Source organism: Citrobacter sp. Cpo221 (assembly GCF_030332345.1).
Classification (GTDB): Bacteria; Pseudomonadota; Gammaproteobacteria; order Enterobacterales; family Enterobacteriaceae; genus Citrobacter; species Citrobacter portucalensis.
Map to the genome: position 1 here is coordinate 173,400 of NZ_JAOWIA010000060.1, position 175,413 is coordinate 348,812.

163 protein-coding genes, 2 tRNA genes and 1 pseudogene are annotated in these 175,413 nt (G+C 51.9%); 80 read left to right on the forward strand and 86 right to left on the reverse strand.

From position 1 onward, the window contains the following. Positions 1-396 precede the first annotated feature (396 nt). Together rsmJ and prlC are read right to left on the reverse strand one after the other, a co-directional pair. Positions 397-1,146 (reverse strand): 16S rRNA (guanine(1516)-N(2))-methyltransferase RsmJ, encoded by a 750-nt coding sequence (gene rsmJ / locus OGY72_RS21385; protein ID WP_003827462.1) that lies wholly within the window; start codon positions 1,144-1,146, stop codon positions 397-399. An 8-nt stretch (positions 1,147-1,154) separates the two neighbouring features. Beyond that, positions 1,155-3,197 (reverse strand): oligopeptidase A, encoded by a 2,043-nt coding sequence (gene prlC, locus OGY72_RS21390; protein WP_126317262.1) that lies wholly within the window; start codon positions 3,195-3,197, stop codon positions 1,155-1,157. A gap of 208 nt (positions 3,198-3,405) precedes the next feature. Here prlC and OGY72_RS21395 point away from each other — a divergent pair, with 208 nt between their 5' ends. After that, the gene (locus OGY72_RS21395; protein WP_003023347.1) at positions 3,406-4,248 is read left to right on the forward strand and encodes a 23S rRNA (adenine(2030)-N(6))-methyltransferase RlmJ; all 843 of its coding nucleotides are present in this window, start codon (positions 3,406-3,408) and stop codon (positions 4,246-4,248) included. A 104-nt stretch (positions 4,249-4,352) separates the two neighbouring features. After that, positions 4,353-5,705, forward strand: a complete 1,353-nt coding sequence (gene gorA, locus OGY72_RS21400; protein WP_286549318.1) for a glutathione-disulfide reductase — start codon at positions 4,353-4,355, stop codon at positions 5,703-5,705. A gap of 42 nt (positions 5,706-5,747) precedes the next feature. Here the strand turns inward: gorA and OGY72_RS21405 are convergent, their stop codons facing one another. Then, positions 5,748-7,142 (reverse strand): cytochrome-c peroxidase, encoded by a 1,395-nt coding sequence (locus tag OGY72_RS21405; protein WP_003827455.1) that lies wholly within the window; start codon positions 7,140-7,142, stop codon positions 5,748-5,750. Between the two features lie 427 nt (positions 7,143-7,569). Between OGY72_RS21405 and OGY72_RS21410 the strand changes: the two genes are divergently transcribed. Beyond that, positions 7,570-9,219, forward strand: a complete 1,650-nt coding sequence (locus tag OGY72_RS21410; RefSeq protein WP_003827453.1) for an alpha,alpha-trehalase — start codon at positions 7,570-7,572, stop codon at positions 9,217-9,219. A 27-nt stretch (positions 9,220-9,246) separates the two neighbouring features. Here OGY72_RS21410 and OGY72_RS21415 read toward each other — a convergent pair whose 3' ends face one another. After that, entirely contained in the window at positions 9,247-10,836 is a 1,590-nt protein-coding gene (locus OGY72_RS21415) for an STY4199 family HEPN domain-containing protein (RefSeq protein ID WP_063941877.1), read from the reverse strand. A 167-nt stretch (positions 10,837-11,003) separates the two neighbouring features. On the opposite strand from OGY72_RS21415, the gene OGY72_RS21420 reads away from it, so the two are divergent. Beyond that, the gene (locus OGY72_RS21420) at positions 11,004-11,543 is read left to right on the forward strand and encodes a GNAT family N-acetyltransferase (protein ID WP_063941878.1); all 540 of its coding nucleotides are present in this window, start codon (positions 11,004-11,006) and stop codon (positions 11,541-11,543) included. 86 nt (positions 11,544-11,629) lie between these two features. Next, the gene (locus OGY72_RS21425; protein ID WP_003827448.1) at positions 11,630-11,980 is read left to right on the forward strand and encodes a glycoside hydrolase family protein; all 351 of its coding nucleotides are present in this window, start codon (positions 11,630-11,632) and stop codon (positions 11,978-11,980) included. Positions 11,981-11,995: 15 nt separating this feature from the next. Here the strand turns inward: OGY72_RS21425 and OGY72_RS21430 are convergent, their stop codons facing one another. Together OGY72_RS21430 and OGY72_RS21435 are read right to left on the reverse strand one after the other, a co-directional pair. Further along, positions 11,996-12,601: a helix-turn-helix transcriptional regulator gene (locus tag OGY72_RS21430; RefSeq protein WP_003827446.1), complete on the reverse strand. Its 606-nt coding sequence runs from the start codon at positions 12,599-12,601 to the stop codon at positions 11,996-11,998. 360 nt (positions 12,602-12,961) lie between these two features. Continuing rightward, positions 12,962-13,720, reverse strand: coding sequence for an SDR family NAD(P)-dependent oxidoreductase (locus tag OGY72_RS21435; RefSeq protein ID WP_286549324.1), 759 nt, complete (start codon positions 13,718-13,720; stop codon positions 12,962-12,964). Positions 13,721-13,839: 119 nt separating this feature from the next. Between OGY72_RS21435 and OGY72_RS21440 the strand changes: the two genes are divergently transcribed. The 3 genes from OGY72_RS21440 (at position 13,840) to OGY72_RS21450 (ending at position 17,469) form a co-directional block, all read left to right on the forward strand. Further along, on the forward strand, positions 13,840-14,739 hold the full coding sequence (locus OGY72_RS21440; RefSeq protein ID WP_008786405.1) for a LysR family transcriptional regulator: 900 nt from the start codon (positions 13,840-13,842) through the stop codon (positions 14,737-14,739). Positions 14,740-14,810: 71 nt separating this feature from the next. Next, positions 14,811-15,812 (forward strand): inner membrane protein YhjD, encoded by a 1,002-nt coding sequence (gene yhjD / locus OGY72_RS21445; protein WP_063941879.1) that lies wholly within the window; start codon positions 14,811-14,813, stop codon positions 15,810-15,812. Between the two features lie 334 nt (positions 15,813-16,146). Continuing rightward, entirely contained in the window at positions 16,147-17,469 is a 1,323-nt protein-coding gene (locus OGY72_RS21450) for an MFS transporter (protein ID WP_003023312.1), read from the forward strand. Between the two features lie 83 nt (positions 17,470-17,552). Here the strand turns inward: OGY72_RS21450 and OGY72_RS21455 are convergent, their stop codons facing one another. Beyond that, positions 17,553-19,613, reverse strand: a complete 2,061-nt coding sequence (locus tag OGY72_RS21455; RefSeq protein WP_197385442.1) for an AsmA family protein — start codon at positions 19,611-19,613, stop codon at positions 17,553-17,555. A 78-nt stretch (positions 19,614-19,691) separates the two neighbouring features. Continuing rightward, positions 19,692-20,459, reverse strand: coding sequence for a cyclic-guanylate-specific phosphodiesterase (gene pdeH / locus OGY72_RS21460; protein WP_286549334.1), 768 nt, complete (start codon positions 20,457-20,459; stop codon positions 19,692-19,694). Positions 20,460-20,689: 230 nt separating this feature from the next. Here pdeH and kdgK point away from each other — a divergent pair, with 230 nt between their 5' ends. Then, on the forward strand, positions 20,690-21,619 hold the full coding sequence (gene kdgK / locus OGY72_RS21465) for a 2-dehydro-3-deoxygluconokinase (protein WP_286549336.1): 930 nt from the start codon (positions 20,690-20,692) through the stop codon (positions 21,617-21,619). A 99-nt stretch (positions 21,620-21,718) separates the two neighbouring features. Here the strand turns inward: kdgK and OGY72_RS21470 are convergent, their stop codons facing one another. The 5 genes from OGY72_RS21470 to OGY72_RS21490 all read right to left on the reverse strand — a co-directional run bounded on the left by OGY72_RS21470 (position 21,719) and on the right by OGY72_RS21490 (position 27,510). Beyond that, positions 21,719-23,212 (reverse strand): M16 family metallopeptidase, encoded by a 1,494-nt coding sequence (locus tag OGY72_RS21470; RefSeq protein ID WP_003827432.1) that lies wholly within the window; start codon positions 23,210-23,212, stop codon positions 21,719-21,721. Positions 23,213-23,433: 221 nt separating this feature from the next. Beyond that, complete coding sequence (gene dctA, locus OGY72_RS21475) at positions 23,434-24,720, reverse strand: C4-dicarboxylate transporter DctC (RefSeq protein WP_003827429.1); 1,287 nt, start codon at positions 24,718-24,720, stop codon at positions 23,434-23,436. Positions 24,721-24,877: 157 nt separating this feature from the next. Further along, entirely contained in the window at positions 24,878-26,884 is a 2,007-nt protein-coding gene (gene hmsP, locus OGY72_RS21480) for a biofilm formation regulator HmsP (RefSeq protein WP_020996063.1), read from the reverse strand. Positions 26,885-27,110: 226 nt separating this feature from the next. Next, a complete protein-coding gene (locus OGY72_RS21485) occupies positions 27,111-27,218 on the reverse strand; it encodes a type I toxin-antitoxin system toxin Ldr family protein (protein WP_149384389.1) in 108 nt (35 codons plus the stop codon). 85 nt (positions 27,219-27,303) lie between these two features. Continuing rightward, positions 27,304-27,510, reverse strand: a complete 207-nt coding sequence (locus tag OGY72_RS21490; RefSeq protein ID WP_286549344.1) for a hypothetical protein — start codon at positions 27,508-27,510, stop codon at positions 27,304-27,306. A 118-nt stretch (positions 27,511-27,628) separates the two neighbouring features. Here OGY72_RS21490 and megL point away from each other — a divergent pair, with 118 nt between their 5' ends. Together megL and OGY72_RS21500 are read left to right on the forward strand one after the other, a co-directional pair. Further along, positions 27,629-28,825 carry a methionine gamma-lyase gene (megL, locus tag OGY72_RS21495; protein WP_008786414.1) on the forward strand — a complete coding sequence of 399 codons (1,197 nt, stop codon included), beginning with the start codon at positions 27,629-27,631 and terminating at the stop codon, positions 28,823-28,825. Between the two features lie 117 nt (positions 28,826-28,942). Beyond that, positions 28,943-30,241, forward strand: a complete 1,299-nt coding sequence (locus tag OGY72_RS21500) for an aromatic amino acid transport family protein (protein ID WP_003827423.1) — start codon at positions 28,943-28,945, stop codon at positions 30,239-30,241. Positions 30,242-30,276: 35 nt separating this feature from the next. On the opposite strand, the gene OGY72_RS21505 is transcribed toward OGY72_RS21500, so the two are convergent. From OGY72_RS21505 to OGY72_RS21565, 13 genes are all read right to left on the reverse strand, one after another. Next, positions 30,277-31,479, reverse strand: coding sequence for a sigma-54 interaction domain-containing protein (locus OGY72_RS21505; RefSeq protein WP_003827420.1), 1,203 nt, complete (start codon positions 31,477-31,479; stop codon positions 30,277-30,279). A gap of 176 nt (positions 31,480-31,655) precedes the next feature. After that, positions 31,656-32,660 (reverse strand): dipeptide ABC transporter ATP-binding subunit DppF, encoded by a 1,005-nt coding sequence (gene dppF / locus OGY72_RS21510; RefSeq protein ID WP_071446715.1) that lies wholly within the window; start codon positions 32,658-32,660, stop codon positions 31,656-31,658. Further along, entirely contained in the window at positions 32,657-33,640 is a 984-nt protein-coding gene (gene dppD / locus OGY72_RS21515) for a dipeptide ABC transporter ATP-binding protein (protein WP_003024317.1), read from the reverse strand. The genes dppF and dppD overlap by 4 nt, the downstream gene beginning before the upstream one ends. Positions 33,641-33,650: 10 nt before the next feature. Next, positions 33,651-34,553 (reverse strand): dipeptide ABC transporter permease DppC, encoded by a 903-nt coding sequence (gene dppC, locus OGY72_RS21520; protein WP_003024315.1) that lies wholly within the window; start codon positions 34,551-34,553, stop codon positions 33,651-33,653. 9 nt (positions 34,554-34,562) lie between these two features. Next, the gene (gene dppB, locus OGY72_RS21525; protein WP_003827415.1) at positions 34,563-35,582 is read right to left on the reverse strand and encodes a dipeptide ABC transporter permease DppB; all 1,020 of its coding nucleotides are present in this window, start codon (positions 35,580-35,582) and stop codon (positions 34,563-34,565) included. 166 nt (positions 35,583-35,748) lie between these two features. Beyond that, positions 35,749-37,356, reverse strand: coding sequence for a dipeptide ABC transporter periplasmic-binding protein DppA (gene dppA, locus OGY72_RS21530; protein ID WP_003827414.1), 1,608 nt, complete (start codon positions 37,354-37,356; stop codon positions 35,749-35,751). After that, positions 37,271-37,507 carry a hypothetical protein gene (locus OGY72_RS21535; protein ID WP_162604169.1) on the reverse strand — a complete coding sequence of 79 codons (237 nt, stop codon included), beginning with the start codon at positions 37,505-37,507 and terminating at the stop codon, positions 37,271-37,273. Before OGY72_RS21535 ends, dppA begins: the two co-directional genes overlap by 86 nt. A gap of 227 nt (positions 37,508-37,734) precedes the next feature. Continuing rightward, positions 37,735-38,022 (reverse strand): hypothetical protein, encoded by a 288-nt coding sequence (locus OGY72_RS21540; RefSeq protein ID WP_286549352.1) that lies wholly within the window; start codon positions 38,020-38,022, stop codon positions 37,735-37,737. A gap of 96 nt (positions 38,023-38,118) precedes the next feature. Beyond that, positions 38,119-38,298: a hypothetical protein gene (locus OGY72_RS21545; RefSeq protein ID WP_286549356.1), complete on the reverse strand. Its 180-nt coding sequence runs from the start codon at positions 38,296-38,298 to the stop codon at positions 38,119-38,121. Between the two features lie 40 nt (positions 38,299-38,338). Further along, positions 38,339-38,415, reverse strand: a tRNA-Pro gene (locus OGY72_RS21550). A 91-nt stretch (positions 38,416-38,506) separates the two neighbouring features. Then, positions 38,507-40,201, reverse strand: a complete 1,695-nt coding sequence (eptB, locus tag OGY72_RS21555) for a kdo(2)-lipid A phosphoethanolamine 7''-transferase (protein ID WP_286549358.1) — start codon at positions 40,199-40,201, stop codon at positions 38,507-38,509. Positions 40,202-40,411: 210 nt separating this feature from the next. After that, complete coding sequence (locus OGY72_RS21560; RefSeq protein ID WP_063941883.1) at positions 40,412-41,614, reverse strand: L-lactate MFS transporter; 1,203 nt, start codon at positions 41,612-41,614, stop codon at positions 40,412-40,414. A gap of 251 nt (positions 41,615-41,865) precedes the next feature. Further along, entirely contained in the window at positions 41,866-42,567 is a 702-nt protein-coding gene (locus OGY72_RS21565) for an autotransporter outer membrane beta-barrel domain-containing protein (protein ID WP_003827405.1), read from the reverse strand. A gap of 159 nt (positions 42,568-42,726) precedes the next feature. On the opposite strand from OGY72_RS21565, the gene tag reads away from it, so the two are divergent. Together tag and OGY72_RS21575 are read left to right on the forward strand one after the other, a co-directional pair. Beyond that, complete coding sequence (gene tag / locus OGY72_RS21570; RefSeq protein WP_003827403.1) at positions 42,727-43,296, forward strand: DNA-3-methyladenine glycosylase I; 570 nt, start codon at positions 42,727-42,729, stop codon at positions 43,294-43,296. After that, on the forward strand, positions 43,286-43,726 hold the full coding sequence (locus OGY72_RS21575) for an N-acetyltransferase (protein ID WP_279275387.1): 441 nt from the start codon (positions 43,286-43,288) through the stop codon (positions 43,724-43,726). The genes tag and OGY72_RS21575 overlap by 11 nt, the downstream gene beginning before the upstream one ends. Here the strand turns inward: OGY72_RS21575 and OGY72_RS21580 are convergent. Further along, positions 43,695-46,028: a molybdopterin guanine dinucleotide-containing S/N-oxide reductase gene (locus OGY72_RS21580; protein ID WP_286549372.1), complete on the reverse strand. Its 2,334-nt coding sequence runs from the start codon at positions 46,026-46,028 to the stop codon at positions 43,695-43,697. The genes OGY72_RS21575 and OGY72_RS21580 overlap by 32 nt on opposite strands. 159 nt (positions 46,029-46,187) lie before the next feature. On the opposite strand from OGY72_RS21580, the gene OGY72_RS21585 reads away from it, so the two are divergent. The 6 genes from OGY72_RS21585 (at position 46,188) to ghrB (ending at position 52,104) form a co-directional block, all read left to right on the forward strand. After that, positions 46,188-46,850 carry an OmpA family lipoprotein gene (locus OGY72_RS21585; RefSeq protein ID WP_003827397.1) on the forward strand — a complete coding sequence of 221 codons (663 nt, stop codon included), beginning with the start codon at positions 46,188-46,190 and terminating at the stop codon, positions 46,848-46,850. Between the two features lie 104 nt (positions 46,851-46,954). Further along, positions 46,955-47,971 (forward strand): LacI family DNA-binding transcriptional regulator, encoded by a 1,017-nt coding sequence (locus OGY72_RS21590; protein ID WP_005133828.1) that lies wholly within the window; start codon positions 46,955-46,957, stop codon positions 47,969-47,971. Positions 47,972-48,070: 99 nt separating this feature from the next. Beyond that, positions 48,071-48,820, forward strand: a complete 750-nt coding sequence (locus tag OGY72_RS21595) for a sugar phosphate isomerase/epimerase family protein (RefSeq protein WP_191219648.1) — start codon at positions 48,071-48,073, stop codon at positions 48,818-48,820. Positions 48,821-48,823: 3 nt separating this feature from the next. Beyond that, on the forward strand, positions 48,824-49,762 hold the full coding sequence (locus OGY72_RS21600) for a sugar kinase (RefSeq protein ID WP_286549376.1): 939 nt from the start codon (positions 48,824-48,826) through the stop codon (positions 49,760-49,762). Between the two features lie 64 nt (positions 49,763-49,826). Then, entirely contained in the window at positions 49,827-51,107 is a 1,281-nt protein-coding gene (locus tag OGY72_RS21605; protein WP_286549377.1) for an MFS transporter, read from the forward strand. Between the two features lie 22 nt (positions 51,108-51,129). Further along, on the forward strand, positions 51,130-52,104 hold the full coding sequence (gene ghrB, locus OGY72_RS21610) for a glyoxylate/hydroxypyruvate reductase GhrB (protein ID WP_286549379.1): 975 nt from the start codon (positions 51,130-51,132) through the stop codon (positions 52,102-52,104). A gap of 58 nt (positions 52,105-52,162) precedes the next feature. Here ghrB and OGY72_RS21615 read toward each other — a convergent pair whose 3' ends face one another. Then, entirely contained in the window at positions 52,163-52,873 is a 711-nt protein-coding gene (locus tag OGY72_RS21615; protein ID WP_003827386.1) for a DUF3053 domain-containing protein, read from the reverse strand. A 380-nt stretch (positions 52,874-53,253) separates the two neighbouring features. Here OGY72_RS21615 and OGY72_RS21620 point away from each other — a divergent pair, with 380 nt between their 5' ends. The 3 genes from OGY72_RS21620 (at position 53,254) to cueP (ending at position 54,764) form a co-directional block, all read left to right on the forward strand. Next, on the forward strand, positions 53,254-53,544 hold the full coding sequence (locus OGY72_RS21620) for an HTH-type transcriptional regulator (RefSeq protein ID WP_003827383.1): 291 nt from the start codon (positions 53,254-53,256) through the stop codon (positions 53,542-53,544). A 279-nt stretch (positions 53,545-53,823) separates the two neighbouring features. Further along, positions 53,824-54,036: a transcription antiterminator/RNA stability regulator CspE gene (gene cspE / locus OGY72_RS21625; protein ID WP_000014594.1), complete on the forward strand. Its 213-nt coding sequence runs from the start codon at positions 53,824-53,826 to the stop codon at positions 54,034-54,036. A 188-nt stretch (positions 54,037-54,224) separates the two neighbouring features. Next, positions 54,225-54,764 (forward strand): copper-binding periplasmic metallochaperone CueP, encoded by a 540-nt coding sequence (gene cueP, locus OGY72_RS21630; protein ID WP_286549384.1) that lies wholly within the window; start codon positions 54,225-54,227, stop codon positions 54,762-54,764. A 66-nt stretch (positions 54,765-54,830) separates the two neighbouring features. Here cueP and glyS read toward each other — a convergent pair whose 3' ends face one another. The 3 genes from glyS to OGY72_RS21645 all read right to left on the reverse strand — a co-directional run bounded on the left by glyS (position 54,831) and on the right by OGY72_RS21645 (position 58,225). Then, on the reverse strand, positions 54,831-56,900 hold the full coding sequence (glyS, locus tag OGY72_RS21635) for a glycine--tRNA ligase subunit beta (RefSeq protein WP_286549387.1): 2,070 nt from the start codon (positions 56,898-56,900) through the stop codon (positions 54,831-54,833). 9 nt (positions 56,901-56,909) lie between these two features. Then, positions 56,910-57,821, reverse strand: coding sequence for a glycine--tRNA ligase subunit alpha (gene glyQ / locus OGY72_RS21640; RefSeq protein WP_001168551.1), 912 nt, complete (start codon positions 57,819-57,821; stop codon positions 56,910-56,912). A gap of 95 nt (positions 57,822-57,916) precedes the next feature. Then, a complete protein-coding gene (locus OGY72_RS21645) occupies positions 57,917-58,225 on the reverse strand; it encodes a YsaB family lipoprotein (RefSeq protein WP_020996059.1) in 309 nt (102 codons plus the stop codon). Positions 58,226-58,397: 172 nt separating this feature from the next. On the opposite strand from OGY72_RS21645, the gene OGY72_RS21650 reads away from it, so the two are divergent. Beyond that, positions 58,398-59,393, forward strand: coding sequence for an acyltransferase (locus OGY72_RS21650; RefSeq protein ID WP_149335507.1), 996 nt, complete (start codon positions 58,398-58,400; stop codon positions 59,391-59,393). Here OGY72_RS21650 and yiaB read toward each other — a convergent pair. The 3 genes from yiaB to xylA form a co-directional block, all read right to left on the reverse strand. After that, positions 59,390-59,755: an inner membrane protein YiaB gene (yiaB, locus tag OGY72_RS21655; protein WP_126317247.1), complete on the reverse strand. Its 366-nt coding sequence runs from the start codon at positions 59,753-59,755 to the stop codon at positions 59,390-59,392. The two genes, OGY72_RS21650 and yiaB, sit on opposite strands and share 4 nt — an antisense overlap. 167 nt (positions 59,756-59,922) lie before the next feature. Next, positions 59,923-61,377 carry a xylulokinase gene (gene xylB, locus OGY72_RS21660; RefSeq protein WP_126317246.1) on the reverse strand — a complete coding sequence of 485 codons (1,455 nt, stop codon included), beginning with the start codon at positions 61,375-61,377 and terminating at the stop codon, positions 59,923-59,925. A 71-nt stretch (positions 61,378-61,448) separates the two neighbouring features. Next, entirely contained in the window at positions 61,449-62,771 is a 1,323-nt protein-coding gene (gene xylA / locus OGY72_RS21665) for a xylose isomerase (RefSeq protein WP_003024252.1), read from the reverse strand. Between the two features lie 361 nt (positions 62,772-63,132). Between xylA and xylR the strand changes: the two genes are divergently transcribed. Continuing rightward, positions 63,133-64,311: a D-xylose utilization transcriptional activator XylR gene (gene xylR, locus OGY72_RS21670; RefSeq protein WP_286549395.1), complete on the forward strand. Its 1,179-nt coding sequence runs from the start codon at positions 63,133-63,135 to the stop codon at positions 64,309-64,311. Between the two features lie 44 nt (positions 64,312-64,355). Here the strand turns inward: xylR and OGY72_RS21675 are convergent, their stop codons facing one another. Then, positions 64,356-65,180 carry a protein bax gene (locus tag OGY72_RS21675; protein ID WP_003827364.1) on the reverse strand — a complete coding sequence of 275 codons (825 nt, stop codon included), beginning with the start codon at positions 65,178-65,180 and terminating at the stop codon, positions 64,356-64,358. A gap of 316 nt (positions 65,181-65,496) precedes the next feature. Between OGY72_RS21675 and malS the strand changes: the two genes are divergently transcribed. Both malS and avtA read left to right on the forward strand, forming a co-directional pair. Continuing rightward, positions 65,497-67,527 (forward strand): alpha-amylase, encoded by a 2,031-nt coding sequence (gene malS / locus OGY72_RS21680; protein WP_286549397.1) that lies wholly within the window; start codon positions 65,497-65,499, stop codon positions 67,525-67,527. Between the two features lie 176 nt (positions 67,528-67,703). Further along, on the forward strand, positions 67,704-68,954 hold the full coding sequence (avtA, locus tag OGY72_RS21685) for a valine--pyruvate transaminase (protein WP_003837697.1): 1,251 nt from the start codon (positions 67,704-67,706) through the stop codon (positions 68,952-68,954). A gap of 34 nt (positions 68,955-68,988) precedes the next feature. Here the strand turns inward: avtA and OGY72_RS21690 are convergent, their stop codons facing one another. Together OGY72_RS21690 and yiaJ are read right to left on the reverse strand one after the other, a co-directional pair. After that, the gene (locus OGY72_RS21690; RefSeq protein ID WP_008786443.1) at positions 68,989-69,462 is read right to left on the reverse strand and encodes a 4Fe-4S dicluster domain-containing protein; all 474 of its coding nucleotides are present in this window, start codon (positions 69,460-69,462) and stop codon (positions 68,989-68,991) included. 117 nt (positions 69,463-69,579) lie between these two features. Next, entirely contained in the window at positions 69,580-70,395 is an 816-nt protein-coding gene (gene yiaJ, locus OGY72_RS21695) for an IclR family transcriptional regulator YiaJ (protein ID WP_003024237.1), read from the reverse strand. A gap of 217 nt (positions 70,396-70,612) precedes the next feature. Between yiaJ and yiaK the strand changes: the two genes are divergently transcribed. From yiaK to araD, 8 genes are all read left to right on the forward strand, one after another. Next, on the forward strand, positions 70,613-71,611 hold the full coding sequence (yiaK, locus tag OGY72_RS21700; protein WP_003827358.1) for a 3-dehydro-L-gulonate 2-dehydrogenase: 999 nt from the start codon (positions 70,613-70,615) through the stop codon (positions 71,609-71,611). 11 nt (positions 71,612-71,622) lie between these two features. Beyond that, a complete protein-coding gene (locus OGY72_RS21705; RefSeq protein WP_286549401.1) occupies positions 71,623-72,087 on the forward strand; it encodes a YhcH/YjgK/YiaL family protein in 465 nt (154 codons plus the stop codon). A 13-nt stretch (positions 72,088-72,100) separates the two neighbouring features. Further along, complete coding sequence (locus OGY72_RS21710; RefSeq protein WP_286549402.1) at positions 72,101-73,033, forward strand: DUF4862 family protein; 933 nt, start codon at positions 72,101-72,103, stop codon at positions 73,031-73,033. Positions 73,034-73,064: 31 nt separating this feature from the next. Next, complete coding sequence (locus tag OGY72_RS21715) at positions 73,065-74,384, forward strand: MFS transporter (protein WP_003827355.1); 1,320 nt, start codon at positions 73,065-73,067, stop codon at positions 74,382-74,384. A 98-nt stretch (positions 74,385-74,482) separates the two neighbouring features. Continuing rightward, positions 74,483-75,985, forward strand: coding sequence for an FGGY-family carbohydrate kinase (locus tag OGY72_RS21720; RefSeq protein ID WP_286549405.1), 1,503 nt, complete (start codon positions 74,483-74,485; stop codon positions 75,983-75,985). Beyond that, on the forward strand, positions 75,985-76,647 hold the full coding sequence (gene ulaD, locus OGY72_RS21725; RefSeq protein ID WP_286549533.1) for a 3-keto-L-gulonate-6-phosphate decarboxylase UlaD: 663 nt from the start codon (positions 75,985-75,987) through the stop codon (positions 76,645-76,647). The genes OGY72_RS21720 and ulaD overlap by 1 nt, the downstream gene beginning before the upstream one ends. Then, positions 76,640-77,500, forward strand: a complete 861-nt coding sequence (locus OGY72_RS21730; RefSeq protein ID WP_003827352.1) for an L-ribulose-5-phosphate 3-epimerase — start codon at positions 76,640-76,642, stop codon at positions 77,498-77,500. The genes ulaD and OGY72_RS21730 overlap by 8 nt, the downstream gene beginning before the upstream one ends. Continuing rightward, complete coding sequence (araD, locus tag OGY72_RS21735; RefSeq protein ID WP_126317240.1) at positions 77,494-78,192, forward strand: L-ribulose-5-phosphate 4-epimerase; 699 nt, start codon at positions 77,494-77,496, stop codon at positions 78,190-78,192. The genes OGY72_RS21730 and araD overlap by 7 nt, the downstream gene beginning before the upstream one ends. A gap of 77 nt (positions 78,193-78,269) precedes the next feature. Here the strand turns inward: araD and OGY72_RS21740 are convergent, their stop codons facing one another. Further along, positions 78,270-79,085 carry a helix-turn-helix domain-containing protein gene (locus tag OGY72_RS21740; protein WP_126317239.1) on the reverse strand — a complete coding sequence of 272 codons (816 nt, stop codon included), beginning with the start codon at positions 79,083-79,085 and terminating at the stop codon, positions 78,270-78,272. A gap of 252 nt (positions 79,086-79,337) precedes the next feature. Here OGY72_RS21740 and OGY72_RS21745 point away from each other — a divergent pair, with 252 nt between their 5' ends. Next, positions 79,338-80,738, forward strand: a complete 1,401-nt coding sequence (locus OGY72_RS21745) for an MFS transporter (protein WP_148361329.1) — start codon at positions 79,338-79,340, stop codon at positions 80,736-80,738. A gap of 10 nt (positions 80,739-80,748) precedes the next feature. Then, on the forward strand, positions 80,749-82,704 hold the full coding sequence (locus OGY72_RS21750) for a glycoside hydrolase family 127 protein (protein WP_198579408.1): 1,956 nt from the start codon (positions 80,749-80,751) through the stop codon (positions 82,702-82,704). 99 nt (positions 82,705-82,803) lie between these two features. Here OGY72_RS21750 and OGY72_RS21755 read toward each other — a convergent pair whose 3' ends face one another. Beyond that, entirely contained in the window at positions 82,804-83,544 is a 741-nt protein-coding gene (locus OGY72_RS21755; protein ID WP_286549411.1) for a MipA/OmpV family protein, read from the reverse strand. A gap of 121 nt (positions 83,545-83,665) precedes the next feature. On the opposite strand from OGY72_RS21755, the gene OGY72_RS21760 reads away from it, so the two are divergent. Continuing rightward, on the forward strand, positions 83,666-84,628 hold the full coding sequence (locus OGY72_RS21760) for a LysR family transcriptional regulator (RefSeq protein WP_286549413.1): 963 nt from the start codon (positions 83,666-83,668) through the stop codon (positions 84,626-84,628). A gap of 7 nt (positions 84,629-84,635) precedes the next feature. On the opposite strand, the gene OGY72_RS21765 is transcribed toward OGY72_RS21760, so the two are convergent. The 9 genes from OGY72_RS21765 to OGY72_RS21805 all read right to left on the reverse strand — a co-directional run bounded on the left by OGY72_RS21765 (position 84,636) and on the right by OGY72_RS21805 (position 94,861). Further along, positions 84,636-85,772 (reverse strand): HlyD family secretion protein, encoded by a 1,137-nt coding sequence (locus tag OGY72_RS21765; protein WP_003827345.1) that lies wholly within the window; start codon positions 85,770-85,772, stop codon positions 84,636-84,638. Positions 85,773-85,777: 5 nt separating this feature from the next. Beyond that, on the reverse strand, positions 85,778-86,101 hold the full coding sequence (locus OGY72_RS21770) for a DUF3302 domain-containing protein (RefSeq protein ID WP_003024200.1): 324 nt from the start codon (positions 86,099-86,101) through the stop codon (positions 85,778-85,780). Between the two features lie 250 nt (positions 86,102-86,351). After that, complete coding sequence (aldB, locus tag OGY72_RS21775; protein WP_003827344.1) at positions 86,352-87,890, reverse strand: aldehyde dehydrogenase AldB; 1,539 nt, start codon at positions 87,888-87,890, stop codon at positions 86,352-86,354. A 92-nt stretch (positions 87,891-87,982) separates the two neighbouring features. Next, positions 87,983-89,134 (reverse strand): L-threonine dehydrogenase, encoded by a 1,152-nt coding sequence (gene yiaY / locus OGY72_RS21780; RefSeq protein ID WP_003827343.1) that lies wholly within the window; start codon positions 89,132-89,134, stop codon positions 87,983-87,985. Positions 89,135-89,322: 188 nt separating this feature from the next. Continuing rightward, complete coding sequence (selB, locus tag OGY72_RS21785; protein WP_126317234.1) at positions 89,323-91,167, reverse strand: selenocysteine-specific translation elongation factor; 1,845 nt, start codon at positions 91,165-91,167, stop codon at positions 89,323-89,325. Beyond that, a complete protein-coding gene (gene selA / locus OGY72_RS21790; protein WP_286549419.1) occupies positions 91,164-92,555 on the reverse strand; it encodes an L-seryl-tRNA(Sec) selenium transferase in 1,392 nt (463 codons plus the stop codon). Before selA ends, selB begins: the two co-directional genes overlap by 4 nt. Before the next feature lie 98 nt (positions 92,556-92,653). Beyond that, positions 92,654-93,262 (reverse strand): glutathione S-transferase, encoded by a 609-nt coding sequence (locus OGY72_RS21795; RefSeq protein WP_003827340.1) that lies wholly within the window; start codon positions 93,260-93,262, stop codon positions 92,654-92,656. A gap of 97 nt (positions 93,263-93,359) precedes the next feature. Next, the gene (locus tag OGY72_RS21800; RefSeq protein WP_191228018.1) at positions 93,360-94,496 is read right to left on the reverse strand and encodes an HlyD family secretion protein; all 1,137 of its coding nucleotides are present in this window, start codon (positions 94,494-94,496) and stop codon (positions 93,360-93,362) included. Positions 94,497-94,498: 2 nt separating this feature from the next. Then, positions 94,499-94,861 (reverse strand): DUF3302 domain-containing protein, encoded by a 363-nt coding sequence (locus OGY72_RS21805; RefSeq protein ID WP_003827338.1) that lies wholly within the window; start codon positions 94,859-94,861, stop codon positions 94,499-94,501. A 530-nt stretch (positions 94,862-95,391) separates the two neighbouring features. On the opposite strand from OGY72_RS21805, the gene mtlA reads away from it, so the two are divergent. From mtlA to mtlR, 3 genes are all read left to right on the forward strand, one after another. Next, on the forward strand, positions 95,392-97,305 hold the full coding sequence (gene mtlA, locus OGY72_RS21810) for a PTS mannitol transporter subunit IICBA (protein WP_286549430.1): 1,914 nt from the start codon (positions 95,392-95,394) through the stop codon (positions 97,303-97,305). Positions 97,306-97,433: 128 nt separating this feature from the next. Beyond that, entirely contained in the window at positions 97,434-98,582 is a 1,149-nt protein-coding gene (mtlD, locus tag OGY72_RS21815; RefSeq protein WP_003827336.1) for a mannitol-1-phosphate 5-dehydrogenase, read from the forward strand. Beyond that, a complete protein-coding gene (gene mtlR / locus OGY72_RS21820; RefSeq protein ID WP_003024179.1) occupies positions 98,582-99,169 on the forward strand; it encodes a mannitol operon repressor MtlR in 588 nt (195 codons plus the stop codon). Before mtlD ends, mtlR begins: the two co-directional genes overlap by 1 nt. Positions 99,170-99,181: 12 nt before the next feature. Here mtlR and OGY72_RS21825 read toward each other — a convergent pair whose 3' ends face one another. Further along, positions 99,182-99,388 carry a hypothetical protein gene (locus OGY72_RS21825; protein WP_003827334.1) on the reverse strand — a complete coding sequence of 69 codons (207 nt, stop codon included), beginning with the start codon at positions 99,386-99,388 and terminating at the stop codon, positions 99,182-99,184. Between the two features lie 292 nt (positions 99,389-99,680). Between OGY72_RS21825 and OGY72_RS21830 the strand changes: the two genes are divergently transcribed. The 5 genes from OGY72_RS21830 to trmL all read left to right on the forward strand — a co-directional run bounded on the left by OGY72_RS21830 (position 99,681) and on the right by trmL (position 104,435). Continuing rightward, positions 99,681-100,043, forward strand: a complete 363-nt coding sequence (locus tag OGY72_RS21830; protein ID WP_003827333.1) for a YibL family ribosome-associated protein — start codon at positions 99,681-99,683, stop codon at positions 100,041-100,043. A gap of 262 nt (positions 100,044-100,305) precedes the next feature. Then, positions 100,306-101,961: an L-lactate permease gene (gene lldP, locus OGY72_RS21835; RefSeq protein ID WP_003827332.1), complete on the forward strand. Its 1,656-nt coding sequence runs from the start codon at positions 100,306-100,308 to the stop codon at positions 101,959-101,961. Beyond that, complete coding sequence (gene lldR / locus OGY72_RS21840; protein ID WP_003827331.1) at positions 101,958-102,734, forward strand: transcriptional regulator LldR; 777 nt, start codon at positions 101,958-101,960, stop codon at positions 102,732-102,734. The genes lldP and lldR overlap by 4 nt, the downstream gene beginning before the upstream one ends. Beyond that, entirely contained in the window at positions 102,731-103,921 is a 1,191-nt protein-coding gene (gene lldD / locus OGY72_RS21845) for an FMN-dependent L-lactate dehydrogenase LldD (protein WP_286549439.1), read from the forward strand. Before lldR ends, lldD begins: the two co-directional genes overlap by 4 nt. Before the next feature lie 40 nt (positions 103,922-103,961). Beyond that, a complete protein-coding gene (gene trmL, locus OGY72_RS21850) occupies positions 103,962-104,435 on the forward strand; it encodes a tRNA (uridine(34)/cytosine(34)/5-carboxymethylaminomethyluridine(34)-2'-O)-methyltransferase TrmL (protein ID WP_032945354.1) in 474 nt (157 codons plus the stop codon). Positions 104,436-104,616: 181 nt separating this feature from the next. Here trmL and cysE read toward each other — a convergent pair whose 3' ends face one another. The 5 genes from cysE to OGY72_RS21875 form a co-directional block, all read right to left on the reverse strand. Further along, positions 104,617-105,438 carry a serine O-acetyltransferase gene (gene cysE / locus OGY72_RS21855; RefSeq protein ID WP_003024160.1) on the reverse strand — a complete coding sequence of 274 codons (822 nt, stop codon included), beginning with the start codon at positions 105,436-105,438 and terminating at the stop codon, positions 104,617-104,619. Positions 105,439-105,515: 77 nt separating this feature from the next. Further along, entirely contained in the window at positions 105,516-106,535 is a 1,020-nt protein-coding gene (gene gpsA, locus OGY72_RS21860) for an NAD(P)H-dependent glycerol-3-phosphate dehydrogenase (protein ID WP_008786462.1), read from the reverse strand. Further along, on the reverse strand, positions 106,535-107,002 hold the full coding sequence (secB, locus tag OGY72_RS21865) for a protein-export chaperone SecB (RefSeq protein ID WP_003024155.1): 468 nt from the start codon (positions 107,000-107,002) through the stop codon (positions 106,535-106,537). Before secB ends, gpsA begins: the two co-directional genes overlap by 1 nt. 46 nt (positions 107,003-107,048) lie before the next feature. Then, the gene (grxC, locus tag OGY72_RS21870) at positions 107,049-107,300 is read right to left on the reverse strand and encodes a glutaredoxin 3 (RefSeq protein ID WP_003024152.1); all 252 of its coding nucleotides are present in this window, start codon (positions 107,298-107,300) and stop codon (positions 107,049-107,051) included. A 52-nt stretch (positions 107,301-107,352) separates the two neighbouring features. Then, a complete protein-coding gene (locus OGY72_RS21875) occupies positions 107,353-107,784 on the reverse strand; it encodes a rhodanese-like domain-containing protein (protein ID WP_003024148.1) in 432 nt (143 codons plus the stop codon). 249 nt (positions 107,785-108,033) lie between these two features. Between OGY72_RS21875 and gpmM the strand changes: the two genes are divergently transcribed. Genes gpmM through OGY72_RS21890 form a run of 3 tightly spaced genes read left to right on the forward strand, consistent with a single transcriptional unit; the run spans position 108,034 to position 111,810 of the window. Further along, positions 108,034-109,578 (forward strand): 2,3-bisphosphoglycerate-independent phosphoglycerate mutase, encoded by a 1,545-nt coding sequence (gene gpmM / locus OGY72_RS21880; RefSeq protein ID WP_003827325.1) that lies wholly within the window; start codon positions 108,034-108,036, stop codon positions 109,576-109,578. A 33-nt stretch (positions 109,579-109,611) separates the two neighbouring features. After that, positions 109,612-110,871 carry a murein hydrolase activator EnvC gene (gene envC, locus OGY72_RS21885; RefSeq protein ID WP_231504629.1) on the forward strand — a complete coding sequence of 420 codons (1,260 nt, stop codon included), beginning with the start codon at positions 109,612-109,614 and terminating at the stop codon, positions 110,869-110,871. 3 nt (positions 110,872-110,874) lie between these two features. Then, positions 110,875-111,810: a divergent polysaccharide deacetylase family protein gene (locus tag OGY72_RS21890; protein ID WP_003024138.1), complete on the forward strand. Its 936-nt coding sequence runs from the start codon at positions 110,875-110,877 to the stop codon at positions 111,808-111,810. Here OGY72_RS21890 and OGY72_RS21895 read toward each other — a convergent pair whose 3' ends face one another. Further along, entirely contained in the window at positions 111,811-112,845 is a 1,035-nt protein-coding gene (locus OGY72_RS21895; protein ID WP_003827319.1) for a glycosyltransferase, read from the reverse strand. Between the two features lie 484 nt (positions 112,846-113,329). Here OGY72_RS21895 and OGY72_RS21900 point away from each other — a divergent pair, with 484 nt between their 5' ends. Continuing rightward, positions 113,330-114,016, forward strand: a complete 687-nt coding sequence (locus OGY72_RS21900) for a lipopolysaccharide core heptose(II) kinase RfaY (RefSeq protein ID WP_003827317.1) — start codon at positions 113,330-113,332, stop codon at positions 114,014-114,016. 52 nt (positions 114,017-114,068) lie between these two features. Here the strand turns inward: OGY72_RS21900 and tdh are convergent, their stop codons facing one another. Both tdh and kbl read right to left on the reverse strand, forming a co-directional pair. Next, on the reverse strand, positions 114,069-115,094 hold the full coding sequence (tdh, locus tag OGY72_RS21905; protein WP_003024132.1) for an L-threonine 3-dehydrogenase: 1,026 nt from the start codon (positions 115,092-115,094) through the stop codon (positions 114,069-114,071). Positions 115,095-115,103: 9 nt separating this feature from the next. Continuing rightward, positions 115,104-116,300: a glycine C-acetyltransferase gene (kbl, locus tag OGY72_RS21910; RefSeq protein WP_003827313.1), complete on the reverse strand. Its 1,197-nt coding sequence runs from the start codon at positions 116,298-116,300 to the stop codon at positions 115,104-115,106. Positions 116,301-116,514: 214 nt separating this feature from the next. Here kbl and rfaD point away from each other — a divergent pair, with 214 nt between their 5' ends. Genes rfaD through rfaC form a run of 3 tightly spaced genes read left to right on the forward strand, consistent with a single transcriptional unit; the run spans position 116,515 to position 119,462 of the window. Next, positions 116,515-117,447: an ADP-glyceromanno-heptose 6-epimerase gene (rfaD, locus tag OGY72_RS21915; protein ID WP_003827312.1), complete on the forward strand. Its 933-nt coding sequence runs from the start codon at positions 116,515-116,517 to the stop codon at positions 117,445-117,447. Positions 117,448-117,449: 2 nt separating this feature from the next. Beyond that, positions 117,450-118,496: an ADP-heptose--LPS heptosyltransferase RfaF gene (gene rfaF, locus OGY72_RS21920; protein WP_279275371.1), complete on the forward strand. Its 1,047-nt coding sequence runs from the start codon at positions 117,450-117,452 to the stop codon at positions 118,494-118,496. A 3-nt stretch (positions 118,497-118,499) separates the two neighbouring features. Further along, a complete protein-coding gene (rfaC, locus tag OGY72_RS21925; RefSeq protein WP_063941156.1) occupies positions 118,500-119,462 on the forward strand; it encodes a lipopolysaccharide heptosyltransferase RfaC in 963 nt (320 codons plus the stop codon). 60 nt (positions 119,463-119,522) lie between these two features. On the opposite strand, the gene OGY72_RS21930 is transcribed toward rfaC, so the two are convergent. The 6 genes from OGY72_RS21930 to rfaQ all read right to left on the reverse strand — a co-directional run bounded on the left by OGY72_RS21930 (position 119,523) and on the right by rfaQ (position 126,223). After that, on the reverse strand, positions 119,523-120,629 hold the full coding sequence (locus OGY72_RS21930; RefSeq protein ID WP_057066870.1) for a glycosyltransferase family 9 protein: 1,107 nt from the start codon (positions 120,627-120,629) through the stop codon (positions 119,523-119,525). 71 nt (positions 120,630-120,700) lie between these two features. Next, positions 120,701-121,738 (reverse strand): glycosyltransferase family 9 protein, encoded by a 1,038-nt coding sequence (locus tag OGY72_RS21935; protein ID WP_003827303.1) that lies wholly within the window; start codon positions 121,736-121,738, stop codon positions 120,701-120,703. After that, the gene (locus OGY72_RS21940) at positions 121,735-123,120 is read right to left on the reverse strand and encodes an O-antigen ligase family protein (protein ID WP_267441245.1); all 1,386 of its coding nucleotides are present in this window, start codon (positions 123,118-123,120) and stop codon (positions 121,735-121,737) included. The genes OGY72_RS21935 and OGY72_RS21940 overlap by 4 nt, the downstream gene beginning before the upstream one ends. A 121-nt stretch (positions 123,121-123,241) precedes the next feature. Further along, positions 123,242-124,042 carry a lipopolysaccharide core heptose(I) kinase RfaP gene (gene rfaP, locus OGY72_RS21945; protein ID WP_148361320.1) on the reverse strand — a complete coding sequence of 267 codons (801 nt, stop codon included), beginning with the start codon at positions 124,040-124,042 and terminating at the stop codon, positions 123,242-123,244. Further along, positions 124,035-125,159 (reverse strand): glycosyltransferase family 4 protein, encoded by a 1,125-nt coding sequence (locus tag OGY72_RS21950; protein ID WP_126317225.1) that lies wholly within the window; start codon positions 125,157-125,159, stop codon positions 124,035-124,037. Before OGY72_RS21950 ends, rfaP begins: the two co-directional genes overlap by 8 nt. Then, positions 125,156-126,223 (reverse strand): lipopolysaccharide core heptosyltransferase RfaQ, encoded by a 1,068-nt coding sequence (gene rfaQ / locus OGY72_RS21955; protein ID WP_286549456.1) that lies wholly within the window; start codon positions 126,221-126,223, stop codon positions 125,156-125,158. The genes OGY72_RS21950 and rfaQ overlap by 4 nt, the downstream gene beginning before the upstream one ends. A gap of 408 nt (positions 126,224-126,631) precedes the next feature. Between rfaQ and waaA the strand changes: the two genes are divergently transcribed. Both waaA and coaD read left to right on the forward strand, forming a co-directional pair. After that, positions 126,632-127,909, forward strand: a complete 1,278-nt coding sequence (gene waaA / locus OGY72_RS21960) for a lipid IV(A) 3-deoxy-D-manno-octulosonic acid transferase (protein ID WP_286549457.1) — start codon at positions 126,632-126,634, stop codon at positions 127,907-127,909. Positions 127,910-127,917: 8 nt separating this feature from the next. Beyond that, on the forward strand, positions 127,918-128,397 hold the full coding sequence (coaD, locus tag OGY72_RS21965; RefSeq protein ID WP_003024099.1) for a pantetheine-phosphate adenylyltransferase: 480 nt from the start codon (positions 127,918-127,920) through the stop codon (positions 128,395-128,397). Between the two features lie 38 nt (positions 128,398-128,435). On the opposite strand, the gene mutM is transcribed toward coaD, so the two are convergent. The 4 genes from mutM to radC all read right to left on the reverse strand — a co-directional run bounded on the left by mutM (position 128,436) and on the right by radC (position 130,710). Continuing rightward, entirely contained in the window at positions 128,436-129,245 is an 810-nt protein-coding gene (gene mutM, locus OGY72_RS21970; protein ID WP_286549459.1) for a bifunctional DNA-formamidopyrimidine glycosylase/DNA-(apurinic or apyrimidinic site) lyase, read from the reverse strand. A gap of 98 nt (positions 129,246-129,343) precedes the next feature. Then, positions 129,344-129,511, reverse strand: a complete 168-nt coding sequence (gene rpmG, locus OGY72_RS21975) for a 50S ribosomal protein L33 (RefSeq protein ID WP_003024094.1) — start codon at positions 129,509-129,511, stop codon at positions 129,344-129,346. A 20-nt stretch (positions 129,512-129,531) separates the two neighbouring features. Beyond that, positions 129,532-129,768 carry a 50S ribosomal protein L28 gene (gene rpmB / locus OGY72_RS21980; RefSeq protein ID WP_003024071.1) on the reverse strand — a complete coding sequence of 79 codons (237 nt, stop codon included), beginning with the start codon at positions 129,766-129,768 and terminating at the stop codon, positions 129,532-129,534. A 276-nt stretch (positions 129,769-130,044) separates the two neighbouring features. Next, complete coding sequence (gene radC, locus OGY72_RS21985) at positions 130,045-130,710, reverse strand: RadC family protein (protein WP_126317223.1); 666 nt, start codon at positions 130,708-130,710, stop codon at positions 130,045-130,047. Between the two features lie 171 nt (positions 130,711-130,881). Here radC and coaBC point away from each other — a divergent pair, with 171 nt between their 5' ends. From coaBC to slmA, 3 genes are all read left to right on the forward strand, one after another. Then, positions 130,882-132,102 carry a bifunctional phosphopantothenoylcysteine decarboxylase/phosphopantothenate--cysteine ligase CoaBC gene (gene coaBC / locus OGY72_RS21990; protein ID WP_095533115.1) on the forward strand — a complete coding sequence of 407 codons (1,221 nt, stop codon included), beginning with the start codon at positions 130,882-130,884 and terminating at the stop codon, positions 132,100-132,102. Next, complete coding sequence (gene dut / locus OGY72_RS21995) at positions 132,080-132,538, forward strand: dUTP diphosphatase (protein ID WP_006687626.1); 459 nt, start codon at positions 132,080-132,082, stop codon at positions 132,536-132,538. Before coaBC ends, dut begins: the two co-directional genes overlap by 23 nt. Before the next feature lie 116 nt (positions 132,539-132,654). Continuing rightward, entirely contained in the window at positions 132,655-133,251 is a 597-nt protein-coding gene (slmA, locus tag OGY72_RS22000) for a nucleoid occlusion factor SlmA (protein WP_003827257.1), read from the forward strand. A 66-nt stretch (positions 133,252-133,317) separates the two neighbouring features. Here slmA and pyrE read toward each other — a convergent pair whose 3' ends face one another. Further along, positions 133,318-133,959 carry an orotate phosphoribosyltransferase gene (gene pyrE / locus OGY72_RS22005; protein ID WP_003837602.1) on the reverse strand — a complete coding sequence of 214 codons (642 nt, stop codon included), beginning with the start codon at positions 133,957-133,959 and terminating at the stop codon, positions 133,318-133,320. Between the two features lie 65 nt (positions 133,960-134,024). After that, a complete protein-coding gene (gene rph / locus OGY72_RS22010) occupies positions 134,025-134,741 on the reverse strand; it encodes a ribonuclease PH (RefSeq protein WP_003024054.1) in 717 nt (238 codons plus the stop codon). A 125-nt stretch (positions 134,742-134,866) separates the two neighbouring features. Between rph and OGY72_RS22015 the strand changes: the two genes are divergently transcribed. Beyond that, a complete protein-coding gene (locus OGY72_RS22015) occupies positions 134,867-135,730 on the forward strand; it encodes a YicC/YloC family endoribonuclease (protein ID WP_191222024.1) in 864 nt (287 codons plus the stop codon). Between the two features lie 102 nt (positions 135,731-135,832). Here the strand turns inward: OGY72_RS22015 and OGY72_RS22020 are convergent, their stop codons facing one another. Both OGY72_RS22020 and OGY72_RS22025 read right to left on the reverse strand, forming a co-directional pair. Continuing rightward, positions 135,833-136,273 (reverse strand): hypothetical protein, encoded by a 441-nt coding sequence (locus tag OGY72_RS22020; RefSeq protein WP_286549462.1) that lies wholly within the window; start codon positions 136,271-136,273, stop codon positions 135,833-135,835. Positions 136,274-136,286: 13 nt separating this feature from the next. Further along, positions 136,287-136,958 carry a hypothetical protein gene (locus OGY72_RS22025; protein ID WP_286549464.1) on the reverse strand — a complete coding sequence of 224 codons (672 nt, stop codon included), beginning with the start codon at positions 136,956-136,958 and terminating at the stop codon, positions 136,287-136,289. Between the two features lie 444 nt (positions 136,959-137,402). Here OGY72_RS22025 and OGY72_RS22030 point away from each other — a divergent pair, with 444 nt between their 5' ends. Continuing rightward, complete coding sequence (locus OGY72_RS22030; RefSeq protein ID WP_003024049.1) at positions 137,403-138,020, forward strand: trimeric intracellular cation channel family protein; 618 nt, start codon at positions 137,403-137,405, stop codon at positions 138,018-138,020. On the opposite strand, the gene ligB is transcribed toward OGY72_RS22030, so the two are convergent. Next, entirely contained in the window at positions 138,017-139,696 is a 1,680-nt protein-coding gene (gene ligB / locus OGY72_RS22035) for an NAD-dependent DNA ligase LigB (protein ID WP_286549466.1), read from the reverse strand. The genes OGY72_RS22030 and ligB overlap by 4 nt on opposite strands. 261 nt (positions 139,697-139,957) lie before the next feature. Here ligB and gmk point away from each other — a divergent pair, with 261 nt between their 5' ends. From gmk to recG, 5 genes are read left to right on the forward strand one after another with little or no spacing between them, the layout of a single operon-like run. Then, positions 139,958-140,581, forward strand: a complete 624-nt coding sequence (gene gmk, locus OGY72_RS22040; RefSeq protein WP_003024042.1) for a guanylate kinase — start codon at positions 139,958-139,960, stop codon at positions 140,579-140,581. 54 nt (positions 140,582-140,635) lie between these two features. After that, the gene (gene rpoZ / locus OGY72_RS22045) at positions 140,636-140,911 is read left to right on the forward strand and encodes a DNA-directed RNA polymerase subunit omega (RefSeq protein WP_000135058.1); all 276 of its coding nucleotides are present in this window, start codon (positions 140,636-140,638) and stop codon (positions 140,909-140,911) included. 18 nt (positions 140,912-140,929) lie between these two features. After that, positions 140,930-143,044, forward strand: a complete 2,115-nt coding sequence (gene spoT, locus OGY72_RS22050) for a bifunctional GTP diphosphokinase/guanosine-3',5'-bis pyrophosphate 3'-pyrophosphohydrolase (protein WP_003024038.1) — start codon at positions 140,930-140,932, stop codon at positions 143,042-143,044. A gap of 4 nt (positions 143,045-143,048) precedes the next feature. Next, a complete protein-coding gene (gene trmH, locus OGY72_RS22055) occupies positions 143,049-143,738 on the forward strand; it encodes a tRNA (guanosine(18)-2'-O)-methyltransferase TrmH (protein WP_284969165.1) in 690 nt (229 codons plus the stop codon). A gap of 5 nt (positions 143,739-143,743) precedes the next feature. Beyond that, on the forward strand, positions 143,744-145,825 hold the full coding sequence (gene recG, locus OGY72_RS22060; protein WP_003827244.1) for an ATP-dependent DNA helicase RecG: 2,082 nt from the start codon (positions 143,744-143,746) through the stop codon (positions 145,823-145,825). Between the two features lie 42 nt (positions 145,826-145,867). On the opposite strand, the gene gltS is transcribed toward recG, so the two are convergent. After that, positions 145,868-147,073 carry a sodium/glutamate symporter gene (gene gltS / locus OGY72_RS22065; protein ID WP_003024029.1) on the reverse strand — a complete coding sequence of 402 codons (1,206 nt, stop codon included), beginning with the start codon at positions 147,071-147,073 and terminating at the stop codon, positions 145,868-145,870. 225 nt (positions 147,074-147,298) lie between these two features. On the opposite strand from gltS, the gene xanP reads away from it, so the two are divergent. After that, the gene (xanP, locus tag OGY72_RS22070) at positions 147,299-148,690 is read left to right on the forward strand and encodes a xanthine/proton symporter XanP (protein WP_003024026.1); all 1,392 of its coding nucleotides are present in this window, start codon (positions 147,299-147,301) and stop codon (positions 148,688-148,690) included. A gap of 121 nt (positions 148,691-148,811) precedes the next feature. Beyond that, the gene (locus OGY72_RS22075; RefSeq protein WP_286549471.1) at positions 148,812-150,521 is read left to right on the forward strand and encodes an AsmA family protein; all 1,710 of its coding nucleotides are present in this window, start codon (positions 148,812-148,814) and stop codon (positions 150,519-150,521) included. A 42-nt stretch (positions 150,522-150,563) separates the two neighbouring features. Here OGY72_RS22075 and OGY72_RS22080 read toward each other — a convergent pair whose 3' ends face one another. From OGY72_RS22080 to OGY72_RS22120, 9 genes are all read right to left on the reverse strand, one after another. Continuing rightward, positions 150,564-151,241 (reverse strand): D-lyxose/D-mannose family sugar isomerase, encoded by a 678-nt coding sequence (locus OGY72_RS22080; RefSeq protein ID WP_284969162.1) that lies wholly within the window; start codon positions 151,239-151,241, stop codon positions 150,564-150,566. 49 nt (positions 151,242-151,290) lie between these two features. Then, entirely contained in the window at positions 151,291-152,151 is an 861-nt protein-coding gene (locus OGY72_RS22085; protein ID WP_003024018.1) for a ketose-bisphosphate aldolase, read from the reverse strand. A gap of 80 nt (positions 152,152-152,231) precedes the next feature. Next, on the reverse strand, positions 152,232-153,083 hold the full coding sequence (locus OGY72_RS22090; protein ID WP_286549476.1) for a class II fructose-bisphosphate aldolase: 852 nt from the start codon (positions 153,081-153,083) through the stop codon (positions 152,232-152,234). An 11-nt stretch (positions 153,084-153,094) separates the two neighbouring features. Further along, positions 153,095-154,186, reverse strand: coding sequence for a PTS fructose transporter subunit IIC (locus OGY72_RS22095; RefSeq protein WP_003827232.1), 1,092 nt, complete (start codon positions 154,184-154,186; stop codon positions 153,095-153,097). Positions 154,187-154,212: 26 nt separating this feature from the next. Further along, on the reverse strand, positions 154,213-154,533 hold the full coding sequence (locus OGY72_RS22100) for a PTS fructose transporter subunit IIB (RefSeq protein WP_003827230.1): 321 nt from the start codon (positions 154,531-154,533) through the stop codon (positions 154,213-154,215). 19 nt (positions 154,534-154,552) lie between these two features. Next, positions 154,553-155,023 carry a PTS sugar transporter subunit IIA gene (locus tag OGY72_RS22105; RefSeq protein ID WP_063941167.1) on the reverse strand — a complete coding sequence of 157 codons (471 nt, stop codon included), beginning with the start codon at positions 155,021-155,023 and terminating at the stop codon, positions 154,553-154,555. A 26-nt stretch (positions 155,024-155,049) separates the two neighbouring features. After that, a complete protein-coding gene (locus OGY72_RS22110; RefSeq protein WP_063941168.1) occupies positions 155,050-156,603 on the reverse strand; it encodes a BglG family transcription antiterminator in 1,554 nt (517 codons plus the stop codon). 456 nt (positions 156,604-157,059) lie between these two features. After that, the gene (yicI, locus tag OGY72_RS22115; protein WP_126956518.1) at positions 157,060-159,378 is read right to left on the reverse strand and encodes an alpha-xylosidase; all 2,319 of its coding nucleotides are present in this window, start codon (positions 159,376-159,378) and stop codon (positions 157,060-157,062) included. Between the two features lie 10 nt (positions 159,379-159,388). Next, positions 159,389-160,771, reverse strand: a complete 1,383-nt coding sequence (locus tag OGY72_RS22120) for a glycoside-pentoside-hexuronide family transporter (protein ID WP_279275362.1) — start codon at positions 160,769-160,771, stop codon at positions 159,389-159,391. 290 nt (positions 160,772-161,061) lie between these two features. Between OGY72_RS22120 and OGY72_RS22125 the strand changes: the two genes are divergently transcribed. Further along, a tRNA-Sec gene (locus OGY72_RS22125) sits at positions 161,062-161,156 on the forward strand. A gap of 108 nt (positions 161,157-161,264) precedes the next feature. Continuing rightward, positions 161,265-161,831 carry a DUF6680 family protein gene (locus OGY72_RS22130; RefSeq protein ID WP_003827197.1) on the forward strand — a complete coding sequence of 189 codons (567 nt, stop codon included), beginning with the start codon at positions 161,265-161,267 and terminating at the stop codon, positions 161,829-161,831. An 8-nt stretch (positions 161,832-161,839) separates the two neighbouring features. Here the strand turns inward: OGY72_RS22130 and OGY72_RS22135 are convergent, their stop codons facing one another. Then, entirely contained in the window at positions 161,840-162,034 is a 195-nt protein-coding gene (locus OGY72_RS22135) for a toxin-antitoxin system HicB family antitoxin (protein ID WP_003827195.1), read from the reverse strand. A 135-nt stretch (positions 162,035-162,169) separates the two neighbouring features. Here OGY72_RS22135 and OGY72_RS22140 point away from each other — a divergent pair. The 6 genes and pseudogenes from OGY72_RS22140 to OGY72_RS22165 all read left to right on the forward strand — a co-directional run bounded on the left by OGY72_RS22140 (position 162,170) and on the right by OGY72_RS22165 (position 164,684). Continuing rightward, a pseudogene (locus tag OGY72_RS22140) lies at positions 162,170-162,460 on the forward strand (SymE family type I addiction module toxin). 175 nt (positions 162,461-162,635) lie between these two features. Continuing rightward, on the forward strand, positions 162,636-162,896 hold the full coding sequence (locus tag OGY72_RS22145) for a type II toxin-antitoxin system Phd/YefM family antitoxin (protein ID WP_191213690.1): 261 nt from the start codon (positions 162,636-162,638) through the stop codon (positions 162,894-162,896). Positions 162,897-162,899: 3 nt separating this feature from the next. Beyond that, the gene (locus tag OGY72_RS22150; protein ID WP_286549489.1) at positions 162,900-163,202 is read left to right on the forward strand and encodes a type II toxin-antitoxin system RelE/ParE family toxin; all 303 of its coding nucleotides are present in this window, start codon (positions 162,900-162,902) and stop codon (positions 163,200-163,202) included. Between the two features lie 216 nt (positions 163,203-163,418). After that, positions 163,419-163,904, forward strand: coding sequence for an Hcp family type VI secretion system effector (locus OGY72_RS22155; protein WP_286549492.1), 486 nt, complete (start codon positions 163,419-163,421; stop codon positions 163,902-163,904). Between the two features lie 10 nt (positions 163,905-163,914). Beyond that, positions 163,915-164,358 carry an STM2901 family protein gene (locus OGY72_RS22160; protein WP_286549493.1) on the forward strand — a complete coding sequence of 148 codons (444 nt, stop codon included), beginning with the start codon at positions 163,915-163,917 and terminating at the stop codon, positions 164,356-164,358. Then, on the forward strand, positions 164,352-164,684 hold the full coding sequence (locus OGY72_RS22165; RefSeq protein ID WP_003827189.1) for a DUF1493 family protein: 333 nt from the start codon (positions 164,352-164,354) through the stop codon (positions 164,682-164,684). The genes OGY72_RS22160 and OGY72_RS22165 overlap by 7 nt, the downstream gene beginning before the upstream one ends. A 94-nt stretch (positions 164,685-164,778) precedes the next feature. Here the strand turns inward: OGY72_RS22165 and misL are convergent, their stop codons facing one another. Beyond that, positions 164,779-167,559 carry an intestinal colonization autotransporter adhesin MisL gene (misL, locus tag OGY72_RS22170; RefSeq protein WP_286549499.1) on the reverse strand — a complete coding sequence of 927 codons (2,781 nt, stop codon included), beginning with the start codon at positions 167,557-167,559 and terminating at the stop codon, positions 164,779-164,781. A 75-nt stretch (positions 167,560-167,634) separates the two neighbouring features. Then, positions 167,635-168,252, reverse strand: a complete 618-nt coding sequence (locus tag OGY72_RS22175; RefSeq protein WP_003827187.1) for a helix-turn-helix transcriptional regulator — start codon at positions 168,250-168,252, stop codon at positions 167,635-167,637. Between the two features lie 577 nt (positions 168,253-168,829). Between OGY72_RS22175 and OGY72_RS22180 the strand changes: the two genes are divergently transcribed. From OGY72_RS22180 to OGY72_RS22190, 3 genes are all read left to right on the forward strand, one after another. Then, positions 168,830-169,603 carry a winged helix-turn-helix domain-containing protein gene (locus OGY72_RS22180; RefSeq protein ID WP_279275993.1) on the forward strand — a complete coding sequence of 258 codons (774 nt, stop codon included), beginning with the start codon at positions 168,830-168,832 and terminating at the stop codon, positions 169,601-169,603. Continuing rightward, the gene (locus OGY72_RS22185) at positions 169,600-170,064 is read left to right on the forward strand and encodes a YqeJ family protein (protein ID WP_126317210.1); all 465 of its coding nucleotides are present in this window, start codon (positions 169,600-169,602) and stop codon (positions 170,062-170,064) included. The genes OGY72_RS22180 and OGY72_RS22185 overlap by 4 nt, the downstream gene beginning before the upstream one ends. A gap of 342 nt (positions 170,065-170,406) precedes the next feature. Beyond that, entirely contained in the window at positions 170,407-171,903 is a 1,497-nt protein-coding gene (locus OGY72_RS22190) for a C69 family dipeptidase (RefSeq protein WP_286549504.1), read from the forward strand. A gap of 36 nt (positions 171,904-171,939) precedes the next feature. On the opposite strand, the gene OGY72_RS22195 is transcribed toward OGY72_RS22190, so the two are convergent. Then, complete coding sequence (locus OGY72_RS22195; RefSeq protein ID WP_148361308.1) at positions 171,940-172,842, reverse strand: LysR family transcriptional regulator; 903 nt, start codon at positions 172,840-172,842, stop codon at positions 171,940-171,942. 104 nt (positions 172,843-172,946) lie between these two features. Here OGY72_RS22195 and OGY72_RS22200 point away from each other — a divergent pair, with 104 nt between their 5' ends. From OGY72_RS22200 to OGY72_RS22210, 3 genes are read left to right on the forward strand one after another with little or no spacing between them, the layout of a single operon-like run. Continuing rightward, on the forward strand, positions 172,947-173,954 hold the full coding sequence (locus OGY72_RS22200) for a zinc-binding alcohol dehydrogenase family protein (protein ID WP_286549506.1): 1,008 nt from the start codon (positions 172,947-172,949) through the stop codon (positions 173,952-173,954). Between the two features lies 1 nt (position 173,955). After that, positions 173,956-174,240 (forward strand): putative quinol monooxygenase, encoded by a 285-nt coding sequence (locus OGY72_RS22205; RefSeq protein WP_286549508.1) that lies wholly within the window; start codon positions 173,956-173,958, stop codon positions 174,238-174,240. A 45-nt stretch (positions 174,241-174,285) separates the two neighbouring features. Continuing rightward, the gene (locus tag OGY72_RS22210) at positions 174,286-175,266 is read left to right on the forward strand and encodes an IS5-like element ISKpn26 family transposase (RefSeq protein ID WP_000019450.1); all 981 of its coding nucleotides are present in this window, start codon (positions 174,286-174,288) and stop codon (positions 175,264-175,266) included. Positions 175,267-175,413: the final 147 nt, after the last annotated feature.

The window sequence follows — 175,413 nt, forward strand, 5'->3', positions numbered from 1 at the left end:
TTCAGCGCACCAAGCCGGGATGTGGCCTACAAAGACACGCTGCCGTAGACCTGATAAGCACAACGCATCAGGCAGTTCAGCGCACCAAGCCGGGATGTGGCCTACAAAGACACGCTGTCGTAGGCCTGATAAGCGCAGCGCATCAGGCAATTCAGCGCACCAAGCCGGGATGTGGCCTACAAAGACACGCTGTCGTAGGCCTGATAAGCGCAGCGCATCAGGCAATTCAGCGCACCAAGCCAGGATGTGGCCTACAAAGACACGCTGTCGTAGGCCTGATAAGCGCAGCGCATCAGGCAGCACAGCGCACCAAGCCGGGATGTGGCCTACAAAGACACGCTGTCGTAGGCCTGATAAGCGCAGCGCATCAGGCAGCACAGCGCACAGACCTACAAACTATGCTGTCCCAGCGTAGATATCAAACCGATGCCCTTTCGTCACAACCGCGTTCGGCGTGGCGACATCCGCCAGCGGCGGCGCGTAGTCTGGGCGCTTCACCACCACACGTTTGGTGGCCAACTGACGCGCAGGCTCCAGCAGCCCATCCGCATCTAAATCCGGCCCCACCAATGACTGAAACACCCGCATTTCTTTTTTCACCAGCGCGCTTTTCTGCTTATGTGGAAACATCGGATCGAGGTACACCACCTGCGGTCGCGGCGTGATATCGGTTAACGCCGTCAGACTCGACGCATGGATCAGCTGTAAACGTTCCTGCAGCCACGGACCGATTTCCGGGTCGGCATAGCCGCGCGCCAGGCCATCATCAAGCAGTGCCGCAACCACCGGATTACGTTCCAGCATTCGTACGCGGCAGCCTACCGAGGCCAGTACAAACGCATCGCGCCCCAGCCCAGCTGTCGCATCGACCACATCCGGCAGGTAATCGCCTTTAATGCCAACCGCCTTCGCCACCGCTTCACCGCGTCCACCGCCAAATTTGCGCCGATGGGCCATCGCTCCGCCCACGAAATCGACAAAGATACCACCGAGTTTGGGTTCATCACGTTTGCGCAGTTCCAGATGTTCCGGCGTCATCACCAGCGCCATCAGGTTATCTTCATCGTGTTCCAGTCCCCAGCGGGCGGCAAGAACAGATAAGGCGCCGTCTCCGGCGCCTGTTTCATCTACTAAGCAGATTTTCACGTGAATAATCAGCCTTTGATCCCGTAATGCTCCAGCATTGCATCCAGCTGCGGCTCGCGGCCACGGAAGCGCTTGAACAGTTCCATCGGCTCTTCAGAACCGCCACGGGTAAGGATATTATCGAGGAACGATTGTCCGGTCTGACGGTTGAAAATCCCTTCATCTTCGAAGCGAGAGAAGGCATCTGCCGCCAGTACGTCTGCCCACAGATAGCTGTAGTAACCCGCTGCGTAGCCACCAGCAAAAATATGGCTGAAGGCATGCGGGAAGCGGCCCCACGTTGGGCCCGGCACCACGGCGACCTGTTTTTTAATTTCCGCCAGCGTCTCGAGGATTTTAGCCCCTTGCTGCGGGTTAAACTCCGCGTGCAGACGGAAATCAAACAGACCGAACTCCAGTTGACGCAGAATAAACAGCGCTGCCTGGTAGTTTTTCGCCGCCAGCATTTTATCCAGCAGTTCCTTCGGCAGCGGTTCACCGGTCTCAAAGTGACCAGAGATAAACGCCAACGCTTCCGGCTCCCAACACCAGTTTTCCATAAACTGGCTCGGCAGTTCGACCGCATCCCATGGCACACCGTTGATACCGGAAACGCCCGCGGTTTCGACACGGGTCAGCATATGGTGCAGACCGTGGCCGAACTCGTGGAACAGGGTGATCACTTCATCGTGGGTAAACAGCGCAGGTTTACCGTTCACCGGACGGTTAAAGTTACAGGTCAAGTAAGCGACCGGCTTTTGCAATGTGCCGTCTGTCTTACGCATCTGGCCGACACAGTCGTCCATCCACGCCCCACCGCGTTTGTGTTCACGGGCATACAGATCAAGATAGAAGCTGCCACGCAGCTCGTTGTTTTCGTCGTACAGCTCGAAGAAACGAACTTCCGGATGCCAGACGTCAACATCGGTGCGCTCTTTGGCGGTGATGCCATAAATACGTTTAACCACTTCAAACAGGCCGTTAACGGCTTTGTTTTCCGGGAAGTAAGGACGCAGCTGCTCGTCGCTGATGCTGTAGAGATGCTGTTTTTGTTTCTCGCTGTAGTAAGCGATATCCCATGGCTGTAGCTCATCAACACCAAATTCCGCTTTCGCGAAGGCGCGCAGCTGAGCCAGCTCTTTCTCACCCTGCGGACGGGCACGTTTCGCCAGGTCGGTCAGGAAGTCGAGTACCTGCTGCGGGTTCTCCGCCATTTTGGTAGCCAGAGATTTAAAGGCGTAGCTTTCAAAGCCCAGCAGCTGTGCCAGCTCGTGGCGCAGCGCGAGGATCTCTTCCATTATCGGACTATTGTCCCATTTGCCAGCGTTTGGCCCCTGGTCAGACGCGCGCGTGGAGTAAGCGCGATACATCTCTTCACGCAGCCCCTGGTTATCACAGTAGGTCATCACCGGCAGGTAGCTTGGGATGTCCAGCGTTAACAGATAGCCTTCCTGCTCTTTGGCTTCAGCCTGAGCTTTTGCGGCGGCCAGCGCGCTTTCCGGCATCCCGGCAAGTTCCGCTTCGTCGGTCACCAGCTTAGTCCAGCCCATCGTAGCATCGAGGACGTTATTGCTGTACAGGTTGCCGAGCTCAGACAGGCGGGTAGCGATCTCACCATAGCGCTGCTGTTTTTCCTTCGGCAGACCAATACCAGAAAGCTCAAAATCGCGCAGCGCGTTATCAACCGCTTTTTTCTGTGCGGTGTTCAGAGTGGCGTAATGATCGCCATCACGCAGATCGCGGTACGCTTTATACAGGCCTTCATGTTGTCCAACCCAGGTGCTGTATTCAGACAGCAGCGGCAGCGTTTGTTCGTAGGCTTCACGCAGTTCCGGGCTGTTTTTCACCGAGTTCAGGTGGCTAACCGGAGAGAAAATACGCCCCAGCACATCGTCAACTTCCGCCAACGGCTGGCAGAGGTTTTCCCAGGTGTACGGCGCGCCCTGCGCAACCACGCGCTCAACGTTTTCGCGGCAATCATTCAGCGCCTGAGTGACGGCAGGCACAACGTGCTCAGGCTGAATTTTAGAAAACGGCGGCAGTTCGAAGGGAGTCAGCAATGGATTGGTCATTAGCGCGGTCCTGTTGAAAAGAGTGAATGAAGCGCGTATCCGGCGCTGTGCATATTAATTTGTACAATGGGGTTAAGTGTAGAGGATTTCAATCCTAACCGTGACGGAAAGACGCCCGGTAGCGCTGCGCTTACCGGGCCTACGGGTAATCTGTGCCGATCTGCTGTAAACTGTGGCAAATCGTCATTTCAGCGGAATTTCATTACCCATGCTCAGTTATCGCCACAGTTATCACGCAGGCAACCACGCCGACGTCCTTAAACATACCGTTCAGAGCCTGATCATCGAGTCGCTCAAAGAGAAAGAAAAACCGTTTCTCTATCTGGACACCCATGCTGGCGCTGGTCGTTATCAGCTGAGCAGTGAGCATGCTGAACGTACCGGTGAATACCTGGAAGGGATTGCCCGTATCTGGCAGCAGGACGATTTGCCTGCCGAACTGGAACCCTACATTGGCGTGGTGCAACACTTCAACCGTAGCGGTCAGCTGCGCTATTACCCGGGTTCTCCGTTAATTGCTCGCCAGCTGCTGCGCGAACAGGACAGCCTGCAATTAACTGAACTGCATCCGAGCGACTTCCCTCTGCTGCGCGGCGAATTCCAGAAGGATGAGCGCGCTCGCGTGGCCAAAGCCGATGGTTATCAGCAGCTAAAAGCAAAATTACCGCCAGTTTCCCGCCGTGGGTTGATCCTTATCGATCCCCCATACGAAATCAAAAGCGACTACCAGGCAGTAGTGACCGGTATTAACGAAGGCTACAAACGTTTCGCGACCGGCACCTATGCGTTGTGGTATCCGGTGGTTCTGCGCCAACAAATCAAGCGCATGATCCACGATCTGGAAGACACCGGCATCCGCAAAATTCTGCAAATTGAGCTGGCGGTACGCCCGGACAGCGATCAGCGTGGCATGACGGCATCCGGCATGATTGTGATTAACCCGCCATGGAAGCTGGAGCAGCAGATGAACAACGTCCTGCCGTGGCTACACAGCAAACTGGTTCCGGCAGGAACCGGTCATACCTCGGTAAGCTGGATCGTGCCGGAGTAATCGCAGCCATCGGTGGAACCTTTTAATATCAGGTATACAATCGCGAATATTTTGGCGGATGGCGTAACGCTTCTCCGCCCTACAATGAACATGAAGGAGCGGTCATGACCAAGCACTATGATTACATCGCTATTGGCGGCGGCAGCGGCGGTATTGCCTCCATTAACCGTGCAGCAATGTACGGCCAGAAATGCGCACTGATTGAAGCCAAAGAGCTGGGCGGCACCTGCGTTAACGTTGGCTGCGTACCGAAGAAAGTGATGTGGCATGCCGCACAGGTCCGCGAAGCGATCCACATGTACGGTCCGGATTACGGTTTCGACACCACCATCAATAAGTTCGACTGGGATAAACTGATCGCCACGCGTACCGCTTATATCGATCGTATTCATACCTCGTACGACAACGTGCTGGGCAAAAATAATGTCGATGTGATCAAAGGCTTTGCCCGCTTTGTGGATGCCAAAACCATTGAAGTAAACGGTGAAACCATTACTGCCGATCATATTTTGATTGCCACTGGTGGTCGCCCGAGTCGCCCGGCTGTCCCTGGCGCGGAATACGGTATTGATTCTAATGGTTTCTTTGAGCTGCCAGCGCTGCCAAAACGTGTAGCCGTTGTTGGCGCAGGCTACATCGCCGTTGAACTGGCTGGTGTGATTAATGGCCTGGGCGCAGAAACTCACCTGTTCGTGCGTAAACACGCGCCGCTGCGCAGTTTTGATCCGATGATCGTCGAGACGTTGGTTGAGGTGATGAACGCCGAAGGCCCGACTCTGCATACTCACGCGATTCCAAAAGCGGTTGTTAAAAACGCTGACGGCAGCCTGACCCTGCAACTGGAAGATGGTCGTAGCGAAACGGTAAACTGCCTGATTTGGGCGATTGGTCGTGAGCCAGAAACGGACAACTTCAATCTGGCTGTTACCGGCGTGAAAACCAATGAAAAAGGCTACATCGTCGTTGATAAATTCCAGAACACCAGCGTGCCGGGTATTTATGCCGTCGGCGACAACACCGGTGCCGTTGAACTGACGCCGGTTGCCGTTGCCGCGGGCCGTCGCCTGTCCGAGCGTCTGTTTAACAACAAGCCGGACGAGCATCTGGACTACAACAACATCCCGACCGTGGTCTTCAGCCACCCGCCAATTGGCACCGTGGGCCTGACCGAGCAGCAGGCTCGCGAACAGCACGGCGATGACCAGGTGAAAGTGTATAAATCATCATTTACCGCAATGTATACCGCTGTCACCACACACCGTCAGCCGTGCCGCATGAAGCTGGTTTGCGTCGGTCCGGAAGAGAAGATTGTCGGTATTCACGGTATTGGTTTTGGAATGGATGAAATGCTGCAAGGCTTCGCGGTCGCACTGAAAATGGGCGCAACCAAGAAAGACTTTGATAACACCGTTGCGATTCACCCAACGGCGGCAGAAGAATTCGTTACCATGCGTTAAGCAATAAATAAACCGGATGGTGCTTTGCCATCCGGTTTTCTCTTATTTACCCTGCATATATGGTGTATACACGCCGTTTAAGCTTTCGAGGAACGCCACGATATCGTCGATATCTTCCTGCGGCAGTTCTTTACCCACCTGATAACGCAGCATCAGTTTTACCGCACCATCGAGCGTAGGCACATCACCGCGATGGAAATAAGGCGCGGTCAGCGCAACGTTACGCAAGCCCGGGACTTTTTGACGCAGCTTGTCACGTAATTCATTAGTGACGTTCATGCGGCCAATATCTGCGGCAGTGACCTCACCGAAATTAAAGTCCTTTTTCAAACCCAATGGCTCAAATGAGCGCCCGCCTAAAATAATACCGCCATGACAGGTCGCACACTTATTATCTTTAAACAATTGATAGCCATGTTTCTGCTGAGCAGTTAACGCCGCTTCATCGCCGCGTAGCCATTTATCAAACGGCGAATTTGGCGTAATTAGCGTTTTCTCAAACTCAGCAATCGCATCGGTAATATTATCCCCGCTGAATCCCTGCGGATAAACCGCGATAAACTCTTGCTTCAATTGCGGATCTTTATCCAGTTTCTGGATAATTTCATCCCAGGATTTAGACGCCATTTCGATAGGGTTCAACGGCGGGCCGCCTGCCTGCGCCTGCAGTGTTGGCGCACGACCATCCCAGAATTGTTCAACGTTGAAGACCGAGTTAAACACCGTCGGCGCATTAATCGGGCCAACGGCGCCGCCTACGCCGATCGACGTTTTCCGGCCATCCACGCCGCCTGCATTCAGGGCGTGGCAATGCGCGCAAGAAATCGTGCTGTCACCTGAAATACGCGGGTCGTGGTAAAGCGTAAAGCCAAGCGCCACTTTGCGGGCATCGGTTGGGATGCTTTCCGGTATCGGCTGCACAGGTTCATTACGATGCTGCGTGGCGGTATCGTTACTGGCGTAATACTGCTCACGCTGTTTCGCAATCCAGCCCAGGATCTCGGCTCGCTCCGTATCGCTGACCTTGCCAGCCCAGTGCAATGCGGTATAACGCGTCGGTGGCATGGTGTCGTACTGCATCACCCATTCAATTTTATTCAGGTCGCTTTGCGAAACGGGTTTATCTGCGACCAGCGCCGCACGAACGGCTTCAAGATTGAATGATTTGTATCCCAGTTGAATATCATAATTCATCAACTGCTTAGCGACAGGAAAAGAAGAATAGAAAGGTAATTCAGCTGAAGGCGTGTGACAATAATCGCATCCTTTTTCGCGTAAAAATCCTAATACCTTATTATTTTCTTCCAGCGTAGAGGCCTGAACATCTGCCTGTTTGCTACGTTGATTATCGTGATACCACACATAACCGGATAATCCAAAATAACAAATCACGATGCCAGCTATGGCAATCGCGGTAAGACGGGTAATGATTTTCATTATTTTACCCTCACCGTTGTGAGTTATTGTGACCCAGAAAAATTAGAATAATTAATGCACAGTCTTTGTCAGACCTGACCATCATAGGAAATGAGGGAATTACTATTTTGATAAGTATCAAGCAATTACATGGGGGAGAACTATCAATAGAATAGCCTGCGCCTATTATAGAGATAAGGCGTTACCTGTCTCTGTTCACACCTCGTTGCAATCGAATGCTCTGAAAATGGAATATATTCAGATCATGCAGAAATTTGAATTATCCATTATTTTCATTGGGATAGTCTGATTCTTTAAATTTTGCTCAGCATTAAAACGTGATCAACCGCACGCTTTACTCACCCGACACCGAAGCGAATGTCTACGCTTAACTGACGACCGGGCAATAGCCTTAAACTTTCAACGTCCATCGGAGGTCTTTCTCATTATGCTCAACCAGAAACTACCCCACGCCCCTTCTGAAGAAATGACGATCGACATCGATCTGCTTTATGAAATGGATCCGTGCGAGTTAAAGCTGGATGAAATGATTGAGGCAGAGCCTGAGCCGGAGATGATTGAAGGGCTCCCCGCTTCAGATGCGTTAACCCCTGCCGATCGTTATCTCGAACTGTTCGAACACGTCCAGTCATCCAAACTGTTTGCGGATAGTAAAACCTTCCCAGATTGTGCGCCCAAAATGGACCCGCTCGACATTTTAATTCGCTATCGCAAGGTTAAACGCCATCGGGACTTCGATCTGCGACGCTTCGTCGAGAACCATTTCTGGCTCCCGGAAACGCCCTCCAGCGAATACGTTTCTGACCCGGAAAGTTCGCTGAAAGAGCATATCGATCAACTGTGGCCGGTGCTGACGCGCGAGCCGCAGGATCATATTCCCTGGTCCTCGCTGCTGGCGTTACCGCAGTCATACATTGTGCCAGGCGGGCGTTTTAGCGAAACCTACTACTGGGATTCCTACTTTACCATGCTGGGTCTGGCAGAGAGCGGCCGCGAAGATCTGCTGAAATGTATGGCAGATAACTTTGCCTGGATGATTGAAAACTATGGTCACATCCCGAACGGCAACCGCACTTACTATCTGAGTCGCTCACAGCCGCCGGTATTTGCGCTGATGGTGGAACTGTTTGAAGAGGATGGCGTACGCGGCGCGCGTCGTTACCTTGATCATCTAAAAATGGAGTACGCGTTCTGGATGGATGGCGCCGATTCCCTGGTACTCAACCAGGCCTACCGCCACGTGATCAGAATGTCTGACGGCTCTCTACTTAACCGCTATTGGGACGATCGTGATACGCCACGCGATGAATCATGGCTTGAAGACGTCGAGACCGCCAAGCATTCGGGTCGCCCGCCCAATGAAGTGTATCGGGATTTACGCGCGGGCGCGGCTTCTGGCTGGGATTATTCATCGCGCTGGCTGCGCGACGCAGGCCGCCTTGCCAGCATACGCACCACGCAGTTCATCCCAATTGACCTGAACGCATTCCTCTACAAGCTGGAAAGCACTATTGCCAATATTTCCGCGCTAAAAGGTGACAAAGAAACGGAAGCACTTTTTCGCCAGAAAGCCAGCGATCGTCGTGATGCGGTAAACCGCTATCTCTGGGACGATGAAAACGGCTGCTATCGCGATTACGACTGGCGGCGCGAACAAATGGCCCTGTTCTCTGCCGCCAGTATTGTGCCGCTGTATGTCGGTATGGCAACGCATGAACAAGCCGATCGGCTTGCTAACGCGGTTCGCAGTCGCCTGCTCACGCCCGGTGGCATTTTAGCCACGGAGCATGAAACCGGTGAACAGTGGGATAAACCCAACGGCTGGGCGCCGCTGCAGTGGATGGCGATCCAGGGCTTCAAACTGTACGGTGACGACCATCTCGGGGATGAAATTGCCCGTAACTGGTTGAAAACGGTGAATCTCTTTTATCAGGAACACCACAAACTTATCGAAAAATACCACATAGCTGACGCCGCGCCGCGCGAAGGCGGCGGCGGGGAATATCCGTTGCAGGACGGCTTTGGCTGGACCAATGGCGTGGTGCGCAGACTCATCGGTTTGTATGGCGAACCCTAGCGGCTGACGGTCTGAGTCATCAGGCTGTCAGTTAATTGCATCATACAGCTCGGCGTGAATTTTCTGCCATTTCTTGTTCTCAGGGCTTGGCTGGGCGCGAACACGCAGCTCGGCCTGCTCAAGATCATATTGCTGACGCGCAACGACCGCAGGCACGGAACAAAAACTTTGCAGATAACTTTTATGCAGCGAAGTGAGCGATGCCCCATTCGACATCGCATGGCTGAGCGTAGTCATAAACTGTCGGCATGGTTTGCTTTCATCCATCTGCGAAGGGTAACGCAGCAGCAGTCTCAACACCTCAGTATTGCCCGCCGAAAACGCCTGCTCCGTCCACGCCAGCTTCCAGTCCATCCCGCCCTGCAGAAAAAGTGACGTCACGCGGGTGTCATTGCGATCGATAGCCGCCCGCATGTTAAAGGCATCCCAGGTGATGCCCATTCGGGTCACCGCCTCCCGTGCGCTAGGGGCATCACGCCGTGGCTCCTCTTGTACGATTTCAACGGACTGTCCGGAAGACGCCTGTGGCGCTGGCGAAGTAAATAACCAGAACGCACCCAGCGAAATCGCCAGCACCATCACGCCGACCGCTACCCACAACATACCGGAAATCAGCTGTTCACGTTCTTCCGCCGTGCGCTTGGCCCGCTTTTCCGGCGGATCAATGCTGTCTGCGATTTCATGCTTATCGCCTCCCGCTTGCTCGTCTTTTTGCTTTGCTGTTTCCCAAAACTGGCGGACCATGGCCTCATCAGATTCCAGATACGACGCAGGATTAATGCGCGTACGCCGTTCTTCAAATGCCCGTTGCACAGGATGAGTTATCTGTCGGTACTGGTAGTCCAGCAATATCAGTTGTACCGACGTCAGCGGCTGCTGCGCGATAACGCAGTTACGAGCCAGGCGGCAATCATCCAAAAACATGCGTAGCGTGATGCGCGGCTCAACAAATGACATGAGCACTGAAGTATCGTTAAAAATCTGCGTAAAGTGGCGAACGAATAATTTCTTATCGACGACCATCAGTGCCAGCTCGCTAAACATCATACCGTCCAGCGCATCTCGTCCTTCGCCCAACTTTAGCCAGCGACGCAGACGTTCACCACCAAAGTGCTGTTTCAGAAAGCTGTTGAGAGGATGTTGATCCGGCCATACCCGTGCAATCAGAGATTTGAGGGTTAATTCTATTGCGCGAAGTTGACGCTGCGCCCGCATCTGAGCATCCGGCTCCACAGGTGCAATTTCGGTTTGATACTTCAGGATGGGCTGTTGCTGGCGTAATTGTTCCAGAGAAGCCACAAAGCGCAGCGCTGAAATCAGCTGGTTTTCACTGACGTCCTGGCCATTTTCATATTGGGGTACACTCTGTTGAAGATGACGTAGCCGCAGAGTGAACTGGCTCAATTGCGCATCATTCATCTGCAACCGTCTGGCGACAGCCCCCCAGCCGCCCAGATTCAGTCGTGCCTGATCCAGCTGTTCGAGAAACCACCGCGGGTCTTTGCCTTCTGCGGCATGTACGCCTAGCAGCAGTAATATTTCTACCGACGCCTGCCGGATAATCCCCAGACAATGTTCAAAGGGTGTACATGTCGCTTGTAACGCGCTATTGGTCATCATCTTCCCTAAAAGGACCCAAAACGTGCGGCCTCACAATGGTATGTAATTATCTTTTTTAAACGCAACGTTGTGCCGATGTAGACTAGAACACATTCATATAGCAAATAAATAAGTTTTACAGTGACTTCCGCACAATCATTGAAAATTATTCTGGAGATAAGCCTGTGCCTGTACTGCAAACATCACGTCTGCTCTGCCGCCCACTGACAGAAAATGACTGGACGTTCTTCTTAACGCTACAGCAGAACCCAGATGTGATGCGTTTTGTCGCTGACGCACGTACTGAAGAGGAAGTACGGACAGCCTTCGACTCCCGCCTGCCTGAATGGTTTCCCGGCAGCCCGCACTGGCTATGTCTGCTCTTGTGCGATAAGACATCGGGAGCACCGCTTGGCGTGACCGGATACATTCAGGAGAACAATGAATGTGCCGAGGTTGGCTTTCTGCTCGCCCCAGAGGCGCAGGGTAAAGGTTATGGCGCTGAATCTCTGCATGCCGTGTGTGAATACGCCTTTGCCAGCGGCGGTCTGCGGCGACTGACCGCCTGTGTCACCGCAGGAAACGAAGCCTCACGGTGTCTGTTGGAAAAGGTCGGGTTCATTCATGAAGGCACGCTACGCGCAAGCTACTGGCTACATCAAACCTGGCACGATGACTGGATTTTTGGTCTGTTAAAACAGGAATATCAGCCGCCCAAGGCATAGGTCGTTTTGCGGTAAATACTGGCTGTCAGGCAACTAGCGTAACGGCGTGGTTTTTTTAGAATAGGTCTCTTTGCACAGAGATGATTATGCCGCTGCGTTCGACACATTTCACGCCCGCCTGTATCGCATTTATTAAGCAATGGCAGGGCCTGTCGCTGGAAAAGTATCAGGACAAAAAAGGCATCTGGGTCATTGGTTACGGGCACGAAATCTCCGCCAATGAATCCTTTGATACCCCAATTACGGTGATGCAGGCAGAAACATTGCTGCTCGCAGATATGAGTATCTGCGAGGCATTCATCTATAAGGAAATGACGCAAATAAAAGACAGGTTTCAGCTGGAAGCATTAATTACGTGGATATTCAGCGTGGGAATTACCCAATTTTGCGCTAAAAATATCTGGCCGGTGTCTATTTCACAGCCAGAAATATTCTGACTGTGAAATATGTTCCTAGTAAATGGTGTTGTTTAACATCATTGCCGCCTGCGTACGGTTTTTTACCTCCAGGCGCTGATACAACGACTCAAGATGGGCTTTTACCGTTCCGGTACTGATATTTAACAGTCGACCAATTTGTTTATTAGATTCTCCGGCGGCCAGCATGGTCAAAATCTCCCGCTGGCGCGCGCTGAGCAATCTGATATTTTGCCCACCGCTTTCGGTAGCGGTTATGCAGTCTCTGGGGATAAACATCATACCCATCGCGACGCTATTGAGGGCCAGCGTAAAGGTTTCCGCGTCAGAATCGCGCGGAACAATGGCCAGCACGTTCAGTTTAGTGACCTCTTGCAACCATTTTTTACGGCAGTCCGTTGCGGTCACCAGCACCTTCACCATCGCAAAGCGCTCTGCTATCTGTTGCAGCAAGCTACAGCAGAACTCAGCATCAAGGTCGCCATCCAATATAACTAATGCCTCGGGTTTATCTTCCAGCGTCAGCCAAAGTTCATCTGCCTGACTGACACCCTGAACATCCACTCCTGGAATACGTTGCTGCAAACTTACATTCATTCCATGAATAAATATTGACTGCCTGTCAAACATTACTACCTGCATTATTTATCTCCATCCGAATAGGATATTAGCCTTAACATGCGGAAGGGTATTACCCATAGGGTAAAATAAGAAGTCACCATTTGGCGGGGGCCATTTTACCAATAGACAGAGAAGAAAGAAGCAGAAGTTATGAATAGTTACAGCTCAACCCGAAGGATCATACAAAGGAACAAAAACAGGTTCGAAAACTAGGGAAAGTCTTAATATTCGATGCTCATGGAATATTAATTAATATGATTTTATATTTTTAGCTAAAAATAAGATATCAACGACAATGGATAAATCTGTTACAAAATACAATCTAGCATTAAGTGCTTATTCAACGCATGCCGTGACCTGTTGAATAAGCACCTTATGGGTTTACAGGAACATTCCGCCGGATACCTCGATACGCTGTGCCGTCATCCAGGCCAGTTCATCGCTGAGCAGCGCAGCAATGGCGTCGCCAATATCATCAGGTAAACCAACGCGTCCCAGCGCCGTTTGCGATGCAATGTACGCATTCAATTGCGCATTATCCCGCACATTTCCGCCGCTAAAATCCGTTTCTATTGCGCCTGGCGCAATAATATTCGCCGTTATGCCGCGCTCTCCCAGCTCTTTTGCCTGATAACGGGTTAGCACTTCCATCGCACCTTTCATGGCTGCGTATGCGCTGTAACCCGGTAGCGCAAAGCGGGCAAGCCCGGTAGAGACATTGAGGATGCGACCACCTTTATTTATCAGCGGTAGCAGGCTCTGCGTCAGGAAAAAGGGCCCCTTAAAATGGATGTTCAAAAGTTGGTCAAATTGCGCTTCAGTAAATGCCGGATACGGTGCGTTGATGCCGATTCCGGCATTGTTCAATAAATAATCAAACGCGTTACTTTGCCACTGCGTTTGTAACGTTCCCTGCACCTGTTGAATAAACTGAGGGAATGTAGAAATATCGCCGACATTTAACGGTAATGCCGCCGCTTTACCGCCAGATTGGCGTATTTCACCCACAACCTGCTGCGCTTCTTTTTCATTGCTGTTCCACGTCAGGATAATACCGATTCCTTTACTCGCCAGCTTCAGCGCCGCGTTTTTACCGAGTCCGCGGCCGCCGCCAGTCACCAATGCGATACGTTGCGTCATAAGAAACCTCATTTCAGGTGTTGTGAAGATTGAGACAAAGCTTATTAGGTGATAGAAGAACAATAAATACTGCTAACTGCGCATTACTGTTTCATTTAGAACAACAATAGGGCATGAGAATGGATAAAATTCACGCAATGCAGTTGTTCATCCGCGTCGCAGAACTGGAGAGCTTTTCGCGCGCCGCAGACACCCTCGGACTTCCTAAAGGTAGCGTATCGCGCCAGATCCAGGCTCTGGAAAATCATCTGGGCACGCAGTTGTTGCACCGCACCACCCGCCGCGTTCAGCTCACGCAAGACGGCATGATCTATTACGAACGCGCGAAAGATCTGTTGAGTAATCTGGATGAGCTGGATGGGCTGTTCCATCACGATCCGTCCAGCATCAGCGGCAAGCTGCGCGTTGATATGCCGGTCGGTGTAGCAAGAAACCTGGTGATGCCCCGCTTACCGAGCTTTTTGCATCAGTATCCGGGCCTGGAACTCGAACTCAGCAGCAGCGACCGCCTGGTGGATTTGATCCGCGAAGGTTTCGACTGTGTGGTACGCGTGGGTACGCTGAAAGATTCAGGGCTGATTGCGCGCCCACTGGGGAAACTCACGCAGATTAACTGCGCCAGCCCGCAATACCTCGCCCGCTTTGGTTATCCGGAAAATCTGGAGGATCTTGCCTCGCATGCAGTGGTGCATTACTCGGTCAATTTGGGAACGCGTGCGCAAGGTTTCGAAGTGGCGACAGAAAATGGCACGCAATGGGTTAAAACCGGCGGCATGCTAACGGTAAACAGTACCGAAACCTATCACGCGGCATGCCTTGCCGGTCTGGGCATTATTCAGGTGCCGCGCGTTGGCGTGCGTGATGCCCTGCGCGCCGGTACGCTGGTCGAAGTGTTGCCGCAATATCGCGCCGAGCCAATGCCAGTCTCTTTGCTTTATCCGCATCGGCGCAACCTCTCCCGCCGGGTACATCTGTTTATGGAATGGCTGACTGGTGTGATGAAAGACTATGTGGATTAGTCCATTTTTCAGGATGCGCCCCTGAGCAGGCTATAATGTCATGAGTGAACAAAATAAGGACAACCGATCGGATGACGCAGGAACAAGACGCAAAACACCCTACGCCAGAACATAAACCAGCCTCCGCCGAGCCGGAGAAAAACGCTAAAGCGAACCAGGCGCTGAAAACGGCTCTGACCTTCGCCGATAAAATTCAACGTCAGCCCATCATCGCCCATCTTATTCGTGCCGCAGAGCGGTTTAACGATCGTATGGGAAATCAGTTTGGTGCCGCCATTACCTACTTCTCGTTTCTGTCGATGATCCCAATCCTGATGGTGTCGTTTGCCGCCGCGGGTTTTATTCTCGCTTCGCACCCTACGCTGTTGCAGGATATCTTCAGCAAGATTCTGCTGAACGTCAGCGATCCGACGCTCGCTTCTACGCTGAAAAACACCATCAATACCGCCGTTCAGCAACGTACCACTGTAGGTCTGGTAGGGCTTGGCATCGCGCTCTATTCCGGCATTAACTGGATGGGGAACCTGCGCGAAGCGATTCGTGCCCAGTCGCGGGATGTTTGGGAACGTACGCCGCAGGATCAGGAAAAAATTTGGGTCAAATATCTGCGTGATTTTGTTTCCTTGATTGGCTTACTGGTTGCGCTGATTGTTACTCTGTCCATTACCTCTATCGCCGGTTCCGCCCAGCAGATGATTATCTCTGCGCTGTATCTCGACGGTATCGAATGGCTGAAACCCGCCTGGCGGCTGATCGGCCTGACCATCTCTATTTTCGCCAACTACCTGCTGTTCTTCTGGATTTTCTGGCGGCTACCGCGTCACCGACCGCGTAAGAAAGCGCTCATACGCGGTACCTTTATCGCGGCACTAGGATTTGAAGTCATCAAAATGATCATGACGTATACGCTGCCATCACTGGTGCAGTCGCCGTCAGGCGCGGCATTTGGTTCCGTGCTTGGACTGATGGCGTTCTTCTACTTCTTCGCTCGTCTGACCCTGTTTTGCGCAGCCTGGATTGCCACGGCAGAATACAAAGACGACCCGCGTATGCCGGGGAAAACACACCGCTAATTCATCATTCATGCCGGAAGGCGCTACGCTTATCGGCCTACAGGAGGTTTAGTTGTAGGCCGGGCAAGCGCAGCGCCCCCGGCAGGTGACGACACCTTAACCGCCACCGTTTGCAGAATATAAATCCAACCCGTAACTTTTATTTAACCAAAAACCAGTTTTATCATCCAAGTTTTAAATTGTGTGAAGCATTTCATAGAAGTGAAATCTCAAGCCTAAAAATTATCCCCTTTTTGCTCCATTTTTGACCAATCTCAAAGTTTGTTACAGATTGAAATGTCTCTTTTGCTGTGCGTAATATGACCTTTCGTTCGGCCAAAAATAAGAAAATATTATGCAAGCAACAGCCACAACGCTCGACAACGAACAGGAACACACCCCGGTCAACTCGCGCAATAAAGTCGTCGTCGCCTCGCTCATTGGCACCGCCATTGAGTTCTTCGACTTCTATATCTACGCCACCGCTGCGGTAATCGTGTTCCCGCATATCTTCTTCCCGCAGGGGGATCCGACTGCCGCGACGCTACAGTCTCTGGCGACTTTTGCTATCGCCTTTGTGGCACGACCGATCGGTTCTGCGGTATTCGGGCATTTCGGCGATCGCGTCGGCCGTAAAGTCACGCTGGTTGCTTCACTACTTACCATGGGGATCTCGACGGTCGTCATTGGCCTGCTGCCGGGCTATGAAACTATCGGCATTTTCGCCCCGCTGCTGCTGGCTCTGGCGCGTTTTGGTCAGGGTTTAGGTCTGGGCGGTGAATGGGGCGGCGCAGCGTTGCTGGCGACGGAAAACGCGCCACCGCGCAAACGCGCGCTGTACGGATCATTTCCGCAGCTGGGCGCGCCTATCGGTTTCTTCTTCGCCAACGGTACCTTTCTGCTGCTCTCCTGGCTGCTGACCGACGAACAGTTCATGAGCTGGGGCTGGCGCGTACCGTTCATCTTCTCCGCTGTGCTGGTGATTATCGGTCTGTACGTCCGCGTTTCGTTGCATGAATCCCCGGTCTTCGCCAAAGTAGCCGCGGCGAAAAAACAGGTGAAAATCCCGCTGGGTACTCTACTGACAAAACATGTTCGCGTGACGATCCTCGGCACGTTCATCATGCTGGCGACCTATACGCTGTTCTATATCATGACCGTCTATTCGATGACGTTCAGTACCGCCGCAGCGCCTGTAGGGCTTGGCCTGCCGCGTAATGAAGTGTTGTGGATGCTGATGATGGCGGTCATTGGTTTTGGCGTCATGGTACCGGTGGCGGGCCTGCTGGCCGATGCGTTTGGTCGCCGCAAGAGCATGCTTATCATCACCACGCTGATCATTCTGTTTGCGCTGTTTGCCTTTAAACCGCTGCTCGGCTCTGGCAATCCGGTGCTGGTGTTCGCCTTCCTGTTGCTGGGCTTAAGCCTGATGGGTCTGACATTTGGCCCGATGGGCGCACTGCTGCCGGAGCTGTTCCCGACCGAAGTGCGCTATACGGGGGCGTCGTTCTCGTACAACGTTTCGTCAATTCTCGGCGCATCGGTTGCCCCATACATCGCCGCATGGTTGCAGGCGAATTATGGTCTGGCGGCTGTCGGTACGTATCTGGCATCGATGGCGGCGTTAACGCTGATTGCACTGCTGTTGACCCACGAAACCCGCCATCAGTCGTTGTGATTCTTTTGCCGGATGCGGTGTAACCACCTTATCCGGCCTACGTTGAGCATGAAATCCAGGCCGGATAAACATCCGGCCAGACATCACTTCTTCATCTGTGACAGGATCGTCCGGCACTGATTCGCGTCACCCTCTGACGGCGAAATCAGCGCCAACAAGGCCGCCGCAGGAGTGACTAACGTGGCTAATGCGGCAGCAACCGCACCGCGCGCAATCAGCGGTCCGGCCTTCACGCCAGCCTGCGGATTCTTAAAGGTGCCGCGAACATACAGCGGCGAACGCAGCGTAATAATACGAATCCCTTTGCTCTCCGGATCGATGGTTAAATCCAGTTGCTCCGACGCAAAGCTCGCCGTACCAGTGACATTAATGACTGCGTTTTCCGTGTCGAAAGCAAAAATCTGCGGACGCGCCACGCCGTTAACAATATCCAGATTCGCCGCCGCGCAGTTCACCCGCACTTCGTCATCACCAAATATCTGCCCGACAAGATAGTTCCCCAGATTCAAGCCCACAATTTCCATCAGATTCCGGCTGATCAAGCCGTCATTCATCAGCAGTTTCAGGTTGCCATTGCTGTTACCCAGCAGCGCCGCTACCGAGTTTCCACTTCCGCTAAACCGGGCGTCCCCGTTCATTTCACCGAGCGTTTTCTGCATCAGTTCCACATCGGGCATCAGCGCTTTTAGCTTCAGCCGCCGCGCCTGAATATCCGCCTGCCCCCGCATCGGCTTTTTATCTCCTTCCAGATGGATGCTGGAGACAATGCTGCCTCCCGCAAGACCAAATTTCAGCGGTTGCAGGCGCAGGTCGGCATTTTTCAGGATGATATGAGTGGAGAGATCGCTGATCGGCAGGCTACTGCCATGCTCAATACGCCGTCCTTTGAAACGCACGTCAGCGTCCATCACGTTCCATTTATCGGTTTCAAAACGGTCATACGGCAAGACCTTGTCCACAGGCTGAACGCTCTTCTCACCTTTGCGCTGTTCAGATTGTTTTGCCCGTTCCGCCCCTTTACCTGAATCCACCCCGATCAGCGGCCCCAAATCGGCCAGCCTCAGCTGGCGTGATTCCACATCACCCTTCAGCATGGGTCGCGGCTTACCGGTGGTGTAGGCCAGCGTTCCGTGAATATCGCTGTCGCCAATACGGCCATTGAAATCGCGATAATCAAAAACAGAGGATTTTTCCGGGTCAATTTTCGCCACCAGACGTCCGTCGGTTTCAAACGGCGGCGTATCCGGGAGCAGTACGCCGGTCAAATCGTACAAATCCCCTAGCGAATCTCCCGAGAATTTAAGCCGCAGATCCGCCCCGCCCATGTTCATCGGATCGTTTATCGTGCCGATAAACGCTACGCGCGTATTGCCCGAACGGAAATCAGCCTGAATCGGGAAAGGCGTATCTTCGCCACGCAGCGCAAGCATTCCGCCTATTTTTCCGCTACCGCTTAGCGGTTCGCCGTTATATCGCCCTTGCGCTTTCAGCCCAAACACGTAGTCCTCGACGCGGGCGTTGCTCTCTTTACCTTTTGCGCCGGTCACTTCGCTAAAGGGCAACGGTTTACCCAGCGGATCGACCAGGATCTCAATCTCCGACTTCGTCACCTTATCGTTAATGGCGATACGTCCCTGGTCGAACAGAATGTTATCCAGCCGGAAAGACCATGCGGATGGCGGCGCATCAGGATCGCGGTTTTCTTCCCCAGCTAAGTTAAAGGTCCAGTTATTGTTTTTCTCCGACAGGCGGATCAGCCGCGCATCGGGTTTGACCAGCTTGACCCACGGGAGCCAGACAGTTTTTGTCAGCAGTGCCAGCGGGGCGAGCGTAGCTTCAACGCGCGGGAGATGCACCATGGTGACGTCGGGAATGTCCGGCGGGTTGCCGAGGATGATATCTTCAGCATGAACATGCGGCCACGGAACCCAGCTACGCCAGCCAGTTTCCTGCTTCTGGCGTTCCCAAACCACACCCAGATCACCCCGTATAGCAAAGGGCCGGTTGAGTTCTGTAGAGACTTTCTGGTTGATGGTCGGTTTGAGCCGGTTCCAGTCAAATGTCGCAATCACAATGATGAGTACGACGATCAACAACAAGAAAACCCCTATTACTGAAGTGGTTATTTTACCTGTTCTCGTCATGTCTAACCTCCTTACTTCCTTCCTTGCCTGTCCTAAAGATAGTCCAGCAGGATGAAAAGGAGGTGCGCTACGCCCTCATCAAAGTGACAGAATTACGTCTTCGAGGGTATCCAGGGGCACTGGACGAGAGAGAAAATAGCCTTGGGCCGCGAAAGCCGGTGAGTTTTGCACATCACGCCACTCTTCCAGCGTTTCAACGCCTTCGACAATGACACCGCGGCAATAGCGGTTCATGAGCTGTAATAGTAGTGTGAAGAGATTACGTCCCTCCGGCGTCTTGCGCAGCATGACGAACAGATCCCGCGCCACTTTGATATAGTCATAACTCACTTCACTAAGCGCCGAGAAGTTCGCCATTCCGGTACCAAAGTCATCCAGCCAGAGCGGGCCGAACTCGCACATTGAGGCAAACGACGACCCCTTCGGCAAGCGGATATGCTCCACCAGTTCAAAGCGCAGCCACGGCAGGCATTCGATGATTTTCAGGATTTCGGGATCCTGACGCATCGCAATGAGCGTTGGTCCGTCGACGTTCACAGAAGCCAGCAGGTTGTTGGCTCTGAAAAAGCCCCCTTTCAGCTCAAGCTGCAGAAGTTGCTCTTTCACTACATCAACACGATGCCGTACAGCCACTTCAGCAAAATAGCGGTCTGGTGCAATACGTTGGGAAGGGTTATCAGGATGGCTCACGACGGTCAGCAGTTCAACGGCCATCAGCCGTCCGTTGGTCTGGTAAATTGGCTGGTAGGTGTAAGCACGCTCGCACTGCAGCCAATAGCGTCTTTCCAGCAAGCTTTCAATACTCGCATCGGGCGTAATGAGCTGCTGGGTAACCTGCTTTATCATCTGAGATGTCCTGTAAATAAGAGTGTGACTGACCGGACTCGTCAAAGGTTATCGGCGCTCAGACGAAGAACTTTACGTTCAGCTGTGCGCAAAAATAAAAACTAAGCGGCAAAAACAACGCAGAACACGTGCTGGCTCAAAAAAATAATGGAACGATGTTTTAATATAGTTGACCACTTAACACCCACAGCGCACACTAACGCTAATTTTTTTCAGAGCAGGTTACGACTATGTCCAGAAAGATTGCCGTGATTGGCGAATGCATGATTGAGCTGTCACAGAAAGGCGCTGACGTTCAGCGCGGATTCGGTGGCGACACGTTGAATACATCCGTTTATATCGCCCGTCAGGTCGATGCGGCGGCACTTTCCGTACACTATGTGACTGCACTGGGTACCGACAGTTTTAGCCAACAAATGCTGGAATCCTGGCAGGGCGAAAACGTCGATACCTCATTAACTCAGCGCATGGAAAACCGCCTGCCGGGCCTCTATTACATTGAGACCGATAGCACCGGCGAGCGCACCTTCTATTACTGGCGTAATGAAGCCGCCGCAAAATTCTGGCTGGAGAGCGAACAGTCCACCGCGATTTGCGAAGAGCTGGCGACATTTGACTATCTGTATCTGAGCGGAATCAGCCTGGCGATTTTAAGCCCGGCAAGTCGTGACAAGCTGCTGTCATTGCTGCGTGAATGCCGTGCCAACGGTGGAAAAGTCATTTTTGACAATAACTACCGTCCACGCCTGTGGAGCAGTAAAGAAGAGACCCAGCAGGTGTATCAGCAGATGTTGGAATGCACCAATATCGCATTCCTGACGCTGGACGATGAAGACGCACTGTGGGGTGAAAAACCCGTTGCCGAGGTAATTGCCCGTACTCACGCGGCTGGCGTACAGGAAGTGGTTGTGAAGCGTGGCGCAGACTCTTGCCTGGTTTCCATTGCAGGCGAAGAACTGATCGACGTTCCGGCCGTTAAATTGCCGAAAGAGAAAGTGATCGATACCACTGCGGCCGGAGACTCCTTCAGCGCCGGGTATCTGGCGGTCCGTCTGACCGGTGGCGATGCCGCCGAAGCCGCAAAACGCGGCCACCTGACGGCAAGCACCGTCATTCAGCATCGTGGGGCGATTATCCCCCGCGACGCCATGCCGCAATAATTTATTGTTCCTGTAGGCCGGATAAGGCGTTAAAGCCGCATCCGGCACTGGGTAAGCCGGGAGCGCTTCACTTGCCCGGCTTACAGGTTACGATACCCTTTACTGTACAGGCGGGATATCCGTCACTTCAGGGTGTGATTCATCCGTTTCAACAGACGTTGCCGCTGCGGTAACGGGCGCCATAATGCTATCCCACGTCGCCTGCAGATCCTTCATATTGAATTCAGGTTCGCCCTTCGGCTGCAGCAGAATTAACGCCATATCTTGCGATAGCTGCTGACGCAGGTCCTGATTCAGCATCTCAACGCTCAGGCTGTTGAGGAAGCTCTGGCGTAAACGCTGGTACTGTTCAGGCGCAATATCCACCACCTGATTTTGCAGCGAGCGCAAACGCTGGCTGATCAAAATATCGGTATCGGTACGACCATAGGTGGCAAACAGCTTCTGCAGTTCCAGATTCTTTTGCGCTACCAGCGCATTGAACTCTTCTTCCGGCAGTCCCTTATCACGCACTTTCGCCAGCTCACGCGCAACCGTACCCAGATTGGCGTTCAGCTTATCGTTCGGCGACTCAACGTTAATCGCGCACTGCGCGCGCAGGAACAGCACCCGGCAGTCAAATCCGAGGCCAATGTCTTTGGCATTGTTTTTGGTTAGCTCTTGCTGAATGTGCCAGAACAGCGCCTCACGCGCTAAATCAGCGCGCCAGTAACGTAATAACGCGGCAGATTCACGGATCGGTTGCCACGGCGTATCCCACATAATAGACAGGCGATCCTGGCGTACCGCATCGGTCATAATGCTCACGGCTTCTGCTCGCAGCGGAGAGAGCGTGGGTACCGGTGCAGGCGTTTCGCGTTTTCCTTTTAACTCGCCAAAGGTTTTATTGATTTGCTCAGCTACGCTGCGTGCATCAACGTTACCGACGATGATCAGCGTCATCGCGTCCGGGGTATACCATTTCTGGTAGAAAGACTGAATTTTCGACGCATCTACAGGCGTTTTCAACGGATCGGCGGGATCGTGCCCCAGCAGGGTCGATCCCTTCAGACGGTAACGCCACCACCCTTCTTTGGTATCTGACGGCCAGGTTGCAACCATATCTTCGCTATTCAGCGCATGATTGACCGTTTCAGAGGTAATGCTCAGTTTACCGGAGATATTCGCCAGATAAGAAAGTGACTCTTTCAGTAGATCGTTACGGCTGTTAGGCAGACTGAGGTTATACAGCGTTGAATCATAGGAAACGATAACCGGCGGCATGGGACGTTTGGGATCGAACCCCTGCTGCCACAGTGAACGGGCTTGCGAGGCATCGAGGCCACCGCTTTGCGTCAGCGCGATACGCGGGATCGCATGGCTGAAACCACTCTGTTGCGCACTTTCGGTGAGTGAACCGGTATTAACCAGCAGGCGAACCTCAATACGGTCGCTCGGGCGCTGGGGAGTGGCTAACACTTGCCACTGTAAACCATTTGCCAGTGTGCCCTGTTGCCATGCTGGATCAGGCTGGAGCGCATCTGCCTGCACATAGCCGGCAGTGGCCATCATCAGCAAGCCGCCCGCTAAAAGTCGAATTTTTGTGCCCTGCATGTGAACCCCTGATCAACTATCCTGGAAATAAAAAGACAGCCCTCGAAAGGACTCTCTGAATATGACGTTAAAAACACTTCGTGTTAGACCGCGAGAACATAAAAATGTCACGGAAGAAGTGAAAAAATCCCGAGCCGCCGAATCGACGGTTTCAGGCACAGGGGGTAATTATGCGCAAACGCCCGCAGTCCTGGAAGGGACTACGGGCATAAGTGACGAGATTAAGAGGATAAATCGTGCGTTTTGCCATCCGGCGCACGATTATTCAACGTGTCATCCAGCTTTTTGGTATCCAATTCTTTCACCCATTTAGCCACAACAACAGTTGCAACACCGTTACCAATCAGGTTGGTCAGCGCACGGGCTTCAGACATGAAGCGGTCAATACCAAGAATCAGCGCCAGACCAGCAACCGGCAAGTGACCCACCGCAGAGATAGTCGCGGCCAGAACAATAAAGCCACTCCCGGTCACACCCGCTGCACCTTTTGAGGAGAGCAGAAGCACCACCAGCAGGGTTATCTGATGGAAGATATCCATGTGGCTGTTGGTTGCCTGAGCGATAAACACCGCCGCCATTGTCAGATAGATTGATGTCCCATCAAGGTTAAACGAGTAGCCCGTGGGTATAACCAATCCGACAACCGACTTCCGACAGCCCAGTTTTTCCATCTTATCGAGCATACGCGGCAGCGCGGACTCGGAAGAAGAAGTCCCCAGAACGATCAACAGTTCTTCACGGATATAGCGGATGAATTTAAAGATACTGAAGCCAGTTGCGCGGGCAATTGAACCCAGCACCAGCACCACAAACAGAATACAGGTGATGTAGAAGCAGATGATTAGCTGACCCAGTTGCACCAGCGTTCCGACGCCATATTTACCGATGGTAAAGGCCATAGCACCGAAAGCACCGATCGGCGCCAGGCGCATGATCATATTAATGATGCCGAAAATAACCTGCGAGAAACTTTCAATCACGTTGAAAATCATCTGGCCCTTGCTGCCCAGACGATGCAGCGCAAAACCAAACATTACCGCAAACAGCAATACCTGCAGGATGTTACCGCTGGCAAACGCGCCAATGACACTCGCCGGGATAATATCCATCAGGAAACCTACGATCCCCTGGTCTTTTGCCTGTTCGGCGTACATTGCAACCGCTTTGGCATCCAGTGTCGCCGGATCGACGTTCATCCCGGCACCGGGTTGCACCACGTTGACGATGATGAGGCCGATGATCAGCGCAATGGTACTAACAATTTCAAAATAGAGCAGTGCAACCGCGCCAGTGCGGCCTACGGCTTTCATACTTTCCATGCCTGCAATGCCGGTAACGACAGTACAGAAAATGACAGGTGCGATGACCATCTTGATGAGCTTAACGAAAGCATCACCAAGCGGCTTCATTTGGGCGCCTAATTCAGGGTAGAAATGGCCAAGGAGAATACCTATGGCAATCGCTGTCAGGACCTGAAAGTAAAGGCTTTTGAATATAGAGGTTTTCATAGGGTGTCCTTAAAGTAAAAACCACAGGTCTTGTAAGGTTTTGTTTAACCTGCGGCCTTAAGGTAACACCCACACAACTTGACAGAAATGTACCTGGATCATAATTGATACAGAAATGTTAAAAATTTTGAGCTGGCTCGCACAAGCGAGACCTTTTTTAACTTTTGTAATCAGCGCTTTCCGGCGCCAGATAACGTTCTTCGAAGATATTTGCCGGAACCGGTCGGGCAAACAGGAACCCTTGTGCCACTTCCACCCCGGCTTGTGATAGCCATTCACGCTGCGCTTCGGTTTCGACACCTTCGGCGATCATCTGCAAATTAAGGCTGTGGGCCAACTGAATGATGGCGGAGATCATGCTGCAATCCTCAGGTACCCCATCGACAAACATCTTATCGATTTTGAGGACATCCACCGGTAGCGACTTCATGTGCTGCAGCTGTCGCAGGCCCGCATACCCCATGCCAAAGTCATCCAGTGCGATACGTACTCCCGCATTACGCAATGGGCGCAAAATGGCCACCGCAGCGTGGGGATCATCGATATGTCGGCTTTCAGTCACTTCCAGGATCAACGTACCAGGCTTGATGCGATAGCGGTTTAACAACTCCAGCAGGTCCGAGACCATACTCGGGTGCATCAGCTGTAGCGCGGACAAATTCACCGACAGCGGCAGCATCAGACCCCGTTCCTGCCACGCTGACAGCTGGCGGCACGTCTCTTCCAGCACCCAGTAACCAACCGTCACCATCAGGCCGCAGGACTCAATCCTGTCGATTAACCCTTCGGGCAGCTCCCAGCTTCCGTCCGGCTGCTGCATCCGCAATAATGCTTCTGCGCTCAATACCTTACCGCTGGACATTTCCACCTGCGGCTGCATCCAAAGCGCGAACTGCTGGTTATCCAGCGCGCTGAGAATATCGTTCTCTTCCGTCAAACGCTGCTGCGCCTCTTCCATCTGTAACGGATCAAAGAACTGAATTTGATTTTTACCCTTATGGCGCGAGGTTAACACGGCCGAGAGTGCGCGGCGGTATAGCTGTTCTGCGGTCAAATCACCATAGAACATTGCCACCCCAATGTTGCAGGTAGGACGCAGTTGAATACCCTGAATAGGTAATCGCTCATTAACGATAGTGAGTACTTGCTGACCTAGCGTAATAGCGTGCCAGGGTTCTTTTACACCATGGGCGATGATGGCAAAGTCATAGCCACTCACCTGGGAAAGCACCATCCTGGGGGCTAATACCGACTTGAGTTTTTCGACCAGCGTAAGCAGCAGGATTTCCCGCTGAGTTTCGGTTAACACCCCCGCGGTGTCACGTAGGGTTTCGCAGGTGACAATCATCAGCGCCGTCGTCTGCTGGCGGGTAACAACCTGCTCCAGCAGCCCCATTAAAAACGACTTATTGGGCAGTTCGGAAACCGGGAAACGCATTGCAAAGTCGCTTTGCTCTTCGCTATGTCGCTGAATCAACTGCTGATTAAGATTGTAGCTACGCACCAGCATACCAATCTCATCATCCTGATGTAGACGCGGCAATGCCAGTTGATAGCCAATCAGATCCTGCTGTTGAATGTCGTTCAGCTCACGAGCAATTTTACGTAAGGGGTGCACAATCAAGCGATTAATGCACCAGGAGATGGCGACGGTCAATATTAACGACAAAAGTAAGTAAATGGTCACTAACGTCGAGAGCGTACTCATCACGAATTTGTACATGCGGTACGAATCCGCCTGCAGCACCAGATACGCCAGCGGTTGCGGGTTAGCTGAACGCTCAAGGGAATAGATCGGCAGCGAAATTTGTACCGGAAGCTCAAACAGGCGAGTCACCGTAACAGGAACGGGGCGTTCAGGGATAAAGCTCATCCGCAACGCCTGAAACTGATTGGGCAGCACCACATCGGCGCGACTTACCACGCCCGCTGGCCGAATACTTTTTAAAATGGCTTCCGCTTCGGGAATATCCCCTTTCAGGATAGTGTCCGACAGAGGCTCACGGACGGAGCGAGCGATACTTTCCAGTTGCGTAGCCGTGTTATAGCGGTTTTGCTGGACCAGATGGAACAACAAAACGGTGCAAAAAATAAAAACGAACACCATAACAACGGCCGCAACCATTGCCATCTGCTTAATTGTTAACGAGCGACTGACACGCAAACTGACTCTCCACGGATAGACGAAACTGCCGTCAGAGTATACCCGATCGTAGCGGTATTAAGAGAGGCGGTATCTGAAAACTTCCCAGCGTGCATTATCGCGACAGGATAGGCACCTGGCGACGAGATTTATCTGCATTTAAGCCGAAAAAGGCCGCAAGGTCGCCCCCTGCGGCCTGGTTCGGGCGCATGTTGCCATCACGGCAGGCAGACGCCTACAAAGCGCATTACTTCCTGTTACGCAGCCAGCTCACAATCAGGCTGGCAATGGTGCCAGCGATGACTGGAGCCGCTAAATCGTGCCAGAAGGCCACGCCTAACTGTGCGAGCGTCATATAGCCGCCTGTGTTGCAATGGCAACTGTTCACGGCTATCCTTGAGTTGTTCAGGTTCAAGTCAGCCCCCGTTTTGTTGCCAGGTTTATACCGAACAACGTGCGGGGGTTTTCTCTTTCCAGCAACCGATGCCGCCGGGGATCAACGCCTCACCGGGAATTCCCGGCTTGCCGCTGATTCTACGGCAGCCCACTTGCCATATCACTGCGCAATATTGCGCTCTGCGTAGCGCCTCGCAATTCACCCATTTTCTCACCAGCACGCTGGAAAGATTCTTTCCAGTTGGCAACATTCCTGCCGACCATTAGTTCAGACAAAAACATAACGCATTGATATCTATCAGTTCATTTTCTGGCACAGCGATTGCTATTTGACTGTGAGCTGTTCTGTTCCGAATTAAAGGAGATATCATGTCTGACTGTCGTACTTACGGATTCAACACCCAGATCGTTCACGCGGGGCAACAACCCGACCCTTCAACTGGCGCGCTTAGTACGCCTATTTTCCAGACCTCAACGTTTGTTTTTGACAGCGCCGAACAAGGTGCCGCCCGCTTTGCGCTCGAAGAGTCCGGGTACATTTACACCCGCTTGGGTAACCCCACCACCGATGCGCTGGAGAAAAAGCTGGCTGTACTGGAAAGAGGTGAAGCCGGGTTGGCAACCGCGTCCGGTATTTCTGCTATCACCACAACGCTGTTGACGCTTTGCCAGCAGGGTGACCATATCGTTTCCGCCAGCGCGATTTACGGCTGCACCCACGCGTTTTTGTCGCACAGCATGCCGAAGTTTGGGATTAACGTCAGCTTTGTCGACGCGGCAAAGCCTGAAGAAATCCGCGCCGCCATGCGACCAGAAACCAAAGTTGTGTATATCGAAACGCCCGCCAACCCAACGCTGTCGCTGGTCGACATTGAAACGGTGGCTGGTATCGCCCATCAACAGGGCGCATTGCTGGTGGTGGATAACACCTTTATGTCGCCGTACTGTCAGCAACCTTTGCAACTGGGCGCGGATATTGTGGTTCACAGCGTCACCAAATATATCAACGGTCACGGGGATGTGATTGGGGGAATCATTGTTGGTAAGCAGGAGTTTATCGACCAGGCGCGGTTTGTAGGCCTGAAAGATATCACCGGCGGCTGCATGAGTCCTTTCAATGCGTGGTTAACACTACGCGGCGTTAAAACGCTGGGCATTCGTATGGAACGTCACTGTGAAAATGCGCTGAAAATCGCCCGCTTCCTCGAAGGGCATCCATCCATTACTCGGGTGTATTATCCTGGCCTGACTTCGCATCCGCAGTATGAGCTGGGCCAGCGGCAAATGAGCCTGCCAGGTGGAATTATCAGCTTCGAAATCGCCGGCGGCCTCGAGGCTGGTAGGCGGATGATCAATTCTGTAGAATTGTGCCTCCTCGCGGTCAGTCTCGGTGATACCGAAACCCTCATTCAGCACCCAGCGTCTATGACACATTCGCCCGTTGCACCTGAGGAACGGCTTAAAGCAGGTATTACCGACGGGCTTATCCGTCTTTCTGTGGGTCTTGAAGATCCAGAAGATATTATTAACGACCTTGAACACGCCATCAGAAAGGCAACATTCTGACCAATATGGCCTGAACCGACGCCGTTCGGTTCAGGTTGTTGAGAATCAAGGCACAACAGTCTGGCAATACGCGTGATCCTCTTTCGGGGAGAACGTGTATTTTGGGCAGGGGGTTCTATGCAGGACAACACATTACAATTAAGCAACAATACAGCAACCGCCGTACCATTCTCAAAAAAAATACCGTTTACGAAATACGATTTTGGCTGGGTATTACTGTGCATCGGCATGGCCATTGGTGCCGGAACGGTACTGATGCCGGTACAAATTGGCTTAACAGGCATTTGGGTATTTATCGTTGCCTTTATTATTGCTTATCCGGCAACTTATATTGTGCAGGATATTTATTTAAAAACATTATCAGAAAGCGAAACCTGCAATGACTATACGGATATTATAAGTCATTACCTTGGAAAAAACTGGGGCGTATTTCTTGGCGTCATCTATTTTCTGATGATTATTCACGGCATATTTATTTATTCCTTATCCGTGGTTTTTGACAGCGCCTCATATATCAAAACCTTCGGCTTGACCGAGGCCGATCTTTCGCAGTCGATAATCTATAAAGTGGCCATTTTTGCCGTGCTGGTCGCCATTGCTTCCGGGGGAGAAAAGCTGCTGTTCAAAATCTCCGGCCCGATGGTGGTGGTCAAAGTAGGTATCATCATCGTATTTGGTTTTGCGATGGTTCCGCACTGGAACTTCGCTAATATCAGCGCCTTCCCTGAAGCATCGGTCTTCTTTCGTGATGTACTGCTAACCATCCCGTTCTGCTTCTTCTCAGCGGTGTTTATTCAGGTGTTGAACCCAATGAACATCGCCTACCGCAAACGGGTGACGGATCGGGTGCTGGCTACGCGTATGGCAATCCGTACGCATCGCATCAGTTACATTACTCTGATTGCTGTCATTCTGTTTTTCTCCTTCTCTTTTACCTTTTCTATTAGCCATGAAGAGGCCGTTTCGGCTTTCGAACAAAATATTTCCGCACTGGCACTGGCGGCTCAGGTCATTCCTGGGCAGATTATTCATATCACCTCAACAGTATTAAATATCTTCGCCGTATTAACCGCGTTCTTTGGTATTTATCTGGGATTCCACGAGGCGATCAAAGGTATTATTCTCAACGTTCTGAGCCGCGTCATTGACGTTGAGAAAATTAATCCGTTAGTACTCACGCTGGGTATTTGCACCTTTATTGTTATCACTCTGGTCATTTGGGTGTCATTTCGCGTATCGGTACTGGTATTCTTCCAGCTAGGTAGTCCGCTTTACGGGATTGTGTCGTGTATTATTCCGTTCTTCCTGATCTATAAAGTAACGCAACTGGAAAAACTACGCGGGCTGAAAACCTGGTTGATCCTGCTGTACGGAATTCTGCTGTGCCTGTCGCCCTTATTGAAGCTGATTGAATAACCCACGTATATCGCGCCGTCAGACGCTGGCGGCGCTTAACCCACACTCTCCAGCTGATAGCCGCGAATTTTATTCAGCACCGTGGTGTGCGACACGCCCAGCGCTTTGGCAATATGCCGTGACGACACATTATCTTCCACCATCTGTTCAATGAGCTGGCGTTCAGCACACAGAACCTGCTCTTTAAAAGGACGTTCTGTCGCGCCCCGCTCAACGGCAGGCAAATTCACCATCCCTAATTCTTCCCGCGTAATAACATCGGATTCAGCCATCAGCATCAGGCGAATAATGGTATTTTCCAGTTCGCGCACGTTTCCCGGCCAGGTGTGATGGTGCAGGGCATCAAAACAGGCTTTATCCAGAATGATCCGCCGCTGGAATTCCTTCGCGTATTTCTGCACAAAGTGGCGAATCAGCAGGCTGATATCCTGTGGGCGCTCGCGCAAAGGTGGGATGGTCAGTGAAAGCACGTTGATGCGGTAATAGAGATCGGCGCGCAGCAGACGTTGTTCCACCATCTCTTCCAGATTGGCATTGGTTGCCACAATAATGCGCACATTGACCGGAATAATATGTGCCCCGCCAACGCGCCGAATCCCGCCATCCTGAAGCACGCGCAGGAGTTTAGCCTGTAAGCTCAGCGACATTTCGCCAAACTCATCGAGAAAAAGGGTGCCTTTATCGGCCATTTCAAACAGCCCTTTTTTGCCTTTACAATCCGCGCCGCTGAAAGCCCCTTTCTCATAGCCAAAGAATTCACTCTCCATTAGCGACTCAGGTAGCGCAGAGCAGTTGACCGGAATAAACGGATAAAAACGTCGCTGCCCGGAATTATGGATAGCCCGGGCCAGCAGCTCTTTACCAGTCCCCGTATCGCCACGGATCAGAACGGTATATTTGCTGTCGGCAATTTTTATCGCCTTTTCGATAAGCGCGTGCATGCTCTGGCTGCTGCAAATAATGTCAGAGAAATAGCGCGGGCGTTCCGGCTCCGGCGTTGACAGCTCGCTTATCTCCTCACAGAGATAAGCAACATTAATAATATCGGCGCGCTGGCTTAAACAGGATTGCACACAGGAAATATCCTGTAGCTGGCGGCACCAGGATTTAATCAGGATCCGCCCAGGCGTCACTTTCATGGAGATGATATTGATATCACAGCAGGAAAATTCCTTCAGGACATCCTCAACCATCGACAGACGATCAATTGTTTTAATATCCCAGCGTATCGTGACCACATTTGCTCCTGGTAGTTAGCAACTGCGAAATAGATATTTCTGTGACTAGAGGAAATCTGACTACATTCTAGACGCTGTGGAATAATGTTCTGCCAAAGGACTCACATTGTGGACGTAAAGAGAAAATATAAAAAAACCGGAGCACAAGGCTCCGGTTATCGGGTCATAACCCAGGTTTATTGCTGTGGGTTTTCATCCTGGTCAACGGCAAAACAAGCTACCAGTTGACCGCCGTAATCTTTCAACTGCGGTTGAAGCTGGGTACACGGACCAAAGCGACGACGGCAGCGGGCGTTGAACGCACAGCCCGGCGGCGGATTCAGCGGGCTTGGCAGTTCACCGGTCAGCTTGATACGCTCACGGCGATCGTCCGGGTTCAGGCGCGGTGTTGCGGAGAGCAGCGCTTGCGTGTACGGATGACGCGGATTATTGAAGATTTGGTCCTTCGTCCCTTTCTCCACACAGCGGCCTAAATACATCACCATCACTTCATCGGCAATGTGCTCGACAACCGACAGGTCGTGCGAGATAAAGACGTATGACAGCCCCAGTTCCTGCTGCAAATCCATCATCAGATTCAGCACCTGCGCACGCACCGAAACGTCCAGCGCTGAGACCGGTTCATCGGCAATCACCACGTCCGGGTCAAGCATCAGACCGCGAGCGATGGCAATACGCTGACGCTGACCGCCGGAGAACATATGCGGATAGCGGTCGTAGTGCTCGGTTTTCAGCCCCACTTTCGCCATCATCGCCAATGCTTTTTCACGACGCTCCTCTTTGCTGAGCGTGGAGTTGATCAGCAGCGGCTCTTCCAGAATCTGTCCCACTTTTTTACGCGGGTTCAGGGAACCGTACGGGTTCTGGAATACAATCTGGATTTTCTGCCGACGCAGCTTTTGCGCCTGCGGGTCGTGCTTAAGCAGATCCTGTCCCTGGTAATACAGCTCACCGCCGGTCGGGACTTCAATCATCGTCAGCAGGCGGCCAAGGGTGGATTTCCCACAGCCCGACTCGCCTACCACCGCCAGCGTTTTACCGCGTTCTAAGGTAAAGGAGACGCCGTCCAGCGCTTTCACCAGGCGCTCCGGGGCGAACATGCCCTTTTTCACCGGGTAGTGTTTTTTCAGATCAATAGCCTGTAACAGCGGCTGTGACAAAGCGGCCTTTTGCGTACTCATAGCCCAGGCCTCCCGGCATCATCAAGTGGGTAGTGGCATTTCGACTGACGACCGCCTTCCAGCAGGTTCAGTTCAGGTTCTTCAGCGCGGCATTTGTCGGTCGCATAGGGGCAGCGTGGGTTCAGCAAACAGCCGCTCGGGCGGTCATATTTCCCGGGAACCACGCCCGGCAGCGAGGCCAGACGTGCTTTATCCTGAGCAAACTCAGGCAGCGCACGCAGCAGCGCCTGGGTGTAAGGATGACGCGGCGCGCGGAAGATATCCTGCGCGGCTCCGGTTTCTACCACCTGGCCGGCGTACATCACGATGATTTTGTGTGCCGCTTCAGCCACCAGCGCCAGATCGTGGGTGATTAAGACCAGCGCCATGTTCTCTTTTTGCTGCAATTCCAGCAGTAGCTCGATGATCTGCGCCTGAATAGTCACATCCAACGCCGTTGTCGGTTCGTCGGCAATCAGCAGTTTCGGACGACAGGCAATCGCCATCGCGATCATCACGCGCTGGCTCATCCCCCCGGACAACTGGTGCGGATAGACATCCAGACGCGAGGCCGGATCGGGGATCCCCACCAGCGTCAGCAGGTCAATTGCCCGCTGAATACGCGTTTTTTTGTTGCCGCCCTGGTGCACCTTGATGGCTTCCATAATCTGGTAGCCGACGGTATAGCAGGGATTAAGGCTGGTCATCGGGTCCTGGAAGATCATCGCCACTTCCGCGCCCACTAACTGGCGACGCTCTTTCTCAGAAATGCGCTTCAGGTCGCGACCATTAAACTCCAGATTTTCGGCCATAACGCGGCCAGGGTAGTCAATCAGTCCCATAATCGCCAGCGAACTGACAGACTTACCAGAGCCGGACTCTCCTACAATGCCAACCACTTCACCCTGATTCACACTGTAGCTAATGCGGTCTACGGCGCGGAATTCGGAACCTACGTCGCCGAAATGCACCGATAATTTATCTACATTTAATAACGCCATCTCGAACCTCTTACTGCTTCAGTTTGGGATCGAGCGCGTCACGCAGACCGTCACCCATCAGGTTAAATGCCAGCACCGTCAACAGGATCGCCAGCCCCGGGAAGGTCACGACCCACCAGGCGCTTTGGGCAAACTGTAGAACGTCAGAGAGCATGGTGCCCCATTCCGGCGTAGGCGGCTGTGCGCCCATCCCCAGGAAGCCGAGGGCAGCCATATCGAGAATGGCGTTAGAGAAGCCAAGCGACGCCTGAACAATCAGCGGCGCAAGACAGTTAGGAAGAATGTTGACGAACATCTGGCGCATCGCGCCGGCTCCCGCCACGCGAGATGCAGTGACGTAGTCGCGGTTAACCTCCACCAGCACGGCGGCGCGCGTCAGACGCACATAGTGCGGCAATGCCACAAACGTCAGCGCCAGCGCGGCGTTGCCAATCGAGGGGCCAAATACCGCCACCAGCACCAGCGCCAGCAACAGGCTCGGCAATGCCAGCATGATATCGACCACACGCATGATGACGTTATCGACAATCCCGCCAAAGTAACCGGCGATCAGCCCAAGAACCACGCCCATCAGCAGGGAGAGAACTACCACCAGACAGCCGACCAACAGCGACAGACGCGCACCGTACATCAGGCGGGACAGCACGTCGCGGCCTACATCATCAGTACCAAACAGATGCGCCATGGTACCGCCTTCCTGCCACGCGGGAGGAGCCAGCAGCGTATCGCGGAACTGGTCTGCCGGGTTGTAGGGTGCGAGGACGTTGGCAAAGACCGCAATCAGGATCATCACCACAACGTACACCAGCCCAACAACCGCACCTTTGTTGCGTTTAAAATAGTGCCAGAACTCCTGCAACGGAGTCATCGGCACCGGTGCAGCAATAACTTTATTTTCAGTAACCTGTGACATGATGGCCCCTTACTTCTTATGCCGAATACGCGGGTTCACCACGCCGTACAGCAGGTCTACCAGCAGGTTGACGAGGATAATCATCGTCGCGACCAGCAGCACCCCGCCCTGCACCACCGGATAATCGCGGCGTTGCAGCGCATCGATCAGCCAGCGCCCCAGTCCCGGCCACGAGAAGATGGTCTCGGTCAGGATCGCCCCGGCCAGCAACGTACCAACCTGCAGGCCGATAACGGTCACCACGGGCAGCATCGCGTTACGCAGAGCGTGAATAATGATGACGCGCATACGGGTCAGGCCTTTGGCGCGCGCGGTACGGATGTAATCTTCACCCAGCACTTCCAGCATCGATGAACGGGTCATACGCACAATGACCGCCAGAGGAATGGTACCCAGCACCATCGCAGGCAGGATCATATGCGCCAACGCATCAATAAAGTTGCCCTCTTCACCCCAGATGGCGGTGTCGATAAGCATAAAGCCGGTTAGCGGATTGGAATCATCAAGGAACACCATGTCGCTCACCCGCCCAGAAACTGGCGTCAGGTTCCACTGCACGGAAACCAGCATGATCAGCATCATGCCCCACCAGAAAATCGGCATGGAGTAACCGGTCAGCGCCAGGCCAACGGCGGTATGATCGAAAATAGAGCCGCGCTTAACGGCAGCAAGTACACCCACTGGGATACCCACTGCGACGGCGAAAATCATCGCGCAGACGCCGAGTTCCAGCGTTGCTTTGAAGCGAGGTACGAACTCTTCCCATACCGGTAAGCGGCTTTTCAGTGAGATACCTAAATCACCATGCATAACCCCCCAGATATAGTGGAGGTACTGCTGCCACATCGGCTTATCCAGACCGAGTTCAGCCAACAGTTGAGCATGACGCTCAGGGGAGATCCCACGTTCACCCGCCATGATCATAACCGGATCGCCGGGGATCATATGGACGAAGGCAAAGGTGAGAAGAGTGATACCGATAAACGTGGGGATGACGAGTCCCAAACGTCGGAGAATGAACTGCAACATAACCCGGATTCTCTCTAATGACGCACGGCCTGGAACCGTGAGTCTGTATTGCTCACAAATCTTATCCCACGCAAACTGCATCGCGGGTAAAGCATTACGCCGGAGGGCGCTGCGCTTATCCGGCCTACACATCACCGGGGCGCAGCGCTTCCTTAATTGCTTTTAATTATTCGACAGAGACGTTTTCGAAGTGGTGTTTGCCTAATGGATCAACCACATAGCCTTTCACTTCTTTACGCACTGGTTCGTACACGGTGGAGTGAGCAACAATCAGAGCCGGAGCCTGGTCGTGCATAACAACCTGAGCTTGCTTGTACAGTTCAATACGTTTGTTGTGATCGTCGGTCGCACGCGCCGGCTGGATCAGGTCTTCAAACGGCTTGTAGCACCAGCGAGAGTAGTTGGAACCGTCTTTCGCTGCCGCACAGCTGAACAAGGTGGCGAAGAAGTTGTCCGGATCCCCGTTGTCGCCGGTCCAGCCCATCATCACCGCCTGATGTTCACCCGCTTTGGCGCGTTTCAGATACTCGCCCCACTCGTAGGTCACAATCTTGGCCTGAACGCCAATTTTCGCCCAGTCAGCCTGAACCATTTCTGCCATACGACGTGCGTTCGGGTTATATGGACGCTGTACCGGCATAGCCCACAGCTCAACGGTAAAGCCTTTGTCCTGACCCGCTTCCTTCAGCAGCGCTTTGGCCTTCTCAGGATCGTAGGTGTAGTCTTTAACGTCATCGTTATAGCCCCACATGGTCGGCGGGATCAGGTTTTTCGCGGCAACGCCAGCGCCCTGATAAACCGCTTTGATGATCGCTTCTTTGTTTACCGCGTAGGTCAGCGCCTGACGGACTTTCACGTCATCAAACGGTTTCTTCTCGGTGTTGAAAGAGAGGTAGCCAACGTTCAGACCCGCCTGTTCCATCAGGTTGATGTTTTTATCCTGCTTCATGCGCGCGATGTCTGCCGGGTTCGGGTACGGCATCACCTGGCACTCGTTTTTCTGCAGTTTGGCGTAACGCACGGAAGCGTCAGGCGTAATGGAGAAGACCAGACGGTCGATCTGCGGCTTGGTGCCCCAGTAACCTTCGAATGCTTTATACAGAATACGGGAGTCTTTCTGGTACTGCTGCAGCTGGAACGGACCGGTCCCGATTGGGTTCAGATCCACTTTCTCCGGAGAACCGGCTTTCAGCATGTTGTCAGCATATTCTTTGGAAAGAATAGAAGCGAAGTCCATCGCCAGGTCAGCCAGGAACGGCGCTTCCGGGCGAGTCAGCACGAACTGAACGGTTTTATCGTCCACTTTTTTCACTTCGGAGATCAGATCCGGCAGACCCATCCCTTCGAAGTATTCATAGCTGCCGCCAGAGACTTTATGGTACGGGTTCTGGGCATTTTTTTGACGATCGAAAGAGAACACCACGTCATCGGCGTTAAAATCGCGCGTCGGTTTAAATTCTTTGTTGTCCTGCCACTTCACGCCCTGACGCAGGTGGAAGGTGTAGGTTTTGCCGTCTTCGCTGATTTCCCACTTCTCAGCAAGGCCCGGGATCACTTCAGTCGTACCGGTTTTGAACTCAACCAGGCGGTTATAGATCGGTACGGAGCTGGCATCATAGGTGGTGCCAGAGGTGAAAAGCTGCGGGTTAAAGCCTTCAGGAGATCCTTCTGAACAATAAACCAGAGTTTTAGCCTGTACGCTTGCTGCGACGGTCATAGCCACCAGGCTCAGACCAAGCTTCAGCATCCCTGACTTCTTCAAGGAAATACTCATTCTTCTGCTCCAAATGTGATGTTTGTTGTTTTACCCTTTGCAGTGGGTTTGCACCGCCTGGCCTTTTTTGTTTTTTACCCGGCCGGGTCGGCGTTAAGAGGATGGGGATTCCGTTCACATAAGCGACTGAGTTGCAGTGCGGATTCTCCATGAAATGCCCCTCATACCCTACAATCTGTCAACAGAATGTGAAAACGTCAATACAGGTCACCGTGATTTACGCCAACGGTGAGAATTCACAAACAAAGATTAAAAAAAGTGCGGAAGGACATTTTCAGCAGGGAAATTTGTGCTACGCGTACTATGCCAGAATAAACATCTTCATATTTCGCAACATTTGGTGATTAACATTTATGCAATTTATTCAAACTTTCTAAATTAATGCTGCATATCTGAGCGATTAATACCATGAACGTTAAAGCGCACAGCGTAAAATGCCAGCTTCAGCCATAAGTAGCGCAAAAAAAGTTTCAAGCAAATATAAAAAAAGGCAATGGAATATGTCACAGAATCGTTAACAGTCAGTGGGAAGTGGTGCACAATTTTTGCAGATAAAATGAAGGTCAAACATGGGGTCGGAAAAACAAAAATACGCCCTGCCAGCGCTTCGCCTGTAGGCCGGATAAAGCGCTTGCGCCGCCATCCGGCAATACCAAAACGCTGCAATGTTTTGCCTGATGGCGCTTCACCTGTAGGCCGGATAAGGCGCTTGCGCCGCATCCGGCAATGCCAAAACGCTGCAATGTTTTGCCTGATGGCGCTTCACCTGTAGGCCGGATAAGGCGCTTGCGCCGCATCCGGCAATGCCAAAACGCTGCAATGTTTTGCCTGATGGCGCTTCACCTGTAGGCCGGATAAGGCGCTTGCGCCGCATCCGGCAATGCCAAAACGCTGCAATGTTTTGCCTGATGGCGCTTCGCTTATCAGGCCTACAAAAGCCACCAATGCAAAAAGCCCGCTCAAAGAGCGGGCTTTTTAAATTTGGTCGGTGATAGAGGATTCGAACCTCCGACCCCTTCGTCCCGAACGAAGTGCGCTACCAGGCTGCGCCAATCACCGAATGCGGGGCGCATCTTACTGCTCAGCTGCGCGCCCGTCAATCCCTTAGTATCAAAATGCCATTTGATCGGTGAGAAAGTCAGCAGCTCAGTTACTGGGCTGTAGCCTTATTCGCGTCCGGGATACGGCACCAGTTGTTATTCTCGTTAATACCACCATTTGGCGAGGTATAACCGAGGCAACCCAAAATGGTGTCGTACAGTTCAACATGACGACGCGGCACCTTCATATCAGCTTCTTGCTTAAGGTGTGCAAACGCCTTCGCATGGTCGGGGTCATCCAGATACTTGTCAGACATCCACACCATCATAGGAACGCGGAACTGCTCAGGTGGCGCCATTTTACGCGGCGTACCGTGCAGGTGCTCGCGCTCGTTAATCGACTCACCGTGATCGGCGGCGTAGAACACGATCGCTTTCTTATCGCGTAGTTGATCAAACACTTTGGTAATAAAGTGATCAACATAGGTTACCGAGTTATCGAATGAGTTGATCATCTGGGCCTTCGAGCAGCCACTATCAACATTGACACATTCCGGCTTCCACTGCGCATATTCGCGGGTGTAGCGCTGGGTGTAGTTAAAATGCGAGCCCTTAGTATGCAGAATAATCAGATGCTTGCCACCATCTTCATTATTTTGTAGAGACTGCTGCATCTCGGTAATCAACAGCATATCGTCAACGTTCTTGCCACGGTTGCGCGGCTCTGCGCCAATCTGCTCACGATAGGCGATGTTCTCCGCCATGGTGTTACTGTAGAACCACATCTCGCTTTGCATCGCGTAAAGATCGGTCTTGAACCCTAACTGGCCGAGCACGGAGAAGACGTTTTGTTCTTTCAGAGTACGCTGCGGGTTTTCTTCTGCCCCACCCTCACGCACGAACATACAACGCAGCGAAAGTTTTGTTGCCGTATCACAGGAATATCCACGGAAGGCGGCCAGATTTTTCTCCTGGGCGAGCCTTGGCGTGGTATTACGCTCATAGCCAAAAATCCCCATATGATCCCAGCGGGTCGTTTCGCCGATAATAAAGACCACATAGGTGTCGTCGAGGTTTTTGGGGGCAACATAGGTAAACTTCTTCGCCGGGTTCATCAACGATTTGTTGTCTGAGGATTCATCCACCTGTGCCCAGGCGTACAGACCCAGCGCGGAGAGCCAGTTTGACGGCAGATAGGAATTCGCCACTACCCCGCCATAGCTGGGTAAATCGATTCCCGTTGCTCGCTCAACGCTTCTCTGTTGCATGCTCAGCAGGCGAATCGGCGCCCATACCATCAAGCCAGCCAACAATACCACCGCCACGCTACGCCATCTCATGCCAGGCGTACGGATCTGTTTCATCAGGGTATAGCGGCAGCGATTACTCCAAATCAGAACCAACGGTAAAATGCTGACCGAAACCAGCCACACGACAAAATGCCAGCCAACAACTTCTTTCGATAAATCAATATCCGTGGTCATTACGGAGGCAATAATACCGTAACCAATTACCACATTCAGGAAGGTCATGTAATAGCTGGCACCGGCAGAACACAGCACCACTAAGGTTGTCAGGACACGCCAGGCGCGCCGACCAAATAAAGAGAGAAGCCGTAGTAAAAAGAAGGTCACCAGAACAGTGCCGGCTAATTCAACAACCGCAGAGAGTCCTTTCCAGACGGTAAACTCGTGTGCATATCCGCTAAAGCGCCGGAAAAATACAGCACAGTTCATAAACAAACCGATATAGATTGCCAGCAGGAAACTGAGTTTCTGCTGCGTCATCGACTTAATGTATCTCATGCAAACAAACCCTGGGAATCGGGATAAAAACACCCTGTGCAGTAGTCAAACAGACCAGGCAGGGGAAAATGCGACAACAGCAGAGGTGAAATGTCTACGGGCGCGGGTAAGTAGACCACAGGAGGGTGAAAAAGTGCTTATGGAGAATGCAAATGGCGCATATATTTTTGTAAATATATGCGCCAGGTATTAATCAGACTACTAATAGGTTTAGGCGTGCGCCTCGGTATATACGCTACGCTGTGGCTGGCGGATGGTGGTGGAGAGTGCCAGTGAGATGATTAACAGCGCAAAGATAACGCAGAAGGTCACATAGAAACCGCCGAACAGCGAGGCGATAATGGAACCACAAATGCTGCCGATACCGAAACCTAAGTAAATGACACCATAGTTTTTAGCCAGGTTGTTCAAACCGAAGAACTCGCTCACCAGTGACGGGAACACGGTGATGGTACCGCCAAAGTTAAATGCTACACAGGCAATCGCCGCAAAGAAGGTCACATCATTCAGCGGGGCGAACAGCAGTGCCGCCATACCGACCAGCGAAACGACCTGCCCAATGGTGATAACGCGAATACGAGAGATTTTGTCGGACAGAATCCCCAGAACCAGACGACCGGACAGGTTAGCTATAGAAATGACGGTGACCGCATTTGCCGCCGTTGCCACATCCATATGCGCCAGGCTTTGTGCAATATCTTTCGCCACGCCAATCACATACAGCCCACTCATACACGCCGTCAGGAACATCACTGCCAGCATCCAGTACTGCGGTTTACGCATGGACTGCGCCAGGGTGTAGTCATTCTCAACCACGCCATTTTTCGTTTTCACTTCCTGATTCGGCGCGTCTTTCATCAGCGTGGAGCCAAATACGATCATCACCAGCACAATCGCGCCCCAAATCATGAAGGTTTTTTCCAGACCCACAGTGCTCAACAGTTGGCTGTCGATGAATTTAAAACCGAGGCTGCCAAGACCGTAAGAACCGATGGCAAAGGCGGAAATCAGCCCTTTACGCTCAGGGAACCATTTTACACAGTTGGAAAGTGTTAACAGGTAGCCTGCTCCATCCGCCAGACCGACCAATACACCGGCGCTCAGCCACAGCATAATCAGGCTGTCAGAGTGGGCGGTTAAGAAGAAGCCGACACCCAGTAAAATACCGGAGGCCATGGTGACGCGTTTCACGCCAAAACGTTCCTGCAGTTTCCCGGCGACGGAAGAAGAAATTGCCAGCCCGAGGCTCAGCAGGCCAAAGGAAAAGGCAACCTGACTCACTGGCGCATCAAGCTTAGAAGAGAGCGCACCGTTAAACAGGCTCCAGGTATAAACAGAACCTAAAGCAAATTGAGTAATGATGGTGCCGATCAGTGTCAGCCAGCGGGTACGCTGATAATCAGAAGTTTTCATGGCAGTCTTCCTGCATAAACAAAATGGGAAATTCTCTGCCAACAACCATACCGAAGCGCTTTTATGAGCAGGAGAAAACGGCATGAAATGCCGCCAGGACGGAATGAAATGCCTGGAATGTGGAATGAATGACGAGACAAAAAGTCGGGTTACTGAATTTTATCGCATGAGTTAGTACACGCTATCGCTGGAGTGCGTGTGATTGTTGATCTCAATATGTAATCAAGATGTTTATGTGCTGATTACTTACGTTAAAATTTGGCGCTCACTCCCATGGTGTACATATAGTCGCTGTTGTTGGTGCTGTTTTCAGCCTGCGAAAGCGCTGCGTAAGCCGCCATGTGCGGGTTCAACAGCATATCCGCACCGACGGTAACATCCACCCAGTTACCGTCCTGACCCGCTGCTGACATGCGGCTGAGACCCGACTGCGCCTTCCAGATATTCTCGCCAAACTGCTGGTTATAGCTGATTTGCGCCCACGGTCGCACATCACCGAACTGCGAATTGACTCGCCAGCCCAACGAGCTCACGCTGGCATGCCACAGCGGATCGTTCTGCGTTACCGAAGTCGCGCTGTCGCCAAATTCGTTGTAAGTAGATGTGGTTGAACCGTCATAATGCAGTGCGGCAACCGGACCGGTCGTTACCTGCCTGGACAGCGGGAAGTTCCAGCCCATACTCATGCCGCTGGTCGCATCCATAGGCGTCTCATCCGCAAGATTCACCACGGGACCCGCCACGTTCTGAGTGGAACGAATACGTTCTTCCAGAATGTCGTTATAACGTGGTTGGTGATCGCTGTCCCATGTATAACGTTCAGCCGTATGCCCTGACATAGCATCAACGATATATTCTTGTTGCCAGCCATATGCTGTATTGATGGACAGCGCACAAACTACGACGCTCGCCAGAGTTAACCTTTGGCGACCACTACTGTTTCTTATAATCATCAACGCGACTCCAGAAAAGAGCCGAATTCGGCGATATTATTGTCATTGTGTGAAGGATATCGGGCCCATCAGGCCCTGTATTAAATATTGTCTTTTTAGCTGGCGCGTCAAGGCGGGCCGAATGAAATTTTTACGCCAGTAAAAACAGCGAGGAAGAATATGCAGCGTTGCGGATGGGTCAGCCAGGATCCACTTTACATTGCCTACCACGACAAGGAATGGGGCGTCCCCGAAACTGATGGTAATAAACTGTTCGAAATGATCTGCCTGGAAGGTCAGCAGGCCGGGTTATCGTGGATTACCGTACTCAAGAAACGGGAAAATTATCGCCACGCTTTCCACCATTTTGATCCGGAAAAAGTGGCGGCCATGACCGAAGAGGATGTGGAAAGGCTGGTACTGGATGCCGGCATTATTCGTCATCGCGGAAAAATTCAGGCCATTATCGGCAACGCTCGCGCTTTTCTGACGATGGCGCAAAACGGAGAGTCGTTTAGCGAATTCGTCTGGTCATTTGTTGATAACCAACCGCAAGTGACTCGCGCCGCCAACCTGAGTGATATTCCCACCTCCACGCCTGCGTCAGACGCGCTGTCTAAAGCGTTAAAAAAACGCGGATTTAAGTTTGTCGGCACCACCATTTGTTACTCCTTTATGCAGGCGTGCGGCCTGGTCAACGACCATGTCACCAGCTGCATCTGTTATCCGGGAGAACAACATGATTCGTGAATCCAAGGCTGAAGATCTGCCGTCAATTCTGGCGCTGTGGATGGAAAGCACAATCCATGCCCATCCGTTTATCGAAGAGCGCTACTGGCGCGAAAGTGAATCCGTGGTGCGGGATGTTTATCTGCCAGCCGCGCAAACCTGGGTTTGGGAAGAAGAAGGCGAGCTCAAAGGCTTTGCCAGCGTGATTGATGACCGCTTTCTCGGCGCGCTGTTTGTCGCACCTGCCGCCATCAGAAGCGGGATCGGCAAAGCGCTGGTGCAGCATGTCCAGCAGCGCTTTTCGATACTCAGCCTTGAGGTCTACCAGAAGAATCAATCAGCGGTGAACTTCTACCATGCGCTGGGTTTTCGCATTGAAGACGGCGCATGGCAGGAAGAGACTCACCATCCCACGTGGATTATGGGCTGGCAGGCGGATCAAACGCTGTAAGCGTCAACGTTGGTCCGCTGTATTTTTCGAGCCACGCCAGCGCTGTGTTGCCCGCGCAGCCATTCCCCAGCTTCGAGCTGGGGAGATCTTTGGTCAGCACGTTGACGGCGCCATTTTTACAAATACCGTTCGCTGCGAGATCCAAATCAGGCCACGCGCCTTCATGAATACAGATGACGCCGGGTTTAATACCCGCCGTCACCACCGCGCCCGCCAGAACTTGCCCGCGCTGGTTCCACACCCTGACCGTATCGCCATCCGCAATGCCGCGCGCGTGGGCGTCCTGCGGATGAATCGTTATCGGCTCACGATCCGCTACCGCGTACTGCTCACGTAGCGCACTGTAGTTAAGCTGACTATGCAAACGGTGCGCCGGATGGGCGGAAAGCAGCTGTAGCTGGTCCGGTTCGGCGTTACCGAACCACTCATCCGGCTCCAGCCACATCGGGTGCCCCCCGCAGTCCGCGTAGCCGTAACCTGCAATCCTCGCGGAGTAGATTTCAATTTTTCCGCTGTCCGTTTTCAGCGGATGCGCCTGCGGGTCGCGGCGAAAATCCGCAAAACGGATAAACTGTGCGCTGGCGGCGTTTTCCGGCATTTCGATCAGGGCGTTGCGCTGCCAAAACTCGGCGAAAGGCGGCAATGTCACCTGCTGACTGGCCCCACGTTGCCCGGCAATATTGTAAAAAGTCTCCAGCCACGCCAGTTCGCTTTTACCTTCGGTGAACCGTTCATATCCGCCCTTTTCCCAGCGCTCACTCAGCTCGGCAAAGACATCAAAATCATTTCGCGCTTCGTCCTGCGGCGGTACGACCTGCTTCATCGGCACCAGGTGCTGGTTGCTGTAATCGCCGGTCATGGTCAAATCATTACGCTCAAAGGAGGTGGTTGCTGGCAGCACGATATCGGCATGCTTTGCTGCTGCGGTCCAGAAACACTCCGAGATGACCACCAGCTCCGGTTTTTGCCAGGCGCGAATTAAACGGTTAGTGTCCTGATGATGGGTGAAGTTAGCGCCACCCGCCCACCACAACATGCGAATGTCCGGGAAATGACGGTCCATGCCGTTGTGCTGGTAAAAACCACCGGGGTTCTCCAGCGCTTCAACAATTCGTGCCACCGGAATTTTATCTACTGCGTCGGTGCCGCCTTTAACGCTGCCTTGCATTGAAGCCAGTACCGCAGCCCGGCGCGTTGGGTTGCCGCCGTTGGCAAAATGGTACGACAGCCCAAAACCGCCGCCTGGCGTCCCGATTTGTCCGAGCATGGCGGCCAGGGTGACAATCATCCAGTGTTTCTGCTCGCCATACTGCTGGCGCTGCATGCCCCATCCGGCCATCAGCATGGTGGTATTTTGGTGAAATATCGCCGCAAGTTCGCGTATCTTCGCCGCCGGAATGCCACAAATATCTGCCGCCCATTCTGCCGTTTTTGCAACATCATCAGATTTACCCAGCAGATAGTCGGCAAAACGGTCATATCCGGTGGTACACCGGGCGAGAAAGTCCTCGTCATGCCAGCCGTTTTCCACCAGCGTATGCGCGATGCCCAGCATCAGCGCTACGTCGGTCCCCATATGCGGGGCAATCCATTCCATCTTATCGCCAAAGAAATCGACGCTTTCCGATCGCATCGGATCGATACAGATCAACCGTTTACCGCTGTCGCGCAATGCCTCAAAGTACGCGAGGCCCTGCTCATCGGACGCGTTCCAGGCAATCTTGAGAGTGTTGAGCGGATTGGCGCTCCACAACACCACCACTTCGCTGTTCTCCAGCACCACCGGCCAGCTGGTTTGCTGCTGGTAAACTTCGTTCCCGCCCACCACGTACGGCATGATCGCCTGCGCAGCCCCCGTCGAGTAATCCCCCAGATGCCCGGTATAACCGCCCGCCAGCGCCATATAACGCTGTAACAGGGTCGCCGCTTTGTGTAACACGCCGTTGGAACGCCAGCCGTACGAACCGGCAAAAATTGAGGCCGGGCCGTAGCTGTCACGGATGCGTTTATGCTGCGTATGGATAAGATTCAGCGCGTCGTCCCAACTGACGCGAACAAACTCATCCTGCCCACGTACGCCCTGTGGGTTCTCCGGCGAGGCGAGAAACCCTTTACGCACCATCGGAAAACGTACCCGCGTTTTACTGTGAACCTGGTCGCGCACCACGGTTTGCAAAGAGTTGGGATGAGCGGTGGGCAGCGCGCCACGCGAGGAGAAAACCGTCTCACCATCAGTGTCGACGAGGATTGGTCCCCAGTGGGCGGCGGTTAACACCGAGTAATGTGCGGGTGAATTAGCCAAGATGGCGCTCCTGAATGCGATGTAACGGCTTATTTATTATGCCGTTCAATGTTACTTACAAATTTCAGAGTCTTCCCTGGAATTTTCTTCATGTTCACACGTCATAATCAACCGCCACGGTCGCTGTGGCAAAGAAGAAAAAGTCATTAAGGAATTAAGATGAAGAAACGTGTATTTGTTATTGCTGCCATCGTGAGCGGCGCCCTGGCGGTTTCTGGCTGCACAACAAACCCTTACACCGGCGAACGCGAAGCGGGTAAATCCGGCATTGGCGCAGGTATTGGCTCTCTGGTCGGCGCGGGCATTGGCGCACTCTCTTCTTCGAAGAAAGATCGCGGCAAAGGCGCACTGATTGGCGCAGCGGCTGGCGCGGCCGTTGGCGGTGGTATCGGCTATTACATGGACGTGCAGGAAGCGAAACTGCGCGAAAAAATGCAGGGAACGGGCGTCAGCGTGACACGCAGTGGCGATAACATCATTCTGAACATGCCAAACAACGTCACCTTCGACAGCAGCAGTGCCAACCTGAAGCCTGCGGGTGCTAACACCCTGACCGGCGTGGCGATGGTACTGAAAGAGTACAATAAAACCGCCGTCAACGTACTGGGCTTCACCGACAGCACCGGCAGCCAGGATCTGAATATGCGTCTGTCGCAGCAGCGCGCAGACTCCGTAGCCAGCGCCTTGATCACTCAAGGGGTCGCAGCTAACCGCATCCGCACTCAGGGTATGGGCCCGGCAAATCCAATCGCCAGCAACAGCACGGCGGAAGGTAAAGCGCAAAACCGTCGCGTAGAGATTACCTTAAGCCCGATCCAGTAACGTTTTGTGCCGGATGGAGACAGTCCGCGCCCATCCGGCATGAAGCACTTGCCATCGTTGATTTTCGCGTTAAGGTGTTGTCACCAAATTCAGGGAAATCAGCGATGAGCAAATCAACACGGGCAACCATCAGCGATGTGGCGAAAGCCGCAAAAACCGGCAAGACCAGCATTTCACGTTATCTCAACGGTGAAAAGCACCTGCTTTCCGACGCGCTGCTGGCCCGCATTGAACAAGCCATTGCCGATCTCGACTACCGTCCCAGCCTGATGGCGAGGGGCCTGAAACACGGTCGTACCCGCCTGATTGGCCTGATCATCGCCGATATTACCAATCCCTACTCTGTCAACGTGTTAAGCGGTATTGAAGCCGCCTGTCGCGATAAGGGCTTTACCCCACTCGTTTGTAACACCAACAACGAAGTGGATCAGGAACTGCATTATCTCGACCTGCTGCGCAGTTACCAGGTCGAAGGGATTGTGGTCAACGCCGTTGGGATGCGCGAAGAGGGGCTGAATCGCCTGCAACAGTCTGCACTGCCGATGGTGCTGATTGACCGTAAAATTCCCGATTTCGCCTGTGATATGGTCGGGCTGGATAACACCCAGGCGGCAACGGTTGCCACCGAACATCTGGTCGAACAAGGTTTTGAAGCCATCCTGTTCCTCAGCGAACCACTCGGCATGGTGAATACCCGCCGCGAACGCCTGAGCGCTTTTCGCGCCACGCTCGCGCAATACCCCGGCGTTATCGCGCAAAATGCCGAAGTCCCGCTCACGGACAATACGCAACTGGACGACACCCTGCGCCAGTTTCACCAGCAGCATCGTGGCATGCGCAAAGCCGTTATCTCTGCCAACGGTGCCCTCACGCTACAAGTAGCCCGCGCCCTGAAACGCATTGGCCTCAACTGGGGGAGCGACATTGGCTTACTCGGCTTTGACGAACTGGAATGGGCAGAGCTGGCGGGCGTTGGTATTACCACGTTGAAACAACCCACCTGGCAGATTGGTTACACCGCCGTTGAGCAGGTTGTGCGCCGGATTGATGGCGGCTCCGCTGCCATTCAGGAACAGGTCTTCTCCGGCGAGCTGATCGTGCGAGGCTCTACCGCCCGTTAAATTACCTTCGTGATGGTGATCATAAATTCGACATCATGGGCTTTTCTTTGGAACCGGTTCCATCTGGCGTTATAACAAGAACGCTAGTCTGGAGTTTCCATGAAAAGAAAAATTATGGTGGTCACAGCCGCTTACGGTCACGACCAGGTACGGGCCGCAGGCGGGCAAACGGCAATGCTGCCCATTATCGCTGAAGCCGGTGCTGACGGCGTCGAAATCCGCCGCGAGCTATTAACCGAGGCCGAGCTGAAAACGCTGTCAACGATGGCCTCTGCGATCGAAATCTTCGGCCTGCTGGCCTGTTACTCTGCGCCTGAACCGTTGTTCCTTGAGGACGGTAACCTCAACCCCCGTCTTCCAGAACTACTTGAGGAAGCGCAGGCCTTGCAGGCACTGTGGTTAAAAGTCTCCCTCGGCCATTTTTCCCATACCGAACAGTTCAACGTTCTACGCCAATGGCTGGACAACAGCGGAATGGAGCTGGTTGTCGAGAACGATCAGACCGACTGCGGACGCCTGCAGCCGATGCAGCGCTTTAACGAAGCCTGTCAGGCGCAAAACCTGCCGATATCTTTAACCTTCGATATGGGCAACTGGCTGTGGGTGGGCGACTCCCCGGAACAGGCGGCGCAGAACCTGGCGTCAACCGTTGGGTATATCCATGTCAAAGCCGCAGTTGCACATCGCGACAGCTACCGCGCCGTACCACCTGATACAGCCGATCCGCGCTGGCTGGCGCTGCTAAAAACGCTGCCCAACGATGTCCCGCGCGGCATTGAGTTCCCCCTGGAAGGGCAGGATTTGGCGGCGGTTACCCGCCACTACGTCGAGCTGTTACGCGAGGAGTAACGCATGAAAAATTCACTGGATGTGGCCACTATTGGTGAAGCGATGGCGATGTTTGTCGCCACGCAAACCGGCGAACTGGCGGATGTGGAGCAGTTTATCAAGCGCGTTGCAGGCGCTGAGCTTAACGTAGCGACCGGTCTTGCTCGTCTGGGCCTGAAGGTCGGTTGGGTGAGCCGCGTTGGCAACGACAGCTTTGGCCGTTTTATCGTTAAGTCGCTGGAAAAAGAAGGGATTGATGCGCAGGGAGTCACCCAGGACGGGCGTTACGCTACCGGCTTTCAGCTTAAATCTAAGGTTGAAAATGGAACCGATCCCATTGTGGAATATTTCCGTAAAGGTTCCGCTGCCAGCCACCTCAGCATTGAAGATTATCACGAGGACTATTTCGCCAGCGCGCGCCACCTGCACCTGAGTGGCGTAGCGGCAGCGCTTTCTGCCAGCTCTTATGAACTACTGGCGCATACCGCCCGCACCATGAAGGCCCAGGGGAAGACCATCTCGTTCGACCCGAACTTGCGCCCGGTATTGTGGAAAAGCGAAGCCGAGATGGTGGAAAAACTGAACCGCCTGGCATTTCAGGCAGACTGGGTTTTACCAGGGTTAAAAGAGGGCATGATTTTAACCGGTCAGCAAACGCCTGAAGCCATCGCCGACTTTTATCTGCGCCATGGCGTGAAGGCCGTGATCGTGAAAACCGGGGCTGATGGCGCCTGGTACAAAACCGCCAGCGGCGAACAAGGCTGCGTGGCACCGGTAAAAGTCAACAACGTGGTCGATACAGTCGGCGCAGGCGATGGCTTTGCCGTGGGCGTTATTAGCGCCCTGCTGGAAGGCCGCTCGTTGCATCAGGCGGTGACCCGCGGCAATAAAATTGGCGCACTGGCCATTCAGGTTCAGGGCGACAGCGAAGGATTACCCACACGTGAACAATTAGGGGAATAAACTCCCGGCCAACTCTGTACCCTACATACAGAGGCGGCGTATCAGCATAACCAGAGGGCAGTCTATGAATAGCTCAACTAATGCAGCAAAACGCTGGTGGTACATCATGCCAATCGTGTTTATCACGTATAGCCTGGCGTACCTTGACCGCGCGAACTTCAGCTTCGCCTCCGCCGCCGGTATCAACGAGGACCTCGGCATTACCAAGGGGATCTCTTCCCTGCTGGGCGCACTGTTTTTCCTCGGCTATTTCTTCTTTCAGATCCCGGGCGCAATTTACGCTGAACGCCGCAGCGTACGAAAACTGATTTTTGTCTGTCTGATCCTCTGGGGCGCATGCGCGTCGTTAACCGGCATGGTCAGCAATATTCCAATGCTTGCCGCCATCCGCTTTATTCTTGGCGTCGTTGAAGCCGCCGTGATGCCGGCAATGCTGATTTACATCAGCAACTGGTTTACGAAATCTGAACGCTCGCGCGCAAACACTTTCCTGATCCTCGGTAATCCGGTCACCGTCCTGTGGATGTCCGTGGTTTCCGGTTACCTGATTCAGGCGCTGGGCTGGCGAGAAATGTTCATCATCGAGGGCTTCCCGGCCATCATCTGGGCGTTCTGCTGGTGGGTGCTGGTAAAAGACAAACCGTCTCAGGTCGGTTGGCTGTCAGAATCTGAAAAAGCCGCCCTTCAGGCAGAACTGGAAAAAGAGCAGCAAGGCATCAAAGCCGTACGTAACTATAGCGAGGCTTTCCGCTCACGAAACGTCATCCTGCTGTGTATGCAGTATTTCGCCTGGAGTATTGGCGTCTATGGTTTTGTCCTGTGGCTACCGTCGATTATCCGCAACGGCGGCGCAAACCTGGGGATGGTGGAAGTTGGTTGGCTGTCATCCGTACCGTATCTGGCGGCAACGGCGGCGATGATCCTCGTCTCCTGGGCGTCCGATAAGCTGCAAAACCGTAAGCTGTTTGTCTGGCCACTGTTACTGATCGCGGCGTTCGCGTTTATCGGCTCCTGGGCCGTAGGCGCAGACCACTTCTGGATTTCTTACACGCTGTTGGTTATTGCAGGCGCGGCAATGTACGCCCCCTATGGTCCCTTCTTCGCCATCATCCCGGAAATGCTGCCACGCAACGTCGCCGGTGGGGCAATGGCGTTGATCAACAGCATGGGCGCGCTAGGCTCATTCTTTGGTTCATGGTTTGTCGGCTACCTCAATGGCGCAACCGGCAGCCCGTCCGCCTCGTACATTTTTATGGGGGTAGCGCTTTTTGTCTCAGTGTGGCTAACTTTGATTGTTAAGCCTGCTAATAATTCCCAAATTCCGGTTGGCGCACGCCACGCTTAAATTTTAACTTACGGAGATTCGCATGAAGCCGTCCATTATTCTCTATAAAGCGTTACCTGACGATTTACTGCATCGCCTGGAAGAGCATTTTACTGTGACTCAGGTGCCTAACCTGCGCCCGGAAACGGTCACACAGCACGCCGACGCTTTTGCCAATGCAGAAGGTCTACTGGGCTCCAGTGAAGCCGTCAATACCGCTCTGCTGGAGAAAATGCCCAGGCTGCGTGCGACCTCCACGATTTCCGTAGGCTATGACAACTTCGACGTCGATGCCCTCAACGCACGTAAGGTGCTGCTGATGCACACGCCAACCGTGCTGACGGAAACCGTCGCCGATACGGTAATGGCGCTGGTGTTAAGCACCGCTCGCCGTGTGGTGGAAGTTGCTGAACGGGTGAAGGTCGGTGAATGGACCAAAAGTATCGGACCGGACTGGTTTGGTACCGATGTACACCACAAAACGCTGGGGATTGTCGGTATGGGCCGCATTGGGCTGGCGCTGGCACAACGTGCGCATTTCGGCTTTAGCATGCCGATTCTCTATAATGCGCGCCGTCATCATCAGGAAGCAGAAGAACGCTTTAATGCACGTTACTGCGACCTCGATACGCTGTTGCAGGAGTCTGATTTTGTCTGCCTGATCCTGCCGTTAACCGACGAAACGCATCATCTGTTCAGCACCGAGCAGTTTGCCAAAATGAAGTCTTCCGCCATTTTCATTAACGCCGGACGTGGCCCGGTGGTCGATGAAAAAGCGTTGATTGCCGCCCTGCAAAAAGGCGAAATTCATGCCGCTGGCCTGGATGTATTTGAGCAAGAGCCATTACCGGTAGACTCACCGCTGCTGTCACTGCCCAACGTGGTGGCCGTACCGCACATTGGTTCAGCCACGCACGAAACGCGCTACAACATGGCGGCCTGTGCGGTGGATAACTTAATCGATGCGCTGCAAGGACGCGTTGAGAAGAACTGCGTAAACCCGCAGGTCGCATCATAAACAAAAGGCCGGGTAGCGCTTACGCTCACCCGGCCTTTCATGTATTACCGTATCTTAATTACTGAGCGGCATTCACCGCAGCAGTCCAGGCCTGATTAAATGCCTGATGCTGAGCAGCCAACGGGCCAATCAGCGTATTGTACTGACTTGCCTGCTGTGACGTTGGGAACTGGATACCGTTGGCGACAAAGCTCACCTGCGTATCCTGCTGCGCCACAAAATCACCAACCTGCACCAACTGCTGCGTGAAAATTTGCGCGGCAGGGATCAGCGGCTGTAAGGCCTCTGCTGGTGCAGTAACAACTTTGTTGTACACCTGATCAAAGACCGGCTTCAGATCTTCGCCCTGCTTCAGCGCGCCATGTGCAGCATCTGCCTGTAGTTTCGCATTCTGCAACTGTTGCCCTAATACACCTAGCGCACCATTTGCCTGACGCAGCGGTTCACGCTGAGTCACATAATCCTGAGGAACACGAATCGCATTTACGCTATCAACCACCGGGCGCAGACCGGAGTCCATCGCCTGATTAACCTGCTGCGAATAGCCATACAGAATCGCGTAATCGGACACAAACGGGCCAAACTGTTTTTTCTGATCGGCGGTCAGCGTTGGTAAACGCTCTCCGCTACGCATTGCAGTATTCTGCAGAAAATCGATAAACGCTTTGCGTTGATCGCCTTCTTTATCAAAACACCCACTCAGGCCAACTACCATTAAGAGCGCCAAAACAGGCGCAAACCAGCGAGAGCAGGACTTACCTGTCGCCATTTTAATACTCCTTTCACCCAAAAATGCGCACAACGACACCCGCGTGCCTGACGTTGACAAGGATAGTCCAGGTCAGCCCCGCAAGATACCCTTTCCGCGTAATCTTGTGGGGGAAAATAACCGTTCCCACCACCGTTCGTTTTGCTAAACAATGCTGCATTTACCACTCGGCGTCATATTTTAGTCATCTTTACAATCGGAATCGATCGTTCGGAGATCCCGACCTTTATCAGTTCGTTAGCCAGCAAAAGATTATCACCTGCGATCCGCTGAAACGAATCCATCACACAAACCTTAAATCCGGCTTCATTTTTTCCGACTACTCTTAATGAGCTTCGAAGAAATTCACGATCCCGCTGTGTGATTTGTAGGAGTTCTCAATGGAATACAAAGATCCTATGTTTGAACTGCTAAGCAGTCTGGAGCAGATTGTTTTTAAAGATGTATCGCAGACGGTCACTCTGCCGCAAAAAACCAACCCTTTCACCGAATTTGAACAGCTACGACGAGGGACAGGTTTAAAAACAGATGATTTTGCCCGAGTGATGGGCGTGACGGTCGCGATGGTTCATGAATGGGAGTCTAAACGCGTAAAGCCTTCCACTACCGAATTGAAGTTAATGCGCTTGATTCAGGCAGACCCTAGGTTAAGTAAGCAACTGATGGATTGAACTATTTTTCAATTTTGCTTAAGAACGGTCCTGTTACAGGGCCGTTCTCTTACGAAGGTTATCCACAAAAAAGAAAATAGTAGTTGCATCCACATGCGTAAAATGAGTTAATGCCCTCAACGGTTTGACGTACAGACCATTACAGCAGTTAGTAAGGCAAGTCCCTTCAAGAGTTATCGTTGATACCCTTCGTAGTGAGCATTTCCTTTACTGTTAAAAAATCTGTAAAGCACGCCATATCGCCGAAAGGCACACTTATTTTTTAAAAGGTAATACACTATGTCCGGTAAAATGACTGGTATCGTAAAATGGTTCAACGCTGACAAAGGTTTCGGCTTCATCACTCCTGACGATGGCTCTAAAGACGTGTTCGTACACTTCTCTGCTATCCAGAACGATGGCTACAAATCTCTGGACGAAGGTCAGAAAGTTTCCTTCACCATCGAAAGCGGCGCTAAAGGCCCGGCAGCTGGCAACGTAACCAGCCTGTAAGCTTAAAAAGCTCAAAAATTCTGAATCCCTGCCAAACGGCGGGGATTTTTTTTATCTGTACTTCGCAGCACATCCCACCTAAACGCTTCTTTGCATTACTTTACCCGTCGCCCCTTTGACCTTTCCCTAAGGGCAAGCTTTATAGTGAGCCAGTCTATATTCCACAATTTTCACAAGGAATTGAAGCTATGTCGAAATCCTCACTGCTGCTGATTTTAGGTTTGCTCACCACTGGTACTGCTTTCGCGGCAACGCCGGAAGCTACTTTTCTGGCCGAACACGGACTTAGCGGGAAATCCGTCGAACAAATCGTAGAAACGATCGATCAATCACCGCAGAGTCGCCCGCTGCCGTACTCAGCGTCCATCACCAGCACCGCGTTGAAGCTCTCTTCGGGCGATCAGATTTATACCCTGCCGCTCGGTGACAAGTTCTATCTGTCGTTTGCCCCGTATGAATGGCAAACACATCCTTGCTTCAACCACAGCCTTTCTGGCTGCCAGGGCGAAATGCCGGAGAAGACATTCAATGTCAAAGTGACGGATAACAAGGGTGATGTGGTGGTACAAAAAGCGATGAAGAGCGGCCGTAATGGCTTTGTCGGGGTATGGCTACCGCGCAATATGGAAGGCACCATCGCAGTGAGCTACAACGGTAAAACGGCGAAGTATCCTGTTAAGACGATGGAAGACAGCCAGACCTGTCTGACAAAATTGCAGTTGCGCTAATAACATAAAAAAATGCCGGATAAGGCGAAGCCGCCATCCGGCATTTTCTAAGTCAGCGCAGGGCCATTACTGCAGCAGAGAAATATCCGCCACGCGCAGGAACAGCTCACGCAGTTTTTCGAGCATAGACAGGCGGTTAATACGCAGATCTTTATCTTCCACGTTAACCATCACTTTCTCGAAGAACGCATCGACCGGTTCACGTAGCGCCGATAGCTCAACCAGCGCTTCCTGGTAATGACCGGCAGCGAAGACAGGCTCCAGCTTATCGCGCAGCAAGACAACCTGCATTGCCAGCGCAATTTCTTCCGGCTCTTTCAGCGTCGCCGCATTCACGCGGTCATTCAGCGTCTCTTCAGACTTCGCCAGGATGTTCGATACACGCTTGTTCGCGGCAGCCAGCGCGGACGCGGCTTCCAGCGTACGGAAGTGCGAAACCGCCTTCATACGTGCGTCAAAATCAGCCGGACGAGTCGGACGACGTGCCAGTACGGCCTGAATGGTGTCGACGGTGTAACCTTCGTCCTGATACCAGGCGCGGAAGCGACCGAGCATAAAGTCGATAACGTCATCCACCACGTTGGCGTTGGTCAGCTTGTCACCATACAGACGAACCGCTTCTTCGGTCAGCGTTTGCAGATCCAGATTCAGGTTCTTCTCAACGATAATACGCAGCACACCCAGCGCAGCACGACGCAGCGCAAACGGGTCTTTGTCGCCTTTCGGATGCTGACCAATACCGAAGATACCCGCCAGGGTGTCCATCTTGTCAGCAATCGCCACGGCACAAGCTACCGGGTTCGACGGCAGATCATCACCGGCAAAACGCGGCTGATACTGTTCGTTCAGCGCCACGGCTACATCTTCCGCTTCGCCATCGTGACGCGCGTAGTGCATGCCCATCACACCCTGGGTGTCGGTGAACTCGAAGACCATGTTGGTCATCAGGTCACACTTGGACAGCAGGCCAGCACGCGTTGCGTGGTTAACATCAGCGCCAATCTGACCAGCAATCCAGCCCGCCAGAGCCTGGATACGGTCAGTCTTGTCGCGCAGCGTACCCAGTTGCTGTTGGAACAGCACGGTTTGCAGACGCGGCAGATGGTCTTCCAGACGTTTTTTACGGTCGGTATTGAAGAAGAACTCGGCATCCGCCAGGCGCGGACGAACGACTTTCTCGTTACCGGAGATAATCTGGATCGGATCTTTCGATTCGATGTTGGCAACGAAGATAAAGTTCGGCAGCAGTTTGCCGTCGTTCGCGTAAACCGGGAAGTACTTCTGGTCACCTTTCATGGTGTGTACCAGCGCTTCAGACGGAACTGCGAGGAATTTCTCTTCGAACTTCGCGGTCAGCACTACCGGCCATTCCACCAGCGAGGTGACTTCTTCCAGCAGGCTTTCGCTCAGATCAGCGTTACCGCCAATCTTACGCGCCGCTTCTTCAGCATCGGCTTTGATTTTCGCTTTACGCTCAGCGTAATCCGCAATTACTTTGCCGCGCTCACGCAGGATTTCCGGGTACTGATCGGCAGAATCGATGGTGAATTCCGGCTCGCCCATAAAGCGGTGCCCGCGGATCACGCGATCGGACTGAATGCCCAGAATCGTTGCCGGAATCACTTTGTCGCCCAGCAGCAGGGTCACGGTGTGAACCGGACGCACGAAGTGGACATCAGACGCGCCCCAGCGCATCAGTTTCGGGATAGGCAGCTTCGCCAGTGACGTGGCGATCATGTTTGGCAGCAGCGTTTCTGCGCTTTCGCCTTTTACATGCGCACGGTACAGCAGCCATTCGCCTTTGTCGGTAGTCAGACGCTCAGCCTGATCAACCGTGATGCCGCAGCCACGTGCCCAACCTTCTGCCGCTTTACTCGGTTTGCCTTCAGCGTCAAACGCCTGGGCAATGGCCGGACCGCGTTTTTCAACTTCGCGATCGGGTTGAGATTCCGCCAGATTCGCGACTTTCAGCGCCAGACGACGCGGCGCGGCGAACCACTGAACGTTGCCGTGCGCGATGCCAGCGTTATCCAGCTCCGCGGTAAAGTTTGCAGCAAAGGACTCAGCCAGGCTGCGCAGTGCTTTTGGTGGCAGCTCTTCAGTGCCGATTTCCACCAGAAAAGTTTTCTCAGACATGGCCGCCTCTTATTTGTCTTTGTTGCACATCGGGAAGCCAAGGGCTTCACGGGAAGCGTAGTAAGCTTCTGCCACTGCTTTAGTCAGGGTGCGAATGCGCAGGATATAGCGCTGACGCTCGGTGACGGAGATGGCTTTACGCGCATCCAGCAGGTTGAAGCTATGGGCGGCTTTCAGAATACGTTCATACGCAGGCAGCGGCAGCGGATTTTCCAGCGCCAGCAACTGCTGCGCTTCTTTTTCGTACTGCTCGAAGCAGGTGAACAGGAAGTCCACGTCGGCGTATTCGAAGTTGTAGGTGGATTGCTCCACTTCGTTCTGATGGAACACGTCGCCGTACGTGGTTTTACCCAGCGGGCCGTCGCTCCAGACCAAGTCGTAAACGCTGTCTACGCCCTGAATGTACATGGCCAGACGTTCCAGACCGTAGGTAATTTCCCCGGTTACTGGTTTACATTCCAGACCACCAACCTGCTGGAAGTAGGTGAACTGCGTCACTTCCATGCCGTTCAGCCACACTTCCCAACCCAGACCCCAGGCACCCAGCGTCGGGTTTTCCCAGTTATCTTCCACGAAACGGATATCGTGAATGGTCGGGTCCATACCCAGCTCTTTCAGAGAGCCCAGGTACAGCTCCTGAATGTTGTCCGGAGAAGGCTTAATCACTACCTGGAACTGATAGTAGTGCTGTAAGCGGTTCGGGTTTTCGCCATAGCGGCCATCGGTCGGACGACGAGAAGGCTGCACATAAGCAGTCGCCATCGGCTCCGGCCCCAGCGCACGCAGGCAGGTCATTGGGTGAGATGTTCCCGCGCCGACTTCCATGTCCAATGGTTGAACAATGGTGCAGCCCTGGCGAGCCCAGTAATCCTGTAAGGTCAGGATCAAGCCCTGGAAGGTCCTGGTATCAAACTTTTGCATATTATTTCGTGCTGGATACGTGTGGATTTAAAGGAAGCGATCAGTATACCCGCTGGCTGCAAGATATACAGTACGAAACGGGAAAAAGGGGGAACTTAGCGCATGGAAAGGTGCAAAAACTGCCCGTCTGCATCAAAAGAACAGACAAAACTCTCTTTACGGAAGGTAGAACCACGCATCTCATAGCTGCCCTGGAATTGTTCCAGGCCGGAGATATCAATTTTCTGCGCGCCAGTGTTGTAGCGTTGCGCCGCCTCATTTTTGCACAATGACTCCATATCCAGCGAACGCGTGGCACTGACCTTAACCTTTTGCGCTTTCTGCGCAGGTGCAGACGATTGTGTGTCAGCGCACGCTACCAGCAAAAGGGCAGCGATCGCGGGAAAGAAATACTTCATCATCATTTTATTACCGCCTGGTTTGCTGGTCAGTCTTATTATTAGTGTCTGGAAACAGATCCTATTTTGAGAATCTCATCAGACCATCTCAAGCTTTAGCGTAAGAACTCGGATTATTCCAGTGAGCTACGTTCGCAAAATATCGGTCAGACTTTTTTTAATGGACACAGAGGAACTGATGCAGCCCAAAATTTTCTGGATTGATAACCTGCGCGGGATAGCCTGTTTAATGGTCGTGATGATCCACACCACAACCTGGTACATCACCAATGCGCAAAGCGTCAGCCCGTTGAATTGGGATCTGGCTAACGTGCTCAATTCAGCCTCTCGCGTCAGCGTTCCGCTGTTCTTTATGATTTCGGGCTATCTGTTCTTTGGTGAGCGTAGCGCCAAACCGCGCCATTTCCTGCGCATCGCGCTTTGCATTCTGTTTTACAGCAGCGTGGCACTGGCCTATATCCTGCTGTTTACCTCGATCAACGCTGAGCTGTCGCTGAAGAACCTGCTGCAAAAGCCGGTGTTCTATCATCTGTGGTTTTTCTTCGCGATCGCCGTCATCTACCTGGTTTCTCCGCTGATACAGGTGAAAAATATCAGCGGCAAGATGCTACTGGCGCTCATGGTTGTGATTGGGGTGATTGCCAATCCCAATACCGTCTCGCAAAAAATCGGCGGCTTTGAGTGGCTCCCAGTCAACCTGTACATCAGTGGCGATACTTTCTATTACATCCTGTACGGCATGCTGGGCCGGGCGATTGGCATGATGGATACGCAAAAGCGTGCGCTCAGCTGGCTCTGTGCGGCGGTATTTATTACCGCAGTATTTATTATTTCTCGTGGCACATTGCATGAACTGCGCTGGCGAGGCAATTTTGCCGACACCTGGTACCTCTACTGCGGCCCAGCGGTATTTATTTGCGCCGCCTCGCTCCTGACGCTGGTCAAAAATACGCTCAGCACACGTACTCTGCCGCTACTGGGCCTTATTTCTCGCCATTCATTGGGCATATATGGTTTTCATGCGCTGATCATTCACGCACTACGTACCAACGGAATTGAACTCAAAAACTGGCCACCGCTGGATATGCTGTGGATTTTCAGCGCCACGCTGGCGGGAAGCCTGCTGCTGTCCGTATTGTTGCAACGTATCGATACGCGCAGGCTGGTGAGTTAGGTGTCTCCAGGCAGCGCCTGATTACGCGAACGCTGCAGTAAAAATTGCCCCATTAAACAGACGAAGAATGCTGCCGGGTATAACCCTATTTCAAAGGGCGCCAACGGGGCATTCCACACCCCCACCAGCAACAACCCTATCGTGATGAGCACCACCATCTGACACACGGAAGCGAAGCGTTCATCAATTTGATTGAGATTTACTGCACGTTGATAGGCATACGTAACGAACATCCCCGTCATCAATGCCCCCAAAAAATACCCCTTGCCGCTCAGTAACGGGCATGCGCGCCATAAACCGATACTGTAAGTCAGTATGCCTGAGAGGAATAATATCCATGGCAACAGCCTGGTTGTCTTCATTGGGATCTCCTTATCCATCATGGATACAATATGAATAACCCGCTAAAGACAACACAGAAAAAAGCGACTACACAGGACTTTCAGAATACATCCATACGTGTAATTTATTATTTTTGTGGATATATGCATGCGGCAAATTCCCCTCTGCTAGCCAGAGGGGAAAGTGGTCAGGACATCAGCGGTTGTAATTGCTGATAGATACGACGGAAGGTTTCTCGACGCTGTTGATAACGAGCATGACGCTCCGCGTCAGGATAATGCGCCTGCTCCAGCGTAAGCTGAGGCAGTAACTCTGATAACGACGTTTGGGGATTCATGGCAACTTGCGCCAGGCGCGCCGCGCCGAGTGCAGGGCCAACGTCACCGCCGGTACGGTAATCCAGCTGCAATCCGCTGATGTCAGATAGCATCTGACGCCAGTATTCGCTACGTGCCCCGCCGCCGATCAGCGTAATGCTGGCGGGCTGAATGCCACAGGCATGTACCACGTCCATACCGTCAGCCAGCGCAAAACCCACACCTTCCAGCACCGCCTGTGCCAGTTCTGCCGGACCATGCTGATGCGTCAGACCGAAAAATACGCCCTTGGCCTGCGGATTGTTATGCGGCGTACGCTCGCCGGACAAATAAGGTAAAAACCAGACCGGCTCCGCGTGTTCATCCGCCTGTTGCGCAGCGTCAATCAACGCAGGAACGCTCGCCAGTCCGGTTAATTTTGCCGCCCAGTCCAGACACGATGCCGCACTTAACATTACAGACATCAGATGCCATCGCTCAGGCAAAGCATGGCAAAAACTGTGAACCGCACTTTCCGGTTTGCTTAGGAAACCATCACTCACCGCAAAATAGACGCCGGATGTCCCCAGCGAAAGCATCGCCTGACCGGCATTCATCATGCCTACGCCAACCGCGCCCGCCGCGTTATCACCGCCTCCGGCAACCACCGCAACCTCCTCCATTCCCCAGGCTTTGGCGACGTCTGGCAATAAGGTTCCGGTAATCTCGCTGCCTTCATAGAGCGCAGGCATATGTGCGCGAGTCAGTTTACAGGCAGCCAGCATGACATCGCTCCAGTCACGCTTCGCGACATCCAGCCACATTGTCCCTGCCGCATCAGACATATCGCTGGCAAAATCACCGGTCATGCGCAAACGCAGGTAATCTTTCGGCAGCAGGACTTTATCAATCTGGTTGAAAATCTCCGGCTCGTGGCGTTGCACCCACAGCAGTTTTGGCGCGGTAAAGCCAGGCATCATCAGGTTGCCAGTGATCGCTCGAGACTGCGGAACCTGATTCTCCAGCATCACGCACTCTTCAGCACAGCGACCGTCGTTCCATAAGATAGCCGGACGCAATACCTTCTGTTGTTCATCCAGTAGCGTCGCACCGTGCATCTGCCCGGCAATCCCCAACGCTTTCACCTTGCGGAGTGAATGCTGCTGACCCAGTGCTTTTACCGCGCGATCCGTTGCCAGCCACCACTGCTCAGGGTCTTGTTCTGACCATAACGGATGCGGGCGCGAGACGGTGAGTTTCTCCGTTTGTGAAGCCACCACATCGCCCTGCTCATTGAGCAGAATGGCCTTTACGCCTGATGTGCCAAGATCTATCCCGATATACATAAGGCATCGTTCCTTAAAGAAAGGCCCGGTAGCGCTAGCTGACCGGGCTTACGGACGTTCTCAGAGACCCGTTATTTGTCGAACAAATAATGGTTTACCAGATTTTCCAGCAATTCCTGATGACCGCTCTGGTGCACTGGCGCCAGGTTGTGTTGTTCAGCGTACTGCGCAATTTCTGTCAGCGTCATCTGGCCTTTCAGAATTTGCTGGCCCAGCTCACCATTCCAACCGGCATAACGTTTAGCCACACGCTGATCCAGGCCACCGTCTTCAATCATACGGGCCGCAATTTTCAGCGACAGTGCCATGGTATCCATCGCGCCAATATGACCATAGAACAGATCGTATTTATCGGTGCTCTGACGACGTACTTTGGCATCAAAATTCAGGCCGCCGGTAGTGAAGCCACCCGCTTTCAGGATTTCGTACATCACCAAGGCATTCTCTTCTACGCTGTTCGGGAACTGGTCGGTATCCCAGCCCAGCTGTGCATCGCCGCGGTTGGCATCGACAGAGCCAAACAGACCCAGCGCGATAGCGGTGGCGATTTCGTGATGGAACGAATGGCCTGCAAGCGTAGCGTGGTTGGCTTCAATATTCAGTTTGATCTCTTTTTCCAGACCGAACTGCTTGAGGAATCCGTACACGGTCGCCGCATCGTAGTCGTACTGGTGCTTGGTCGGTTCCTGCGGTTTCGGCTCGATAAGCAAAGTGCCCTGGAAACCGGTTTTGTGTTTGTGTTCCACGACTAATTGCATGAAACGACCAATCTGCTCACGTTCCTGACGCAGATCGGTATTCAGCAGCGTTTCATAACCTTCACGACCGCCCCACAGAACGTAGTTTTCACCGCCTAACTTGTGCGTGGCATCCATGGCCGTAACCACCTGCGTGGCAGCCCAGCTGAACACTTCTGGATCCGGGTTCGTGGCCGCACCCGCGCCGTAGCGTGGGTTGGTGAAGCAGTTTGCTGTACCCCACAGCAGCTTCACGCCGCTCTGTTCCTGTTTTGCCGCCAGCACATCAACCATCTGCGCAAAGTTGTTTTTGTACTCTTTCAAAGACGCACCTTCCGGCGAAACATCCACGTCATGGAAGCAGTAGTAAGGCACGTTCAGCTTGTGGAAAAACTCAAATGCCACATCCGCTTTGCGTTTCGCCAGCGCCAGAGCTTCACCAGGCTGCTGCCACGGACGATCGAAAGCGCCCATACCGAACATATCCGCCCCGTTCCAGCAGAAGGTATGCCAGTAGCAGGCAGCAAAACGCAGATGATCTTCCATGCGCTTGCCCAATACGATTTCGTCAGGGTTGTAATGGCGAAATGCGAGCGGGTTGGTGGATTGAGTGCCTTCAAAACGAACACGATCGAGTTGGTCAAAATAAGCCGGCATAATAAGCTCCATAATCAGGTAATACGGTAAGTAAACTGCGATGTAGCTATACTGGAATTTCCTGATTTATTGCTCAATTACGTTATTTCACACCGCTATTAAGAGAATACCCAAACGTGCGCTGGCTCCCAAAAAAACGCGCTGAAAAACGAAATAAAAAAGCGATCGCGATCGAAGGTTAGCCAATAAACAAAAAACCGTAATGCGCAGATAAAAAATGGCAATTGTCATCCCACTGGCAGTATGTGAATTTTGCGTAGCACCAGGCAAATAAGAAATTTGTCACGCTTCATCAAGCAGTCGTACCTGCGATTTTGCTAGTATCGACAGGCCCACGTTAACCTTTCCAGGACAGGTTCTTATGTTTGATAAACGTCACCGCATCACTCTGTTATTTAATGCCAATAAAGCCTATGACCGCCAGGTGGTAGAAGGAGTGGGTGAATATTTACAGGCATCGCAATCCGAGTGGGATATATTCATTGAGGAAGATTTCCGCGCCCGTATCGATAATATTAAAGACTGGTTAGGTGACGGCGTTATTGCTGATTATGACGATGATGACATTGCACAATTACTTGCCGATGTGGAGGTTCCCATTATCGGCGTTGGAGGCTCCTACCATCTGGAGCAAGATTATCCCCCAGTTCATTACATCGCCACCGATAACCACGCGTTGGTAGAGAGTGCTTTCCTGCATCTGAAAGAGAAAGGGGTTAACCGCTTTGCGTTTTATGGTCTGCCTTCTTCAAGCGGTAAACGCTGGGCCGAGGAACGTGAATATGCGTTTTGCCAGTTGGTTGCCAAAGAGAAGTACCGCGGCGTTGTCTATCAGGGGCTGGAAACCGCACCGGAAAACTGGCAGCACGCGCAAAATCGTCTGGCGGACTGGCTACAAACACTACCGCCGCAAACCGGTATTATCGCCGTTACCGACGCGCGGGCACGGCACGTCCTGCAAGTCTGCGAGCACCTGCATATTCCAGTACCGGAAAAGCTGTGTGTGATTGGGATCGACAACGAAGAACTGACCCGCTATCTGTCGCGGGTGGCGCTGTCATCCGTGGCCCAGGGAGCCAGGCAGATGGGGTATCAGGCCGCTAAACTCTTACATCGTTTACTGGCAAATGAAGAGCTGCCGCTGCAACGTACACTGGTTCCTCCGGTGCGCGTCATTGAACGCCGCTCAACCGACTACCGTTCATTAACCGATCCGGCGGTGATTCAGGCGATGCACTTTATCCGCAACCATGCCTGTAAAGGTATTAAGGTTGAACAAGTGCTGGATTCAGTGGGGATTTCTCGTTCGAATCTGGAGAAGCGTTTTAAAGAAGAGGTCGGAGAGACTATCCACGCCGTGATTCATGCCGAAAAGCTGGAAAAAGCGCGCAGCCTGTTGATTTCTACCACGCTTTCAATCAACGAAATTTCACAGATGTGCGGCTATCCGTCTCTGCAATACTTTTATTCGGTCTTTAAGAAAGAGTATGACACGACGCCCAAAGAGTATCGCGATGTGAACAGCGAAGTGTTGCTGTGAGGAATATTGCCGGATGCGGCGAAGCCGCCATCCGGCACACAGAGTTACATATGCGCGGCGATTAAACGCTGGTTATCCTGATACATTGCGAACAGATAGTTGTTGTAGCTCTGTCCTTTAGTGGAATAACCCTTCAGCTTATGAATCATCGCGGTAGCGGTGACTTCCTGATCGGCTTTACGCAGTTGCGCACGTGACTTACGGAAAGAAGAGTAAGCCGGATGCGTGTTCAGGTTAATGACGTAGGCATTCACCGACTCTTTCACCGATTCAAACTGTGAGTAGCCTTTCACTTTACCCGGTGCATTGTTACAACGACCTTTGCCACATTTCATGCCAAACAGGTTGTTGTTGCTACGCGCCAGCTTCGACGTACCCCAGCCACTTTCAGCCGCAGCCATGGTTGCCACCATACTGGTCGGGATAATGTCTACGCGCTCAAGCAGCGTATTCCACGGAATTTTACGCGTGTTGCCAGACCAGTTCACCTTGTAGCGCTTCGCGATGTCTTTCATACGCGTACGCTCAGTCGGTGACCAGCGGTTCTGGTACTGTTTTGAAATCAGCCAGTTACGGTCCGCCGTAATGGCAGCATTTTGACTGGTAATATAAGGCATAACCGTCCGGAGAAACGCTTTTTTCCTTGGTGTTCCGGAAGGGTATTTTCGCAAATCAGGAAGTGAACTACTCTTTGCACTATTGCGAGAATACTCTTGTTTACTGCTTACCTGTGTATTACTTGTCTTGATTACCTGGGGCTTGTGACTCGTTGTCGCCGTGTGTGTCTTTGCCAGCACCTCACCCGAAAATGCAACGGTGAGTAACATAAGAATCATTGCCCCATATCGTCGAATGGGAGTCAATATCATTAGGTCTCCTGGTCGGATTTATACATTCCAACACCTTATATTTTTCACAAAAATGAGAGATGAATCTCAAATCATATCAAAAATAGCCGTCAAGAGCACCCAAAGGAATAGTCCAATTCTGAAACCATGTCACGCATTAACGGTTCAGGGTGCTATTAATTCGAAGAAAATGTGGAGGTTATCGCAAAATAAGTTCATTTTTTGCGCGCGATCGCTCACCCTCACTTCTCCTCCTGGCGGAATCGACTCAAAGGAGGAGTTTCCGGCCTGATTTCACTGGCAAACTGGCGAAAATTGCAGCACCAAGGACAGCATTATGAAACTTGCCGCCGTTGCGCTGGCGCTCATGCCCGGCATTGCCATCGCCTCATCATGGACTTCTCAGGGACTCCCCACCTTCGAAGCGGAAGGTACGGGTAAATTCGTCAGCCATGCAGCGTTGACGAAGGGTACGCGTCCTTTAATCCTAAATTTTGACCAACAGTGCTGGCAGCCTGCTGATGCAATAAAACTCAACCAGATGCTGTCGCTAAAACCGTGTGAAGGCGCCCCGCCGCAGTGGCGCTTATTCAAAGACGGCGATTACACGCTGGAAGTGGATACCCGCTCCGGAACGCCAACGTTGATGCTCTCGGTAAAAAGCGCCGCTGACCCTGTCACGACCCAGATTCGCCAGTGCCCGAAATGGGATGGTTCGCCGTTAACACTGGATGTGAGCCAGACCTTTCCGGAAGGTGCCGTGGTACGTGATTTCTACAGCCAGCAAACGGCAACGGTAAAAAATGGGTCGATTACCCTACAGCCTGCTGCAGCCAGTAACGGACTGTTGCTGCTGGAACGGGCGGAAACTGACGCCCCAGCCGCTTTCGACTGGCATAACGCTACGGTGTACTTCGTCCTGACGGATCGCTTTGTAAATGGTGACCCAAGCAACGACCACAGCTACGGGCGTCGCAACGACGGCATGCAGGAAATTGGCACTTTCCACGGGGGCGATTTGCGCGGTCTGGCCAGCAAACTCGACTATCTACAACAGTTAGGCATCAACGCCCTGTGGATCAGCGCGCCGTTTGAGCAAATCCACGGCTGGGTCGGCGGTGGCACCAAAGGTGATTTCCCCCATTATGCTTACCACGGCTATTACACTCAGGACTGGAGCACGCTCGACGCGAATATGGGTAATGAAGCTGACCTGCGTGCGCTGGTTGACGGCGCGCACCAGCGCGGCATTCGCATCCTGTTTGATGTCGTCATGAATCATACCGGCTACGCCACGCTGGCGGATATGCAGGAGTATCAGTTTGGGGCCCTGTACTTGTCGGGCGATGAACTGAAAAACACGCTCGGTGAACGCTGGACGGACTGGAAGCCAGCCGCCGGGCAAAGCTGGCACAGCTTTAATGATTACATCAACTTCAGCGATAAAGCAGGCTGGGAAAAATGGTGGGGGAAAAACTGGATCCGCACCGATATTGGCGATTACGACAATCCGGGTTTTGACGACCTGACCATGTCGCTGGCTTTCCTGCCCGATCTGAAAACCGAATCCACCACGCCTTCCGGGCTGCCAAACTTTTATCAACACAAACCGGATACGCACGCTAAAGCTATTGCTGGTTATACGCCCCGCGATTATCTGACCCACTGGCTCAGCCAGTGGGTGCGTGATTACGGGATTGACGGGTTTCGGGTCGATACCGCCAAACACGTCGAACTTCCCGCCTGGCAGCAGTTAAAAACACAGGCCAGCGCGGCGCTGGTTGAATGGAAGAAAGCGAACCCGGATAAAGCGCTTGATGACAAACCTTTCTGGATGACCGGCGAGGCTTGGGGTCACGGCGTGATGCAAAGCGACTATTACCGTCACGGCTTTGATGCGATGATCAATTTCGACTATCAGGAGCAAGCGGCAAAGGCCGTCGATTGTCTGGCGAGTATGGATCTCACCTGGCAACAGATGGCGGAAAAATTGCAGGATTTCAACGTTCTGAGCTATCTATCCTCGCACGATACGCGTCTGTTCCGCGAAGGTGGAGACAAAGCCGCCGAGCTATTGCTGCTGGCGCCAGGCGCGGTACAACTCTTTTACGGCGACGAGTCTGCCCGGCCCTTTGGACCAACAGGTTCAGACCCATTGCAGGGTACGCGCTCAGAAATGAACTGGCCGGATGTGGCCGGGAAATCTGCCGCCAGCGTCACTCACTGGCAGCGCATCAGTCAGTTCCGGGCCAGACATCCCGCCATCGGTGCGGGTAAACAGACCACGCTGACATTGAAGCAGGGATACGGATTTATCCGCGAGCATGGCGACGATAAGGTGATGGTGGTGTGGGCCGGTCAGCCCTGATCCCAACAGGCTTCTCGCTGTGCATACAGCGGGAAGCCCAACACAAAATAAAAAACCAGCCAGGAAAGCATCTGTAGCACAAAACATCAATCCAGCCCGCTCCCCCTGATTTGCACCCTGCCATAGGTAGCGCTATGGTTAGCCACTTTACTACTCAGTTCGACAGACCCCCTGCTATGACATTCTCACTTTTTGGCGACAAATTTACCCGCCATTCAGGCATCACCCGCCTGATGGAGGACCTCAACGACGGTTTACGCACCCCAGGCGCCATCATGCTCGGCGGTGGTAATCCGGCGCAAATTCCAGAGATGCAAAATTACTTCCAGTCTCTGCTGACAGATATGCTGGCAAACGGCAAAGCCACTGATGCGCTTTGCAATTATGACGGTCCGCAAGGGAAAACCGAGCTACTGTCTGAACTGGCGAAACTGCTACGTGAGAAGCAGGGTTGGGATATCGAGCCACAAAATATTGCACTGACAAATGGCAGTCAGAGCGCGTTTTTCTACTTATTCAATCTGTTCGCCGGACGCCGCGCTGACGGAACAACGCAAAAAGTATTATTCCCGTTAGCCCCGGAATACATTGGCTATGCCGATTCCGGGCTGGAAGAGGATCTCTTTGTCTCCGCACGTCCGAACATCGAACTGTTACCGGAAGGCCAGTTTAAGTATCACGTTGATTTTGAACACCTGCACATCGGTGAAGAGACGGGGATGATCTGCGTGTCGCGCCCCACTAACCCGACAGGCAACGTGATCACCGACGACGAGCTGATGAAGCTGGACCGGCTGGCCAACCAGCATGGGATCCCACTGGTGATTGATAACGCCTATGGGGTACCGTTCCCCGGCATCATTTTTAGCGAAGCACGCCCGCTGTGGAACCCCAACATTGTGTTGTGCATGAGCCTTTCCAAGCTGGGTCTGCCGGGTTCCCGCTGCGGTATCATTATCGCGAATGAAAAAATCATCACTGCGATTACCAATATGAACGGCATCATCAGCCTTGCACCTGGCGGGATGGGACCGGCGATGATGTGCGAGATGATTAAACGTAACGATCTGCTGCGCCTGTCCGAAACGGTTATCAAGCCGTTTTACTATCAGCGCGTTCAGGAGACGATTGCGATTATTCGCCGCTACTTGTCTGAAGATCGTTGCCTTATCCATAAACCTGAAGGCGCGATTTTCCTGTGGCTATGGTTCAAAGATTTACCGATCACCACCGAACTGTTGTATCAGCGCCTGAAAGCGCGCGGCGTACTGATGGTTCCTGGTGACTACTTCTTCCCAGGTCTGGATAAACCCTGGCCGCATACCCATCAGTGCATGCGGATGAACTACGTACCAGAACCTGAGAAAATCGAAGCTGGCGTGAAGATTCTGGCTGAAGAGATCGAACGCGCCTGGCTGGAAGGCTAACGCAAACCCGACCCAGGTGTGGGTCGGGCTCACTTCACAGCGGCTGTGAACGCAGGCGCTGGCGCTGAATACTGACGGCATCAACACACTGCAACGCGCTGGTCGGGCAGGCTTCGACACACGCTGGTCCCGCCTCGCGATGCCAGCACAAATCGCATTTTATCGCCTGCACCCGCGACGAACGGGCAACGACATTCATTGCCCCAAACGGGCAGGCCAGCATACAGCTTTTACAACCAATACAACGTGCCTGTTCAACGAAGATATGCCCATGTTCACGACGAATGGCGTGAGTTGGACAAACATTCGCACAGGGAGCGTCTTCGCATTGATGGCAGGCGACCGCCGTGGTAAAGGCGTCGTCTTTGATTACCCGAATCCGCGGGATAAACGCAGAAGAAGAGACCGACGCACAGTCCTGGTTTTGCTGATGCGCGACGACACAGGCAACTTCACAGGTACGACATCCAATACATTTTGCCGCATCCGCCATAATAAACGCGTTCATTGCCCCCTCCTTCTGCGTGAAAACCACAGAGTGCCAGAGAGACCGCCCCTGACGCTTTGATCGGACAGGGGAAACGGTTAAATAGTGTCAGGTGCCTGAACGACGCCTGGCATGTGCCTAATCGCGAACGGTAAAACCCAGCTCATTTGAAATGGCCTGCGCGGTTTCCCGTAGCGGCTTGAGTAGATTTTTTTCCCCTATCTGCTTAAGTCGCGAGGTAGAGAGTGAAATTGACACTGCGTACGGCACCCGACCATGAATATCAAACACCGGCACAGCAATACAGGAAACGCCCAGCTCGTTCTCTTCCCGATCCATCGCCATACTGCTTTCGCGGATCTGCGCCAATTCGTCGTACATCGCCGGCAAACCGGTAATGGTATTGCGGGTCAGCGGCTGAATAAGATCCTGATGGCTCTCCCAGTAGGCCTCCACATAATCCGCATGCCCAAACGCCATGTAAATTTTACCCATCGCGGAGCAATACAGCGGCATATGTTGACCGATATAAGCGCGGGTACGCAGCATGCCTGTCGTCGGTTCCAGCTTATAAATCAGAATCGCGTGGTCATCTTCACGGCTTGAGAAGTTAATTGTTTCACCCGTGGCAATATTCAACGCTTCGAGGTGCGGTGCGGCAACATGGATGATATTCAGTGAGGATAGTGCCTTCTGACCCACGGCGATAAATTTAGTGGTCAACCTATAGCTACCCGCAGCAGGTGCAGGCGTGACATATCCGCAGGACTGCAGTCCTTGCAGGAGTCGATGCACAGTGCTTTTGTTCAGCCCGGCCAGTTCAGACAGATGGGCCAGTGGGCACCCATTCGGATAGTTACTCAGAATCTCAATCAACATCAAACCACGGAACAGGCTCTGACTTCCGGCTGGCCTCTCTTTGTCTTGCGTCATTTCACTCTCTTTTGTGCCCATCGCTTCCGCTCCCCTTTTCGTCGCGCTCTGATGGTAGCGCAAAGTGTGTTTCAGTTCACGATCTGAACCGAAAAAACACAACCATTTGATTTTGATGATTTTAAAAAATAGACCACCCCGTTGATCTGTCAAAATTTGATCGCTATATTTGAAATCAGATTTCGCATAGTGAAATTTAGAGATAAAAAAGCGATCAAATTTAAACAAGGAAACAGGAATGAAAGTCACTTTTGAGCAGTTGAAAGATGCGTTCAATCGGGTACTGCTGGCACGCGGTATTGCCGTTGAAACCGCCGATGCCTGTGCCGAAATGTTTGCGCGCACTACCGAGTCCGGCGTTTATTCGCACGGTGTGAATCGTTTTCCTCGTTTTATTCAGCAATTGGATAACGGCGACATCATTCCTGAGGCCAAACCGCAACGCATTACCAGCCTGGGGGCGATTGAACAATGGGATGCTCAGCGTTCGATCGGCAATCTGACGGCGAAAAAGATGATGGACAGAGCCATTGAGCTGGCCTCCGATCACGGTATTGGCCTGGTCGCACTGCGTAACGCCAACCACTGGATGCGCGGCGGCAGCTATGGCTGGCAGGCGGCGGAGAAAGGTTACATCGGTATCTGCTGGACTAACTCGATTGCTGTCATGCCGCCGTGGGGTTCGAAAGAGTGCCGCATTGGTACTAACCCGCTGATCGTCGCGATCCCCTCATCGCCAATCACCATGGTTGATATGTCGATGTCGATGTTCTCCTACGGCATGCTGGAAGTGAATCGCTTGGCCGGTCGCGAACTGCCGGTGGATGGTGGCTTTGATGATGAAGGCAATCTCACCAAAGAGCCGGGCGTTATAGAAAAAAACCGCCGCATATTGCCAATGGGTTACTGGAAAGGTTCAGGTCTGTCGATTGTGCTGGATATGATTGCCACTCTGCTTTCTGATGGCTCTTCCGTTGCGGAAGTCACCCAGGATAACAGCGATGAATATGGCGTTTCACAGATTTTTATCGCCATTGAAGTGGATAAGCTGATCGATGGTGCCACCCGCGATGCCAAGCTACAGCGGATTATGGATTTCATCACCACCGCCGAACGCGCAGATGAAAACACGCCTGTCCGTCTGCCGGGCCACGAGTTTACAAAGCTACTGGAAGAAAATCGCCGGAACGGTATCACCGTTGACGACAGCGTCTGGGCAAAAATTCAAGCCCTGTAAGGAGCAAAACCATGATCTTCGGACATATTGCTCAACCTAACCCATGCCGTTTGCCCGCTGCGATTGAAAGGGCGCTCGACTTTTTGCGCACCACAGATTTTCGCAAACTGGAGCCGGGCGTGGTGGAGATCGACGGTAAAAATATCTTCGCGCAAATTATTGATTTAACCACGCGTGACGTTGCCGAAAATCGTCCTGAGGTGCATCGCCGCTATCTGGATATTCAGTTTCTGGCCTGGGGTGAAGAGAAAATCGGGATCGCCATTGATACCGGGAATAACCAAATCAGTGAATCGTTATTAGAACAGCGCGATATTATTTTTTATCACGCCAGCGAACATGAATCTTTCATTGAAATGATTCCGGGAAGTTACGCCATATTCTTCCCGCAGGATGTTCATCGTCCAGCATGTCATAAAACTGTCGCCACGCCGATCCGCAAAATAGTCGTGAAGGTTGCTATTTCAGTTTTATAAAAGGAGCACAAAAATGAAAGCTAACACTACCGGTTATATTATCGGTGCGTACCCTTGTGCACCCTCATTTCACCAAAAGGGTGAAGAGGAAGAGAAGGAATTCTGGCGACAGCTCTCCGATACCGCGGATATTCGCGGACTGGAGCAGCCCTGCCTTGAAAATCTGCATCCGTTAGGCGACGAATGGTTGTTACGCCATACGCCGGGCGACTGGCAAATTGTGGTCACGGCTATTATGGAAACCATGCGCCGTCGCGGTACTAATGGTGGCTTCGGGTTGGCTTCCAGCGACGAAGAACAGCGTAAAGCCTGCGTGGCGTATTACCGTCATCTGCAGCAGAAAATCAACCATATCAATGCGGCCAACGGCGGAAAAGTAATCGCGCTGGAGCTGCATGCGGCCCCACTAGCAGGCAACCCGAACGTCGATCAGGCCACCGACGCGTTTGCTCGTTCACTGAAAGAAATTACCCGCTGGGACTGGTCCTGCGATCTGGTGCTGGAACATTGCGATGCCATGACAGGTCCCGCGCCACGCAAAGGCTTTTTACCGTTAGACAACGTGCTGGACGCGATAGCCGGATATGACATCAGCGTGTGCATTAACTGGGCGCGCTCGGCTATTGAAGGGCAGAGCCCCACTCTACCGCTGACCCACACGCAGCAGACCAAACGGGCTGGGAAACTGGGCGCACTGATGTTCTCCGGCACCACGCTTACGGGGGAATACGGCGAGTGGCAGGACTTACATGCACCGTTTGCCCCTTTCTGTCCAGAAGGTCTAATGACCACAGAGCATGCCCACGAATTATTCGCCTGCGCAGGAGCTGAGCCATTGCAATTTTCTGGCATTAAATTGCTGGAAATAAATGCCAGTGCAGATGTGAACCATCGTGTAGCGATATTGCGCGACGGTATCGCCGCATTAAATAAAGCAAAACTATAAAAATAAAATACTACTCTACGAGAATATTAATATGAACATGACCTCTCGCCCTACACTTCAAGACATACCCCGTCAGCGCTGGCTACGGATTATTCCACCTATTCTCATCGCCTGTATTATTTCTTATATGGACCGCGTCAATATCGCATTCGCGATGCCCGGCGGAATGGATGAGGAATTAGGTATTTCCGCCACCATGGCCGGTCTGGCCGGCGGTATTTTCTTTATCGGCTATCTGTTTTTGCAGGTTCCCGGCGGAAAAATTGCCGTTCACGGCAGCGGCAAGAAATTTATCGGCTGGTCCTTGGTTGCCTGGGCGGTCATTTCCGTTCTGACGGGCTTAATCACAAATCAGTATCAACTGCTGGTTTTGCGCTTCTTACTCGGCGTTGCCGAAGGCGGCATGCTGCCGGTCGTGCTGACGATGATCAGTAACTGGTTCCCCGATGCAGAACGCGGTCGCGCCAATGCGATTGTGATTATGTTTGTGCCGATTGCCGGGATCATCACCGCCCCGCTCTCGGGTTGGATCATTACCGTTCTCGACTGGCGTTGGCTGTTTATCATTGAAGGTTTATTGTCTGTCGTCGTCCTGGTGCTGTGGGCCTATACCGTTTACGACCGTCCACAGGAAGCGCGCTGGATCTCTGAGGCCGAGAAAAATTACCTCGTTGAGACGCTGGCCGCCGAGCAAAAAGCCATTGCCGGAACCGAAGTCAAAAATGCCTCTCTGAGTGCAGTGCTGTCCGATAAAACCATGTGGCAGCTAATCGCGCTGAACTTCTTCTATCAGACCGGGATTTACGGTTACACCCTGTGGCTGCCGACCATCCTCAAAGAGTTGACGCACAGCAGCATGGGACAAGTCGGTATGCTCGCCATTCTGCCGTACGTCGGCGCAATTGCCGGGATGTTCCTGTTCTCTTCACTCTCTGACCGCACCGGTAAACGCAAGCTGTTCGTCTGCCTGCCGTTAATTGGCTTTGCCCTGTGCATGTTCCTCTCCGTAGCGCTGAAAAATAACGTCTGGCTGGCTTATGCCGCGCTGGTCGGCTGCGGATTCTTCCTGCAATCGGCTGCGGGTGTGTTCTGGACTATTCCGGCGCGTTTGTTCAGCGCGGAAATGGCCGGTGGCGCACGTGGGGTCATCAACGCTCTCGGCAACCTCGGCGGTTTCTGCGGTCCTTACGCGGTCGGCGTTCTCATCACTCTGTACAGCAAAGATGCGGGCGTTTACTGCCTGGCAATTTCACTGGCTCTGGCCGCGCTGATGGCGCTGCTGCTGCCAGCGAAATGCGATGCCGGCGCCGCGCCGCTTAAGACACTGAATCCACATAAACGTACAGCTTAAAACAATGCCCGGTGGCGCTTCGTTTACCGGGCCTGCAGGTAGCAACCGTCCCAGGCCGGATAAGCGCAGCGCCATCCGGCAAAAATGAGATAACAAAGATGAGTGAGAAAGCGACCTTCTGGCTGGGTATTGATTGTGGCGGAACATATCTGAAAGCAGGTTTGTATGATGCCAAAGGTCATGAGCAGGGAATTAACCGGCAATCGCTGCAGACAATATCGCCATTACCCGGTTACGCCGAACGCGATATGCACCAACTGTGGCAACAGTGCGTCGCGACCATTGCCGGGCTGTTAAAGCGCACAGGCGTCCGTGGTGAGCAAATCAAAGGCGTCGGTATATCTGCTCAGGGAAAAGGTCTGTTCCTTCTCGATAAGCAAGATAAGCCGCTAGGCAATGCCATTCTCTCTTCTGACCGACGCGCGATGGACATCGTTCAGCGCTGGCAGCAGGATGGGATCCCTGAGCAGCTCTACCCGGTCACCCGCCAGACATTGTGGACCGGGCATCCGGCATCGCTCCTGCGCTGGGTGAAAGAGAACACCCCTCAGCGCTACGCGCAAATTGGAAGCGTCATGATGGGTCATGACTACCTGCGTTGGTGCTTAACCGGCGTCAAAGGCTGCGAAGAGAGCAATATCTCCGAGTCGAACCTCTACAACATGACCACGGGTCAGTACGACCCGAGGCTGACCCAGTGGCTGGGCATCAGTGAAATCGACAATGCCCTGCCCCCCATCGTTGGTTCAGCAGAAATATGCGGGGAAATCACCGCTCAGACAGCCGCCATCACCGGTCTGGCGGCGGGTACCCCCGTCGTCGGCGGACTGTTTGATGTGGTTTCCACCGCACTCTGCGCCGGTATCGAAGATGAACGCACCCTCAACGCGGTGATGGGTACCTGGGCCGTCACCAGCGGGATCGCTCACGGCCTGCGCGACCACGAGCCCCATCCCTATGTCTATGGTCGCTATGTAAATGACGGGCAGTACATTGTTCATGAAGCCAGTCCGACCTCCTCCGGCAATCTGGAATGGTTTACCGCCCAGTGGGGCGAACTCTCTTTTGATGAGATTAATCAGGCCGTTGCCAGCTTACCGAAAGCCGGTAGCGCGCTTTTCTTTCTGCCCTTTTTGTACGGCAGCAACGCCGGGCTGGAGATGACCAGCGGCTTTTATGGCATGCAGGCTATACACACTCGTGCCCACTTATTACAGGCCATCTACGAAGGCGTTGTTTTCAGCCACATGACCCACCTGAACCGCATGCGCGAACGTTTTACACAGGCACATACCCTGCGCGTCACCGGAGGTCCGGCCCACTCCGACATCTGGATGCAAATGCTGGCAGACGTCAGCGGTTTACGTATCGAGCTGCCGCAGATTGAAGAGACCGGTTGCTTTGGCGCAGCGCTTGCCGCCCGCGTAGGCACCGGCGTTTATCACGATTTCAGCGAAGCGCAGCGTAGCTTACAGCACCCGGTGCGCACACTGCTGCCAGACGCCGCCGCGCATGCGATCTACCAGCGTAAATACCGCCAATACCAGAATTTAATTACCGCACTACAGGGCTATCACGCCCGCATTAAGGAGCACGAATGATGAGTCGACCATTACTGCAACTGGCGCTCGACCACACCAACCTGCAGGCGGCCCAACACGATGTCGCACTGCTACAAGAGAGCGTCGATATCATTGAGGCAGGGACGATTCTCTGCTTAACCGAAGGCCTGGCTGCCGTGAAAGCGCTGCGTACTCAGTGTCCAAATAAAATCATCGTTGCCGACTGGAAGGTGGCCGATGCGGGTGAAACCCTCGCACAGCAAGCATTTGGCGCTGGCGCTAACTGGATGACCATCATCTGCGCTGCCCCACTGGCGACGGTGGAGAAAGGCCATGGCGTCGCGCAGTCCTGCGGCGGCGAAATTCAGATGGAACTGTTCGGCAACTGGACGCTGGATGATGCCCGTGACTGGTATCGCGTTGGGGTTCGCCAGGCAATTTACCATCGTGGCCGCGATGCTCAGGCCAGCGGACAACAATGGGGAGAAGCGGATCTGGCGCGCATGAAAGCGCTTTCCGATATCGGTCTGGAGTTGTCGATTACCGGCGGGATTACGCCCGCCGACCTGCCGCTGTTTCGCGATATCAACGTTAAAGCCTTTATCGCCGGACGCGCGCTGGCTGGGGCGCAAAACCCAACGCAGGTTGCCGCTGAATTCCATGCGCAAATCGACGCCATCTGGGGAGCACAGTATGCGTAATCATCCGTTAGGTATCTATGAAAAAGCGCTGGCGAAAGACCTCTCCTGGCCGGAGCGTCTGGTGCTGGCGAAAAGCTGTGGTTTTGATTTCGTCGAGATGTCGGTGGATGAAACCGATGAACGCCTGTCGCGTCTCGACTGGAGCCCTGCTCAGCGTGCATCGCTGGTGAGCGCAATGTTGGAAACCGGCGTGGCAATCCCCTCAATGTGCCTGTCCGCCCACCGCCGGTTTCCCTTTGGCAGCCGCGATGAATCAGTCCGTATTCGGGCACGCGACATCATGACCAAAGCCATTCGTCTGGCGCGCGATCTCGGTATCCGCACTATTCAACTGGCAGGTTACGACGTCTATTACGAGGAACATGACGAAGGTACGCAGCAGCGCTTTGCCGAAGGGCTGGCATGGGCAGTCGAGCAAGCCGCCGCTGCGCAGGTCATGCTGGCGGTAGAAATCATGGATACCGCTTTTATGAATTCGATCAGCAAGTGGAAAAAGTGGGACGAAATGCTGTCATCGCCGTGGTTCACCGTCTATCCGGACGTCGGCAATCTCAGCGCATGGGGTAATGACGTCACTGCCGAATTGACGCTGGGCATCGACCGTATCGCCGCTATCCACCTGAAAGACACGCTGCCGGTAACCGAAACCCATCCGGGCCAGTTTCGCGATGTCCCTTTTGGCGAAGGGTGCGTGGACTTTGTTGGTATCTTCAAAACGCTGCATGAGCTGAACTATCGCGGGTCGTTTCTGATTGAAATGTGGACTGAAAAAGCAAAAGAGCCGGTACTGGAAATTATCCAGGCACGACGTTGGATAGAAGCACGTATGCAGGAAGGAGGATTTCCATGTTAGAACAACTGAAAGCCGATGTGCTGGCGGCCAATCTGGCGCTTCCGGCTCATGGTTTAGTCACCTTTACCTGGGGTAACGTCAGCGCTGTGGATGAAACGCGTAAGCTGATGGTGATTAAGCCGTCCGGCGTGGAATATGACGTGATGACCGCCGACGATATGGTGGTGGTGGATATTGCCAGCGGCGACGTGGTTGAAGGCAGTAAAAAACCCTCATCTGACACGCCAACCCATCTGGCGCTATACCGTCGCTACCCTGAGATCGGTGGGATCGTCCATACTCACTCACGCCACGCGACGATCTGGTCACAGGCGGGTCTTGATCTCCCGGCATGGGGCACCACGCATGCCGATTATTTCTATGGTTCAATTCCGTGTACCCGGCTGATGACCGTTGAGGAAATCAATGGTGAATATGAATATCAAACCGGTGAAGTGATCATTCAGACCTTTGAGCAACGCTCTCTTAATCCGCTGCAGGTTCCGGCAGTGTTAGTACATTCACACGGTCCGTTTGCCTGGGGTAAAGATGCCGCAGACGCTGTACATAACGCAGTGGTACTCGAAGAATGCGCCTACATGGGGCTTTTCTCGCGCCAGTTGGCTCCGCAGTTGCCGGATATGCAGCCTGAGTTGCTGGATAAACATTATCTGCGCAAACACGGTGTGAATGCGTATTACGGGCAAAACTAACGTCCGGCGGCGCTGTGCTTGCACTGGTCTGTTATTTTGTAGGCCGGGTAAGCATAGCGCCACCCGGCGATCCTCATTTACGCCGAATTAATATGCTCTTTGCAGTAGCGCCGTTTCCACGCCGCAGGCGTCAGGCTGGTATGTTTACGAAAGATTTTGCGAAAGTAACCCACATCATTAAACCCACATTTAATCGCCACTTCGGTAAGCGACAACGAATCGCTGATCAACAGTTTTTCTGCCGCCCTTACCCGCTGGCGATGCAACGCTTCAGTTAGCGTCAGCCGGAAAACGCTCCGGAATACACGCCCCAGATAGTCGGCATTGCAATGCAGTTCTTTCGCCAGAGTTGAAGCACTAATCGGCAGGTGGAACTGGGTGTGGATTATTTGTTGCGCTTTCCATGCCAGCGCATTACCGGGGCTATCTGCGGGTTGCTCGCTAGCCGCCGCAGAGATTTGCTGCAAAATCAGCAGTAGGATCAGTTCCAGCGCAACGCTGCGATGAATATTTTCCTGCTCGCGTAAGAACTGGCGAAACAGCGAAATAATATTTTGTGGCTCGCTAACCCGGGCATGCTGAGGAATCGCAAGCAACGGTTCTGTAAGTGAAGCATCGTTTTCTGCTGTCACCTCAAAGTGTAGCCAGTAAAATTTCAAATCAGCCGGAAACTGTCCCACACCAATATGCGAACGCTGCGGCCATAGCAGCAAACTTTCTCCGGCATTCACGCAAAAAACGGTCTGGCCTTCGCGAATCGTTAATGTCCCTTTTTCGACAAAGATAATTTCCCAGGATTGCAATTGCCGCGCCGGATGGCTTCCCACGCCTCGGGAAATAAATAGCCCACCATTTTGCACTTTAATCGGAAGAGACATGGATAATTCGAGCATATATATTCAAATTCCCGCTTATTGCATTATTTAAACCGATCTTTATCATTGATTATTAACGATAAACTTGCTTTTCGCCGGATCGAAATCACATTTTTATAATGAAGTCGGAATTGTCATCTTTTTATACTTTTCTCTTCCCTTGTTGACCCAAACATTTCGTGCAGAATAAATAACGTACTTTGCAAATTACAAACAAATAACCCGCAACGTAGCGGGATACTTTCTGAACATCCTCTCCGGGAGTTATTTATGACTTCGGCTCCGATTACGACATCTGATTTGGCACAACGTGCCCAGGACGACAAATTATCCCTGCGTGAAAAAATAGGTTATGGGTTAGGCGATGCTGGCGGGACGGTAATTACCTGTCTGATCATGAACTTCCTGACATTTTTCTACACCGATGTCTTCGGGTTAACGCCCGCGCTGGTCGGCACATTGTTTATTGCCCTGCGCGTATTTGATGCCATTTCCGATCCGATAATGGGCATACTTGCCGACCGCACGCAAAGCCGCTGGGGGCGTTTTCGCCCATGGCAGCTGTGGGTGGCAATTCCCATTGGCATCATTGGCGTACTCACGTTTACCGTCCCTGACGCCAGCATGAGCGTAAAAATCGCCTGGGCATTCGGCACCTATCTACTGCTTTCTGTCGGCTATACCGCCATCAACGTACCGTATTGTGCGCTGATCAACACCATGACGACCCGCCATAACGAGGTGATCGCCTGTCAGTCCTGGCGCTTTGTGCTGTGCGGCGTGGCGGGATTCCTTGTCTCCGTTGGTCTGCCGTGGATGGTGGATATTCTGGGTCAGGGCAATGCCGCGCAGGGTTATCAGTTCGGCGTGGGCATCCTGTGCGCCATCGCGGTGGTGATGTTCCTGTGCTGCTTCTTCTGGGTTCGCGAGCGTGTGCCGCTGGCGATGATGGGGAAATTTACCCTGCGTGAACACATTGGTGGGCTACGCAAAAATGACCAGTTGCTGCTGATGCTGGTGATGTCTTTCCTGCTGATTAACGTCTTCAATATTCGTGGCGGCGGGTACATGTATTTCATTACCTACGTGCTGGAAGGCAGTACCGCTTACACGTCGCTGTTTTTCACCATGGTGACCTTTGCGTCCATCATCGGTTCAGTGGTTGTCAGCCCGCTGACCCGCCGTATAGATACCGTCAAACTCTATTACTACACCAACCTGGTGCTGGCAGCCCTGGCAGTGATGATGTGGTTCCTGCCAACCGGTTCGGCTTATCAAACATTATGGCTGGCGGTGATCCTCGGCAACGGCATTATTCTGGGCTTCACGCTGCCACTGCACTTCTCGCTGATGGCCTTTGCCGACGACTACGGCGAGTGGAAAACCGGCGTGCGTTCTTCCGGCATGAATTTCGCCTTCAACCTGTTTTTCATCAAGCTGGCCTGGGCCTCGAGCGCGGGGATCATCAGCCTGCTGTTTATTTTTGTCGCCTATCAGCCAGGCGCTGGTAATCAAACCTCCAGTTCGCTGCAAGGAATTACCGCGATGGAAACGCTGCTGCCCGCACTGTTCCACCTGCTGCTGGCGCTGTCTGTCCGCATCTGCAAACTCAATAATCCGATGATGTCGCGCATTGCCACCGATCTGCGTCAGCGTCATGTACAGCCTTAAGGAGCACGAAATGAACGTACTGGAAGTCGACCTGCATAAGCTCACCGTCAGCGATCCGTTCCTCGGACAATACCAACAGTTGGTCCGTGATGTCGTGATCCCCTACCAATGGGATGCGCTCAATGACCGCATTGCAGAGGCGGAACCAAGTCATGCAATAGAGAACTTTCGTATCGCCGCAGGACTGCAGGATGGCGAATTTTACGGCATGGTTTTTCAGGATAGCGACGTAGCGAAATGGCTGGAGGCAGTCGCCTGGTCCCTGTGCCAGAAATCTGATGCGGAACTTGAGAAAACCGCAGATGAGGTCATCGAGTTGGTAGCCGCTGCGCAGTGTGAAGACGGCTATCTCAATACATACTTTACAGTAAAAGCCCCGGATGAACGTTGGACTAACCTTGCCGAGTGTCATGAGTTGTACTGTGCAGGTCATTTGATCGAAGCAGGCGTCGCGTTCTTTCAGGCGACGGGAAAACGTCGTCTTTTAGACGTAGTGTGCCGCCTGGCAGACCACATCGATAACGTTTTCGGGCCTGGAGAGAATCAACTGCGCGGCTATCCGGGACACCCGGAAATTGAGCTGGCGTTAATGCGCTTATACGAAGTGACCCAGCAACCACGCTATATGGCGCTGGTAAATTACTTTGTGGAACAGCGCGGCGCGCAACCCCATTTCTATGATGAAGAGTACGAAAAGCGTGGCCAAACCTCTTACTGGCATACTTACGGCCCGGCATGGATGGTGAAGGATAAACCCTATAGCCAGGCTCATCAGCCCATATCAGAACAGCAAACGGCGATCGGTCATGCAGTACGTTTTGTTTATCTGATGACCGGCGTGGCGCATCTGGCACGCTTGAGCCAGGACGAAGGCAAACGTCAGGATTGCCTGCGTCTGTGGAAAAACATGGCCCAGCGTCAGTTGTACATTACCGGCGGGATCGGTTCACAAAGCAGCGGCGAGGCGTTTAGCAGTGATTACGATCTGCCTAACGACTCCGTGTATGCGGAAAGCTGCGCCTCAATCGGTCTAATGATGTTCGCCCGCAGAATGCTGGAGATGGAGGCAGACAGCCAGTATGCCGACGTGATGGAGCGCGCCCTGTATAACACTGTATTGGGCGGGATGGCGCTCGATGGCAAGCACTTCTTCTATGTGAACCCGCTGGAAGTGCATCCTAAATCATTAAAATTCAATCATATTTATGACCACGTGAAACCCGTTCGTCAGCGCTGGTTTGGCTGCGCCTGTTGCCCGCCGAATATCGCCCGCGTGTTAACCTCAATTGGTCATTACATCTACACACCACGTCAGGACGCGCTGTATATCAATATGTACGTGGGCAATAGCATGGAAGTCCCCGTGGCGGATGGCTCGCTCAAGCTGCGCATTAGCGGGGATTATCCATGGCATGAGCAGGTGAAAATCGCCATCGAATCACCGCAGTCGATATATCACACCCTGGCCCTGCGCCTGCCAGACTGGTGCACCGCACCGCAGGTTTTACTGAATGGTCAGCCAGTTGAGCAGGATATTCGCAAAGGCTATTTGCACATCAGCCGAACCTGGCAGGAAGGCGATACGCTCAGTCTGACCCTGCCAATGCCGGTGCGTCGGGTGTACGGAAATCCATTAGTGCGCCATGTTGCTGGTAAGGTCGCTATTCAGCGTGGACCGCTGGTGTATTGCCTGGAGCAAGCCGACAACGGCGAGGAATTGCATAATCTGTGGTTGCCAAAAGAGAGTGAGTTCAGAGTATTCGAGGGTAAGGGGCTGTTCAGCCATAAAATGTTAATTCAGGCTGAAGGCGTGAAGCAAAGTACAGCCGATGCAGCACAACAATCGTTGTGGCACTACGATGTTTCCCCAACTTCGCGTCAGGCGCATACATTGACGTTTATTCCGTGGTTTAGCTGGGCAAACCGTGGTGAAGGCGAAATGCGTATCTGGATAAACGAGCAGTAATTAAACCGTGCCGGATGGCGACGCTTCACGTCTTATCCGGCCTACAAAACCCATCCACGTAGGCCTGATAAGCAAAGCGCCATCAGGCACATATTTAAATCAGAAACGCCAGGTCAGACCGGACATAAAGGTGAAGCTGTCATCGCGATCAACCATTGGGCTATTTTTAATGTCATCCGGCAGTGCGCTATAGTTGGCGCTTGCCAGCAGCGTCAGGTTAGTGGTCAATGCGTATTTAGCGGACAGGCCAACATACGGTGTCCAACTATCGCCTGGGGAATAGCTTGATAAGCCACTACGACGGGACTCATTACCCGATATGCCGTAGTAGTATTCATTGAATTTTTCGTCATAGTAGAGCACGCCAATCGATGGCGTCAGCGTCAGCTTGCCCATCGGCATTGGACGGAACAGTGAAACTTCCCCTATCCAGCCATTACTGTTGTCCAGCACATCCGCAGCGGCGGAGACTTTCACGCTACCCCATCTTTCATGGTGATACCACGCGGCACCCGCCATTGCAGTTGCGTCACGCTTATCCAGCTTTTTCATCGCATGATCGTCATTATCGCCGGGATCAAACTCAAGCGGCATATAAGAGGCAGTAATACTAAATTCATTACTTTCACTCTTAGACAAAATATAACCTAGCGTTGTTTGCCTAAAATAAAATGATTCACTTTCGTAACTGACAAGCGGTACTGCGTGAACATTATCATTATACCCGCGATAAGGTGATTCATTATATACAGCACCAGCGCCAATAGAAAACTCTGCGGCAGTTGCACTCGCCATAAAAGAAAAGGCGAGCAGCGCCACAATATTGTGTTTAATTAACATGCCAACATTCCATTTTAAAATAAGCTACAAAGCTGGTGCATAATAATGCTTACAATTTCATCGGTGCAAGGTTCATATTTATATAGTAATATATAAAAAATTATATATATTGGGCTTGGCGATGAATAAATTACAACTTAAACACCGGGAGCTGAAGATTATTTCGGTAATCGCTGCCAGTGAAAATATCAGTCATGCCGCTACTGTTCTCGGCATCGCGCAGGCCAATGTCAGTAAATATCTTGCTGATTTTGAATCAAAAGTTGGATTAAAGGTGTTTGACCGCACCACCCGGCAGCTGACCCTCACGCCGTTTGGTATAGCGTTACTTCCTTACATCAATGACATGTTAGACAGAAACGAGCAGTTAAATAATTTCATTGCTGATTATAAGCACGAGAAACGTGGCAAAGTAACGGTATATGCCCCAACCGGTATTATTGCTTACTTATCGCAACATGTTATTGCAAAAATCCAGAATATCGGCGGCATTAGCCTCTCACTTAAAACATATAACCTTGAACGAAAGGCATTTTATGAGGGTGTCGACTTTCCTGATGATTGTGATGTTTTAATCACCTATGCACACCCTAAAGATGAATCACTGGTCGCTAGTTTCATTACCAAGTATGCAGTAACGGCTTTTGCCAGCCCTGAATATATCAAAGAACATCCTATTAAGAGTCCGGAAGAACTGGAAGAACATTCCTGCATTCTTATTGATTCCATGATGATAGATGATGCCAATATCTGGCGCTTCACCTCCGCTGGCAGCAAGGAAATGCACGATTATCGGGTGACCGGAAATTATGTCTGCGACAATACACAGTCTGCATTGGCGCTGGCACGTAACCATCTGGGCATTGTTTTTGCGCCGAATGCGAGTGTACAAAAAGACGTTCAATCAGGATTGCTGGTTCCATGTTTCTCAGAACAACATGAATGGTGGCTGGATTTGGTGGCGATTTTCCGCAAGCGCGAATATCAGCCATGGCGGGTACAGTTTATTCTTGATGAGATGCTGGCAGAGATCCGCCAGCAGCTTACTCAGTCGCTGGAGCAGCAGACTGGGCAAGCAAAATAGCCTGCGTCTAATGGTCGAGATACAGGTAATGCACCCAGCTGGTCATCCGTAGTAAGACCTTGCGCATGACCGACACATGTTCGAAGTGGTCAGAGTAAACGGCGACCTGGGCGTAAATCCCATCAGGTAACGCGTTCACATCCGCATTGTCGTTCAGCTCAATCGTGGCGATCACCCCTTCCGAACCGGGCGTAGAGTTTAAAGATTGCAGTGCCCCGTTCGACTGGTATGTACCACCCGGTACTGCCGGACTAATGGCGGCCAGTTTACCGCTAAACACCTTACCCGGCAGAGCGTTAAACACCACTTCCGCTTCATCGCCTGGCTCCAGCCGCAACAGCGAGTTTTGACGGAACTGGGCGATAATTTGTCTTTTTTGATCCGGGATGAATACCATTACCGGACGCATCGGCAGTGCGGCGGCATAGGTTCCTGGGCGCATCAGCACCTGCGTGACGTAACCATCGCTGGGCGCGCGAACCACGGTCTGGTCCAGGTTAAACTCTGCTTCCGCTAGCTGTGCTTTCAGGCTGGCAATTTGCGAATTCTCACCCAGTACCAGGCTGTCTAACTGACTCTGAATTTGCTGCTGTTCTGCAACGGAGGATTTCACCGAGGCTTCCTGCGCCAGGTAGTTTTGGCGCGCCGCATCGATATCGCGTTCAGAAAAAGGATTCACCTTCGCCTGACTCCCCTGCGCATAGCGCTGGTAATCTTTTGCCAGTTTGTCACGCGTGGCCTTTGCCCGCTGCGTGTTGGCTTTCATTTCGTCTAACTGCGCAACCAGAGCCTGCTCTTTATGCTGTGCGGTGACAATATCAGCCTTCAGGCGATCGACCCGCGCCTGATAACGCCCTGGATTAAGCTTAAACAGAACCTCGCCTTTTTTGATTAGCGTATTCTTCTTATCCGTCACTTCTGTCACTACACCCGTTACCTGCGGCACCACGGGAATAGAAATTACCGCTTTTTGTGCCTTAAATGTATACGGATGGTTATAATTCATCAGTAATATAAGTCCGCAAACAATGAATATACCGCCTAATGCCGCGGTAGGAACTGTCCATTTATTTACAGGAATTTTAAAAATTTTAAATATTGACCATGCACACGCCACATAGGTCAGAACAATCAGTAAATCCATCGATATTACTCCGCCGGAGAGGTCTTGGCCTCACCCAGTTTCTTTTCCAGATCCGCAACCCTTGCCTGAAGCTGGATCAGGGAAGAATCCGCGCTCTGCATACCCCATCCGCGCTCTGGGCGATAAAGCGTTGCCCAGATCCATAAAAAGGGCCAAATAACATGTAAGGTAAACAAACTAACCCAACCCGCAACATGTATTGCGTCGGCATGAGGATGGTTACGTTTCTTTGCAATTAGATAGGGAATATCATGCAGAATAATAATCCCGTAAAAAATGACCAGGAATACAAAAATAAGCACTCCTAATGCAAAATAATTAAGGAACATATTTGCCTCAGGGATTTAAATTAAGAATTTCGGATGCAATTTGATTTAAACAATAGAGTTGATAATAGTATTGGAATGACCAGATTGGATGCAATTATCTTATTTATATAACGATATATGGGTTTATATATACCCGTCGTCTTTTGAGCTGCTTCTTTGTTGGCTGCGTTCGTTCACCCCAGCCACATACCTGAGGACATAACTTGATGCCCGGTACGCTAAACGCGACCGGGCAGTAGGTGACGTGAAATTAAAACAGCCCCAGTGGTTTATCAGAGTAGCTCACTAACAGGCATTTGGTTTGCTGATAATGCTCAAGCATCATCTTATGCGTCTCGCGCCCGATGCCCGACTGCTTGTAGCCGCCGAACGCCGCATGAGCAGGGTAAGCATGGTAACAGTTGGTCCAAACTCGCCCCGCCTGAATCCCACGTCCCATTTTGTACGCCAGATTTCCATTACGACTCCAGACGCCAGCGCCAAGCCCATATTGGGTGTCATTAGCGATTTCCAGCGCCTCTTCCATGGTTTTAAACGTCGTGACAGCCAGCACCGGCCCGAAGATCTCCTCCTGGAAAACCCTCATGTTGTTCTTACCAAAAAGAATGGTCGGTTCGAGGTAGTAACCCTCTTTTAACTCGCCATCCAGCTGCTTGCGCCGCCCGCCGGTGAGAACATCTGCCCCTTCTTTCTTACCAATGTCGATGTAATTCAGAATGGTTTCCAGTTGACCATGCGACACCTGTGCGCCCATTTGCGTCACGCTGTCTAACGGGTTGCCGCTACGGATACTTTCCACCCGACGAATGGCTCTTTCCATAAAACGTTCGTAAATGGATTCTTGTACCAGCGCACGACTTGGACAGGTACATACTTCGCCCTGGTTGAAGGCAAACAATGCAAAACCTTCCAGCGCTTTGTCAAAGAACGCATCTTCTTCATCCATCACGTCCGCGAAGAAGATATTGGGTGATTTCCCGCCCAGCTCCAGCGTAACAGGGATAATGTTCTGCGTGGCGTACTGCATGATCTGCTGCCCGACTTCCGTTGAGCCGGTAAACGCCACTTTCGCAATACGTTTTGACGTCGCCAGATACTCACCGATTTCCCCCCCTGCGCCGTTGACCACGTTCACCACGCCAGGCGGGAGCAGATCGCCGATGACTTCCATCAGCAACAGTACGGACAGTGGCGTCAGGCGCGCGGGTTTCAGCACCACGCAGTTACCGGCTGCCAGGGCGGGCGCCATCTTCCAGCTGGCCATCAATAGCGGGAAGTTCCACGGGATAATTTGCCCTACCACGCCAAGAGGTTCATGGAAGTGATAAGCCACGGTTTCGCTATCAACCTCGCTGATTCCCCCTTCCTGTGCACGAATACAGGACGCGAAATAGCGGAAATGGTCAATCGCCAGCGGCACATCTGCCGCGCTAGTTTCGCGGATGGGTTTACCGTTATCCCAGGTTTCTGCCGTCGCCAGCAGTTCCAGGTTTTGCTCCATACGATCGGCGATTTTGAACAGAATCGCCGCTCTGTCCTGCACGGATGTCTGCGCCCACTTGTCTTTTACTTTGTGCGCGGCATCCAGTGCCAGATCGATGTCCTTTTTGCCGGAAGAGGCCACTTCGCACAGTAGTTGCCCGGTCACCGGTGTCAGGTTTTGGTAATACTCACCGTCCGCCGGGGCGACCCAGTCACCGCCGATAAAGTTATCGTATCGGGCTTTTAACTTCAGAGGGTAACCATACTCGCCGGGGTAAATACGCGTTGAAGGGGGGTTATTGGTCATGACCGTCTCCTTGCTGTAGGGGTACTACAAGGGTAGACGGGACTGGCGAATAATTCGCCAGCCTTTTACTGCTTTACGACAGGTATCACGAATTACATGGCAGCACGATAAATCGCCATGATTTCTTCATGTGTCGCCTGAATCGGGTTAGTGAAACCACATGCATCTTTCAGGGCGTTAGTCGCCAGAACGGCAAAATCTTCTTCTTTCACGTTCAGCTCACGCAACCCGGCTGGAATGTTCACTTTCTGCGCCAGTTCGCGGATCGCCGCGATGCAGGCTTCTGCCCCTTGCTCTTCGCTCAGACCAGCAACGTTCACACCCATTGCCGAGGCGCAATCGCGCAGGCGGGCGGCAGCCACTTTGCTATTAAATACCTGTACATGCGGCAGCAGTACGGCATTACATACTCCGTGTGGCAAATCGTAGAAGCCACCCAGCTGGTGCGCCATCGCATGCACGTATCCCAGAGAGGCATTGTTAAAGGCCATACCTGCGAGGAACTGCGCATAGGCCATGGCTTCGCGCGCCTGAGCATTGCTGCCCTCTTCCACGGCGACCGGCAGGTTTTCCGCAATCATGGTGACGGCTTTAAGCGCGCACGCATCGGTAATAGGGGTCGCGGCAATAGAAACATAGGCTTCAATAGCGTGAGTCAGCGCATCCATACCGGTAGCCGCCGTCAGAGACTTCGGCATACCGACCATCAGCGAGGAGTCATTGACGGACAGCAGCGGCGTAACATGCTTATCCACAATCGCCATTTTAATGTGGCGTACTTCATCGGTAATGATGCAGAAGCGGGTCATTTCAGATGCCGTACCCGCCGTGGTGTTGATGGCAATCATCGGCAGTTGCGGTTTTGCAGAGCGGTCAACGCCTTCGTAATCACTAATATCGCCGCCGTTAGCCGCCACCAGCGCAATCCCCTTCGCACAATCGTGCGGGGAACCGCCGCCGAGAGAAATAACACTATCACAGTCATTTTCTTTCAGCATTTTCAGGCCAGCAGCAACGTTACTGGTCGTAGGGTTAGGATGCGTACCATCATAAATTACGCTGAAAATATCACGTTCCTGCAGCGCTTTTTGAATTTCACTCGCCATACCTAATTTCGCCAGCATGGCGTCCGTGACAATCAGCGTACGGCGAAAACCATATTCCGCCATTGTATTCATTGCATCTTTTAATGAACCAGCGCCAATTACATTCACAGAAGGAATAAAAAATGTTGAAGCAGCCATTGTACGATCCTTAACTACTCAAAAGAGGTAGGAAGCATACGAGTGAAATTTCCAACAAAATATGATCGTGGTTGTTATTTTAATAACACTCACAATTAAAAAGCACATTAGGTTCATAATCTAATGTGCTTATTTCAATCAACATCTATTTTGTATTAATTCATTTAATCCATGAATTAATTGTTTCATTATTTTTCAGGGAACAGCAATGCATCGCGTAATAAATGATCATTTCCCCGACGACGAGTAAAACCAATGCGGTCAAAATATTCCAGAATCTGAATAGCCAATTTGCGCCCGACGTTAAGTCTGTCGCGAAAATCGGCTGCACAGGTCGATCCCCGTTCCTGATCCAGTTCGCGGATCATATTGGCAAAGGCCACAATCCGATCGTTACGGTAATAACGATCTTTCACGATCGCGGTGATGATGCCTTGCTGCGCCGCCTGACGTAATGACACACGCATCATCTGCTCATCCGTGCCCGTCTGTTTTGCCAAATCGCGCACCCACCACGGCTCATCGCCAAAAAGCGGTTCTACTTTTTGCCAGAGTGCCAACTGCTCATCGCTGAAACCCGCCTTATGTTCCGGCAAATGCAACCAGCCATGATGGCTATGGATGGCGCCACTCTCGCGCATCTTTTCAATCAGCAGCAAGACCAGCGCTTCGTCTTCCATCGGCAAAGCCATACGGCGCAGGCGCTCGCGCCCGGGCCCTGGTTCATCACGGTGCTGCTCATGGTAGGTCGCCAGCGTATCGAGAACTTTCCGCTGCCAGCGCGCGGCAACGGGGGCATTCAACAGGCTGTATCCCGCCTGAATAAATCCATGTTGCTCAATCAACGGACGCATACCGTTGCCATTGAGCTGACGCGCCCAGGCAAAGTCAGGAATATTCACCGCCCCACGCGTCAGGTGCAGCGCCAGAGCGTCACCGTCAGTCTGCGCGTTTTCCAGCGCCGACAGCCACTGCAAATACTCCGGCTTACGTTTTCCGCGACGCGGCGGATTGAGCGTGACCACGCGCGCGCCAGCCAGCGTCGTACGGGCAGAAATATCGCGCAGCACCAGACGGTCGTTATCGGCGAGCCAGAGTGGTGTATCAAACACCAGTTCCGCCAGTGTCCCTTCAAGCAGCGAGATACGCCCGGTAACATGGCTAGCCGCGTGGTGAATATGCAGCGGTTGCCACTGCATCAGCGGCGCGGCATGTTCTAAAGAAACAATCACGCGGGTAAAAGCCTCTGGCGGCGCATCGGAAAGCAGCCAGTCGCCACGGTTTAGTTCTTCTTTTTGCGCATCGCCGGCAATATTCAGCGCAATACGTTGTCCCGCTTGCGCGCGGTCGGTGGCCTGATTTTGTGCATGCAGGCTACGTACGCGCATCGGTTTGTTGACGCCCGTGAGCCACAGCGTGTCACCGACATTCACTTCACCGCTGAGCGCCGTCCCGGTCACCACCAGCCCTGCGCCTTTGACCGTAAAGGCGCGGTCAATCGCCAGGCGGAAGCTGTGATCGCGGGCATGCTCGCGCGACGTTAATTGCAACAAATGGTCACGCAGTTCCTCGATGCCACGGCCTTCACTGGCCGCAGTGACGAAAAGCACCGACTCCGCGAAACCATAATTCCCCAGCGTGGCCTGAATCTCCGCACGCACCTCTTCAATTCTTGCTTCGTCTACGCGGTCGGCTTTCGTGAGCGCCACGGTGATCTGCGGATTGCCCGTCAGCTGCAGAATTTGCAAATGCTCACGGGTTTGCGCCATTACGCCATCATCACACGCCACCACCAGCAACGCGTGATCGATGCCGCCGACCCCCGCCAACATGTTGGACAGAAACTTTTCGTGTCCAGGAACGTCGATAAACCCCAGCACCCGCCCGTCCGGCTGCGGCCAGTAGGCATAACCGAGATCGATGGTCATGCCGCGCTTTTTTTCTTCCGGCAGACGGTCGGCATTTACGCCAGTAATCGCCTGTAATAACGTTGTTTTTCCGTGGTCAACGTGTCCGGCGGTTGCAATAATCATTTCAGCATCATCTCCATAAACCGGGTCTCGTCTTCAAGGCAGCGCAGATCCAGCCATAAGCGGCCATCATAAATTCGCCCAATAATCGGCACGGGCAGCGTACGCCAACGGGCTGCCAACGCTTCGAGGCGGCTCCCGCGCCCGTCATGTGGGGTAAAGGTTAGCGCCGCGCTGGGCAGCCTATCAACAGGTAGTGAGCCGCTGCCAATCTGCGACAGGCAAGGCATCACATTCAGGGCGAACTCATCACCGTAATGTTCTGCAAGCTGTGCCTGTAATTGCTGTGCCTGCGCGTGGATTGCCTCTTGTGAGCGGGTGAGCTGGCGCAACGTCGGCAACTTCGCCGCCAGTGCTTCAGGGTGCAGGTAGAGCCGTAGCGTCGCTTCCAGAGCAGCCAGCGTCATTTTATCTGCCCGTAATGCGCGTTTCAGCGGATGGCTCTGCAAACGAGCGATCATCTCTTTTTTACCGACAATTATCCCGGCCTGCGGCCCGCCCAGCAGTTTATCGCCGGAGAAACTCACCAGACTGACGCCAGCAGCAATCAGTTGCTGCGGCATCGGCTCCTGCGGCAAGCCATACTGGCTGAGATCGACCAGCGAACCGCTGCCCAAATCCGCCACCACCGGAACATCCAGCTCCTGGCCAATGACGGCCAGCTCCGCCTCATCCACCGACTTTGTGAAGCCTTCAATGCTGTAATTACTGGTATGCACTTTCATCAGCAGAGCGGTATTTTCATTCACCGCCTGGCGGTAATCTTTCGCATGCGTCCGGTTGGTGGTCCCCACCTCGCGTAGAAGGCATCCGGCCTGACACATAACGTCCGGAATACGAAACGCGCCGCCTATTTCCACCAGCTCGCCGCGAGACACAACCACCTCTTTGCCGTTCGCCGTGGCAGCCAGCATAAGCAGAACAGCTGCCGCATTGTTATTGACGATACAGGCGTCTTCCGCCCCCGTCAGACGGCAGAGTAAATCCGCCAGGGCCCGATCCCGATGTCCCCGACCGGCATCATCCAGACTGTATTCCAGCGTCACCGGCGTGCGCATCGCCTGTACCACCGCCTCAATTGCTTCTTCGGCCTGCGACGCGCGACCAAGGTTGGTGTGCAGCACCGTTCCGGTCAGGTTAATCACTGGACGCAGTGCGCTTTGTGATTCTCGTTCCAGCCGGGCACTGGCTTCTTGCGCCCAGTCTTCACACCATGCCGGGAGCGCATGCGTGTCGCGAATAGCTTCTCTGGCTTCGTCGAGCATGTGACGCAGCAGGTCAACCACCCGGGTATGACCGTGAGATTCACGTAAGGCTGGGAAGGCGCTATCGCGCAATAAACGATCGATAGCAGGAAGCTGGCTGTAGAGTGAACGCAAGTCGCTTGTCATGAAAGGGCCTGGCTGTTGGTGACCCTCTCCACCGTAGAGAGGGATATCGATATAGGAAGGATTGTACCGTGACTTTGCTCAGGCGGACATAATACGCATCAAGCCTTTGGCGGTTCTGTACGGGCAAAACTTTCGCGTTGAAAGAGTGTTTCCACCAGTTTGACGAGACGCGGACGGTCCACACACCAGCCAGGTGCGACCCGACGGAAATTGAGATAACCGACGGCGCAGGCAATCGCAATGGTTGCCAGGTTAACCGTATCCGTTTTCAGTGTACCGTCCGCCAGATAGCCTTCCAGCACATCCAGACTACGGGTGATCTTCTCACGCTGACGTAACAATTCAGTTTCTGACTGCTGCGCTGCAGGGCGAGCCTGTTCGCGCACCGAAACTAAACCGGCATCCATAATACCGTCTGCCAATGCTTCCAACTGGCGTACCTTCAGCGCAGCCAGCGGATCACGCGGCAGCATGGCTGGTGCAATATCCAGTAGCTCTATATATTCCGCGATGACAGGAGAGTCAAACCAGTACTCGCCCTCATCGGTGACCAACGCAGGTACTTTGCCTAACGGGTTATAGCGCGCCACGCCGCTATCCGCGTTGTAGGGGAGTTCATTCACAAATTCGAAGGTAATGCCCTTTTCCAGTAACAGAATCGAAATTTTACGCACAAAAGGGCTGGTATAGCTGCCAATGAGTTTCATGCCGGGTCCTTTTTGCCAACTAAAAAGCGCTGCCCAACGATTGTGGGGCACCGCTTAGTATGGCTCAGGTCACTGAAAATGGCAGGTGATGGCAGTCTCAATGATCCAAATAAAGGTAATGCATCCAACTGGTCATGCGCAGCAGAACTTTACGCATTACCGACACGTGAGCGAAATGGTCGGAATAGACTGCGACCTGGGCATAGATACCGTCCGGCAGCGCATCCACATCGGCATTCGGATCCAGCTCAATTGTGGCCAGCACACCATCGGTACCCGGCACCACCGTTAAGGACTGTAATGCCCCCTGCGCCTGATAAGAACCGCCCGGCACAACCGGAAGAATGGAGGTCAACTTACCGGAGAAAACCTGACCAGGCAGTGCATTAAACACCACTTCCGCTTCATCGCCTGGTTTAAGGCGCAGCAGCGAGTTCTGGCGGAATTGCGCCACGATTTGCCGTTTTTGTTCAGGAATAAACACCATGACCGGGCGCAAAGGTAATGCCGCGGCATAGGTTCCCGGGCGAATTAAAATCTGCGTGGCATAACCGTTGCTGGGCGCACGAACCACCGTCTGTTCAAGGTTGTATTTGGCTTCGGCAAGCTGGGCACGCAGGGACGCAACCTGAGATTGTTCACCGTTGACCATACTGTCTAATTGGCTCTGAATCTGCGTCTGTTCTGCAACCGAGCCTTTGACCAACGCATCCTGTGCCAGATAGTTTTGCCGGGCGTTGTCGATATCGCTTTCAGAGAACGGGTTAACCTTCGCCTGGCTGCCCTTCAAATAGCGTTGATAATCTTTATACAGGCGGTCACGTTCCGCAGATACGCGAGTGGTATTAGCGACCGCTTCCGACAGTTGCGCTTTTAGGTTGTCGATATTATGCGTCGCGGTTACCAGGTCGGCCTGCAGTCTGTCTACACGCGCCTGATAACGTACCGGATCGAGCTTAAACAGCACATCGCCTTTTTTAATGAGCTGATTATTCTTATCCGTTACCTCACTAACAATTCCTGTGACTTGCGGAGTGACCGGAATTGAAATAACCGCTTTTTGCGCCGTAAAGGTATACGGGTGGTTATAGTTCATTAATAAAATCAATCCCGCAACAATGAACACCCCACCTAATGCAGCGGTAGCAAGCGTCCATTGGTTTACCGGAATACGGAATATTTTAAAGATGGCCCAGGCAAAGGCCACATAGGTCAGGACTATCAACAAATCCATGATTAAATCTCCGGAAAGGTGGAGTTATCGGTTTTTTTCTCCCCATCCAGTCTTTTTTCCAACTGGGTGATTCGCGCTGCCAGCGCGGCAATCTCAGGGTCTGACTCCTTTCCGGTCGGTGTGATGTGTGACTGCATTCCCCATCCCTTTTCAGGCTGGTAGAGCGTGGCCCAGATCCACAGGAACGGCCAAATAACATGAAGAGTGAACAAGCTCACCCATCCTGCAGTATGGATGGCATCGGCATGGGGATGGTTACGTTTTTTAGCCATGTTATAGGGAATATCATGAATGGCGATGATTCCGTAAAACAGAACCAGAAAAACGAAGATCAGCACGCCCAGTGCGAAATAATTTAGAAACATACCTGCCTCGAATTCACGCTAATTAGAGTTTTTTTATGCCGGCAGCCGTATGCACCCTGGCTGATGTTTTGAACATAACTGCAGTTAGGGGTTTTCGCCATATCACAAAAAAAATATTTTTTCTGGCGAGAAGTTGCTTTGTTTTGCAATAAAAATGTCAGGAGTAGAATCTGCCGCAGATCACATCTGCTCAAATCCAGATGAAAATACTTTGCGATCCACATCACAAAGATTCAACAAACAGCAAAACCAAAAATGTGAATTAGTTCACATTTAATCCCCATTTTTCATTAAATCTAACCCTGTGATGTTTTTTTGTACCGTTAATTTGTGATGCAAATCACATTAACTAACGCCATACACCCTATATTTACGTGACGAATGTCACATAAAAGGCCGTCGACTGGACAGTTGAACGATTCAGTGCCAGATTTCGCAGTATCTACAGGGTCCGGCTACCTCCTGCCGCTACATTAACAAACCTCGGGCTTTCAGCCTGCGCGATAGCAAACATAAGAAGGGGTGTTTTTATGTCATCCGATATTAAGATCAAGGTGCAAAGCTTTGGTCGATTCCTCAGCAACATGGTGATGCCAAATATCGGCGCGTTTATCGCGTGGGGTATTATCACCGCATTATTCATTCCGACAGGGTGGTTGCCGAACGAAACGCTGGCGAAGCTAGTCGGCCCGATGATCACCTATCTGCTGCCGCTGCTGATCGGTTATACCGGTGGTAAGCTGGTTGGCGGCGAGCGTGGCGGCGTGGTTGGCGCTATCACCACCATGGGCGTTATCGTCGGTGCAGATATGCCAATGTTCCTCGGCGCGATGATCGCAGGTCCGCTGGGCGGCTGGGCTATCAAACATTTCGACAACTGGGTAGACGGTAAGATCAAATCCGGTTTTGAGATGCTGGTGAATAACTTCTCCGCTGGCATCATCGGTATGATCCTCGCCATTCTGGCATTCCTTGGCATTGGCCCATTGGTTGAAGCGCTGTCAAAAATTCTGGCGGCAGGCGTTAACTTCATGGTTGTCCATGACATGCTACCGCTGGCATCTATCTTCGTTGAACCGGCGAAAATCCTGTTCCTCAACAACGCCATTAACCACGGTATTTTCTCACCGCTGGGTATTCAGCAGTCCCATGAGATGGGCAAATCCATCTTCTTCCTGATTGAAGCTAACCCGGGTCCGGGTATGGGCGTCCTGCTGGCGTACATGTTCTTCGGTCGCGGCAGCGCTAAGCAGTCTGCAGGCGGCGCGGCTATCATCCACTTCCTGGGTGGTATCCACGAAATTTACTTCCCGTACGTGCTGATGAACCCGCGCCTGATCCTGGCCGTTATTCTCGGCGGTATGACTGGCGTATTTACCCTGACTATCCTGAACGGCGGTCTGGTTTCTCCGGCGTCTCCGGGTTCTATCCTGGCCGTGCTGGCAATGACGCCGAAGGGTGCTTACTTCGCTAACATCGCTGCTATCTGCGCGGCTATGGCAGTCTCTTTTGTGGTCTCAGCCATTCTGCTGAAAACCAGCAAAGTGAAAGAAGATGATGACATTGATGCCGCAACCCGTCGTATGCACGACATGAAAGCGGAATCCAAAGGCGCATCTCCGCTGGCGGCTGGCGATGTAACCAACGACCTGAGCCATGTGCGTAAAATCATCGTTGCCTGCGATGCTGGTATGGGTTCCAGCGCCATGGGTGCGGGCGTACTGCGTAAGAAAGTGCAGGATGCGGGGCTGTCTCAGATTTCCGTCACTAACAGCGCGATTAACAATCTGCCGCCGGATGTGGATCTGGTCATTACCCACCGTGACCTGACTGAACGCGCGATGCGCCAGGTGCCTCAGGCACAGCACATTTCGCTGACCAACTTCCTCGACAGTGGCCTGTACTCCAACCTGACCGAACGTCTGGTCGCTGCGCAGCGCCACAACGTGAGCGAGGAGAAAGTTCGCGACCACCTGAAAGACAGCTTTGAAGAGGGTGATACCCACCTGTTCAAACTGGGTGCGGAGAACATCTTCCTTGGCCGTAAAGCGGCTAACAAAGAAGAAGCGATTCGCTTTGCTGGTGAGCAACTGGTGAAAGGCGGTTACGTTGAGCCAGAATACGTTGAGGCGATGCTGGACCGTGAAAAACTGACCCCGACTTACCTGGGTGAGTCCATCGCAGTACCGCACGGTACGGTTGAAGCCAAAGACCGCGTGCTGAAAACCGGTGTGGTGTTCTGCCAGTACCCGGAAGGCGTTCGCTTCGGTGAAGAAGAAGACGATATTGCCCGCCTGGTGATTGGCATCGCAGCGCGTAACAACGAGCACATCCAGGTGATTACCAGCCTGACCAACGCTCTGGATGATGAATCCGTGATCGAACGTCTGGCCCATACCACCAGCGTGGATGAAGTTCTGGAACTGCTTGCAGGTCGTAAGTAAGCGTTATTGCCCGGTGGCGCTCACGCTTACCGGGCCTACAAAATCCTCTCCCTTGTGGAGAGGGTTAGGTTGAGGGAAAAGCCTCACCCCAGCCCTCTTGGGTAAAAACATTAATGAAGGTTAATACTATGAAAGCATTACATTTTGGCGCAGGTAATATCGGTCGTGGCTTTATCGGCAAACTGCTGGCGGACGCGGGGATACAGCTGACGTTCGCGGATGTAAATCAGGTCGTGCTCGATGCCCTGAATGCCCGTCATAGCTATCAGGTTCATGTCGTGGGTGAAAACGAGCAGGTTGATACCGTCTCCGGTGTCAACGCCGTGAGCAGCATCGGCGATGATGTTGTTGAACTGATTGCCCACGTAGATTTAGTCACTACCGCCGTCGGTCCGGTCGTGCTTGAGCGTATCGCTCCGGCCATCGCCAAAGGGCTGGTTAAACGCAAGGCGCAGAGAATCACTACTCCACTAAATATCATCGCTTGTGAAAACATGGTGCGCGGAACGACTCAGTTGAAAGGCCATGTAATGAACGCGTTAGCAGATGAAGATAAAGCCTGGGTTGAAGAACATGTTGGCTTTGTCGATTCTGCCGTGGACCGCATTGTTCCGCCTTCGGCTTCAGCAACCAACGATCCGCTGGAAGTTACCGTAGAAACCTTCAGTGAGTGGATTGTCGACAAAACACAGTTCAAAGGTGAACTGCCAAATATCCCAGGAATGGAATTAACTGATAACCTGATGGCATTTGTCGAACGTAAACTCTTCACGCTGAACACCGGGCATGCTATAACCGCGTACCTCGGAAAATTGACCGGTCATCAGACTATCCGTGACGCGATTCTCGACGAGAAAATCCGCGCAGTGGTAAAAGGTGCGATGGAAGAGAGCGGCGCGGTACTGATCAAACGCTATGGCTTTGATGCAGCAAAACATGCGGCATACATTCAGAAAATCCTCGGCCGTTTTGAAAACCCGTATCTGAAAGATGACGTTGAGCGTGTGGGTCGTCAGCCGCTGCGTAAACTTAGCGCAGGCGATCGTCTGATTAAACCACTGCTGGGTACGCTGGAATATGGTTTGCCGCATGCGAATCTGGTTACCGGTATTGCGGCAGCGATGCACTATCGCAGCGAAGAAGATCCGCAGGCACAGGAACTGGCCGCACTGATTGACGAAAAAGGTCCACAGGCCGCGCTGGCGCAAGTTTCCGGGCTGGATGCCAACAGTGATGTCGTGCTTGAGGCTGTTAACGCGTATAACGCAAAGAAATGATGCAGGACCTGGCGCAGGATATCCTGCGCCTGAATAATAGATTGTCAGATATGCAGGCAATAATGGAACAAACGCAGGCCTTTGAAAATCGTGTGCTTGAGCGTCTGAATGCTGGCAAAACCGTACGCAGCTTCCTCATCACCGCCGTAGAACTGCTCACCGAGGCGGTAAATATACTTGTGCTTCAGGTATTTCGCAAAGACGACTATGCGGTGAAATACGCCGTAGAACCGCTGCTCGACGGCGATGGTCCGTTGGGCGATCTTTCTGTTCGTCTGAAGTTAATCTACGGCCTGGGCGTACTCAGTCGCCCGGAGTACGAAGATGCGGAGCTCCTGATGGCGCTGCGGGAGGAGCTGAATCACGACGGCAACGAATACGCATTCACCGACGACGAAATTCTTGGACCGTTTGGTGAACTTCACTGCGTGACGGCACTCCCGCCGCCACCCCAGTTTGATACCTCAGACTCTGGTTTGCATGCCATGCAGATCCAGCGTTACCAGCAGATGGTACGATCCACCATGGTCCTTTCCCTGACCGAGCTGATTTCTAAAATCAGCTTAAAAAAAGCCTTTCAAAAATAAGACGATGTTTGCTTATTTCTCTTCCTGCTGCGGTCGATACAGCTGCCGATAGTACGCCAGACGTTGCAGATACAGCTGCGCGTTTTCCTGCGGTATTTCTGAAGGGACAACGTTGCGCGGCGGTGTTTTATTCAAATATTCGCGAAAAGCCTGGCTTGAAGCCATAAAATCGACAGTTTTATCAATCAGGACCGAAACGTTCTCACCTATTTTCGCCATAATCTTCCCTCCTCCATGTATTAACCGCGCTCAGCCTGTGCGGTTGATCATTTAAGTTTAGGATCAGTTGGGTGTTTATATTGAGGAAAACGTGCTTCACCACGAACATGCCAATAAAAAGCACCACGGCCGATCTTATCGCTTAAAATTCCTTGTTAATCAATGCAGTAACATTATCATTAGCTAATTAATACTTACGGTATTTGATTATTTATCTTCGAGCAGTTGTGAATAATCCCGCTCTGCGCGCATACTATAGGATATTCATCCTATTTTTATCAGAAGCTATCCTATGAAAGAAGTCGAAAAAAACGAAATTAAACGCCTGAGCGATCGTCTGGACGCTATTCGCCACCAGCAGGCAGACCTGTCCCTGGTTGAAGCCGCCGACAAATACGCCGAGCTGGAAAAAGAGAAAGAAACTCTGGAAGCCGAGATCGCACGCCTGCGTGAAGTTCACAGCCAGAAGCTGAGCAAAGAAGCGCAAAAGCTGACAAAACTTCCGTTCCGTCGGGCCATCACCAAAAAAGAGCAGGCTGACATGGGCAAACTGAAGAAGAGCGTGCGCGGCCTGATCGTCGTCCACCCGATGACCGAGCTTGGCCGTGAAATGGGCCTGAAAGAGATGACGGGCTTCGCGAAGAGCGAGTTCTAATCTCCCACCGGGCAACATCCGCTTGCCCGGTCCTTCATTTCCCCTCGCAATTGGCCCTACCAATTTTAACCAGATCCTACCAGCACCTCACATTTCATTAAAATGTGCGTACAATACCGTTGCCAATAAATAACATTTGATTAACCATTCATTGTCATTACCCCTACACAACAATATTGGCAGGGCCACTTTTACACATAATGTGACCTGGAGATGAGCACAGACTCATTCCATTATGTCGGCGGCCCCCAGGAGACCTGCAATGAATCTCTGGCAACAGAACTACGACCCGGCCGGTAACATCTGGCTTTCCAGTCTGATCGCATCGCTCCCTATCCTGTTCTTTTTCTTCGCCCTGATTAAGCTCAAGCTCAAAGGCTATGTTGCGGCGTCATGGACGGTGGTGATCGCTTTGTCGGTCGCCCTGCTGTTTTACAAAATGCCGGTCGATCACGCTCTGGCATCCGTAGTGTACGGTTTCTTCTATGGTCTGTGGCCGATTGCCTGGATCATTATCGCCGCGGTATTCGTCTATAAAATCTCGGTGAAGACCGGGCAGTTCGACATTATCCGCTCCTCGATACTCTCGATTACCCCAGACCAGCGTCTGCAAATGCTGATTGTTGGTTTCTCCTTTGGGGCATTCCTCGAAGGAGCGGCAGGCTTTGGCGCTCCGGTAGCGATTACCGCCGCACTGCTGGTTGGTCTTGGCTTTAACCCGCTGTATGCGGCAGGTTTGTGCCTGATCGTAAATACCGCGCCGGTCGCTTTTGGCGCAATGGGCATTCCGATTCTGGTTGCCGGTCAGGTTACCGGACTGGACAGCTTCGAGATTGGCCAGATGGTAGGGCGTCAGCTGCCGTTCCTGACCATTATCGTGCTGTTCTGGATTATGGCGATTATGGATGGCTGGCGCGGCGTCAAAGAAACCTGGCCTGCGGTGATGGTCGCTGGCGGCTCGTTTGCTATCGCACAGTACCTCAGCTCTAACTTTATCGGGCCGGAACTGCCGGACATTATCTCTTCTCTGGTCTCACTGGTGTGTCTGACGCTGTTCCTGAAACGCTGGCAGCCGGTACGCATCTTCCGTTTTGGCGATATGGGCGCTTCGCAGGTCGATATGGACCTGTCGCGCACCCGCTACACCGCTGGGCAGGTGGTACGCGCCTGGTCACCTTTCCTGTTCCTGACCGCTACCGTCACGCTGTGGAGCATACCGCCGTTTAAAGCACTGTTTGCGCCCGGCGGCGCGATGTACCACTGGGTGGTCAATATTCCGGTTCCGTTCCTCGACAAGCTGGTTGCCCGTATGCCGCCGGTCGTACACGAAGCCACGGCCTACGCGGCGGTGTACAAATTTGACTGGTTCTCCGCGACCGGTACCGCAATACTGTTTGCCGCCCTGCTGTCTATCGTCTGGCTGAAGATGAAGCCATCTGCTGCGCTGCAGACCTTTGGCAGCACGTTGAAAGATCTGGCGCTGCCTATCTACTCCATCGGGATGGTGCTGGCGTTCGCGTTTATCTCTAACTACTCTGGGCTTTCATCCACCCTGGCACTGGCCCTGGCGCACACCGGCAGCGCGTTTACCTTCTTCTCGCCATTCCTCGGCTGGCTGGGGGTATTCCTGACCGGGTCCGACACCTCATCAAACGCATTGTTCGCCGCCCTGCAGGCCACGGCCGCTCAGCAAATCGGCGTTTCGGATGTGCTGATGGTGGCCGCAAATACCACCGGCGGCGTGACCGGCAAGATGATCTCTCCGCAATCTATCGCTATCGCCTGTGCGGCAGTGGGATTAGTGGGGAAAGAGTCTGATCTGTTCCGCTTTACCGTGAAGCACAGCCTGATTTTCACCTGTATGGTGGGTGTGATTACCACGCTGCAGGCCTATGTCTTAACCTGGATGATTCCATGATAGTGATGCCCAGACGCCTGTCAGACGAAGTCGCATCTCGTGTGCGGGCGCTGATTGAAGAACAACAGCTGGAGGCGGGCATGAAGTTGCCCGCTGAGCGCCAACTGGCCGTACAGCTCGGCGTATCGCGCAACTCGCTGCGCGAGGCGTTAGCCAAGCTGGTGAGTGAAGGTGTGTTGATTAGCCGTCGTGGCGGCGGGACGTTTATCCGCTGGCAGCATGAAGCATGGTCTGAACAAAACATCGTTCAGCCGCTGAAAACCCTGCTGGCGGACGATCCTGATTACAGTTTCGATATTCTGGAAGCCCGCCACGCCATCGAAGCCAGCACCGCCTGGCATGCAGCTATGCGTGCCACTGCTGCCGACAAAGAGAAGATCAGACTCTGTTTCGAGGCCACACAAAGCGAAGATCCAGATCTCGCCTCGCAGGCAGACGTTCGCTTTCATCTCGCCATTGCGGAAGCCTCGCACAACGTGGTGCTGTTACAGACCATGCGCGGTTTCTTCGACGTATTGCAGTCTTCGGTGAAACAGAGCCGCCAGCGTATGTACCTTGTGCCGCCCGTATTTTCGCAACTGACGGCGCAGCATCAGGCCGTCCTGGATGCGATTGTTGCCGGAGATGCCGACGGAGCGCGTAAAGCAATGATGGCGCACCTCAGTTTTGTCCACACTACGATTAAACGATTTGATGAAGATCAGGCCCGCCAGGCGCGTATCACCCGCCTGCCCGGTGACCCTGGTGAGAATAGCAGGGAGAACAACGCATGATTATTTCAGCAGCCAGCGACTATCGCGCCGCAGCCCAGCGCATCCTACCCCCCTTCTTGTTCCACTATATAGACGGTGGGGCGTATGCAGAGCACACTCTGCGCCGTAACGTGGCAGACCTGTCGGAGGTGGCGCTGCGCCAGCGCGTGCTGAAGAATATGTCCGACCTGAGCCTGGAGACAAAGCTGTTCAACGAAACGCTCTCCATGCCAGTGGCCCTTGCACCTGCCGGTCTGTGTGGCATGTACGCGCGCCGGGGCGAAGTTCAGGCCGCCGCCGCCGCTGATGCCAAAGGCATTCCGTTTACGCTTTCCACGGTATCCGTATGTCCGATTGAAGAAGTCGCCCCAACCATCAAACGTCCGATGTGGTTTCAGCTATATGTTCTGCGCGATCGCGGCTTTATGCGCAACGCGCTGGAGCGCGCCAAAGCGGCGGGTTGCTCCACGCTGGTCTTTACCGTCGATATGCCAACCCCGGGCGCACGCTACCGTGACGCACATTCCGGGATGAGCGGCCCAAATGCCGCACTACGCCGCTACTGGCAGGCAGTCACCCATCCACAGTGGGCATGGGACGTTGGCCTGAACGGTCGCCCACATGATTTAGGTAATATCTCGACTTATCTTGGTAAACCTACCGGTCTTGAGGATTACATCGGCTGGCTGGCGAATAACTTCGACCCGTCGATTTCCTGGAAAGACCTCGAGTGGATCCGCGAATTTTGGGATGGTCCGATGGTGATCAAAGGGATCCTCGATCCCGAAGATGCCCGAGACGCTGTACGCTTTGGCGCGGATGGTATTGTTGTCTCTAACCACGGTGGTCGCCAGTTAGACGGCGTGCTGTCTTCAGCTCGCGCGCTGCCCGCCATTGCCGATGCGGTAAAAGGCGATATCACCATTCTGGCAGACAGTGGGATCCGCAACGGCCTGGACGTCGTACGTATGATTGCGCTGGGCGCGGATAGTGTTCTGCTGGGACGTGCTTATCTGTACGCACTGGCCACCCACGGTCAGGCCGGGGTGGCGAATCTGCTAAATCTGATCGAGAAAGAGATGAGGGTGGCAATGACCCTGACCGGTGCAAAATCGATTAGCGAAATCAGCCGTGATTCACTGGTACAAGAACTGGGCAAACAGGTGGCTGACTACCCGATGCAGCCCAAACGTGGAAATGCGGCGTAAACGTTAATTTGCTATGCTGCCCCGTACTTAAGGGGGCAGCATGCTAAACATCGTATTATTCGAACCAGAAATCCCGCCAAATACCGGCAATATTATCCGTCTTTGCGCCAACACCGGCTTTCGTCTGCATATTATTGAGCCAATGGGCTTTACCTGGGACGACAAGCGCCTGCGTCGCGCCGGGCTGGATTACCATGAATTTGCCGCCGTGCAACGCCACCCTGATTACGCCGCCTTCGTCGCCGCAGAAAATCCGCAACGTCTGTTTGCCCTGACCACCAAAGGTACGCCAGCGCATAGCGCGGTAAGCTATCAGGATGGGGATTATCTGATGTTTGGCCCGGAAACTCGCGGTCTGCCAGCCAGCATCCTCGACGCACTGCCAGCTGAACAAAAAATTCGTATTCCGATGATGCCGGACAGTCGCAGCATGAACCTGTCGAATGCGGTGTCGGTGGTGGTGTATGAGGCCTGGCGCCAGTTAGGTTATCCCGGCGCGGTATTGCGTAGTTGATTTTTGTCGGATGGCGGCTGACGCCTTATCCGACCTACGAAAGAATTTACCATTATTTTTCGAGCGTTATCGGAGCAGTCAGGTTGGACACGGACTGCGCTTGCCGACCTTCGCGTACACGTAGTACGTGAGGATGGCGAGCACAGCCCGGGTTCAAGATGACAAGTATGATAGCTCGAAATCAGATTCCATCGCCGTATTCGAACGTATGATGTATCCCGTTGAAATGCTGATCCATATCCATAGACGGTTTATCGCTGTCAGGCTTGCCGACGATGCGCGCCGGTACGCCTGCGGCGGTGGTATGCGGCGGTACGGGCTGTAGCACGACCGAACCTGCGCCAATCTTCGCGCCGCGCCCGACTTCAATGTTGCCGAGAATTTTTGCTCCCGCGCCGATCATCACGCCTTCACGAATTTTCGGGTGGCGGTCACCGCCGGCTTTACCGGTCCCGCCCAGCGTGACGGATTGCAGAATAGAGACGTCATTTTCAATCACCGCGGTTTCACCGACCACAATGCCGGTGGCGTGATCGAGCATAATCCCACGACCAATTTTTGCCGCCGGATGAATGTCTACCTGGAAGGTAACGGACACCTGATTTTGCAGGAATATCGCCAGCGCCTGACGCCCCTGATGCCACAGCCAGTGACCGATACGGTAGGCCTGAAGCGCATGAAAGCCCTTCAGATACAGCAGTGGAGTGGAATATTTATCGACAGCCGGGTCACGCGTGCGTACTGCCTGAATATCGCAGGCCGCTGAGGCAATCATTTCAGGATCGGCCGCGTAGGCCTCTTCTACGACTTCGCGAATCGCAATGGCGGGCATGATTGGAGAAGCGAGTTTATTCGCCAGCATATAGCTTAGCGCACTGCCGAGATTTTCATGCTTGAGCAGCGTTGCGTGGTAAAAACTGGCCAGCATTGGCTCACATTCCGCCAGTGCCCGGGCTTCCGCTTTAATGTTTTTCCAGACGATATCCAGTTCTTCACACGGCATTGCGTACTCCAGAAGGTAGCAAAACGACCGATCCGTTCTTCGCGGATCGGGTCGTTATATTCAACAGTTCCTTACAGCTAGTGGCGACTCAGCTCGTCCTTGCGTGCACGGCCTAATAACGTCAATGCTGCCTCGCGCGCGTTTTTTCCGCAATACAATACTTGATAAATTTCCTCGGTTATTGGCATCTCAACACCAAAACGGTGCGCCAATTCACGAACTTCTTTCGTATTGCGATAGCCTTCAACCACTTGGCCAATTTTGTCCTGCGCACCCTGCACGTCCATCCCCTGGCCGAGCATCATGCCAAAACGACGGTTGCGCGACTGGTTGTCGGTACAGGTCAGCACCAGATCGCCTAAACCCGCCATCCCCATAAAGGTGGCAGGATCGGCCCCCAGCGCCGCACCAAGACGAGACATTTCGGTCAGCCCACGGGTGATCAATGCGGTTCGTGCATTCGCGCCGAAACCGATGCCGTCAGACATCCCTGCGCCAATGGCAATGACGTTTTTCACCGCACCGCCAAGCTGTACGCCAATGAAATCCGGGTTGCTGTATACGCGGAAGCTTTTGCCGCAGTGCAGCAACTGCTGGAGATCGTCAGCAAAGGTGTCGTCCGTCGAGGCCAGAGAAATCGCCGTCGGCATGCCCGCAGCCAGCTCTTTGGCGAACGTCGGGCCGGAAATAACCGCCAGTGGAATTGAGTCCCCCAGCGCTTCACGCGCGACGTCCTGCAGCAGACGCCCTGTTTCCGCTTCCAGACCTTTTGTCGCCCAGACCAGTCGCGCGTCAGGACGCATCAATGGTTTGATGTTACGCAGCACTTCGCCAAAGACGTGGCTCGGCACCACCACCAGAATATTACGACTGGCGGCCAGCGCTGTGGCTAAATCACTTTCCAGGCGCAGCGTGTCGGGAAAAGGCACATCAGGAAGGAACGCGACGTTGCAGCGATCGTGCTCGAGAGTCGCGATATGTTTAGGATCATGGCCCCACAGGACAACCTGATGGCCATTTCTTGCCAGGGTGATGGCAAGAGCGGTGCCGTACGAGCCGGCACCAATCACAGTCATTGAAGCATTACTTTGGTTCATCAGGCATCCTGATGTTCTTCAGTACCTTCGCCAGCCTGCTGCTGTAAATAGTTCATGAACAGCGCATCAAAGTTGACCGGCGCAAGGTTCAGTTGCGGGAACGTACCGCGTGAAACCAGGCTGGTGATGCATTCGCGGGCATACGGGAACAGAATGTTCGGGCAGTATGCGCCCAGGCAATGCGCCATTTGAGTCCCTTCGATACCACTGATGGAGAAAATACCGCCCTGCTGAACTTCGCACAGGAACGCAGTTTCTTCACCCAGGGAAGCCGTTACGGTGACACGCAGCACTACTTCATACACGTCATCTGCCAGTTGGGTAGATGCGGTATCAAGATCCAGTTTAACCTCTGGCTGCCAATCTTTCTGGAAAACATGCGGTGCATTTGGCGCTTCGAAAGACACATCCTTGGTATAAATACGTTGGATCTGGAAAGCCATTTCAGTGTTATTTTGTTCTGACATGTTGAGAAAACCCTTTAGTGTTGTCCTTTAAATACTTCGGTACGCCTTAACGCAGCAGCGGATCCAGTCCACCACGCGCATCCAACGCATACAAGTCGTCACAACCACCAATGTGCTGTGCATCAATAAAAATCTGCGGAACCGTAGTACGGCCACTGCGCTTGATCATCTCTTCACGCTTCACGGCATCACCGTCAATCGGAAGCTCCTGGAAACTCACACCCTTGCTGTTTAACAGCGCCTTTGCGCGATGGCAAAACGGGCAGGTTGCTTTGGTATAGATCTCAATATTGGCCATGACTTATCTCCAGTGTTCTTTTTACCCTGCGGCATGAAAGAAGACGGGTAAATTACTTGCCGCGAACCAGTGGCAGATTCTCACCACTCCAGCCCGCTACGCCATCTTTCAGTACAGACACCTGCTCAAAACCGGCTTTGATCAGCGCAGTTGCTGAATCCTGGCACTGCATGCCTGAGCCATCAACCACAATAACAGGTTTGTTTTTGTGTTTTTCCAGTTCGCCAAAGTTGTTGGCTTTGATTTCGCTCGGCAGCAGGTTAGTGGAGCCAGCGATATGACCTTTGCGGAAGTCGTCGCGCTGACGTAAATCCACGACAACGGCGTCTTCTTTATTGATGAGACGTGTGGCTTCTCCGCGCGTAATCACCTTCACTTTGGAAGTCAGGCTCTTAAACGTGGTAAATAATACAGCCGCCAGTAACGCAATCCAGGCGATACTCAATACAGGGTGGCGACTAACAAATTGCATAATTTCTTGCATGGGGGGTAACAACTCCCGACTCAGTGATTAAAAAAACCAGGAAAGGAGTATACCTGCGCGTTGGCGCAAATACAGCCAGAGCGTGCATTGGATTGCATTTTTGCGGGGCGCTACGGAAAAAAAAACCTAAAACCACGCCCTCTGCGGCGCGCTCTGGTCGATTATTTGATCTTCCGGGGCTACTTTATCGATTCAGCTGTAGTAAAATTACGCAATTATTTTTTATCTATTAAGTGTGAGGTTGTCGCAATGTCGGTTTCTAAAAAACCTATGGTACTGGTGATTCTGGATGGCTATGGCTATCGCGAAGACAGCCAGGATAACGCCATCTTTAATGCCAAAACCCCGGTAATGGATGCCCTGTGGGCAAAACGTCCGCATACCCTGATTGATGCGTCTGGCCTGGAAGTTGGCCTGCCCGATCGCCAGATGGGCAACTCCGAAGTCGGTCACGTCAACCTGGGCGCGGGCCGCATCGTGTATCAGGACCTGACCCGTCTGGATGTAGAAATTAAAGAGCGTACTTTCTTCGCTAACCCGGTGCTGACCAATGCGGTCGACCAGGCAAAAAATAGCGGCAAAGCGGTACACATCATGGGTCTGCTCTCTGCGGGCGGTGTTCACAGCCACGAAGATCACATCATGGCGATGGTAGAAATGGCTGCTGAACGCGGGGCTGAGAAAATCTATCTGCACGCTTTCCTTGATGGCCGTGATACTCCGCCACGCAGCGCTGAACATTCACTGCAAAAATTCGAAGAGAAATTTGCCGCGCTGGGCAAAGGCCGCGTAGCGTCCATCATCGGTCGTTACTACGCGATGGACCGCGACAACCGTTGGGATCGCGTTGAACAGGCTTATGACCTGATGACGTTGGCCAAAGGCGAGTTCCAGTTCGCTACGGCGGTTGAAGGCCTGCAGGCTGCTTATGCCCGCGACGAAAACGATGAATTCGTGAAAGCGACCGTGATCCGTGCTGAAGGCCAGGCTGAAGCCGCCATGGAAGACGGCGATACGCTGATTTTCATGAACTTCCGTGCTGACCGTGCGCGTGAAATCACTCGTGCGTTTGTTAACGCTGATTTCGACGGCTTCGCCCGTAAGAAAGTCGTTAACCTCAACTTTGTGATGCTGACCGAATACGCGGCCGACATCAAAACTGCGGTTGCTTACCCACCAGCATCTCTGGCTAACACCCTTGGCGAGTGGATGGCGAAGCACGACAAAACGCAGCTGCGTATTTCCGAAACCGAAAAATATGCGCACGTGACCTTCTTCTTCAACGGCGGCGTAGAAGAGCCGTTCAAAGGCGAAGATCGCATCCTGATCAACTCGCCGAAAGTTGCGACCTACGATCTGCAGCCAGAGATGAGCTCTGCTGAGCTGACCGAAAAACTGGTTGCGGCGATTGAGAGCGGAAAATACGACACCATCATTTGTAACTACCCGAACGGCGACATGGTTGGTCATACCGGGGTGATGGAAGCAGCGGTTAAAGCGGTTGAAGCGCTGGATCACTGCGTTGAACAGGTCGCGAAAGCGGTTGAATCCGTTGGGGGTCAGTTGCTGATCACCGCAGACCACGGTAACGCAGAGCAAATGCGCGATCCGTCCACCGGTCAGGCGCATACTGCGCACACCAACCTGCCCGTTCCGCTGATTTATGTCGGTGGCAAGAACGTTAAAGCAGTCGAAGGCGGCAAACTTTCTGATATCGCCCCGACGATGCTGACGCTGATGGGTATGGAAATCCCGCAAGAGATGACTGGTAAGCCGCTGTTCATCGTGGAATAATCCCTCCCCATGAGGGGAAAGGCGATTAATACCATCACTCGGGCCGTGAAACCGCGTAAGTTTTCAGTCAGGCCCTTGTTCTACGCCAGCGCGCTTAGCGCTGGCGTATTGCTGTGCGCCTTTTCCGCCCACGCGGACGAACGCGACCAGCTCAAATCTATTCAGGCCGATATCGCGGCAAAAGAACGCGCGGTACGTCAACAACAACAACAACGCGCCACCCTCCTCGCTCAGCTTAAAGCTCAGGAACAAGCCATCGCCGTTGCCGCAAGGCAGTTGCGCGAAACGCAAAACTCACTGGCGCAGCTGAATGCACAAATCGCAGAGATGAACGCAGCACTCGCGAAGCTGGAAAAACAGCGGGCCGCACAAGAACGCAGCCTGGCAGCCCAACTCGACGCAGCTTTTCGCCAGGGCGAACACACCGGCATTCAGCTCATTCTTAGCGGTGAAGAAAGCCAGCGCGGGCAACGCCTGCAGGCCTATTTCGGCTATCTGAACCAGGCGCGACAGGAAACTATCGCGCAATTGAAACAAACCCGCGAAGAGGTCGACTCGCAAAAAGCCGAGCTGGAAGATAAGCAGAGCGAACAGCAGACGCTACTGTACGAACAGCGCGCTCAGCAGGCTAAGCTGGAACAGGCACGTAACGAACGCCAGAAAACGCTTTCGAGTCTGGAATCATCGATTCAACAGGGTCAACAGCAACTGGGCGAAATGCGCGCCAACGAATCCCGTCTGCGCAACAGCATTGCCCGCGCCGAAGCCGCAGCCAAAGCGCGTGCGGAACGTGAAGCACGCGAGGCGCAGGCAGTACGCGATAAGCAACAGGATGCGTCACGAAAAGGCTCAACCTATAAACCGACCGAAAGTGAAAAATCACTGATGTCGCGTACCGGCGGTTTGGGTTCGCCACGCGGTCAGGCATTTTGGCCCGTTCGTGGTCCAACTCTACATCGTTATGGCGAACAGCTGCAGGGTGAGCTACGTTGGAAGGGGATGGTTATTGGCGCATCCGAAGGCACCGAAGTTAAAGCCATTGCCGATGGTCGCGTCATTCTGGCGGACTGGCTGCAGGGCTATGGCCTGGTGGTCGTCGTTGAACACGGTAAAGGCGATATGAGCCTGTACGGTTATAACCAGAGCGCACTGGTCAGCGTCGGTACGCAGGTTCGCGCCGGGCAGCCTATAGCACTTGTGGGTAGCAGCGGCGGTCAGGGCAGGCCGGCACTCTATTTCGAAATTCGTCGCCAGGGTCAGGCGGTCAATCCACAGCCGTGGTTGGGAAGATAAGTTTTGCCACAACAATTTCGTCGTCTACTACTCTCTCTCGCCAGTCTGCTGGCCTTCGCAACACCTGTATTTGCTGGCAAACTCGCCATCGTCATTGATGATTTCGGCTATCGCCCACACACTGAAAACCAGGTACTGGCGATGCCTTCTACCATCTCCGTTGCCGTTCTGCCTAACGCCCCACATGCGCGTGAAATGGCAATCAAAGCGCATAACAGCGGGCATGAAGTCTTAATCCATCTGCCAATGGCACCGCTGAGCAAGCAGCCGTTAGAGAAAGACACGTTACGCCCTGAAATGAGCAGCGAAGAGATTGAGAGGATCATTCGCGACGCGGTAAGCAAAGTACCGAATGCGGTCGGTCTGAACAACCATATGGGCAGCGCGATGACCTCCAGTCTTTTCGGCATGCAGAAGGTGATGCAGGCGCTGGAACGCTACGACCTCTACTTCCTGGACAGCATGACCATCGGTAACAGCCAGGCAATGCGCGCAGCGTCAGGTACCGGTGTGAAGGTCATCAAACGCAAAGTCTTCCTGGATGACACGCAAAACGAAGCCGATATTCGCCGTCAGTTTAATCGTGCCGTCGAGCTTGCGCGCCGCAACGGTTCCGCAATCGCCATTGGCCACCCTCACCCGTCTACGGTTCGCGTTCTGCAGCAGATGCTGTATAGCCTGCCAGCCGACATCACGCTGGTTCGTCCAAGCAGCTTGCTCAATGAACCACAGGTGGATACCTCCAGACCAAACCTCACGCCACCGAAGAACGGTACGCCTGATGCACCGCGTAATCCTTTCCGGGGCGTGAAATTATGCAAACCGAAACAGCCGTTAGAGCCGGTGTACGCCAGCCGCTTCTTCAGCGTGCTCGGCGAAAGCATCACCCAAAGCACGCTGGTGCAGTATATGCGCTTGCAGTGGCAGGGCTGGCAATAATCAGTCTTTACTATCCAGCGTTAAATGGGCCAGGCGGCGCGGCGTCAATGATTTATCGCGCCACTGGCTAAAACGGATAGCCCACAACAGCACCTGATAACCCAGCTTTACGCTGCAGATATTACTCACCATACGCTTGAACATACCCGATACAAATACTTCAGCAATCATGCGCTGGCGGATCTGTGGATCGGGTTCTTTACGAATACAATGACATACTCGCAGTCCCTCATAAATCACTTGTTGCTTAAACTCAGGATAGATAGTGATGCGGTTAGCGTAGCTATGATTAAGTTCGTCCAGCAGGCGAGTGATCTTTATATAGTGCCGTTGATAGTTTAAATTCGCTTCACCCTGCCGCTTCATGTGGCTAATTGAGCCATCGTGTTGGTAGTATTTATATAATGGTTTTTCCGTATATTTCGCACGAGTGGCATTAAACATAAACACCGTACTCCACATGACATCCTGATGATGTAACCCAGGGATAAATCTTATATTGTGTTCTTTAATGAGGTCATTTCTATATACCCCCATCCAGAGAACATGCGTCCAGCGGCGCGAAGCAAGCCCCATACGCAACCAGTCTGGGCCGGAGAGAATACCGGTAGAACGCAGACGATCTGTTGGAATGGATACCCAGACTCGGGATGTTTCCCGCGAACTCCAGTCTGCGTTGCTTTGTACAACGTCAAGGTTGTCCTGCAAGGCCATTCCCATCAATGTCTCATACATCTCCGGATAGACTTCATCATCGGCATCAACGAATGCGATGTAATCCCCCACAGCGACATCCAGGCCAAGGTTTCGCGCGACAGAGACACCCTGGTTGGCCTGATGCAGCAGCCGAACATGGGGATATTTTTCTGCATAGTATTGCGCAATATCGACTGAGCAGTCCGTAGAACCATCATTTACAATAATGATTTCAAGATCTTTCCAGGTCTGAGCAATTAACGACTCCATACAGTCACGAAAGTAACTACCGGCATTATATAACGGGATAATAACGCTTAATTTATATTTACTTTGCATCGTAGGGTAATCATCTAATCTATGGGATTGTCGTTACTCTATCACCCAATTATTAAGATATTATTAAGGCTTAACAAGAGGTACAATTTCCAGAGAAATAGGCCAGCATTCCTATAAATTTATATTAGCTAGATTGATAACCTATTTACTTACACGTCCGAGAAACAAAAAACAGCACGAATAGCCAACTTAGTTGTTACCTGTGTATGACAAAGGATTTTGTTATACTAACTTGATCTCTATCACAAAATGAACAGTGCAAATGTAATGATGACCAAAGCACTCTTGCTACATTGATGCTTTAAGTCATGAAATTTTCATAACGTAAAGCAATTAATCAATTACTTTCAATTAGATAGAGCATAACACTGTTGTTTATGTGTCTTTTACATAAAAGCATGTATTAACTAACCACCGTCGATACAATTTTGTATAATACAGAGCATGACTATCCACAACAGATTAATATACGAAGGCGAATTTAATGAACATTAGTAAGGTTGAATTAAATGACTTTAATGTTTATTTCAAGAAAGAAAAAATTAATTTCCCTTTGTTGATGAAAAAAATATCAAATAATGAAATAAAAGGGAAACAACTGAATGCTGAAAATGGTTTTCGCAGCGTCCATCTTGTCGAATATGAAAATAAAAAGTTTATTGTCAAGAACGATCGTGAAATAGACAATCGCTTTGAAAAAAAAGCGCTAAACTTTATTTCCGGGCCCTTTTATTCACATATGATTAAACGACTGGCACGCTTAACTCCAGAGCAACGCGCCTGTACTGCAGATCTGTACTACGTTGCCGAAAAATGTCACTTTCGTCAATGTGTTGAAGTGTCAACCGTGCATGAATACATTGATGGAAAACCCCTTGCCGAAATCAACGAAAGTAATGCCGAAGAGGTGAAAAACTGTATTATTAAACTTCACAATGCAGGTCTTGCATCGAATGATATTCACCCTGGAAATTTTATTAGAACGCCATCTGGTGAACTTAAAGTTATCGATCTTTCATGCAAAGGCATTATGAAAATATGCCAGGCGAACGATATCCTCACGCTCCGGAATAAATACAATATCGATATTCAGGGTCATGGCTTCGTTTATAACCTGATTTTATTGAAAGAAAAGCTTCGCCGACTTTCACGAAAAATTCGCGGCAAGTAAAAAATAGCCAGATATTAATCATATCTGGCTATTCATTCTTACCGGCTTAATACTAATCCCAGCTCAGGATCACTTTCCCTGACTGGCCTGAACGCATCGCGTCAAAGCCCTGCTGGAATTCATCGATGGAGAATCGATGGGTGATGATCGGCGACAAATCCAGTCCAGACTGGATCAGTGCAGCCATTTTGTACCAGGTTTCAAACATCTCACGACCGTAGATACCTTTAATAAACAGCCCCTTAAAGATAACTTTGGTCCAGTCGATGGACATATCAGATGGCGGAATACCCAGCATAGCAATACGGCCACCGTGGTTCATGGTGTCCAGCATGGCGCGAAACGCTGGCGGCGCCCCGGACATCTCCAGGCCCACATCAAACCCTTCGGTCATACCCAGTTCAGCCATCACGTCGGTCAGATTCTCTTTCGACACGTTGACCGCGCGTGTGATACCCATTTTGCGTGCCAGCTCAAGGCGATACTCATTAACGTCGGTGATCACCACGTGGCGTGCGCCAACATGCTTCGCGACCGCCGCCGCCATAATACCGATTGGACCCGCACCGGAAACCAGCACATCTTCCCCAACCAGATCGAACGACAGCGCCGTGTGCACTGCATTACCGAACGGATCGAAGATAGACGCCAAGTCGTCGGAGATATTGTCCGGGATTTTAAATGCGTTAAATGCCGGGATCACCAGGTACTCCGCAAAGCAGCCAGGGCGGTTTACACCGACACCGGTCGTATTGCGGCACAGGTGAGTACGTCCACCGCGGCAGTTACGGCAATGCCCGCAGGTGATATGACCTTCGCCTGAAACGCGATCGCCGATTTTAAAGCCTTTAACTTCCTGACCGATGCCAACAACTTCGCCGACATATTCATGCCCAACGACCATCGGTACCGGGATGGTTTTTTGCGACCATTCATCCCAGTTATAAATGTGAACGTCAGTCCCGCAGATGGCTGTTTTACGGATTTTAATCAGCAAATCGTTATGACCGACTTCCGGTTCAGGAACGTCGGTCATCCAAATGCCCTCTTCCGCTTTCAGTTTGGATAACGCTTTCATTTCACATCCTCAGGCAATAACGCCCAGTTGTTTACCAATGCGTGTGAACGCCTCAACAGCACGCGTAATCTGCTCAGGGGTATGCGCCGCAGACATCTGGGTACGGATACGCGCCTGGCCTTTTGGAACCACCGGATAGAAGAATCCGGTAACGTAAATCCCCTCTTTTTGCAGCTCGCGGGCGAACGCCTGCGCCACTACTGCATCACCCAGCATGACCGGGATGATCGCGTGATCCGCACCGGCTAACGTAAAGCCTGCGGCAGACATTTGCTCACGGAACTGACGTGCATTCGCCCACAGACGATCGCGCAGGTCGCTGCCAGCTTCAACCATTTCCAGCACTTTAATGGAAGCCGCAACAATCGCCGGTGCCAGTGAGTTGGAGAACAAATAAGGACGGGAACGCTGACGCAGCCACTCAACAACTTCTTTGCGCGCTGCGGTGTAACCACCGGATGCGCCGCCGAGTGCTTTACCCAGCGTACCGGTGATGATGTCCACGCGACCCATCACGTCACAGTATTCATGGGAGCCACGACCATTTTCGCCGACAAAACCGACGGCATGGGAATCATCAACCATGACCAGCGCGTCGTATTTATCCGCCAGATCGCAAACGCCTTTCAGATTAGCGATCACACCATCCATAGAGAACACGCCATCAGTGGCGATCAGGATATGGCGAGCGCCTGCTTCACGCGCTTCTTTCAGGCGAGCTTCCAGTTCCACCATATCGTTGTTGGCGTAACGGAAACGTTTTGCTTTACACAGACGCACGCCATCAATGATAGAAGCGTGGTTCAGGGCATCGGAAATAATTGCGTCTTCTGCGCCCAGCAGCGTTTCAAACAGGCCGCCGTTGGCGTCGAAGCAGGAAGAGTAAAGGATGGCATCTTCCATTCCGAGGAATGCCGCCAGTTTTTGCTCCAGTTGCTTATGGCTGTCCTGGGTACCGCAAATAAAGCGAACCGAAGCCATACCAAATCCGTGAGAATCCATACCCGCTTTTGCCGCTGCAATCAGTTCCGGATGGTTAGCCAACCCCAGATAGTTGTTCGCACAAAAGTTAATAACGTGGCTTCCATCCGCCACGGTAATATCCGCCTGCTGGGCAGATGTAATAATGCGTTCTTCTTTAAACAATCCTTCCGCACGTGCGGTTTCGAGATCGTTCGTTAACTGTTTGTAAAAATCCCCACGCATTTCAATTCTCCAGACTGGGCAAATTTCAGCACATATTACCCAAAGCTATACGTTGATACGAGATGACGCATCATCACTTCTTCAAAATGAAGCATAAATCACGTGTACCCGCACGGCTTATCGGTGAATGGCTGAAGCCTAAGCCATGTAGTGATATGATAGAAGTATTCGTGTCTGAGATTGTCTCTGACTCCATAATTCAAAGGTTACATTTATGATCATCGTTACCGGCGGCGCGGGCTTTATCGGCAGCAACATCGTTAAGTCTCTGAATGATAAAGGTATCACCGACATTCTGGTGGTGGACAACCTGAAAGACGGCACCAAGTTTGTTAACCTGGTGGATCTGAATATTGCTGACTACATGGACAAGGAAGACTTCCTGATCCAGATTATGGCCGGGGAAGATTTCGGCGATATCGAAGCGATTTTCCACGAAGGCGCATGCTCTTCAACCACCGAGTGGGACGGCAAGTATATGATGGATAACAACTATCAATACTCCAAAGAGCTACTGCACTACTGCCTGGAGCGCGAAATCCCATTCCTGTACGCATCCTCTGCCGCCACCTACGGCGGTCGCACTTCTGATTTCATCGAATCTCGTGAATATGAGAAACCGCTGAACGTCTACGGCTACTCAAAATTCCTGTTCGACGAGTACGTGCGTCAGATCCTGCCAGAAGCCAATTCTCAGATTGTTGGCTTCCGCTATTTCAACGTCTACGGACCGCGTGAAGGCCACAAAGGCAGCATGGCAAGCGTTGCTTTCCACCTCAACACCCAGCTTAACAATGGCGAAACACCAAAACTGTTCGAAGGCAGTGAAAACTTCAAACGTGATTTCGTTTACGTAGGCGACGTAGCTGCGGTAAACCTGTGGTTCCTGGAAAACGGGGTTTCCGGCATCTTTAACCTCGGTACAGGTCGTGCGGAATCTTTCCAGGCCGTTGCCGATGCTACGCTGGCGTACCACAAAAAAGGCAGCATTGAGTACATTCCATTCCCGGAAAAACTGAAAGGCCGCTACCAGGCATTTACCCAGGCAGATCTGACGAACCTGCGCGCAGCGGGCTATGACAAGCCGTTTAAAACCGTCGCCGAAGGCGTCACGGAATATATGGCCTGGCTGAACCGCGACGCGTAAGTATGAAAATTTTGGTGGTTGGCCCGTCTTGGGTGGGCGACATGATGATGTCGCAAAGTCTCTATCGCACGCTCAAGGCGCGCTATCCCCAGGCGATAATCGACGTGATGGCACCTGCATGGTGCCGTCCGTTATTGTCGCGCATGCCAGAAGTCAACGAAGCTATCGCCATGCCGTTGGGGCACGGCGCGCTGGAGATCGGCGAGCGCCGTAAACTCGGCCACAGTCTGCGTGAGAAGCGCTATGACCGCGCTTATGTGCTGCCTAACTCGTTTAAATCCGCTCTGGTGCCGTTCTTTGCGGGTATTCCCCATCGTACAGGTTGGCGTGGCGAGATGCGCTACGGTCTGCTAAACGATGCGCGCGTACTTGATAAAGACGCATGGCCACTGATGGTCGAGCGCTATGTGGCTCTGGCTTATGATAAAGGCGTGATGCTGACGGCCAAAGATTTGCCGCAGCCTCTGCTATGGCCGCAGTTGCAGGTCAGCGAAGGCGAGAAATCACTGACCTGTAGTCAGTTTTCCCTCTCTGCCGAACGCCCCATCATCGGCTTTTGCCCTGGCGCGGAATTTGGTCCGGCGAAACGCTGGCCACATTACCACTATGCAGAACTGGCAAAGCAGCTGATCGATGAAGGCCATCAGATTGTGCTGTTTGGCTCAGCAAAAGACCATGAAGCCGGCAATGAGATCCTGGCGACGCTGAGCGTTGAACAGCAGGCATGGTGCCGTAATCTGGCGGGCGAAACACAGCTGGAGCAGGCCGTCATCCTTCTCGCAGCCTGCAAAGCGGTGGTCACCAACGACTCTGGATTAATGCACGTGGCCGCGGCGCTGAACCGTCCACTGGTCGCATTGTATGGTCCAAGCAGCCCGGATTTTACGCCTCCGCTTTCCCACAAGGCGCGTGTCATTCGCCTGATTACGGGTTATCACAAAGTGCGTAAGGGCGATGCGGCAGAAGGCTATCATCAGAGCCTGATTGACATTACACCCCAGCGCGTACTGGAAGAACTCAACGATCTGTTGTTACAAGAGGAAGCCTGACGGATGCGGGTTCTGATCGTTAAAACGTCGTCTATGGGCGATGTACTGCATACGTTGCCCGCATTAACCGATGCTCAGCAGGCTATTCCGGGTATTCAATTTGATTGGGTGGTGGAAGAAGGGTTCGCTCAAATCCCCTCCTGGCATTCAGCCGTTGACCGGGTTATTCCAGTGGCGATCCGTCGCTGGCGTAAAGCCTGGTTTTCAGCGCCGATTAAAGCCGAGCGTAAAGCGTTTCGTGATGCGGTGCGTTTACAGCAGTATGACGCGATAATCGATGCACAGGGTTTGGTTAAAAGCGCGGCGTTGGTGACACGTCTGGCACGTGGCATCAAGCATGGTATGGACTGGAGCACAGCCCGCGAACCGCTGGCAAGTCTGTTTTATAATCGCAAACATCACATAGCCAAACAGCAGCACGCGGTAGAACGTACGCGTGAATTGTTCGCCAAAAGCTTGGGATATGTTAAACCGCAGTCGCAGGGTGATTACGCGATTGCGCAGCATTTTGTAAAACAGCAAACGTCCAATTCGCAGCCCTACGCTGTATTTTTACATGCGACCACGCGAGATGATAAACATTGGACAGAAGCACACTGGCGGGACCTTATTACGCTGATACCGAAGACAGGGATTCGCATTAAACTTCCCTGGGGAGCAGCGCATGAAGAGGAAAGAGCAAGAAGAATTGCGAAAGGATTTGATAATGTCGATGTATTGCCAAGGATGAGTCTTGAGGAAATTGCGCGTATCCTCGCCGGTGCTGAATTTGTAGTTTCGGTTGATACAGGCCTTAGTCATCTGACCGCCGCGCTCAATCGCCCAAACGTTACGCTGTATGGTCCCACCGACCCAGGGCTCATTGGTGGCTACGGTAAGAATCAGTTAACGTGCATTGCTCCGGAAGGAAAACTGTCGTTACTCACCGCTCAGCAAGTACTAACACACCTACCGTCCGACGTATAACCCCCCGACTCGGGACGGGGGCTCTGCACGCTTATCAGAACATGCAGAGCATCGGTAAGCTTACTGTAGGAATGGTTTTACATGCGCCATGATCTCTTCGCAACTCACCTTCTCTAGCGCTGAACGATACTTAATTTCATCCAGCGTCGTATAGGCTTTGTAAACCACCTTGTGCAATTGAGGGTCCTGATAGGGGCCATAAAGATAAGGTGAGGTGATCACATACATACTCACCGTCGGTACCCGCATTGCCACGGCAAGGTGCATAGGTCCTGTATCAGATGTTACCAGCAGGTCCATATTCTTCACTTCCTGAATAAGCCCTTTAAGCGTCGTTTTACCGATAAGTGGCTTCACGCGGTCATGAAAGCGGCTATCCAGCTTTTGCAAAAATTCGTCCTGCAGAGGCACTTCATTCGGCGCACCAATCAGGACGACACGCACATCATCATGAGCAAAAAGTTGGTTTGCGAAAGTGACAAATCGCTCAACAGGCCAGCATTTCTTAAAGGATGATGCTCCCATTTGAAAACCAATCCAGCGCAGCTTTGAATCTTCCTCGCTCACCGTACGTTCGACAGGAAACGGCAGGTGCATACTGTTGTCTGGCTTTTCATTCAGCAACGGCATGATAAGCTCCAGCTTTCGCTGAATAGTATGCCCAACGAATTTACTGATTCTGTTGGTTGCCCATTTACTTACGAGTGGGATGTCCTGCTTATCGTTATCCACAAAAACATACTTTGTGCCAGCAATAATGGCGCTAAGGAAATCATAAGGTGTATGTGAGTGAAGAATTACCGTCAGGTCTGGCGTTCCACGTTTCTTGATCTCTTTAACCAATGCCGGGAGGGTAGTGAGTTTATTATCCCATGAGATAAGATCGTCCCAGTCACTCCCCCCTTTGAGAAAGTCATACATCTTTTTGTGGCAAATCAGGGTGATTGTCGCAGAAGGATATGTCTGGCGGAGCGCATGAATTGCTGGAGAGTTCATCATGAAATCACCCAGCGCCGTTGAAGAATAAATCAGGATATTCTTCAGCTGATTTTTATCCTGATTTTCAAATTCTTGCTGACTAAAAGAAAAATCTTTCTTACGGGTGTATATCATTAAAAAAAGATTAACCAGTAATAGCTGAATTTTTTTTCTCAATGCTCTAATCATTAAATAAAACCTATTTAATCTATCGCCAGATAGAGATCAATATATCAACTTATCTATAGCAATAAGTAAACTTATGCTTCATCCATTGCCGTATTTTTACGCACTTGCTCCTGCAGACTTACAAACCGCGTAAATACATCATCGACGCTAATATTGCGAGCATCATAATCTTTTCCTTGCAGCATTTCGTACGGCACACCCCATGGCGTCCATAGCCATGCAGCCTTGTTGCCGAACAGCGCCACCACTGGTTTACGCACCCCAGCAGCAATATGCAAGGCACCGCCGTCGCTGGTCACAATCTGATCGCATAGTGACATACCGGCCATCAGCTCACGAACGCTATTCGTTCTTACTGGAATAATCGGCAGATCGGCACATTGCGCGCTGATAAAATCAGCCTTATCATCATCACCGGGATGTAATTTATTATCTGATTTTCCTGGAGACCAGAATAACATAATATGGCACGCCTGTATGGCTGCAAGTTTATGAGCAAGCTCAACAAACTTTTCTTTTTGCCATTGTTGTTCTTCTCTTCGGGAACTTATCTGCAACCCATAAACAGGTAAATTGTCCTGTGGAAATTCTATCTTTGCTTTTATATCAGCCAGTTCTTGTGGTGTGACATACAGCTCCAGCGGACCTGGTTTAGAAGTACAGCCTAGCGGTCCCGTTAATCTATTCAATAAATTGACCAGATGAAGCTGCTCCTGAGTTTCAGGAATAGCATCGGTGACAATGTCCGGGCAGTCATTACCAATAGCGATAATTCTTTTAGCACCCGCTAATTTTGCCCACTGTAAAGGTCGTTTATCCCAATGCTCTTTGGCAATAATCGCGACATCATATTTAGCACGACGCAGATCGATAATCGTCTTCAGGCGCTGAAACAATACCTTAAGGCTAGATGTGCCTTTAGAACGGTGGTGCAGCTTGCTGTATAAGAAAACTTTACCTACATGAGGATTATTTTCGATAATCGATTGATTGTAGGTGTTAACCAACAAATCAACTTTACAATTCATGTCTTTTGCAATAGTCGAGATCAGCGGCGTTGTCAGTATCAAGTCGCCAATGTTATCTCTACGAATAATTAAAACTTTCATTTTTTAGCCCGTGATATTTTATTACTCGTAAAGATCAGACCCAGCATTAAACCTGATAACGCAAGGTTTTGCTCAAGGTAGTGATCACGCATCATGTTATCTACACCACTACGGAACAAGAAGCTCACCGTGAAAAGAGACAAGTACAGACCCGGAATTATTAAATCACGAGAGAATGCACGCCAGCCAATAAGGATCATCAACATGACGAATGCCACCCAGTTGATAAGCCCAAGGACACCGTTCTGAAGCGCGACATCAATCAACCCGTAATGGCTGTTAGATTGCTGAATAATAGGGTCGTGATATTTTTCCTGCAGAAGCACTAAGAATGCATCTTTTCGCGGACCCGCACCAAACGGATATTCAGCGATCAGTTCGTTCCCCTGACGGAAAAACGATGCCCGGCAACTATTCGAGTCATCCATTATGCGGCCAGTGCTGTCCTGCATCAACGGGCCATCAAAACCGTTATAGCAACGACTGTGCATACCCAGATCCCAGCCAGCAACCATATCCATGCTTAGGCTTTTCCAGCGGGAGTCCTGATGCCAGGAAGTGTAGCCTATAATGCCTACTACTATCGTAACGACCAGTGCAGCCAGACAGAGCTTCAGCAAGTTCTTTCGGCTAATCGCTTTTAAGGCAATAAATACGCAGATAGAAATCGTACTGCCAATCAGACCAATAGTGCCCCAGCGGGTCTTCGCTAATGCTGAACAGATGAAGCACAGCAAAATAAAGGCAGCCATCAATTTGTTGCTGAAAATTAGATACTTACGACCCAGGAACAGTCGACAGGCAAGTTCTGCCAGTAAAATTCCCGAAACCATGTTTATCTGGAAGCTCATCTCGGTACGAGTTGGCACAATCCACGTCTCACCCCAAAGTATCGTTCCTGTCTTGATATAAAAATAGATATTCTGCAGCAGGTGAATAAATATTACCCCTAGCGAACACAGAACAACTAAAGACAATACCTTATTGGCCGTTACGTTTTTAAAATGATACTTACAGATTGGATACAAAAAGAGTCCAACAAAGAATAATAGCCCCGCACGCAGGTACTGTCCCTGCCAGCTGCGCAGCATTTTCCCCACATCAACTGCAACAAATAATCCATTGACCAGTGTAAATACGAGAAAAATAAGAATTAAAGCTATAGCATATTTCGCCAGTTGACTAAGCTCAATAGATACATATTTTCTACAAACGCAAAAGTATAAAGTTAGAGCTGCACTTAAATATATGGAGAAATTCCTATTGGCTGGCAAGATAGAATTCTGTATAGGCCAAACAAAACATAGAACACAAAATGAAATTAACAACAAATAAACTGCAATACCTTTACACGAGGCTTGCATTTGTGTATTTGAATTCATATAAACCCTATTGAAACAAAACCCGACACATATTTATAAATAAAAAATGCAAGAAGAGACATAGTATGAATTCATTCCATGAAATACAAATTCCATTTACAACATATTTTTACAGTTAAAATCACAATGATTTTCGAATTGTTCTTTCGCGAATGGCTCTGGCTTTTCCTTCAACCTGTTCAATGAACACACCCTCATTCTTAATAATATCTTTCAGGTTACGGTTGAAATATACCTTTAAAAATCTATAATAATCTCGAGTCGTCAATCCAATATTATCGGATGAAAAATAAAGTCCAGTAAGATCCTTATTACGCCAACGTAATGGCACTTTATTTCTAATTTGTGCCCGATGCAGATCGATCACCGAAATTTTTAGACTATCTTCATTTTTATCATCAAATGGAAGATGAAGTAAGAAATGGCAAATATAACAATCACGATGGTTAACACCGCCAAGATGCATCGCGCGAACCATATCGGCTACGCGTTGAATCAGCATTCTTTTTACGTGCGGATGCGGGGGTTCAACACTCCAATTCGCACAATAATCTTCCAGGCTAATAGTTGGCGTTAAATCTTCGGTAATGATAAAAGAGGTTTTCTTTACCGGATTCCAACCCGTTTCGCCAAATGCAACGCCATGCATCGTATCAACGCCTAAGGAGGCTAAACGGTGTATGGCATTCCACTCACGGTCGGCACCCAGTACCGGCATACGAAGTGACAGTAGATTTTTAATGACTTCTTTATAAGTGGTACCTCGGTGCCACTTCAAAAAATAGCTCTTATCAGCAACGCTAAAACGAAGTGTGCGACGGGTTTCTAGTTCCCGAAAGACCTCACCCTGAAGCTTTCTAACCTCGATGAATGGGTCTTTTCCCTTCCACAATGTGGCAAAGGGTTCATTTAACTCAACCATGCAATTCACCTGTAATAATATCCGCTACATGTTCTGGCAAACTATAAAGATCCTGCGTATCCGCATAATGCCGCGCATTTTTCGCCCACTTTTCACGAAGAGAACTATCCGCCAGGACCTTATGCAAATCGTCATCAAGCGCATGTTGCTCAAAAGGTTCACTCAATACAACACCGCATCCTGCCGCCGCTACGTGAGGTGCGTAACCGCAGACCTCCGTCACGAGCACAGGCAAACCCGCCGCGATAGCTTCAACCAGTACAATTCCCGCAGCTTCCTGCTTCGCCGGATGTAATAACACGTCCGCAGCCGCCATCAGATGTGCAACATCATCACGCCCAGCAAAGAAATGGACGTTCTCTTTCACACCCATTCTTTCTGCCTGTGCAGCGAATGCGCGAGGTTTATCCTGACCAACAACAAAGAGCTGGGTTTGACGACGGATACCCTCAGGCAGTGCGGCAACAGCGGCAATTGAGCGGCCGACCCCTTTTCGTGAAAAATCAGAACCAACCTGCAACAATAAGAAGTGATCCGGAGTGATGCCGATGGCTTCACGGTAGCGTTCACGGCTACCGGGGGCCTGGCTACTGTATTTTCTATCGGGATAGATGCCGGGCGGAAGAAGCTGAAAGCGCTCGTCTTCCGTATGGTAATACATTTTAAAATCAAGGATTTGTTTTGTAGTCAGCATCAGCAACTTTGTCTTCATCCCTGGTTTAAACACAGCTTGCTCAAAGGCTGCGTAGTGACGGTATCGCGCCGTTAAGCGATACAAGAACCCCTTTTCTTTCGCTACCTTCGCCGCATAACACACATCCGCTGCGTAGTAATAATCCAGCCCCGGCATTTTATTAAAACCCAGGACACGGTCTGCCGGGTACTGAGTTAAATGCTGCTGAACCCACGTCTGATACTGTTTATCTCGTCCATGGTTGGAATGTGCGGTAACCGGGACATCAACGCACTCAAATTCCGCCGGGCGCTCCCCTTGCCAGGCCCGTGTATAGACTCGGACATGATGCCCGCGCGCCGCGATCGTTTTAGCGATACGCATAAAGTCACGCTGTAGCCCACCATAGGGAAAATATTTGTACAGACAGAGGGCAACAATCATTGTGCATTCACCTCAATTTCTGGCGCGTCGCCATTGAGCACTTGCCAGGCGGCGTTAATAACATCTTCCGCAGGGATCACTGACGGATATTTATAACTGCGGTCCAGCTGCTCTCTTGGCGGTACTGGCTGATAGTTTCCAGCCCATAGTAGCGTGACATTTTCCGCCCATGGCCGCCATGCGATATGATCCGTCGCGCCAAACAAACAAATGATAGGGGTCTTCACCGCTGCGGAAATATGCATAGGCGCGGAGTCAACACCGATAAACAACGCCGCATGATCAATGAGAGCAGCCAATTCAGGAAACGTCGTTTTACCCGCAAGCGCGGTGACGGGAGATAATTTACATCCCTCAGCAATATCATGGATACATTCCTGGTCTTCCTTCCCAGGTCCAGAGGTCAGCACAACCGGATAACCTTGTTCCTGTAAGGCATCAATAACCTCACAAAATTTCTCGTTATCCCAACATTTAAAGATCTGACGAGCGGTTGGCTGAATAACTACATAGCGCTCACCTACGTTGAGCTGTTTTAGCTGTTCATGGATATTTTTCCAATGGGAAGGAGCGTAGTGCATGGACAGTTCGTGCTTGAGTGTTTTAAGCCCAAGTGGATTCAGAATCGACAGGTTACGCTCGACGATATGGTCGCCAGTAATCGGCACAAGATGCGTAAAGCTCTTCTGCCAGAAAGGCTTCTGACGGTGCGAGAAATCAGGAGAAAGTTTTGTATCAGCGGACAAAAAGCGGACCAATAGTGCAACCAGCCACTGATCGGTCAAGTTGATTACTAAATCATATTGGTTTTGGCGTAATTTTTTTATTAATGAAATGAAATTAGCGATTTTCTTTTTTGTCGTGGCGTTTTTCTTACTGATTCCATATAGCGCATTAATTTCCGGATTTTCAGATAAAATCGGCTTTGTGTCTTCGTAAAGGAGCACATCGATTTTGGCATCAGGATAGTTACGTTTTAATGTACTGATGACGGGGGTTGTCAGCAGCATATCGCCATGAAAACGCATTTTAATGACCAGGATATTTCTGAATAACTTTTCCACAAGCGGCTCTTTTGTTGAGAGTGTCCGATACCGTTAAGCAAAAAAAAGCACGCTACCGCCCCAAGCTCAACAGTTGCCTGATTACTGATATCGCACTAAAATTTTGCGCGCTAGTGTACCACTTCTTTAGTGGCAATCCGATACGAATAAAAGTTAAGCACATTTTTCTTTTCGTCTTTCCAATCAATTCATTAGCGCAGATTAATGTCAACTTTAAAACCAATTTTGTTATCCTCTCTAGCCCCTGACTTTAATTTCAAAGAGTTACGCCAGAATGTAACTTAATGGTCTATCACACGTCAGATTGACCACTTTAGCGTCTAATTGGTCCCTGAATGGCAAAAGTAATAGCAAAGCACCGGGTAAATACATAGAATCCACAGCACATCCATTAGCCAGCTAACGCCCATGCTTGAGTTGCTTTACACCACATTGCTCTACCTTATTCAGCCTTTGATCTGGATACGGCTTTGGGTGCGCGGACGTAAGGCTCCGGCCTACCGTAAACGCTGGGGCGAACGCTACGGCTTTTATCGCCGCCCGCTAAAACCCGGCGGCATCATGCTTCATTCGGTTTCTGTGGGCGAAACGCTGGCTGCAATCCCATTAGTCCGCGCTCTGCGCCACCGTTATCCCGACTTGCCGATCACGGTCACCACCATGACGCCAACCGGTTCCGAGCGGGTACAATCTGCTTTTGGCACTGACGTTCAGCATATTTATCTGCCTTACGATTTACCGGATGCCCTGAACCGTTTTCTGAATAAAGTTGACCCCAAACTGGTGTTAATTATGGAAACCGAGCTGTGGCCAAATCTGATCGCGGCACTCCATAAGCGCCACATTCCTCTGGTCATTGCCAACGCACGGCTTTCTGCTCGTTCAGCCGCTGGTTATGCGAAATTAGGTAAATTTGTTGGCAGACTACTGCGTCGAATTACGTTGATTGCCGCACAAAACGAAGAAGATAGCGCACGTTTTATTACGCTTGGCGCCAGAAGCAATCAAGTCACCGTTACTGGCAGCCTGAAGTTTGATATATCCGTCACACCGCAACTGGCCGCAAAAGCGGTGACATTACGTCGCCAATGGGCGCCTCACCGCCCGGTATGGATTGCAACCAGCACCCACGACGGTGAAGAAAGCATCATCATTGCCGCTCATCAGGCGTTATTAAATCAGTTCCCGAATCTTTTATTGATTCTGGTTCCCAGACATCCAGAACGGTTCCCGGATGCCATTAACCTTGTACGCCAGGCTGGACTAAGCTATACCACTCGTTCTTCGGGTGAAGTTCCATCATCAGGTACTCAGGTTGTGATCGGCGATACCATGGGTGAACTGATGTTGCTGTATGGCATTGCCGACCTTGCTTTTGTCGGCGGTTCACTGGTTGAACGTGGTGGACACAACCCGCTGGAAGCGGCAGCGCATGCTATTCCGGTGTTGATGGGACCACATACGTTTAATTTTAAAGATATTTGCGCCCGTCTCGAACAGGCAAGCGGATTGATCACCGTCACCGACGCAACTACGCTGGTGAAAGAGGTCTCTTCCTTACTGACCGATGCAGATTATCGTAATTTTTATGGCCGTCACGCAGTTGAAGTTCTGTATCAAAATCAGGGCGCGCTACAGCGTCTGCTGCAACTGCTGGAACCTTACCTGCCACCCAAAACGCATTGAGGCAAGTCATGCAAAAACGGGCGATTTATCCAGGAACCTTTGATCCTATTACTAACGGCCACCTTGATATCGTGACGCGTGCTACAAGCATGTTTGATCACGTAATTCTGGCGATTGCCGCAAGCCCCAGTAAAAAGCCGATGTTTACTCTGGAAGAGCGCGTTGAGCTGGCACAACAGGCAACGGCGCATCTTGGCAATGTGGAAGTGCTGGGATTCAGCGATCTGATGGCAAACTTTGCCCGTGATAATCAGGCGAACATTCTGATCCGTGGCCTGCGCGCGGTAGCCGATTTTGAATATGAAATGCAGCTGGCCCATATGAACCGCCACCTTATGCCGCAACTGGAAAGCGTTTTTCTGATGCCATCTAAAGAGTGGTCTTTTATCTCATCGTCACTGGTGAAAGAAGTTGCCCGCCACCAGGGTGACGTGACACACTTTTTGCCGGAAAACGTCCATCAGGCGTTAATGAGTAAACTGAAGTAATGCACCTGGCCGGATGCAGCATCCGGCCAGCAATGACACTATTTCTGACAGCGACGGCAATAGAACGTTGTACGCTGGGCGTGTTTTGTCGCAACAATCGGTGCGCCGCATGCACGACACGGTTCACCTTCTCTCCCATAGACCTGCAGCTCCTGGGCAAAATAGCCAGGCTTACCGTCACTTTGCAGAAAGTCCTTCAGCGTCGTCCCGCCCTGCTCGATAGAACGCAGCAACACCGCCTTGATAACGCGTACCAGCAATTCACACTCATCTTTCGACAGCGATGACGCAAGACGGTCAGGATGAATCCCAGCCGCAAATAGCGACTCGCTGGCGTAGATATTACCCACACCCACCACCAGCTTGTTATCCATCAACCAGGGTTTAATCGCCGTTTTCTTCTTTGCACATTTCTGCTGTAGATAATTGGCGTTGAAATCGTCGCTCAGCGGCTCAGGGCCAAGATGGGCGAGGACATTATGTCCATCCAGTTCTTTAGTCCACAGCCAGGCGCCAAAGCGACGGGGATCGGTATAGCGCAGAACTTTGCCGTTGCTCATCACTAAGTCAACGTGGTCGTGCTTGTCTGCCGGAAGCTCTTCAGAAAGGATACGCAAGCTACCCGACATCCCCAGATGAATGATTATCCAGCCATCCGCCAGTTCTAGCAGCAGGTATTTCGCTCGCCGCTGTACGCTGAGGACAGGTTGATCACTCAGACGATAGATTTCCTCAGATACTGGCCAACGCAAATGACCGTTACGCACCGTCGCGTGCATAATCGTTGCCCCCACCAGATGCGGCTCAATACCACGACGGCTGGTTTCGACTTCAGGTAATTCAGGCATAGTATCTCCGGCGGTATGTCAGGTCTCATTAATATGGGGACGGCCAGAAAACAAAAAACCCCGCCGAGGCAGGGTTTTTCTTTACATCAAAACGAAAATTATTTGATTTTCGCTTCTTTGTATAAAACGTGCTGACGAACAACTGGATCGAACTTTTTCAGTTCCAGTTTTTCCGGCTTAGTACGTTTGTTCTTCGTAGTGGTATAGAAGTGACCAGTACCAGCAGAAGAAACAAGCTTGATTTTCTCACGAATACCTTTAGCCATGATTTATTTCCTCTTAGTACTTAGTACTTTTCGCCACGGGCACGCAGTTCAGACAGAACTGTTTCGATGCCTTTCTTATCAATAACACGCATACCTTTAGCAGATACACGCAGGGTGACAAAACGCTTCTCGCTCTCAACCCAAAAACGGTGAGAGTGCAGGTTAGGCAGGAAACGGCGTTTAGTCGCGTTCAGTGCGTGGGAACGGTTGTTACCGGTCACCGGACGCTTGCCAGTAACTTGGCAGACTCGGGACATGTCTATTCTCCAAAAATCAAATTAGCTCGAGCTTCGTATGGGGTATTGGCGCCTCGTCAGGCTTCTCAGCCCGGTTATCGCAGTTCAATACACTTAATCTTTCAATGTTGCCTCGTCATTGGACGCAACAAGAATGATTTTGCGTATTTGCGAACTCTCGATTGCCAGGCCCAAATGCCAAACCCGAGATTCTCAAAGGTGGCGTAGTATACGCTGAGTCAGCGATGTGCTCAAGTCCCGAACAGACAAAGATCCCGATGGATCGCGTAAAGTGCGTTAAATCCAACCGCGTTCCGCAAAAGAAACGTACTCTCCGCGCCCAATGACCAGATGATCAAGCACCCGGATATCCATGAACTGACAGCATTTCACAACACGCTCGGTGATGAGTTTATCTGCTTTACTCGGCTCTGCACACCCCGAAGGGTGATTATGCGCAAGGATCACGGCAGAAGCATTCATTTTTATCGCTTCCCGGACAATTTCTCTCGGATGCACCTCAACATGGCTTAGTGTCCCGGAAAAAAGTTTGCTGTGTTTAATCACGTGATGTTGAGAATCCATAAAGATCACCAGAAAGATCTCGCGTTCTTCTTGCGAAAGCTGGCTTTGCAGAAATTCTCGCGCCATTTCCGGACTCAGTAGAGCACGCTCCTCTATCACTCGCACTTTGTAGTAGCGTCTTGCCAGCTCCGCAATCCCCTTCAACTGTGCGTACTTCGCGATACCGATTCCCTGAACATAGCTAAAATCCATGTAATCAGCAGACAACAGGCCATACAGCGACTCAAAATGCTGAAGCATCTCTTTCGCCAGCGTAAGCACATCTTTACCCTGCATGCCGGTACGTAAAAAAAGAGCCAAAAGCTCAACATCGGTCAGAGAACTGGCCCCCTGCGCCAACAGCTTTTCCCGGGGCATCATACTTCCTGTATTTTCCATGCTTCTCCCTCCTCTCGCGTCCGCATAGTGGCATAACACCGACGGTGAATCGACGTGCTGTTTTCACTTCTTCGTAGCGCCTCGCAAAGTGGAGTACGGTCAAAAGCACGACAAATTGCGGATTGTGATAAAATATCCGCCTTCTGGTGAAACCCAACAGGAAAGATCATGATGAGCCTGGCCGGTAAAAAAATCGTACTTGGCGTCAGTGGCGGTATTGCTGCGTACAAGACCCCTGAGCTGGTGCGTCGTTTACGGGAACGCGGCGCTGATGTCCGCGTGGCGATGACCGAAGCGGCAAAAGCATTTATTACTCCCCTGAGTTTACAGGCGGTTTCAGGTTATCCCGTTTCCGACAGCCTGCTTGACCCCGCAGCCGAAGCCGCGATGGGCCACATTGAGCTGGGAAAATGGGCCGATTTGGTCATCCTGGCGCCCGCTACAGCAGACCTGATTGCTCGTGTCGCCGCAGGTATGGCCAACGACCTGGTGTCAACGATTTGTCTGGCAACGCCTGCTCCTGTTGCTGTACTGCCAGCCATGAACCAGCAAATGTACCGCGCTGCCGCGACTCAGCACAATCTGGGTATTCTTGCCTCACGCGGTTTGCTCATTTGGGGCCCTGACAGCGGTAGCCAGGCATGTGGTGATATCGGCCCTGGACGTATGCTGGATCCGTTAACGATTGTGGATATGGCGGCAGAACATTTTTCACCTGTCAACGATCTGCAACATCTCAACATCATGATTACGGCGGGTCCGACGCGTGAACCGCTTGATCCCGTGCGTTATATTTCCAACCACAGTTCCGGGAAGATGGGGTTTGCAATCGCGGCCGCTGCCGCAAAGCGCGGGGCAAACGTCACACTGGTATCGGGTCCGGTTTCGTTATCCACACCACCATTTGTTCAGCGGGTTGATGTGATGACCGCGTTGGAAATGGAAGCCGCTGTGCAATCTGCAGTGCAACAACAGCATATTTTTATCGGCTGCGCTGCAGTCGCTGATTATCGCGCTGAAACTGTCGCCCACGAAAAAATAAAAAAACAAGCGACGCAGGGTGATGAATTAACAGTAAAAATGGTCAAAAACCCGGACATTATCGCCGGTGTTGCCGCACTGGATGCTAACCGTCCTTTTGTCGTTGGGTTTGCCGCCGAAACAAATAATGTGGAAGAATATGCCCGGCAAAAACGCATCCGCAAAAACCTTGATGTGATCTGTGCGAACGACGTTTCGCTGTCTACTCAAGGGTTTAACAGCGATAGCAACGCATTACACCTTTTTTGGCAGGATGGAGACAAAGTCTTACCGCTTGAGCGTAAAGAACTCCTGGGCCAATTATTACTCGACGAGATCGTGACCCGTTATGATGAAAAAAATCGACGTTAAGATTCTGGACCCGCGCGTAGGGCAACAATTTCCGCTCCCGACGTACGCCACTTCTGGTTCTGCCGGACTTGACCTGCGTGCTTGTCTTGATGACGCCGTAGAACTGGCGCCGGGCGCAACAACGCTGGTGCCAACCGGGTTAGCTATCCACATTGCCGATCCTTCTCTGGCAGCGGTGATGCTCCCGCGCTCCGGGTTGGGCCATAAGCACGGTATCGTGCTGGGCAATCTGGTTGGTTTGATTGATTCCGACTACCAGGGCCAACTGATGGTGTCCATCTGGAACCGTGGTCAGGACAGCTTCACTATTGAGCCGGGCGAACGTATCGCGCAGATGGTATTTGTACCGGTCGTGCAGGCTGAATTTAATCTGGTGGAAGAGTTTGAAGCCACCGATCGTGGCGAAGGTGGCTTCGGCCATTCCGGGCGCAAGTAACCCGCAGAAAAGTATCCCATAGCGTAATAACGCAATAACACACCGCAAACATCAGTTTGCGGTCGCTGTGTGGATGCCTGCCTGGCAAGAGCTTATTTTCAGGGGTATTTTGTAACATGGTAGAAAAGCAAACTGCGAAAAGGAATCGTCGCGAAGAAATACTTCAGTCTCTGGCACTGATGCTTGAGTCCAGCGATGGTAGCCAACGCATCACCACAGCAAAGCTGGCAGCCTCAGTTGGCGTATCCGAAGCGGCATTGTATCGCCATTTCCCCAGCAAGACCCGTATGTTCGATAGCCTGATTGAGTTTATCGAAGATAGTTTGATTACGCGTATCAATCTGATTTTGAAAGATGAAAAGGACACCAACGCGCGTCTGCGCCTGATCGTTCTGCTGATTTTAGGGTTTGGTGAGCGTAATCCTGGCCTGACACGAATTCTGACCGGACACGCGTTGATGTTCGAGCAAGACCGTCTGCAAGGTCGCATTAACCAACTTTTTGAGCGCATTGAAGCGCAGTTGCGCCAGGTTCTGCGAGAAAAAAGAATGCGTGAAGGTGAAGGCTACACCGTGGATGAAACGCTGCTGGCCAGCCAGTTACTGGCTTTCTGCGAAGGTATGCTGTCCCGGTTTGTACGTAGCGAATTTAAATACCGCCCAACGGATGATTTTGACACCCGCTGGCCGTTGGTTGCCGCTCAATTGCAGTAGCGATTTCGTCTTGTCCGGCCTACGGGGTTACGTAGGCCGGATAAGCGCAGCGCCATCCGGCAGTTATTAAACGCCGTACGCTTCGCGATAGGCCCGTACTGCCACCAGATGTTCCGCCATCTCTGGTTTCTCTTCCAGATACGCAATCAGATCTTTCAGGGTAATGATAGAAATCACCTTGCAGCCATAATCACGTTCCACTTCCTGAATCGCGGAAATCTCGCCGCGACCGCGTTCCTGACGATCGAGAGAAATCAGTACCCCCGCCAGAGTGGCGCCATTCGCCTGGATAATTTCCATCGACTCGCGAATCGCCGTACCTGCGGTGATAACATCATCCACTAGCATCACGCGTCCCTCTAGTGCGCTACCAACCAGATTCCCGCCTTCACCGTGGGTCTTCGCCTCTTTACGGTTAAAGCAGTACGGCAAATCTTTATCGTGGTGTTCCGCCAGCGCAACGGCCGTTGTGGTCGCAATCGGAATACCTTTGTAGGCAGGGCCAAACAGCAAATCGAACTCAATACCGGAATCCACCAGCGCTTCGGCATAAAAACGGCCTAACAGTGCCAGGTCGCGCCCGGTATTAAACAGCCCGGCGTTGAAGAAATAGGGGCTTTTGCGCCCGGATTTCAGCGTAAATTCGCCAAACTTTAGTACCTGCTTGCTAAGCGCAAACTCAATAAACTGGCGCTGATACGGTTTCATGGATTCGCTCCTCATCTCACTTTATTACAGACAAAAAAAAGGCGACTCATCAGTCGCCTTTAAAATCAATTTTCTAACGCCGCCTTCTGCGTCGCTACAATGGATTCGATTCCCCCTCGAGCCAATGCCAGTAGGGTGAGAAGTTCTTCATGGCTGAACGGTTCGCCTTCCGCCGTGCCCTGAACCTCTATAATGCGACCGTCCTCAGTCATCACTACGTTCATGTCGGTTTCAGCAGCAGAGTCTTCAACGTACTCAAGGTCACAGAGTGCTTCACCGTTCACAATGCCCACGGAAACCGCGGCGACCATCCCTTTCATCGGGTTAGTTTTCAGCTTACCGCTCGCCACCAGCTTGTTCAGCGCATCAGCCAACGCAACGCATGCGCCGGTAATTGAAGCGGTGCGCGTACCACCATCGGCCTGAATAACATCGCAGTCCAGCGTAATTGTGAATTCGCCGAGCGTTTTCAGATCAACAGCTGCGCGCAGCGCGCGGGCGATCAGACGCTGGATTTCCATGGTACGACCGCCCTGCTTACCTTTTGCCGCTTCACGGGCGTTACGGGTGTGCGTAGCGCGTGGCAGCATGCCATATTCTGCGGTGATCCAGCCCTGGCCCTGACCTTTTAGAAAACGCGGTACGCCTTCATCAATAGAGGCGGTACACAGCACTTTGGTATCACCAAATTCGACCAGCACGGAGCCTTCAGCATGTTTTGTATAATTACGGGTCAGGGTGACGGGACGCACCTGATTGGCACTACGACCTGCTGGACGCATGATAAAATCTCCGGCTTGAAACGAATGTGGCTGCGCATTATACGGACTTCCGACTGTTATTCCTATCCTGACAAGACGCTGATGGCTATAATCCTCCCATCTCATCTTTAAAAACAGGAACGTCTATGATCCGCAGCATGACCGCCTACGCCCGGCGTGAAATCAAGGGTGAATGGGGTAGCGCCACCTGGGAAATGCGCTCGGTAAACCAGCGTTATCTGGAAACTTATTTTCGCCTGCCGGAGCAGTTCCGTAGTCTCGAACCCGTTGTTCGCGAACGTATTCGCACGCGTCTGACGCGCGGTAAAGTCGAATGTACGCTGCGTTTTGAGCCTGATGCCAGCGCGCAAGGCGAGCTGATTCTGAATGAAAAACTCGCTAAACAGCTCGTTAGCGCTGCTAACTGGGTCAAAATGCAGAGCGATGAAGGTGAAATCAACCCGGTTGATATCCTGCGCTGGCCAGGCGTAATGGCTGCCCAGGAGCAGGATCTGGACGCTATTGCCGTCGAAGTCCTCGCCGCACTTGACGGTACGCTGGATGACTTCATCGTCGCACGTGAAACCGAAGGTCAGGCGCTAAAAGCACTGATCGAGCAGCGTCTGGAAGGCGTCAGCGCTGAAGTCACGAAAGTGCGTGCACATATGCCGGAAATCCTGCAATGGCAGCGCGAGCGCCTGGTAGCTAAACTGGAAGACGCCCAGGTACAACTGGAAAATAACCGCCTTGAGCAAGAACTTGTGCTGATGGCGCAGCGTATTGATGTGGCAGAAGAATTAGATCGTCTGGAAGCCCACGTCAAAGAAACCTACAACATTCTGAAGAAAAAAGAGGCCGTTGGCCGTCGTCTGGACTTCATGATGCAGGAATTCAACCGTGAGTCGAACACTCTGGCATCCAAGTCTATCAATGCCGAAGTGACGAATTCCGCGATTGAACTGAAGGTACTGATCGAGCAAATGCGCGAGCAGATTCAGAATATCGAGTAATTTTGCGTACCATACCTATACTATCGTAAAGCACAGGATAGCCTGCTAAATGCGGGCTATCCCTACCGCCAATAAGTGCTGATTGATATAAAATTGGAGTAATTATTTATCTGGCATATATTTGTCGTTATAAAGACTCTTCAGAATATCAACCCGAACAGCGTTGCTGCTGTTCATATTCACAACTGTCAGTACTTCATCAGATCCCCTGAGGCGCCAGCATTCTGCCTCTATATCGCATTTTTCCTGTTTTTCATAGCCCGCCATTGAGAGATATTCACTAATTTTCCACGTATCCCTGGTATTATAGAACGTCACACTCCATACATCAGCCTTAGGGCCAGAAATGTTCGTATAATTAAAGTCATACACTTGGGATATTCTCGGCATTTTTTTTAAAACTTTGGGAGTGTAATAATCATATTTGGTTTTATCAAACTCTGTATATTGTGCGTTACCTGCAAGTCTCATTTTAATATTAGGCCAGAAATAAGAGCTGCATATAGCTATTACCATCAGCACTATTATGACTGCCTGTTTCATATGTTTCCCTTTTTTACCAGTTAACGACCGTTCCATCTCTGGAAACTATTTTAACGTTACCAGAACTGAAGTCGCTGTAAGGTATCACTGTTCTCATGAATGAGGGTAAAACACCTTTTACAGGAAGAGCTAAAGCTGATTTCATCGGATCGGGAAATAAAATCGGTTGGAATGAGGTGTTTTTAAAAGAGCCTATTGGACCATAATAATCCCAACGTCTGAGGGCTTCCTCTTTGCTGACGGGTTGCAATAGCGGGAATGGGTTACTATATGAGAAGACGCGGTAGAATCCCAGCAAATCGGATACTAAATCCTCACCACTGAAACCGCTGTCGGTGTAAAGAAAAAAGGGGAAATTTGACTGTAAACCTTCAAAACGATGAGCAAGCGCCATCATCATGGAAAGCGCTATACTATATCGCTCAAATAAGCTGCGCCCTTTTCTAATTCTCCATCTGATAAACTTCCCAATTGTGAGGCCTCCTCTTCCCATGCTTTGAGTGTATTTTATATCGTAATAATCCTTTCCTGAATGCTCGCCTTGATGCATATCCGAGAGTAACTTTCTGACATCATCTCCTCGAGCGTGTCCCATATCTACCCACCCCAAAACTTCGGTGTAGATTATCCCGCTTCTTAAAATTCCAGCCTCTCTGCCATCCTGAATTTCCTCTCTTACGCTCATGTCTATCACTCCGACTCACTTAATGCTGAAAATTTTGCTGTAAATGCGCCTACACGCATAGAGGCGATAGCTGAGGGGAACCATTTTTCAGAATAGAAGCCGCTGCATATCAGAGTTTACTCAGGATGACGTCCCTAATGGCTTCTGGAGTGTCAACTTGTTCTATGGTCAGGGGGATAGTTTGATGAAATATCATACGTGGCTCGCCAGTAAACGGCGGCTCTACGCGTTTTTTCCGATGAGCATGTTTATAACCTCCCACTACGCATTATATTTTCTCATCATTTATCAACATCATTAATATCGTGATATCGCATATCATATGGTATTTTCGCCAAACCATCATTAGCTGTAGTTATTAAAATCACTTCACCTTAGAAAATCTCAATCGTGACAAGGCGCACAAATCGTTAACCTTAGCCCCCAGCAAATCAGGGGGAATACATGCTGTTACACGTTTTATATTTAATTGGTATTACTGCCGAAGCCATGACCGGTGCGCTTGCTGCTGGGCGTCGTCGTATGGATACATTTGGCGTCATCATCATTGCCACCGCGACGGCCATTGGCGGCGGATCGGTACGCGATATTCTTCTCGGCCACTATCCTCTTGGCTGGGTAAAGCACCCTGAATACGTCATTATCGTGGCGACCGCTGCGGTACTCACCACCATTATTGCTCCCGTCATGCCCTATCTGCGCAAAATATTCCTCGTACTGGATGCGCTGGGCCTGGTGGTTTTTTCTATTATCGGTGCTCAGGTGGCACTGGATATGGGCCATGGACCGATTATCGCCGTGGTCGCTGCGGTCACGACCGGCGTCTTCGGTGGCGTATTACGCGACATGTTCTGCAAACGAATCCCGTTAGTGTTCCAGAAAGAGCTGTATGCTGGCGTATCATTCGCCGCTGCTGTGTTGTACATCGTGCTACAGCATTATGTCTCCAGTCATGATGTAGTGGTTATCTCTACTCTGCTCTTCGGCTTTACCGCCCGATTACTGGCGCTGCGCCTGAAGTTAGGTCTGCCGGTATTTTACTATCGCCATGAAGGCCATTAAGGCATAAAGCCCGCGATGCGCTGAGCAGCTAACCAATTGCTCAGCGCTGTAACCTCTCGATCCTCCAGCCATTGAATAACCTGCCGTGCCCGCCGCTCACCCATGAAAGGAAGCTGCCGCCAGCTTTGCTCATCGCGTTCTTTTAACTGCTGCCACGAACTATCCCGGCTGGCATTTAGCGTTGCCTGTGTTAACGGTATTCCCATAGCAATCACCCAGCGCGTGAACGGGAGATCGCGCGACAGGTTGAACTGATGCCACAGCTTCTCCCCTTTGATTACACCAAGTGTGGACTGTAACCGTTCCTGAGTTAACCCAAGCCAGGAAAAGATATGTTCAAAGCGATACGCCTGATGGAGCTTTCGCCATCCCGCCTCGCCGATCCCCTCCAGCCCCAGCACCTCTTTGCCACCCAGCCAGACCAGTCTGGCAACAAACTGTTCCTGGCACTCCGCTGTAGCATAAAAACAGGTTAATGAATTGAAGCGCCCCTCGGGGGGTATTGGCTTAGTACGCTGAGTGCTGCGCCAGACCACCTCGTCTATACGGGGTATCCCTTGTCCGGCCAGACTCACCAGAATCTGATCGCCAGGCGCGATATCCCATTCATTCCAGCGTCGGACGGAGCCAATATTGACGCGCTGTACGCGTTTATCATCCAGCATGACGGGAGTCAGCAATGCAACCACCGCAATTTTCCCGCTTTTACCAACGGAGAACTGAATACCCGTTACCTCAGATACCCTCGTCACGGGAGGATGTTTCCACGCCGCCAGCCAGTCACCCTGTCCGGGTAGCCAATACTGTGCCCGTGGTTCTTTTGCCGTTCGCACCACGACACCATCCGTCACAAAAGGTAATTCTGAACTCCACCACCTGATGCGCGACTTTTCGACGTCATCCGCATTCTTCACGGCCTGAGTATAGCGTTGCGTGTAACTGAACCCGGCAGCCGTGAGCTGCTCCAGTCTTTCAGACATGACCGCCGGACCATCAGGCCAGGCCCAGATAAAAATTGCCAGCGAGCGTAACATTTCCGGATTGCCCTGGCGCATCATCAATCCAGCAACCTTCGAGCGGGCATTCATTCCCCCGCTCTGCTTCTGAATATGCCCCTCTTGCTGCAAAAATATCTCACCCTGCAACGTACTGTTAGCGAGTTTCCCCCTGGTGGAATGTGGTACGGAAGGGATCTGCAGAACCTTTTGCGTCCAGTCTTCGCCTTGCAGGCCATTACCACGGCTAATCGCCCGTACCAGATTGCCATTGCGATAGACTAACGTCACCGCCACGCCATCCACCTTCGGTTGCACCCAGAGATTGCTGCGAGCGTGCATCCATTGCTGTAGCGCTTGCTTATCAGCAAGTTTTCGAACGCCCGTATGGGGAACAGGATGCGAGACGGTGCCACTTATTGGGGGCGCAGAAAGATCTGATGGGGCTTCATCGCCAAAACAGCGCTGCCATTGAATTAGTTGCGCATTGAGCTGGTCATAAACGCCGTCGTCTACGGCACTTTCCCCTTGTTTCCAGTAACTGTCATTCCACTGTGTAATCTGCTGCTGTAGTCGTGAAATTTCCTCGTTTGCCCTGGCAGGCGACCAGACGGGGCATACCGCCCATACGGGTAGATACCCCATTAGCAAAACCAGCCCTATGCATTTCCATAATCCCATGCTATCTCCGCTGAACGATACGTTTCCCGGCAGGTATAGCGCGAAGTGAAATAGAAACAGAGCGGCAAAAATTCATCCTGCGAACAGCTTTCCGGACATTTACATGTATTGCTGCAAATCATCGATAAAACAGGAAACTGGTACGCAAAACGCAATAAACATGCGCAAAAAGTGTGACAAGGGCTACGTCACATAGCGGCTACGTGTATAATAAGCCCGTATGTAGGCTCTCTTTCGACAATCACATACATTAAGATACTCATGGCTCAAGGCACGCTTTATATTGTTTCTGCCCCCAGTGGCGCGGGTAAATCCAGCCTGATTCAGGCTTTATTAAAGACCCAACCGTTGTATGACACCCAGGTTTCTGTTTCGCACACCACGCGCGCACCGCGCCCGGGGGAAGTGCACGGTGAACACTATTTCTTTGTGAACCATGATGAATTCAGAACAATGATTGGCAGAGACGCGTTCCTGGAACACGCGGAGGTTTTCGGTAATTACTACGGCACCTCGCGTGAAACCATTGAGCAAGTATTAGCATCCGGCGTAGACGTCTTTTTAGATATCGACTGGCAAGGTGCGCAGCAAATTCGTGAAAAAATGCCGCATGCGCGCAGTATTTTTATTTTGCCACCGTCTAAGATTGAGCTGGACCGCCGCCTGCGTGGCCGCGGTCAGGATAGCGAAGACGTGATCGCGAAACGTATGGCGCAAGCTGTTGCAGAAATGAGCCATTACGCCGAATATGATTATCTTATTGTGAATGATGATTTCGACACCGCCCTGGGCGATTTGAAAACCATCATTCGCGCCGAACGTCTGCGCATGAGCCGCCAAAAGCAGCGTCATGACGCTTTAATCAGCAAACTGTTGGCAGACTGAACCCACATTCAGTATCATGCCCAGTCATTTCTTCACCTGTGGAGCATTTTAAGTATGGCACGCGTAACTGTTCAGGACGCTGTAGAGAAAATTGGTAACCGTTTTGACCTGGTACTGGTCGCCGCGCGTCGCGCTCGTCAGATGCAGGTAGGCGGAAAGGATCCGCTCGTACCGGAAGAAAACGATAAAACTACCGTTATCGCGCTGCGCGAAATCGAAGAAGGTCTGATCAACAACCAGATCCTCGACGTGCGTGAGCGCCAGGAACAGCAAGAGCAGGAAGCTGCTGAATTACAAGCCGTTACCGCTATTGCTGAAGGTCGTCGTTAATCACAAAGCGGGTCGCCCTTGTATCTGTTTGAAAGCCTGAATCAACTGATTCAAAACTACCTGCCGGAAGACCAGATTAAGCGTCTTCGGCAGGCGTATCTCGTTGCACGTGACGCTCACGAGGGCCAGACACGTTCAAGCGGTGAACCCTATATCACGCACCCGGTAGCGGTAGCCTGCATTCTGGCCGAGATGAAACTCGACTACGAAACGCTGATGGCTGCGCTGCTGCATGACGTGATTGAAGATACCCCAGCCACCTATCAGGACATGGAACAGCTTTTTGGTAAAAGCGTTGCAGAGCTGGTAGAAGGGGTATCGAAGCTTGATAAGCTTAAGTTTCGCGATAAGAAAGAGGCGCAAGCTGAAAACTTTCGCAAGATGATTATGGCGATGGTGCAGGATATCCGCGTCATTCTCATCAAACTTGCCGACCGCACCCACAACATGCGCACGCTAGGCTCATTACGTCCGGACAAGCGTCGCCGCATCGCCCGTGAAACCCTCGAAATCTATAGTCCGCTGGCACACCGTTTAGGTATTCATCACATTAAAACCGAGCTGGAAGAGCTGGGTTTTGAAGCGCTGTACCCAAACCGCTATCGCGTGATTAAAGAAGTGGTTAAAGCCGCTCGCGGCAACCGCAAAGAGATGATCCAAAAAATCCTCTCGGAAATCGAAGGGCGTTTGCAGGAGGCTGGTATTCCGTGTCGCGTAAGCGGGCGTGAGAAGCACCTGTACTCTATTTACTGCAAAATGGTGCTCAAAGAGCAGCGTTTTCACTCCATCATGGATATCTACGCATTTCGCGTCATCGTTCATGATTCCGATACCTGCTATCGCGTACTCGGCCAGATGCACAGCCTGTACAAACCACGCCCTGGTCGCGTGAAAGACTATATCGCCATTCCGAAAGCGAACGGATATCAGTCTTTGCACACCTCAATGATCGGCCCTCATGGCGTCCCGGTTGAAGTACAGATTCGTACTGAAGACATGGACCAGATGGCAGAGATGGGTGTCGCAGCGCACTGGGCTTACAAAGAGCACGGCGGCGAAAGCAGCACCACTGCGCAAATCCGCGCTCAGCGCTGGATGCAAAGCTTGCTGGAACTGCAGCAGAGCGCCGGTAGCTCGTTTGAATTTATTGAAAGCGTTAAATCTGATCTCTTCCCGGATGAGATTTATGTTTTCACACCGGAAGGGCGCATTGTCGAACTGCCTGCCGGTGCAACACCTGTCGACTTCGCCTACGCTGTGCATACCGATATCGGTCACGCCTGCGTCGGCGCACGCGTAGACAGACAGCCTTACCCGCTTTCACAACCGCTCTTTAGCGGTCAGACAGTTGAGATTATTACCGCGCCGGGCGCACGTCCGAATGCCGCGTGGCTAAACTTCGTCGTCAGTTCGAAAGCGCGCGCCAAGATTCGCCAACTGTTGAAAAACCTCAAGCGCGATGATTCCGTCAGTCTGGGGCGTCGACTGCTCAACCATGCCCTGGGCGGTAGCCGTAAACTGGCTGAGATCCCGCCAGAGAGCATTCAGCGTGAGCTTGAGCGCATGAAGCTCGCCACGCTTGACGATCTGCTCGCAGAAATCGGTCTGGGTAACGCCATGAGCGTGGTGGTAGCGAAAAACCTCCAGCAGGGCGAAGCAACAGCGAACGTACCAGCACAATCCGGCCATGGTCATCTGCCGATCAAAGGCGCTGACGGCGTACTGATCACCTTCGCGAAATGCTGTCGTCCAATTCCAGGCGATCCAATCATTGCCCACGTCAGTCCGGGTAAAGGTCTGGTGATCCACCATGAGTCCTGCCGTAATATTCGTGGCTACCAGAAAGAGCCAGAGAAGTTTATGGCGGTGGAATGGGATAAAGAGACGGAGCAGGAATTCATCACCGAGATTAAGGTGGATATGTTTAACCACCAAGGTGCTCTGGCGAACCTGACGGCGGCAATCAACACGACCACCTCCAATATTCAAAGTCTGAATACGGAAGAGAAAGATGGCCGCGTTTATAGCGCCTTTATTCGCCTGACCGCTCGCGATCGTGTGCACCTGGCGAATATCATGCGCAAAATCCGCGTCATGCCGGACGTGATAAAAGTCACCCGTAACCGAAACTAGTCTTATGAATGAACAGCGCTATGCACGTATCCGCGAGATGCTCGCACGTCGTCAGCCCGATCTGACCGTCTGCATGGAGCAGGTTCACAAACCTCATAACGTTTCTGCGATTATTCGTACTGCAGATGCGGTCGGCGTGCATGAAGTCCACGCCGTCTGGCCGGGTAGCCGCATGCGCACTATGCTCTCTTCTGCCGCAGGCAGTAACAGTTGGGTGCAAGTCAAGACCCACCCGACTATTGGCGATGCGGTCACACATTTAAAAAGCCGGGGCATGCAGGTCCTGGCAACCCATCTGTCAGATAAAGCCGTGGATTTTCGCGAGATTGATTACACGCGCCCCACCTGCATCCTGATGGGCCAGGAGAAAACCGGCATCACTCAGGAAGCGTTGGATCTGGCTGACCAGGACATCATCATTCCCATGACTGGCATGGTGCAGTCGCTGAACGTTTCTGTCGCCTCTGCGCTGATTCTGTACGAAGCACAGCGCCAGCGGCAAAACGCGGGGATGTACCGACGAGAAAACAGCATGCTGCCACAAGAAGAGCAGCAGCGCTTACTGTTTGAAGGCGGTTATCCGGTGCTGGCGAATGTCGCTAAGCGCAAAGGTCTTCCCTACCCTCACGTAAACACGCAGGGCGAAATTGAAGCCAATGCAACGTGGTGGGCCACTATGCAATCTGCGAGATAAACGCGATGAAAGGCCGTTTACTGGATGCCATCCCACTCAACTCTCTGACCGGCGTTGGCGCAGCGCAAAGCAGTAAACTGGCGAAAATTGGCCTGCACACCGTGCAGGACCTCCTGCTCCACCTTCCTCTGCGTTACGAAGACCGTACCCATCTGTACCCAATTGGCGAACTGCTGCCGGGTGTCTATGCCACCGTTGAAGGCGAAGTGCTGAACTGCAATATCACCTTCGGCGGCCGCCGGATGATGACCTGTCAAATCAGCGATGGCTCGGGGATTCTCACCATGCGCTTTTTCAACTTCAGTGCAGCGATGAAAAACAGCCTTGCTACCGGGCGTAGGGTTCTGGCCTACGGCGAAGCCAAACGCGGGAAATACGGCGCAGAGATGATTCACCCGGAATACCGCGTACAAGGCGATCTCAGCACGCCAGAATTGCAGGAAACACTCACACCAGTGTATCCAACCACCGAAGGTGTGAAGCAGGCCACGCTGCGCAAGCTGACCGATCAGGCACTGGATCTGCTCGATACCTGCGCCATTGCCGAACTGCTGCCGCCAGAGCTGTTACAGGGCATGATGAGCCTACCCGAAGCACTGCGCACATTGCACCGCCCCCCACCGTCGCTGCAACTCAGCGATCTGGAAACCGGACAACATCCGGCGCAGCGACGTCTGATTCTCGAAGAACTGCTGGCGCATAACCTCAGCATGCTGGCGCTACGCGCCGGGGCACAGCGTTTTCACGCCCAGCCGTTAAGTGCTAACAACGCGCTAAAAGATAAGCTGCTGGCAGCATTGCCGTTCAAACCTACTGGCGCGCAGGCCCGCGTTACCGCTGAGATTGAACGCGATATGGCGCTGGATGTGCCGATGATGCGCCTGGTGCAGGGTGATGTCGGCTCCGGTAAAACGCTGGTTGCCGCGCTGGCTGCGCTGCGGGCTATCGCACATGGTAAACAGGTTGCGCTAATGGCTCCTACTGAATTATTGGCTGAACAGCATGCAAATAACTTCCGCAACTGGTTCGCGCCACTGGGCGTTGAAGTGGGCTGGCTGGCGGGCAAGCAGAAAGGTAAAGCGCGTCTGGCGCAGCAGGAAGCTATCGCCAGCGGTCAGGTGCAGATGATTGTCGGCACGCACGCGATTTTCCAGGAACAGGTGCAGTTCAACGGGCTGGCGCTGGTTATCATCGACGAACAGCACCGCTTCGGCGTACATCAGCGTCTGGCACTGTGGGAGAAAGGTCAGCAGCAGGGTTTCCATCCACACCAGCTAATCATGACCGCCACGCCGATTCCGCGCACCCTGGCGATGACAGCCTATGCTGACCTCGACACATCGGTTATCGATGAACTCCCTCCGGGGCGTACGCCGGTCACCACAGTCGCCATTCCGGATACCCGCCGCAGCGATATTATTGATCGCGTGCGCAACGCCTGTACCCACGAAGGACGTCAAGCATACTGGGTCTGTACGCTGATTGAAGAGTCTGACTTGTTGGAAGCTCAGGCGGCAGAAGCGACGTGGGAAGAGCTTAAACTGGCGCTGCCAGAACTCAATATTGGCCTGGTACACGGGCGCATGAAGCCCGCTGAGAAGCAGTCAGTAATGGCGGCCTTTAAGCAGGGTGAACTGCATCTGCTGGTTGCCACCACGGTGATTGAAGTGGGCGTGGACGTACCCAATGCCAGCCTGATGATTATTGAAAACCCGGAACGCTTAGGTCTGGCCCAGTTGCACCAGTTGCGTGGTCGCGTAGGCCGTGGCGCGGTGGCCTCCCACTGTGTCCTGCTCTACAAATCACCGCTGTCTAAAACCGCGCAGAAACGCCTGCAGGTTCTGCGAGACAGCAACGATGGATTCGTGATTGCGCAAAAAGATTTAGAGATTCGCGGCCCCGGCGAGCTGTTAGGTACTCGCCAGACCGGAACGGCAGAATTCAAGGTCGCAGATTTACTGCGCGATCAGGCGATTATCCCGGAAGTTCAGCGCATTGCCCGCCATATTCACGAACGTTATCCGCAACAGGCCTTGGCACTGATAGAGCGCTGGATGCCGGAAACCGAACGCTACTCCAACGCGTAGTTAATTCATAGCGGCGGCGGATGTTACCCCGCCGCACAGCCGTTATTGCGCGAAAATCGGTAACAGCAGATACAGCTTAATCACCAGCGCGTTGACGATATCGATAAAGAACGCCCCCACCATCGGCACCACCAGAAATGCCATATGGGATGGTCCAAAACGTTCGGTAATCGCCTGCATGTTGGCAATCGCCGTCGGCGTCGCGCCGAGGCCAAAACCACAGTGTCCGGCTGCCAGCACGGCGGCATCGTAGTTCTTACCCATCATGCGCCAGGTGACGAATATCGCGTACAGCGCCATGAAAATAGTCTGCACAACCAGGATTGCCAGCATCGGCAAGGCCAGTGAAGCCAGTTCCCACAACTTCAGGCTCATCAACGCCATCGCCAGGAACAGCGACAGACTTACGTTACCCAGCACCGAAACTGCACGTTCGAACACCCGATAAAAACCCAGTAGCGCCAGACCGTTACTGAGGATCACCCCAACAAACAACACGCAGACGAAGGTCGGCAATTCCAGCACTGTTCCAACCAGCATTTGCGCAACGATTTTACCCACCGTCAGACAGATAGCGATCAGAGCAATGGTTTCAATCAGCACCAGCGAGGTGATCATGCGCCCAACGTCCGGCTTTTCAAATGCGGTCGGCACGGCCTGATCGTCCGGCATACCGTCTGGCGTGGTGGAGTGTTTGACCAGATAGCGTGCCACCGGGCCGCCAATCAGTCCGCCCAACACCAGACCAAACGTTGCGCAAGCCATCGCCACTTCAGTCGCATTGGTGAAGCCATAACGTTCAATAAACAGCTTGCTCCACGCGGCCCCGGTTCCGTGTCCACCAGAGAGGGTGATCGAGCCAGCGATCAGACCCATCAGCGGGTCCAGACCCAGCAGGGTCGCCATACCAATACCGATGGCGTTTTGCATCAGCAACAAGCCAACAACCACAATCAGAAAGATACCCACCACGCGGCCACCAGCACGCAGACTGGCGATATTGGCGTTCAGACCGATAGTGGCGAAAAAGGCCAGCATCAGCGGATCGCGCAGGGTCATATCGAAGTTCACTTCCCAACCCATGCTTTTTTTCAGCACCAGCAGCGCAATCGCCACCAGCAATCCACCTGCAACGGGTTCGGGAATGGTGTATTTTTTCAGGAAGGAAACAGACTGGACGAGCTTACGTCCCAGCAGCAACACAAGGGTTGCCGCAACCAGCGTTGATAACGTATCGAGATAAAACATTTACAGCTCCATTAGTGCGTTTAGCACAATCACGCACGATGCATTCCAGACCGATTTTTAGCTCTTATTGAGTTTTCGGAGTGGATTTTAAGCAGAAAATGATGAAAAGTTATATAAAAATGTTTGTTTATCCGTTTTAAATATTAAGAATACCTGCTAGCAAACGTTTGCTTTTCTGCCCTGGTCAGATAAAATCACCGTTTTTCCACCATGGGATTGCCTCTGATGTCCGTTAACGCCGTAGAGTCAACAAATGCGCAACCGGTTGCGCAGACTCACAACAGTGAACTGATTTACCGTCTTGAAGATCGCCCCCCGTTAGCCCAGACCCTGTTTGCCGCCTGTCAGCATCTGCTGGCCATGTTCGTCGCGGTGATCACCCCTGCTCTGTTAATTTGCCAGGCGCTTGGTTTACCGGCTCAGGATACTCAACACATTATCAGTATGTCGCTGTTCGCCTCCGGCGTAGCTTCTATCATTCAGATCAAAGCCTGGGGACCAGTAGGCTCAGGGCTGCTATCCATTCAGGGCACCAGCTTTAACTTTGTTGCGCCACTGATTATGGGCGGTACGGCGCTAAAAACCGGTGGCGCAGATGTCCCAACCATGATGGCGGCGCTGTTCGGTACACTGATGCTGGCAAGCTGCACCGAGATGGTTATCTCGCGTGTCCTGCACCTGGCGCGTCGTATTATTACTCCGCTGGTCTCAGGGGTGGTCGTGATGATTATCGGCCTGTCGTTGATTCAGGTGGGTCTGACATCGATTGGCGGTGGCTATGCCGCAATGAGCGACAACACCTTTGGTGCGCCGAAGAATTTACTGTTGGCAGGCGTGGTGCTGGCGCTAATCATCCTGCTTAACCGTCAACGTAACCCTTACCTGCGCGTTGCGTCATTGGTGATTGCGATGGCGGCAGGCTATCTGCTGGCCTGGTTTATGGACATGCTGCCGCAAAATACCGCACCGGTAAGTCAGGACCTGCTGATGGTGCCAACGCCGCTGTATTATGGCCTGGGCATCGACTGGAGTTTACTGCTGCCGCTGATGCTGGTCTTTATGATCACTTCACTGGAAACCATCGGCGATATTACGGCCACCTCTGATGTCTCCGAGCAGCCGGTTTCTGGTCCGCTGTATATGAAGCGCCTGAAAGGCGGCGTGCTGGCGAACGGTCTGAACTCGTTTGTTTCCGCCGTGTTCAACACCTTCCCGAACTCCTGTTTTGGCCAGAATAACGGGGTTATTCAGTTAACGGGCGTCGCCAGCCGCTACGTTGGTTTTGTGGTGGCGCTGATGCTGATCGCGCTGGGCCTGTTCCCGGCAGTCAGCGGTTTTGTACAGCATATTCCTGAGCCGGTACTGGGCGGCGCAACGCTGGTAATGTTCGGTACTATTGCAGCATCCGGTGTGCGTATCGTGTCCCGCGAGCCGCTGAACCGCCGCGCGATTCTGATTATCGCGCTGTCGCTGGCAGTTGGTCTGGGTGTTTCCCAGCAGCCGCTGATTCTCCAGTTCGCCCCGGATTGGGTGAAAAACCTGCTCTCTTCCGGTATCGCCGCTGGCGGTATTACCGCAATCGTTCTGAATCTGGTATTCCCGCCAGAAAAGCAATAAGCAAAATGCGGCGTTGGTTCTGAATCAACGCCGCTGTAACGCTCTTTCACCATTCCCGCCTTGAGCATTGCGCCTAAATCGTGCATAACTTGACTATGTGCACTTCGCGGGATGGAAGACCATGAAATTTATTGGAAAGCTGCTTCTTTACGTGCTGATCGCCCTTGCAGTGGCGATTCTCGGCCTTTATTTTCTACTGCAAACCCGCTGGGGGGCAGAGCACGTCAGCGCCTGGGTTTCGGAGAACAGCAGCTACCATCTGGCGTTTGATGCCATCGATCACCGGTTTTCTTCCCCTTCCCATATTCTGCTGGAAAACGTCACCTTTGGTCGGGATGGTCAGCCCGCAACGCTGGTCGCTAAAACGGTCGATATTGGGCTGAGTAGCCGCCAAATCACCGACCCGCTGCACGTAGACACCATTTTGTTGCAAAACGGCACGCTGAATCTTTCCCAGCAAACAGCGCCGTTGCCGTTCCAGGCCGATCGCCTGCAATTGCAGGATATGGCGCTTAACAGCCCCGGCAGCGAGTGGAACCTCAGCGCCCAGCGCGTTAACGGCGGCGTCATTCCCTGGAGCCCTGAGGCAGGTAAAATTCTCGGGAGCAAAGCGCAAATTCAGCTCAGCGCCAGTTCGTTGACGCTCAACGATGTTCCAACTACCAACGTCTTGATTGAAGGCAGCATCGACCATGACCGGGCGACGCTAAGCAATATTGGCGCTGACGTGGCGCGTGGGGCATTAACCGGCGTAGCGCAACGCAATGCAGACGGGAGCTGGGTTGTGGAGAATCTGCGCCTGAACGATATCCGGCTGCAAAGCGACAAATCGCTGGCCGACTTTTTTGCCCCGTTAAGCACTATTCCTTCCCTGCAAATTGGTCGTCTGGAAGTGACGGATGCCCGTCTGCAAGGCCCCGACTGGGCGGTGACGGATCTCGATCTGAGCTTGCGCAACATGACCTTCAGCAAGGACGACTGGCAAACTCAGGAAGGAAAATTGTCGATGAACGCCAGCGAGTTTATTTACGGCTCTCTGCACTTCTTCGATCCGATTCTGAACGCCGAGTTCTCACCTCAGGGCATTGCGCTGCGCCAGTTCACCACCCGCTGGGAAGGCGGTATGGTCAGAACATCCGGAAACTGGATGCGCAGCAACAAAGCACTGGTCCTTGACGATGCCGCTATTGCTGGTCTGGAATACACGCTGCCGGAAAACTGGAAGCAGCTGTGGATGAAACCCCTGCCAGCGTGGTTAAACAGCCTGACGCTGAAGAAATTTAGTGCCAGCCGTAATCTGGTGATAGATATCGACCCCAATTTCCCGTGGCAGCTCACCGCGCTGGACGGCTACGGTGCTAACCTCGGGCTGGTACAGAACAATCAGTGGGGGATCTGGAGCGGTAGCGCCACCCTCAACGCCGCTGCCGCTACCTTTAACCGTACCGACGTGCGTCGCCCTTCGCTGGCGCTGACGGCAAACAGCAGCACCATCAATATCAGCGAACTGAGCGCCTATACGGAAAAAGGACTGCTGGAGGCCACTGCCAGCATTTCGCAGCTACCTCAGCGCCAGACGCAGGTCAGCCTGAACGGGCGCGGCGTGCCAATGACGATCCTGCAGCAGTGGGGCTGGCCCGCACTGCCGCTTTCCGGCGATGGCAACATCCAGCTTACCGCCAGCGGCAATATTCAGGCCGATGTGCCGCTCAAGCCAACGGTCAACGGTCAGTTGCATGCTGTGAACGTGGAGAAACAGCAGGTAACGCAAACTATGCAGGCGGGCGTGGTTTCGGGGAGTGAAGTCACTGCACCACCACCTGCGCAATGATTTATTGCCCGGTGGCGCTTCGCTTACCGGGCCTACTCACGCTCATAAACGAATATATTCACTGCACAACAGCCACTTCACCGGCTCGTCTTCTTCAATCAACGGGAAGCGACCGCCAGGTTCCCAAAAGTGGTTGTCATGCTGGTCGTCATTGACCATCGAGATTTCCCAGCCCAGCACAAACGCCTTCTCCGCCCAAAAGCGATGATACAAGCGCGGTGGCAGGCACACTCCTTGTCCCGGTTTCAATACCAGCGTCTCGCCAGCGTTAACTGTACGCCGCTGACCATCCACGCTAACCTCAACAACGCGTCGGGCGTCATACTCATCATCAGGTGTGGCCCACGCCAGTTGCATACACAAATCGCCGCCGCCGCGATTAACGATATCTTCCATTTTATGGCGATGAAAATGCCATGGCGTTTGCTGATCCTGCTGAATTTGCAACATCTTTTCGGCGTACGGTTTGGGGTAGTCCGCTGACCCCATCAAACCATTGCGCAACGTTAGTAACGTCAGCCCCGTTTGCGCAAAATCTCCGTGCCCGAAGTCGGTAATATCCCAGCCCAACTGGAGATCGCGCACTTCACGCCACAGAGTTTGATCCTGTTGCCGCCAGGCATCGACCGTAAAATACGCAAAATCAGGCAGACAGACCCGAAAAGTCTCAGCGATGGCATGCGCTTTATCGACGGCATAATTAATGTGTGAACGTTTCATTCCACTTTTCCTTGTTGCGAAAGAGGCGGGTCGCCCCGCCTGCATGCCGTTAGTAAAGTGATGCTTTGCCGGTTGAACCGAACAGTTTCATTTTGTGGCGGATAACGTCCCGCGCGGCGCTAATGGCTTCCGGATAGATTACGTTCGGGTCCCACCAGGTTTCTTTCGCCAGGATTTCGCGGACTTTCTGGAAGTAAGCGTATTTCATATCGCTGGAAATGTTGATTTTGCCAACGCCCAGCGTCACGGATTCGGCAATTTCCGCATCCGGGTTCGCGGAACCGCCGTGCAGCACCAGCGGAATATCCACACGTCCGGCGATATCGCGCAGGATGTTCATTTGCAGCTCTGGCTGCATCCCCTTCGGGTAGATCCCGTGCGCGGTTCCAATCGCCACCGCCAGCGTGTCTGCACCGGTTCGGGCGATAAAATCCTCTGCCTGAGCAGGATCGGTATAAGTAACCTTCGACACGCCGCCTTCCACTGACGTCCCGGTCTGGCCAATCGTTCCCAACTCCCCTTCCACCGAAACACCTACCGCATGCGCCAGTTTGACCACTTCGCGGGTCAGCGCCACGTTCTCTTCATATGGCAGCAGCGAGCCATCAATCATCACCGAGGTAAACCCACACTGAATCGCCCGCAAGACATGCTCAACCGAAGCGCCGTGGTCCAGATGCAGAGTAAAGGGAACCGGGCTACGCAGGGTGATATCACGGACGTAGCTAAAAAACGCATCGCCGACAAAATCATGTTCGCTGGGGTGAATGGAGATAATCGCCGGGGTGTTGGTCGCTTCCGCTTCTTCCACTACTGCGCGTACAAAGCAGCTGTCCGCCACGTTGAATGCGCCGATGGCAAAACCGTGCTGACGGGTAGGTTGCAGTAATTCTTTCATCGAAACTAACATGTTAATTCTCCAGTTTCAGGGTGTAGAAAGCCCTGCCAGTGCGTCATCGCAGAGGCATAGAAGGCGTTACAGAAAATGAATCAGGCTTTGCCGATAGCGCCGCTGGCCTGCAGGTACGGAATAATGGCTTCCTCGCAGGCCTGTTCCATCAGGGCCAGGGCATCAACGAGTTCACCGGATGTGTCGCGACACAGGGTATGCAGTAGCGCAGCCTTTCCGGCTTCGAAAACCGCCGCACCAACGTTTATCTTGGCGACACCAAACGTCGGGCAGCGCTGTAGCTGGTCAAACGGCGTTCCGCTGCCGCCATGCAGCGCCAGCGGCACCGTTGATAACCGGGCTATTTCCTCCAGCCGCAGGAAATCAATAGCAGGTGTGATACCCGGCGCGTACATGCCGTGTGCTGTACCCACCGACACCGCCAGCAAATCGATCCCGGTCTGTTGGATGAAGGGTTCCACGTCGGCGGCCTGGGTCATCAAATCAGCGTTAGCGGCGTGGTCATAGCACGGAGCATCGGCCAAATGACCCAGCTCGCCTTCCACGCACAGAGAAACGCTGGCTGCAAGCTCAACCACCGCCCGGGTCTGGCGAATGTTCTCCTCCAGCGCAAAGGCGGAGGCGTCGATCATTAAGCCGCTGAATCCGGCGCGAAAAGCCTGGCGAATGCGTACAGGATCCTTTCCATGATCCAGCGCCAGCGCGACCGGTACCGAGGCTTCCTCTGCCAGCATTTTGACCACCGCTGCCGCTATCGGGGCCGGAAAATGCTCCAGATGCCCCTGATACAAATTCAGAATGATGGGCGCACGGTGTTTCTCCGCCACTCGCACCGCTGCGCGGGCGCTTTCCAGGTTCATACAGTTGATGGCCAGCAGCGCGTACTGCTCGCGCCAGGCTTTGGTCACCATGCTTTTCATATCGGCAAACATAAGGCCTCCGGTTATTCCAGGGTGAAGGTGATTTCTTCGTCTTTCAGCTTTTGATCGCTGAGTTCGTCAAACTCTTCATCACGCTCGGTTACCGGTTTCTTCCACAGCGACAGCATGACGCCGCAAATCACCGTACCGATCCCCAGCGCCAGGCAAAACAGCAGCGGATGCGTAAAGAGCGGAACCACAAACATGCCACCGTGCGGTACCGGGCTTTCGACACCCCACACCATAATCAGGCCACCCGCAATCGCCGATGCCACCACGCAGGAGCCCACCACGCGCAGCAGGTCGCGTGCCGCAATCGGAATGACCCCTTCGGTAATCATGCAGATCCCCATCGGGAATGCGGCCTTCAGCGCCTCACGTTCCGCACGGGTGTACTTGTGACGCGTCAGCAGGAAAGAGAGCGTAATGCCAAATGGAGGGATCATCGAACCGACAAACTTCACCGCTTCCGGACCGTACACGCCGCTGACCAGCATGCCGTCAGCAAACAGCGACATGGTTTTATTCACCGGCCCACCGAAGTCGAATGTCGCCATCGCACCGAGGATAGCGCCCATCAGAAAGCGGGATCCGCCCTGCATAGACTCCAGCAGATGAATCAACGCGTCCTGCAGCCAGGCAATCGGCTTGCCAATCAGCGTCATCATCAACAGGCCGCCGATAACGGTACTCAGTACCGGCAGCACCATGATGGGCATCAACCCCTGCATCGACTGCGGCAAACGGATATAGCGCTTGAGCAGCAGGACGGTATAACCGACCAGAAATCCGCCCAGCATCCCGCCGATAAAACCGGTATGAATTTCTCCGCAGACGAAGCCGACAATCAGACCCGGCGCGAATCCCGGACGGTCAGCAATGGAGTACGCAATCGCCGCGCTAATCAGCGGTACGATTAACCCCATCCCCCAGCCGCCAATCTGGTTGAGCATCCAGGGAATGGTTCCTGTTTTTTCACCGACGTTAGTGCCGCCAAGTATTTGCCCGAGAGCAATACAGATCCCGGCGGCGACAATTAACGGGATCATCCACGAAATTCCCGTTAATAAATGTTTTTTTATTTCCTGAGATAGCGGAATTTTATTTTCACTCATGTGAAACCCCTCCAGAATGAGGATCGCTACTGGTTATTATTAACTAATGATTTTTCGACCTTTTCAAGAAACTGAATGGGCGACTTTATGACGATTTCAGTTTTTACTCGCACAATGCGCTTGTTTGAAAATCGCTCCTCCCCTTTTATTTTTACATCGACAGCAAGAATCACGACATCAGCCGCAGAAATATCTTCTGTCAGCAGTTCGTTTTCTGTGCCAATGGTGCCCTGGGTTTCAACTTTTATATTATGACCAAGCGCTTTGGCACCTTTAATTAACTTCTCACGGGCAATATAGGTGTGCGCAATACCCGCCGTACAGGCGGCAACACAAACAATATTCATAACATGCTCCACATTTTATTTAGCAGACATTGGATTCAGCATATTGGCTAAAAAGCTCAATAATTTTTTGTGGACTACTTTCAACTAATAGTTGTTCAATAATGTCGTCATCTGCCAACGCACCAGCAACCTGCGAAAGCAGACGAATATGGGTGGTGTTTTGATCTTCAAGACGTACGGCAAACAGAATAATGCACCGTACATTGCTGCCGTCCAGGGTTTCCCAGGGAATCTCCTGGCGGGTACGCCCAATCGCCAGCGTGGTATTGACCACCGCCGAGGATTTCCCGTGCGGGATCGCAATATGGTTTTCGAAGCCGGTCGAGCCTTCTGACTCACGTTGCCAGACATCCTGAATAAACGTTTCGCGACAGCTAATTGCTCCATCTTTTTGCAGAATATCCGTCAGTTCCTCAATAGCCTCCGTTTTGCTTGTAGCCTTCATGTCCAAAATAACGCGATTTGTATTGAGTATTTTCGTGATGTCCATCAATCATACCTCATGGAGTTCAGACATTAATTTTCAACGACCAGCGACGTCGCCCGATGTAATTTTTCCGTAATAACCGTTTCTGTTACCCGCTTAATATCCGCATCATTGAAGAAGGCAGTGACATACACGACCGGCATGGCAACCGCGGGTAAATTAATCGTCGATACCACCAGTTCAATATCGTCTGTCAGTACAGAGGGCAGGCTGCCTGCCGACACCACGCCGACGATAGTCCAGTCCGGAAAGGCGCGTAGAATACGGCTTTTGAGTAAGTGAGAAGTGCCGATACCCGTTGAACAGACCAGTAGTACGCGTTTACGCGCTATCTGACGCTCCATTGCGGCCTGAAAATGCACGGTTAAATATCCCACTTCATCTTCCGACACGGCCCGCTCGCCCCAACCGCTAAACACCCGATTTACCGCACACTGGGTCAGACGCCACACGTCCTGCAACTCGCCTTTGATATCCTCCAGCAACGGATTACGAATGCGGATCTGGTAGTTCAGTCGGTTAATCAGCGGCTTAATGTGGATCAGCAATCCGTCATACAGCGCCGTGTCCTGGCTAAGATCGCTGTCGACCATCTCGGCGAAGGTGGCAATCAACCGATGGGTAATCAAACGCGCTTCGTCGCTGGAGTGCATATGACCAATCACACTCACGTCATTATGCTCTTCAATCACCACACCCGAGGAGATAATGTATTGATATATAAACCAGACTTCGTCTTCGGGCAGCGGGTGGGCAATGCGTTTTTCGATATGCTGAATCATGCGACTGGCAATGGAAAATATGTTCTCATCACAGGTAGTGATGCTCTCTTCTTTTCTCGGAAGCGCATTGCCACGCGTGATGCGGTACATCATGATCAGAATATGGGTAAAGATATTGACGTAATAAGGCTCGCCGAGCGACCAGCACAGGTCGTTCTCCATTTCCTGTAATAACGTCTGGACAAATAAAACATCTTCTTCGCCAAAGTAATGCACTAAGGCTTTATAACTGCCCGGGTCAAGGCGTGAATAAACCACGTTACCAGGTTCATTATGGTTAATCACACCGTTAATCAGCGACGCCATCGCCTGGCGCACACCGCTCTCGCTACCTTCGATGTGCGTGCCGCTCTGACTGCGAATCAACGACAGGCCCAGTGGGGTAATCCAGGATTCAATTACTTTCAAATCGTTCACAATCGATGCGCTACTAATAAAATAACGTTCGGATAATTTACTGATCGACGTTTCATGCGGCGTTTCGCTTAATAATTGTGAAGCTATCTTTACTCGCCGTGAATTATTCATCATGCCGTCAGCATCATCACCCTCCGTTCCTAATAACTGGTCCATATATAAAAGATCGGTAATATTATCGGCACTTAATATCACCCCAGCACCAGCACGTTTATCGATGGCTATTTTCCATTCTGATAACCATGGTTCCAGTAAGCGCAGATCGCGCTGCACAGTTTTCTCTGAAACAGATAAATACTCGGCAATTTTCAGCAGCGTGACATATTCCTTCTTAGACAGAAGAAATTTTAATAATCTGTTTTGTCGCGAGGTAATCATTTGCATTATTTACCCTTATTACATACCAGATTAAATATCTATACCCGTCATACTTCAAGCTGCATGTGCGTTGGCTTTCCTCGCTCACCCTAGTCACGTACTTATGTACGTTCAGGGGATTCGCTGCGTCGCCGCCTTCCTGCAACTCGAATTATTTAGGTTATAAAGAAGCATTTATGCTCCACGTGTAATCCGTGATGATAAATATAAGAGGACTACGATGCGCCAACAATACTAAATCGTGTCCTGTATTCCGGACAGAAATAAGACAAAAACGGGAAATAGTGAGATATTTACGGCGCAGATCACATTTTTCGTGGGATTCAGAGTGATATCGCTCGCAAATATGGGGAGATAAAAATTTAATTCAGGATGTTTTGGATTTTCAGATCTGGAATGCTGCTCGCAGCGTGGGCCGGATAAAACGCATTGCGTCGCCATCCAGCCCACGTTGAGATTTACTTACAGGGTAATCGTCAGCGCATCCGCATCCGGCGTGACAACCGTTCCCCACTCACTGCCCACAGACGAGCCGCCCTTCACGCCGCTAACCTGCGTAATATTACGCAGACACAGCGTCCAGTTACGCGCTTCGCCACTTCCTTGCACGGTGATGGTATTACCCGTGCGCGTCGCTTTCAGCGTGAAGATAACCGAACCGTCAGCCGCCGGGACTTCACAAATCGCCTCCCGACCCTCCTGCAGATGGAACAGCTGGAACGCCGTCCCTTCGTGCCAGGCGTAGTCCGGCTTCTGGTTATTGCAGCCCAGCGCCAGCAGTGTATTGTCGCGCACATAAACAGGCAGACTCAGGAAGTCATGCTGCTGCTTATGCCAGCGGCTGCCCGCCACCTCGTCGTTACGCCACAGATGCGTCCAGCGTCCTTCCGGCAGATAGAACTGCACATCACCCGCCTCGCTAAACACCGGCGCAACCATCACGCTATCGCCCAGCATGTACTGGCGGTCGAGATAATCACATGCCGGATCGTCCGGGAACTCCAGCATCATTGCGCGCATCATCGGCGTTCCGAGTTCATTGGCGCGCGCCGCTTCGCGATACAGGTACGGCATCATGCGGCATTTCTGCTCAGTGAAGTAGCGCACCACGTCGCAGGATTCATCATCGTACGCCCATGGCACACGGTAGGATTTACTACCGTGCAGGCGGCTGTGGCTGGAGAGCAGCCCAAACGCACACCAGCGCTTGTAGACGTGCGCCGGGGCGGTATTCTCAAAGCCGCCAATATCGTGACTCCAGAAGCCAAAGCCGGACAGGCCGATGGACAACCCGCCACGCAGGCTTTCGGCCATTGATTCATAGTTGGCATAGCAGTCACCGCCCCAGTGCACCGGGAACTGTTGCGCGCCGACCGAGGCCGAACGGGCGAACAGCACTGCCTCTTCTTCACCGACGGTCTCTTTCAGCACGTTCCATACCAGTTCGTTGTAGATGTACGCATAATGGTTGTGCATTTTCTGCGGATCGGAACCGTCAAACCACTGCACGTCAGTAGGAATGCGTTCACCAAAGTCAGTTTTGAAGCAGTCAACGCCGATATCCACCAGACCTTTCAGCTTGTTGGCATACCACTCGCAGGCTTCAGGATTGGTGAAGTCATAAATCGCCAGGCCCGGCTGCCATTTATCCCATTGCCACAGGGAGCCGTCCGGGCGCTTGAGCAGATAACCTTTCTCTTTCAGTTCATTGAACAGCGGGGATTTCTGGCCGATATAGGGGTTTATCCATACGCAGACCTTCAGCCCTTTCTCTTTCAGGCGGCGGATCATGCCTTCCGGGTCAGGGAAGGTCACCGGATCCCACTCAAAGTCGCACCACTGGAAGGCTTTCATCCAGAAGCAGTCGAAATGGAAGACGTGCAGCGGCAGATTGCGCTCGGCCATCCCGTCGATAAAACTGTTCACCGTCGCTTCATCGTAATTAGTGGTGAACGATGTAGTCAGCCACAAACCGAATGACCAGGCTGGCGGCAGCGCCGGACGACCAGTAAAGCGGGTATAACGATCCAGCACCGCTTTCGGCGTAGGGCCGTCGATGACGAAATATTCCAGATACTCGCTTTCAACGCTGAACTGCACTTTTGACACTTTCTCAGAGCCAATTTCAAACGACACGCACTGCGGATGGTTTACCAGCACGCCGTAACCACGGTTGGTGAGATAAAACGGGATGTTCTTGTAAGACTGCTCGGTACTGGTGCCGCCATCGCGATTCCATGTTTCCACCGTCTGGCCGTTACGTACCAGCGCAGTAAAGCGTTCACCCAGACCGTACACCGTTTCGCCAACGCCCAGATCCAGGCGTTCAAACATATAGTTTTTCCCGCTGTTGGTGTCCTGCACGTAGCCGTTATTTTTCAGCTGGCTGCCGGTAATACGTTCGCCGTTACGCAAGAAATCCAGCGACCAGAACTCGCCTTTAGTGACCCGCACGCTCAAATTACCGCTTTTCAGTTCGGCAAATTCAGCGGTGTTTTGTATCTCTACGTTGACGTCCTGCAGCACGTTCAGCGGATAATGTGGACCGTTATCCAACGCGCCCTGGAAGTGTTCCATACGCACCCCAACCACGCCTTCCTGCGGCGAGAAAAAGCGCAGGGTGAAGAGTGGAGTATCCAGTTGCCAGGTACGTTCACGCACATCGCGCGGCGCAACGTAGACAATCATCTCGTTACCCTGCTGTTCGACCTCGAACACCTGAATCGGGTGAGTTAAATTCAGGCCAGGCTGCGTCAGCCAGTTTCCGTCGCTAATTTTCATCGTTGGTTCCTTAGTTCTGTAATTCTTTCGTCGAAAAATCCTGCTGATTGCGGTGCGCACCGTGAGCCAGCTGACTCATGATTTCCGTCAGATACGGCGTTTTCAGGGTATAGAAGCGTTTGGCAATCACGGCACTCAACAGGTAACAAATAGCTGGGACAATCGTGAACAATGCGATAATGATGCTAATGGTGGCGCTGTTCTGGGTTTTCGCTGCGGCATCGTAACCGCCGCCCGCCAGCATCCAGCCGATCATCGCCCCGCCGAACGCCAGACCCAGCTTCAGCACGAACAGCGTGCCCGCGAAGCTGATCCCCGTCAGACGTTTTCCGTTACACCACTCGCCGTAATCAACGGTATCGGACATCATCACCCACTGGATTGGCGTCACGAGCTGATGCAGCACGCCAATCACGAAGATGAAGGCAAACATGGTGAGGTTGGCATGCATCGGCACGAAGAACATTGCCAGACTGACGACCGCCAGCAGGGCGTTCGTCCACCAGAAGACGCTGACTTTGCATTTCCAGTCAGTCAGCGGTTTTGCCAGCGCAGAGCCGATAAGATTGCCGACGCAATAGGTGGTGAGGAAGGCGACAAACACTTCCGGGGTACCCAGAATCCAGGTGACGTAATACATCATTGCCCCGCCGCGAACGCAGACGGCCAGGATGTTGAGGATGGTCAGCAGGCCGACGATGCGCCATTGGTCGTTCTGCCAGATGTCGCGCAGGTCTTCACGCATTGAGTTGCTGCTCGGCGGCGCTTCCACACGTTCTTTGGTGGTGAAGAAGCAAAACGCCAGCATCAGGAACGCCACAACCGAGAGCACGGCAATCCCGCCCTGGAAGCCCAGCGCTTTATCTTCGCCGCCAATCAGATTCACCAGCGGCATCATCAGCACGGTGGAGAGCATGCCGCCCGCCGTCGCCAGCACAAAGCGCCATGACTGCAGGGAGATACGCTGCGTTGGGTCATTGGTTATCACACCGCCCAGCGCGCAGTAGGGAATATTCACCACGGTATAAAGCAGGGTCAGCAGCGTGTAGGTGATTGCGGCATAAATCATTTTGCCGTGCAGGCTGAGATCCGGCGTGCTGTAGGCGAGCACACAGACCAGACCAAATGGCAGAGCGCCAAACAGCACCCACGGGCGGAATTTCCCCCAGCGCGAACGGGTGCGGTCGGCGAGCAGTCCCATGCAAGGGTCTGAGATAGCATCCAGCGCGCGAGCCAGTAAGAACATCGTGCCGACAAAACCGGCCGGGATACCAAAAATATCGGTATAGAAGAACATCATATATAACATAACGTTATCAAAGATGATGTGGCTGGCGGCATCGCCCATGCCGTAGCCAATCTTCTCTTTAACGGACAAAATCTCACTTTTCATTACGCATCCTTGTTAGCACTTTCACACGCACAGATACCGGTTACAGTTCTTGTAAACCATCCCTGTGAGCGCGGGTATTCCGATATCTCGTTATCAAATTACGATTCTTGTTTTCTGTGATCAGGGTAGCGTCTGAAAATGTGTCTAAGTGTAAGTAATGGATTTTGCGGGGATTTATTTGAAACTGGTCATGGTATAGAGAAACGGAAGTTAAAAAAGTGAGTGAGGGGGTGTGGAAACGTTTGGAAGTAGCTATAATGCGCCCCGCCTCCATGTAGCAATCGAGGCGCGGAAGATCGTCATCTCCGGTGAGGTGGCTGGACTTCAAATCCAGTTGGGGCCGCCAGCGGTCCCGGGCAGGTTCGACTCCTGTGATCTTCCGCCAAAATTCTCATATCATCCCAGCCATTTGCCATATATTCTCAGCATATGCATGCTTTTATAATTCTCGCCCACAATATCTATTTTCATTTATGATTAACGAGAATCCCATATGAGCACTGCCCTTACGATCATGGCCATTGCTGCTACTGTAATTAGCCCATTATTAGCCATTCAGACACAGAAATTTATAGAAAGATATTCTCAGAAAAAATCATTAAAAATTGATATATTCAAGCAACTTATGGCTACTCGATCTCAGAACTCTCGACTGTCTAATGAACATGTTCGCGCATTAAATATGATCGACTTAGCATTTTACGGAAAAATAAAAAGAGGAAGAACCAAGAGAAGCGATTCTGAAGGTAAGGTATTATCTTCGTGGAAACTTTACTTTGCACATTTAAATACATCTTACCCTGATAATGATAATGCATCTGGCACCATATGGAACCAAACAAGCAACAATCTTTTTCTAGACTTACTATCAGAGATAGCGAAAGATATTGGCTATGATTTTGAACGAGTTCAATTACAAACAGCCATATATTCACCTATGGCCCACGGGGCAATAGAAAACGATAAATTAAAAATCAGACAGGGGTTGGCTGCAATATTCTCAGGAGAAAATGCCCTAAAAATGGAAATTATAAATATTCCCGCAAGACAGGGCAATTAATCTATTCACTATTTATCCTGTGGCTCAATACCTAACCGTTCCAATTCCTTTCTCCCTAAAGTTTTGAGCCAATTCCCCAAACTCATCCCTTCGGTCTTTGCCGCAGCCTCAAACTGCGCCTTTAACTCAGGCGTGATACGAATCTGGAAAGTTGGTGCTTTTCCGGATTTAGACTGATTTGGATCGCGTTTAGCTGTTGACATGTACGTACCTATAAGAGCAGTATACCATCACCCAGGTACGTACCTTTATATCTGGCGACCTGATTTATAGCGCCCTCGCCTGGTATTCGCAGTACCCGACGAGAGCTAACCTCATCAACTATCAAGGAGTTGATTATGGCTGATTCGCATTCTACCCCAGACACCGACCAATCCGGAACCGAGCGTTCGGTAATTGTGGGATACCGCCCGAATGTTTTCGACAAATCCACACCCAAAATTATTCTTTCCGGCAAGTGGCTACGCGAAGCGGGGTTTGAAACCGGGCAACAGATTACCGTATAAGTGATGAATGGCTGTATCGTCCTGATGGTCTATGGCGTACAGGAGCAACGATTGCAGGATGAGCTGAAAGAGGCCAATCAGAAGTTGAATAGAATTGAGAGCACGCTGGCGACTCTTCAGTGAATTACGAGTCAACATGTAAGTGGCGCTTACATGTTAACCTGATGCCGGATGGCGCTTGCGCTTATCCGGCCTACTTTCACAATACCCTCTGTCTGACCACACACCTCATAGTGACCCCCAGAAAGATATCGACTATAATGAACGAATCGAACGATTCATGCGAAATGGTGACAATATGCATACTCTTACGGCAAATGAAGCCAAAACCCAGTTTGGCGATATGCTACTTAAAGCGCAGCGAGAGCCAGTGCAAATTAACCGTAACGGTAAACCTGTTGCAGTCGTCGTTTCCATTGAGGACTATGAACAAATGGAAGCCATGAAGCACCAGTTACTGAAAGCCAAAATTCAGCGTGCTCAAAACGATATTCATTTGGGCAATACTGTTGATGGTGATGCTTTTTTTGATGAGTTGATGGATCAACACAAAGGATAAAAAGTGAGTTACAAACTTACTGGGGAAGCGCAGCACGATATTATTGAAATCCGTGATTACACATCAAGAAATTGGGGCGCTAAACAGTCCAGGGATTATCTTAAGAAATTACAGGTAGTTCTCTCTCAGTTAGCTGAAATGCCAGGCATGGGGCAGCATCGAATTGATGATTTTGGTGCAGATGTTTACAGCTTTCCTTATGTTAGCCATATGATTTACTACAGTACACAAAACACAAATATTGTTGTATTGGCAATCTTACACCAAAGCCGAGTACCAACAAAACATCTGGGACAACGTTTGTAGCTCACCACCTTATTTGCCGGATGGAGCTGACGCTTATCCGGCCTACTTTCAAAATCAATTACTCTTCCATAACCAATCACCCCACTTATATATAAATATTTTAAATTCAGCCGTAGAATAATTTATTTATTTTTCTCTATTATTAATACCTTCACTATTGCAAACCAATCGTAAAAACCCTCATATATTATTTTCTCAACAAAATGGATTATTAAAATGGCATTTCCTGCTTATCTCTGGCTCAAAGGCGATGGTGGCTTACTTATAAAGGGATCTGTTGATGTAACCAATCGCGAACACTCAATCGAGGTGACATCGTTTAGCCATAACCTTTACATCCCAACGGATGGCAATACAGGAAAGCTTACTGGCACACGTGTGCACGGCGCATTGATTTTTGAGAAGGAATTCGATAGCGCTTCACCTTATCTTTTTAAAGCCGTTGCCACAGGGCAAAGCTTGCAATCGGCAGAATTTAGGTGGTACGAGATCAATAATGCAGGTCAGGAAGCAGAGTACTACAACATGCTCCTCGAAGGGGTTAAAGTTGTATCCGTAACACCGATGATGCATGACACTAAAACTGTCATCAATGTTGGTCATAGAGAACAAGTACAGCTGCGTTACGATAAAATTACTTGGCATTATCTCGATGGTAACATCCAATATTCGGATGCCTGGAATGAACGCATAACCGAATAAGTGAAATCATATGGACACTATCGAAGAGCTTAACGGTACATATTTTTACAGAGGGTTTGCTAATCTTTCAGCAGGAGAACTTCTTTTCTGGATTTTCCTGGATGAAACAAGTGAACAATTTGGCGTAAATGATTACATGACCTTGGGTCTAATTTTACTTGGTCAACCTACGATCGCAACCAGAGGTAAGCCGATAGGGGCAACAGCAGGCACATCACCACTGAGCTCTCAGCTACGACACTGGTTAAATATAGAAACCAGACGTTTACCCACCCTAACTACAGGAAGTATAAGACGATTAAAATTTGCATACGTAACAAATCTGGGCGCTTTTGTTGGAAGATGGATTCCAATATTGGGAATTGCCATAATGGCTTATGACGTGACTGCGATTTCATACAAAGCCACAATTAAATACAACACTATAGCCAGAGGTAAAGATAAGCTATGGTAAGTGATAATGATGTCATCGCCTGGTACGATGAAACATTTAATAAACCCAGCTTATTCTTTAAAAAGCGTTGGCCAGTCACCCTCGATACCAGTCTTTCAACGGGAGATTATGTGTGGGCCAGTGAAACGGGCGCAGACATCATGGATGCTTACTTTGCAACTTTCAATGTTGATTGCGCCAATTTCGATTTCTATAAATATTGGCCTATTGAGACATTCATACTTTATGCAATTTTTACCTGTAGCAGAGATGACGATGAGCCACAGCCATTAACACTCCGCATGCTGGCAGAGTCTGCAAAAGCAGGTAAATGGCTTTATGACTGAGTCTTATTGACGGATGCCATTTATCCGACCTACCGCTTCCAAAAAATAAAGCCGCCGATCGGTTAATCAGCGGCTTTTACATTACTTCATTACATTAGAAGTTATATTTCACACCCAACATACCGCGGGTATCGCTGTAGCCTTTGTCACCAACCTGTTGGGCCACGTTGCTCCACACGTTGAGTCGCGGAGTGATTTGACCTTCAACGCCGACTTTCAGCTCACCGATGTTTTTGGTGCCGCGCATGTCGTTGCTCACATCGTCCATCTTCACGCTGGTTGTCTGTGTGTTGTGGATCCAGTTGGCTTCAACAAACGGCTGGAACTCGCGAGATTTACCGTCGTCGATGGCGTTGTGACCGTTGATAAAGGCTTTCACACCCAGACGGGTCATCAGGTTGCCATCGGTATTATCCTTCACGCGGGTACCGTTCGCTTCGCGGTGACTGTCGGCTTGCACGTCCATCCATACCACCTGCGCTTTTGGTTGCAGCCAGTAGCTGTTGCGCTCGCTTTCACCCAGTTTAAAACTGTAACCGGCTTCAACCGAAGCGGTTATCCCGCTGGATTTGTATTTCTCTGCTGCCTGCTCCTGGCCCATCACTTTGTTATCAAACCAGTTGTACAGCGCCCAGGTATCCACGTAGGTACCGGTCTTGTCGGCGTCATTGGCATACCATGTGCCGTACAGCCCCACGCTGTAACCAGTGACCTGGCCACGTGAATGGTAGCCGGTCAGGCTGGACTGCGTGCGGTTCTGGCTGTTGGCATAACCTGCCATCGCGCCGAGGTGCCAGCGGTCGAGACCGTCGCTACTCCACTGCGCCAGGTCGCCGCCTAACTGCATCACATAACTGTTGCTTTGGGTTTTCAACTGCCCGCTACCGTCTTTGAAGCGGGTATGTGCCCCAACGTTACGCATCCACAGGCTGGTAACTTTCTTCTCACCTGTCAGCATATCGACGTACTGCGTTTCACCCAGACGATCGTGCAGTCGGGTCATAAACAGCGTGTTAGCCGCGTAGTTGTTTGCCAGATAACTGCCTGCTTCCGGACGGTATTGCTGCTCAGTGACAGGAGGCGCAACGGGTTCTTCCGGCTCAGGGATAATCGGGTCTACAGGATCGACCGGGTCTGGATCAATAGGGTCAACCGGGTCCGGATCAACAGGGTCAGGGTCTTCCGGATCCGGCGGAGCAGGAATAAAGCTGGTCAGATACCAGTTGCTGCCCTTCTGCACAACGTTATAGTCGTACGCTCCGGCAACAATACGGTCCGCTTTCTCAAAAGTACCGTCAGAATTACCGGCCACTTCGATGATCTCAATACCTTCAATGGTCTGCGCCCCGGTTCCACCAATGTTATTCACCACCACGAACGCATTACCCGCGGTGTTGCCGAGCACTTTCAGCTTATCGGTTTCGGAGGTATCGTCATTCAGAACGGTATTGAAAACCAGTTTACCGCCGTTCCCGGTAAAATCCTCATTGATGGTAAGCATCTGCCACGGTTCACCGTCAGCATGCCCAAAGTTCACCACTGACCCGCCGTTCAGCGTCAGGTCGGTGAGCGTTGAGCTGTTGGTCATGTTCCAGGTCGCGTCGCTCATTTGCAGCGAGATAACGCCCGTCCCGGCAGTGGCGCTGGTGATGTATGACGCCCCGCTCCACAACGAGTTGTCGGTCATGTTGAGCTTAATGGTACTGTTTTGCTGCGGCAGACTGCTGGTTGCGGCAGTCGCGCCTGCGGCATGAAGATCGCCATCGATGAGGAAGCGCCCGCCAGTAGAACCGTCTACGATGCCACCCGTTTCGGTGCTGATGGCATAACTTTCGTTGCTGTGATCGCCCGCCATGGCAATGGCGGCACCGCCTGCCAGGTTTATCGCCCCGCGTGAAGTCGCATACAGGCCGCGTGGCGCTTTGCTGTATGACGCAGCTTTCGCCGAACTGTTCACGTTGATCGTTGCGTTTTCACCGAGATTCACGGTCGCGTTGGTGGAGTAAACCGCATGTGCGCTGACGCCGTTGACCGTAATCGTCGCGTTGTTGCCTAGTTCCGTTTTGGACGATGAGGCGGCATAAATCCCCGTTGAAGAAGCACCCGAAGTCTCGATGGTGGCGTCATTGCCAAGCAGGATTGAGGAACCGCTCTGCCCGGTGCGAAGACCTTCTGAGCTATCACCGATCGTCACAATGTGTGCCCGGTCGCCGACCACAATTGTATTTTTGGCCTGCGTGGCGTCTTTCATCGCGTTGGCTGTGATACCACGTCCCTGGGAACCGGTGGTTTGAATATACAGATCGTCGCCGACGTAAATGCTGGCCGAGCCCTTCCAACCCTGGCTATAGGAGTTGTAACCGGCGTTAATACCGTCACCATCCTGACCGTCCACATAAATACTGGTGCGATCCCCGGTGATGATAAAGACCGGGTTATCCGGCGTATTGGCCCCGTGCGTGCGGATACCGTCAACATCTTTACCATTATTGGCGGCATTCTTCGACTGCGTGCGAATCGTCAGGTCGTCCCCAAAAATAACGCCCGGACTACCCGTTGTACTGTTCTGAATAACGGTAACAGAGTGCTCAAAAGCTTCAGCACCGGGTCCATTAATCGTTAATCCATTGCCATAAACAGGAATCGTGCCCGCACTCCATTGATAAACATAATTCGGCATGGCGCTGGTTTTAGCGAAACTGGCATTTGCCTGCGCTGGAATTATTGCCTGCAATTCCGGGGGCAGACTGCTAACCAGTCCGCTGGAAGGTAGACTATCAACGTCAACCCATGCCGCATGAGCTGAAAATACCATAGAGGTTAATGCGGCTGAAACCGCTATGGCAATACGAGAATAAGATTTGGGATTTGGCATATTAGCCTCCTGCTTTCAGGCGTAGAGCGTCCACCACATCGCAAGGATGTGAAAATAATAAAACTCAAAAATACGTTATAAAATGTTCGACAATATTTGATGAATACTATGGCCTAACTTATCTTCAAGCCTGAGCTTGTAGACATATATTTTCTTAATATCGATATTATCTATTTTGGTAATTTGCTGAATACTTTTCCCTGACACAAAACGCTTCAGTAATATCATTTCTGTATAGTTAAGTGAGCGTCCACGTTTGCTGTTGGCGAGATGGCCAGTAAAGAGTCGCCTGATTTTCTGATGTTGAACTTCGTCATCATCATCGGAATATATAATCCCTTGTATTTTATTGCTTTTGGACAGCCAGTAGTTGGCTAATGGCGCCAGATTCCTGTCAGCTATCAACACAATATGCATACCGCTGTAGGCCAGCCGGTCAACCCATTGCGGGTCGGAAAACAGGCGTAGATTAGGGAAAGAAAAATCCACAAAAATAAACCCACGCGACAAATGGTTCTGATTATTAAGCAGAAGCTTTTCAATAATTCCTTTTTGCAGAAAGCCATTCCCCTCAGGCCAGATAGCAAAAGCGGCACGGTGACAGTAACTGGCGCGAACCGCAGTATCTGGAAATAATTGACAGGATAATTCACAGCTTATGCAACGAACAGTCTGTGACGGTGATCTCTTCATCAAAAATGACTCCTGTTATTTTTCCATAAATATTTCATTGGTAAATAAATGTGTCAATCCAACACGTAGTACGTTCCTTGTCAGTTAATAACAGTGGCGCTAATAAAATGTAATAAACTCCTGATGCACTAATATGTATGGGCTGTGAGTAATACGATTGCGCTAAGCTTATTTACGCTTTATCTCAGAATAACAACCTATGCTTTAGGAATTTTATGCATAAATTCAGATTCTAAGATAAACAGTAAAAAAGCACTATTTGCTAAAAAATAACCTGCATAAAGGTTGCTTACTAATTATGTAATTCTGATAACTGAATCACCCTTGTCATGTTGTGGACAAATATAAAGATAATTCAGATAAAACTGTAATGAATTCTCATTATTTAACCTTAGGTAATTTTAACCTAAGAGATAGGATTGTTAACATGTTGTATTTAAAGGATTTTTAATAATTAAGCAAAATTCTTATCTTCAATCATGAACAAAGAGTGAGGCGCATTATCGATTTGGATGTAAAATTTAAAGGATGCGTTAGCACACGCTGTGATTCGTTTTGTTTACTGAGGGCTGGGCAATTGTACCTTATCAATCAGTTGGTCGAATTTAATCCTGATAGCAAAAGTCTGGTCAATCGTCAGACCGGGCGAGCAATTCAGCTCCAGCTCCCTGCCTCGCTCTGTTTTCTCTATTTAATTACTCACGCAAGTGACATTGTTTCCCAGAACACGTTGATGACAATTGGTTGGGGTGAAAGAAATAATGTGACCACCACCAACACATTTTACCAGGCTATTCTGACTCTACGAAACGCGCTGGCGGACGTGGGGTTGCCTCGTGATACGGTGAAAACTATTTCCCGACGCGGGCTCAGATTAAATGAAAATACGCAAGTAGAGACAATAACGCTTCAACAGAGTGAAGTTTCCCCGCCGCCGGTTATTGAAGAAATCACACCCGCAAAGATAATTCCTTCGACACCACAACAAACGGTGCAGATACCCTGGTTTGAGGTTTTATTTAGCGCCAGTGTCGTGATTGCCACGTTGATCATCTGGCTGGTGTGGTATCAAACGCGCCCTGTTATGCCGTTTAGTAAATTTGTCCCGGTCTCCATGCAGACCCCTTCGCGGCAAAATTGCAAAATCTATTACTCGCCAAATGAACACGACCAACAAGGCTATTTCAATCTGATGCAACTGCATCCCTATCTCTGTGAAAACAACAAACATGTTTTTCTTTCCGGCTACAGCAAAGCGGAGAGAATCGTAGCATTTGTCTGTGATAAAGATGCGCGAGTAGATGCTAACGCGTTTTGTACTACTCATTATTACTGGATGCGCGGGAAATGAAAAAAACACACCACCTTATTTTGCTCGTAATCGGCCTTGCGATATTGCTCGGTTCAGGCGGGTGGCTATGGTATTCACGCTATGCCGACAAGCCGCTGAATTGCATCGGTAACATGGAATGGAACATTGGCAGCAATCGTTTTACCGGTACGTTATCGTTTCGGATGTACAACAGTGAAGGCCTGGCCACCATTAACGGAAAACTGTACGGGCGTAATACCTCAGACATTAGCAGGAACATCTATTTTAACTACACCCAAAAGCGTGATGCGCGAGTGCTACAGGCGATGCAGGTCGTCAAAACCTTCGCCGACACCGCTGATGAAGCGGATATTAACAACACATTACCTGGATTTTATCGTCAAAGCGGACGAAGCCTGAGCCTGGTCATGGAGGAGTATAAAGGTGCATGGATTTTTGCCAGCTCCAATGTGCCCTCGCTGTATTGCCGCAAAAGGTAACGTCATATCCGGAAACAAAAAGTACGGCCCCTCAATGAAATTCACATTTGTCATCATTAACTTACGCGACATGGGTCACTGAATCCACACATAACCCATTGCTATTCTTCATCGCGAATCAGGAAACATCCTGAATATCACAATATCCGTTGCGTAATAATTAAGCGAAATGGGCGTTTTATTTTGCTCAGAAGACTTCAACCTACGAATGGATATTTGGAGAAGACGTGGGCAGGGACGTTTATCTCTCTCGCGAGCAATGTCTGAGCATTCAGGCGTTATCGCATTTCAGGAAACGATGTGTTTCCGGTGTATTTTTGGCGTACATATGAGGGATACGTAATGTTTACTTTTAAAAAGTGCCTGATTGCACTTTCTATAAATTTGGCCGTTGTTTCATCAGGTTTTGCGTGTACGACCCTGCTGGTCGGCAACGAAGCATCAGCGGACGGCTCCATGCTGGTCGCCCGTAGCGCAGACAGCGATGCCCTGAAAGCACAGCATTTTGTCATTCATCCGGCAAAGCAAAATCAGACCGGGGTATACAGCACCAAAGCACATAATGGTGCGAATGATTTTACCTGGCCACTGCCGAAAAACTCTCTGCGTTATACCACCGTTCCAAACTGGAAAACCCAACTACACGGCGCTACAGGATTTAACGAATTGGGCGTTGGCGTGAGCGGTACAGAATCCATTTTTGCCTCACCGAAAGCACTGGCCGCCGACCCATACGTTGAGGATAAAGGGATCACCGAAGACGATATCCCGGATATTCTACTGTCACAAAGTAAAACCGCGCGTGAAGCCGTGGCGCTGTTGGGCCATATCGTTGAGACCGTCGGCGCAGGCGAAGGTTTTGGCGTTGCCGTCGTCGACGATAACGAGATCTGGTACCTGGAAACCGGCAGCGGCCATCAGTGGATGGCGCAACGCCTGCCGAATAACCAGTATTTTGCCACCGGTAATCAGGGCCGCTTACAGGATTACGATCCTAAAAATCCGGACATGATGGCGTCAAAAAACCTGATTCAATTTGCGACAGAAAAAGGTCTGTACGATCCAGCGAAAGACGGTAAATTCAGCTTCTCCAAAGCCTATACCCGTGATGACGAGCGTGACCGCACGTATAACGACCCTCGCGTATGGACCATCCAGAAAGAGTTCAATCCTTCCGTAAATCAGGATATGGCCAAAGGGCGCGAATTCCCGGTCTTCATGACGCCAGAGAAGAAAATGACGCTGGACGATGTGAAGGCCGTGTTGCGTAGTCACTATGAAGGGACCAGCCATGACCCGTACACCAACGGTCTGAACGGCAAAGAGCCATGGCGTCCGGTAAGCGTTTTCCGTACCTATGAAGCGCACGTCATGCAGGTCCGTCCGTGGTTGCCAAAAGAGATTGGTGAAACGACCTACATTGGCCTGGGCATGGCTGACCTCACCGCCTTTGTTCCGTACTACAGCGGCCTGAAAGCGTATCCGGCTAACTACACGATGGGTACCGATAAAGCGGACGATCAGTCTATCTACTGGAAATATCGTAAATTACAAACGCTGACGATGACCGATTATCCGAAGCTCGCGCCAATCGTCAAAAAAGCCTACAAAGCGTGGGAAGACAAAGTGGCGAAGGAGCAAAAAGAGGTCGAAGCAGAGTATCTGAAGATGGCGAAAACCGATAAACCTGCCGCCGATAAGATGCTGAATGACTTCAACCTGCGCATCATGGCCGACGCCGAGAAGCTGACGGAAGATCTAACCAATCAGCTATTTACCATCCGCACTAAAGACATTCAGTCTGATATTTTCTTTGCGAATGCAACGAAAAAAGACTGAGTAACGACGCGATAGTATTCTGGCGTAAAGCGCTTATTAGCTTTGCGCCAGCATTTCACACCGCGCCTTCACCGCCTCGTGCAGAAGGCGTACCGCGGTTGAAAGCTGCTTCCGATGCGGGCAAATCATATTCAGCGGGACTTTCTCTCCCTGATAATCCGACATCAGCAGTTGTAATCGACCGTCACGCACATCCTCGCTGACATCCAGCCACGACTTGTACGCCACACCTTCTCCGGCAATCGCCAGGCGCCGGATCACTTCCGCATCGTCACTCATAATGGTGCCGTTAACCTGCACACTACTGACCTCGCCGTTGCGCGTAAATGTCCAGCGATCGTGCAGGCGGCCGCGTAATACGAAAGTCATGGCGTTGAGCTGTGTTAAATCATCCAGTTTTTGCGGCGCGCCGTTTTGCTCAACCCATTCCGGTGATGCCACCAGCACGCGTCGGTTACCCGGTGCAACCGGCAGCGCAATGTAAGACGCGTCTTCGGTGTTGCCATAGCGAAACGCAACATCGACGGGGTCTTTAAAGACATCCGTTACCTGGTCGGAGAAAAAAATCCGCAGGCGCAGCGCGGGATAGCGGCGTCGAAACGACTGAAAGACCGGTAGCAGCAGGTTACGACCGAGATCGGAAGGCACGGCGATTTGCAGCGTGCCTGATACTTCATCTTCCGGGGTCTGAATTTTTTGCAACCCGGCATGCATTACATCCAGCATCTGGCGGGCATAGGGTAACCAGACTTCACCTTCTGGCGTCAGGCGCAGGCTGCGCGTGGAGCGGGCGAACAAGCGGATAGCCAACGTAGACTCCAGGCGCTTGATAGCTGAACTGACCTGAGCAGGCTGAACGCCGACTTCGCGCGCGGCATCGCTAAAACTATTCAGCGCCGCGGCGCGGACAAACAACGTGAGATCTTCAAGCCGGAACATTTTCACTCCCCGAGTATAAGTCCTGTCGCCATAGGGCTATTTTTCCCGTTCTGTTACCGGTTTACCATCGAATTATTCAACTGATTCCTGTAACCGGAGAGACCATGAAAGCCATCGCCATTACCCGCGCCGCGACCGACGGCAATAACATTGAATTTTTACAAGAGATTGACCTGCCCATGCCAGTCGCTACCGGGCACGATCTGCTGGTTGAAGTGAAAGCCATTTCCGTCAACCCCGTCGATACCAAGGTCCGCGAAGGTTTTAACGCTGATGTGCCGCGCGTACTGGGCTGGGACGCAGTTGGCGTGGTGAAGTCCGTGGGTGAAGCCGTCACCCTATTTTCACCCGGCGATGAAGTTTGGTACGCCGGAGCGCTCGGCCGCGCTGGCAGTAACAGTGAATTTCAGCTGGTTGATGAACGTATTACCGCGCTGAAGCCAAAAACACTGGATAATGCTTCTGCTGCGGCGCTGCCACTAACCGCTATCACCGCCTGGGAAATGCTGTTCGACCGTCTGGGCGTTGAGGAAAATGGCAATGAAGATGATGTGTTATTGATTGTTGGCGCGGCTGGCGGCGTCGGTTCTATTCTGACGCAACTGGCCAGTAAGCTGACCAAAATGATCGTCATCGGTACCGCATCACGTCCGCAGAGCCAGAAATGGGTACGTGAAGCGGGCGCTCATCATGTGATTGACCACAGCAAGCCGTTGACGGAAGAGCTGGCACGGATAGGCATTAAAGAGGTGACGCACGTTGCCAGCCTGAACAATACCGAGCAGCACTATTCGCAAATTATTGCCGCACTGGCGCCGCAGGGCAAACTGGCGCTGATTGACGATCCGCAAACTCTCGATGCACGCCCGCTGAAGGCCAAAAGCATTTCGCTGCACTGGGAGTTTATGTTTACCCGTTCGATGTTTACCACCCACGACATCATTGCGCAGCATCAGTTACTGACCCGTGTGGCGCAGCTGATCGACGACAGCACCCTCCGTACCACGCTGGGCGAACATTTTGGCGCGATTACCGCGGCAAATCTGCAAAAAGCCCACACACAAATTGAAACCGGTCACTCGGTCGGCAAGATTGTGCTGGAGGGGTTTTAACATGTCTGATTCTGACGTGATTTCAATTATTGCGGTACTGAAAGCCAAACCGGGGAAAATCGACGCACTGAAACAGGCGCTACAAGCTCTGCTGCTGCCCACGCGCCGGGAGCCGGGCAATATTGAATATGCCCTGTTCCAGTTACGCGACACGCCGGATGTGTTCTACGTGCGCGAATCCTGGCGCGGTCAGGCCGGTCTGGATGAGCATATCGCTCTGCCACATTTCCAGGCGTTCATTCTACAAATGAACGATCTGCTAGGGAAGGTGCGAACAAGTTCCTGATATGAGATCATCATATTCATCCGGAGCGCATCCCAGAGGGACATCATGAGCCATCAACTCACCTTCGCCGATAGTGAATTCAGCACTAAGCGCCGTCAGACCCGAAAAGAGATTTTCCTCTCCCGCATGGAGCAGATTCTGCCATGGCAGAATATGACCGCTGTCATCGAGCCGTTTTATCCCAAGGCGGGCAATGGCCGACGGCCCTATCCGCTGGAGACCATGCTGCGTATTCACTGCATGCAGCATTGGTACAACCTGAGCGACGGTGCCATGGAAGATGCCCTGTACGAAATCGCCTCCATGCGCCTGTTTGCCCGATTATCCCTGGATAGCGCCCTGCCGGATCGCACCACCATCATGAATTTCCGCCACCTGCTCGAGCAGCATCAACTGGCCCGTCAATTGTTCAAGACCATCAATCGCTGGCTGGCCGAAGCAGGCGTCATGATGACCCAAGGCACTTTGGTGGATGCCACCATCATTGAGGCACCCAGCTCTACCAAGAACAAAGAGCAGCAACGCGATCCGGAGATGCATCAGACCAAGAAAGGCAATCAGTGGCACTTTGGCATGAAGGCCCACATTGGTGTCGATGCCAAGAGTGGCCTGACCCACAGCCTGGTCACCACCGCGGCCAACGAGCATGACCTCAATCAGCTGGGTAATCTGCTTCATGGAGAGGAGCAATTTGTCTCAGCCGATGCCGGCTACCAAGGAGCGCCACAGCGCGAGGAGCTGGCCGAGGTGGATGTGGACTGGCTGATCGCCGAGCGTCCCGGCAGGGTAAAAACCTTGAAGCAGCATCCGCGCAAGAACAAAACGGCCATCAACATCGAATACATGAAAGCCAGCATCCGTGCCAGGGTGGAGCACCCGTTTCGCATCATCAAGCGGCAGTTCGGCTTCGTGAAAGCCAGATACAAGGGGCTGCTGAAAAACGATAACCAACTGGCGATGTTATTCACCCTGGCCAACCTGTTTCGGGTGGACCAAATGATACGTCAGTGGGAGAGATCTCAGTAAAAACCGGAAATAACGCCAGAAATGGTGGAAAAAATAGCCTAAATAGGCTGATTCGATGTGTTTGCGGGAAAAAAATCGGCCCAGATCCGCGAAATTTTAATCAGCGAGTCAGCTTGGGAAGAAATGACCTGCTTATTCGCACCTTCC

Coding starts and splice junctions, on each gene's coding strand:
- prlC (WP_126317262.1), bottom strand. CDS start 3,197: ATGACCAATCCATTGCTGACTCCCTTCGAACTGCCGCCGTTTTCTAAA.
- OGY72_RS21395 (WP_003023347.1), top strand. CDS start 3,406: ATGCTCAGTTATCGCCACAGTTATCACGCAGGCAACCACGCCGACGTC.
- gorA (WP_286549318.1), top strand. CDS start 4,353: ATGACCAAGCACTATGATTACATCGCTATTGGCGGCGGCAGCGGCGGT.
- OGY72_RS21405 (WP_003827455.1), bottom strand. CDS start 7,142: ATGAAAATCATTACCCGTCTTACCGCGATTGCCATAGCTGGCATCGTG.
- OGY72_RS21410 (WP_003827453.1), top strand. CDS start 7,570: ATGCTCAACCAGAAACTACCCCACGCCCCTTCTGAAGAAATGACGATC.
- OGY72_RS21415 (WP_063941877.1), bottom strand. CDS start 10,836: ATGACCAATAGCGCGTTACAAGCGACATGTACACCCTTTGAACATTGT.
- OGY72_RS21425 (WP_003827448.1), top strand. CDS start 11,630: ATGCCGCTGCGTTCGACACATTTCACGCCCGCCTGTATCGCATTTATT.
- OGY72_RS21430 (WP_003827446.1), bottom strand. CDS start 12,601: ATGCAGGTAGTAATGTTTGACAGGCAGTCAATATTTATTCATGGAATG.
- OGY72_RS21435 (WP_286549324.1), bottom strand. CDS start 13,720: ATGACGCAACGTATCGCATTGGTGACTGGCGGCGGCCGCGGACTCGGT.
- OGY72_RS21440 (WP_008786405.1), top strand. CDS start 13,840: ATGGATAAAATTCACGCAATGCAGTTGTTCATCCGCGTCGCAGAACTG.
- yhjD (WP_063941879.1), top strand. CDS start 14,811: ATGACGCAGGAACAAGACGCAAAACACCCTACGCCAGAACATAAACCA.
- OGY72_RS21450 (WP_003023312.1), top strand. CDS start 16,147: ATGCAAGCAACAGCCACAACGCTCGACAACGAACAGGAACACACCCCG.
- OGY72_RS21455 (WP_197385442.1), bottom strand. CDS start 19,613: ATGACGAGAACAGGTAAAATAACCACTTCAGTAATAGGGGTTTTCTTG.
- pdeH (WP_286549334.1), bottom strand. CDS start 20,459: ATGATAAAGCAGGTTACCCAGCAGCTCATTACGCCCGATGCGAGTATT.
- kdgK (WP_286549336.1), top strand. CDS start 20,690: ATGTCCAGAAAGATTGCCGTGATTGGCGAATGCATGATTGAGCTGTCA.
- OGY72_RS21470 (WP_003827432.1), bottom strand. CDS start 23,212: ATGCAGGGCACAAAAATTCGACTTTTAGCGGGCGGCTTGCTGATGATG.
- dctA (WP_003827429.1), bottom strand. CDS start 24,720: ATGAAAACCTCTATATTCAAAAGCCTTTACTTTCAGGTCCTGACAGCG.
- OGY72_RS21485 (WP_149384389.1), bottom strand. CDS start 27,218: ATGACGCTCGCACAGTTAGGCGTGGCCTTCTGGCACGATTTAGCGGCT.
- OGY72_RS21490 (WP_286549344.1), bottom strand. CDS start 27,510: ATGTTGCCAACTGGAAAGAATCTTTCCAGCGTGCTGGTGAGAAAATGG.
- megL (WP_008786414.1), top strand. CDS start 27,629: ATGTCTGACTGTCGTACTTACGGATTCAACACCCAGATCGTTCACGCG.
- OGY72_RS21500 (WP_003827423.1), top strand. CDS start 28,943: ATGCAGGACAACACATTACAATTAAGCAACAATACAGCAACCGCCGTA.
- dppF (WP_071446715.1), bottom strand. CDS start 32,660: ATGAGTACGCAAAAGGCCGCTTTGTCACAGCCGCTGTTACAGGCTATT.
- dppD (WP_003024317.1), bottom strand. CDS start 33,640: ATGGCGTTATTAAATGTAGATAAATTATCGGTGCATTTCGGCGACGTA.
- dppC (WP_003024315.1), bottom strand. CDS start 34,553: ATGTCACAGGTTACTGAAAATAAAGTTATTGCTGCACCGGTGCCGATG.
- dppB (WP_003827415.1), bottom strand. CDS start 35,582: ATGTTGCAGTTCATTCTCCGACGTTTGGGACTCGTCATCCCCACGTTT.
- dppA (WP_003827414.1), bottom strand. CDS start 37,356: ATGAGTATTTCCTTGAAGAAGTCAGGGATGCTGAAGCTTGGTCTGAGC.
- OGY72_RS21535 (WP_162604169.1), bottom strand. CDS start 37,507: ATGGAGAATCCGCACTGCAACTCAGTCGCTTATGTGAACGGAATCCCC.
- eptB (WP_286549358.1), bottom strand. CDS start 40,201: ATGAGATACATTAAGTCGATGACGCAGCAGAAACTCAGTTTCCTGCTG.
- OGY72_RS21560 (WP_063941883.1), bottom strand. CDS start 41,614: ATGAAAACTTCTGATTATCAGCGTACCCGCTGGCTGACACTGATCGGC.
- OGY72_RS21565 (WP_003827405.1), bottom strand. CDS start 42,567: ATGATTATAAGAAACAGTAGTGGTCGCCAAAGGTTAACTCTGGCGAGC.
- tag (WP_003827403.1), top strand. CDS start 42,727: ATGCAGCGTTGCGGATGGGTCAGCCAGGATCCACTTTACATTGCCTAC.
- OGY72_RS21575 (WP_279275387.1), top strand. CDS start 43,286: ATGATTCGTGAATCCAAGGCTGAAGATCTGCCGTCAATTCTGGCGCTG.
- OGY72_RS21585 (WP_003827397.1), top strand. CDS start 46,188: ATGAAGAAACGTGTATTTGTTATTGCTGCCATCGTGAGCGGCGCCCTG.
- OGY72_RS21590 (WP_005133828.1), top strand. CDS start 46,955: ATGAGCAAATCAACACGGGCAACCATCAGCGATGTGGCGAAAGCCGCA.
- OGY72_RS21595 (WP_191219648.1), top strand. CDS start 48,071: ATGAAAAGAAAAATTATGGTGGTCACAGCCGCTTACGGTCACGACCAG.
- OGY72_RS21600 (WP_286549376.1), top strand. CDS start 48,824: ATGAAAAATTCACTGGATGTGGCCACTATTGGTGAAGCGATGGCGATG.
- OGY72_RS21605 (WP_286549377.1), top strand. CDS start 49,827: ATGAATAGCTCAACTAATGCAGCAAAACGCTGGTGGTACATCATGCCA.
- ghrB (WP_286549379.1), top strand. CDS start 51,130: ATGAAGCCGTCCATTATTCTCTATAAAGCGTTACCTGACGATTTACTG.
- OGY72_RS21615 (WP_003827386.1), bottom strand. CDS start 52,873: ATGGCGACAGGTAAGTCCTGCTCTCGCTGGTTTGCGCCTGTTTTGGCG.
- OGY72_RS21620 (WP_003827383.1), top strand. CDS start 53,254: ATGGAATACAAAGATCCTATGTTTGAACTGCTAAGCAGTCTGGAGCAG.
- cspE (WP_000014594.1), top strand. CDS start 53,824: ATGTCCGGTAAAATGACTGGTATCGTAAAATGGTTCAACGCTGACAAA.
- cueP (WP_286549384.1), top strand. CDS start 54,225: ATGTCGAAATCCTCACTGCTGCTGATTTTAGGTTTGCTCACCACTGGT.
- glyS (WP_286549387.1), bottom strand. CDS start 56,900: ATGTCTGAGAAAACTTTTCTGGTGGAAATCGGCACTGAAGAGCTGCCA.
- glyQ (WP_001168551.1), bottom strand. CDS start 57,821: ATGCAAAAGTTTGATACCAGGACCTTCCAGGGCTTGATCCTGACCTTA.
- OGY72_RS21645 (WP_020996059.1), bottom strand. CDS start 58,225: ATGATGATGAAGTATTTCTTTCCCGCGATCGCTGCCCTTTTGCTGGTA.
- OGY72_RS21650 (WP_149335507.1), top strand. CDS start 58,398: ATGCAGCCCAAAATTTTCTGGATTGATAACCTGCGCGGGATAGCCTGT.
- yiaB (WP_126317247.1), bottom strand. CDS start 59,755: ATGAAGACAACCAGGCTGTTGCCATGGATATTATTCCTCTCAGGCATA.
- xylB (WP_126317246.1), bottom strand. CDS start 61,377: ATGTATATCGGGATAGATCTTGGCACATCAGGCGTAAAGGCCATTCTG.
- xylA (WP_003024252.1), bottom strand. CDS start 62,771: ATGCCGGCTTATTTTGACCAACTCGATCGTGTTCGTTTTGAAGGCACT.
- xylR (WP_286549395.1), top strand. CDS start 63,133: ATGTTTGATAAACGTCACCGCATCACTCTGTTATTTAATGCCAATAAA.
- OGY72_RS21675 (WP_003827364.1), bottom strand. CDS start 65,180: ATGATATTGACTCCCATTCGACGATATGGGGCAATGATTCTTATGTTA.
- malS (WP_286549397.1), top strand. CDS start 65,497: ATGAAACTTGCCGCCGTTGCGCTGGCGCTCATGCCCGGCATTGCCATC.
- avtA (WP_003837697.1), top strand. CDS start 67,704: ATGACATTCTCACTTTTTGGCGACAAATTTACCCGCCATTCAGGCATC.
- OGY72_RS21690 (WP_008786443.1), bottom strand. CDS start 69,462: ATGAACGCGTTTATTATGGCGGATGCGGCAAAATGTATTGGATGTCGT.
- yiaJ (WP_003024237.1), bottom strand. CDS start 70,395: ATGGGCACAAAAGAGAGTGAAATGACGCAAGACAAAGAGAGGCCAGCC.
- yiaK (WP_003827358.1), top strand. CDS start 70,613: ATGAAAGTCACTTTTGAGCAGTTGAAAGATGCGTTCAATCGGGTACTG.
- OGY72_RS21705 (WP_286549401.1), top strand. CDS start 71,623: ATGATCTTCGGACATATTGCTCAACCTAACCCATGCCGTTTGCCCGCT.
- OGY72_RS21710 (WP_286549402.1), top strand. CDS start 72,101: ATGAAAGCTAACACTACCGGTTATATTATCGGTGCGTACCCTTGTGCA.
- OGY72_RS21715 (WP_003827355.1), top strand. CDS start 73,065: ATGAACATGACCTCTCGCCCTACACTTCAAGACATACCCCGTCAGCGC.
- OGY72_RS21720 (WP_286549405.1), top strand. CDS start 74,483: ATGAGTGAGAAAGCGACCTTCTGGCTGGGTATTGATTGTGGCGGAACA.
- ulaD (WP_286549533.1), top strand. CDS start 75,985: ATGAGTCGACCATTACTGCAACTGGCGCTCGACCACACCAACCTGCAG.
- OGY72_RS21730 (WP_003827352.1), top strand. CDS start 76,640: ATGCGTAATCATCCGTTAGGTATCTATGAAAAAGCGCTGGCGAAAGAC.
- araD (WP_126317240.1), top strand. CDS start 77,494: ATGTTAGAACAACTGAAAGCCGATGTGCTGGCGGCCAATCTGGCGCTT.
- OGY72_RS21740 (WP_126317239.1), bottom strand. CDS start 79,085: ATGCTCGAATTATCCATGTCTCTTCCGATTAAAGTGCAAAATGGTGGG.
- OGY72_RS21745 (WP_148361329.1), top strand. CDS start 79,338: ATGACTTCGGCTCCGATTACGACATCTGATTTGGCACAACGTGCCCAG.
- OGY72_RS21750 (WP_198579408.1), top strand. CDS start 80,749: ATGAACGTACTGGAAGTCGACCTGCATAAGCTCACCGTCAGCGATCCG.
- OGY72_RS21755 (WP_286549411.1), bottom strand. CDS start 83,544: ATGTTAATTAAACACAATATTGTGGCGCTGCTCGCCTTTTCTTTTATG.
- OGY72_RS21760 (WP_286549413.1), top strand. CDS start 83,666: ATGAATAAATTACAACTTAAACACCGGGAGCTGAAGATTATTTCGGTA.
- OGY72_RS21765 (WP_003827345.1), bottom strand. CDS start 85,772: ATGGATTTACTGATTGTTCTGACCTATGTGGCGTGTGCATGGTCAATA.
- OGY72_RS21770 (WP_003024200.1), bottom strand. CDS start 86,101: ATGTTCCTTAATTATTTTGCATTAGGAGTGCTTATTTTTGTATTCCTG.
- aldB (WP_003827344.1), bottom strand. CDS start 87,890: ATGACCAATAACCCCCCTTCAACGCGTATTTACCCCGGCGAGTATGGT.
- yiaY (WP_003827343.1), bottom strand. CDS start 89,134: ATGGCTGCTTCAACATTTTTTATTCCTTCTGTGAATGTAATTGGCGCT.
- selB (WP_126317234.1), bottom strand. CDS start 91,167: ATGATTATTGCAACCGCCGGACACGTTGACCACGGAAAAACAACGTTA.
- selA (WP_286549419.1), bottom strand. CDS start 92,555: ATGACAAGCGACTTGCGTTCACTCTACAGCCAGCTTCCTGCTATCGAT.
- OGY72_RS21795 (WP_003827340.1), bottom strand. CDS start 93,262: ATGAAACTCATTGGCAGCTATACCAGCCCTTTTGTGCGTAAAATTTCG.
- OGY72_RS21800 (WP_191228018.1), bottom strand. CDS start 94,496: ATGGATTTGTTGATAGTCCTGACCTATGTGGCCTTTGCCTGGGCCATC.
- OGY72_RS21805 (WP_003827338.1), bottom strand. CDS start 94,861: ATGTTTCTAAATTATTTCGCACTGGGCGTGCTGATCTTCGTTTTTCTG.
- mtlA (WP_286549430.1), top strand. CDS start 95,392: ATGTCATCCGATATTAAGATCAAGGTGCAAAGCTTTGGTCGATTCCTC.
- mtlD (WP_003827336.1), top strand. CDS start 97,434: ATGAAAGCATTACATTTTGGCGCAGGTAATATCGGTCGTGGCTTTATC.
- mtlR (WP_003024179.1), top strand. CDS start 98,582: ATGCAGGACCTGGCGCAGGATATCCTGCGCCTGAATAATAGATTGTCA.
- OGY72_RS21825 (WP_003827334.1), bottom strand. CDS start 99,388: ATGGCGAAAATAGGTGAGAACGTTTCGGTCCTGATTGATAAAACTGTC.
- OGY72_RS21830 (WP_003827333.1), top strand. CDS start 99,681: ATGAAAGAAGTCGAAAAAAACGAAATTAAACGCCTGAGCGATCGTCTG.
- lldP (WP_003827332.1), top strand. CDS start 100,306: ATGAATCTCTGGCAACAGAACTACGACCCGGCCGGTAACATCTGGCTT.
- lldR (WP_003827331.1), top strand. CDS start 101,958: ATGATAGTGATGCCCAGACGCCTGTCAGACGAAGTCGCATCTCGTGTG.
- lldD (WP_286549439.1), top strand. CDS start 102,731: ATGATTATTTCAGCAGCCAGCGACTATCGCGCCGCAGCCCAGCGCATC.
- trmL (WP_032945354.1), top strand. CDS start 103,962: ATGCTAAACATCGTATTATTCGAACCAGAAATCCCGCCAAATACCGGC.
- cysE (WP_003024160.1), bottom strand. CDS start 105,438: ATGCCGTGTGAAGAACTGGATATCGTCTGGAAAAACATTAAAGCGGAA.
- gpsA (WP_008786462.1), bottom strand. CDS start 106,535: ATGAACCAAAGTAATGCTTCAATGACTGTGATTGGTGCCGGCTCGTAC.
- secB (WP_003024155.1), bottom strand. CDS start 107,002: ATGTCAGAACAAAATAACACTGAAATGGCTTTCCAGATCCAACGTATT.
- grxC (WP_003024152.1), bottom strand. CDS start 107,300: ATGGCCAATATTGAGATCTATACCAAAGCAACCTGCCCGTTTTGCCAT.
- OGY72_RS21875 (WP_003024148.1), bottom strand. CDS start 107,784: ATGCAAGAAATTATGCAATTTGTTAGTCGCCACCCTGTATTGAGTATC.
- gpmM (WP_003827325.1), top strand. CDS start 108,034: ATGTCGGTTTCTAAAAAACCTATGGTACTGGTGATTCTGGATGGCTAT.
- OGY72_RS21895 (WP_003827319.1), bottom strand. CDS start 112,845: ATGCAAAGTAAATATAAATTAAGCGTTATTATCCCGTTATATAATGCC.
- OGY72_RS21900 (WP_003827317.1), top strand. CDS start 113,330: ATGAACATTAGTAAGGTTGAATTAAATGACTTTAATGTTTATTTCAAG.
- tdh (WP_003024132.1), bottom strand. CDS start 115,094: ATGAAAGCGTTATCCAAACTGAAAGCGGAAGAGGGCATTTGGATGACC.
- kbl (WP_003827313.1), bottom strand. CDS start 116,300: ATGCGTGGGGATTTTTACAAACAGTTAACGAACGATCTCGAAACCGCA.
- rfaD (WP_003827312.1), top strand. CDS start 116,515: ATGATCATCGTTACCGGCGGCGCGGGCTTTATCGGCAGCAACATCGTT.
- rfaF (WP_279275371.1), top strand. CDS start 117,450: ATGAAAATTTTGGTGGTTGGCCCGTCTTGGGTGGGCGACATGATGATG.
- rfaC (WP_063941156.1), top strand. CDS start 118,500: ATGCGGGTTCTGATCGTTAAAACGTCGTCTATGGGCGATGTACTGCAT.
- OGY72_RS21930 (WP_057066870.1), bottom strand. CDS start 120,629: ATGATTAGAGCATTGAGAAAAAAAATTCAGCTATTACTGGTTAATCTT.
- OGY72_RS21935 (WP_003827303.1), bottom strand. CDS start 121,738: ATGAAAGTTTTAATTATTCGTAGAGATAACATTGGCGACTTGATACTG.
- OGY72_RS21940 (WP_267441245.1), bottom strand. CDS start 123,120: ATGAATTCAAATACACAAATGCAAGCCTCGTGTAAAGGTATTGCAGTT.
- rfaP (WP_148361320.1), bottom strand. CDS start 124,042: ATGGTTGAGTTAAATGAACCCTTTGCCACATTGTGGAAGGGAAAAGAC.
- OGY72_RS21950 (WP_126317225.1), bottom strand. CDS start 125,159: ATGATTGTTGCCCTCTGTCTGTACAAATATTTTCCCTATGGTGGGCTA.
- waaA (WP_286549457.1), top strand. CDS start 126,632: ATGCTTGAGTTGCTTTACACCACATTGCTCTACCTTATTCAGCCTTTG.
- coaD (WP_003024099.1), top strand. CDS start 127,918: ATGCAAAAACGGGCGATTTATCCAGGAACCTTTGATCCTATTACTAAC.
- mutM (WP_286549459.1), bottom strand. CDS start 129,245: ATGCCTGAATTACCTGAAGTCGAAACCAGCCGTCGTGGTATTGAGCCG.
- rpmG (WP_003024094.1), bottom strand. CDS start 129,511: ATGGCTAAAGGTATTCGTGAGAAAATCAAGCTTGTTTCTTCTGCTGGT.
- rpmB (WP_003024071.1), bottom strand. CDS start 129,768: ATGTCCCGAGTCTGCCAAGTTACTGGCAAGCGTCCGGTGACCGGTAAC.
- radC (WP_126317223.1), bottom strand. CDS start 130,710: ATGGAAAATACAGGAAGTATGATGCCCCGGGAAAAGCTGTTGGCGCAG.
- coaBC (WP_095533115.1), top strand. CDS start 130,882: ATGAGCCTGGCCGGTAAAAAAATCGTACTTGGCGTCAGTGGCGGTATT.
- dut (WP_006687626.1), top strand. CDS start 132,080: ATGATGAAAAAAATCGACGTTAAGATTCTGGACCCGCGCGTAGGGCAA.
- slmA (WP_003827257.1), top strand. CDS start 132,655: ATGGTAGAAAAGCAAACTGCGAAAAGGAATCGTCGCGAAGAAATACTT.
- pyrE (WP_003837602.1), bottom strand. CDS start 133,959: ATGAAACCGTATCAGCGCCAGTTTATTGAGTTTGCGCTTAGCAAGCAG.
- rph (WP_003024054.1), bottom strand. CDS start 134,741: ATGCGTCCAGCAGGTCGTAGTGCCAATCAGGTGCGTCCCGTCACCCTG.
- OGY72_RS22015 (WP_191222024.1), top strand. CDS start 134,867: ATGATCCGCAGCATGACCGCCTACGCCCGGCGTGAAATCAAGGGTGAA.
- OGY72_RS22020 (WP_286549462.1), bottom strand. CDS start 136,273: ATGAAACAGGCAGTCATAATAGTGCTGATGGTAATAGCTATATGCAGC.
- OGY72_RS22025 (WP_286549464.1), bottom strand. CDS start 136,958: ATGAGCGTAAGAGAGGAAATTCAGGATGGCAGAGAGGCTGGAATTTTA.
- OGY72_RS22030 (WP_003024049.1), top strand. CDS start 137,403: ATGCTGTTACACGTTTTATATTTAATTGGTATTACTGCCGAAGCCATG.
- ligB (WP_286549466.1), bottom strand. CDS start 139,696: ATGGGATTATGGAAATGCATAGGGCTGGTTTTGCTAATGGGGTATCTA.
- gmk (WP_003024042.1), top strand. CDS start 139,958: ATGGCTCAAGGCACGCTTTATATTGTTTCTGCCCCCAGTGGCGCGGGT.
- rpoZ (WP_000135058.1), top strand. CDS start 140,636: ATGGCACGCGTAACTGTTCAGGACGCTGTAGAGAAAATTGGTAACCGT.
- trmH (WP_284969165.1), top strand. CDS start 143,049: ATGAATGAACAGCGCTATGCACGTATCCGCGAGATGCTCGCACGTCGT.
- recG (WP_003827244.1), top strand. CDS start 143,744: ATGAAAGGCCGTTTACTGGATGCCATCCCACTCAACTCTCTGACCGGC.
- gltS (WP_003024029.1), bottom strand. CDS start 147,073: ATGTTTTATCTCGATACGTTATCAACGCTGGTTGCGGCAACCCTTGTG.
- xanP (WP_003024026.1), top strand. CDS start 147,299: ATGTCCGTTAACGCCGTAGAGTCAACAAATGCGCAACCGGTTGCGCAG.
- OGY72_RS22075 (WP_286549471.1), top strand. CDS start 148,812: ATGAAATTTATTGGAAAGCTGCTTCTTTACGTGCTGATCGCCCTTGCA.
- OGY72_RS22080 (WP_284969162.1), bottom strand. CDS start 151,241: ATGAAACGTTCACACATTAATTATGCCGTCGATAAAGCGCATGCCATC.
- OGY72_RS22085 (WP_003024018.1), bottom strand. CDS start 152,151: ATGTTAGTTTCGATGAAAGAATTACTGCAACCTACCCGTCAGCACGGT.
- OGY72_RS22090 (WP_286549476.1), bottom strand. CDS start 153,083: ATGTTTGCCGATATGAAAAGCATGGTGACCAAAGCCTGGCGCGAGCAG.
- OGY72_RS22095 (WP_003827232.1), bottom strand. CDS start 154,186: ATGAGTGAAAATAAAATTCCGCTATCTCAGGAAATAAAAAAACATTTA.
- OGY72_RS22100 (WP_003827230.1), bottom strand. CDS start 154,533: ATGAATATTGTTTGTGTTGCCGCCTGTACGGCGGGTATTGCGCACACC.
- OGY72_RS22105 (WP_063941167.1), bottom strand. CDS start 155,023: ATGGACATCACGAAAATACTCAATACAAATCGCGTTATTTTGGACATG.
- OGY72_RS22110 (WP_063941168.1), bottom strand. CDS start 156,603: ATGCAAATGATTACCTCGCGACAAAACAGATTATTAAAATTTCTTCTG.
- yicI (WP_126956518.1), bottom strand. CDS start 159,378: ATGAAAATTAGCGACGGAAACTGGCTGACGCAGCCTGGCCTGAATTTA.
- OGY72_RS22120 (WP_279275362.1), bottom strand. CDS start 160,771: ATGAAAAGTGAGATTTTGTCCGTTAAAGAGAAGATTGGCTACGGCATG.
- OGY72_RS22130 (WP_003827197.1), top strand. CDS start 161,265: ATGAGCACTGCCCTTACGATCATGGCCATTGCTGCTACTGTAATTAGC.
- OGY72_RS22135 (WP_003827195.1), bottom strand. CDS start 162,034: ATGTCAACAGCTAAACGCGATCCAAATCAGTCTAAATCCGGAAAAGCA.
- OGY72_RS22145 (WP_191213690.1), top strand. CDS start 162,636: ATGCATACTCTTACGGCAAATGAAGCCAAAACCCAGTTTGGCGATATG.
- OGY72_RS22155 (WP_286549492.1), top strand. CDS start 163,419: ATGGCATTTCCTGCTTATCTCTGGCTCAAAGGCGATGGTGGCTTACTT.
- OGY72_RS22160 (WP_286549493.1), top strand. CDS start 163,915: ATGGACACTATCGAAGAGCTTAACGGTACATATTTTTACAGAGGGTTT.
- OGY72_RS22165 (WP_003827189.1), top strand. CDS start 164,352: ATGGTAAGTGATAATGATGTCATCGCCTGGTACGATGAAACATTTAAT.
- misL (WP_286549499.1), bottom strand. CDS start 167,559: ATGCCAAATCCCAAATCTTATTCTCGTATTGCCATAGCGGTTTCAGCC.
- OGY72_RS22175 (WP_003827187.1), bottom strand. CDS start 168,252: ATGAAGAGATCACCGTCACAGACTGTTCGTTGCATAAGCTGTGAATTA.
- OGY72_RS22185 (WP_126317210.1), top strand. CDS start 169,600: ATGAAAAAAACACACCACCTTATTTTGCTCGTAATCGGCCTTGCGATA.
- OGY72_RS22190 (WP_286549504.1), top strand. CDS start 170,407: ATGTTTACTTTTAAAAAGTGCCTGATTGCACTTTCTATAAATTTGGCC.
- OGY72_RS22195 (WP_148361308.1), bottom strand. CDS start 172,842: ATGTTCCGGCTTGAAGATCTCACGTTGTTTGTCCGCGCCGCGGCGCTG.
- OGY72_RS22200 (WP_286549506.1), top strand. CDS start 172,947: ATGAAAGCCATCGCCATTACCCGCGCCGCGACCGACGGCAATAACATT.
- OGY72_RS22205 (WP_286549508.1), top strand. CDS start 173,956: ATGTCTGATTCTGACGTGATTTCAATTATTGCGGTACTGAAAGCCAAA.
- OGY72_RS22210 (WP_000019450.1), top strand. CDS start 174,286: ATGAGCCATCAACTCACCTTCGCCGATAGTGAATTCAGCACTAAGCGC.